The organism is Natrinema sp. SYSU A 869, from assembly GCF_019879105.1.
Classification (GTDB): Archaea; Halobacteriota; Halobacteria; order Halobacteriales; family Natrialbaceae; genus Natrinema.
On record NZ_CP082248.1, the window covers coordinates 230,686 to 461,371 of the forward strand.

Below are 230,686 nucleotides of genomic sequence, written 5' to 3' on the forward strand. Positions count from 1 at the left end.
GCACACCATGCACGGTCGTAAACGCCGGTATTGCTGTAATACTCGCCGGGGCCGTGGGAGTCGCCGCTGGGACTAGCGTTGGAATCGTCTCCTTCCTCGGTGCACTCGCTCTTATCTATTTTCGCGGCTATCTCCTACCAGGAACGCCGACACTCACGAAACGCTATCTCCCCGCATCGGTGCTCGAACTGTTCGGCAAAGAATCGGTCGCGGATCGGGTCTCACGATCGATCGACGCCGACACAGCGACCGAAGAGCAACTCGTCGCCATCGGTGCCCTCACGGACGACGAAGCCCCGGCGCTGACTGACTCGTTCGCTACCGCGTGGGGGGCAGCAATCGAAGGAATCCGCTTCGAGGATATCGATGAGTCCGTGCTTCGGACACTCTTTGGCACCGATGACGTCTCGAGACACGCTGCGACCGGGGCCGTCATCGATGGGAATCAGTCGATACGCTGGATTTCCGAATCGGCACTGATTGCGGACGTCGCTGCAGGTCGTCTCCTTGCTGAACGGGGCAGCGGATGGGAAACCCTGTCACCAAACGACCAAATCGCCCTTCTCCGGAGCCTTCGCCTCTTTATCCGCGTTTGTCCGACGTGTGATGGATCCGTCGACGTTACGGAACGAACGGTCGACCCGTGTTGTGAACGCCCACACACGCTGATAGAAGTCGCATGTTCGGACTGTGAGACGCCACTGGCCGACGATGCAGTGGTTGGAATCGACGATGACGCGCCGGGGCGACTCCGCGCGATTCGAGTGTAAATACCCTTTAGCACTCAGTCAGAGGGATTCTCTGGAGATCGTTCGTTGGCTTGCAGGACGAACGATCGTTCAGGTGGCGGCGACGCTTCGAACTGTACACTTCGAACTAACCGGTAGTATTTCCGATTTCCCTGATGATAGTGCTCGAGTAACTCCGCGTCTTCGAGCACCGAGAGGTGGTGCGAAGCCGTTTTTCCGTCCATTCCGACTGCTTCGGTAAGCTCCGAAACGTACATCGGCCTGTGCGTGAGCTCACGGAGTATTTTTAGGCGCTGGCTGCTTCCGAACACCTCGAGCAGCGTCATACGAGTACACGAGTAGGGCCGATTATAAATAGTTACTCGAGAAATGTTATGATTTCATCCACAAACTTAACCAGTGGCAGCACAAATAACATACTATGGTCAAAAAGGTTGATTTTCCAAGCAGCCAACCACAAGACACGGCGACGATTACGGACGGATTCTTCGAACGGGAAGTGTACCTGTCCGGGGGAGACACGGCAGCGTTCCTCCGGACGTTGGCGGACGCCGTCGAGGACGGCAACGAATTGCACGTAAGCGGTGACGACTGGGAAATCCCGTTCGAGTTCGCCGAGCCGATCGAAGTCGAGATCGAATTCTCGAACCAATCGAAAGCCGAACTCGAGATCGAATTCGAGTTCGAGGAACCGAAGACGAGCACAGGCGACCTAAACGTCGAGTGATCGTCGAATCGGTAGTTGGTCTATAGGTTCCATTTGGATATCAGTCGTCGCTCGGTGCCGCTGCGCCGCCGTCGTCGGCACTGACGCCGGTTCCGGGTCCGACATCGATCCCGAGTTCGTCGAGTTTCTCGTCGGGGACGACACCGTCGACCCAGCCGCGGTGGTCGTAGTACTCCGCCTTCATCTCGTCGAGTTCGCAGTACTCGCCCTCCGAAGCGCCCTGACCCGGGATGCCGTCCTCGAGGAAGCGCTCCGGTAGCGAGTCGTCCACCCCGTCGAAGCCACGAGGTTGTTGTAGTACCGTTCGAGGTTGTAGATGCGCTCGCCGGCCTCGAGGAGTTCGTCCTCGGTGACGTCGCGGCCGGTCATCCCGTTGTACTGGAGGACGTACTCTTCGATGCCCTCTGCGAAGGCGTTGAACTTGCAGATGTCGAAGGAGTCCGAGATCGCGTGGAGATCCTGGAATTGGGCGGTGAGTCCGCCCTTGCCCTCGTACTCGTAAGGATCTGGGTTCATCGGCTTTTTCTTAGGGATTGTAGCCACGTTACTTGGAAGCCACCTCGTCCTCATGGCCCGCACCCGGCTGGCGAACGCGACGGTAGATGACGCCGACATCGCCGTCGAGTGGAGAGCAGGGTGGCCGCAACGCGCTCGGCGTAAGCTCATGGTCGTCACGCTCGCAGTTGTCAGCCTTCTCGCTGGACTGGCTGTCTGGCAAATAGGATGGAGGGCGGTGACTACCGTCCTGCCCGGCGGGATGGTGCCCGTATTCATGCTCCGCTCAATGGTTACCGAGCGCACGTATCGCGCGACATCGGCGGGGCTAGAACAGCGCAGAGAGGGGCGATGGTTTGTCCCCCGTCGCCTTATTCCATGGTCAAGGTTCGATGGCTTCAGCGTGACCAACGATGCAGTCGTCCTCCATCGGACGTTACCCTACGTCGACATCCGATGCCGGCGCTACCTTATCGACGACGAAGCAGTCGTCGCGGCACTCGAAGACCATCTTGACCGCCGGGACCCGTAGCGTATCTGTATTCCTCGATTAGAGTGACCGCTCAAGATTGTGAGTGAGGCAGGTGATCGTGAGCTCTCGAAATTGTTTCCACCAACGCCGTGAGCGGATGAACGAACCGTACTTGCGTTTGAGGCGAGAGTTTACCGTCTCGTTCTGACTGCGCTGACCGTAGAGGTCAGCGTCCAGTCGAGCATTCCACGCTTTGTGGAGTGACGAGAACTCCCGATGCTTGGTGACATCCTCCCACGCCTAAAGGCGCGGGCCTCCCACCCGGTGTTTGCCGGGCAGGTCAATCCTGACGGTTGGGGGGTCTACGGTTTGTGACCGACAGCACTGGCTCTGCCACGAAGCCGTTACTCCTACCACAGCGATGGCTTGGAGGTATCTTATTTTGTGTCGGTCGGTGCGGTCGGCTTACTTGTTTGATTTCGGCTCTCGCCGTGGCAAACACCGAGTCAACTGCCAGTTTTCCGCGCACGACTGTTGTGACGAGTAGATGACCAATCAAGCTTACGGTGCGTATCCACGGCCTGAAGACCGTGGTATTACGCCTGTTCCTCAGTATAATTTTTATTCAACACGTACCAAGGTCCGAATATCGGACCAAACAGAGGCACAGCGATGAATGCAGCTGTCGATGCTCTGTTCTACAACGATTCCGAAATTTGTCATATCTGAACTCAGATGATTTCCGGGAAATTCGCGACGAATTCGCAGCGGCGCTCAGTGACCACACGAGAAAACAAATTACAATGATAATATAGGATAGTATGATGCAATACATATTCCGAGAAGAAAACCTATAGTTCGGCGATTGTATGAAGTTTTATTATGTGCCTGCATCAACGAACGCTCGAGAGTAGAATGAACAGTAGAGACGACTTTGACGTCGAACTTTCCCCGAGGGGTATCGTTCTTTTGAAGATTCGTATGGATAACCCGACAGCCCCCGTTCGGGAAATCAGAGATATCCTCGCGGATCAGTACGGCATCGAACTGTCACACAACCGGGTGAACGAACTTCTCCACGATATGTCTGACAAAGACGTCTTCCGGAAATCAATCCAACCGAACAAACGAATCTTCGATTACCACAGCTTCAGAATCGCGTTTCACTACCCTAACTTCGAGGACCAGTGGGAAGAGTGCTACTTGGAACTCGTCGAGGACCCGCATGTCGTCATGTTCTGTAACGCGGACAGCAACTACCATTGGCAGCTTCTCATGCAGTTCAACGGTGACCGTGAGGCGGAACAGTGGATGCATCACTTCTTCAAAAAGCACGGATCGCTGATCGCACAGTTCGATAATACGAAGCTACCGACGGTCCACAAGTTCGACACCCATTCGTCCGTCTTCGACGAAAAGCTCTGGCAGACGGAAGAGGGTCGGGAATATTGCAGAACGCACGAGAGGAGCACAGCGACAAAGAGACCATTGCCACTGATGGGAGCGGCGATACGCAGTCGTAGGCTGCCACCGTTAGACGTCGTCGTGAGTAAGTAACGTCCGCTCGGTATCGTCAGGGATCGGTTCGTACGTGATTATCTCGAGGAGATTACCGTCCGGATCCAGAAAATAAAACCCTTCAAAGGAGTCCCAATCGTACGGCCCCTGCTTCGGGAACTGGCCGTCGAGTTCGGATATCATCCGGTCGTAGTTCTCGCGATCGGTTTCGAACGCAATATGTGCCTTATCGAGTGGATGCGTAATGTTCTCTTCGCCCCACTCGTCGGCTCGTCCAGTTTCAGCGAGCGTGAGGACGGTCTCTCCGGCTTCGAACATCGCATGTTCGCCCTGAAAATCGGACGGTGGTCGGAGCAGGTCTAACTCGAGTACCTTTCGGTAGAACGGGTAGCAGGCGTCAAGATCATTGACGTCTACGTTGATGTGATCGATGGCGTCCATACGGAACCCTACTTGTTCGATTCGATCGAATTGGTTTGTTTTGGCTCACTCGCATCGCGGTTGTCTCCCCAGTTCGGGGCGTCTCGAGGAGGACTCAAGACACCGATCCCCACGGCAGGTTCGTCACCGCGGTTCTCCGCACCGTGGAACTCGTCGCTGGAGAAGAGGTAGGAGTCGCCGGGTTCTAGCGGCACTTCTCCGTCTTCGAGAACAGCGATAAGCCGACCAGAGATGAGAAACCCAATCTGTTCGTTCGAATGCCGGTGAGTCGGGAGGGTCGCTCCCGGTTCAATCCGCCAAAATTTCATGCTCGTCTGCGCCCCTCCTGCGAGGTCCGCCAGTCGGACCCCCGGGGACGGCTCTCCGTATTCACGGTCGGTTTTACGCACGCGATCCATGATAGGTGACAAAATTTCACCTGCTCACTTAAAACTTCCCACGATACTATTAATAGCTAGTGTAATGTCTACGACTTAGATGAGAAATGACTGACAAAGTAAGACTATTCCATCTCCCGTTCTCGTTCATGCTGCCACAGAAGGTGGCAGTCGAGAAGGGATACTTCGAAGCGGAAGGGCTGCAGGTCGAGCTGGTTGAACGCGACAGAGGCGACGTCGATTGGAAGTACATTCCCGCAGAGGAGTCGCTGACGGACGATCACGGCGTGGACATCTACCCGATCTGCAAGTGGGAAAGCATCAAACGGACGTGGGAGATGGACGACGGCCGGATCGTCGGGAAGGGAACGTTCGCGAACCAGCCGTATACCGTCTACGTTCGCGAGGAGAGTGACATCGCGGACCCGAGTGATCTCGCGAACGTTCCAGTCGGGGTCAACAAACGAACCGGCCAAGAGTACACGGTAATCCGAGCGCTCGAGAACCACATGCCGAGTGATGCGGTAACACTCGAGCATCACGGGATGCCGACCGATCGACTTCGTGCGCTTCGGGACGGGGACGTTGAGGCCGTCTCGTTGCTGGAACCACAGAGCACTCTCGCCGAGAAGCTCGGATTCCGACCTGTTCTGCAGTTCGAGAACCACATGGGTATCGTCGGTGCCGACGCGGTCGACGGTAGTGTCCTCGAGAAGTTCATACGAGGGTACGAACGCGCTGCATCGGATATCAACGAACAACCGGCGGCGTATCGAGATGCCTATCTCGAGATGCTACGGGCGGACGCCGACGTTGCACCGGACCTCTTCGACGACATCGAATACGAAGCGCTCCTCGAGGATATCGAGGTTCCGCGGTACGAGTCGCCAGAGGTCGCCGATCGCGAGGAGTTGTCCGACCACCTCTCGTGGATGAAACGCCGGCAACTCGTCGACGAAAGCGCCGACATCGACGCGATCGTTGCACCAATCGAACGATGAACGTCGAACGCCAACAGGCCGTGCTGGACGCTCACCACGACGCCGGCGACGATCGTCCGGTTATGCGTGCTCGCTTCGAACACAACGGAAGCCCCCGTTACATGCTGTATACGATCAAACGGCTCGGTCTCGACCACGAGCACGGCTTCCACCTGGACGTCCAACTCGTCTCCGACACGTTGGAAGGGGGAATGGAGACCGTCGAAGCGCGCTTACAGGACGGCGATGCCGATCTCATCGATATCGATTACATTTCCACCGCCCGCGAACGCTCTCGCGGCGCCGATATCGTTGCCATCTATCCGTACGGTCGAACGGTTGGTAAACTCGTGGCGCCGGAACATACCGATATCGACGGATTGGCTGACCTTTCGGGGCATCGTATCGGTGTCGTTCGCCGCCTCGACAAGAACTGGATTCTCGCCCGTGCGGCGTGTCGATCGTACCACGGCTTCGACCCCGACGAGACGGCCACGCCAGTCGAAGCTGGCTCGAAGGTCGAGCTCACCCGGATGCTTCGCGACGGTGAAGTAGATGCAGTACTCCAGTTCTGGCAGATCGTTCCCGAAATTACGGAACGAGGACCGTACGAAGTGGTCGTTTCGATGGCCAACGTCGTGCAGCGTCTGGCTCGGACGGACAACCGCGTACCGGTGTCGACGTTCCTGACCAGTGAGGAATTCCTCGCCGAACGGGAGACTACCGTTCGCCGGTTCACGGCTGCGTATCGTGACGCCGTCGATCGGCTCCTGACAGACGACGATCTCTGGGATGAAATCGGCGAGAAACTGATGACGGACGACGATCCAGTGACCGTCGCGTCGATCCGGGACGGCTGGCGCGACATGGTTGTCCGAGAGTGGGATGCCGAGACGGTTCGGGGGATGGAACAACTGTTCGATCAGCTGCTCGAGGTCGCCGGACCAAACGCGCTCGGCGTCGACCACATTCCGTCGGGAACATTCCGCCTTCTGGAGGACGATCGATGACTACCGTCACCTTCCAGCTCAACTGGGAGCCAAACGGCTTTCAGGCACCGTACTTTCTCGCCCGCCGGAAGGGGTTTTATGAAGCGGAAGGGCTCGACGTTCAATTCGTCGAGGGGCACGGCTCGCCGTTCGCGGCTGAACAGACCGCTCGCGGTCGCGCCGATGTGGGTCTCGCGGGTGCCAGCGCCGTCCTCGCGAAAGGAAGCGAGGGGTTCGATCCGCTGGCAGTCGCTGCACTGACGAAACGGACTCCCGCGGCGATCTACACGCTCCGTGACGTCTTCGGTGAGCCGTTGACAGACCTGTCTCAGCTCGCCGGAAAGACGGTCGCACCGTCGGCGACGAAAACGAGAATCCTCGCAGCACAAGCCCTGGAACAGGCCGGTATCAGAGATACCGTCGACCTCCTGGAGGTTGATCCGAACACGCATCACCGGGTCGAACACCAATTACTCGACGGAAGCGTCGATGCAGCCGTCGGGGTCGTCACGAACGGGCGCGAACTTGAACGCGAGTACGACCGGCGGGCCGACGAACTCGCCATCGGCGAGTCGCTCGGCGTCTACGGAATGATGCTCGTCGCAAACCGCGAGTTCGCGGAAGGCGACCCGGGGACGGTTCGATCGCTGCTGCGCGCGATCGCACGAGGATGGATAGAAGCGACCAACGACCCGGAAGCGGCGCTTGATGCGCTCGTCGATCGGAACGCGACGCTGGAGCGACGAAGCGAGATCGAACTGGCGAAGTTCCACGCGGCCGCTTCGGGGCTGCAGTATACCGACCATGTACGTGAAGCGGGGTGGGGAGCCCATCAAGCCGACCGCTGGCGACGGCTCGGCGATCTCCTCGCTGAAACCGACCTCCTCGACGGCAACGTCGATCCCGATGATGCGTGGACGAACACGTATATCGACCGGGATGCACCGCCGATACGGGAGTACGCGACACGAATCGGCCGGAACCCAGAGGGGGCCGACTGATGAGCGTGCGACTCGAGCTCGCTTTGCTGGTCGTGCCCGGTATCGAGGTCTCTACAGTCCGATCACCCTCGTACCCCGGCTAGACTCGTCTCGTCGGTACGACACGCCGAACTGTGAGAGGATTGTTCCCCGAACTCGGAGGCGACTGGTCTCGGCGGCCTGCTGCTCAGGTCGGCTGTCTGATAAAGCCGTGAGATTGAGAATTGAGGTGAAAACGTCCGAAAGTATTACAAATACATGAATGATGTGGGTAGTTGACGCATGAGTTCACCAACGGACGACTTCCTGATCCTGCGAGAGCTTCCGGAACCGATTACGACCGACGAACTGGATGGGGCAGCGGAGCAATCCGGAGAGGCGCTAAAGGAACTCCGCGATGAGGGTGTCGACATTCGCTGGGTCGATTCGGAGGTAATGACGAACGACGACGAAGAGGTCGTCGGGACGTTCTGTCACTATCGTGCGGAGAGCGAGGATGCAGTCCGCGAACACGCTGAGCGAGCCGGGCTTCCGGCAACGAAAATTACGCGTCGAGGTGAACCGTTGTCCGGAGAATGAGCGGCGGGGAAACGATTCCGTTACACTGGTATAATTTTGGACTGTATCACTGGCGGGAACGGGGGCGCCGACTGCTGTTGGGTTTGCTGGCAGTCATAACTGGACTCGCCATCGGACAGTCCGAGCGTCGAACCCGAAGAAGTACTGCGATCGCAGTCGCCCTCGTATTGTTCCTCTGGGGGGCTGCAACCATCCGATCGACAGCAACGTCGCTGCTATCCCCTCCACCCTGGGTACTCGACCGCGAAAAGTACGACGCACTGGCCGCCGAAATCCCGCTTTCGGAGTCCGAACGAATGCTCGACGTCGGCTGTGGGACCGGGCGATCCCTCGTCGGGCTCGCACCCGCTATCCCTGAGCGCTGCTCACTTCTTGCCGTCGACGTGTTCGACGATCGGATCATCCTCGGCAACGGACCGCAATTAGCGAGCCGGAACGCGCGACTCGCCGGCGTCGATGTGGCGCCGATACGGGGAGACGCCGCACGTATCCCGCTGAAGGAAGATACTGTCGACACTGTCACGCTCTGTCGCGTGCTCCACGACCTCTCGGCGACCGATGCCCGCGAGGCACTCACCGAAGCACATCGCGTCTGTACACCCGGTGGTACGGTGGGGGTGCTCGCGCTTCCGTACCCACACGAAGAGGATGCCTCCCCGGCGGCCTACTGGAGGAAACTGGTTACTGAAGCCGGACTCACCGTCAGTACCATAATCGAGCGTGACGACGGGTATGTCATCGTCATCGGCACTGTCCCCGAGCGACCGAACAGTCCGCTCGAGAAAAGAGCCTGAGTTACTACCGGTCTAGGGCTGGCGTCGCCGGCGTTAGTTCGTCGACGATCCGGAAGTGGCTCTCACGCTGATCGACATCACCGCTGTGCACTTCGTGGTTGCACTCGAGACGGTCGATCATGAATGCGACGGACAAACCAGTACACGTTGCTATCCGCTGCCCGATCTCGACGAGGCCACGACGTCGCGTCGGTTCCTCCTCCGATCGACCACAGCATGTGCTGAAGTGAGTATCGTCCATGGAAATATATGGGCTCACGTCGATGTTCATTGTGAACGTATGTCTGACGATCGAGAGCTGCCGAACATCCAAGCTGGACGCGGAGGGGATCGAAGTCTGGATCAGGCGGAAGACGAGGAGACAGCCACCGTGGAGTACCTCAGCTACGGCGCGTTGCAGCGTCAGGGGTGGAGTCGCGACGACGAGACCCTCTTCGAGAAGGCGGCTGCGGCCGACCTCACCGACCGCGAGCACGGGACGATAGAGATCAGCAAGAACGAGTATCTCCTCGACGGGGCCGAGAACGCGGACCGCGCCTGGCCGTTCGAGTGCCGCGCCGCCTCCTGTGCGAACTGCTGTGCGTTCCTCGTCGAGGGCAACCTTGAGATGGACATGAACCTGTTCTTGACCGACGAGGAGGTCGACGAGCGAGACCTTCGACTGACGTGCGTGGCAAAACCCGCGAGCGACGAACTGAAGGTTATCTACGAGGCCAGGCGCGCCGACTACCTCCAGAACGTCGTCGGCGAACGGGAAGTATAGCATCGGTCCGTCCGACTCCACTGGAGGGACCGAAGCGCTGCTCCGGTTCTCAGATTCTCAGGTCGGACGAGGATGGCAGCCCTCTCGTCTCTCCGCCGAGATGCTTGTGCCTATTTTTCGGTCGATTCCGCCTCCTGAATCGCCGACGCCAGCCGCTCGTCGGGTGAGGTGTCCGCGATCAGCCGATCGTTCTCGTAGCGACGGACCGTCGAGAGGTCGACGTCATCTTCGAGGGAGTCGAGGATCGCCACGAGCAAGAGCGCCTGCCTGTCGAGGCGGTCCTCGAGCACGTTGATATTGTTGAACGCTTTCTCGGCGAACGCCGTGAGCGACTCCGAGAATTCGGATAGCTTCGCCTCGTTCTGTTTGACCTTCCGCTCGTTGAGACTGATGCGAGCGAAGTCGTCGACCGTCTCGATCTGTCGCTCGAGCGTCTCGAGCTCGTCCCGCAATTCGTCCGTCTGCGACTCGACGATCTCTTCGATCAATCCTTCGACGGCTCCCGTCTCGGAGGGGGTATCGCTGCCTCCATCGTTGTTCGTCTCAGTGGCCGTCGTCTGCTCGGTCCCGTTTTGAGGCGTCTGCCGGTAGTGATCCGTTGGCGACATGTGGTATGGAACAACACACAGCACGATATAACTTATCACTGTTCACAGAATGTTTGGAACTAGCGATGCCAGCGGGGGACAGAGTAAACTCACTCGCGCTCAATGCGGCTTGCTAGACTTCGGAGCTGATCCGCTTCGGCCGACGCTCCGTCCGCTTCCTTCTCGTCCGCGAACGCGCGGAGTGCGTGAACGACGTCACGTTTCTCCCGTCCGGTGAGTTCGATAGTGAGTGTGTTCGGTGCCATAGTGGGTCGAGGCAAGGTGAGATACGTTCCGTTAGGTATCATATACTGTGGTGAGTTTCAATCTCAGCGAATATACTATCGAACAGCGGTCGGTTACTACTTGCTCACGGGGAGTGGCCGTCGCCGAAAACGACCGCTCGAGGAGCCACTGCAACTCCGGCGCCCCGCAGGCACACTCTTGCAAGCAAGAGGCCGAACCGTACTCGACGGCAGTATCCGATAATGAACCAACCGATAGACGCCCGCTGCGTCGACTGCGGTGAGAGATTCCCCCGGAGACTCGGTGAAAACGCGGGCGGCGACGGACTCGCCTGTCCGACATGTGGCCACGGCGTCGTCCAGGGCATCCCCCACAAGCAAACCTCGCTCGGTACGCGCCAGAACGCTCGGTGTGCACACTGCGGGGCGACGTTCCCACACGTGAAATCGAGGACGGCGATAAAGGGCGTGCTAGCGTGTCCCACCTGTGAATCGACGGGCGACGTGATGCGACTCGATACGACCGATGATTCGACGACGCAAAAATAACGACTAGCGGTTGACTCACTCGGCCAGCGAGAAGACGACGACGCGATCGTCCCGCTTGCCGCGGCGGAGCCAGCCGCTACCGCCGACCTGGATGGCGATGTACTGTTTGCCCTCGTCGGGATCATACCAGCTGACTGGGCTGGACGAGAGCGGGGCGTCGCCAGTGTCAAACTCCCAGAGACGCTCGCCGGTCTCGGCGTCGTAGGCGATGAACTGACCGTTCTGGGTGCCCGTGAACATCAGGCCCGTCGTGGTCGACATCGTTCCACCCCAGATGTAGGTGTCGCTGTCGATCCAGTCGCGCCAGACGAGCTTCCCCGTCGTCGGATCGAACGCGGAGATGGAACTGATGTGGCCGTTGTACTCGTCGGGCATCGCCTCGGTCTCGTCTTCGAGGATACCGCCCCAGTACTTGCGGCCTTCCTCGAACTCCTCGAACCGCCACCACGCCTCCTGGGCGTTGTTGTGCATCTTGTAATACACCAGCCCGGTCTCGTGGTTGTAGGTTGCCGGGTGCCAGTCACAGCCGCCCATCCCGCCGGGCATGAACGTTCCGCGACGGCCGTCATCGATGTGCGGGATCATGCTGAACATGTTCAGCTGCTGGACGCCCGGATCCGACCGAGTGATGAGCTGTCCCGTCTCGGCGTCCATCGAGTACACCCAGCCGGTCTTGCCGGCGTTGACGACGGTGTCCCTGACCTCGTCGCGGTGGTCGAACTCGAGGTCGCGGATGAGCATCCGCGGCGACGCCGAGTCGTAGTCCCAGACGTCGTGGGCCGACTCCTGGTGGAACCAGAGGCGCTCACCGGTCTCGGCGTCGAGACACAGTGTCCCGCACGTGTTGCGGTTCGGTCCCGGACGGACGGAGCCGTCGAAGTCCGGTCCGGGGTTGCCGACCGGCATGTACAGGACGTCCCGCTCCTCGTCGTACGTCGCCGTCATCCAGTTAGTGCCGGCCGCCTGATTGATGGAGTCGCCGACGAACTCCTCCTCGGGGCAGGTCCGCGTGAACCACTTCTGTTCACCGGTCTCGGCGTCGATAGCCGTATGGAACCCTCGGACGCCGTACTCGCCGCCGGCGGACCCCGTGTAGATGGTTCCGTCGTGAACGATCGGTGCCCACGTCGCGGAGTAGCCCCGTTCGTGGTCAGCCGTGGACGTGTACCACTCCTCCTCGCCGGTATAGCGGTTGAGTGCGACGACCCCCGAGTCGAGCGTCGTCATGTACACCTTGTCCTGCCAGACGGCGGGTCCCCGGTTGTTATCGTCACAGCACAGGACTACGTCCGACGGCACTGCATAGGTGTAACTCCATAGCACGTCACCGTTACGGGCGTCGATCGCCTTGATATGATTCGGCCCGTTCGACTGATACATGACCGTCGGCTCGCCGGGCACGATGATCGGCGACCCCTCCATGCTCGACCCGGAACCGACGCTGATGTCGTACTCGACCTCGAGGTCGCTGACGTTGTCCGGCCCGATGACGTCGGCCGTCGTATAGCGGTGCATCTCGTAGTTACCGCCGTACGTCAGCCACGCCTCCTGAGTGTCACCGGAGTCGCTTATCATCTCCTGTGTGACATCGAACTGCGGTATGCGATCGATGTCGTGTTGATGGGTGACCGATTCCTCGGGCGAACCGAGCACCCGGTAGCCGTTATCGGTCTCTCGAACGACCGTATCCTGTGCAGCCTGAACCGCTCTGTCTTCTTCTATTGACATCTGTGATTACCTCGCTTCTGGTTCCGCCCGCATCTCCTCGGTGATGTAAAACACGTCCTGGCAGATCTTCTGCTGGTTGATGATCATGATGGCCGCACTGGCCGTCAGTGCCGCCATCAGCTGTCCGTCCGTGAGGGTTCGTTCCGTCTCGGAAGCGATCTCTCGTGCTACCCGACCCAGCAGGTATAGCCCGCCCAGCATTCCCTTGGCGTCCCAGTAGCCGTCGTCGAGTATCTCGTCGGTGATGAGCACCTGTTTCTGCCACAGGTGGACGTCGAGCGTCTGTATCCACAGCAGCGTGCCGCCGGCGGCACGCTGGTGGAGCGGCGGGACGAAGTCCACGTTGAACTCGACGTCGGCCGGGATCTCCTTCGTCGGAACCCATCGTGCGAGTTCCCTGTCGTTGTTCAGCAGGTCCGCGATCAGGCTGAGCTGTTCCCCCTCGTCGAAGCCGATCTCCTCGAGTTCCGACATGAGCGGGTTCGCCTCGACCAGGCCGTGACCGGTGTTCCTGATGTGTTCGGCGGAGAACCGCACGGCGTTCTCGTCGACGCTTTCGAAGAAGCCGACGTTGACGAGGTGGTCGTACAGCTGCCACCCCGGTTCGACGAGCTCCCGATAGAGTCGCTCGGGTTCGCGCTTTCCGTCCGGAATACCCGCTTCCCGAACCGCCGACAGTCGGTCGATCTGTGTTTCGAGGTCCGACAACGCAGCAGTGAGCAACTCCGCGTCGAGCGTCCCCTCGAGATCGGTTCGGATCGACTCGCCCATCGAGGCGAACTCGTCGTTGATCTCCCCCGTTATCGCTGATTTCAGCGTCGATAATGTCAGCTCTTCATCGACAACCGAGTCGTCGGCACCGAGGTGTTCGGTCAACTGTGCTGCTTCTTCGGCCGTCGGTTGTGGTCTGTTAGCATTGATCATTTCAGCACCACTGACCTATGCCATATGATACCACAAATAACTTTTCTATCCTTTCAGTCATATTATACATATATACAGACGGGGTATTTGGGTAGAGAGTATAAAATGAGACTCTGGATCTGCAATGCGTGAGAAAATCCGAAACCATACAAGTAAACCTCGATATTACTATCCTTTTATATGTCTCGCAGCACTACTGCTCGAGCGAAGCGTATGGAACTCAGTGTCAAGCCGCTTGCCGACCACGACCCCGGCCGTGGTCTCACCGTCGTTAGTCGTCAAACGCTCGCCGAGCTCGGCCTCGACAGCGGTGATTTCTTCCTCGTTCGCGGATCGGACGGGAACCGTGCAGTCACACAAGTGATGCCGTCCGACGATATCGACGACGGGATCATCCGCACGAACGATCTGGTTCGACGGACTGCAGGTGTTGCCGTCGGAGAACCGGTTACCGTCGAGCCGGTCGAAGTTTCTCCGGCCGACAGCGTCACGGTCGCGCTCCCGAAGGGGTTCGACGACGGGACCGATTTCGATCTTTCCCTGCGGGAGGAACTCATCAGTCGAGCCGTCGTCGTCGGACAGGTCGTTCCGGTCACCTTGCGATCGCGAACGGTGGACGACCCCGCTCGGCGGACGGTTCCGGTCCGCATTACTGCGGCGTCACCGGGTGATATCGTCCTCGTGCGCGACTGGACGCGGATTTCGGTGGCACCACAGCCCGCGGAAGAGCTTTCGGCTGCTGTCGACAGTATCGGCGGCTCGGCTGGGGTCACCTTTGCCGATATCGGCGGCCTGGACGAAGAAATCACCCAGATTCGAGAGACCGTCGAACTGCCACTGTGCTCGCCCGACGCGTTCGACCGGCTCGGCGTCGAACCGACGAACGGCGTATTACTGTACGGTCCGCCCGGAACCGGGAAGCGGCTCATCGTCCAGGCGATCTCGAACGAGGCGGACATCCACGTCGAAACCGTTAGCGGGCCCGCGATCGTTTCGGCAAACCGCAGCGAAACGGCAGATCGGCTCCGGAACCGGTTCGAGAACGCCGCCGCGAACGAACCCGCAGTCGTCTTCATCGACGAACTCCATGCGATCGCCGGAACGCGGGATGATACCGAAGATTCGACTGACGGCGTCGGCCCACTCGTTTCGCTCATGGACGATTTCGAGGCCGACAACCGTCTCGTCGTTATCGGGACGACAACGCAGCCGGAGACGCTGGACCCGGCACTGCGCCGATCCGGCCGGTTCGATACCGAGATCGAAATCGGCGTTCCCGACCGAGACGGGCGCGAGGAGATCCTTCGGATTTGACTCGGGGAATGCCACTCGCCGGCGACGTCGACGTCGAGTCGCTCGCCGAGCGCACACACGGGTTCGTCGGTGCGGATCTGGAAATTCTCATCCGCGAGGCTGCGTCACACACCCTCCGCCGGAACGAGATTCATCCGGACGAGTCCCATCCGGACGACGCGACGTTGGCATCTTTGACACTCACGGCGGCTGATTTCGACGCGGCCCTTCAGGGCGCGACTCCCTCGGCGCTCCGGGAGGTGTTCGTGGAAGTGCCGGACGCGACCTGGGACGACGTCGGCGGACTGGCTGAGACGACCCAACGGCTCCGCGAGACCGTCCAGTGGCCGCTGGAACACCCCGAGGCCTTCGATCGGGTCACGCTCCGGCCGGCGAAAGGTGTGTTGCTGTACGGACCGCCGGGAACGGGCAAGACGTTGCTGGCGAAGGTCGTCGCCAACGAGGCCCAATCGAACTTCATCTCGATCAAGGGACCGGAACTCTTGAACAAGTACGTCGGCGAATCGGAACGCGGCGTTCGTGACGTATTCGAAAAAGCGCGAACGAACGCGCCGACCGTCCTGTTTTTCGACGAAATCGACGCGATCGCGGCCGAGCGCGGCGGCGGCAGCTCCGATGGTGGCGTCGGCGAACGCGTCGTTTCACAGCTCCTGACCGAACTCGACGGGCTGGAGGAACTGGAAGACGTCGTCGTCATCGCGACGACGAACCGTCCCGACCTCCTCGACAACGCGCTGATGCGTCCCGGACGGTTCGATCGCCACATTCACGTTGACGCTCCAGACGAGGACGCGCGGCGCCAGATCTTTGCGGTTCACACGCGCGAACGGCCCCTCGCCGCCGACGTCGATCTCGACGTCCTCGCCGAACGAACCGACGGCTACGTCGGTGCCGATATCGAAGCCGTCTGTCGCGAGGCAGCGACCGTCGCGGTCAGGCAGCACGTCGATGGCCCGCGGACGGATCCTGCCCAGATCACTCTGACTGCCTCCCATTTCGATGCGGCAATCGAGGAAATCGACCGGCAGGACGACGATACCGATTGGTTCGTCGATCCGGGCCTTTGAACCGACGGCACGCCGCCGGCCTGACACTATTTTACTCTGGAAGGGGCGGAATTCCTCGCAGGAAGTGTGACGTAACCGCAGAGTCCCTCGAGCGAAGCGACGATCGTACACGTCGCGATCAGCGAGAACGAAAGGCGCGGTTCGACCGGGAGTACGCTTATGCTGACACGCTGACTATACCGCTACAAATGGTGCCAGCACGATGAAAACAGCGGAGCACTGGGTGCTGGACGGTGAAGACGAGCGGCTCGCCGCCGATTTCGAACTCGGAGTCGGAGCGCAGCCCGCCCGCGTCCTCGCGTACCTCGTTCGCCGCGTCGAAGACGATCGCGTCGAGGACCCGCGAGCACGACAGATAGATATTCGCCTGGGAACCGAGCTCGGCAATCAGGCCGTCGCCGACGCGCTGTCGCGCCTTTCCGATCGAGGGCTGGTGACGGAAACGACGCTAGAGAGCGAGGAAGGACGGCCGCCGAAAGCGTGGTCGACCGACTACACGGTCGAGACGGCGATGCACGACGCGTACGCGACGCGCGCCGCGGAACTCATCGGTACCGCGAACGCAGATCCGTCGGGTTCGACTCCCGCCGACCGTGGCACGATCCGCCTCGGATTCAACTGGCGACCAAACGGTCTTCACGTCCCGTTCTACGCGGCACAGATCGAAGGACGTACGACCTCGTCGGTGTCGACGTTGAGTTCGTCCACTATAACGGCTCGGAACAGGCGCTTCGAGCCGTCGCTGGCGGCGACGTCGACGTCGGAATCGTCGGTGCTGCCGTCCTCACCGATGCCCGACGAGATGGCGACTCGATCACCCCGATCGCAGTGCTCTACCAGCGGGCGATGACCGTGTTGTATACGACGCGAATGGTTTTCGGGGAGCAACTCACCGAGAGCGATCAGCTCCGTGATCGCTGTATCGGTATGTCGCCGAACACGGAAACGCGACTGCTGGCCGAACTGTTCCTTTCGCAGGCAGGCGTCGCCGACGACGTCGAGATATTCGAAACGACGGGCGAAGAGTCGGCGGCTCTCCGTACCGGCGATGCCGACGTCGTTGCGGGATCGTTCTCGGACCCGTGGGCGCTCCCCCCGACGAGACAGTGGACGTGCTCACGATCGCGGACCAGTTCCCGATTTACGGGCCGTCACTCGCCGTTGATCCATCGGCCAGCGAGACGGGAACAGAACCGCTCGGGCGGTTTCTGACGGGGACGATGTTGGGGTGGCGTGCCGGGCGATCGGATCCGACACCGGCGGCGAGACGAATCGCAGCCGACGTCGACGCTGAGGACGAGGAAATCGAGCGGACGTTCCGACGAGCGCTCGAGTCGTTTGCCGATAGTAGAGCCCGACGAAACGAGGGCTGGGGCGTCCACCGCGACGACGAGTGGGAGCGTGTGCGGACAGCGTTGGCCCATACGCAACAGTTTTCGAGATCATGATAGCTATCGACGATGTGACCGTCACCTTCGAGACTGTCACTGCGATCGCTGATATCGACCTGGATATCCAGCCGAGCGAGTTCGTCACTATCGTCGGACCGTCTGGCTGTGGGAAACGACGCTACTGCGCGTGATCGGCGGACTGGAGTCCCCGACCGACGGAATCGTCACGATAGACGACAACGCACCAGCGGTCCGTCGCGATGCCGGTGATATCGGGTTCGTCTTTCAGGACCATACGCTTCTCCCGTGGAAGACGGCACTCGAGAACGTCCAGTTCCTTCGCCGAATGGCGGGAAAATCCCCGAACGAGACGCAGGCACGCTCACTGTTGGAATCGGTCGGACTCGACGGTTTCATCGATGCGTATCCGCGAGAGCTCTCCGGCGGGATGAAACAGCGGGTCGCTATCGTCAGGGCCCTGCATCTCGATGCTGACGTCTTGCTTCTGGACGAACCGTTCGGCGCGCTCGATGAGATCACGCGAGACCAACTCGGCGTCGAACTCCGTCGGCTTCACGAACGAGAACAGAAGACGACATTGTTCGTCACCCATAGCGTTCCCGAAGCGGCGTTTCTAGGTGACCGATGCGTCGTCGTCACGGACACGCCGGGACGGATCAAAGCGACGCTCGAAATCGATTTTTCGGACCGGCGAGATACGGAGCTGCTCGGAAGCGTCGAATACCAGAAACAGGTCGCGGCTATCAGGCGGGAGCTGTACGACGGCGTCGAGATCAGACGATGAGAGAGAACGCGATAGACGTACGGCGGAGCGAAATCGCACTCCCGTTCGTGGCGTTGCTCGTCGGCGTTTCACTGTGGTGGCTCGGAACCGCGCTACTGGCTATCCCATCGTTTCTGCTGCCGTCACCGGGGGCAGTACTCGCGCAACTGTTCGGCAACCCGATGTTGTATTTCAGGAACGTCGTTGCGACGCTCGAAAAAGTCGTTTACGGCGGTGCTATCGGTATCGCCATCGGATTCGGACTCGGTATTCTCCTGGGTATGGTTCCAGTACTCCGGACAGCACTGTATCCGTATCTGGTCACCGTCCGAGTGCTCCCGAAGATAGCGGTTGCCCCCCTCTTGTTGATCTACCTCGGGACGGGGTTGATGACCGCAATCGTGTTCATCGCGCTCATCACGTTCTTTCCGCTGGTATTGAATACTGTTGCCGGACTCTCACGGACGCCGGAACGGCATGTCGAATTACTCCGCTCGGTCGACGCGAGCAGGGTGGACACGTTCGTTCATCTCAGGTTGCCGTACGCGGTTCCGGACGTGTTCGCCGGGTTGAAACAATCGGTCACGCTCGCTGTCGTCGGTACGATCGTCGCCGAGTGGGTCGTCGCGAGCAGCGGTCTCGGCTACCTCATCCTTCTGGGTTCGGAAAACCTTCGAACGGATATTATCATCGCCGCACTCGTCGTCCTCGTGTTCATCGGCGTCGCGTTGTACGGGCTGGTCGGCATCTGCCAGCGGATGGTCCAGCGCCGAGTGCCGCTTTCCTAGGTCATTCGAATCTCGTTCTGACCGCCCGTTCGAGGAGTGACGGGATGCCGTAAAAGAGGAGCCCGAGCCCGGTGAGAACGGCGAGTGCAGCGTACGACTCAGCTGTCTGGAGTGCGGTGGACGTTTCGAACACTCGATACCCGATGCCAGCGTCGAGTGTCACAAATTCGGCAACGACCGCGCCGATGACTGCGAGAGTCGCTGCGTTTTTCACCCCGGCAAATACGCTTGGGGCAGCCGCTGGCAGTCGAACGTGGAGGAAGATCGTCGACCTCGAGGCACCGACGGACCGGAGTAGTGTGAGATACGACTCGGGGGTTGATCGTAATCCGTCGAGTGACGCGATGGTTATCGGAAAGACGGTTAAGGTCGTTACGAGGAGAACTTTCCCCGGTATTCCGCGGCCAAACCAGAGGAACAGGAGCGGAGCGATAGCGACGAGTGGCGCGATACGGAGTGCGACTACGTACGGGAGAACAACCGCTGCAGCGGACCGAGAGACGGCCATGAAAAACGCCAGTATCGTACCGATGGCAAGCCCCGCAGCCAGTCCGAGTCCGGCGGTCAGCGCCGTTACTGCAGCATCGCCGGCGAGTATCCAGCGAAGGTCGACGAGCGTGACACCCACCTCCACCGGAGAGGGAAGTACGACGGTCGGGAGGTTAGAGAGGACGACGGCTACATGCCAGCATCCAACGGTGAGCACGCACAGCATTGTCCCGAGTGCGGGCCCGCGAAAATCGCCGTCGAACTGGCTGCGAAGGCGCTGTCGGACTGCCCGTGACGAATTCGGGTTCCTCCTCGTCGATCGATCGGACACCGTTCCCGTGTTGTCGTCGTCCATTACGTCTATTCGATCAGCTCACCGTATTCGCCGATGTATTCGTCGTCCGTATCGAGATAGTCGTTCGTCCAGACCTCTTCCGACTCCACCTCTCCACCGGGGTAATCGCCGTTCGCTAGCGTGGTTCGAAGCGACTCCCAGACGGCCGATTCGTTCCATCCCCAACCGTGTTCTCGAACCGCTTCCGACAGCATAAACTCTGTCCGGAGTTCGTTCCACTTGTCGCGTTGATTCGTGCGAGTGTCCTCGAGTTCCGGGACGGCATCGAGGAGCAGTCCGGTCGCGTCGTCGGGGTTGTTGTTCGCCCAGATTGCCCCGTGAGCGATCACCCGAAGGAACGATCGAACTGTATCGGGATTCGAGTCGGCGAACGATCGCGACGTCGCGATAACGTGACCGTAGGCCGGGATCGCGTCGTTGACCGAGAGCGTATCGATCTCGTACCCCTGGTGGCGAGCGTCGACGACGTCGCTGAACACGCCGCTGGCTGCGTCGATTTCTCCGGAAAGCAATTGCTGAACCGTATCGAATCCACTGTCGACGTATTCGACGTTATCGAGGATCCCCTCGTGTTCGAGATACGCTTCCGTCATCTGCCGAACCATCCCGGGACCGCTTCCGAGCGTGACACCAGCAAGCTGATCGCTTTCCGTGAGTTCCGCTCCGAAATTGTCACGGGCGGTAAACACCTGAACCGGTCCACGCTGCATGACAACGCCGACTGCGACAACGTCGAGGTCTTTAGCGTTCGCGTTCAGGATCTGATCGGCGCTCGTAATCGCGAATTCGGTGTTTCCTAACCCGGCCTGAGTCGCCGAAAAGTCGGATCCCTCCCCAGGTTCGATCTCCGTCAGTTCGACCGTTTCTTCTCCGAAAAACCCCCGTTCGACAGCGGTATAGTACGGAACATGGAGACCATTGGGTTTCCAATTGAGGAGTAGCGATGCCTCCGCTGCTTCGCTATCGCTTCCTCCCAGACACCCTGCGAGCGTTCCGGCTCCCAGTGTGGCGAGCAGCTGTCGTCTACTGTGTCTCATCGGTAGCTTCCCCCAGGAACCCCGATGGTCGAGACTGCTGCACCTGATTGTCTCCATTTTGGCAACTCATATGCTTCTTATACTGGTTCTGTAGTACATTATAGTTCCCCACAAAGGCTTATAAGGGGAAGAAAATATCGCTCGAAAAGAGGATTTGAGATTAAAACCTTCATTCCTGTCGAATGAAGTTACAACTTGTAATTCACAGAGAACGCACCTGGTCGACTGGACTAGACCGGGGACTCGAGAAAGACTACCAGACAAAGCAATGCCGACGACGTGGGCGCTGGTCGGCGCGTTGTTCCGTGTTCTACCATTTCCGCAATCTCCTCCAAAAAACGCGCTTTTGGACACCGTCTATATAAACAGGACGCCGATATCAATATAAAATTTAAGTCGGCAGGGACACGAACCCTTAGCTATGCAAAGCGACTCGAATACCGATCTAGAGGATGGATCGAAAATCGCTCTCGATATCCTGCACAGGACACGAAGCTCTTCGGAAGTCAGGCGGTTCACGAGGTTCACACCTTCTTATCTAGATATCACACCGACGAGTTCTCAATCACGGAACTAACCGACACCGTCGACTACTCGCAACCCAGTGTATCCCGGATCGTCAATCGGCATCACCAGAGGTCACTGAGAACGTTATGGAACTCGCTGATTACGGTCTCGTCGAACTCGAGAAGAACGGCCGCGCAAAACGTTCAGTCGTTTGATCTGCTGAGATCGATATCAACCTCTCATCGGTCAGCACTTGCCCGACGTTGCACCGGATAAGGGTAATAATTCTTTTAGGAAGTCATTTCCTTGCCTAGACTAGACGAAAGGTTTCGCTGTGCTGTGCGTTAGTTATGGAGAAATAGCATATCCGAGACCGATGTAAACCTATTGCCATTGGACACGGTAGCTTGTGACATGAACCGGCGGCAGTACTTGATGGGGGCTGGTACCAGTATCAGCACAGTTCCGCTCGTGTCGTATAGTCGTGGGGCGACCGGCCACATCACTGTCGACATCATCGAGATATCTGCACCGCTCGAGGGCGGTGACCTTCTCGACATGACTGCCGAACTCGAGAATAGCGGATCCACTGATGAACGCGTTGAACTGGACTTTATCGTGGGTGAGGACCCAGAGGTGGTGGGCGAGCGAACGATTCCAGTCGGCGCAGGCGAGACACGGACTGTTGATTTTTTGCAGTTCCGAACGTATCCGGTACGCGTCGATGATACGTTCCCGGTCCGGCTCGAAACCGAGACCACTGTCGCCGAGGTGATGGTCGATGTCGCCGGTATAGATCCATGCGACGCCCAGTATGCGTATCCCGATCGCAACCAGGAGCTAACGGTTCGTCCGGGGACAACGATCTTCTTTGAGGTTGATGCCAAACTGATGGAGAGCCAGGGTTCGACACACTGGTACGTCGATGGTGAGTACATCACGACGCCGGTAGGACCGTGGCCTAGTACGTATTTCCATGACGTCGGTCGCGAGTACTTCGCGCATACGTTTGACTCTACAGGGACATCTCTCGTGGATACGGCCGTGACCGCTGGGGACGGGAACGTTGCCTCACGCTGGGAGGTGACGGTAACCGAGAACGGGGCTGCACCGCCAACCGTCGATGCTGCCCGACCGGCCACCAGCGAACTTGCCGCCGACGAATCCACCACGCTTGAACTCGAGGTCTCGAGCAGCGGTACCGAACTGGACCGTGTCGTGTGGTGGATGACACAGTCGGACGTGATTCTTGACGTGTCCGATGTAGAGGGAGCCGGCGACACCGCCTCGGTTGAGATTGATGGCGGGTGCCATACGTGTCAGATCGAAGTGTGGATACTTGACGACAATAATGCGTATACGGCGGTCAATCCGTGGGTGTTTGAAGACTTCGCTGCGGCAGACGATGATGATGGTGGGAATGAAGAGAACGTTGCCGTACGGATTCAAGACACGAATAGCCCGGTGACCGGTGGGGAGGTCCTAGAGGTGACTGCTACAATCGAGAATACCGGTGCCGCGGAGGTGACGCGCGAGGTTGATCTAGTGGTCGGCAACGATCCAGAGACGGTGGACAGCCACACGGTGACGGTCCCCGCTGGTGAAACGGAACAACTTGATCTCGTGTTCGAGACGTATCCTGTGGCTCAGGATGATGAGTTCCCAGTACGTGTGGAAGCCGGTGAGAGCACAGTTGAACGCGGTGTCTATGTATACGGAACGGAGTCGTGAACCGTTTTGGGGTCAAGCCTCTTCCCATTGGTTTGAGATAATCACTTCCTGCCAACTCGCACAAACAGTGATCCGCTGAGCGATTACTGAATAGCAGGCGCAAAGCCTCGCCGTTTACGGCGGGGGAGACGCGCCATCACGATGTTAGATCGACTTGCAGGCCTTCAAGACCAGTTCCGGATCATCGACCAGTTCGTGAATTGTGTGTGCGCCCTTGCCGTGACCGCGTCCCTTTCGCGTCTGTTCGATGATCGAGAGGAATGATAGTTCGCTCAGTAACTCACGAACCCGCCGAATCCGAAGCGGATCAGAGCCTTCCTGTTCACAGAGGACCTCGTAGGTCGAATAGATATTTGACGTTGGAATCGCCGGCTCATCGTCCGGTACCTGTTGAGTCTGGAATGCGAGCGCCTGCAAGAGTAGTTTCGAGTGTGGCGGCTGTTTCGAGATGAGTTCTGCCAGCCGGTTTTGCTCTTCTCGCGTGTGCGCCTGGTTCACGTGTTCTTCCACCACAGTTTCCGCACCGTTCTCATCGGCGATCTCGCCAGCATAGCGGAGGATGTCGATCGCTTTGCGTGCGTCACCGTGTTCTTTTGCAGCTAACGCAGCGACTCTTGGGATCACTGCATCCTCGAGTACACCATCTTGGAAGGCGTCTTTTCGTGATTCGAGGATCGCCCGGAGTTGCTTCGCATCGTAGGGCGGGAAGACGAAATCCCGCTCGCTCAGACTGGATTTGACGCGCTCGTTGAGTTCTTCCTTGTACCGAATCTTATTGCTGATGCCGATGATTCCGAGGGTGCTGTCCTCGAGTTTGCCAGATTCGACGGCTCGAGAAAGTTGCATCAAAATATTATCGTCGCCGATCTTGTCTACCTCATCGAGGATAATGATACCCACATCGAATCGGCGATCGAGGATGTTCCAGAGCCGACGATAGTACTCGCCCGTACTCAGCCCCGAAGAGGGAATCGAGATTCCCGTTTCGGCTTCGTCGTTGAGCTCACGAGCGATCGAGCGGACAGCTTGCGTTTCCGTCGCGTGCTGAAGGCAGTCAATATAGGCAACTCCAATTGAAACATCGTTTTCCGCAGCACTCGAGCGGAGATCCTTCGTGATATACTTTGAGCAGAGAGATTTTCCTGTCCCCGTCTTCCCGTAGATCAGGACGTGATTCGGTGTGTGGCCCTGGACGGCGTCCTTGAGTGCCTGCGCGAGGCTGTTGAGTTCGTCCTTTCGACCGATAATCCGATCACCCTCGACCAGATGAGAAATCCGTAGCAAGTCCTTGTTTGCAAAGATGTAGTTTTGGTTGTCGAAAAAAGACTCTGAGCCTGACATACGACGAGAATGTTGGAGAGGCTACTTAATCCTAACCCCTCGTTGCCGATGTAAACACACCGGGTTGCCGATGTAAGATCTAAAATCGGTCGAGATACCGGCTGAGTCTTCGATTTCGGGACCCCCAAGTGCCAGTGTAACCATACCGGAGTGCCGATGTAGATTGTTTTGCTGGAACACACCCTCCCCTTAGTGCCGATGTAAATGCTCCGAGAGTGTCCACAAGAAATGCTGGAAAGACTGATTCAGAATAATGGGATAGGCGGAAAGAACGAATTGGCGGTCACACGCGGTTCGGCTGGACACGTTGTGACCGATGTCACAGCTTGAGTACTGTGACTCTCGTATAACTAATAACGAAGGATAGTTATTTATATTCTTTGGTGGAGAGATTATACAGCGATCTTCCTTAAATCGTTATTGAGGGGTAGACTAGCTGCTCCGTTCGATTTCGGATGACTTACATCGGCACTCCGGGGTGTGTCTGGTCCATCTCTTTTCGATCTATGATTTGAGGTAATCGCCAAGTGTCATGTCCGGTATAACGGAGGCAATGACCAGTGACCCAAGATGTACGATCTACGCGGTCGACCTTGAGTCTGGAAACGTGATCAGGAAATGGGGGAGTAAAACTGTGTTCACTGCCGCTGTTATTGATGGAACTGTTTTCCTCGGTGACGGGTCGTCAACAGTTCACGCATTCTCTACTGAAGAAGACGAGAGTTGAGTGAGAAATCAGAAAAGTTACTCATCCCACGAGAAGATTAACTCATGCGGTTCGAGGCGCAGTACTGGATTTGGAACGTAATCGACTATCAGTTTCTGTGATCGCTCCTTCACTGATCTCCGCTGGATCAATAGAAATGCTCCTCTTCGCGTTGATCACGCCGATCCAAAATATGTGGCGCGGTAGTCTCAATCGCGTCGATGATTGAGTTTTCCTCAGAGGTCAGGCGATGCGACTCGACAGCCACACGGTGCCGCGACATGCTCCATCGGACCGCGTGTGTGTACCAGAATCACCGCTTTCCCACAATGCGGACACGATGGTAGCGACCAGTCTTCTTCCTCTTCTGATTGTGTCTTCTCGCTCATAGCCACCTCGAGCGGCGACTGTTGCGACCAGCGGCTACTGGAGTGCGATACGACTCTCGTGCGGGACGTTTATATCCCGTTAGAAGTAAGCGAAACATGGCTTGCAAACCGCTCGTGTTTGGAAGCCACGTCTCGGGTGCTACTACACCCGGGACATTTCAACGCATGCCCCCGCGACGAGGTGGAGTGCGGCTTCCATCTTGATTGATGATACCTAGTCACTTATAGCATTGGGATTACCACTCGAGAGAAATAGCTCGGCACCAATCTTGCTCGGTGATTCCTCACCGGTACCCTGGCCGTCGTGCTCTGATTTATATCCGATCAGGAGGTCCCGAAAGGTGAGCCTCGATTGCTTGGGTCGGTAGACGAAGACGGTAACGTGAAAGATCAGCTAGTGCAGGTGATGCGGACTGATATAGGAACGTGGGACAGTAGTTGAGACTGGTACTCTCACTGCATCTACTTTGAATCTCGCCAGGTCGAGATTTAGAGTTGGTCGATCGGTTTGTTGATGATTTCGAAGACTTTGCTTGCTCGGTAGAACCGATTCCGCTCTTTTCCGGTGAGTTCTTCGAGGGCACTGTCTAGATAAGAGAACCGCAATACAGGGAGGTGATGAAGTGACGGCATCGACTGGAACACTGCCATATTGGATCTGATATAGGCGGACTCTGTTCTACGAGCAGCGATAAGTCGGCTGCTTCAGCAAACTTCCCATAACCAGTGACAATTTCAGATCTCACCGGTAACGATGTAACAGGCTCTGAAACGCCCCTATGCGTCGGAACCGAGTAACTAGACAGTGCCTCTTCGAGTATCCTGTCGTAACGCCGAATACGTCCCCTTCGGGGTCGTCGTGGGAACGATTTCACCGGATGCCGTATCATCGAAGTCCTCTCTCAGTGGTATCCGCACAAATACACGGATGACTATTGGTGTTTTGCTCCTAAATCAAAATAGTGGGCCGGCAGATTGCACCAACACAACTACTCCGAGAGAGCACAGAGTCGATCCGATTGCGGACGAGTCATTCTCCGAGCTATCCACTACTCCTAGTGCACTCGCTGCTATCCGAAGGCCGAGGTTTGACTGTTAGCCGTCACGGCGAAAGTTCTTAGATCCTGCATACACGATGCATACATATGAGTACGTCCATCCGCGTTTCGGACGAGACGAAAGCAAAACTCGATCGACTCAAGCGCGACGACGAGAGTTTCGACGAACTCCTCGAGCGACTGGCCAGTGATGAGGAACCGATCACTGTCGGTGCATGGGATTCAGACACTGCTGACCGGGCCCGCGATACTATCGAGCGATCCCGTGAGAGCTTCGGGCGATGACGTTTCTCGATTCGTCGGCCATCATCGATATGCTTGAGAGCGTCGATGAAACCGTCGCGTTCGTCGAATCACAGGACGAACCGTATCTGACCTCGGCGATCTGCGTCTACGAGGTTCTCGCTGGAACACTTGGCAGCGGAGAAACCGATCTCCGGGCAGAGCGACAGCACTTCGGCGGCGTCCATTCTCTCGAGTTCAACGAGGAAATCGCGCTCGAGGCCGCCCAGTTACAAGACGAACTCCTTGCTGACGGCGAACGGATGGCCGTTCGCGATCTAATGATTGCAGCTACTGCGCGCTCGACCGGCGGTCACTTCGTCGTTGCCGATTCGGATTTTCAAACGGACGCTCTCGAGTCCAAAATGCAGGTAACGAATCTTCGCGAAGAGTGACTCTGTCTGCGAATCCACTCCTCGAGGACAGCGGTAAGTAGACGCCAAACAGTTAACGGATGACAATTGAATCCTATTGGGTATGAAAGTAGAATGAGACGAGGCCGGAAGCGATACCTCCTGCAATAGCAGGAATTATGGAATTGAGTAGCCGCCCATCAAAGAAGAAGGTCTCCAAGACACCCCATACTACAACCCAGCTTATGACATTTATGGCTACCAGTACCCATGGATTGTCCGAATTGAGAATGTTCATATTGTGATTGGGACTGTATATCCTATAATTCCTTGTAGATCTCGGAAATATAATCAATATTGCCAATGGTCCCCGACACATTCGCATGTTTACTTATCGTGAGTACTGTGTCCGCGAATCTACTCCTCGAGGACAATTGGTCCGTAGTCAGTACAGAGTATACAAACAGTGTCAACTAGGCCGTGTAGCCATCTAAAAAATCGAGGTCGCTTCCCGTCGCTGTGAGCGACGGGTGTGTCTCAGAATTACTGACGGACGACGTTCGCTGCGCGAGGCCCCTTCGGTGAGGACTCGATATCGAACTCAACCTCAGTACCTTCTGTCAGATCCTCACCGCCGACATCCTCCATGTGGAAGAAGACGTCTTCGTCGTCGTCAAGATCGCCGTCATCAGTCGAAATGAAACCGTAGCCGCCTGTGTCGTTGAAGAAATCAACTTTACCGTTTGCCATTACAAAAAAACGTAGGGCCGGGTACGGGATAACGCTTCCGAAGGCCGAGTTACCACAACCCTTCACCTTGGTACGTGGTCTGAAGCAAGTAGGGACGGGCTATCCCGAACTAACGTCCTCAGAACCGCTCTGCGATTCTGATGGGCTGCGAAAATCGCACAGCGATTTTCGAACGCCTGCAGAGACTGCGTTCCCTATGGGATCCGATTCAGTTCCTGCAAAGCGCGTTTGTCGAGGGAACCTCGACAGGCTGTCAGACGGAGTCTGACAACGTCGTGGAAACAGGAAGCCCCACTCTCACGGAGCGAACGGCGTCAGCCGTGAGCGAGTAGAGTGAGGAGGAAGTCATCTGATCAATGTATATTTGGACCCAACTTCCATAATATATATATATATATATAATTAGACTGGATGAATTTCTTTATGCCCTCCCGGCGTTCGTTCCTCGCCACTGGTAGCACGCTCTTGACCGGTATTCTCGCTGGCTGCTCTAGAACAATTCTTTCACAATCGCCGAATGGGACGCAGTGGACCGCGTCGGTTCCTGAACCAACGTCACTGTCCCCGCCATGTGTGACGAACGGTTGGCTCGCAGTTGGTGGCTATCATGACGGTCAACTGGAAAACAGCCAGCTCGCAGTTTTCGATGCAACAAACGGGACGCGACAGTGGGACGTTGACCTAGGACGGATAACTGGTCTCACTGCTTCAGACGGGTGCATCTACGTCGGCGAGAAGGGCGGCCCCCGTGGTACACAAGCACAGATCTACGCGTTCGATGCACCGAGCGGTGAGCAATTGTGGACGCAAGCTATGAATAACCTCGCGTCAGCGCTCACTGTTACAAATGAGGCCCTATACGCGGCGAACGGCTCGCTTGCGGCACTCGAGACGAGTGACGGAACACTTCGCTGGGAGCAGTCGTCGATTGCTGGAACCAACTTCACCGTCGTTGCCGCACCGGATGACCAACTTGCAGCCGATGACACGGCTGTCTACTTCGGTGACCAAGGAGGTGTCGTCGCACTCTCACCCAGTGACGGAACACTTCTGTGGGCGTGGCAGCCGGAGGACTGGCCGTCAACGACCGTCGGCCCCCTCCCAGTCGATACTCGTGTATATGTTGGAGCAGACGGTATCGTCGCAGCACTTGATCGGACAACTGGTCAACTCCAGTGGCGGTCGTCATTTGGAATGGATGCCCGGGTCCAAGGATTTCACAGAACTGAGTCGTCTCTTTTGGTTGCAGAGGCGACAACCCAAGCACCTTCGGGGACTTTTGGGACAGTATATGAACTCTCACTTCGGAACGGTACGGGACGGTATGAGAGACGCTTTGAGACGCCCGTGACACAGACTACATCGACCTCAGACACGTTCGTTATCGGAACAGACGCTGGACAGATCACGTGGGTCGACGGACTCTCTTTCTTTGACCAACCTAAGACGACGATCTCAAACGAGACGATCCTTCTCGGTGCCGGTGACGAACATGTGTTTGTACAGACGACAAACGGAACTTTATACGCTCTCTCTCGGCCATCATAACGCGAGATTGGAATATCAAGAGAATAGCTGGCTGATCAGAGAATCGAATATACATCATCAGAGGGTGTCATAGAACAGTGCTCACACCGACTATGTGAACTCTCTAATTTAACCAATATAGGTCTCTAATGTATCGACGCGGCAAAACAGATTGTTTAGGCCGATACTGAGTCGTTTTATGTAGAGTGGCTATCTGCTCTATTGGGCACTGCTGGTAACGAAAACGTGAATGTCGTCCCCTCGCCAGGCGTAGAATCGATCCGAATCTCGCCGTCATGTCGTTCGACAATTCGTTTACAGAGTGCGAGTCCGATTCCCGTCCCCGAATGCTCTTCTTGGCTGTGAAGCCGTTGAAATACCTCGAAGACGCGGTCTTGGTCCTCTGGATCGATCCCGATGCCGTTATCACGAACCGAAATGATCCATTCCTCGGCATCACGTTCAGCGGAAACATTAATCCGTGGCGGTTCGTCGCCAGTATACTCGATCGCATTCGCAAGAAGGTTCTGAAAGAGTTGGCGTAATTGGCTCTCATCACCCTCAACGTGTGGTAATTCGTCGGTTTCGATAGTGGTGTGGGTCTCCTCGATCTGTAGTTTGAGATCCTTGCGAACGTTTACAAGCACCTCGTCAAGATCAACGGGTTTGAATGGTTCACCCTGCGTGTCTACACGTGAATATTCGAGCAGCCCTTCGATCATCTCTTTCATTCGTTCCGATCCGCCGATCGCGTAGTCGAGGAACTCTTCACCTTCTTCGTCGAGTTCGTCACCATATCGGCGCTCGATAAGTTCCAGATAACTTGTAACCATTCGGAGCGGCTCTTGCAAATCATGAGATACAGTATGCGCAAACTGCTCGAGCCGTTGATTCGATTCTTCGAGTTGTCTTTGCGTTTGTTCCAGCAGACAATTTTGTCGCTCAAGTTGATGGGCCCGTGTTTTCGCTTGCGCAGCGTACGTTCCCACACCGTATCCGGCGACGGAACTGAACCCTGTAAGGATAAGTACAGACCGAATTGAGTTGGAGAGGCCTGGACCGGGCTGGAAGTTGTAGAGTCCGAGGATCGCGAGCATTATCACAATACCGATAAGACACCAGCCGGCAATAGTGGAGTAGAATCTCGGGTGGATGTCGGTGCGGGGCAATCGATATCCGCCAACGAGGAGGAGGGAACCAGAGCCACCGATAAAGCTGACAACTATGAGAGTATTCGCAAGAGTCATCTCCGGAGGGGTCGGCATGAACGCCCAGCCCGCAATGAGTATGAGGTACAACCCACCGAGAGCTATAATTACATTCCTCCCGTCAATAACGCCCACAAAGCGGTCCCAAAGGCGCATTAAAGTAATTGGACTATGGCCAACTATAGCCCTTTTGAATTGACCAGTGAATACCCCGCTCGGTACCCAGTTTACACACCTATTTGATGATGTATTCACCCAGGAAAAAGATGTAATCAATATTGTAGGAAGACTCGGAATGGCCGGTTCCGCGATAGTTATAGTCGCGTCAACCATCGGTTTGATGACGAACTCCGCATGGTGCGGACAGATCATGTCCAACAGTGGCCCCATCCAGTGAACAGTGCTCACGTTCGCCTCGAACCGGAGTGCCTCGTCGGTGACTGCCTCGCCACACCCCGTCAACTGGAACCAGCTATCGACTTTCTCGGCGAACAGGGGTTCGCTGAGTCACTTCGTCAAGTGGTGACTCGTCGTTCGCGAGACGTCAAGTCGCTCTTCGATCTCGCGGCGGTCCAGTGGCTCCTCGCGGAGTGCTTCGAGGACTGGGCCGTGGCGAACGATGTCGCCGAGCCGGTTCTAGTCGATGCAGGAACCGGCTGCGTCTATACGCTTGTCGAGGTGTTTCTGGTTTCGCGCGTTCTGCAGGATGGCCTCCAGAATCGCCGATGCGGGCGGCTTGAACACGTGGTCGGGTGATCGGTCGTCTCCGGAGGAGATCGTGTCATTCACAAGCGCGATACATGATAGCACGAGTAGTAATTCTATCCATACAATCCTGAATTCCGTTCACGCCTTGAAACCTTCACTCACACTCTGAAACAGTGTTCAGTTGGTTGAACGTCATCTCCGTAGATGAGGCCAATATGTCTGCCGCCCACAGTCCTATCATGGCATCACCGACTATCGACGACAAACCGATCGATGAAGAAAAATTAGGTGAACTCGTTGGAATGGCTGTCAACGAACTCGGCGCGGCTTATTACGCGCCATTGCTCGTCATCGGCGACAGGCTCGGCCTTTACGAGGCGTTGGCCGACGGTGGACCACTCCTGCCCGCCGAGTTGGCCGAGCGAACCGATACTGTGGAACCGTACGTTGCTGAGTGGCTCGCCGCAGGAGCGGCTGGCGGATACGTCACTTACGATCGCGAGACGGGATGCTACAGCCTCACACCCGAACAGACAGCACTGCTGGCCGACGAAGACAGCCCTGCGTTCCTCGCTGGTGGGTTCCAGGGTTTGGTCGGGTATCAGAAACGTCTCTCAGAGATTGAATCCGACTTCCGAACCGGTGAGGGTGTGGGCTGGCACGAGCAAGACGAGGACGTGTGTCACGGCACGGAACGCTTCTATCGGCCCAGCTATGAGACGAATCTCATCGACGAGTGGATCCCCGCGCTCAATGGTATGGACGCGAGGCTCACAGCAGGTGCACGCGTGGCCGATGTAGGCTGTGGTCACGGTGCATCGACGATTATCATGGCCAAGGCCTACCCCAGTTCGGAGTTCGTCGGCATCGATTATCACGAACACTCGATTGAGATGGCCCGCAAGCGAGCCGAAGAAGTTGGTGTTGCGGACCGTATCAGCTTCGAGGTGGCGACCGCGAAAGAGTACAACGGGACCGACTACGACCTCGTGATGATGTTCGACGCATATCATGACATGGGTGATCCGGTCGGCGTGGCGTCACACGTCCGGGAGACGCTCGCCGACGACGGGGCGTGGATGTTGGTCGAGCCCTTTGCCAATGATCGAGTCGAGGACAACCTGAATCCGATAGGCAGGGCGTTCTACTGCGCCTCGACGATGGCCTGTGTTCCGAACTCGCTCGACCAGGGCGGCGACCCCGTCTTGGGAGCACAGGCTGGCGAAGCGCGTCTCCGTGAGGTAATCACTGAGGGCGGGTTCACGAGCGTCCGCCGGGCGACCGAGACGCCGTTCAACCTCGTACTCGAAGCCAGCCCGTGATGACAATCCGTTTTCCATTCCAACTGTCGGCGACTCAGCTTGTACTACCGAGCACGATGGGAGCGCTATAGTAGCCACTGACAGTCACTGCACATCTGATCGCATGACAGCTGTGAGATCAGCGTGTAAATCGTTTCAGTGGCTACTATAGTTGGTGGTCTGCTGGTCGCCCCGACACTCGGCAGATTCGGACGAGCTGCTGGCACATTGATCATTTGGCAGGAGCAATCCTGCTGTACGCCGGATACGGGGCGCTGATGCAGATTACCAGCTCGGCCACTTTTACCGTTCGAGTACACGTTCCATCACTGGCGTTCTACTGTACTCTGGACCATCACGAACTCAGATAATACCAGGACTCACACACCACTGGTGCAGGAGAGGGAGCTAACCGATGACTGTAGCGACCGTTTCTCCGTATGATTGTCATGCGAGTCGATATAAGACGGGCATAGCTCCGACTTGATTCGCTTTGAGATTGGTCTGTACATAGTTTCGGAGGCTTTTGTTTGTCAGTTCCTGCCAGAGGAATCGGGCTACTCCCACATCCCATCGCGCGTTGTTGATGGCAACGTAATCCGCGTTCTCGTCCTCGAGCGGAACGAGCAGCGTCGAGTTGTCTAGTCCCGTTTCAGCCGCATATCCGCCGGCTAAATGGTCGAACAGCTCCCGCATCACGGCCGCATCCTCGGCAACGAAGTGGTTGAAAATAAAGAGACCTGGTCTCGTTTTGTCAACGTCCCCGATGCGCTTGGCGTTGCGAGCGGCCATGGTGTGTACGTCCGTCGCTGCGCGCCGTATGACCTCCACGAGAGTCTGATACGTCGGCGTGCCCTGTACGTCACGCGTGGCCGTCGGTGAGGTCGTCTCAATGAGCACAGTGACGTCGAAACGTGCGAGGTGAAGTGAGTCGGCCCGCTCTCTGATATACGGGAGGCGATGCAGCGGCGGAAGGGCGACTGCCTCGAAGATCGTGACCGTCTTGACTACATCGAGGAGTTCGAGTTGACGTCCGAGCTCTTTGAGCCGGCCGATGAGTTCAGCCTTTCTCCGTCCGGTAGGCATGAACGGCGTGAGCGGGAGCGTGTACGGGCGTACGGCCGCACCGATGTGAATGTAGCCGAGTGTCGTCGGCTCGGTAAGCGTCGCCTTTGAGTAGCCCGAACCAGTGTCGACGACCTGCAGGCCAGCAGAGGATTTCGATGGATCGTCTCTCAATTCAGTATCAGTATCCTGCGAGCGGGACGTATTTTCTCGGTTCTCAGCAGTAGATGGCTCCATGGTGTATAGAACGCAGGGAAAAACATTGGCTGTTTACTCGAACATGTTCTCCGAAGCATATACGTATTCAATGCTGAGTCGCTAAAACCCCTGCTAACAGGTCCTGATGCGGGTGAGGGAAGTGTTCCTGTGAAGCACTGCTCAGGTCGGTTCGGACCTGCGGGCGTGCCACGCGAACACGATACCCCCTATCAGTACGAGTATGATAGCTACGTGGTACACGATGTCGGGGATAGTGCGAGGGCCGATACCGACGATAATCGTCCAGAGGCCGATGAGCGACCCTACCAGCGCAAACGCCTGCACGATTGCGCTGACAGAGAACATCGATTTCGGGCGGATCCAGGTCATCGCTAAGCCAACGAGCAAGACAGTGCCAATTACGCTTTCGGCGATCATCGCCTCCTGATGCTCGTACCCTGGATGAGAATGCCTGCATGGATCATGGCAGCAAGGAAGAACGAGACAGCCTCGACACCCAGTAGTGCGCGCACCGTCGGCGTCATAGGGAGCTTCCCTGAATCAGCACGCTGCGAGTGGACCGTGTTCTTCGATGTTTCGGTAGTAGATGGCTCCATAACAGATAGAACGAGTACTGGAGTAATGAGTATCTGCTCGAACATGCTCTCGGTATTGGTCAACGATCGCTGCGGGTAGTTCTCCATGTCTTCCGCGTGAATCATGGAACAAATGTCCCGAGGCAGTCGAGCAGTTACTGAACTGCTGTACTGGACGCTCGGTTGAGGAAGTACACAGCCACTGCGCCGAACAGCAGATCAAGGGCGACGAGAATAACGAGCGACTGTCCGATGACTTCCCACGTCCAGCCGGTGAGCATGATCGTTCGCGCGGCATCCACTCCGTAAGTGATTGGATTCACCGAACTTACCATCTGAAGCCACCCTGGCAGAGCGTCAACCGGGACAAACGCTGTACTCGCGAACAACAGCGGGAACTGCACCAGGTTCGTAGCAATTCCCGTAACCCGCATACTGCCTGTCACGACGCTGAGCACGTTCGAAAACGCCATGAACCACACCGAAAAGACGAGCGCCACGCCAACGACTCCGACGACACCGAGTAGACCAGTCGCTATCGGAGCACCAAGCACGAACCCGAGTCCAACAACGATCAGTGTCGGCACTACGATCAACAGCAGGTCCGACAGGGTTTTTCCTGCGAATACCGCAGCGCGACTCATCGGGGAGACAAGCGTCTTTTCGAACATGCCGGTCTCGATATCCTGGACGAATCCAGTGCCTGAACCGGCTGCCGCAATGAGCGCGACTTGGATGACAATCGCGGGGACGAGATACGCAACGTAATCGCCATTGGGCACGGCTTGCGCGGCGAGTTCACCGAACACTTGGCTGAACAGCACGAGAAAGACGACTGGCTGGACGACCGCGAAAACAAGCACGAACGGCTCGCGAACCTTCTTGACGTTCCAGCGCAGGAAATTCGTCCAGACATCACTCAGAAAGTTATTGCTGATCGCTTTCTCTGGGTTCTGTTCAGCACTGTTCTCTGATTGTACGTGCGTGGTCATTATTTAACCTCTCTTTGTTGTGTATCCGAAACAAACTCAGTATCCGCAGTATCACGCTCTGGTTCGCACGTGAGGGCAAAGAAGACGTCTTCAAGAGTCGGAGATCGAACTCTGAACCCGATGATCTCAATATCCGTTTTGGCGAGCGATACAAGCAGGCTGGAACCGATTCGGCGTGCTTGTGGCGATGTTACACTCAGTCCCTTGTCGGTCGACTGAACGGTCTCGATTGCACCTACGGGTACTTTCTCAGAACCCTCAATGATCGACCGAGCGTGTTCGACGTTTGTGTTGGTAGGGTCACCGAATTCGATCTCTAAAACGTCACCTCCGACCTGTGCTTTAAGGTCGGCTGGCGAGCCGGTTGCAACAATTTCGCCATCACGGATGACCGCTAAGTCGGAACAGAGAGCATCGGCCTCTTCCAGATACTGAGTCGTAAGGAAAATGGTCGTCCCTTGTCGGTTGATTTCACGGAAGTCGTCCCACAGACGATGACGGGCTGTTGGATCAAGGCCAGTCGTCGGTTCGTCAAGGAAAACGATAGGTGGGTGGTGAACTAGCGCCATCGCAGCATCGAGACGCTTCTTTTGGCCGCCTGAAAGCTTGTGTGCGTGTCTATCAGCCTTCTCCGTGAGATCGATGAGCTCAAGCAATTCGTTGATTCGGTCGGCACGATCGCCTCTCGAGACGCGATACGCTCGACAGGCAAAGCGTAGATTTTCTCGAATGGTTAGCGAAGGGTCAATGCTCGTTTCCTGGGACATGTATCCGATCGACTTACGGACCGCTCTTGACTCCGTGCGAGCGTCGTAGCCATTGACCGTGATCCGTCCGCTCGTTGGCTGGAGGAGCGTCGTGAGCATTTTGATAGTCGTCGTCTTTCCCGCACCATTCGGTCCGAGAAATCCGAAGGCCATACCTACTGAAATGTCGAGTGTGACGTCGGTCACTGCTTCAGTGCCATCCGAATACGTCAGTCCAATATCCGTCGCTCTGATAGCTGTTGGTTGAGCTTCAGTTGAGTGCTGTTGGCGTTGCATCGTTGCGACAGTGGCTAGTAGGAGACCACGATTCGTGGTCGTTCACTCGAACATCTTCATCAGAACATTAGCACAGGCACGGAATGATCGACAATATGGAAGCGACAGCTACTCGACCGATTTGGCGAAGAACTCCTTGACGATCGTTTCCTCAGCGCGGTGAAGCACGACGCTCACGGTCGACTTACTAATGCCCAGATCGTCAGCGAGGTCCGTGAGCGAACATTCCCGAGGGCTATCGTAGTATCCGCACTCGATGGCTTCGCTCATGAACTGTCGCTGGCGGTTAGTCAGGAGGTCGGTTGGATCGACAGACTGGGTGACCCTGACGACCTCGAATCTGAACCCCGTTTCCTCTAACTCTGCTTTGAACTGCGACAATCGTTCCTGCGAGGTGGTAAGATCACAAACTATCCAGCCGTCCTCGATCGTATAGGGGAACTGTGGTATATTGCCCGAAGCGAAAAGCGCCCGATATGGCGGTGGAATGAACGGAAGCTGAAACTGGAGTAAGACCGTATGCTCGTCGGTGTGAAGCACTTCATACGAGGAAATCCTTGTTTCTGGAGCGTTCTCAAACAGATCAAGGATGATCGTCGGATCTGCCATCGTCGCTTCCAACACAACGAGTAATCCGTCCTCAGTCGGATGAGCACTCAACATCCGAAATTCATCGTCCGGGTACTCGGTCGATAGCCTGAATGGGCCGCCGAGTTGTTCTCGAGCGGGCTTGAACTTCACCTGGGCTCTGGGCATATGCTATATCATGAGTACCAAGCTTATCGGCTTAGGCGCGAACATGTTCGAGCGCCTGCGGGTAGCGGTCGACGACGGGCGAGGACATATCACTCGCAATCCGCCTGTGAACATGTTGGAGTGAACGGCTACCACCGGTCATCACCTTCCCCGTACCATGGGGCGATTCGATACACACCCGACCGAGAACACGTCCAACCGATCGACGGGGCACCGTAGTCGTAACCCTTCGGAAAATCAAAGCTCATCGCGAGAAGGCGAGACGAAAACGACTCGAGAGCCCGAAGCGATTCACGTGAGGGCCCCTCGACGTCGATTCGTTCAATTAGTTGGAACCGGGATTGTTCTCTCTATCGCGGGCTGCTCGAATATCAGCGGCAAGGCGGCGAAAGATCAAGTGAACTACCAGGACCATCCCAAAGGAGACCAGCAGTGTTCGAACTGCCAGTATTACACTCCTCCACAAGACGGTGAGAATACAGGCACGTGTAGCCGCGTAGAAGGCGCTATCGAACCTGACGACTGGTGCAACGTCTACTACCGCGGGTAGGTCCGAATGGGGTCGAATGTGCTCAGGGACCGTTAAGAGGGAAAAGGCCGTATAGCGGATTATCGCCAGGAACTGTCCGCCGGAAACGCGTATTTTTGGCGTCAACGCGGTGTTCACGTGCGCTGAACCACTGCGATGAGGTCAACTTCGCACTGAGATTCATGCGAATCGCTTGTTCTGCCGATAATTTTCACGGGAACGGTAGTAATTCGATCCACCGTAGCGAATGTGCGACCGATAAATGATCGGTTGAGGTCAGTCGGTTCACTTACGCTCATGACGATACGGTTGATCACGTTCGTCTCAACGTAGTCGAGGAGCGCCTCATGTGACACGCCGTGAAGCACGTCGATCGCGGGTGTGTTCTCCTAATTGTGAACCGTCATCCGATACGGTGCTACACTTATACGTGATTGTCTCCGTCGCTCACGGTCGTTCTGAGCGATTTCGATGCGCTTGCGGATGATCACGCCCGAATCGAGGCAGTCGATGACCTCGATCCAATGAATCGTCGTTCTGGGGAAGTCACTGAAGACGATCTCCCATTCTGCCTTCCGATTTGCCCGATCGGTTCCATCCGTAAGCACGAGCACGTTTTGAGGGGGACGCTTGATCTGATTGGTGTTGGCCGGAACCATTGAGTACTCGTTTGCTCGGTCTTTCCACTAACGTTCGCGCGAACATCTCCACTGAACGGAACAACCGCAGCACACCCTCACCCCGTATACTACTTAAACAGGCCCGTTTAGGTGAGGAAGACCGTACATGGCTAGCGAATCTCGACCACAGTTTGATACCATCGTAATCGGCGGTGGACAGGCTGGACTAGCCATAGGGTACTACTTGGCGAAACAGAGTCGCAACTTCCTCATTCTAGATGCCAGTGAGTGTATCGGAGACACGTGGCGCAATCGGTGGGATTCGTTGCGACTGTTCACCTCGGCCCGGAATAGCAGTCTGCCGGGGATGTCGTTCCCAGCATCCGACGACTATTTTCCGACCAAGGACTAGATGGCCAACTACTTAGAAACCTATGCCGCCGAACTCGACCTTCCAGTGCGCCTTAATGCGGAAGTTGAGGCACTTACCCGGAGCAACGACCGCTACGTGCTAGAAACCGGGTCTAATCGGTTGACCGCAACCAACGTTATCATAGCGACAGGACCGTTCCAGCATCCATCTATTCCCGAATTCGCCGAAGAGCTTGATTCATCGATTACGCAACTTCACTCGAGTGACTACCAGTGCCCCGACCGACTCCCTGCTGGCGCTGCCCTCGTCGTCGGCGCCGGGAATTCGGGAGCCGAAATTGCTGTCGAACTAGCTTGCGCTGATCGTAGTACTTGGCTGTCAGGTCGGGGAACAGGTCACATCCCGTCTCGCGTCTTCAATTCCCGCCCCTTCTGGTGGCTGGCCGATAGCGTGTTCACTGTTGATACGTGGTTAGGGCGAAAAGTGAAAAAACGCAGTCAGGGACACGGCGACCCACTGATTCGTCTTACGCCAGCAGACATCCGCCAACGTGGAGTCGAACGAGTGCCTCGGACAGAGGGCGTGACAGGCGGGAAGCCGCGCCTTGAAGATGGACACATCTTTGACGTGGATGCAGTGGTTTGGGCGACAGGGTTTCGACCCGAATTCGGGTGGATTGATTTGCTGGGACTGGCTTTCGACGCGAACGGCTATCCGATTCATGAGAAGGGTGTGATAGATGAAGAACCGGGGCTGTATTTCCTCGGTCTCTCCTTCCAGCGAACGCCTGTTTCGGCAACCATCGGTGGTGTCAGTTCTGACGCCAGGTACATCGCCTCACGCCTGACCGACGCCGACTGAATCAGTGTGGAAGAACTGTAATCGTTGAGGAATGCAACAAAGCCGTTTCTAGGTATGATGAGAGGATGCCGATGCACGCTCGAATCCACTACGATCGGACCATACCCTGCTGTCGAGCTGATCGACACTGGATTTACGCATTCGAAGAAATCCAGACGATAACGCCCTCATATCCGAGAACTACTCATCATCGAATCCTTTGAGGACCCATGCCGGCAACACTACCGACCTCACTGACGATGAGGATGAAGACTGTAGAATGGAAGAGTTCGATGTTTGTGACCCCGTCAGGATCAACAAGGGCACAAAGACTCGAACGGTTCGATCATATCGAGAAGACTAGTCTGGCCCTCATGTGTAAGTACGACCCCGTAGAAAGTGCGGATCCGGTTCGGCAGCGGCCATCGCATCTCCTATCCGCTCTTCCCAGTCGCGTGAGTCTTGAACTGATTCAAACACATCGCGGCTCTCGAATTGAACGTAACTCACGACACGTTCACCATCAAGACTGTGATGGAGACTAAACGAGACGACTCCGGGAACTTCACCCATCGACTCGACGGCCTCCTCAATATCGTTGAGCGGATGTTGCTGATCAGCAGGCTCGATTTGGAAGACATTTATCAGTATCGTGCCGACCTGATCATTGTCGATGGTGAGTATCAGATTACCGTCCTCCGGGACTGGGCTGAATCTTGCGAGCAGCGACCAGTCCAAGGACGACCCCGAGCCCGAAGACGACGAAGCGAGGTGGACCTTGTTGTATAGGTTGATCGGAATTTGCGTTCGGTTCCATCCGAGCGGACTCTGTCCGACAGCAGGCAGGTCGATGCGAACATGACTTTCGAGCCATCGACGATACAGACGGAACCGTATACTCTCAAGATTCGTTCGAACATGTGTTATCGTAGCTCGAGTTCCTAGAACGAAGAATCGTGAAATCGTCGGAGATCCTTCGATCCCCGAACACTCGAATTTAAGTTCCAATTCGATAGCTGGACCGAACGGAAAGGAGGAATTCAGAGAGTGAGTATTCTTTCCACTCACCATAGAGAGCCGCGTCTAAACATATTCGCAAAAACACTGGTGCAGTACCTAAGCCTTTGTACGGTTGATGATAGCAGCATCGAAACCGAACCCGAGGATCGATCGGTCAGCCGAGAGAGCACTCACCAGCGGTATAGAGGGAAGAGGAGAGCCATGACCGAGCAACCCTCACAAACAGCAACTCAGATCGAAAATTTAGACGTACAATGGTTGACGCTTCAGCGAGCTGTCGCTGTTGGAATGGTCGTCGTCGTCCTAATTCCGATGGTCGTCGTCCTCCAACAGGTCATTCCTCCATTAGCAGTCGCTGGCGTGTTATTCGCCGGCGCGTTTATACTCACGTGGCTACACCCGCATGCTGGCGCGCTCGGAGTCGGTGGGCTCTCCGGACTGTGGTTGCTATGGCAGTTGGTCAATCTCCCGCAGGTCTTACCCGTCCTTACGCAACCATCCGAGGCAGTGTTCTTTCTCGCGACGCTGAGCACCCTCGTCTTACCGATCGCCGGTCTCGTCGGCTTCGTCGGGCTGATGACGGATCTGTCCGATACGTTCGCGATCCGGACGCTGCAAGCTACAGGGATCACACTGCTCGGCGGAATAGCACTCGCACTGCTAGCTGTTCTGTAATTACCCCCTCGCTCGGTCTTTCTGTAGTCGATCTTCAATGGGGAGACGGCCGATCTCGAGCTCCAGAGAAGATGTTCGAATGAACACTGGTGGGGAATAGGAGCTAAAGAGATATTGATGACAGCAACATCGAAGCTAACGGAACGTGTCGTTCTGGTGACGGGGAGTTCATCGGGGATCGGCCGCGCGACAGCCGTCGCATTCGGGCGAGAAGAGGCCCGCGTGGCGATCACCTATCACTCGAATCGAAAGGGGGCGGAGGAGACTGGCGATCTTGTTCGCGAGGCGGGTGGCGAGGCGCTCGTTGTACACTACGATATGACCGATTCCGACTCGATCGACGCGGCGGTGCAAGCGGTGACCGATCGGTGGGAGACCATCGACGTGCTCGTGAATAATGCGATTCCCGCAGACGTCGGTCCGATCCCGTTCGAGGCGCTTTCGCTACTGGAATGGCAACGAATAGTCCACGGAATCGAAGACGGCATCTTTCGCACCATTCAGGCTGCGCTTCCGGCCATGCGCGAAAGCGACTCGGGGCGTATCGTCAATATCTCCTCATCAGCAGTCGAGGGCTCGTCGGGCATGGCAGCCTACGCCACAGCGAAGGCTGGGGTCCATAGTCTGACCAAGGTATTAGCCATAGAACTCGGTGAGATGGGGATCCTCTCGAACGTGGTGATGCCAGGTATGGTGCTGACCGAAACGAACAGGCAGCGACCCGAGGAAGTCCTCGAAGAGGTTGCCGAGCGGACACCGTCAGGGCATATCACAACGCCCGAAGACGTTGCCAACCTCGTGGTGTTTCTGGGTTCAGAAGCCAATGGGAATGTCAACGGCGCCGTCGTTCCCGTGACAGGTGGGCTGTGATTGAGGCCAAAGGGTCGATTCGATGAGGCGAACCATGCTCGAGCGGATCTTAATGGGATGACGGCCCATCTGGACGATCGATGACCGCGAAATCGTATCCGATCCGATCCAGATTCCGTAGTGCAGAGTGCGCTCGAACAGAACCGAACGCGAATCACAGGCGTCCCGCACAGCAAGGGCCGCCTCGCTTCGTCATCTTCGAGCTTGGGGTTATCCTCAGGGAAACGGTTCTTAACGAGAGACGAGCACGATGTCACAGAACAAGGTTGCTGTGATTTACAGAGGGGGCGGTCAGATCGGCGGTGCAGTGGCACGTGCCTTCGCCCGTGAAGGGGCGAGGGTCTTCCTCGACGGTCGCTCGTGAGTGTGCTGGCGTCTCGCCTGTCAGCACGTTCACTAGGATCTCCGTGTCGTCAATGAACAGGACATCTTCGAACGTGTGCGTCCCGAGGACCGCGTCGGGACCCAACTCGCAACCGTGGAATGGATCGTCGGCTGGTTGCTCGGTCATCGAATCACGAGACCACAGGTTCAGCCCTCTTATACCCCGAAAAACGGCCCCTGACTCGAAGCAGAGCTGCCTGGATCTGTTGAAACATCTATAACTTGATGAGAATAGCGCGATGAATATAGAGGGTGGAGTCAGTACGTGGTTTCTAGTAGCTTCTGAGGATGCCAACGGAGCCGGGATTTTGAATTGTAAGCGGTGTACCTCTACTATCCAGGTCCAAAGGCCGCGATATCGGCCCCTACTGTCGCCAGTGCGTCGGCGGGGTTCGGGTCGCTGTCGGCCAGATGCGTGTACTGGTGGTCCGGGATGCTCGACAGTGCCGCCGTGATGGCCTCGCTGTATGTCTCGACGCCCGATTCCGTCGGGTCATCGCCACCCCAGACGTCTCGGATGACCGTCATCGAATCGATGCGCACTTCCAGCCTGCGTGGCTCGTAGCGAGTCAACAGTTCGGAGAGCCCAAGCTGGAGGGCGACGTACTCGGCGGTGTTGTTCCCCGTCCGGGAGCCGACGGGTCGGCCGAGACGGGCGAGTTGGTCCTCCGCAGCGTCCATGATGACAGCACCCGCACCTGCGGGGCCGGGGTTGCCCTGTGAACTGCCGTCGACGTAGAGGACGAATGTGTCGCTTGTCGGCTCGGGGATGGGTGGCCGAGTGAGTCCTGACTCCAGCAGGCTTTCGAGCGCGCGACGCAACTCGGCCGGAGTGGTCGCGGGGTCGAATAGACCGCCGTAGCCGGAGACAGCGTCGTCGATGGCGTCGGTGGCGGCCGCCACCTCGTAGCCGACGCCCGCGAGTACCTCGTCGACGAGCGTGGCGAGCGGCGAGAGGTGTTCGGCCGGGAGGGTGTCGTCGGTCACGTCACTCCCTTCTTCGGACTTCGGTTCCGGGCCCTCACACCCTCGCTCCCGAATGATCTTGTTGGCTGGTCGCACCACTGCATATAGGTCCTCGGTGGTCAGGCGGGATAATCTCTTCAGGTGGTACCGGTGGCGGGCTATTTTGAACCAGTCGCCCCTTGCGATCCTCAGCGGCCGATACAAACGGCCTGCTGAATATAGAGGGTGTATTCAGCCTTCGAAACAGTCGAAGCCATCGAAAACTATCGGGGAGTGCAGCAGAATGAAATATTCAAGCCCCGGGCCACAGTTGCATTCTGTATGGAACTTCCTCCCTTCGAACTTGAACGGTGGCTCGATGAATACGAGCCAGACGCTGATTTGATGCTCGCTGAAAGCGCTGTTCGAAGTCTTCCAGCAGACCGTTTCGATCTCGATGTGGGTGAACTCGGATATGTCATTCCCACTGACGGTACCCCGGAATTTAGAGCCGCTATCGCCGAGCGTTACGACCGTGACACTGAGGAAGTCGTTCTCACCTGCGGAACACAGGAAGCCGACTTCCTCACATTCATGACCCTCCTTAGCGAGGGAGACCATAGCGTAGTCATCTCACCGACCTATCAGTCGCTCTCGAGTGTTCCCAACGCCGTTGGTGACGTGAGCGAAGTTCGAACCGAGCCGCCGGAGTGGAACCTCTCGGTTACTGCCGTCGCCGAGGAGATGCGTCCTGAGACGCAACTGGTTGTCCTCACGAATCCGAGTAACCCGACGGGGAAGTACCTCGGGCCGGAGACGATGCAGGCACTGTACGATCTCGTCGAGGAGAACAATGCGTACCTTCTCGTTGACGAAGTGTATCGAATGTTGGCCGACGAGCCTCACGCGCCCGCCGCCGCGCTCGGCCCGCGCGCGATCTCAACCGCCGGTGTCTCGAAGTCATACGGTCTTGAAGGGGCGCGTCTCGGGTGGGTCGTTGCAGACACGGAGATCGCGGACGCAGTGCGGAAGTGGAAAGATTACACGACAATCTCACCCCCGATCGTTGGCCACCACGTCGCTCAGCAGGCGCTCGGTGAGCGAGAGGCCGAGATTCTTGAGGCGAACCGCACCCACGCGAAAGCGAACCGGGAACGCGTCGCCGAGTTCGTCGAACGTTACAATCTCGACTGGTTCGAGCCGACGGGCGTAAACGGCTTCCCGACGATCCCGGACGGGTTCGAGAGCGGGAAGGAGTTCTGCCGGTCGCTGTTCGAGGCCGAGAGTGTCGTCCTCGCACCCGGTGACGTCTTCGGGTATCCCGACCGGTTCCGAATCGGGTTCGGTCTTCACACCGAGGAACTTGAGGATGGCCTCGACCGAATCGGTCGTCACATTGAAAACCACCGCTGACCGGCACTAATAGGGATGCGGCGTCGGGGTAGGTGTGCTACAGTTACGAACGAGAGCTATCCTCGGCTGCTAAACGAACCGGCCTACGCTACAGTTTTCCCTCTTTGAGAGGATGTAGAAAAGCTATTCAACAGGGTAGACAAGAGCTATTTAGAGTTGCTCCGGAATTGTTGGCTCCTGTCACTGGACAGCCAGATACCAGCAACCAGAGACATTGGGTCAACAAAGAAAGACAAAAACAATGAGTGAAAAAAGGAGTACTGAAGCTGAATCATCGTCTCCCCTGCGATCGTGGTCACCAGCGTGGGCAGGATACGCAGCTTGTGGGTGGACAATAGTGTTCGCGTTGATGAGCTTCTACTGGGCGCTCGGGGGAACTGCAGGTCTTGATTCGGCTTCACCCGCAGCACGAGATCTCATAAGAACTGGCGGCTCAGGAGCTGTTGCAGTCATATGGATCACAGGAGTGTTGAAGCTCGTCGGCGGTGTGCTCGCGCTCGCACTTGTTCAGCCATGGGGAGAGAAGCTCCCCCGCTGGCTCCTACTGATTCCCGGCTTTGGTGGTGCCATCCTTCTCGTGGTACACGGAAGCGATTTCCTGATTCGCGGGTTGCTCTGGTGGAGCGGACTTCTCGACGTCCCTGAGACTGTCGATTCTGTAGTAATTACTGGATACACCTTCCTGTGGGGACCATGGTGGGTGCTGGGAGGGCTCCTGTTCGGTGTGGCTGCATGGGACTATAGACGGCGCACGTGAGGAGATCTATCTTTGAGCAGCGAGAAAATCCCCGCCCTTCAGGGCGGGCGTGAATTGCGTCACTCGACTACGCAAGCCACGTTCTGACGGTAGTACGGATATGTAAGTGGGTGGCAAGGGATATGATGATCAGCAGATTCGAGCAATGGCCCATGAGTACGGGATTCGGCCACTCATCAAACACCGTGAGTTCTCCTCACTTCGGAAAGCGTGGAATGCTCGGCTGGATTCCAAACTCTACGGTCAACGGAGCCAGAGCGAAACGGTGAACTCTCGACTCAAGCGAAAATACGGTGCGTTCGTCCGTTCATGACGCTGGTGGAAGCAGTTTCGTGAACTCGCCCTTGCATGTATCGTCCACAATCTTGACCGAGCCATCTAACAATCAATACAGAGAACATACCTAAAAGATATATCTATTGACAAAAACAGAATAGGGCCGTTTAATTTGATTTTCGGGCGAATAATACTTCAGCGGCGTGTTGATGGGGTTCACCGGATGACCCATCATCAAAGATTACCTCTTCTAGTTCGAGGACACTCCAGTCCTGATAGTATTCCCTTAATTCACCTTGTGCGTAGAAATACTCGCTTTCTGTCCAGTCTGGTGCGGTGGGAACATCAGGATGGTCGACAAAAGCAAACATAGCGTGAACCCCATCGGAAGTCGTCTTCTCCTTGAAATAATTGAATTGACGCTTCCGGTTCTCAGGTTGAATATATTGAATCGTGCCAGCAGAGTAAACTACGTCAACCGCTTCCGGGAAGTTGGCGTCATTTGCGTCAGCTTCGATAGTCTGAAGCGTCACATCACGCTGAATAGCAAGGCGTTCAGCCTTCGTCAAGCCGTTCGGAGAAATATCCATTGCATAGACATTCCATCCTTGTTCGGCGAAAAACACAGCGTCCCGACCTTCACCGGCACCAATGTCAATCGCCGTTATGTCAGTTTTTAATTTCGATGCAACATCTACTGTTTTCTCGGCCATATTGTTTGGTTTGGTACCCCAATAGTATTCTTCTTGACCGTAGACCCGTTCTCGGGCATCGAATTTCATATCTGAATAATTCCTTCAAGGGGCTTAACGAAACCGTTTCGTCGATCGTAATGTGATCCAGCTGTTTGCTATCTGTTGGCTGTAAACCACTTTGTACACCAATTATTATATATGTGTACTTACTGCTGACGTTCCAAAACTGCCACTCCAAGAGGCTCAACAGAGCCACATCTCAGTTGGGATAGTCCAGAACTAGACGGACTCAATAGGTACAATAGGTAGGATAGCTACCTATTCGAGTTCTCTGGACTTCACGCGAGGAAATGGCACTGTCTAGTTCTGCACCTCCTTGGTCGGCGTCCTTCCGTCGAGAGCGTGGTGCGTTCTCTGATGCTTATAGTAATACATAGGTTCTCGTGGTTGTTCGAGCCGTGCTGTTTCCACGAGAGTTTCCGCTGTTCGCGTTCGTCCGAGAGGTCGACTGATTCGATTGAGTTACCGTCAGTGTCGTGGGGATATATGAAAATTCCGACAATGTTCTTCCGATTCTCGGGCTTCGTTGGCGATTCTTGGTCGATTCCACGCTGAAGGTAGCGAACCTCTCACCCGCCGGTTCCTTCTTGAGCGTGACCCGTTTGAACTTCACATCCTCGGAATCTCTCGGTGGAGCCAGATCAAAATATCCCTGGCTTTCGAGAATGACTCGAGCTGCCATGTCAACGAGTACAATATGGGAGTCAACTGGGCCAGCTCTGTCACCTCTGATATCTATTGTTCCTTAAGTACCTACTACGCCTTGACTGGGTATCTTAGATATCTGGCCTGTCTCACCATGACTGGGTGCCTTAGATACCTGGCCTGTCTCACCATGACTGGGTGCCTTAGATATCTAACCTAGCTCACCATGGCTAGCTACAATAGCTACAATAGGTAGGGCAGCTATCGTCCCTATTCTACCTATTGTGGTTAAGCTACCTATTGCAGCTACATGAGGTAGAACTAAGTAGAACAATGAAAATGTATGAACTGTCCGTTGAAACAGGCGTTCATGGTACAATAGGTACCTATCGAAGCTTGTAGCGGACGGAGTTATACAATATGGCCGCTACGAACAATCCACAAGCAGTCAGTGTTGTCATTCTCAAAGGTGGCGTCGGTAAGTCAACGACTTCGATGAACCTCGCTCGACAGCTCGCTGAGCGCGGCCCCACGTTATTCGCGGATCTTGATCCGAACGGCCACGCAACAAACGGTCTCGGATTTAAAGATGCCTATCAGAGCGATGTGAACCTCGGTGACGTAATTCTTGAGGGGACGGCCACACCGCATGACTTGATTCAACACACCGAGTACGGATTCGACCTGCTCCCATCATCGAACACGCTCGAGGATGTAGAGAAAGACCTTGCCGGGGCGATGCAAGGTTCAGCCCGGGTCAAATCGAAAATCATTGAGCCACTACTTGGCAACGAATACGAGTACATTGTATTCGACTGTCCGGCCTATCCAGGGATGTTGAACAACAACGCCCTCGTTGCGACGGGGAATGTCATAGTCCCAATTGAACCGGGCTCGAGTGCGATTGGCGGTTACAAGCGGACGATGGAACGACTCATCGAACCAGCACGGGAGTACATCGATGTGGACGTACTCGCAGTTGTGCCGAACAAACTCTCGGATCGAATTGATCAACAGACCGAGGACCGCGAACTCCTCGAGAATTTGAACACAGCTAGCTACGAGGTCAATCCTGGACAGCCACTGCAAGAGGCGGTTCCTGACTTTGCCCGGATTACGGCCGACGAGTTCGAACAGATCGATAACGGTGAGATTGCGACACCGAAGCCAGGTATCCGCCACCGATCTGCGCTCTCTCGCTCACTCCAGCACAACCAACCACTGCAGGATTACGATCCAGAGAGTGATCAGATTCCTTACTACGAGGAGCTTGCAGGTATCGTTTCGAACGGAGGAATCGATCGATGAGCAACCCATTTGATGACCTCGAAAGTGATGATTCAGATGATGGGGACAATGCTAACGAGTCGGAGACCGATGTGACGTCGACTGACGAGAAAGGGAGATCCCGGGACTCACTGACATCTGTGGATACTACTGTAACCGAATCTAACCCTGAACCAACACGAGAAAGTCCTGAACAGACAATCGAGAACCGTGATCCAGCGGATGTTGGTCCGGCATTTGACTTCAGTGAATCGCGTCAGAAACCGATGTATCCCCATGACGAGACCTGGGATGAGGTCGAAGATCAACTTGGAATTACGGTTATTCCTGAACTCCGTCAAATGGGGATCCGCGACGAGGAAAAGCGGGAGGTCCACAATGCGCTGTTGAAGGTCGCAATCGAGCATAGCGATGAGATCGCTGACGAACTCGCTGCTGAACGGATTCGGCGGTCAGACTGAGTTTAATATCGAACCGTATATGCGATCCTATTTCTCGATAGTAGACTCTGCGGAGAGATCATCCATTTCCGCGTCGTCACTGACTCGTTCGGCGACAAGAACACCCACTTGGTCATGCACGCGCTCGACTGCCGTGACCACGAATCCAGTGTCGGTGAGTATGTCCACGAGCAACCCGACTGTTGCCGCATCAACCCCGTGGTCGAATAACGGTTCTTCAGGGTCGGGCGAGCCGAAGAACATCGCGTCACCGAGGACGAACCGACGCGGGCCGAGATCGGCGATGACCTCGATAGCCTCGCGTTTTTCCTCATCAGGGAGATGGTGCAGGGCGAAGTTCGAGACGATAATGTCCACTTCGCCGTCATATTTCGGGTCGCGGAACTCGCCATAGTCAAACTCGACGTTCTTGATACCGCTGTCGGTGGCCTTCGACCGCGTCTGCTCTATCATTCTGTCACTGATGTCTCGACCAACGACGTGGCCGGCATCCCCGGCCAACGCAAGCGCAATCAGACCCGTCCCCGTTCCGAGGTCGAGGACTACGTCGTCGGGGCAAGGGTCTGCGTGGTCAATGACAAGTGAAGCGCACGTGTTGTAGATTGGCTTCTCTTCACTGCCGTGTTTGTCGTCGTAGTGATGAGCTATCTGTGAGAAGCGATCGCCGAGGTCCTCAAGGCGCTTGTCCATTATTGCCACCTCCTTCGAAGTCTTCCTTGGACAGTTCCATATTCACGGTCGCGCCGACTGCGTATCCATCGGCGACAGCAGACGGTATGGAAGGAGGAGATCCGCTAGAGGCGTCACCTGCAATGAAAACACCCTCGACCGACGTGAACCCGATTCCATGCTGGGACCGTGTTGCGTCGATGAGTCCGGCCTGATTCACTTCGAGACCGAGTTGTTCCGGGAGTTCGCTGTGTTGTTCCATCGGTGGGGGGTAAAAAAGAGCATGGCGGGCTACGTTGCGGCCGTCCGCAAGGGAGACGCTTTCGAGCCCATCGTCGCCAGAGCCATTGAGTGCGCTGATCGGTTCGTCTTCGATTCGGACACCTCGCTCAATGAACAACGACTGTGTCGCCTCGTCGAAGACATCCTGCCCATCGGTGAATACGACGAGATCATCACTCAGATTGTATATGAGTTTCGCGTAGTCGACCATGTGTTGGTTCGTGACGATAACGCCGAGGGGTTCATCACGAACTTCGTAGCCGTGACAGTAGGGGCAGTGATATACGCCACTCCCCCACAACTCCTCGAAGCCATCGGTATCAGGAAGGTCGTCCCCGACACCAGTCGCTAGTACGACCTTTCGACTCGTGACGCTCTCGCCAGAATCCAAAGTACTGGTGAATCCATCGTTGGCTCTACTGACATCCGTTACCTGTGAATTTCGGAACTCACCTCCGTATTTCGAGACTTCCTCTCGACCAAGACGACGGAGTTCCTCCGGCGGGATGCCGTCCCTCGTCAGATACCCATGGGCTTCAGCTGCTGGACCATTACGGGGTTCGCCGTTGTCGCAGACCAAGACGCTGCGGAGCGAGCGCCCTAACTGGAGGGCTGCACTCAGTCCCGCAGGCCCACCGCCGATGATAAGAACGTCGTACTCCAAATCACTGTCACCAGTTGTTTGCACACCTAACGCAATGAGGACACCAAGCATAAGATTGTCGCTCCCGGAGATGAGAGTGGCCAAATACAATAGAACGCAACTATACGGCCGGAATCGTCGGCTTTCTCCCTCAAATATGACCGGTCTGATCTAATCAAATGCTCGGTAGCCATTCCGAGCCTGCGGAAGCAAATGCACTTGAGGTGCAAACTTTATCTGGCAGCAGTACCCATTCCCGATACCAATGCCAGACGCCGTACAGAAGCAACTCCAAGACGAACGGGAGTGTGATGGTCTTCTTGACTGTATGTTCGGACTGAATGAGCTCGACAGAGGTGTATTTAGACTGTTAGAAGAACGTTCTAAGCCGCTTACCGTGGATCAAATTGCGAAGTTCATTGACCGGGAGCGGACGACTGCGTACCGTTCAGTCAGACGGCTCCAAGATGCTGGAGTTGCTGTGCAAGAACAGGAAAGCTGTCCTAAGGGTGGCTATCACCACGTGTATCGAGTCTCCGACCCGGACGAGATAGCGGATGAACTCCAACGAATGCTCAACCAGTGGTACGCTGATACTGGACAACTCATTCAGGAGTTCCGTGATACGTATGGCGAGGATTCTTCTCCTGAAATAGATCAATAGCTTCCTGCTCTTGGTATCCGATAGCAGGACAAACTGATTATGAATCGTCGTCCGCTGACCCATACGCATTGATGATCTTCCCCTCGGCCCGATGGAGCACGCGACTCACGGCGGATTTGTTCACCTCGAGATGCTCAGCGAGCATCGTAAGCGTACAGTCACGGGGTGAATCGTAGTATCCGTGCTCCAGGGCGACGTTGACGACCTCTCGCTGACGGTCGGTAAGCAGGGGAGATTCCGCAGGCATCGCGGAGACCTGCGTGATCAGGTACTCGATTCCGGCCGAATCCAGTTCGTTGCGAAACGCCGAGAGCTGGTCTTGCGACGCGACGAGGTCACCGACGAGCCACCCGTCTTCGAGGTGCAACGGAAACGACGGGACGATACCTGAGTCCGCCATTGCACCGTGTGGTTCGGGTGTCGTCGTGGTAACCTCGAAGAGAACCCGGTCAGAACCCCCGTGACGGATCTCGAAACCGGTAACGGTGGAAATCACGCCAACCGTCTCGATGAGCGAGTCAACGCTGAGCGCGTCCGTCTTGACGAGCAGGCGAAGCTCATCCCCATCGGGCCATGCTCCGAGAACCTCGAACACCGCGTCGGGATAGGCTTCGGATAGCGCGACGAGCCCATTGTTCGACTTGGTTTTCAGCGTTGCCCGGGGCATGGTTCGTCTCTCGTGCGTCGTTGGCGTCGACAGAGGTGCATACGTACGAGACACCGGCCTCCCCTATCAAGCTGTCAGTCGGTCGGCTGGAGTGCACCGACCTGTTCCATGAGACCCAACTGGTCGCTTTGCGTCCAGGTCTCGATTAGTTGCCCGTCCTCGAATCGATTGATCTCGATTGCAGTCAGTTCGACCTGCTCTCCAGTGGGTTCGACCCCGAACAGCGGCCCATCGTGCGTTCCCACCATCGTCCACCGAAGCGCGACCTCATCATCCGCGGCGACTACGTCTTCAATGGTGAACGTCAGATCAGAGAACAGTTCACGCGTCGACGACGCGAGCGCTTTGTAGAGTTCGGGCCCTTGCAACTCCTCGGCGAGTTCCCGTTCGTGGATGAGGTACGCGGCGTGTACCAGTTCCTCGGCCGTGTTCGGATTCTTGCCGTTCCAGACGTCCTCGTACAGTCGCTCGATCACCTGCTGGTTGGTGTCGACCATCAGGAGTAGATAGCCAGGTGACGAACGTAGCCATTATTGTGAACATGTTGACGTAACGGAGATCGCCCCTTAAGGCGCGAGCGAGGGTACCGTGGTGTGGTGGAATCCGGCGAGAACAGGCCCTCGATCGGACAGTCGGAGTGCTCGGCGAGAGCGAACGCGAGTTCGAGTGACGGGTCGTACCGCTCGCGCTCAATCGGGTTGATCGTCTGGCGGGTGATTCCGACAGCGTTAGCGGGAGCACCCTGACTCGATCCCCGCCGTTTTCGATACTGGGTAGGACGTTATTCATCGGCGATGACGGGCAGGACCAAGAGTCCGACCCAGACCACGAACAGCGTCGCGAGGAGTATATCAACCGGCGTATGCCACACGGGCCATTCGATGTACTCGAGCGCTTCACGCAGCGTGAGCGCCGGGAAGACGAGTCCGAATTGTTTAACCTATTGGTTTAATATATTGCGGGCTGTACGCTTAACCGGATGGTTGAACAACAGTCAGAAGATCTGAATCTCGACGCGATCTTCAAGGCACTAGGCCACCCGACCCGTCGAGAAATCCTCGAACAGCTCGCCGACGGGCCGGAGAGCGTCAGCGAGCTGGCCGAACCTCACGACGTTTCGCTGGCGGCGGTCTCGAAGCACCTGCGCGTGCTGGAGGACGCGGACCTGCTCGATGTCGAAGAGGACGGTCGAGTCCGCCGCTGCCACCTCGACGCCGCACCGCTGAGCGACGTGTTCGGGTGGCTGACCCGCTACCGCGTGCTCTGGGAGGACCGCTTCGACGCGTTGGCCGACCATCTGGAGAATGACGACCGATGACAGACAACACGACCGACGAGACCGATATTGAAACGACGGACACGACCCTCTCCCTCCACCGGACGTTCGATGCGCCGCGCGAACGCGTATGGCGGGCGTTCACCGACCCCGACGAACTGGAACAGTGGTTCGTGCCCAAGGGCATGACAGCGGAGGTTCACGCCCTCGAACTCGAGCCAGGCGGCGCGATGGCCATCAATTGGACTGACGGGGAGAATCGTATCGACAACGAGGGAACCTACGTCGAGGTAGTTGAGAACGAACGCCTCGTTTCGGCTGAAGAGACTGAAGCCGGGGAGCTTCGGGTCAGCTATGAGTTCCGAGACGTCGAGGGTGGCACGGAAGTCGTCGTCACCCAGGAATTCCCGGGGCAGGTACCCGACGGTGCCGCCGAAGGCTGGGCGGGCATGCTCGAGTCGCTGGCGGAACTACTCCAGGATTCCGGCGTAGATTCAACCCAGCCCGATGAGCGCAGCATGACCGTGAGCCGAGTCATCGAGGCGTCGCCCGAACGCATCTACGAGGCGTTCCTCGATCCCGACGAACTCGCCCAGTGGTTGCCACCGACCGGCTTCTCGGCCGAGGTTCACAAACTCGAACCCGAGGAAGGCGGGACGTTCCGAGCCACGTTTACCGCCGAGACGGAGGAGTTCGCCGACTACGGCTCGACCTTCGGCGGCACCTACTTGGAGCTGGTTCCCGGTGAACGCATCGTCTACACCGAATCGTTCGAAACCAACGAGCCGAGCATGGTAGGTGAGATGACCGTGACGGTCGCCTTCGAGGAGGTCTCCGACGGGACCGAGGTCACCGTCCGACAGGAGGGCATCCCGGAGGCCATTCCCCCGAGCGACGCCAACGAAGGCTGGAACAACTCCCTCGAAAACCTCGCGGACGTCGTCGAGGAGGCGTAATCATGAGGAACCTCGTCGTAAGCGAGTTCCTGACGCTCGACGGCGTGATGCAGGCCCCGGGCGACTCCGACGAGGACACCGAAGGCGGGTTCGAGCATGGCGGCTGGCAGGTGCCGTACTTCGACGACGTGGGCTCGGCTGTCGCCGAAGGGTTCGCCGCCGTGGACGCGCTCGTGCTCGGCCGGAAGACGTACGAGATCTTCGCGTCGTACTGGCCGACCGCGAGCGAAGATGAACCCTTCACCGAGCAGATGAACAGCGTCGACAAGTACGTGGCCTCCCGGACGTTGGACGCGGCCGACTGGCAGAACTCGACGGTCCTCGAGGGAGACGTGGCCGACGCGGTCGCCGAATTGAAACAGGAGCCTGGCGGTGACCTCGTAGTTTTCGGCAGCGGGGACCTAGTCCAGACGCTCATGGCCAACGACCTCGTCGACGAATACCAACTCATGGTCCACCCGCTGGTCCTCGGCACCGGCAAACGGCTCTTCACGGACGAGAGCGAGTCAACCGGTCTGAAACTCGTAGAGATGGAGACGACCGACTCGGGCGTCGTCGTCCTCACCTATCGACCGGCAGAAACTGACTCGGAGGTCGACGAATAGCATGGTGACAGTCTTCGCCGACATGTCGATATCGCTCGATGGGTACATCGCCGGGCCGAACGATGATCCCGAGAACCCCCTTGGCGACGTGGCGAACGGCTCCACAACTGGATGTTCAGTGGGATGACTACGAGCAGTCACGACGAATTCCACAAACCAGCAGAAGGCAGCCGCGAGATCGTCGACGATCAGGCAGCGCCGTCCGTGGTGAGAAACGATCGGAGGATCTCGGCCCGGACGGAATGACGAAGACAAGATACGGAACAAGACCAATATCGTTTTCGTCTGCTGCGTCGGAGCATGTTCATGCCCATATCACCCTCGTTGACTGGCCACTCGTCAGCAGCAGTCTGGCCTGGCTACGCGGCAGGCACGTGGGCACTTCTCTTCACCCTTCCACACGTTTACTGGGCGCTCGGCGGCACTGTCGGGCTTGCGGGTCGCTCGATGACGGGACGTTGTTGCTGGTGAATCTCATTGCCATCCCGCTGCTTTTCCTCGCTGCGGGTGTCGCACTCGGAACCGTCACGTTGTGGGGCCGGATAATTCCCCGCTGGGTGTTGCTTCCCGCTGTCTGGGGTGTAAGCCTGATTCTGAGTGTGCGGGGTATCGGCGGTCTGGTTCAACGCGGCCTATCAGGTGGACACAGTGGAAGTCAATCTCTCCTCAGTTTGATCGCCGACCCGTGGTTCGTGCTCGGAGGCGTCCTTTTCGGCATGGCAGCCGCGACTTACACCCGAAAGTCATGTGCCCGAGAGAATCGGAGAACCTGATTCGATCTCTCGTGAAACTTGATCACCAGGACGCTCGGACGAGTTCACTAGCTACCGCTCATTTCATTAGACAATCACGGTTCTACATGGGGCGGTTCAGACTTTCACCGATCGGTCAGTATAGGCTATATACTATTCACAGAGTGTCAATCAATCATAAGGAATATGTAGAGGTGGCTTTTACCGCTTGACATGGCTGAGGATACAGAGCAACCATTCATATCGAGAACTTCGGCTATCAGCAGTACGGTTGCTTGTCTTCTTCATGCAGGTGTCGCTATCTTTCTCTGGAATTGTTTCTCGTATGATAATCTGTCGCTCACATCTCCCGCAGGAGTGTATATTCGGCTGTGTTGAATCGCTGTAAGGCGGTGGATTTCACTGTTTGACGGCCTGCTTGATGTTATAGACGACACACATTAAGGCGATTTCACGGAACTCTCGATACCAGGTACGCGCTCGCACGGCGTAGCCGAGCGAGCGCTTAACGGCTGAGTTGACAGTTTCGGTCATTGACCGCTGAGCGTACCGATCTTCGTCAATACGGGCGTTATGTGCGTGATCGTACGGAGCGAAGATCCGGTGTTTGATCAGTGGGCGAATGTCGAGTTCACGCAGTCGTTCTCGGAGTTGTTGCTTGTCATAGCCTTTGTCAGCAGCAAGTGACCGCAGATCGCCCGCGTTCCGGCGGGCGATCTGCTCGGCGAGGTCTGCGTCGCTTCCTTCTAACGTCGTCGAACAGTGGAGATCAAGAACGGCTTGCGTTGCTGTATCGACGAGTTTTGTGACTTTGAGCGTTTGAACGCGGTAATTCGTTCGTTGGCAGTAGTGACGGCTCGCTCGATCTCGTTCGTAGAATGTCGCGTCGATAGCAGCGTGTTCAGATGGATCGTGTAGCTGCGCCGACTGGCGCAGCAACACTCGACAGACGCGCATACTGATCCGGTCGAATACCTTACATAACGTGGATGGCGAGGGGAGATCGGCCGCTCTGAGGCCGATCTCCCCGGTTATTTGTGGCATTTCCTTGAGCAAGTCAATCGTCATCCGGTAGGACGTATCGAGGTAAATCCGCAGACAATGGAGGGAAACAAGTGCATAGTCGGCGAATCCGCCGCCTCCTTCCGGGGCGGCGGATTCGTCTCCATCACCAGTAACGCTTTGAGCGACCGGAACAACTTCCCCAATGAAGCGGGAGATTTGCGTCATAGACACTCGCAGCCTCCCGCTTCATCACCTTTGATTTAGCGACCTATCCCGCCGCCATCTAGCGATTCAACACAGCCGTATATTCTCATCGGGATGTTTGCCCTTGGATTCGTTCCAGTTGCGTACTCCACAACGCAGAAGTCCATTTCGCCCGTTCTACTGGTCAGTATATTACTAATCGTTTCAGTCTATGGAGAGTGGCAGGGACACTTTAGTCCCAGGTTTGGCGGGCCGAGGGCATTCAGTTGGTATATCCTTCTTTGGGTCGGCGTGGTACTCCTTGCGGTTCTGGCAGGTAACATTGAGGTCAAACTCAAACAACGAGAGACAGCGTGAACACGTTCTTAGGTTTGCACACGTAGTTGCCGCTCAGCACAGATGAACTACGTATCACATTGATCAGTAACTCCCAGGATCTGTCAGAAACAGCGTGCCGAATATAGAACATGGCTCTTGTTTAGACGATCAGTTTCGGGAAACGTGACGCCGACAGAGCGACGAGTTCACTAGCTATCACTCATTTCATTAGATTCTCATGGTTCCTAACATAGGCAGTGGTTCAGACTTCCATCGATCGCTCAGTACAGGTGAAATACGGAATGACCAACAGCCATCGAGGAAAAATCATAGGTGTATTGACTGCTTCCTTTTACGAAATGACCTCCAGACGCGAATCACTTGTTATCCCACTCGGGTTTCTTGCCGTCGTACTTCTTGTTGGAGCGGGGATGTTCACCGTGTTCCAGATTCAGCCTGATACGCCGGGCGGGGGTGTTTCGGATGTTGAGAGTTACCCCGTTGGTCCCGAGAAACCGACTCCGTTGAATTCCTCGAATGTCGTGGACTACACTACTACGTACGAAGAGCGCCTGTTTTATAACGACCTCGTTGCAAGCCATAATCACAGACTCCATGACGATGAAAACGTGATAAGCAACTGTACCTCCCTCTCGAACGGTAGTACAGACAAGTTTCACGTTCAGTTAGAGTGTCGTGGCGGTGTTACCGACTCATCGCAACTGACTGAATCGGAGGAGTTCACTTACTCAGTCACCTACCGGATAACGAATAATACGACACAACAGACTGAATTCCAGAATTACCCCTTTGGAACGGATAGAACGTTCAACAGCGAAAGAAATTAAATTAGCAGTAGTTAGTAATCCAGTTCCTTTATTCAGAGTTGAGCATGAAAATCGTGGTAAGTACGCAGCCATAGTGATCAGCGTTTTCAAGAAATATCTCTCGAAATAACGTCTCACAGGGAGTTACTCCTTAGGAAAGAACTCATCAGATCCTCGATTAACTTCATCCCGTGGACTGTTTACTACGTCTTCACCGAACACATCGACGTGTGGGTCTGAATCACTACACTTGGATATAGTTTCTTTGACATCGTCCTTCCCATCCATTCGATCAGCTCCCCTCTCCCGTTCTCGACTTGTGCATGCATGTCCAGCATCGTCCGATATGCATGCTCCATCTCTAACTGCTCCATCTTCCGAACGACGTACTGCCCCCGTTTGGTAATTCGGTACTGGTCACCGACCGAGGTTACCTGTTCATCAATTTCGGGAGTGATAGATGGTGGCGAGAAGGAGAGATGCCCGACCAGTCCGCAGTGGAGTGAACGGTGATTACCGAGACGATTTCGGCAGAGAAACGTGTATATACACGTACAACGAAATTCCGCTGTGGACCTCTCCGCCACCAAGAACTGCCACTGTCTCGCCGCACGCAAACGCGCCCGGGAGACAACGCGGCGGTACGACGAGAAACTTCGGCCCCATGGGCTGCAGTCGACGCAATTCTCCGTGCTCGCCGCACTCGCGCTGAAAGGCCCGACGCCGCTCGGAGAGCTGGCCGACACCCTGGGTCTCGAGCGCACGACGCTCACGCGGAGCGCAAATCGCCTCGAAGACGAGGGCTGGGTCACCGACGCCGAAGCCGAGGACGCGCGGAAGCGCTGTCTGCAACTAACCGCGGATGGCCACACGAAGGTTGAGGAAGCCTACCCTGCCTGGAAGCAAGTCCAGGACGAGATAGACCGACAAGAGACCCGCCTGGAGACGGAGTGACCCACGAAAGGAGACACGACGATGCCACAAACTGACGTTCGACACGAACCGCGAACGGAAACGCGACAGAGACGCTCGACTGCCGGAGGGCGGCAGGGTAGGGAGTGAGACCATGCAGAAAATCACCCCGAACCTGTGGTTCGACGGCGATGCCGAAGCGGCGGTAGACCGGTACACAAACATCTTCGAAGACGCGACGATCGGCGACAGCACCCGATATGATGCGGTGTCTGCAGCGGCCTCGGGACAGCCGGAAGGGAGCGTCATGACTGTGGAGTTCGAACTGGAAGGCCAGTCGTTCATCGCGCTCAATGGTAGCTCCCAGTTCCCGTTCACGCCCGCCATCTCGTTCGTCGTCAACTGTCCGACGACGGACGAGGTGGACGAACTCTGGACGGAACTGTCCGAGGACGGTGAGGAACTCATGCCGCTTGACTCCTATCCGTTCAGCGACCGATATGGCTGGACCAACGACGAGTTCGGTGTGTCGTGGCAACTTATTCATGCGGACTACATCCCCGAACGGAAGATCGTCCCGTCACTGATGTTCGTCGGTGAGCGGTGTGGGCAGGCGGAGGAGGCGATCGAGTACTACACATCGGTCTTCGATGAAACCGAGGTCGGGAACATCGCCCGCTACGGTCCCGATCAGCCACCGGACGAGGAAGGGACGATCATGTTCGCTGACTTCACGCTCGCCGGCCAGCATTTCGCAGCGATGGACAGCGCGCGGGAACACGGCTTCGACTTCAACGAGTCGGTCTCATTCGTTGTCGACTGTGCGGACCAGGCGGAAGTCGATTACTACTGGGACGAACTCACGGCGGACGGTGGCGAGGAAGGCCAATGCGGCTGGCTGACCGACAGATATGGCGTATCCTGGCAGATCGTGCCGTCGGTCCTCCAGGAACTCCTCCAGGACGAAGACGCCGAAAAAGTAGGGCGAGTCACGGAGGAGATGCTCCAGATGGGGAAGATCGAGATTTCGACGCTAGAGGAGGCACATGCCGGGTAGGATGGGATCGAGCACGACCGTTAGGACGCTTATCGACGCCCCACGAGCGGACGTCTACCGGGCGTTCCTAGACCCCCACGCGGTAGCCACGTGGCTGCCCCCGGGCGGCATGAGCGGTCATGTGCACCGCTTCGACCCACGCGAGGGCGGCGAGTTCCGCGTGTCGCTCACGTACGATGACCCAGCGGATTCACCGGGTGGCGCGGGTGGGAAAACCACCGAAGATACGGATACCCATCGAGGGCGATTCGTGACGTTGGTACCCAATGAGAAGATCGAGGAGATCGTTGAGTTCGAATCAAACGAGTCGGGATTCACAGGCGAGATGCGGATCATCGTGGCCCTGGCTGACGTCGACGCTGGGACCGAAGTCACGTACCGCTGCGAGGACATCCCCGAAGGGATCCGGCCCGAAGACAACGAAGCCGGGTGTCGGTCGTCCCTGCGGAAGCTAGCTGCACTCGTCGAATGATGCACCGATGCCTGTAAACTACCCTACTCCCTCGGCGCATACGCGCCTCGGTCCTTGAGAGTGGGGCTTTGATGTGGACTCCCGGCAATAGGCCGGTGACTCTCGCCGTTCACCATCCCACTATTTATACGCACGTCTACTGGTGCGTCTTCGCCTCCCGACTTGGGCGAGGACCGAAGTCTGTATTGTCGCTTCCGAGCGTACCGTAGCTCGATGTTCTTCGCCGTCGCAAAGTCGCTATGCGACTTTGCTGCCCGACGGACGTAGTCCAGCGACCGCGTTGTAATCCGCGTTCACCTCGTACCCGCACTTCTGACAATAGATGAGAAACGGCACTGTCTAGTTAATCGATTCCGACGTATAGCAGCGTTTCAGAGCCTGCCACAGCATTCCCGGTGAGATCTGATATTGTCATTGCTTATGAGAAAATTGCTGAAGCAGCCGAATTATCGCTGCTCGTAGAACAGAGTCCACCTCTATCAGATCCGATATGGTAGTTTTCCAGCCGATACCGTCACTTCATTACCTTCTCGTATTTCGGTTTCTCTTATCTAGAGAGTGCCATCAATATTAATTGTAACGTGTTTCTCACTGCTGGAGCACAATACCTTCAAAACGAATTTCATGCTATCGATCAAATTTCGATATGAGAAATACGGGCGTAGGAACGCCGCCGGGACTATCTGATAGAGGACAAATCAGTAAATGTCTCTGAGCCCGTGTATTCCATCTCGAGGAAACATCGACAGTTGAATCGCAATCTCAAATCAGCAGTTTGTCAGACTAAATACGACCGCAGCGAGCGTGTTTCGTCGCTATGGCCCCGGCGTGCAGTACCGTGAGCGAGAGACCGCTATGTCTTCCTCGCGAACACGGTACCACCACTAAATTGGCTTCGCTCGATATCTGGCGTCCGTATACACGGCCATCTTAGGATTACAAACGTATGGGTGTAAGAACATGGCGCACGAAAGAGGAATCGTTCGTCGTCGTCACACGCGATACCATCGCTGAAAGGGGCAGAGGAACGACTATCGTCGATAATTGATGAAAATGGAGGCTGATCGACATATATCATCTGACTCGGTCTCTACTGCGCGATCGAACTCCCCGAAAGGAATAGGGAGTCGCTCAACGAGTTTGGGGCTTCTCTCCGCGCCGCTGTTGTACTTCGGTCGATCCAGAATCATGCCGCCAATCGCGACCGGTTGGTGGGGACACTATTTCGAATGTGCGAATGGTAGGACATCCAATTGGTTGTGGATCCGTAAAGTGGCGACAAGACCGGTGACGCTTCCACTGACGGAATCTGCAGATGAACGAGACGGGCAGCGTTTCGATTTGGGAAACGCTTAATTCGTGCGGGGTGGTTTGGCATCACATGGTGGATCAAATGGAGGACCCGACGCTGAAAACGACTGCCCGATCGCTGGCACTGGTCGATCGAATCCGGGAATGCGGCGGTGCGAGACTTCCACAGCTGGCCGCCGACCTGTCGTTGGCGAAGAGCACGGTGTATAAACACGTGACGACCCTCCACGAATGTGGCTACTTGGTGAAAGAAGACGATCGGTACCACATCGGTCCGAAATTCCTCGATCTGGGTGAGCACGCTCGGAGCCGGAAGGTGGGCTATCAGTTCGCAGACGACGCCGTTAGGGAGCTGACGGACGCGACCGATGAGGAGGTTGATTTCGTGATTGAGGACCACGGTCGTATCATCACAATCTCGGAATCGTACCATAGATGGGTGAAGTATCCCGGTGAGGACAAATCGAACCGCTACCGTGCGCGAATGGGAACGTATTATCCGATGCACGCCACAGCCTCTGGCAAGGCGATCCTCGCCGAATTTCCCCGGACACGTGTCGAAGCGATACTCGACCGGTGGGGGTTGTCGACGAAAACAGATAACACGATTACTGAGCGCCGAGATTTGCTCGAGGAACTCAATCAGATCAATAACCAAGGGTATGCCATCGACAACGAGGAATTCACCAACGGATTGCGGAGTGTGGGCATGACGGTCAACGAACCGGACGGCACTCACATCGGAGCGATGAGCGTCTCGGGACCGAGCTATCGCATGACGGACGAGGTTCTCGCACAAGAGATCGTCCCGGCGCTCGAACGGACCGTGGAATCGTTCGAAGACCGATTGGCGAAAAAGCGCAGTGATGGCTCATAGCGGTCGTAGATCGGCTGTACAACTCGTTGGAAAGGGGAGTCGAAAGCCCACGCCAAGATGAATCACGTATTCTTCTCAGTGACGACCGCCTCTCCGTCAGTTTGAGGTGATGGTCGGCAGTACTCAGAGGCTGTTTACACAATCGAAACGCACCTGTTCGAAAGACCGTCCGTTGGCGGATCTCGACTCGATTGGCTGGTCAAATCACACCTCACGGCTGGCGCATCTCGCTCGCCCCTAAAGCGAGTAGCGAAATGGATAGTGAAGGCTCGGACGACGGATTACTCATCGGGTATCCTCAGCGGGCTGTCCGAAATCCACGTGGCGTGATCTGGAAAACGTCACAGCAGGTAACCTAGCACCAATTTTTATATACTGGAATATCGAATCCTCGTCTTGGATGCGAGAGAACAACTCTCACACTGATCAGGAGACGTCCGTATCCAGTACAGCTACGATATTACTCGGCACTCCCGACAGAGAACGCGGCGGTGAGCGTCGATGAGCCTCTGTGAGTACACGCTTACCTTCCCGATCTGGGTCGAGTTCGGTACCGGAACCAGTGAGGAAATCGGATCGATCGTCGATTCGCAGGGATGGGAAAAGGCGCTGATCGTCACAGATCAGGGCATCCTTGATGCCGGACTGGTCGATGGCGTAAAAACCTCGCTCACGAACGAAGGTATCGAGTACACTACCTACGATGGAGTCGAGCCCAATCCGACGGTCGGCATGGTCGGCGAGGCGACCGAAATGTTGGAGAACGAGAAGTGTGACTTCATCGTCTCCGTCGGCGGCGGGAGCTCGATCGATGTCGGAAAAGGGGCGTCGTTGATGGCGACCAACCCGGGCGAACTCGTCGATTACGAGGTTACATCGGCCGAGGAGGTAATGGAAGAACCGATCGAGAACGAACCTCTCCCGCTGGTCACGGTGCCGACGACCGCCGGAACGGGTAGTGAGGTGGATTACTGGGCCGTTATCACCGACGAGGAACGCGAGTTCAAGATGGCCCTCGGCCAATCACCGCAGTACCCGGGAGAACCGTATCTCGGTGCCGAGATCTCGCTGGTCGACCCTGCCTTGACGGCTACGCTACCGCCGAGACAGACTGCCGCGACCGGCTTCGACGCTTTCTCTCACGCCCTCGAGAATCACGTGTCGGCCGCCTGTCCGCCCATCGTCAAACCGATGACCGAGCACGTGATGGGCCTCGTTTCGGAGCACCTACCGGCCGCCTACGAGGACGGAGAGATGGAGGCGCGAGAGCAGATGATGTTCGGCTCTCACGTCGCGGGTATCTGTGAGAATTTCGCCGGGTTCGGCGCGATCCATTCCCTGGCCGAGACTACCGGTGGGATGTATCCCGAAATCCCACACGGCGAAGCTATCGCTGCGTACACGCCCGCAGTGATGCGATACAATACCGAAGCCGTTCCCGGTCGATACGCAGAGGTCGCCGAGGCGATGGACTTGGACGTGTCGGGGCTATCCGACGAGGAGGCCGCTATGGAAGCAGTGGTCGCTGTAGAGGAGCTCATCGACAGGGTCGACCTTCCCTCGAGCCTCCGCGAACTCGGTGTTGCAGAGGAGGACCTCCCGGAGATCGCGGAGAAATCGTTGGATACGATCGAGATCCACGACAATCCGCGAGACGCGGATGCCGACGACCTCCTAAACATTGCTCGTGATGCGAACTAACCGTCACGAATCGCGAAGTGCGATCTTCAGGAGCTCTGATCCCGTTACCAACTGATCCGGCTGAGCACGATCCCCCCTCATCGATAGACGCGGTAATCCCGTTTCGAGAGGGTGGGGTATCGCTCGACCCATCGGTTCCATTCCTCGTCGCAGATAGAGGCCGTTTCCAGCGTCATCAGCGAGACGAATCAGATAACGTCGCGGAAGTAGCGATTCTCTCACTCGAGATCTAGTGTCGACAGACTAATACGAAAATATATGAAGGGTGGTAACAAACCACTTGCTGTAAATGGTATCTGAGACGTTCAGCAGCCAGTTACAGGAGAATCACGCGGAAGCAAGAGAACGAGTCAGAGATATCAGCGAGCTCAATTCATGGATAGACGGATCCGGATACGAGACCGATGAGTCGTTCGAAACGATTGACCCCGTCACCGACGAACCGATTACGACGGTCCCACGCTGTAGCTCGACGGAGATCGATACGGCAGTCGATGCCGCGTGGAGAGCGTTCGACGAAGAGTGGTCGGACACGACACCTGCCGAGCGATCTCGACTCCTGCTCGAATGGATCGATGTGCTCCGCGACCACATTGACGAGCTATCGCTACTAGAGTGTGTGGACACCGGAAAACCGATCTCCCAGGCGCGCGGGGAGGTCGAAGGTGCGATCAAAACACTGGAATACTACGCATCGATCTGTCAGAGTCAGGACGGGAGACAGGTGTCCACGTCCGAGGACCTGCACCTCTACACGCGCAAGGAGCCGTACGGCGTGGTCGGACAGATTACGCCGTGGAACTTCCCGATCTGGGCGGCGGCATGGAAACTTGGACCCGCGCTCGGGACGGGGAACGCTACCGTGCTCAAACCTTCGGCGAAGGCTCCACTGACGACGATACGCATCGCTGAACTGTCTCAGGACATCTTCCCGGACGGCGTGGTTAACGTCGTGACGGGGACCGGATCGGAGGTCGGCGGAGCACTGACTGAGCACGACCGCGTCCGCAAACTCTCGTTTACTGGAAGCGTCGGTGTCGGACAACAAGTGATGAAGGCGGCCGCTGAAAACGTCGCTCCGGTCACGTTGGAACTCGGCGGCAAATCTCCGTTTATAGTGTTTCCCGACGCTGACCTAGAGAAGGCGGTTACCGCCGTCGCGGACGGTATTTTCTATAGCACGGGGGAGATCTGTGATGCGTTCTCTCGAGCGATAGTTCACGAGAGCGTTCACGAAGAGTTCGTCGATCGGTTCGTCGAAAAAGCCGAATCCTACACGCTTGGGGATCCGCTCGACGAAGAGACGACGATGGGACCACTGACCACCGAGTCCCAATACGAGACGGTCATGGAATACATCGAAGCAGGCGAGAACGAGGGTGCGACGTTGCTGACGGGCGGTGGGCCACCGGAAGACAGTGATCTCCAGGACGGCTGGTTCATCGAGCCAACGGTGTTCGATGACGTAGAGAACGATATGCGTATCGCCCAGGAGGAAATCTTCGGTCCCGTTCAGACGATCAATACCTTCTCCAGCTACGACGAGGCGATCGAACTCGCGAACGACACCGAATTCGGCCTCGCGGCCGGTATCGCCACTGAGAAAACTTCTCTCGTACACAATTCGGCGGCGGATATCGAAGCGGGACTCGTTTACGTCAACGAGTACGGGCCGATCCTGCCGGAGGCCCCGTACGGTGGCTTCAAGGCGTCGGGTATCGGAAAAGATCTGGGAACAGAGGTACTTGATCACTACCAGCAGACGAAATCTGTCTACGTCAATCTCGATGAGCCGGAGCTATGACTACTAGCCTTCCCGGGAGCGCCATGCCGTATCACCGGAGAACCGTACCGACTCCGACGGAACTGAGAGCATTGCCACCTTCACGACCATGCGAAAGTCGACGAAGGCGTACTCGCAGGTGAGTGCTCGGACCCCCGATACCGAATCCGGATCACATCCGCCGGAATTCTACGGGAGTCACGGGGCGTGTCTCGTTAAGGTCTGATGGTAGCTCCCTTCTCCCGTTCTTATTTCGAGATCGCATTTGAACAGACCCGGCGCAAATCGATACTGATCGGGATTACCGGTTTGATTCGGTCAGGCGGTGTACCTCCCGTCGCCTCCCCGATCACTTCCGCCGATGGTTTCCTTCGCGATATCCCTCACGGATTTTCTATTCACGTTTACGAGTCTGTTCCAAAGATATAAGTGTTAGCCTATGGATAGTGGATGAAATGGTAATACATACCATGGCGAAGCCACTGAATTGTGAATTGGGTACGGAGTTGACTAGTTCCACTAACGATAAACGATGAGATTCTGGTACGTATTCGGGTTAGAAAGCGCAGACAACGGTGAAAAACTCCTGTTCTTCATAACAGGCGGACTCTTGTTGATGTTAGCAGCCGTCGGGATCCTGAATCCCCAGATTCTTAATAACACGCTCAATGGGGCCTTCAGCTGGGTGCTAACCTACTTTGGTTGGTGGTTCATGTTACTCGGACTCATCTTACTCGTCTTCTCGACCTTCATGGTCTTCTCACGATACGGCCGCATCCGGATCGGCGGGCAGGACGCTGAGCCGGAGTTCAGTATGTTTCGTGGCTCGCGATGGTATTCACGGTCGGATACAGCGGATCGATCATCATATGGGGAGTCGGCGAACCTATCTCTATTGTAACCAATCCACCGCCGGAGCCGCTTCCGGTTTCAGGGGCTTCGATAGAATCGCTCGCTCTCGCGTTCATGTTCATCCACGAGGTCTTCCCGGGGCTCGCCATGTGGTATCCACCGTTCGCGTTAGCGTTCGGATTGATAATCTACACGCGCGGTACGGACTCGTATAAGTTCAGTTCGATGCTGAAAGTGCTCGTCGACGACGATCGGTACAAGCTCCTTTACTGGACTGTAGACCTAGCTGCACTGATCGCCATTATCGGCGGTGTAGCAGCAGCTATCGGTTTCTCTGCGCAGGTGTTCGCCGCCCTTCTGGACACGGTGTTCGGAGTTCCTGCAACGATGTTCACGTACGGTCTGTTCGGCGTTCTCGGGCTAGTCTTCCTCGGCGACGTCTGGCTGGGACTGCGAAAGGGGATCCGCAACGCAGCGCGGATCACAGTCGTTCTCATGTTGATTACGTTTGCGCTTCTTCTCGTAGTCGGCCCGACGCTGTTCACCGTTAATCTCGGACTCGATGCCGGTGGCGTCTGGCTGAATAACATGTTCCGACTTTCCCTGTATTCCGCACCGACGGCCGCATCTAACTGGCCACAGCAGTGGACGAGCTTCTGGTGGGCATGGTGGGCCGCTTGGGGCCTGTTCGTCGGCAGTTTCGTTGCTCGCGTCTCGAAGGGGCGTACTATCCGTGAGACGTTCGTTTGTCTGGTGATCATTCCCGGAGTGTTGCTCTGGCTACAGCACTCTATCGTCGGTGGATGGGTACTCGCACCGGGATACATCGAACCGGTCAGTAGTGCACTGAACAACGGTGGTATCCCGGCCGCACTGGCGACTGCGGTCACTCTCACACCGCTTGCGCCCGTACTGGGGATTTTGCTCATGTTGGTGATAGCGGGATACGTTGTTACGTCGCTGGACTCGGCCGTGTACATCCTCTCCTCGATAACTCTCGGTAACGAAGATCCCAATGCTCGAAACCGAGCATGGTGGGGAGTTCTGCTCTCATTCCTCGGCGTGATGACCCTGGAACTCCCGGTGTTTGATGCGATGCAAGCGTTCCCCACGGTACTCGCGCTTCCATTTACTCTCTTTCTCGTGGCGATCGCGTATGCGAGTTACGTCGCCGCCCGCGAGTACTATCAAGAACAGTTCACGATAAAAGAGGAAGATACGCTAATCACGAGTGCAAAAACCGACAATACCCTCTCACAGAAGCAGGATGACGATGATTAGGGTGGTATCCTCCTACGACGGACAAGAATAGTAGTTATCGCGTTCGGGACGCTAACTCTGCGTGACGTCGATCTGCGAACCGACGCCTCGAACGGCGTCGAAGTACCGTCCGTACGGGTCCACTCGCCGATCTCCTATTCACGTGTGACTACCTCGAGTGCTCAGATACTGGAGGGTAAGGTCAGGAGGGCACTGTTAAATCGAGGCTGAAGGAGATGGGAGTTCTTCTACAAAGTGTCTATGCTCGAAGAACTCCCGCTTAATCCTTCGGAGTCGAGGGCGTAGAATTTTAGACGAGGAGCGTACGCCGCCTGGCTGGTCAGGCTGGGTGCGCGGCCCATGCATCAGCAACATCCTTGTCAGAGTGTAGTGATTTGCTTGCCTGGTTCGGCGTCGATCGAACCAGGCAAGCAGTGTGATACTGGTACCAGGCATACGGCGACTACCACGACGAAGAGTTCACTGCTGAGCCAGAGTATGTAGCGATTGATGAAAAGCAGGTTCAATTGGCAGAAGGTGAGGATGTTTGGCTCTACGCTGCGATTGACACTGAGTCGAAAGTCGTTCTCCATACACGACTTTCTCTCCCACCTGGAACGAAGCCAGCGACGCAATTCCTCCGTGACCTCAAAGAGAAACTCCGCGTCTGCGACGCGGAGTTTTCGTCGATGGGATGGGGTATCTGACTGCCCTCGCAAGAACTGATCTGGGCGGCGATCTCAATTACTCTGAGCGAGACATCGTTGAGAAGTTGTTTCAAGCCTTCACAATGCATCTTGGCTAATTTCACGAGACTTGGAATGGCAGTCAAGCTATAGTAACCGTTAGAACTTTCTACTCAGAGATTGTTGCTAAGCGTAGTGGATCATCTCGACGAAATCTCTGTCGAGGAATTGCAAGATGCCCTCGACAACGTGGAGGGGAAGAAGCCGACACAACGGCTCTTAGCGGCAATAGCGTTCAAAAACGGCGTTACACAGACTGAACTAGCCGAGTGGTACGACGTTCAGCGACGCACGATCTATAGCTGGCTCAAGCGACTCGACACCGACGAGTCGCTTGAGCAGGCTGTTACTGATGCTCACCGATCTGGGAGAAAACGAAAGCTCTCAGAAAAAGAGCAACAAGAATTCGAGGAAGTTGTCCACGACTCACCCGAGGAAGTTGGGGTTGACGCGCCGGCGTGGACGCCGGCGCTCGTCCAGCAGTATCTCGACGAGACCTACGATGTCGAGTACTCAATCCCGAGTTGCCGGCGGTTGCTGAACGAGGCGGGATTGAGCTACCAAAACCACGCCGCACAGCCGCTGAAGCTGAGGCTGACGAACAAGAAACGTTCTACGACGAACTCAAAAAAAGCGGCGGGAGATGGACGCCACAGTAGTCTGTATCGACCAAACCAAGAAATCCGTGCAAGTTGAGCCGCGTGCCGCGTGGTTTCCGCGCGGCACGCGGCCCTCTGTCGAACTCTCTGGCCAACGCGACTGGACGTGTCTGCTGGGCGCGATCACCGAAAACGGTGATCGCTTTTTCTCCCGATTCACTGAGTACGTCACCGCCGAACACACGAAACATTTCATTTTAGCATTATGCAGAGAATTCGAAGGTAACTTGATTGTCGTCCTAGATGAAGCGCCATATTTTCAAGCGTCAGCCGTCACGGACCTGGCGGCCCGTGACGACCTCGCCTTCGTGACGTTACCGTCGTATTCGCCGGAACTGAATCCTGTCGAGGAGTGCTGGAGACAGCTTCAAGCGTCTCTTAGCAACCGCTTCTTTGATTCACTCGACGAGCTGACGACAGCGATTGATACAGCTCTCGACCAACTCTCAATCCCAAAGGTAAGTAACTATTTCTAACGCATACTATAGCGCCGAGCACTGGCTGACTGCCTACACCGCCTACTACAATCACTTCCGAAACCATCAAGAAATCGACGACAAAATGTTAACTAAATAATCAAAGTTAGCAAATATAATTTAGTAGTACCACTTTCAGATACTGTTTTCCGTTTTAGAGAGATTCGGTGTAGTTCGAGCATAATCCATAATTAGATACAGAAAGCCGATCTACAGCCGACGAACGAGAGCTATATTACGTTCGATCGACGAAACCGTGATCAGACTCGATAATCAGCGTATTGGCTATGCGCCGCTATCAATCCCAAAGCAAACAGATTGCTCTCATGTACTTCACTATTGGGCGCAAAATACAGTACTTACTTCGATATTTCTGAACGGATCCATAGAGAAGTGCAATGTTGAAAGTAGCGTATTTCTCGTCAATTCAGTACCGTGGCTTAAAGACGCATTCCATCGTCACGAACTCCGATTTCGATCCGAAAACATGGAGATCGAGCGCTGTTAAACACTTCTTCTAGGATACAAAATATTTCACCTATCAGCTTAGTAATCTCTTCAGAAATGCCGATCCAACAACTGTCAACACAGGGTTACGGAGCTACACAGATTGCTAAAACCAGTTGGTCTGAACAAGATTTGATAAAATGGTAACTAACTTCAACTATAGGTTATCAATCTGGACACCCCGCAAAGTAGTGTCTCGATGGACGGCGCAATTACCATGATTAGCGATTCGGCGAAGAAGATCGAAGAGGACAACATCTCAATAGAATATGTCGGTGTCAACCGAGTCAGTCGGAGAGTCGACCATCGGGTACCGCTCTGATCATCAAGCTACTGATGATGATTCATATCACTCCTCTTACTAATAGTTGGATAACTGTACATGAAATACGCTATCTTGAGAGCAGGTTAAACTCTATCTGCCGAGTATGACGTCCGCTTCCGCTCCTTAAACCCCGCTGTATATCATTTATTGAGTCGATCTCTGGTGATTATCCAGCTAACTTTATATCCTACTTGTAATTCAAGCTGCTTTAACTATAAAAGTTCTCTTGTGATCTCTCGAACATCGAATGAGTTAATTATATGTCGTTCGTACTACACAGATTGTCTGTACTGAAATATTTAAGTACTATTGGAGTAAATACTCAGATCCGATGGTAGACGAGAATACTAAGCGAAGCAGACGTAATATCCTCAAAACAACTGGGGCACTCGGTGTGGCCGGTCTCGGACTATCGTTTGGAACCGGCACCGGGGTCGCACTTGAGACGGGTGAAGCGAGTGAGTGGACTCGTGAACACGCAAACAGCATCGCACTCACAGACGAGACGACTGCCCCGGATATCGATGAGAACTCCGACGTGATATCGGACGACTACTGGATCTGGGACACGTGGCCACTTCGACACCGCGACGGCTCGATCGCGAAGATCGACGGCTGGCAGATCGTCTTCTCACTCACGGCGTCAAAGGACCTTGTGCCGGGCGCTCGGCACAACGAGGCGACGATTCGCTACTTCTACTCCCGGAATGGTCACGACTGGCAGGAGGGCGGGACGGCCTTCGAGAACCCACTCGGGCACCACCAGTGGGCCGGCTCTGCGATGTACGATCAGAGCGAGGACCAGATTCACCACTTCTACACAGCGACCAGCCCGGAACCGGAGTTCCGCCAGCGACTCGCACTCGGCAAGGGTGCGTCCCTCCGGACCAGTCCGCATGGCGTCGAGCTGACCGGCGATCAGGAGCACGTCATTATCGGCGAAGCCGACGGGGATCTCTATCAGACCCTAGAGCAATCCCGGGAGCAGGGCATCGTCTACGCGTTCCGTGACCCGTGGTACTTCGAGCATCCCGAGACCGGTGAGGATTTCGTCGTATTCGAGGGGAACACGCCCACGGAAGGCGATGGCCCAGATGACCCGCAAAGCTACAACGGAAATGTTGGCGTAATGCGAGCAACCAACGACGAACTCACCGAATGGGAGCTCCTCCCTCCTAATCTGGAGGCGATCGAGGTTAACCAGCAGTTGGAACGCCCGCATTATGTCTTCAATAACGGGAAGTGGTATCTATTCGTCCTCAGCCACGAGTTTACGTTCGCTCCCGGACTCAGCGGCCCCGATGCGCTGTACGGGTTCGTAAGCGATTCGCTCTACGGCGAGTACAAACCGCTCAACGGGAGCGGGCTGGTTCTCGCAAACCCCGAGTCGGCGCCCTTCCAGGGCTACTCGTGGCTGGCGATGCCCCACGGCGACAACGTCCTGATCGAGAGCTTCGAGAACTTCCGCGGCCTCGATGACACGTCCCGGGGCGAGATCGGCCTCGACGAGGTCGGCCATCTGCCCTCCGAAGAGCAGAAGGAATTGTTCGGTGGAACGCTGGCACCGAGTCTGAAGCTGCAACTCAAGGGGACTGAAACGCGGGTCGTCAGCGAGCTCAATGACGGCCACTTCCTTCCCTCGGGTGGATCGAACGAGGGGGCGAACGGAAATAATCAGTAAGGGAACTAGTTAGCTTCGGAGGGATCTTCTACTCACTTGGGTTCGATCCTCGAAAGGTAGCAGAGCCCAGCGGACCTACGGGGCCACGAACTGCAGGCAGAATGGGCCACTGATCGAGTGACGAGCTCGATCTCAGAGGACCTTTCCGATACGAGAACCGAACCCGTAAGGAACCCTATAGCAGACGGGATCCGAATACCGTGGGAAAGGAGCAATTCTTCAATAATCTGCTTCGGAGGATTGGTAGGCCGCAGTCCGTGACTACATCGTTGGTTCGTTCGAGCTGCGTCTGGCGGTTGTACGTCTCAACCAAGACCGATTGCTTGAGCTGAACATCTCTACTGTGTATTTTGAGGAAGTCTTCGACCTATTCGATACCGAGTGGATCGTCAGCAGTAGTGGTCTCCAACTGTCGGACCGTCGTTTCACGCAATTGCTTCGACATCGATCGGACTGATTTGGTAAGTAGAGAGGGTCACCGCTGCAGCCGCGACCGAACAGGCCGACGACGGACTCATAGAGGTGTACTTTCATCGAAGCTAAGCGGGACCGGAAATCCCGCGAGGTCGAAAAGAGCGCTTCGCACTCGTTTGAAGGTTTGCCGAAGGGCAGCTTTGCTGGCCCGCAGCGCAAACATTTGGAAAGCATATCGTTCTAACAGCTGTTTCGGCGAAACTTTGCTGAAATCGAATGGCGTTACGAGTACTGCGTCTGTATAGAATGAGAGTAGCAGTTGCGACTTCTATAAATAGCCCTAAAAGATCGAGAGTACCGCGTTTGAAACGACACAATTCTGATTAGCCGTGAAAACGTAGGAGGAGTTGTCTTGTCTTTGAGTGACTAGATAGATGGTGGTTGGAAGATCGGCGAGTGACAGACTAGAGGGCCTGAATTATTGTCCGTCCTGTCATTCATTGGATTACCAATCGCGTATTCACACTGACGAGATGTTCACACGAACTATGAACTTAGTCACAACGAAGTCATTGTGAAACAGATCCGCTATTGATGAAATACGCCCATTACAATAGTATCTGTGTAAAGGTTGAGGTGGATAATTTGCTGAAACTGAGTACGAAGGAATTCAAATAGAGATCAATTCGTTTCTCGCGATTGTCGCCGAAGCCCCGCTTAGAATCGCAGCAGAAATAATGTCACAGTTACAGTAAAGTCAAGAGGTCGGTCTCCGGTACCGCTTTCCCTACCCCCCGTCGAACGAGAGCCAGTTGGTTAGCGCCATTCGGGGAGAGTTAGAGAGGAGTTTCACAACTGCTCCTCCTCGGCTCGCCGCTTTCGACACTGATACAAGAGGTACGTCAGGAGAATCAACAGAACGACAAAGATGAACAAATCGAGGACAATCAAGACGTGGGCAGCCGACCCCGATTCGACGAGCGGATACGCTACAAGTGCGAGCACGAGGAACAGTACGTCGGCGACGAAGAAAAGCCAGAATACTGGTTCGTACCCACGCACACGATTCCAGAATCGATCAGCGAATGTACTCATAGCTGTCTGTTTCGGTCAAGAGAGCTAAAAGCGTTGTCACTCGATGAAACAGGGGGACATCGTTCTGCTAGAGCCTTCCATAGCACGATTCGTTGATAGCACGTAGTGATTTTTGTTCTCCGGTGTTGGGAAGTCACTTGCTATCTTTACATTCGTACTCCTGTAATTGATGGCCGGCAGCGGAACGATCTTTCTCGCCGTATTGAGGAGTTTTCTCGAGACAGTGAACACACCCATTCTACACGATACATAATGTACCTTGATTATGATGAAGATTGGAGTCGGGCCTCAGGCGCTGTATGTACCGATATACGCTGTACCGTGAGAAGTTCACTCTCCTGAGGAAGGAGACTGTCTGGTAACCATCACATCGATTCACAGTCGTAGTGAATATTATTGATCAGTCCCGTTCGCGCCGGCAGACCGGATCTGCGTACCGAGCGCAGACGTCTGGTCATCAGACCAAATTTATAAGTAGTATGACCAAGTATCGCATAGGTGTATGGTAGATGGTAACTCAGGTGATGGGAGGGAGCGTATGCGCTCTCGTCGTCGACGGGTGCTGAAAGGTATCGCAGGCGCCGGTGTTGCATCAATCGCTGGCTGTTTGGGATATGGGAACGAGACGGGTTCGGATCGATTCCGGGTCGAGATGGCCAACCAGCCGGACCAGATCAACTACAACCCCTTCGGACAGCAGACCCCCGGCGTCTTGAACAAGATCATCTTTGAGCAAGGCGCGCGGTGGCATGCCGATGAGGGAGAGTGGGCGCCACTGCTCGTCGAGAGCTGGGAATACCCATCGACAGTCCAGTCCGGGGCGACCGTTCGGTTCGACCTATATGATACTTATACGTGGTTCAACGGAGACGCGTACACGGCCGAGGACTTTGTGGGGCAAATGCGCTGGCGGAACGTGAACAACGATGCCGTCTGGGACTTCCTCGACGATGTCGAGCAAACGGGCGAATACAGCGTCGAGATGACGCTCGCTGAGAAGATCGACACCCAGCTGTTCGAGAACGCGCTGTTCGGGATGGGCGACGCCCCGACCAACTGGACGTTCAAGTTCGACGTCTTCAGGGACTACCTCGAGCGCATGGAAGACGCCGATTCCGACGAAGACCGGAGTACGATCCTCCAAGAACTCGCCGAGTGGAACGTTTCGCTCGACGAGGCTCGTGAGAAAGGGCTCGGGAACGGGCCGTTTATGCCGTCGGAGTCAACAGCGAACCAGCTACTCCTAGAGAAGTACGAGGACTATCAGAACCCCCACATCACGGCGAACGACATCGCGTTCGATACGATGGAAGCGCTGCCGCTTCAGGGGCCGCAAGAGAAGCTCCGATCGCTGCGCAACAACGAGGTGGATGCGCTTCACAACGTGGCATTCAACTCGGCGCAGGCCGACCAGATCCCGGACAACTATGAGTCCGTCAGGTTCTACAGCCACAGCGGCGAGTCGATCTCGTTCAATTGTCGTCGAGAGCCCCTCGACAACCAGCGGGTCCGGTGGGCGCTCTCGAACGTGCTGCAAGCGAGCCACGACACACTGATGCAGAATCTGCCGCTCTCGGACGTGAACAAGGAGCGCGTCAACCTGTCCGCGGGGATGTCCCAGCCGCTCATCGACGAGTGGCTTGGAGACGTCAAAGGTCAGTTCATGCAGTTCGACGGCGGGACCGAACGAGCCACCAAACTCCTTCGGGACGAAGGATTCACCCAGGAGAACGGTATGTGGTACAAGCCCGGCGGCGAGCAGTTCACGCTCACGTTCAGGGACGCCGGATTCCATAGCAACCGGACAGAAACTGCGTCGCGGATCCTCAGCGACTTCGGTATCGAGACCGAAGCGATCATCGTCGAGGACACCACGTACTTCGGGCAGACGGTCCCCGAGCGGGACTACGATCTCACTAACTGGTGGGTTGGCCAGTCCGCACCGCTTCCGTACGAGGGATTCCAGAACCACCTCGTCAACGAGGCGTGGGTGACCGCGTATCCGCTCGGCGTGTCCTCCGTCTCGGAGTGGAACGGCGAGGGTACCAGCGAGTTCATCGTCGAGGTTCCGCCGATCGGTGAGCCTGACGGGGAGCTTCGAGAGATGAACATCCGGGAACGCCTTCAGGCGACCGCGCGAGGCCAGAGCAGGGAAGAACAGCGGCCGCACATCCAGCAGCTAGCATGGTTCTGGAACTGGATGGACGCTTCCTGGGGACCGTGGACGCTGTACATCGCCTCTGAGTACTACAACACCGAGAACTGGAACTGGCCCGCAAACGACAGTGCGATCATGAAGACACCGAGTGTGCAAGACTGGCCCGTCCGCCAGGGCCAGCCGATGCCTAACGAATAAGCGAACGCTCCGCCTCGCAACGATCAGTTACGTGAGCGTGTCGCTCTCGATTCCGACCGCTCCCTCGGTGTGGAGTAGCTGCTGCACCCGCTAATCACTTAAAGCCTCCAGATATAGTTATTCTGCCCATGAATTCCGGCATTAGGGCGCCCCTTCACGCGTATTTCCACTGGTGGCCAAAATACTTTTGTAGTATAAACGCAGTGTGATAGATATGCAAGCTGAGGACCCGAAGTCAAAAGACTCTCCCAGCCTTGGGTTTCTGACCGCGGGTGAACTGACGGACGAACAGCGCGCAGCGCTTCGAGCTGCACGGGAGATTGTGGCCGTGGACCGTGTTTTACTCGAGGACCTGCCAACGGAACGATCGCTGTCGTCGTTCGATGTGCTCTGGTGGCACCGTGATCTTCCCTTCGCGGAGGAGACGTTCCCGTCCGGTGCGGTCGACGCACTGATGGCGTATCTCGACGGGGGCGGCGGGCTTCTGTTGAGTCTACACGGAGTTACGACCGTCGAGGAGTTGGGGATCGATCCGCAGCCGCCGGATCTCATCGATGAGACGTACAAACCAGTCCACAAGTGGGGTCAGCGCCCGGCGGGGTTCCTGATCGGTTCACGGTTCGCCGACGCCGACCTGTTCGGGTCATGTGACGGAAACCGCGTTCACACGCAACCGTCCCGTAGCGAATCGACACCCCGAGTGGCCTACGAACGCCGGATCCCAAAGCGTGGAACGGTTCTCGCGAGCGCCGCTGTCGGCGAGACAGACGTCCCTCGAGAGAACAGCGTCATCGGCTGGCAAGTCGGGGCGGGAACCGTCGTCGGCATCGGCCAACACTTCACGTTCGATGGCATACCGTCGGAGTACCTGACAACACTGCGGACGATTCTTCGCGGGGCGATCAAGCACATTGCCCGCGGGGAGGCCGCGATGTATACTCGACCGCGGAGCGGCGCGGAACTGGCGCAGGTCCGGACAGAGATCGATGACGACCCTCACCGCCCCTCGTACCATTTCACGCCGCCGGCAAACTGGATGAACGATCCGAACGGGCTAATCAAATGGAACGGTGAGTATCACCTGTTCTACCAGTACAACCCGGCCGGACCGTACCACGGATCGATCCACTGGGGGCATGCGGTGAGCGACGACCTCGTTCACTGGGAAGATAGGCCCGTCGCGCTAGAGCCCGACGCAGGGGGGCCGGACCGGCACGGGTGCTGGTCGGGCTGTACGGTACTCGATGACGACATCCCAACGTTCGTCTACACCGGCGGCGACGGACACAACCAGCTCCCCTGTCTCGCTCGCGCAGCCGACGACGACCTCGATACCTGGCAGAAGTCCCCGCAGAATCCGATCATCACCGACCCTCCCGAAAGGCCGCTGATCCTCGCGAACGGCGACTGGAACGCCGAGTTTCGCGACCATGATGTCTGGAAGGAGGACGGAACCTGGTATCACCTCATCGGCTCCGGGACCGAGGACGCTGGCGGAACGGCGCTGTTGTATCAGTCGGACGACCTTCTCGATTGGGGGTACGTCGGTCCAATCCTAGTCGGAGACCGCGACGAAGACGGGCCGATCTGGGAGTGTCCGGAGCTACTCGACTTCGGCGACCTGCAGCTGTTGCAGGTCTCGAACTACGACAAGGTCGCGTACTTCCTCGGAACGTTCGACAGTCAGACGTTCGATCGAAAGGACTCGGGGACGCTCGATCACGGGAACTACTACGCCGCCCAATCGATCCCCGATGGCGACGGTCGGTACCTCTCGTGGGGCTGGATTCGTGAGGATCGCAGTGCGTCCGCGCAGTGGGACGCGGGGTGGTCCGGTGCCATGTCTGTCCCTCGTTCGCTCTCGCTCTCGTCCGACGGTACTCTCGTGGTGCAGCCGGCCGAGGAACTCACTCGTCTTCGGGGAGAACGCGAGACGATCGACCGCCAGACGCTCTCACCGAACGATCCGTCGCCGTGTGACGGCGTCTCCGGTGACGCACTGGAGATTCAACTCGAACTGGAACTCGATGGTGCTAACGCGTTCGAGCTCGTCGTCGCGTGCTCCGATGGCGGCGAGGAACGAACGTTGATCCGGTACACGGACGGCGACCGTCTGACCGTCAATCGCGAACACTCCAGCCTCTCGGACGCCGCAAACTCCGATCCGCAGTCAATCGACGAGGTACCCCAGTCCGACGACGGCATCGTTCGCCTGCGCGTGCTCGTTGACGCCTCGGTCATCGAAGTGTTCGTCAACGACCGGACTTGCGTGAGCAGCCGAATCTACCCCACTCGGCCCGATAGCACCGGCGTCTCGCTCGAGGCAGTCGGCGGAGCCGTTGAACTCTACTCGGCAGACATCTGGTCGCTGAAGTCCGCCTTCGCGGACGACTCGAGCGCCGAGGCGGCCTCAAACTCCGAAATTAACCTTGATTGACACAATAGCCGTTAAGTATATACAGTTTCGTCATGTGATTCCGCCTATCACAACTGCTAGCACTATGAGAGTGAAAAATACGACGGAGGGGCGCCGCGGATGAACTACTATGTAAAGCGCGTAATCCGATCGTTCGTGACTCTAGTGCTGGTCATCACGATCACGTTCGGTCTGACGCGTCTGATGCCCGGCGGCCCCGTCGATTACATGCGAGCGAAGCTTCGCAAGCAAAATCCGAACATGCCGTCCGAGCAGATCGACCAGATGGTGCAGGCGTACGTCGGCGTCAAGCCAGACGAACCGATCTACGTGCAGTACCTGAACTACGTCACTAGCGTCCTTCAGGGCGACCTCGGCGAATCGACGTACTACAACGAGCCGGTCGTCCAGATCTACGCGGAGGCGATTCCATGGACGCTGTTCGTTCTCGGAACAGCGATGCTTGTGACGTTCGCGATTTCGATCTCGCTCGGCGCGCTTCTCGCTTACAAGGAGGGAAGTCGGCTTGACTCCGTCGTCAGCACCGTCGCGATCGTGATGAACTCCGTCCCCTATTACGTAGCGGCGATCATTCTCATTGCGATCTTCGTCACGAACCTGGGAATGTATCCGCTTTCCGGGAGAACGAGCCTCGGCGTCACACCGGGCTTCAACCTTCCGTTCATAGTAGACGTGCTACGACACGCGACCCTGCCGATGCTCTCGGTCATCATCACGGGCTTTGGCGTCCAGACGCTCGCGATGCGGAGCAACAGTATCAGAGTACTCGGGGAGGATTACATCCGTGTAGCACGGTTGCGGATGCTCCCCACGAGTCGCATCGCGAACCAGTACGTGGCTCGGAACGCACTCCTCCCGATCTACACCGGCTTCGTCATCCAGATCGGGTTCATCTTCGGGGGTTCAATCATCCTCGAGGACATCTTCCAGTACCCGGGTGTCGGGTACTACTTCTTCAACGCGATCACGGCGCGTGACTATCCGTTGATGATGGGCGGGTTCCTCATCATCTCGGTTGCAGTCGTCATCGCGGTCACGATTGCTGATCTCACCTACGGACTGATCGATCCGCGTGCGGGTGCCGGGGGTGATTCCAGTGAAGCCTACTGACGAGGACAGGAATCCGATGGCCGACGGCGGCGATATCAACGCGGCAGAGATCCCGCTTGAGAGCGTCTCCGTCGAGGACGTCACCCGACGCGACCGGATCGCCAAGGACCTTCGCGAGCACTGGGAAACGTTCCTGCTGGCGTGGTCCGACTGGCGGTTCAAGGCCGGATTCCTGATCCTGCTCGGATTCGTCTTTGCCGGAACGGTCGGCGTCTGGCTCGTCGAACCACCGACGTATCAGGACGGAAATAAGTGGGACAGACCGTCCTACTTCGGCGAGAACCCGCTTGGCACTGATCAGTTCGGACAGGACATCGCCGCGCTGTTGATTCACGCGACGCCGGACATGCTGTTAATGCTGATGGGCGGGGCGGTGTTCGCTACCGGGATCGGCGCGTTCGTCGGTATCGTCTCGGGCTACAAGGGCGGTCGGGCCGACGAAATACTGATGACGCTGACTGACACGGCGATGATGATTCCCGGGCTCCCGCTGATCATCATCGTCGGCGCGATCTGGGAGCCAACTAGCCCGATCCTCGTCGGTATCCTCGTGTCGATCAACGCGTGGGCCGGGACGGCGCGGTCGCTCAGATCCCAGGTCCTCACGATCCGGGAAGAGGCGTACGTCGAGGCCTCGCGGATCATGGGCGTCTCGACCGGATCGATCCTGCGCAAGGACATCACGCCGCAGCTCCTCCCGCTCATCCTCGTCAATTTCGTGATGTCGGGGCGGGGAGTGATCTTCAACTCCGTGGCGCTGTACTTCCTCGGGGTGCTTCCGGTCGAAGGTGTCAACTGGGGCGTGATGCTGGAGAAGGCGTACAACGCTGGCGCGGTCACGTCGCCACAGTTGTACTACACGGTTCTGTGGCCACTCCTGACGATCGTGCTCCTATCGTGGGGACTCATCATGCTTTCTCAGGGGCTCGACCGTGTCGTCAATGTCAGGGTTCGCGACCGCCACGAAGGCGAGGGGACCAAACAATGATCGCGCTCGTACGGATGGTTACGGCAGATAGCCACTCACCGCAAACGAAGGTGTACTCATGAGTTCCGACTACGAAACACACGAACGCGAAGTAGTACAACAAACGAACGCAGCGTCGGCCGACCGAGACGTGATTCTAGAGGTTCGAAACGCCTCGGTCGAGTTCGATATGGGCCGCGGGACGTCGCGGGTCCTCGACGACGTCTCGATGGATATCCGCCAGAGCGAAATCCTCGGCGTCGTCGGCGAGTCTGGCTCTGGGAAGTCGATGTTCGCCTCAGCGCTCCTCGACGCGGTCGTCGAGCCGGGCCAACTCTCCGGGGAAGTGATCTATCACCCCCAGGACGGCGACCCGGTCGACATCGCGAATGCCGATCGTGACCTGCTGAAGCGGTACCGCTGGAAGGAGATTTCGATGGTGTTCCAGGGCGCGATGAGTTCGTTCAATCCGACCCAGCGGATCCGCGATCACTTCACGGAGACGCTGAAGGCGCACGACCACAACCTCAAGTCGGGGATGGACCACACGCGCCGGCTGCTGCGAGAACTCCACCTTGATCCCGATCGGGTGCTCGACGCGTACCCCCACGAATTGAGCGGCGGAATGCAGCAGCGAGCACTCATCGCGCTCTCGCTAGTGTTGAAACCGCGAGTGCTAGTGATGGACGAGCCGACCGCGGCGCTCGACCTGCTGATGCAGCGATCGATCCTCGGCCTTCTGGAGAACCTCCAGGAGCGGTACGATCTCACCGTCGTGTTCATCACCCACGACCTCCCGCTGGTGGCTGGCCTGGCGGACCGGATCGGCGTTCTGTACGCCTTCCAGATGGCGGAGGTCGGTCCGACCAACGAAATCCTCCGCGATCCCGCTCACCCATACACAAGGGACCTGCTCAACGCCGTTCCGAACCTCGAAACGCCACTGAACTCGATGACGCCGATCGAGGGACGGGCACCCGATCCGGTCGACACGGCGACCGGCTGCCGGTACGCGTCTAGGTGTCCGCTGGCAACCGACGAGTGTCGGTCCGAAGACCCGCCGTTCTTCGACGTCGGTGCTGACCACGAGACTGCCTGTCATCACTGGGAGCGAGCGCGCGAGGAGATCCCGTTCAATCCGACCGAAAGCTCCGAACAGGTCGAAACAGACGCCGTGACAGGTCGCCAATCAGACGATCCGGTACTCTCGCTCGACGACGTGGACGTCCACTTTGAACGGAACTCGGGGCTTCGGTCGAAACTCACTGGCGACAGCGAGACTGTCTACGCCGTCAACGACGTTACCCTCGATATCTACGAGAACGACGTGGTCGCGCTCGTCGGCGAATCGGGCTGTGGCAAGACGACGCTCGGGAAGACCGCTATCGGTGTCCAGCGACCGACCAACGGGAGGGTTTCGCATCGGGGAGTCGACGTCTGGAACGCCCGCGACGGCGGCGACGACGCCTACGACGAGATCCGCTCGGCGCTACAGATCATCCACCAGGACCCGGGGAGTTCGCTGAATCCCAACCGAAGCGTTCAGGAGATCCTCGAGACCCCGCTCAAGCAGGCTCAGGACAACCTCAGCTTCAAGGATCGACGAGAACGGATCATCGCGATGCTAGAGTACGTCGGCCTCTCCCCGGCTCGTGATTACGCCGACCGTTACCCACATCAGCTCTCCGGCGGCGAGAAACAGCGCGTTGCGCTCGTGCGCGCACTGTTCATGAATCCGGACCTCATCCTAGCTGACGAAGCGGTGAGCGCGCTGGACGTATCGCTCCGCGTCGAGATGATGGATCTGATGCTCGAACTGCAACAGCGGTTCGATACGTCGTATCTGTTCATCTCGCACAACTTCGAGAACGCGCGGTATCTCGCTGGAAAGGTTGACGGCCGGATCGGCGTGATGTACCTCGGAAACGTCGTCGAGATCGGTCCCGCCGAGGAGATTATCCGGAACCCGCGTCATCCCTACACGAAGATCCTTCGCTGGTCGACGGCGGACATCGACCCCGACGACAGCAGCGGGGAACTACCGGTGCGGAGCATCGACATCCCGGATCCCGTCGACCCCCCGAGCGGCTGCCCGTTCCAGACGCGGTGCCCGAAAGCCCGCGAGCACTGTACCGAGGAGTGTCCGTCACTTGATCCGTCGAACGGGGGTTCGGATGATCACGCGATCGCCTGCTTCCGCGAGTGCGATAGTGACCATCCCTACTGGGACAGCGAACCGCTCGACGGTGCTGATGGCGACGAGTCCATCTTCGGACCCGACCGTCCGCCCGAAGAACGTGCGGCTCCGGACGGCGGTGAGCGGACCTCGGACGATCACTCCGGGGACGTACGGAGGAAGGACCGATGAGCGTGAACGATACCGACTGGGGTACCGAAGATAGCCGGGAGCGCAGTCGGCTCCGTATCCTGCTCGATCAGTACCGGGCGCTGTTGTACACGTTCGGGGTGGCCGTCCTCCTGGCCGTTCTCGGAGCGACGATCGATGCCGCGTCCGGCTCACTGACCGACAGCACGAAGCTCGCCCATCAGACTGCGGGGCTACTTGGTGCGGCGGCTCTGGCGCTCGGGATCTGTCTCCTGCTCATCATAGCTCTCTGGAGTCTCCTCGTCGTCACGGACCGCTGATCAATGACCGTATTCTCCCGCGAAACCGCACAGCGCCGAACCGAGTAGTAGTGCCGTCTCAGGCTGGGCCCTGCTCCTCGTAGGTATCGAGAAATGTCCGAATATCGGACAGAGACGGCGTCGCCTGGTACTGCTTGAAGTAACTCGCCACTGTGCTTCCGAGAGTGAGTGTCGATGTGTTCGAGAGACCCTCGGCGCGTCCCAGGGCGATACCTGCGCTGAAGTGATCCTCAAACGTCCCTTCCTCTGCCGGGTCGGAAATCAGGGCCGATCGGATCCGTTGGCTCCCGTCAGGGCCGGCGAGGACGGACTCTTTCGTAGAGGTCACCGCGACCCGCGACACGCCGATCTCGCGGCAAAGCGACTCTGCCGTTGCATGGAGCGCTCGCTTCCCGCGGTCGCCGGACGGAAGGGCGTCACTCAAGTGCGCGGCCTGTCCGCTGGTTGTCACAACCGTCACCGGGATCGCGTCGTCGAGGATGCTCAACGACTCCAGATCCGACCGAAGCGTCGTCTCCGTTAGGCGATGCACGTCGCTCGTACAGACGATGATGTCGTCGGGCGGCGACGAGAGCAGCGGATGCACCTGCTCGTAGATTCCCTCCCAAATCGTCGAGATCTCGGGGATGAGCGCCCAGCCGCCGATGCTCACGAGATCAGTCTCGTCGAGTCGATCGGCGATTTCTTCGAGCGGCACGTATTCTCTGAGCGTTTCCCAGTTCAACGCTTGATGTCCACCGGAGTCGGTGAACAGGACCTTCCCATCGTCGAACTGTAGATACTCCGTCACGGTCGGCTGTCCCAGGCTGAGAAGCGCGTCGTCGTCGAACGCGTCGCTGAACTCGTCCCGGATCGGCTGCCCGAAGAACCCAACGAGTTCCGTATCGTATCCGGCTGTGTCGAGTACCTGTCCGACGTGGGCAGTGTGGCCGCCGGGCAACCGCCTGCTCTCGACCCACTCGAACTGGAGCGTCTTGTCCTGAGCCGACGCCCTCGTGATCATCTCGCGCAGCGTGTCGAACTCGTCGATCTCGTCGTACATCCGAGGACTCTTCCGTTCCCCGACCAGCGATCTGATATAGTCGATGTAACCGTCGAAGCCGACGATGACGTCGCCGGCGATCCCTTCGGGGAGCTCCGTCCGGCACGTCTCGATGTGTGCGAGCGTCTCGTCGTCGAGTTCTTCAGCGGACCAGTCTTCGTGTTTCTCCAGTTCGATGCTCGTCGCCATGTAGTCTTCCTGCCGCGAGTGCCAGCCGCCGACCGTCACCGTCGGAGACTGCTCATCGTCGCCCTCAACGATGTCAACTTCGAGGTACGCCTGATCATCGAACTCCGGCGCGTAGTACCCGGTGAGTCGTCCCTCTCGAGAAATCTGCTGGCCGGACACGTTGTCGTAACCCTCGAACCGGACCGTCAGGGTTCGGAGGGGAACGGAGTCGGTGAGTAACTCAAGGTCGGTGAGGCAATCGCGGATCCGATAGTACCGTTGCGGAAGTGTGGTGGAGCGGCGCTGATCAGGATTGACCGGATAGCCAAGTGGCCAGACTGTATCCGAGAGGAACCGGTCGAACAGAAATGCGAGTTCCTCATCGGTAACGTAGAATCCCTCCTGAGAGTGGCGACGTGCGTTGGTGGTACTCGGCCAGAAGAACCCAGCATTTCGATCTACACTGAGTACAAGCGGTTCGCTACGGACGGTCCCCCGAACGTAGTCGGCGAACTCGCGGATGGGGCTGTTGAGTTCGATACGGTCGTCGACAACATGACCCTCGTCGAGACCAGTGAGGACGACGCGGATCTGGATGTCGGAGTTGTCGCGCAGCGCATCCTCGAAGATCCGCAGTCGGTCGACGGACGTCATCAGGAAGATCGTCCGTTCGGCGCTGTCGAGGAGTTCGGAGATGTACTTCTCGATCGTCGACCGGTTCCGGAACTGTGCGACGCCGCTGTCGACGTCGGACACCGACTTGTGAAACTCCTCGAGCGCGTTTTGGACCTGTTCGACGTGTGTTTGGATCGGGCCAAGCGTCTTCGTGGGATCGATTGCGTATGCCTTCTTGGGATAGCTGTCGTCAAGTTCGACGAAGCCCTGTTCCCTGAGTTCCTCGACGATGTCGTATACACGCTGTTTTGGGACGTCGCTCGCCTCGGATAGGTCTCGCATCGATTGCTTTCCGTTTTGAACGAGCGCGAGATATACCTGCGACTCGTACTCCGACATATCGACGTGGCGTTGCAGCGAATCGCGTATTTCGGATTCGTCGAGGTCCTCGTAACCACTCATACTCTTGTCGAAGAACTAGAGGAGTATAGTAGTTCGTGAGCGTCAGCACCGACGTTGGGACCGTCCACGCGCGCTGCTGTCGCCGCTGCGAGTTCACCGTCGACGGTCCGACAGACAGGTGGTATTTTTATGATTACGGGGTATCCCATCCGATATGGCCGACCGAGACGATAGCGACAAATACCGTGCCGTAGCGTACTGGCCGTTCGACGAAGGCGAGGGCTCGTCCGCTGAAGAAGTCGTGTCCGGATACCGTGACGAGGTCAAGCACGCGTTCGCGGACGCACGGTTCAAATCGGATAGTGATCCGCGGTGGATCGATGGCGTCACAGGAAGCGGACTGTTGTTCGATGGCTACTCCACGCGGATCGAACACGACCGGCGGATTCTCGACGGCGATACGACCGGTCTCACGGTCGAAGCGTGGGTTGCCCCCCGCGCGTTCGAGGGTCAGTCGTCAGAGCGTCTCTCCCCGATTATCAGCAACCACTCGGTCGACGATAACCGCGGGTTTGAGTTTGGACTCGACGGACACGGCCGGTGCTCGTTCCAGGTCGGACTGGGAGACGCGTGGGAGGCCGTCCAGACGGAGTCACCGCTTCCCAAATACTCCTGGTCGCATGTCGCAGCGGTCTTCGAGGGCGACAGCGGCGCACTCCGACTCTACGTCGACGCCGCATGCACCGCAGTGGAACGAGTTCCCGAAGGGAGTGCGATCGCCCCGGCCGACGTCCCGGTTCGAATCGGAAAGAACAACCGAACCGAACGTGTCGACGACACGTTCGCTTTACACAACTTGGCGGGGGCAATCGACGAACTCGGAATCTACGAGCGTGCGTTCGCCGCCCCCGACGTCCGCGAGCGGTACGAGTCGCCGTGCGACGACGAGCACCCCTCGATGGACTACGAAACGATTGCACTCGATTCGTCGCGGTATCGCGAGGATCGTCACCGTCCGCAGTACCACCCGATCCCGCCCGGTCACTGGATGAACGAACCGCACGCACCGCTGTATCACGACGGCCAGTATCACCTGTTCTACCAGCACAACCCCAGCGGCCCGTACTGGGGTAACATCCACTGGGGGCACTGGGTGAGTGACGATTTAGTACATTGGCGGCACCTTGAACCGGCGCTAGCGCCCGAACACGACGGACTGGCTCCCGACGGGATCTGGTCCGGCGGATCGACTCGCGACACCGACGGGGACCCCGTTCTCCTCTTTACCGCGGGAGAGATGGACCGCACTCCCGATCAGCGCGTCGTGGCAGCGTCTCCCGTCGATCCCGACGACCCCGAATTGACGTCCTGGCGTCAGGCCGGCGAGTCCGCGATCGAGCGCCCGCATTCGATCGGACTGCGAGATAACGACTTTCGCGACCCGTTCGTCTGGCGGGAGAACGGGACGTGGTACTGTCTCGTCGGGTCCGGCTTCGCTGATGGTGGCGGCGCGGCCCTCGTATACGAGTCTGAGGGCCTGGCGGAGTGGGAGTTTCGGGGATGTCTCCACCGGGCGAATCACGACGAGTACCCGGAACTCGGGCTCGTCTGGGAGTTGCCCGTCTTGCTGCCGGTCGGCGAAGACGAGACCGACGCCGAGAAGCACGCGTTCATCGTCAGTCCGATCGAGGGTGCTGCGGAAGTGGAAGTGTACTACTGGCTCGGCGAGTGGGACCCCGACGCCTGTCGGTTCATTCCGGACCACGAGGGCCCGCGACGTATCGATTACGGGGACTTTCACTTCACCGGCCCCCACGGTATGGTCGACCCCGAAACAGGTCGGAGCCTCCTATTCACGATCGCACAGGACGACCGTCGTCCGCGGGATCACTACGACGCCGGATGGGCCCATAACGGCGGCCTCCCGGTTCACCTGTTTCTTCGCGACGACGGTCGGCTCGGTATTGAACCGATTGAGGAACTGCGCTCCCTCCGAGTCGAGCAACTCGCCGAGATCCGGAACGCGCAGGTCCCGGACGCGAACGACGAACTGGATGGCGTTGGCGGAACCGCAGCCGAGATTCGAGCAACGATGACGTCCGACGGCGCTGAGAAGTACGGGCTGAAGGTCAGGGCAAACCCCGATGGGTCCGAGGGGACACTGATATACTACGACGAACGGACGGAGCGGATCGTCGTCCACCGCGAACGCAGCACGCGAAACGCCGAAACACGGGCGACTGTTTCGGAGCGAAGCTCGCTCGTCCACCGCGGCGAGGTCGACCACGACGGCGAGGACCTCGAACTGCGAGCGTATCTCGACGGGTCGATGCTTGAGGTGTATGTGAACAGTCTGAAGAGCGTCACTACTCGCCTGTATCCGGAGGATGAGCGGTCGACCGGAATCAAGGCGTGGGCGGACGGTGATGTAACCGTCCAGCGCTTGGACGTTTGGGAACTGGATAGCGCATACGAGTGAACAACCGAGTCTTCGCGACATCACGGCTAGCAGGACTCTTATCTCGATTCCGGATGTACACGTTTCCGTGCAAGTTCATCATCAGATGTATGAGCTGTACGACAGCATCGACACCGAGACGCTCAGGGCGCGTCAGGACCTCGTCAACGTGTTCCCGCCGCTCGATTCGCAGGTTTCCCTACAGCAGTGGGAGTCCGTTCAAGACGACCTCGTCCAGCAGAAGACCCCAATCCAGCGGAATTTCCCGAATGGGGACGCCTACGCAGAGATCGTTGCACATGCGACGGAAACCCAGGCGTTCACCGGACTCGATCTATAGAACGGAACGGACCGCGTCAACGGCATCTCGGTCAGGTCGCTGATCACACTGGTCAATCTAACCGTGGAGGAATGACCGATGGATGACCAGAACATCCTCGTGATCGGCGAAGCGCTCGTCGATATGCTACCCGCGGAACCGGGGGAGATCCGCAGCGTGGAGTCGTTCCGGCGTCGTGCTCGCGGCCGAGTTGGCTCGGTCAGCCGTGCTCGATCTACTACGGCGCGCACGAGAGGCGAACTGTTCCGTGTACTTCGATCCGAACTGGCGTCCGGAACTGTGGGATGACGATGATACGGTCGTCCTCGAAGACGCGATCAAGATGGCCGACGTGCTCAAGGCGACGCCCGATGAACTGAAACAACTCGGATACAGACAGAAGTTGCTCGATCGACGGTGCGAAGTAGTCTGCCGGGACGGACCACACACTGTCTTTCTCACGCGCGGCGATAAGGGTGCCATGGCGTACGCGACAGCCGACGCGCCGTGGGGCGACGGCGTCGTCGAACACGAAGAGTCAATGTCGACGTGGTCGACACGACAGGAGCAGGCGACGCGTTCGTCTCCGCAACGGTCGCCGCGCTTGCACGAAGGACTAGCGATCTGGACCGAACCGTCAGATTTGCGAACGCGTCTGCTGTGATCTCGGCGACCACGACGGGAGCGATGGAACGACTACCGGACTGGAAGATGATCTCCGAATTCGTAGACTCTCACACTGTGCACAAATAGAATAACACTGATTTGTCCCTCAGTTGCTAATTCTCGGTACAGCGGTCACGACGGATCGCCAGTCACACCGGTGACGGCTGCACGATTCCAGCGGCCGTCGGTTGTCGGACGTTGTCTCGAGTACGAAGTTACGGACACTCGATTAGTTTTATGTTAATGGTGATGGACGCTCGAAGTGTGACAGAGAACAACAAGCAGTCCGATAGTACCGACAGGTGGTCGTGCCCGGCGTTGCAGTCCGATAGTACCGACAGCATCGGCCACGTCGCTCGACGCGATTGGTTGCAGATCATCGGTAGAATCGCCGCTTCGGCTAGCGTTGGCGGCGCGCTCACCGGGTCCGTAACGGCGTCGCACGCCGGATCCAAGGTCGGTGACTGGCCTCTTGACGAGGGAAGTGGTGATTCCACCGTCGAAAGTGTCGCAGGACACCAAAAGCACGTCGCCTATAAGGGCGACCGAGATCCGCTGTGGATTGACGGGAAAGACTGGCACGGCCTGCTGTTCGACGGCTACACCACGTGGGCGGCCTGGGAACCCGACGAACTCGCGCCGGAGTTCGGTCGGGAACTCTCGGAGCTAACGATCGACACCTGGGTCGCTCCGCGTTCTCACGGCTCCGAGTCGAACTACATCGACCCGATCGTCGAGAAGCGCGACCGGAGCGTCCAGCAGGGGTTCACATTCGGCGTCGACAACTACGGCCACTGGACGTTCCAGGTGGGTCTCGGCGACAGTTGGGAGGAGATATGGGTCGAGAGCGGCGACCTGATCGACGTCTACGAGTGGAACCACCTTACAGCCGTCTTCGACGGAAACGCGGGGTCGTTGCGCCTCTACAAGAACGGGACCCTCGTCGCCGAGAGCTCGATTCCAACTGGGACGATCGACCCCGCCGACGTCGCCCTCAAGCTCGGGAGGAACTCCCGGATGGACTACGTCGGAGAGGGGAGCGACGTCTGGAAGCAGAACATGCTCAACGGTGCCATCAGCCGGCTGGAAACCTACGACATTGCGCTCTCCGGATCCGAGATCCAGAACAAGCACGACAACGAAGTCGGCGACCTCCCCGCGACCGGCTACCAGGAGTTGACGGTTAATCCACGGCAGTACGACGGCGACAACCTCCGACCGGAGTACCACGCGATCGCGCCGACACATTGGATGAACGAACCCCACGGTCCGCTGTACTTCGACGGAAAGTACCACCTGTTCTACCAGCACAACCCGAAGGGATCCTACTGGCGGCAGATCCACTGGGGCCACTGGGTCAGCGACGACATGGTCCACTGGAACCCCGTCGAGGAGGCGCTCCGACCGGAGGAAGGAATCGATCCGGCGGGTTGCTGGTCGGGCGACACCGCCGTCGACACCGACGGCTATCCGAAGCTCCTCTACACTGCGGGCCTCACGGAAGGAACGGACGACCAAGCCATCGCCGAGGCGACGTCGACGTTCCCTAAGGACGACGACGTAGCGCTCACCGACTGGAACAAACAGGGGTCGTGATACGTCAGCCCGACGATCCCGACCTGATGGAAAACGAGTTTCGCGACCCCCACGTCTGGCAGGAGAACGGTGAGTGGTACTGTCTCGTCGGCTCGGGTCTCCAGAACGGCGCCGGGGGTACTGTGCTTGCGTTTCACTCCACGGATTGTGTCAACTGGAACTACGAGGGACGGGCGCTCCAGCTGGACAGTCCCGACGACTACCCGCACCTCGGCGATAACTGGGAACTGCCGGTTTTGCTGCCGATCGGCACGGACGGCGACGGCAACGAGAAGCACACCCTCTGCATCAGTCCCCAGGGCGGCGACACGGAGGTGTGGTACTGGGTCGGAACTTGGGACACCGCTACCTTCGAGTTCGTCCGCGATCACCAAGACCCGCTGCTCATCGATGAGGGCGACTTCCACTTCACCGGGCCCAGTGGCTTCGTCGATCCGCAGACGGGCCGCTCGATCCTGTTCACGATTGCGCAGGATCACCGCGAGGAACAGCTCTGGCACGACTCCGGGTGGGCGCACAACGCCGGGACGCCGATGGAGCTGTCACTGCGCGATGATGGCCGCCTCGGCGTCGCCCCGATTCAGGAGATGGAGCGCATCCGCTCGGAGAAGCTCCTGGAGATGAACGACGCCGGTCCGGCGCTTGTCAACGACGCACTGGAGAACCTCACCGCTGACACCGTCGAACTGCAGCTGGAGATCGAGTCGAACGGCGCGACGGAGTACGGGTTCTACTCGCACTACTCGCCCGGCGGCGAGGAGAAGACGCTCGTCCACTACGACGAATCGACCGGCGAGATCAAGACCGATCGGAACCAGACCAGTCAGGACCCGACGCTAATGGAAGCGGAGCAGGACAAGAGCAGCCTCACGACGCAGGGGCCGGTCGACATCGGCAGCGACAACCTGCGCCTGCGGGTGTTCGTCGACAAGTCGCTGATCGAGTGTTACGTCAACTCGCTCAAGAGCGTTACCACGCGCGCGTACCCCTCGCGCGACGACTCGACGGAGCTACGTCTGTACCGCGACGGCGACATCACGGTCCGATCGATCGAGATCTGGGAGATGGAGGACATCCAGAACGGACGGCCCAGTTCGGAACAGTACCGACCCGGGTTCCACTTCGAACGCGAGACCGGCTGGATGAACGATCCGAACGGCCTGGTGTATCACGACGGCACGTATCACCTGTTCTACCAAGCCAGCGAGTCCCGTCGACGGTGGGATCACGCCACTAGCATGGATCTGGTCAACTGGACCGAGCAGGGAACCAAGATTTCGAACACGGACAGCATTCAGGCCTACTCCGGCGGCGCGGTGGTCGACGCGAACGACACGGCCGGGTTCGGCGAGAACGCGATCGTGGCCATGTACACGGGGCACCACGACGGCGGAGAAGAGGACCAGCGCCTCGCTTACAGCACCGACGGCGGCGACACGTTCACCAAGTACAGCGGAAATCCGGTACTCGACGAGGACGCGATGAACTGGCGCGACCCGAACCCGTTCTGGTACGAGCCGACTGGCAACTGGCGGATGGTCGTTGCGCGCGTCGAAGGGAACGGCTCCGACCGGCCGGCGGGGATCGAGATCTACGAGTCCGACGACCTGAAGAACTGGACGTACCTGAGCACCTACGAGTCCGGCGGCGTCGCCTGGGAGTGTCCCGACCTGTTCGAACTCCCGATCAGTAACACCGACGAAAGCCGGTGGGTGATGACTGTCTCCGTCGACGCCGACCACGTCGAACACCACATCGGCTACTTCGACGGCACGACGTTCGCCGCCGAGAACGAGGTGTACGCGGACTCCGGGTGGGACTTCTACGCCGCCCAGAGCTGGGCCAACGAACCGGCGACGGACTCTCGTCTGGGACTGGCGTGGACGAGCCACTGGGATTACGCGTCCGATACGCCGGAGGACGGCTGGAAAGGCGCCCAGTCGTTCCCCCGGCGGATCACTCTCCGGGACACCGGGAGCGAGATCGTGCCAATCCAGCGCCCCGACGGGGCAGTCGAGTCGAACCGCAAAGGCGTGCTCGAGGAGCTGAGCGACGAACCCCTTTCGCCTACCCACGACCCGTTGGCGGGCACCAACGTGAAAGGTGAGATGGTTGAGCTGCTCGCGACGATCGATCCGGGCACTGCTGACACTGTGGCCTTCGAGCTTCGCGAGGGCACCAGTCAGAAGACGCGCGTCACCTACGACGTCGGCGCGGAGGAACTGTTCGTCGATCGAGGCGACGCAGGCGCCTTCTTCGGCGACACCGACAAGGACGTCGCGAGTCAACCGGTGGCGTTGCGCGATGACGGGACTCTCAGGGTGCGCGTGTTCGTCGACCGGAGTATCATCTCCACGTTCGCCAACGACGGCAAGAAGACGATGACGAATCGGATCTATCCGGACGAGACAAGCGTCCACGCGACGATGACCGCAACCGGCGGTACGGCGACCGTCGAAAGCCTCACCGCTTGGGACTACTCCGAAGGACTTGTCGACGGCGCGACCTACCGCATCGAGAACCGCAACAGCGGGAAAGTCCTCGAGGTGCGGGACGGGGGGACCGGGGACGGCAACGCTGTCCAGCAGTGGGAGTGGTGGGGCGGCGACAATCAGAAATGGATCGCTCACGAAGTCAATGACGGCGTCTTCCGGTTCGAAAGCCACAACAGCGGGAAAGTCCTCGAGGTACGGGACGGAGGCACTGGAGACGGCGACGACATCCAGCAGTGGGAGTGGTGGAACGGCGATAACCAGCGGTGGACCGTCGACAGAACTCCTGACGGCCACTACCGCATTCGGAACGCCAACAGCGGCAGAGTGCTAGACATTGAGGACGCTTCATCCAGCGACGGCGCCCGCTGCGTGCAGTGGGAGTGGTGGGACGGCGACAACCAGAAGTGGAACTTCGAGCGACTCGAGTGACGGGAATAGCGGCGAGAGCGGGAAACCAGTAGACACTGGTTATTTGATCGGGTCCGGCGTACTGATCACTATCGAGCGGTCAACGAATTGCTCGCCATGATATCGCTAACGGTGCTCGTAGTGACGTTTTTACCAGTGGTGGTCACGGCTATGGGTAATTAGGAAATCGCCCTATCTCGCCGGCGTTTCTCTTGCGGAATGGCTCGGCTAAGCGACGGCCACCATCGCTGGACAGAACCTCGGAGTCGGGGACCCACAGCGGGCCGAACGCGCCGTCTGGATCGCGACCGGTCTCATCGGGCTGTCACGTTTGCGACGGCCAGCATCACCGACGTATTTCCGATAGATCGACCAGAGACAATCGTTCAGTTCACACGTGTAGTGACCGCATCAAGGGTCCAATTGGCTGTACTACTGATATACTATGTCTCGAGTATCGAGTTCTAGTACTCGAAATTCGTTCTGTTCTGTGATCCAATCGATAATTACTTGCCGTTTCCAATGCGGAGCGAATACTCATCTCGTCTCTTAAGCGGTTTGAGATGACGGTCTAGATTCTCCCCGGCCTCAGTCAACTTCGATCGAATTCAATCCTCTATATCGTTTGGAAGAGATTGCAGTTCTTTCTCCATATCAGGATGCAACAACACCGTCGCCATATATCGCTACAATTCCTCCCACTCGTTAGACTTCTTCCAGAAATAAGTTTATACCGTCATCTGAAAAGGAGGGTGTGAACAACCCACCGACAGGAAAAACAGTAACTGTCCTTCGTGTGGTGAAGTAGCTACTGCAACAGTTCCACAGGGCTGTAAGATTGTTAAACAGGATACGGTGGCTGATGGGAAGGTATAGATCAATTGCCGAAACTGCGGTAATCAGTTTCTTGCCTGGTATCAACTTGGTTGACAGAGTAAGACTGATTTGATAAGTTACATACGTAGTTACCGAACCGTCCGATCCAGTTTCAAGAATAGGTCTGAATAAAAATTGTGTTACTATCTACTGTTAAAGACAGTTCAAGATTCCAATAAGAAGCTACGAGACAGGCAGCATCGTCAAGAAATTTCTCCGAGTAGAGATAACCCTTCTCGAGTCCACCACCAATTGATCCAGAACCGCCAAGACTCGATGTTTATGGAGATATGACCAAGGATAGCAGAAGTACCGGACACCTATGCTGATCTGAACACAGGGTTCGATTGTGGATGATATCGGGACGAGGACCACCACATTGTACATTCGACCTAGGCCTCTACCCCGAAATCCCATAAGACGGTTTGTTCCTTCGAATAACCATGTGTGATCTAGTGTTTGTAGGAATGTACCTCCCGAACTTGTAAATGAGTGCCCCGATATTTGATATAGCATCATTTGGTTTATTCTATGCGAGGCCGACAGCACCACTATACCGCTTATTTTGTTTGTCTACATGAGACAAGTTGGTAAGCGATAGTATTATATGACTGTCAAAAGAAGTGAGGCATACGAAAATGCGGATCTTAGAATGCACCCATACCGGAGGAAACGGGCTTCCCGAGCGGGTGGGACGATGAATCTCAAGTATAGGAAAGTGGCTATCCATCAAATCGCACACTGGACGCAGAAGCGTTGTTCACGATCATGAATCCCGTGGAGGAACAAGGTGGACCAGCCGAGAGTAGCAAGGAACAGATCAACTGGTCGCGGAAATCGTTCGAGGACCTCCAGTCGTTCTGGAACGCCCACATCGAACCCGATCTCGCTCGAGACGGCCCCAATCTCGACACCCGACCGACCTACGAGGAGATCACTGAGGCAGGCTACTCCGGGATCGCACGCACGCTACGCGAACACCACGATCTCACACTGTCGCAGTTCCTCGCGACGGTCGGCTATCCGAATCCCGATTCCGACGCTGACGAGGACTACGACTGGGGGATCGACGCCGATACCACGATCCGCGAGCTCGAGTTATACCTGAACACCTATCTCGATCGGTCGGGGCACTCGGACAGCACGATCACCTCGAAGCGCTCCCGGCTCGCCCGGTATGTGCGAACCTACGCGGATCTGTACGGCTCGGCCCCGATCGTCGAGCGTGTTCGTGAGGACGATGTCCCCCCACGTGACGAAAAGCAGCGTGTTCGGACCGTCTATGATACCTTCAACGACGAACTCTCGAGTCCCGAATCGAAGATGAAACACGCGACAGACGTACGTGTCTTCTACAAGTGGCTCGAAATCGACCGTGACGCACCGTACAACCCGGCTCTTGGCGCACCCCAGGAAGAGAAGTGGGCGAAGGAAACGCCGGATGACGACGACCGTGATCCGCCTGCGCTCGATGACACACATGTCCATGCGATGGTCGACGTCTGTGAGTCGATCGACGAGCGCTTGCTCATTATCGCGACGTGTGCATGGGGCTCCGGCGCGGTGAGGTCGCCGCACTCTCGATCGACCAGTTCGAACCGACGAACGACGAGGGACGCTTCGATTTCGACGCAGAGGATCCGCGGATCGTCTTCGGCGATGAGCGAAAGAACGGACCAGGGCGCGTCTCGGTCCAGTACGGCCTCGAGACACTTGCCGACCGCTGGGAACAACTCGCCGATCGCGACCAATGGAACGGGTATCTGTTTCCGAGTGCGACCGCTGCAAGCGGCCACCGCACTCCGAATACGATCACAGCTCGGTTCAAGCGGTTGGCCGAGCGTGCAGGCGTCTCTATGCGCGAAGAGACGCCCTCTCCGCAGTATGGCCGTCGGTTCTGGTATCGGACGTACGACGACGCCGTGAAACGGCTTGCAGATCGTGTCGAAGTCTTTGCCGAAGATCAGGGCAGCGACGATCCTCACGTCGTCGTCACAAACTATTTCGGCGAGGAAGAGGCCCGGAAACGGCGGCGTGAATTCATGGGGAAACAGTTAGCAGCGGCGTTCGAAGAGGATTTCGAGCCAGCCAACGACTTCGAACAGGTGCATGCCGATGGATAGCGACGAGCAATCGATTTCGTCCCAAAATCGGAAGGCGGCGAGGGAAGCGGGGACTACCGATGGAACCTTGAGCATTTTCTCGAGTGGCTCGAGGTGAACTACGTACAGCGTAACGTCGCGACGGAACCGCTTCCCGAAAACGATGGCCGCCGATCGGGTGATCAATAGGCCTAGACCGACGACCATCGATTGCTGATTACGCACTACGTCGGCGAACGGGCACACGATGCTGCCGAGGAGAAGGGGTTCAACGCTATCTAGGAATTCTGCGACCGCGCGCTCGTCACATCCCTGTTACTACCGGTGTCGTGACGGCGAAATCTTTGCAGACCCGAAGGACGATCGATGGAACGGCCTCAGTGGGCGATATCTCGCTCGAGGACCGGCGGATGACTGTCCTTACGAAAAAGCAGATTGGTCCGATCGATCGCTGATGAAATAGGTTATAAACTCTATGTCGAGATACAGAAGGGACCACCCCGCTGGGAATGACTGGCTGGTGTTCCGACGTTTCACCTCCTGACGCTTTACGAGACGCTTCGAACGGGACTACGGGAGGAGCACGGCTGGTCATCCAGTGAGATCAAAGGGCTCTGTTGAATCGCTGTAAGGCGGTAGATTTCACTGTTTGACGGCACGTTTGATGTTGTAGACGACACACATCAGAGAAATTTCACGGAACTCTCGATACCAGCTACGCGCTCGCACGGCGTAGCCGAGCGAGCGCTTGACGGCTGAGTTGACGGTTTCGGCCATTGACCGCTGAGCGTACCGATCTTCATCAATGCGGGCGTTGTGTGCGTGATCGTACGGAGCGAAGATCCGGTGTTTGATCAGCGGGCGAATGTCGAGTTCACGGAGTCGTTCGCGGAGTTGTTGCTTGTCATAGCCCTTATCAGCGGCTAGAGACCGCAGATCGCCCGCGTTCCGGCGGGCGATCTGCTCACAGAGATCTGCGTCGCTGCCTTCTAACGTCGTCGAGCAGTGAAGATCAAGCACAGCTTGCGTTGCTGTATCGACGAGTTTGGTTACTTTGAGCGTCTGAACGCGATAATTCGTTCGTTGACAGTAGTGACGGCTTGCACGATCTCGTTCATAGAACGTAGCGTCGATCGCAGCGTGCTCAGAGAGGTCGTGTAGCTGCGCCGACTGGCACAGCAACACTCGACAAACGCTCATCTCGATCCGATCAAACGCCTTACACAGCGTAGATGGTGCGGGGAGATCGGCCGTATCAAGGCCGATCTCCCCTGTTATTTGCGGCATTTCCTTCAGCAGATCGATCGTCATTCGATAGGACGTATCGAGGTAAATCCGCAGACAATGCAGGGAAACGAGGGCATAGTCGGTGAATCCGCCGCCACCTTTCGGGGCGGCGGATTCGTCTCCATCGCCAGTAACGTTTTGAGCAATCGGCACAACTGCCCCAATGAAGCGGGAGATTTGGGTCATGAACAACTGAAGTCTCCCGCTTCAAGACCTTCGATTTAGCGAACCATTCCGCCGCTGTCTAGTGATTCAACACAGCCGATCAAAGAGTTCGTTGAATGCGTCGCCGTATCGATTCTCGATGAGTTGCAGGTAGCTCGACACCATCCGCAGCGGCTCCTGCAAGTCATGAGAGGCTACGTAGGTGAACTGTTCAAGGCGTTCGTTAGACACTTCTAATCGCTCGACTAACTCTTTCAGTTGCTGCTCGCGTTCTCTGCGATCGGTGATGTTTTGGACTACCCCGACTGCGCGAACTAGTTTCCCCTCGTTGTCGGAATAGATCTTCTTGTGCTGAGATCACGCATTCCTCGCCGTCAACTCTGATGATTCGGCACTCGAAGTCCCACTTATCTGTTTCTGTGACATCCTCCTCGGCGTAAACGCCGGGAGCCTCTCCTCGAAGAAAGATAGGCTTTTTCAGTCGCATTGAGGCATGCGAGTTGAGATGATCGTCTCGTTGAGCAATGTTGGTATCAAACGAGTTCCATGATGACCTTCGTTTCGATTTTTCGCAGGTGCTCACCAACCGTTCCCGCAGAGATATTCACTTGATCCGCAAGGTCGCGGAGGGTCGCACGCCGCGGCATCTCGTAATAGCCCTCATCGACCGCTAGTTCCAACAGCTCTTGCTGGCGATCCGTCAGCAGTGACGCGAGTTGGTGCATATCTGGGTGATACTCGCCGATCCCTTCGAGCGTAATCTGAATTCCGTCGGGGATTTCTGCGATTGCCTCTCGGATCTTCTTGTCCTCTCCAAGCATGGTTACCCGAAGCCCACCCTCATCGGTGTATTCCATCGGCCAGTCCACAACGATCTCATACCGTCGGAATATACTGAGGAGGTCGGTCATGAGGGCATTTGCTCGAAAATGGAGGTAAACAAGCCCTTCCGATGCCTCAGACTTTTCGCAAGCCAGCACATCTGGGTCCGCCTCCAGTACTTCCGTGCCCTGTTCGAAGTCACCACGGAGTTGGTACAGTCCGACACCAGTTCCGTCATCCAAGAGGTTGATGTAGTGAATTGCCTCACCATTCACTGCTTGATCGGTAGCACACTCACCGTTAGAGCAGCGTCCATCGTCGATCTGAGGAATGATGAACGTAATATATCTCATACTATCGATCTGTTCTTTGTGTCCATAGTGCCCAGGACAACTGTATTCAGCTGCTCTGTCTAGTAACGAGTTGATTGGGCTGCGTCTGTCGCGGGCGGTGCCGCATTGAATGAAAAGTATGCAGTATACATATTTAAACCTGCCTCAGATGTATGGCGCTATTGATATGCAGAGGTGGATCGTCTATATCACCAACTCATGCCGAGCAGAAAAGCTGAAAAAGCCAACACGAACCGGACGGAATCGAAACCGCCAACTCCCGGTCATCCGGTCGTCGACGCGTTCTCTGAGCGCTTTGACCTTACTGAGCATCGGCGGTATCTCGCACGCGATCTCAAGGGGGTGATACTGGAGCTCGGCGCGGGGAGAGGTGCAATGGTTCCATACCTGCAAACAGCAGTCAAGCGTGAACCAGCACTCCATCTGCATGCAATTGAACCGGATCCCAACAGACGGAGGCAGGCAAAGCGAACAGCCACCACCCATGATCTGGACATACATCTGCGATCAGGACGGGCTGAATGTCTTCCCTATGCGGACGATATGTTTGACGTGGTCATCGCCTCCGCGGTGTTCTGTACGGTACAGGACCCTTCTCAGGCCCTCAAGGAAGTCCACCGCGTCGTGAAGCCGGATGGCGAATTCCGGTTTCTCGAACACGTTCGGTCGGACGGTCTGCGTGGCTACGTTCAGGACGCGGTGACACCACTCTGGAAACGGGTCGACAACGGCTGCCATCTCAACCGTCGAACGGACGACTGGATTGCAGCAGGTCCCTTCGCTCTTGACGAGATCGAAACACTGAGTATCGGTGTTAGCCCGTCCAGACCCTTCGTGCGCGGAACTGCCACGCCAGTGAGTCATACCGAGACTGACAGCCGAATCGATAGGAGGGAGTGTGTCTCTTCGGCCATGTTGACATCCTCGAGTGATGATAGAGCTCAGGAGTCGTGCTGAAACATGAACACGAAAGTGACTATCTTGACAATCCTCGGCGCCATCGTGGCGCTTCTCGGGACGTTATGGTTAGTTCAAGGCCTCGGAATCATCCAGTTAGGTCCTATTTTGTGCGTTGCAGACTGCGAACCGATCGCTGGAAGATCAGCGCAGTGGACGGTCATCGGCATGATAACCCTGTTTGTGGGAACCGCCATTGTCTGGGCGGGACTGAGACGCGTAAATCAATGATGAATCCTATCCGTGTTTTCACCACGATCACTACCAGTTTTGAAAATATATCCTCTGCCAAACCAGTCTGCTGAATGTATCCTCTATATTCAGCACAGGACTTTTGACAGAATTCATATGGGTATGTTTGGGCCGTGCTGAATACAGGGCGCGAATGTGGTACAGACCGAGACGGGATCTGCGAGGGTTAGTGATCGGTAAGTACAGGTGAAGGCGTGAACGGAACAACTATAGACTTGTCCAATATCCGCTCGAATTGAGGCCACACAAAATCGACTTTGAGTGTCATTTCCGTATATGAAAGCGACAGAATATGAAGAATTCTTTGCTGTCTATAAGGATCCTTAGAATCTACCGTAAAGCGTTCTAAGTGGGAAATTCACAATATATGTCCGCTCCTAGTCTTTTTCTGCTTTTATCTATTACCATTTTCTATGCTTATCGTGGAGTATCGGACAGATGTCCCTCTTCTGAAAACTGCTTTCGAACACGCCCCAGAGATGAATGTATATCCTGAAGAAGGGTATATTGACGAGAGGACTCACTATATCTTCTGGGCTGAGGGCGGAGATTTCAACGCTTTCGAGAAGGGCCTCGATGCTGACCCGACGGTCACAAATTCGAAAATCTTGACCGAGCTGGAAACGCGTCAGCTGTACCGGGTCACATCTGCTGAACAGGGAGGAAGATCAGAGACACTCCAAGTTTGGCGTGACCTTAACCTTGTGCTGCTTGATGGAGAAGGAACTCATGACGGTTGGATGCATCGGATGCGGTTTCCTGACCGGGAGGCACTTACCCAATATCGCAGGTTTTTTCAAGAGCAGGGATGGCCTTTCCGCCTTCAAACGATTTATCGTGAGTCTGAAGCCCAGAATGATGTTGATGCATTGTTAACGGACAAACAGAAAGAGGCCCTTGTCGCTGCTTATGAGTTCGGGCATTTCGATATCCCGCAGACTGCATCGCAAACTGATGTTGCAGCAGAGGTAGGTATCTCTTCTCAGGCACTCTCTGAACGGCTCCAGCGAGGGATACGAACCTTGATTGAGGTGACAGATATCGCCCCATAGAACTTATACCCCAGAATATTCCCCCACCGAGGCGATGAGTCTGAGAGCATTCTTTCTCTGTATGACAACTCAAACAACGATCTACGAAGCAGTTGGGGCACCACGGCGTCGTGAAGTTTGTCAGTACTTGGTAACTACTGAGGATACCATGGTGTCGCTTGAGGAGGTAGCGACACATGTCGCCACGGACGGACAGACTGAACGCGATAGCCCCGTAAAAGATAGGGAATCCTATCGGCGGATTCTTATTGAACTCCACCACCAACATCTTCCGAAACTGGCCGATGCAGCCGTTTACAGTATAAGCCCGACCGGAAGTTAATGGATGCTGGGTCTAAACTACCGGCAGCTATCGAACTCATTGAGAGTATGCAGGAAGCTGCTGACAAGGCTTCCCCGAACCCATAGACGCCCTATCCGCTACATCTTTAATGGCCAGTACGCGTTGAGAGAACAGTTAGCTACGCACATATAGTGAGCGGGTGGTTCACCCGTCTCGACGTGAAACGAACGGCAACCCGTGCTGCATTCACCCTCTGTATGCAGCGCGGTGTTTTTGACAGATATCGGTAAAATCGAGTGTTGCTCCGTTAACTACTCGACCTGTACTTACCGCGATTTTCACGAGTGTTTTGAGGCCGAACGTGCTGTGATAACCAACAATCTCGAACAACGAATCTGGACGGTGGTCTCCAGACAGCGCGTATTTCAATGCACTTCGTGCTACTCTTGCTGGTGACGGGATTTCTCGAGAACTGAAAAGGACAGGGCCGACGATAGGAGGGGGCCTATCGCCGGCGACCACAGTGGGTTTGGTAGGTGGCTGATTGGATCTCGGTCTGTCGCATAGCGGGTTGTGCGACAGCTATCATGTTCGGGAGGACTATTATCAATTTCTACCCGATTCCCAGTTACTCAAAATCGTACTGTCTGTTCGAGCAGTGTCTCCCACTTGCCGCCACCAATAATGATCTGTTAGCCAAACGCCGCGAAGTGGCGTGACTGGATCACGTTCTTTATCGAAGGGATCGAGGTACAGGCACGGGGACTCCTACGAACGGACATTGAGGCTGATGGAGTTTCGGCGTGACTACGAACAACGGTATCCACACCAGAAAACGAGTCATCACCTCACACGAGAAGTATTCGACATGCCATACTTCACGGCTAATGACGTCCAAAACCGGTTCGATGTCAGTCGGCAAACCGCGTACAACGCATTGAGGTGTTAGTGTCTGTGGGAGTCATCGTTGAGACAACTGGAAACCATCGAAACCAAGAGTTCAAAGCAATCGATGTCTCCGACAGCCTCGAGGGAACACCCGATCGCTAGCCGCCATAGGTCCAGTGTGTCAGAGTCGTGGCGCTCACACAACCTACTACTCTGACCGTGGCTCGTACGTCGATTTAACAAAAGGAATACTCACATCGTGGCCTGCGACGTGGGCGTTCAGTTTCGCCGCTGCTGGGGACTCTCTGATCGCTCCGTCATCGTAGTCTGCCTCGGCGAACACATCGGTGATCCACCGCTTTCCTCGAAGGTTGAACTTCTGATGGTAGTCTTCAGCTACGTGAAATTGGTCGAGTTCTTCGAGACGCGTGTTGATCGTCTCTCGACTGAACTCATTCTCGTCTAGATACGATAGCAACTGTTCATATTGTTCAGCCGTCTCAGTGAAGAGTATATTCTGGTACTGGCGTTTCCCGGACTGCTGGTAGGGGTTGTGTTCGGTGAACGCTCGCTCGAGCAACTCATCGAACGAGAGTTGCTCAGGGTCGTACTCGAACTGTATGACTTCTGTGTGATCCCCGAGGACCTCATATGACGGGTCAGGTTTCGTCCCACCAGCGTACCCGACCCGCGTTCGCACGACGCCGTCCAACGCGCCGAAAATTGCATCAGGGCCCCAGAAACAGCCGAGCCCGAACGTCGCCGTCTCTGTATCTTCTGGTACCTGCTTATCGAACTCTGTGATGACTGTCGGTGTGAGCATTATTGGGGCCGCCGAGATGTGGTCAGCGTACGTTGGGATTCGTGCTGCACTCAATTAACCTTGTCTCAGCTCCTCGGTTCTCGCTTCACACATTCCACGTCGATCTGGCCAATCTTATTCCGACGGCCCGACTATGTGGGACATCCACACCCGATTGGAGGGACTGGCCGATTGTAGCTATCCAAGGGAACTATCCCCCGAACGGTCGCGCGTCCGCGAGATCAAACAGCGGTACCACGTCAGTCGTCGCGTAGTGAGCAAGCATTCGCTCGAGCTCACGAAATGTCTTCGTTTCAGTTGCGCCAGCCTCGAGCAGATCAAGATATCGTTCACCAACGATCGGAACGTCACCACCGACGAAATGCGGCTTCAATGCGTCTGTCGTATCCCGATGTGCGTGGTAGTGTTCTGTGTCGATATCGAACTCGGACAGCATCGTTCGTGGAACAGCTACATTGCAGTGCTCGCAGGTTTCTTCGAACTTGGTGTACTCGCCGAAACAGTCCCATGAATCCTCTTTCAGGTCGTCACTTTCAAGATCGTCTAGCAGCGTGTCCACGCGGTCGACAACACCCTCGCGCGCCCCCAGTGTCTCGCTAGCAACTCGAGCCCGACCCGAAAACTGCACGAAATCAAAATATTCGCCGTTGTAGGTGATAATCGACTCACCAGTACGTGATTCGAACCAGTCGATCGTTTGTTCGATTAGGTTAATCTCCGACGCCGGTCCACGGCCCTCACGGAAGAATACTTCATAGTCAATCTTCGCCTCAGGTTCGGGTTGATGTGCACAGCACAATGAAAACAACTCAAAGTGGTTTGGGTTCTGGAAGTCTGGACTTGCTTGTCCTCAAGTTGTGGGTTGATTGTCTCGATATCAAACGCAAATCGTCCACTAGACATAATGGTCTATTGCATCTATTATAACGTGATAAAACATTCCGTTGATAGGCAATCATCCCTTGTCACGTTCGAGAACGTTCACTCGGATCATTCGACGATCCGAATTCTACAGGCGGAGCAGGCCGAGTGCCTCGGGGCTTGACCCCGAGGGTGAAGGCCGTGCGCTCCGTTAAACGTGTTCCGTGCGCTCGATATACTGTTCAATCGTGTCGGTTGAAACATCACCCGCCGTCCCCACGTAGTACGATTCCTCCCAAAACCCACCACCCCACAGGTACTCCTCTAAGAATGGTTCGTGTTGCTCCCACATCTCCCGTGCCGTGATACTCTTGACCGTTCGTACAATCTCGCTCGGCGCGTGCTTCGGATGGGCTGAAAGGAACAGGTGTACGTGGTCGGGCGAGATGTGGAGTCGTTCGAGAGACTTCGTCTCTCGTGATCACGAAAATCTCCGATCTTCGGACGACGACAGTATCTCGTAGCTGTACTCGTCGCACACGTCGCGGAAACTCACTTCCACCGTGTCCTCGATTGGTTCGAGAATAGCGTGGCGGTATTTCGGACACCACACGAAGTGGTAGTTGACGTTGTACACCGTGTGATTCGACCGTTCCTCGCCCATATTGAGAACATACTTCCGATACAGTTAAGTATATCCAAAGGATATACATAGGTATGGCGAACCGCTTTGAAATCGACGGCGAGGAAGTTCTCGACGGCGAGGTCAAGCCGTTCGGGAATAGCGCCCACGTCACTGTCCCAAAACGCTGGCGTGGCGCGGATGTGAAAGTCGTCCGCACCTCAGAACCCACCGAACAGGACGAAGAATGACCGACGCACAGGCTCTCGTCAAGACGCTGGACTTCCAACTTAACATCCAGAGTGACAACGAGAGTCTGCTGTACGACGCCACCCTTGAAGCACGCTCGGTGTACAACGAAACCATCCGCCTCGCCAAGCAAGGCGTGGACTGGGACACCATTCCCGACCGCGTGGCTGACGACGCCGACCTCGTGAAGAATACGACTCAGCGCGTCGTCGCCAAGGCTCTCGGCGCAATGGAAAACTACTACGAGTACGACGACTTCGGACTCCCGGGTCACACCAAGGACGGCGCGTACCCGCTTCGAGCGAACTACGAGGAGGGGTACAACCTGTCGCTCACCGATGACGGTAACGTGGCGTTCCGCATCAGCGCGAAGCCGTACAAGCACGTCAAAGGTGTTCTCGAAGGGAGTGACGCTCACCTCGACATTCTCAAGACTGCGCTCACGAGTGATGAGTGGAAGATTGGGACTGCTGAAGCCCTGTTCCACGACGACACCGCTGAGTTGCACGTCAACGTCACCAACTCCGAGCAGACTGTTCGGAACAAGCAGGACTCACAAACGGTCGTTGGTGTGGACGTGAACGAGGACAACGTGGCCCTCACCGCGCTCTCAGAGGATGGCGTCGAAGACACGCTCGTTATAGACTTCCCCGAAATCAAGTTCGAGCGCCACCGCTACTTCACGATGCGAAAGCGCGTCCAGAACGCGGGGAAGGACAGCATACACGACACGCTGGAAGGGCGTGAGGAACGGTTTGTCCGTGACCGTCTCCACAAGGTGTCTCGACACATCGTGGAGTGGAGTCAGCAGTTCGAGAAGCCGTGCATAGTCTTTGAAGACCTCAAAGAGATGCGCGACAGTATCGACTACGGTACGCGGATGAACCGACGCTTGCACCACCTCCCGTTCCGTGCCCTCCAGTTCTATACGTCGTACAAGGCATCGTTCGAGGGAATCCCGACCGCTTGGATTAACCCCGAGTACACCAGCCAGCGGTGTCCGATGTGCGGACATACGGAACGAGCGAACCGGAACAAGAAGCGGTTCAAGTGTCGGTCGTGTTCTCATCAAGACCACAGCGACCGTGGTGCAAGCGTCAACATCGCCGTGAAAGGTGTGAAGAAACTCAATTGGAATGTACCTGCTCTCAACAGTCTTCCCGTTGTTCGGAAGGTGCGACGGCAGGCATCGGGGGCCGTGGACGCCCCGACCGTGACCCACCCGACCGCCCGAGGCTATCAGGCCGATGGTCGGATGGGAGTGTCCGACTAACCCACGGGAAGCCTCGGGGCTTGACCCCGAGGCGGTTCACCAGTAGGTAGTAGTATGACTTCGCAATTCAAAATCTCAAGTAAAAGACGTAGAAGGCGATTCGGAGGAAGCTTGGTTCGATACCATCGTCTTCGGTCTCTTTGAGTGCGATGGAGAGGCGTTCAGAATCGAATTCGTGGTAGTAATCGACGTCACCCAAAATCACCAGAGAATCCGGGACTACATGTCAGAGAGTTTCCGACGGTAGGACGTCTCTGGATACGACGTTGTCGGATTCCACACGACTTCTTGATCCGTGTTTACAGCGTTGTTTTTCGCGCCTGACTGGTGAGACGCGACGATATGTGCCTCGAGAGGGATTCGCGTCAACGCGATAGCGCCTTGCCCGATAAACACGGATATCCAAGCTAATTCACCGGGGATGGGAATGACCCAACATTGATGCCGTTCGATACGTCGGCAATGACTGACGTTCCGATAGGGCGCGTTGCAGAGCCGGAGGAGATGGCTGGTACAGTTGCGTTTCTCTGTTCCGCCGATCTCATATATTACCGGTCATACCCTCCCCGTCGACGGTGGTCAGGCGGCCGACTGACTGACCTCCCTACTAGTTTAGATTAGACGGTCCAGTGCGACGTTAGCCCGAAAATTCAGCAGTATCGGCGCTATTCTTTGGGTTACGTGCTCCTACTCGCTTCACAGGGGAGCGACTCGAGACCATAGAGGCCGCTCAACGGCTGGAGATTCGATAAATCTGCATCCAGCTGTTCGAAGCGCTCAAGTAGTTGCTTCAGGGCGACATCTGCTTCCATCCGTGCGAGATGTGCACCTAAGCAGAAGTGAACTCCTGTTCCGAACGCAGTGTGGCGGTTTGGATGCCGCTCGGGCCGGAATTCCTCGGGTGCATCGAAGGTTTCCGGATCGCGGTTTGCAGCACCTAACCAGAGCGTTACGACGTCTCCGGCTTGGATTTGCTGGCCGTTTAGCTCAACGTCCTCTATGGCGATACGTTTCAACGATTGGATCGGGGATCGATATCGAAGTACCTCTTCGATGGCCTGTTTATGGTCGATGTCTCCCGTGCGAATCGCATCCGTCAACCCTCGTTCCTCGAAGGACCAGATCGCGTTTGTGAGGAGATTTGTCGTCGTGATGTTGCCTGCGAGGAGGAGAAGAATACAGAACCCGATCTGTTCTCCTCGGGACAATTCCTCCGTGTTTGCTGCGAGCGTAATGAGGTCGTCGCCGTCGCCTCTTTCGCGCTCTTCCAGTAACTTCGCGAAGTACCTGCCCATCTCTCGTTGGGCCTGTTGCTGTTCCTGTTGCACCCGTTGCATCTCCTCTTGGGTGTCGTCTTCAGGTCGCGCAACGAGTGCATCCGACCACTCTTTGAACTGATTACGACGTTCAGCAGGGATTCCCAATAACTCAGCGATGACGATGATGGGAAACGGAATCGCGACTTCGTCGACGAAGTCGAACTGCTCCTCGCATTCGAGGTCGTCCAACAAGCCCTCCATCGTCTCCTCCACTTGCGGTTGATAGTCCCGTATCGCTCCTGGTTGGAATCTTTCGTCGACGAACCCCCGAAGTCGATTGTGTTCCGGTGAGTCTGTAGTGATCATCGTCTTCAGCATCGGCATATCGTCTTCAGTGGTGCTCGAGGACTCGTCGTTTTCCAAGGAGCGGTTAGCCGTAAACGCGTCGTGATCTTTGAGTACGAGATTGACATCTTCGTGCCGAAATACGTCCCATGTCTCTCGCTGCTCGTCGAAGTGAACCGGGACCTCTCGACGCATCTCAGCGTACCACTCGAATGGCGAGAGTTGCCCTTCGCGGCTTCGGATAGCTTCTGGTGGCTGGCTCACTCCGACAGCTGAATCGGGGGACTGCATGAGCTAATTGACTATTTAGTCAATCATAGTTCTTTTGGTGTCATATATAATGAATGTGCCTACGCTACTATATGGTGGAGGTGTCGTGATGTTTATGTTTATAGAGGGAGGTAGAAGTTAGTTCGACGAAGGGGCCGAAGACAAAGCGAATCCGACGCCCATCCGGCCAACTCTCTCACTAGCTTTCGTGGGAGATATCGTCTATAATTCCATTGATGATCACTTGAACTCGATCAACGGCAGTATCCCGGTTCGTCGTCGTAGTACGAAAGACGAAAAGTGAAGCAGCTGCCACGGCGGCGTGAAACGCTCGCCGTTCACGTCGAATCGACGGCGGTTCTCGATGAGGGACCATCGTTGACCGACCCATCGGTCTCAGTACACCGTCGAGCAACCGATCGACGACTCGAATCCATGGCTACCCTCAGAGCCGAACGAGTGAATCGACGATCGAACGGTGACCCTGTCGGACGGGTTCTTGAGGGCTTCCGTAGACACTGCTGTCTAGTCACTCATCGTTGCTTCGGTTCGACTGGTCCGCTGGCTGCCCGTCGTCGCTGGCCGTAGGCGCGGGCGAACTACTCCGTGATCGTCTCGGCGATCCGGTCGAGCTAACTCATGTGCCAGACCGACCTCCGCATACCTGTTACCGTTCGTGGCCCCGATGCTATACTGGGCGAGGAGTACCTCCAGATTCGACCGTTGGAGGTTGTTGTCTCAGTCGCCCGTATCAGTTCTCTCGTCCATGTATTGACTGGATATTCAGTCAGTTCCCATAGGATTTTCTCCTCTAAATGCGTATGAGGACCGTATCATCATCACCCTATACTGACCATTCAATCAATTTTTATAGCTAGCAGCAGTATGCGGTATTCAGCATGGCGGGTATCACGGAATCGAATCAGAATCGGAATCGATATCGAGCCACCGTCGAAATACCGGGAAAAGATCGGAAGCGATCACGATGACGCAACTCCCACCGTTCCTCGAGGATCCGGGCGGGACTCGTGGCGCCATCATGAGCGCGACGTACACCGCGCTCTGTAAACACGGGTACAGCGATCTCACGACCCAGCGGATCGGAGACGAGTTCTCGAAAAGCAAGTCGCTGCTGTATCACCACTACGACAGCAAAGACGACCTCCTCCTCGATTTCCTCGAGTTCATGTTGGACCAGACCGAGGAACAGATTCCTGCATATGGAGAAGGGGGCGCAGACGATCACATCGAGGAAATCGTTGACCAAACGTTCGGATTCGGAAACACCGCAACGACTACCGAGTTTACGCAAGCGGTCGTCGAACTTCGCTCACAGGCAGCACACGACGATGACTACCGAGAGTATTTTACCCGGAGTGATCAGTTCGTCCGAAAACACGTCGCACATACAATCCGGTCGGGGATCGAACAGGGCGTATTCCAGGAGGTCGACCCCCAGCAAACGGCGGCGCTCTTCCAGACCGTACTCGTCGGAACGATGCAGCTTCGGGTCACCAATGACGACAAGGACGTACTCGAAGACAGCCGTGCTGCATTCGAGCGTTACATTGAGGAATATCTCATCAAAGAGTAAACGGTGGCCGCTGACCGGCTGCACCACAGATCAGGTTGCTTCCACGCGTTCGAAGAGTGACGCGCCGATTACGACCATCACAATCGACGATACGAGGACGGCACAGAAATCGACCAGGACGGGAAACGACGACGTCCCGACCACGCCGGTCGTAAGCCGTCGACTCCGGAGGTAAGCGGATTGGCGTCCGCCAGATACTTACTCGATCTCCTCGGGAGCCCCGGAATCGCTGCGCTCTGGAATCCAAACCCCACGAAGACGAGGAACAGCAGTGGCATCGCCAGCGAGTCGGTGATTCGCGCCGGCGTCCGGAGAAACCGCTTGACGTCGCGCAGCCAGAGGCCGTAGATCGCCTGCCCGTCGACGAGTTTCATTCGTCACCCTCCGTGGTCACGACTCCCGATTGGTCGCGGGCCGACGCCCTACCAGACTCGAGCATGTCGCCGGTTCCGGTATCTCCCGCCAGTAAGACCGACCCCCTGGTCGTTGCTCTCCTGTGCGGTCAGCGAGAGGAAGGCACTCTCAACTCTACGACTTCGTGGCCGTTGATTGTGAACTGGTCCATGTACAATGTAGAGCGTATAACGGTATTGGTGGGCCTGTGAACCGGTCGTTACGGAGTGACTGGTACTAACTGGCTCAAAGAGACTGACAGCTACTCCGAACTCACCTATACTTACTGCTGAGGTTCCAAAACGGTCACCAAGAGGGCCCCAACAGAGCCACATCTCGGTCGGGAACATTCAAAATCAGACGGGCTTAATAGGTATAATAGGCAAAATAGCTACCTATTCTACGTTCTTTGAGCTACACTCGAGGAAATGGAACTGTCTAATCTGAAAGCACGCCATATTGATGGCGAGTTGAGGGATAACAAAGGTACGTTAGAACCGGTGTGTCTTCGAGACTAATTACGATATTCGACAACTGATCTTCGAGTTCTTCTGTCGTCCACGAAAAGCACTGGTTCAGTGATTCAAGATGAACGAGGGAATCGGTTATCACGCCGCTGTATGACGGTATGCGACCGCCGAGTTCGGCCTCTAGGTACGATTCGAGGTCCCGTGTCGAGACATCTAATCCATGGTCACGAGCGCGTTCAGCGAGCGCAGCAAGTTCCTTCTCGAGGTCATCAGCAATATGCCAGCTCGATGGCCCGAGCAAGTACCGTGTCTTCTGTTGTGAGCAGAGGCTCGTCACCGTAGTGTTCCTCCTGCACCCGCGGGAAGAGATACGTGCGGTCGAGTGTGCTTATGTGGCCCGGCACCGTACGTCCAGCCAACATGGCCGACATCTCCGCACACTCCAAAGCCGACCGCGAGGAAAACCCCTTAGAGAGGCAGCGAGAGTAATGGAGTTGCTATCACAGGAAACCCGACACAGCATCATTCAGGCACTCCTGGGACACCCGGAAACCCTCGCGTCAGCGGCTGAAATCAACCATTTCATCCCGAGTAAATCGAAAAATCCGTCGAAGAGCAGCTGGATGTGCTTGTGGAAGCGGATATCCTTGGGGTCTACGAGTATCCCCCAAACAAGGAAAAGCGTGGCTTGCCGTGGGAATTCTACGGCTTTACCGAGTATGGTGTCGATATCCTCGGGGATTTCAACTATCTCAAGGGCGTTCCAATGGCGCGAGCCGTTCACCAAAAAACACGAAAGCCCGAGAAAATTGAGCGGCACGAAACGGCCCCACGACCGCCCCTCCCAGAATCAGTCCGTGCAACGTTCCGACTCGACAGAGAAGCGGAATAACGGAGATTGTCTGCCACTCGTAGAAATCGCAGTGGTCAGTTCGGGTACGCAGTTCCCGAAATCGCTGACTCAGTTTCAATCTGTCCACGTGTACTTCGTCCAGTTTCGCTGATAGACTTGAGTCCGTCTTGTTCTTGCTGACGTACTCAGTACAGTCCCGGATCACTTGAGATCGGTCTCAGGTTACCGTCCTCCCGGTCGAGTGAGAGCTACGGGTTTCACTCGAGTTTTTCGGCGACTACGACTATCTCACACTCCACGGCGTACGTCAGTAGTGGAGCCGTCTTCTACACGCTTACCGCACTCGTGATGATGAAACTATATTTCTGGTATCGGTTGTAGTGGCTGCTGATAGGTACAGGCGAAAGAGATAGCATGCCATCAAATGAGCTATTCAAATTTTACTGAAATCTTATTCTTCAGATGGTCGTTCCTCTACAGCTGTAATCGCAGCTTCCAGCCCCGTAATTGACATCCTCCCCGCCCTGAAGGGCGAGGATTCCCGACCGCGTTGGGATATTACGGTTCACGGTTAGAAACCTGTTCTCGTGGGGCGAAACAGCCCTCACTACGGTCGAACAGGTGAACCGCTGGCTGTGCCAACCAGCCGTTATCCCTATCACCGCCATCCGTGGCGAGACTCGGGAGTACCTTTTGCCGAATGTTCTCCGCGCCGTTCACGTCCGCGTTCGCAACTGTATCGCATTTCTCACATACGTACAACCCGCGTTCAACGCGCTGATTGTCGTCTGTGTGGCCGCACGCCGAACACGACTTTGACGTACCGCGTTCCGACACCAACTCCATGTTGATGCCTTCCGCTTCCGTCTTGTAGTCGAGAAGCGTCGTGAAGCGGTCGAACGCCCAGCCGTGTAAGTCGAGGTTGCCGTGGTCGCCCCAATTCCGAGGTTCGCCGTTCTCGTCATCTTCTCGGATACCGCCGAGGTCGCCAACGACAAGCGTCCCGACACCTCGTTCGACACACTCCTCGACAATCGCTTTCGAGAGTGCGTGCAAGAAGTGCGTCCGACGACCCGTCCGCTTCCGGTCAAGGCGGGTAGCCTCACGGGACGAAGAATCGTCGCACTTGGCTTTCATCTTAGTGAAGTAGTATTCGTCCTCTTTGAGTGCGCCACCGGGGTACAACAGGGAGTCACCGCCGAACGAGACGGCGGCGAAGTTGCAAATCCCGAGGTCAACACCAGCCACTTTGTTGCCCGGCGGTTCCGGGTCGATAGTGGTGCGACAGACGAATTGAAGCCGCCATTCGTCGCGCTTATAGACGGTGCGAACCTGTTGAATGTCCCACTCGGTCAGGTCAACATCGGGACGAGTCTGGTACTCACAGAGGATGAAGTCTGAACGGTGTTCTTTGAGGTTGCGTCCTTTCGATAGACGAACACGGGTAAACTGTGCGTCGTGCTTGAAGCCAGCCGCTTTGAACGACACGGTAGAACGTGGGTGGGAGTCTCCGTTTTTGCGGTAGCCGGGCGGTCGGGCACGGTCGTCGCCGTTCCGACGCTTGCCGAACCATCCGTTGAACGCTTCAGCGAGTTCTTCGAGAACGCGCTGACTGGATTGAGAATGTAAGTCCGTGTAGCGTTCGTGGCCTTTGAGTTCGCCTTTGAGTTCCCCGTCATCGGGAATCTCGCCCGTTTCGTCCCACTGTTCTTGTGCGTAGTAGCGACCGACGTTCCAGAGTTTTGAGGCGGCCCACCCGAGTTGGTCGAGGTCGTCACGAACCTGTCGCTGGTTCGTGATGGTGGCCTCGAAGGTTCGGATGGTTCGACTCATTTCTGGCTCCATAACTGGTTATGAACAGTGTTTTCTTAATAGTGTCGGTTGGCGTGGAATATCCGGCCGTGTAGTCAGCGGTGGTTGGCGTCATACAGTGACGGCGCGTATCCCCGCCCTAAAGGGCGCGGTTTTGCGCCTGTTCATCCCATAACCCGTGAACAGCAAGAAATAGACCACCAAGGAACAACACGCTTAGGTATCCATCACCGCATTCACCCGAAAGAAGGTGTTTAAGAAGGGAGCAGCCTACTGCCACAGCGCGGTATCCGTGTAGTTCACGAACCGGGTAATCTGGCTGTCGCGGAGCTCGTAGACATGCGCGAACGGGCTTTCAATCTGTTCGTCTGCCTCGGTCGTAACTCGGAACATGCCCAAAGCGACGACCGTATCATCACCGTCAATGAACTGATTCGGTTCGACCCTGAAGGTTTTGAACTCACCCATCGCTGGCTGGAAAACGTTCTCTAGCACCGCAGTAGGGCTTTGGTAGGTCCCGGGAAACGGAGAGCCGTCTGGTTCGGTCCATTCAATGTCATTAGCCATTATCGCCAAGACCGAGTCGATATCACCCTCGTTGAAACCGTCGTACACACCTTGTACTATTTCGACGTTACTTTGTGGAGTTACTGCCATTATCCATCACTATCTATAATGAAGGTCTCGTGGGGGCATAAAGCTACCCTGTGCCAGACACTGTTTCGCTCAAATAAACCAACAGCACTTCGGGGAATTTCACTTTACCAGACTATAACCAGAGAGAACTCAAATCACTGACAAAAAAGACAAACTGGCGGAATAGGTTGTCCGAACTGATTTGGATTAAAAATGGTTCTCTGGTTAGTGGTTGATGGACCGATCCTCTGAGCTCTTAACTTATTTCCATTCGACAGACGATGAATTATGGATTTTTATCTCTTCCTCATCTTGAACTAGAACGGTATATCCCTCATACGTGAATTCAACAGATACATCAGAACTGTGCCTTCTTGAGTGGTCTATCAATTCCTCTATAATGATTGCTGATGATCGGCTTCGTCCTGATGGCGGGATTGACGCGTTAGATCCACCAACAGACATCATGGATGAGGAAACGCTTGAGTCAGAGCTGCTTACCAAAACATACCGAAATTCGAGACAATCAAATATTTCAACTCAGTCCATTACAAAATAGCCTCTCGAGAGAACTAATCATCTGAAGATCCAACTGATTCCCCCAGCACAGGAGATCGAACTTCCGGCCCCAGACTCCTGAAGTGTGAACGAGTGTGATTGGCCACGGCTCCCACAGGTGACGGTGCGGGAGGTGGTGTGTTCTCGTTTAGGCCCACGCTCGTCAATGTACACCGTCACATCCCCCTGTGACCACCCATTAACGACTCCGTGTTTCGTCTCGTCGGATTCAACGACGAACGTCTGTGCGTTGACTCCCTCATCAACAAGCGTCACGTTCTCGTAGTACCCGGGCCAAACGAGGTCCTCGTACGTGACAAGTCTGCGATCTCCTTCGTCAGTTGTCACCTCAAAGTTGAGATAGCCGGCTGTGTCCTTGTCGGAGACGGTATACACCGTTACATAGTGGGTCTCGTTGTCTTGGTTCTCGAACGTGACCGTCGGTTCGGGCGTGCCAACCGCGAACGTGGTTGCGGCGAGGAGGATGCAGAACACGAGAACTCCTCCGAGGAGGAGAGAGCGACGGGGTGCCATAATTCACGATATCTTCTCTCAAATAAAATCCAACCTTTCCAACCGAAACTGGACGCCGGATCGTTGAGTTCTCTCACAAGATCGATAGAACCAATTAGGCGGAGTGACTGGTAGAAATCGGACTCGAATGCCCTCCAGAAGACGTGTCCTTACCGGAGCCGCCGCTATCACGGTCGGCGGGTGTGTCGCTGCCGTCGCTGGAACGCCGGCAGAGACGACCACATCGGAACGCGACTGGCTAATGTCCCAATACGACCCGGCGGGGACCGGACACAACCCGAACGTGACGGGACCGACATCCGATGTTGAACCTGCGTGGGTCTACAACGCCCCCTCGTGGTTCCATGGCGCGAGCGCTCCAATCCGGATCGGAGGCACCCTCTACGCAGTCGGAACAGGCGTGGCCGCGGTGAACGTTGAGGACGGGTCCGAACGATTCGTTCGACGAGGTCCGTACACGTCCAGTTTCGCCGTCGCCGACGCGGAGCCGTATCGAACACCGACACTCGCCGTCACGTCGACGGGCGGGGTATACGGCGTAAACGCCGGCGGTGGGATAGACGTCCCAGGAACCGATCGTGGGATCGGAAGCGAACGCTGGGAGGGACCACCGTATGGGGAGTACCGGCCGACGATTGAGCACTCCCCGACCGTCGATCCGATCGCCCACGAAGGGACTGTGTACGCGCCTATCGTCGGGACCAACGACATCGCTTCGATGAATGCTAGCGATGGATCAGTCCGCTGGCGCGTAACCGTTGAGGAGGACGATGTCATCTCGGCCTCGTTCGGCCGGCCGACGATCAAAAACGAGATGCTATTCGTTGCTAATTGGCCAAACCAAGTCTCAGCGTACGATATCGATGACGGCTCGCTGCTCTGGGAACAGGAGCGTGCCGACCAGATGCAGCTGTGTACGCCGGCATCGGACGCTGGAATAATCGTCACGTCACGGACTGGTGTTGCGTTGCTTGACACCGACGACGGTGATTCCATCTGGGAACGTGACCTCGACGGGAATGCGACCGAGGGTACGGCGGCCATAACGGACGACACAGTGCTGTTGAGCGACGGCAACACTGAATTCCATGCACTCGACCTCGAAACGGGCGAATTGCACTGGTCGAAGGAGTTCCACGGCGAGACGCAACCGGTCGTCGCCGACGGCATCGTCTATGCAGTCGAGCAGAAGTCCTCACTTCACGCGTTCGACGTGGATACTGGAACAGAACAGTTCAGCTACGAACCGTCGGAGGTCCCGCTATCACCACCGATCATCGGGGATGAACGATTGTATCTGACGAACCGACGCCGCGTTCTCGCTCTGGAGGAGACGGCATGAACGAGATGCGAGGCACCGGACCGGGCGACGACAACCACTCGAATTCGACTCCAGAACGCTCTCCCGACGAGCAGTCACCACAAGGCGATAACGACCCGTCCGCGTTCGCGACGATCCTCTTCGATCTTCGGTCGAGCCCCTCTCTCTGGACACCATTCCTCGTCGCTGGGTGTCTGCTAACGTTGGTTGACGTGTTTCGAGAGCAAGACCCACTCCCAGTGCAGCCGCCTGTTTCGGAATCGACACTACAGATTACGTACTCGCTGTATCCAACGGGAGAAACAAGGATGAGCCGGTCGCTGGACGCGCTCATCGACCTGCCACTCGGCGAGTTCGCGTACGCCACTGGCCTTGAGTTCCTTGCAATCGGGGTCGTCGCCGCTGCCGGGTGGCTAACAATGACGCGTGCGAGCGAGACGGTGTTTCGTACACGGCGGTTCATTGCCTACGTTGGCTGGGTTTCGCTTCTGTCTCTCCTCGAGTACTCGGGTTCAGCAATAGATCTAGATTTCTCACCGAACTCATTGCTTGTCGCAGTCGCCGCATTCGCTGTATTAGCATTCGTCGCAGTTCGGCTGTTCTTCCTCCCCATCGCCGTTCTACACGCGGAACCGCTACGAGCCGCTCCGAAAGAGAGCTGGCAGCGGTCGCGCGGTCACAGTGTTGTGTTGTTCGCGCTGATCGTGGTATTCGGACTCGTATCAGGATGGCTCGCTGATCTCCCACATCTCGGCGTCATACTCAGCATGACGGTCGTCGGGACAGTTCACGCAGTTTCCCTCGTCATCCTGTACGACCAAGCGTAGACAGGGGACAAATCCAGTCATCGTTAACCCGCACTATTTGATGGGAGAGGGGAACGGATGATCGACGTCCGCCATCATCCGCGGGGATCTTCTTGTTCGTCCTCCCAGTCCCGCTGTTTCCGGTCTAAATCGCCGACAAATTCCTTGACGATCGTTTCTTCGGCGCGGTGGAGTACCCCGCTCACAGCCGATGGGTTGACGTCGAACCCCGTTGCCAGTTCCGTGAGGGTACAGCCGCGTGGGCTATCGTAGTACCCACGCTCGACCGCTTCGGTGATGAGTTCCTGTTGGCGATCCGTGAGCAGTTCGCCTGGATCGAGAGATTGCGTTACTGACTGTATTCGATACGGGATGCTAGCAGCCTCCATCTCTTCTGGAAATTGAGATGCCCGCTCGTGTGAGGCGGTGTGCTCGGCGGACAACCACCCGTCCTGCAGGTAGGCAGGAAATACTGGCAGGATTCCCGACGCCTGAAGCGCGCGATTCGACTCCGTTTCCGGAATCACGTACTGGAGCATGGCAGTCTGTGCATCGGGATGCAATACTTCATAGGTCATCTCCGGAGCGTCGTCGAAGTGTTGGATAACAGTTGCTGGCTCCGGCGTCTCGATTTTGACAAGCCCGAGGATCCCATCGTCCGTGGGGTGACTCGACAGTATTGTGAACTCCTCGTCGGGCAACTCGGTGGAAATCGCCGCTAGCGGATCTTCGCACGCCGTAGCGTCGAATGTGAGTTGTACGCGGGGCATAGTACCCACTAGTTGTGTAGCGATCCACTTAAATAAACAAAGATGATTACTATAAATATGACGAAACTCTTCTACTAGTCGGCTATGTCAGAAACGACTGACGCCGCCATCGTCGGTGCCGGTCCGGTGGGACTGAGCGCCGCAGTGTTCACCGCGAAAAACGGCTTTGACACCCCGGTGGACGCCGAGTGAACCATGCTCACGCTTGTCGACACCCGACTCTCAGTCGCCTCGGAGTGATCCAAGCACGTTCATTCGATATTTGGTCTCGATAAACTAGATGTTAGTGAACAGAAGGGACGAGCCGTCCAGTGCTACCTCCATCTGAGCGAGAACCGCTTGGCTTCCTCATGCCAACCGATAAAGGACCGTCTCGTGGAGGAGAAGGTGAAATCGGAACGGGATCTATTATCGTGCCTCTCTGAATTCGAGGTAAATTGAACGCTGACGAACCACCCTCACAAAGACGTACGGCTATGGACGTCCCGACATAGTTGTGAATGTATTCACCCGAATCTCCACAGTTCGTTCGCCCATCTTCTCCCACATGGCACCACTAATGCCCAACGAAACGGAACCGTGGACGAACAGGCCACGAGCACTCGTGCTCATCCGTGTGGCGATACCGGAGGAGACTGAAAGCCGATGACCGCTCTCTCACTGAAATTCTCGTCGTACAGGGAACTGTCCGGGATGGTCGAAAGTCGATCCATCCTGCCCGGTATGTCACTGACCGATTCCACGAGAAGGGCCACGACGTCGAATTGTTCGACATGAAGGACTACGAAATTCCCTTGTTCAGGAACCGGCGTGACGCAGTCAGCGACCCGCACCCTGACGTGGACGAGTTCGGCCAGAAAGTCGAGGCGGCGGATGCACTCGTCATCGTCGCGCCGGAGTACAACCACTCGATTCCCGGCACGCTGAAGAACCTGCTCGACCACCTGTTTCCCGAGTACGAAGACAAGCCATTCTCCTATGTCACCGTATCAGCGGGTGGATTCGGCGGCGTCCGTGCGCTGAGCCATCTCCATGATATCACACTGGAGTTCAACGCTCACCCTGGGCCTGATCTACCCGTCTCGAATGTGCGTGATGCCTTCGACGAGGACGGGACCCTCATCGACGAGACATACGAAGATCGGTTCGAGGAGTTCATTGAAGCGGTCGTTGACCATGCCGAACAGTTCGTCCCATCTGCTATCGACACCAACCCGGAGACGAGTGCATGAATCCAATTGAATCCACCGTCAGTGAATGGCCCGGTGTGGAAGTTGATTCCCACGACCGTGGCGGTGGGCGCGAGTTTACCCTCGCTGGACGGGAGATTGGCCACGTTCACCGTGGCAAGCTCGTCGACATTCCATTCGCCAAGCAAATCCGTGATATCCTCCTCGCGGAGGAACGAGCCGAAAAACACCACGTCATACCTGATTCCGGATGGGTGTCCTATCGCGTCCAATCAGACGAAGACGTCGAGGGGCAGTCTGGCTCCTTCGCGTAGCCTATCTCTATCACGTGATTACGATACGGAAGCGTGAGGAGGGAACCTCCGTGGGAGACGCGGTCGATATCGACGCGGTACTCACTGAGTTAGATATGAGCGACGCGTTAGAAGACGTGTTCAACGAGGCCAGATCCGCATGAGCGGCGAGACGGAACTTCCACACCCGCATCTCGCCCAGGGAACGCTGTTGCTCGCCAGCATGCTCACGATCATGGCGGGAGCGACGATTTCCCCGGCATTACCCGCCATTCAGCGAGAGTTTGCGAATGCGCCGAACGCGGCGGTGCTCGTTGCGCTCGTTCTCACCATGCATGGCCTGTTCATCGCGGTCGGGGCGCCCGTCATCGGTGCGCTTGCTGACCGGTACGGCCGCCGGTGGTTGTTGCTGGTCTCGATAGTCGTCTACGCGCTCGCGGGTGGCTCGGGGTTCGTGCTCGATTCACTGGTGACGATTCTTGCCGGCCGGGCTGTACTGGGACTGGCCGTCGCAGGCGTGATGGTGACGGTGACCGCACTGATCACCGACTACTACGAGGAGAACCGCCGGGATACGATCCTCGGGCGACAGGGTGCCTTCATGTCCATCGGTGGCGTCGTTCTGTTGCCGCTCGCAGGCGTGCTCGCCGATATCGGCTGGCGGGTTCCCTTCCTCGTCTACACGGTGGCGTTGGTACTCCTCCCGGCAATGGCGTTCGCGTTGCCAGAGCCGAACCGCCGCGAACCCACGGGAGAGCGCTTGACGAGTATCGATGACCTTCGCCGGACGCTCGCTCAGTTCCCTCTCGGAACGCTTGCGCTTATCACCGCGCTCGGGTTGGTCGGCCAGATAATCTTCTACGTAATCCCTGTTCAGATTCCGTTCTACCTCGAAACACGGACGGGAGCAAATAGCACGATGATCGGCGCTGCGTTGGCGGTGTCGACGGGAGCCGGTGGGGTCGCCTCGCTGCTATATGGTTGCATCCGTCGGTCCCTGAGTGTGCTCGGTATCGTTGCGCTCACATTTGGATTCATGAGTATAGGGTATGCCGTAATCGGGGTGAGTGGGACGGTTCCCGGTGTTGTCGTTGGTCTGGCGGTCGCAGGTGCTGGGAGTGGGTTCCTCCTGACGAATCTCAATGCATGGATCGCGGCGGTCTCCCCGGAATCGGTTCGCGGGCGGGCGCTTAGTGCCTTGACGAGCGCGTTCTTCCTCGGACAGTTTCTCTCACCACTCGTGGTCCAGCCAGTAAGCGATACTCTGGGCCTTGGAACGACGTTTGTCGGGTCGGGGTATTGCTGGCGGGCGGAGCGATCGTGTTCGCGCTCGCAAGCGTGTCTGTCACGCCACCTTCCAAGTCGGATCCCGAACCCGCCACGCAGCAACAGTCGATGACTGAACAGCCAATTGACCAACTCGACTGATGGATATGAACATCGGCTCTATCTAGTTACGCGATTCTGGCATAGAACGGCGTTTAGCGGCTGTTATGTCTTCAGAGCTGATTCCAGAGATAGCTTCCCCTCGTGAGAGGTGTGCTGAGACAGCGGAATTTCTGCCGCTTGTAGAAAGAGCCTCGTTATGTAAGATTCATCATAGTTGTTTCACAGTCAATATCGCAACGTCACTGTCTTCGAACCTTGCGGCTTTTCGTATATAGACCGTGCCGTTGGATATACAATAGCGCACCTTTTCGCATATATATGAGGAATACGAAGATATATTGAGCGCGATCACGTGCAATCAGATATGACCGAGTTCGATCCGGTTCCAGAATCCGACACTGCTCGGCGACGGTGGCAAGAGGGCACGGATACGTTTGGTCGTGTCTACGACGCTGTCCTTGGGGTTACGTCGCCCACTTCGTACACTGAAATCGCAGAGCTTGCGGACTGCTCTCCGAACGCCGCAAAAAAGCATCTCGAGCGTCTGGCCGAGATGGGTATCGTTCGAGCAGACCGAGAAAATTCCCCCGCCCAGTACCAACGGAATGATGGCTATCTCGAGTGGCAGGATGCCAGCCGAATTGCAAATGAACTCTCTATCGACGAGATTATCGACCGTGTAGCGGCGCTTGAAGAGCGTCGCACGGAGTACGAGGACCAGTTCGGAACTACCGACCCAACAGAGGTCTCCGTGTTCGATCACGATGATCACGAGGCAGTCCACAAACGAATGACTGCGATCAATGAGTGGCAAGGCACTATTCGAGATATTCGGCTGTACGAACTTGCTCGACAACTCTCCCAGAACGATGGGCATCTAATTCCAGCCTGAATGAGCCTGCCACCAGAAGATTCAGCGCCTGACTCGACAGGGCCCCCAGATCGACAGACATTGCGATTGCTTGAGCGACATCTCGCATCGGATTCGCTCGTCGCCGAGACAGCATTCGACCCAGATTCCTACGAGCCGCGACTCCTCAACGTACTCCTTGATGCGGAGCGATATCCGGAATCGATAACAGCGGCCCGACTCGACATCCGGTGGTTCCCGACTGGTGATTTCTCAATCCATTATGTCGAAGAACACGACGAAACGGAACAGTGGGAATGCCGCTGGGACCGGCATCCAAACACGCACAACACCCGGTTGCATTTCCATCAGCCACCGACTGCAAACGAAATCACCAATCTCGAATTTCCATCGCTCCATCCGCTCAAAGTGTACTCGATGGTACTCACTGCGATAGAGCAGCGTCTTGAGACGCTCTGGACCCAATGAACTTTGAACTTGATCAAAATATAACCCATTTCGTTTATGAAATTACCATTCTCTCTTATCGGCGGCATTGAACTCTGACCGTCGTTTGGAGGCACCGGGGAAGCCAACGCCACCTTTGAGCGTGATACAGAACGATAGCGCATACCCGCGTCTTCAGGCGCGGGTCGAGCGGTAGGCCTATCCGACCAACTGTCGTAGATGGCCGGAACGGATTTCCCTCAAAACTGTTTAGTGTGGTGCGTCGTAGCATAGAGTGTGACGAATACCGTGAGATGCCGTTCCTGAACCACAAAGGATGGCGAACCAGCGGTGGTTCGCACGGCGATGACATGGTATTCGACGGGGCCTGTTTGACCGGGCCACAGCCCTATACAGGGGAGGAAACGAGAGTTCCCCCGGTATGCTGCCGGTTCCCCTTGAGTGCGGGCTGGAACCTCGAACGCCACACCCGGCGGAAATCAGATGGGCGGATTCCACGCCCTGAAGGGCGTGGAGGAGGTCAATGACGGATTGTTTCGAGAGTTAGTAGAAGCCAGATACGAGCAGACATATCTCACTGTATTAGAATCCAGGGACGTCAAACTGGGCAGTACTCGTCATAAGCGGCGTGCTCACATGGGGTTTTCCGGTACCGATCGTCCACATCACATCCTCCTGTTAGGAGCAGCAGCACTGGCTGCCTTCTTAGTGATGGAGGCACAGCGGTATCGCGGCTACGATCTCTGGCGTGGCCGTGTCCGCACGCTCCAGAAAAACGCCTTTGAGTACGGATTAGACCCCTCTGAAGACATTGATGAGCTGGCATGGCGGCAGAAGCTGAGCCAAGACTACCGCACACCAGTGATCAAAATTACCTGAGAAGAAGCCATTGCGCACCGGCTCCATCGCATCTACCTCCTCCTTTTCGCAGTGATGTTGGGGGCATGGCTGATTCACGTCACTGCCTCCGCATCAATGTCGTGGCCGGCAAGCGCCGCTATTGGAGCAGTCCCCGGTCTCTTCATAGTGCGTGCATCCGTAGCTCGCGGAGGTAGGTATTTATGATATGGTAACATGGTTCGATGTGCATCGCCATGAAACCGTGCCACAGCTGTCAGGCGGTCATCGACGAGTACCTCTTGGATAAACAACTCGAACCCCTGCGCGACCTCACAGTTGACGACTTCAACGTCTGTGCGGACTGTGCGACCATCGTTGCGGATGCATGCGTGGAATGCGGCAGCGCGGTGTATGTCCCTCGAAGCGAATCCGTCACCCCCGATTATTGCCCAGCGTGTCGTTCTGACCTCATAGACCGCACTGGTCACGATCCCGGCTGGAATTGTGATCTGACGTCTACCTGAACGGCAACCCCACCTCTCGAGCAATATTTCGTGGCACAGCCATTCAACAAGCAACTGTAGTGTACGGATGGTTCACTGAAACGTTGTCTGACGGAGTGAATCTCATTCAGAGGCTTACTGTCGTCGCATTTGGGATTCAAGAGAAGGCCCTGGTATGCTTGAGTCTGCGCCTCGCTGTCATTCGAGAGAACAAAAGTCTCTCGTGACTGAGCGAATTGGAGCGAAGCGGAAACGGAGCTTCCGCGAGGTCAGCGGGACGTCCGTCCCGTCAGAATTCGCGAGGTCGTCGGCGTGGCCCGAAAATCTTCGATTTCGGCATCACGAACGATCTTCGCACCGGCTGCTCGAGGGATCTATGATCCCTCGCCGTCCGCGAAACCGAAGAGTTCGCTTGATCGAGTGCCACCCAGTGTCCCGAGTGTGACGGGTGGGTCACTACCAACCCAATCGAAACCGTCTGTGAGGACTGTGGGCTCATCGAGGCGGAGCAAATTGACCATGAACAGGTGTGGCAGACGTACGACGATGGCGATCAAAAGTGGACGGTCAAGCCGTTATACCGGCTATGTGGGAAACAACGGCTGCCCATCTTTTTAATGAAATAAATATGGAGGAGTGGAGTCGTGAATCAACACCGGGTCACCAGCTCGGAACGCGGCGATCGCATTGTCAACGTCGGTTGGCGACTGGCGACTACTCACGGAGAGAAATAGTTCTCTTCCCGCTCTTTCCAAGGGCGACAGTTCCGTTTCCCGCTCGAAACGACTCATGTTGCCGGCTCGATGTTCTGGTTCACGTGGAAGAAGTTCTCGGGATCGTACCTCGCCTTGATTTCCTCCAACCGCTCGTAGTTGTCGCCGTAGGTGGCTCGAATTCGATCCGATCCCTCTTCCATCATGAAGTTGACGTACGATGCACCGGCCGAATGCGGGTGGACCGCTTCCCAGTAGTCTCGGGTCCACTCGGTGATCAGGTCGCTCTTATCCGGATCCGGATCGACGCCGAAGATGACCATCGACCAGGTAACATCACGATGGGCCCATGCGGTTTCGTTCCCGTCTATGTGATGGACAGCCTCGTCGATTGGATAGAGGTGCGTCCCCGACTGTGGCGTCGGCACTTCGGCGAAGCGCCGATGTTCGGCGATGACATCGTCGGTCAGTTCGTGCATGAAGTCGCCCTTCCAGTACCACTGGTCACCCGGCGGGAGAAGATCGTCGAACATGCTCTGTAGCGCCGGGTACGGCATCTTCTCGACATGTTCGAACAGCGGTTCGGCGATATCTCGAGCCGGTTGAATCACGTCTTCGGCCTGATCCTCCGGCCCCAGATAGCACCATACAAGACCACAGACCTTCTCGCCGTGGATCTCTTCCGGGAAGGGGTCACCCGGCACCTCGGCAGTAAGGTAGACGGCGTAGACGTCCTCCGGTGCGTCCGGCAACCATTCCCGGTACCAGCGCATAGTGTTCTCAAGCTCCTCGATCGGCCAGAACGTCGGCCCAGCGACGACCGTCTCGACCGGATGCAGCTGGAACTCGAACGAGGTGACGACGCCGAAGTTACCGCCACCTCCGCGCAGCGCCCAGAAGAGGTCCGGGTGTTCGTCCTCGCTCGCATGAACCAGTCGTCCGTCGGCCAGCACAACGTCTGCACTCAGCAAATTATCGATGGCCAAGCCATACTTGCGGCTCAGATAGCCATGACCGCCGCCGAGGGTCAGTCCACCGACACCGGTTGTAGAGACGACCCCGCTGACCGTCGCTAGTCCGAAGGCGTGGGTGGCGTGATCCACATCACCCCAGGTGCATCCGGGTTCGACGAGGACGGTCTTCGCCTCGGGATCGACGCGAATACCGGTCATGTTCGAAAGGTCGATGACGAGTCCGTCATCAACCGTGCCGAGACCGGCACCGTTGTGACCACCGCTGCGGATCGCAGTATCGAGATCGTGTTGACGCCCAAATTTCACGGCTGCGAGGACGTCTGCAACGTTGGCGCACCGAGTGATCAGTCGCGGATGCTTGTCTATCATCGCGTTGTAGATGGCGCGCGCGTCGTCGAACTCTGGATCGTCGGGTTGGATCAACTCCCCTCGGAGCGTCTCCTCTAATCGCTTAATTTCCGCGTCGTCTTTCGTTGCTGTTGCCATGGTTTCTTCCCTCTCATTCTCCCTTTTGGAGATCAGTTATCGAGCCCCAGCCACGTGTGTAACGTTAATTGAGGATCACACTAGCTACCACTGCGAGGACGAGATAGCTATCTAGTGGCATGACGGCAACCACTGACTTCTGTGCACACAATGCAGTACGGTCACTCACTGCACATGGGGAGTTCCCCGCTCTTCCGATTGCCTCTTCACTTGCACTCGTCTAACATGGAGTTTCGATACACCCTGCAGTCATTCGGCTGTGACATCCTCCCCGCTGTAAATTAGTACAGAGAGTATGATCCACTACATGTAGCACAATCTCTGAGTAAAAGGTTCTAACAGTTACTATAGTGACGCGATTCTGGCATAGACCGGCGTTTTAGCGGCTGTTATGTCTTCAGTGCTGATCCCAGTGATTGTTTCCCTCGTGAGAGTGCTAAGACAGTCAAATTTCTGCCGCTTATAGAAAGAGTCTCGTTATGACATACCCTCTATGGTTGTTTCACAGTCGACATTGCAACCTCACTATCTTCGAGCCTTGCGGCTTTTCGTATCTAGACAGTGCCCAGCGACTCGAGATATCCGTCGACTGGCGTTTGCAGAGTAGAACTACTTAGTAGACCGCGTGCTTTTATGACCAACGTCGTTACAGAGATAATAGAATGGAATCGTCCTCGCCGACTAACTCTGAGATCCAGACTCGAATCCATCAACAGGAAGTTATTGCAGAACTTGGCCAACAAGCGTTAGAGACGGACGATCTTGATCAGTTGATGCATGATGTGACAGTAACTGTCGCTGATACGCTTGACAACGAATTCTGTAAGATACTTGAACTCCTTCCCGATGGCGATGAGGTTTTTCTGCGAGAGGGTGTTGGATGGCGAGAAGGACTTGTTGGGAACGCGACAGTTCCGACTGATCTCGACTCTCAGGCGGGCTATACGCTTATTAAGGAGGATCCGGTCATCGTCGACGAACTACATAGTGAGGAGCGCTTCTCTGGACCAGAACTGCTCACGAGCCACGATGTCGTCAGTGGTATCAGTGTTATCATCGGTTCTGTTGAGGATCCATGGGGAATTCTCGGAACACACACAACTGACCACCAGGAGTTTACCGAACACGATGCTAACTTCGTTCAAAGTGTCGCAAATATCCTTGCATCAGCGATTGAACGTGCGGAAAAAGAACAACAATTGCATGAGCGTGAAGCGCATCTGAACGTTGCAACTGACGCTGCATCGATCGGTCTCTGGGTATGGAACATTCAAGAGAACGTCTTCACCGCGGACGAATTCCTTGCGGAAGCATATGGGATGGATTCAGAGGTAGTTACAGCAGGTGCATCAATAGAGACGTTCTTTGAAACCGTCCCCAAAGAAGACGAGGACAGAATCTGGAAACAGCTTGATCGAGCATTGGAAACGGGCGATTTCAGCGTTGAATATCGCGTTCGAAACACAGGCGGTGATCTCATGTGGGTTGTGTCTCGAGGAGCAGTCGAATTCGGTGATGAGGGTACGCCAATCCGGATGCATGGTGCCATCACCGATATCACTAAGCGCAAACGACGCGAGCAGATGATCAAGAAGAGAGAAGAGCGATATCGAGATCTCTTCACTTCGATGTCTGAAGGATATTGCGTTATCGAAAAATCAATTCACCGCCAGAGAAACCGCTTGACTTCCACTACGTCGAAGCGAACCCGACCTTCGAAGAACATACTGGTATCCAAGACGTCGTCGGAAAGACGCTCCGGGAGGTGATACCAGGAGAAGCCACAGAATGGGCCGAACTCTACGAGGATGTTGTACAGACCGGCGAACCAGTCCGGTTCGAACGCGAACTCGTGACACAAAAGCGTGTTCTCGAGTGCTATGCATTTCCAGTCGGAGATGAGACAGAAGACTTGGTTGGTGTGCTTTTCACGGATGTTACTGAACGGGTCAACCGCGAACGACAACTGGAGGAGTTAGTCGAACGGTTAGAAGCCTCTAACGAGCGCTTAGAACAATTTGCCTATGCCGCATCACATGACCTACAGGAGCCGCTTCGAATGGTATCAAGCTATCTGCAGCTCATTGAGCGCCGGTACGGCGACCAGTTCGACGAGGATGGGGAGGAGTTCCTTCAATTTGCAGTAGATGGGGCTAATCGAATGCGCGAGATGATCGATGGCCTACTTGCGTATTCTCGTATCGAAACGGAGGGTAATCCCCTCGAGCCAGTTAATCTGAATCTGACACTTGAGGACGTTCTTGATGACCTCCAGCTCCGCCTCGTGGAGAGCAACGCTGAGATAACTGTCGACGAAATGCCTACTGTTGAAGGTGACAGTGGACAGTTACGCCAAGTATTTCAGAACCTGCTAGACAATGCGATCGAATATAGTGGGGATGACCCGCCGCGCGTTCACGTCTCCGCTGAGAAGCAATCTGTAGACCGAGATGAACACATGATATCGGTCAGTGACGAGGGAATTGGGATTGATCCGAGATATAGTGATCAGGTCTTTGAAGTATTTGAGAGCATTCACGGACAGAATGAATATGGTGGGACTGGGATCGGACTTGCAATCTGTGAGCGGATCGTTGAGCGACACGGTGGCGAAATTTGGGTAGAGTCTGAATCAGGCAAAGGTTCAACATTCTCATTCACGTTGCCGGCAGCAAGCACCAGTCGCGAGTGAGCCAGAGATCCAAAACTAGAACCGAGCAAGATGCCTTCTCTGTTTTTATCGTCAAAATCCCTGGTAAGCAGCACCAATCCGAACTGGGAGTCTAATTCGTCGTGATAACCACATTCAAAGTGACATTCTCCCCGGCGTAAACAGTAGTTCCGAATATCAAAATCTGTGCATTATTTATTTTCACCCCGTTCCGATTGAATTGGCTGCTCAGTACAGGTGAGTGAATTACCCAAATTGAGTGGAAGTCTGGTTGCCAAATCGCCACGGACATGGCGTGGGGCAAGTGCGACGCCAAAAGCGACGTACAACCCCTCGCCTACGACGACGTACGCGAACACACCGCCCTCGGGAGTCAGCACTCGATTCTCGCCACCCACCAAGCCGCCCAAGCCATTACCGGCTGTATCGAACGCCGGGCCAAAGGCAAGAAAGTCAGCAAGCCGATGTTCACCAGCCCGACGGTGAAGTACGACACCCGGACCATGACGTTGTTCGATGACGACACCGTGTCTCTCTCCACGACAGAGAGTCGCGTCCGGTGTCCGCTTGCCCTCCCCGACGCCGATGATGGCTACCAGCGACAGTATCTTCACTCGGACGAGTGGGGTGTTACGAAAAGTACACTCACCGCCCGCGACGGCGAGTACTTCTTGCACATCGGGTTCCGCCGACACAAGAACGACACCGAACGGAACACTGCCGAGGACGGAACGGTCCTCGGGGTTGACCTCGGTATCGAAAACCTCGCTGTCACCAGTACCGCCTACTTCTTCAGCGGGCGAGAGTTGACCCATAACCTCCGAGAGTTTGAGAAGGTACGCGCCGGGTTGCAACAGACCGGAACGCGAAGCGCACACCGGACGCTCGTACAGTCGAGCGGTCGGGAACTTCGCTACGTCCGTGACGTGCTACACCGCGCGTCGAACGCGCTGATAGACGAAGCACTCCGCTACGACTGCGACGTAATCGCGTTTGAGAACCTCACCGACATCCGCGACCGAACCGGCGCGTCGTGGGGCCACAAGTGGGCGTTCCGAACGCTCTACGAGCAGGTGGAGTACAAGGCCGAAACGGTCGACGTCTCTGTGAAGCAAGTCGGTTCGGCATACACATCGAACGATGCGCCGAGTGTGGCTTTACGGCAGACGAGAATCGTCCGACTCGTAACGACTTCCGGTGTCAGAAGTGCGAGTCGGAGTCGAACGCGGACTACAATGCGGTCGCTGGACTACGTCCGTCGGGCAGCAAAGTCGCATAGCGACTTTGCGACGGCGAAGAACATCGGTATGCGGTATGTCCGCCGGGGCCAACAGTCGTCTCGGCGGACGGACAACAGTCAGCTTGTCCTGAAGTCTGGAACGGTGACGCCGAGTGGCGGATTTACCGCCCACCCAGACGGGTTCGAGGCCGAGTTTATGGACAAGCCCCACCCTCCACGAGCGAAGTCGTCAGACTGAGCGAAGTAGGGTGGGGTAGTTGACAGCCTCCACCCGAATGACGACTATGCGGGGACGGGGATCGGGCTTGCACTGTGCGAGCGCATCGTCGAGCGCCACGGCGGTGATATCTGGGTGGAGTCCGAATCTGGTGACGGAGCAACGTTCTCGTTCACGCTGCCAAGAACGACCAATGACGATTCATGACTGAGCTACGGGCACTGTCTAGTTGAGTCAGTTTGAGAAGTGAACAGGTCGTTGAATGAATTGGAATAGAATGCTCTCAGACCCACTCAGAGAGAGTTATGCGGCGTATTTAGAAAAACCATGGGAGAATGAGCGGACGGCGACGTCCATCAGGGCGTTCGCCGTCCGTCTTCATCAGACCGGTTATTCGCTTCGGGAGACAATAATGATTCTCGCTGAATTAGTAGTGAAACGCCTCTCATGGGGTGGTTTGGAATTGGGTACATCGGCTGGCTGACAGCGGACGTGACTCGCCGATGTCCACGAGAGCGAAGTTCTCGTGCGACTCATCAGAACGCAAAGCGTTCTGAGGACGGCGACGCCGTCGCGGGTCGCTGTTGACAAGACTACTGTCAAGATTACGGCGATCGGTTTTGGTTGTATGATGCAATAGACATCGAGACAAAATTGATTCTCAACGTCGCATTGTTGGTCGGTACGGTCCCGATCCGGCGGCTGCATTTCTGTATAAACTCCGCGAGAAATATAATCTCTCGAATACTACGTTTCTCGTCAATGGCCACGGCTATCTGACTTCTCTTTCTCGATTAGAAGTAAGAAGTCAACTTGACTACGTTAAGTGAAACCTGATCAAAAGTGGTTTCACTCCCTCAGAATGTGGAGTGACCGCTTCTATAACTCATGAGTTGGCAGTCGGTCAAGCGTCAGAGAGACATGTCCAGTTTGTACACTACTATAACGCACAACGACCGCACTAGTCATTCAACGAACAAACTTCAGTGGAGGTGCTAAACTAGATACTGCCTCTATGAGGAATGTACGTCCATCATATCGGACCGGGAATCGTTCTGTTATGATATCTATCGCAAAGACGACATTAGCGCGTAAACGCTGCTGGAAGACGTGCTTTTTACCCGCGGGAAACCGTCCCTTCAGTCAGTGCTATGGATACGAACGACCGATCTATTATACGGTTTGTCATGTTGTCTCATGCAATGGTGCATACCTACGAACTCTCTATCCCGATTCTCATGCTCTTGTGGGTTAGCGAATTTTCAATTTCGATCGGATCCCTTGCCGTCGTCGTTTCCGCGGGCTACGCCATGTTCGGGTTGGGAGCGCTCCCGAGCGGTGTTCTCTCTGACATCTATGGATCGCGAACGCTGATCGTCTGCTGTCTCGTCGGAATGGGCGCGTCATTTCTACTCCTGAGTGTCGCACCGAGTCTCCCCGTCCTCGTCCTCGCACTGGTTTGCTGGGGTGTCGCAGCGAGTGTCTATCACCCGGCGGGGCTTGCACTCATCAGCACAGGTACCGTCGATCGCGGCTCCGCGTTCGCCTATCACGGGATGGCAGGGAATGCTGGAATCGCACTCGGTCCACTGGCGACTGCCCTACTCTTGCTCGTCGTCGACTGGCGGTTCGTCACTATGCTGCTGTCGATTCCCGCCCTGTTCGTCGCGTTATACGCACTGACGGTTCGATTCAACGAAACTGCAGGAACGAACGAGCGACAGGCCGATACCGACTCGAGCGACACGACCTCGGCCACGTCGCTGTCTGAGCTGTGGATCGGCTCGAAAGCACTGTTTGCCACCGGTTTCAGCATCGTCTTCGTCATCGTGATGCTCAACGGACTGTTTTATCGCGGGGCACTAACCTTGTTACCCGAGATACTCACCACGCTGCTCGAGCCAGCCGTCGGGGACATCCAGGTATTCAACCCGGACTCCCCGATGGCGGCGGAGTTCGAACCGTCCCGGTACTTCTATACGGGACTCCTGATGGTTGGCATCGGCGGGCAGTACGTCGGCGGGAAACTCACCGAACGAATCCCGACCGAACGGGGTCTGATGGCCGTATTCGGCTCACTCGCGGTCACCGCGCTCGCTTTCGTTCCCGCTGCACGGGCGAATATCGTCTTGCTTGCCCTGGTCAGTGCGGTGCTCGGATTCCTGCTCTTTATGATCCAGCCGCTCTATCAGGCGACGATTGCACAGTACTCCCCGGCGAACGCTCGCGGCCTCTCCTACGGATTCACGTACGTGGGCACGTTCGGAATCGGCGCACTCGGAGCCGCCATCACCGGGATCATCTATGATGGCTTCGGTACGTTCGCGATGTTTATGACGCTCGCCGGGTTCGCGCTCCTCGCGTCCCTTCTCAGCTATTCGCTGCTCGCCAGTGGCTATACTGGGGCGAGCCCAGACGCAGTGAAAACGGGTGATGATTAGTGTATTTATTCCGATGGAACGACGATATCAAGTCTCACCAAACCGTTTCTCGACACCTCACTTACTACCCTTGAGGCTATCGAAACCGAGTGCGATGAGCGATCGATCACTGAGGATACTGACAGTCTCGCGGAGAGAACAGACGCTGGAAACCAGTGCAACCAGCACGATTGCATTGCGGACAGTTGTGGGACCGCCAGCGGACCGTTCCCCGTGCTCCTGAACAGCCCGGTGCTGGCGGACGAGTGGGTCATCTCGGAGCGTACATCCGCTTCGAAGCACGCTCAGCAGACGGGAACAGGAACTGGCGGTTCTCACGGCGGCACACGAGTTCGACTGTGCCTACGAGAGCTGCGCATGCGCCGATAGCCCGACAGGAGAGGGTTCCGGAGGATACTATCAACGCCGTCGCCAGCCAAGACTCCCCGATGGGCTAGCAGCGACCGATACTCTCATCGTCCGGTACCCCCGTGAGATCCTCTGCGAGCACGCCGTTTCCGAGACGACGTTCCAGCACGCCGAAGATTACGTCGGCTCGGTGAATGACGGAACTGATCACGATGATCGGGCATTACAGCATGCTGGCGTGCGTATTAAGCGCATTCGAGGTTCGTCCGGAAGAAGCGCCACCCTCCCTATCGTACATTACACACGAGACGAACGGAACGGGACCACGAGAACCGTCGGATCGACCGTCGCGGATCAGTCGAGAACGCATCGACACCGATTGGAGTGACCGAGTCATGTATCGACGACCGACGCCAGTTCTCGTTCGATATCATCGAATTCGATCGTTCGGCTTCGGACGTCGGCGTCGTAGCATTCCTTATATCCCGACCGGTCAGAATCGTGACGACATCGTCACTCGCTTCGAGGGCCTCCGTTTGTGACAGGTAGCGAACCCCGGCGACTGCGACGACGCTCGAGGTGAACTAGTACGCTAACCTCCGACGTATGATATCTACTCATTCTACATCAAATCCCGATGTACGCACGAATTACAGCTGTACACCTGCGTTCTCATCAGATCGACTTAAGCATTCCCTTGAGGTAGCCGACAGTGTAGGATCGACCGAGCGTACTTCCGAACTCCCAGTCAGTCTCTCCCTCCATCAGTGGAACGTGATCGGGCGTCATCACACCCGAGAATCCAACTTCACCGAGCGCCTGTATAACCTCGTACTCGTCAAAGTTTCCGTCCGCGTCGTCAACGAACGTTTCGTAGAACTTGGGAACAGTTCCGACGACATCTCGGAAGTGGACATAGATTATATCGTGTTCATCTCCGAAGTGTCGAATCACCTCCGGAATATCTTCGCCCATCTCCGACCAGCAGCCGAGACATAGCTTTAAGCCGTGATTTTCGCTCGAATGTATACTGAGCGCGCGCTCAAAGTTCTCAAAGTTTCGGAAGAGCAATGGAATTCCGAACAGTTCCTCGACTGGTGGGTCACTCGGATGGACGCCGAGCTTCACGCCGGCGTCCTCTGCGACGGGAATCACTTCCGCGAGAAACTCTTCGTAACGGTCCCACATCTCCGCCTCTGTGACGTCGCGTTGGAGCTCACTTCGGGATACTGTCTCGAGATCGTCAATATCAAATGCAGACGCCTTCGAACCGCCTCGAACGGCGTATTCGCGAGTGGTTCGAACTGCACCATCGGGTGGATGTCCGCTGTACCCGAGCACGTGGATTCCCGCGGCACCCATGTTCCTGATAGTCTCCGTGATGACATCAAGTTGTGCTTGGCGATCTCCATCGTTCAGAAGAATCTCGTACAGGGGAATCGGCATCTTCTCCACGGCATACAGCCGGAGGCCTGCGTCGTTCGCTCGGTTCCGAAGTCCGCTAAGCTCGTCTACCGACCACGCCGTCCCAAGCGGGAGTGCCGATTCGAATCCCTCATGTCGATGAGGAGTTACTAGCACGTCCTTCACGCCGAGTTGTGAGGCAAATCGGAGGAAGTCGTCTGTCGCTGGTTTGTACGTGCCGATAGCGACACGCATCTCTTCAGGATCCGTTTGGATATTCTCGGTTTGGTCGTTGAGACTGGTCGTTGTCGGCATTGTCCCTTCCAAACCGATAATCCTACTTAAAGGTTTTGTCAGGGAGTTCAAGAACGCCATCTGATCGCCTCTCTCGGCAAGTGATTGTACAGCGCATTTGCGTTGCGCAAGATGACTTGCCGACTGAACGAAAGCAGCGAATCCATCAGATTACTCATCCAGTTTCGCTTCCTCTATGGTACTACTATACTAGCATTGATTCGATCCAACGTCGTTGGCGATTCCGGAGCCAATCCGAGCAACGATCCACTTTCGTTCGTGGGTATCGATCACCTCCAAGCCGAGTAAGAGTCCGGCGTCGATCGCCGGTCAGCGGACGACCGGTGCATCGACGGAGCCGATAGTCTCGACGGACGCACGAACGTGATCGCCTGGATCGATCCCTTCCGCACCGGGTGTCCCCGTGCTGAAGAGATCGCCCGGTTCGAGCGTCATCACGTCCGAGTGGAAGGAGACGATCTCTCGCGGCGGGAACAGCATATTATTGACCTCGTTCTCGGCCGCGACCGTCTCATTGACGATTGTCTGGACCGTCACGTCCTCGAGGGTTGGCGATTCATCCGGAACGGCGATCATCGGGCCGACGACGAGGAACGAGTCGAAACTCTTGGCCCGCGTGAGAAATCGCGGATTCCGCTGGAGGATGTCCTCAGCGGTCATGTCGATAACGGGAAGATAGCCCGCGATCACGTCGTCGACCGCCTCATCGTTGACGTTGCGACACTCCCGACCGATCAGCACGGCGAGTTCGGCTTCCGCCGTCACGTCGTCGCTCTGGTCGGTCGGTGGGAGCCGGATCGGCCCACCGGGACCGGTAACCGCGTTCGCCGGTTTCAGGAAACTCGCGGGTTCGTCGGGCCGTTGCTCATCCAGATCGCCGGCGTGTTCGGCATAGTTCAGGCCAATTCCCCAGAGTTTGCCGAACCGCGAGAGCGGCGGCCCGAACCGGACGTGCTGGCGGTCGATCCGATCAGCGGGAGCGTTGTCGATGTCGGGTAGCGTTCCGCTTGCAGCGTACGGAAGCGCATCCTGGATGCTCGCTATGTCCGGAGCGGCCGATGAAAGGGGGACGAACCCCTCATCGTCACCGAGTAGCGGTTGCCCGTCGGCCGTTCGTGCAAGGTACTTCATTCGTCTCTCTCGGTCCAGAAGTCGAACGATCGACCGGGTGCGAACACGTCCAGTCCGACCGCCAGTTCGTCACCCGTGTTCTCGACGCGGTGGGGTTCCCCGGACTCGAAGAGGACGGAATCGAACTTTTCCAGCGTCGCTTTATCGTCCTCGGTCGCGACCGTGAGTTCGCCCTCGAGACAGAGACAGACCTGCTCGTTCTCGTGGTCGTGCATCGGCGAACTGTGTCCAGGTGGTTTCTCGAACCACTCGAAGGAGAACTGGTCGCTCCCGGCCATCGAGACGCGTCGCCAGCCGTCCTCGGGTTCGTACGTCTCTGCATCGTCGAAGTCGACTGGTCTCATAGATTCGCCCCCGTGGAACCGCCGTCGATCAGCACGCTTTCACCGTTGATATAGCCCGACAGTGGCGACGAGAGGAAAGCAACGGTGTTCCCGAGTTCCATCGGATTGCCGATCCGATCGAGCGGATTGCTCGCCCAGTCGTCGAGTCCCTCCTCGTAGGAGTCGTAGTCGCCGCGCTCAACCGCTTGGTCGACGAGGTTCTCGATCCGTTCGGTTTCGTGCGGACCGGGAAGCACGGCGTTTGTCCGCACTTTGGGAGCGAACTCCTTCGAGAGCGTCTTCTCGAGACCGATGACGCTCATCCGAACCGAGTTCGACAGCACGAGGCTGTCGATGGCTTCCTTGACGCTTCTGGAGGTGATGTTCACGATCGTTCCCGTTCCCTCGCCGTCCTTGAGGTGGGGTTCGGCCTCGCGTGCCAGGCGGACGACGCTCATCACGAGCAGATCGTACGCCTCGTACCAGTCGTTGTCATCCGTGTCGAGGAACGGGCCGGACGGCGGGCCGCCCGCGCTCGTCACGAGATGGTCGATCCCGCCGAACTCCTCAACGGTCGTTTCGACCAGCGTCTCGATGTCGTCCTCGTTCGTAAGGTCGCCCGGTTGGGCGACGACCCGTCCCGTCGCGACCTTCTCGATCTCGGCTTTCGCTGCCTCAAGGCGTTCCTCGTTGCGTCCGTTGATAACGACGTTCGCACCTTCGCGGGCGAGCGCCTTCGCGGACGCTTTTCCGAGGCCACTCGAGGAGGCCGTTACGAGCGCTGCATTGTCTGTGAGCTGGAGATCCATTCGTCCGTATTCCCCGACGAGAAGGGTAAAAAGATTGGTGTAGCGGTAAGTCACACTTCTCCTACTCGTGATATTCCACGCACCGTCTCACGCTACTTTTCCACTCCAGAGTGGTGATTCCTTTCCGTATTGTGGAATTGATACGCTCCTCGTTGCAAACAAGCCTTTAATCGGGATAGAAGCCGTGAGACAGGATTGAGACCGCTGTTCTGCCACTCTCGGAGATCGTCCCATCGTGTTTCCGACGGCTCGATTTACAATCCTACAATTGTAATCCACTGTTGATCGTACCAGTTCCAGTGGAAATTGGATCCCGGAATGCGGAATATCGTTTAGACAGCGAGTTCGGTGCGCGTCATCGGCGGATGGAGTAGCGATCCGATTTCCCTGTTCGCGGTGGTCTGATCGGACGAGTTCCATATAGCGGAATTTTTAAACCATAGACAATGATGATATAGTATGACAAAACGAGACGCCGGCGGTGGGATCGGATCGGGAGTACGAAGACGAGCTTCGAGATCGTTCACGTACTTCAGGAGAACGGTCCCTCCCGTCTCTCTGAAATCGCCGACGAACTCGATCTCACGGAGAGTACCACACATCGTCATCTCAACACGCTCTGTGACCTCCGGTACGTCTCGCGGCAGGGCGAACGATACCAGATCGGGCTCCGGTTCGCACGGCTGGGACAAGGGGCACGGACGCGAGACCCGGCGTACGAGACGGCACGGCCGTACGTCCAGAACCTCGCCGAGGAGACCCGCGAGCGATCGCAGTTCGTCGTCGAAGGCTACGGACTCGGCATTTACATTCACGTGGAAACCGGCAGCGAAGCCGTGCGAGTCGGGTTCGACGTCGGTCGACAGATCCATCTCCATTGTTCGTCGGCGGGCAAGTCGATCCTCGCGCAGTACCCGCGGGACCGGGTCGACGAAATCTTCGATCGATGGAACCTGCCGGCGCTCACCGAGAACACCATCACCGATCGCGAGGAACTGTACGACGAACTTGAGCGGGTCCGAGAGCGCGGCGTCGCCTTCAATCGGGAGGAACACGTCGACGGAATCAACGGAACCGCAGTCCCCGTTACGCAGGACGGATCGGTGCTCGGTGCGCTCGCCGTCGCGGGGCCGTCCCATCGGCTGAACGGCGAGCGACTCGAGGAGGAGGTTCCGAACATGCTGCTCGCAGCTGCGAATGAACTCGAACTAAATATCACCTACTCGTCGTCCGATAGCCCGGCCGACCACATCGTCGAGTGACCATCACTCGAACGACGCCGTCCCATCGTCGAACGTGAGCTGTACTCGCTCGCGATTGATGACATCATCTGCGATATCCTCGAGCAGGGCGTCCGAGACGTAGAACTCGTCGAGGTCAGTTGTGTTCTCGATCCAGACGATTCTAACCGTTTTCGGGTCGTAGCCGCCGAGGGCGTTCAGCGCGACCCTGAGTGCCAGTTCATCGTTCGGCGCGACTGGGGGTAGCTTCGCTTTGGCGAGTGATCCACTCGTCAACGCGTTCGCGTACGTTTTCTGCAAATCAAGTTGCTCAACGGCGGCTCGACGGGTGATATCTGCTAGCCCGATTCCGTTTCCGTTGCCGCTCGTCTCGTTCGTGAGACCGCGGGTGTAGATGAGATCGATCGCAGGCGTTTCGGGATCGGGCGCGTTGAGGACGCGGTATCTGCCGATTACGTTCGTGTCCATTCCCGCACCGGAAATCTCCTTCCCGAGTTCGTCGACGACGAGCAGATCGATGTCGTTGACCGGAAGCGTCGCCATTTCCGCTCGTGCACGTTCCAGCAGGTCCGGTTCACGCTCTTCGAACGAGGCCGCCGGAATCGCCTCGATGACGCCCGTTTCTTCATAGAAATTTTCGACGAGCGCGAGTCCACCGAGCAACGGAACTTCGTCCCTGATAGCCGCGGTGAGTGACTCGATCGTCGGCACGTACCCCAACGCGAGCGCCGTCGAGTGGAACGCTTGCGCACCCTGTTGCTTGCCGAGTCCGACCGTGAGCATCTTACAGAGACCGCTCTCGATCCGTCCAGTGAAGTTCGTGTGCGGCTTGACTCGGTTGATCACCATCACTGCGTCGGCCTCGAGGGCGGCGTCGGCGAAGTAGACTGGCGTCGTGGTCCCGTTGACGTCCACGTTGTCGAGTTTTGTTGCATCCATGCGCGCATCGATCGGGGCACCGATGCGTTCCTCGGTAATACCTAGTGCCGCGAGAATTTCGCGTTGGCCCTCGGGAGTCGCACCGCCATGACTCCCCATCGCCGGAACGACGACCGGTTTGAATCCCCGATTCTCGAGAGCTGCGACTGTCTCGGCAACGACATCGGCGATCAGGTGGATTCCTCTGCTGCCGACGCCGACGGCCACCGTCGAGCCCGGCTCGAGTTCCTCGAACGCGAGCTGATCCAGTTCCGAACGGACCGTCTCCAGCGGATCGGCGAGGGTCTCGGTTGGCGGTTCGTAGCTGACCCGGGCGAACGACGGGGCGGGTTGTGGATCGATGAGGTTCGCTACGTCGGCCTGATCGGGAAACTCCATACCCAGTGTCTAGGCGCCCAACGTATAGTTCCTATTGGAGATACTTGCCGGTATGTGAATTGCTTTCACTACGTTCGCTCGTTCTCCCAGTATGGAGATCGACCGCATTGAGTCCTTTCCAGTAGAGATACCGCTGGAAGAACCGGTATCATTCTCGAACAGGACGCTCACGTATCGGGATCACGCGATCACGTACGTCCGTACCAAGAGCGGACACGAGGGTGTCGGCTACTCACTCGGATACGAAGGTGCGGGACTCATCGCCGATGCGGTCGAGTCGCTTCTCGAACCGATCGTCGTCGGCGAAGATCCGCGAGATACCGAGCGATTGTGGCGCGAGATGTTCGACGGAACGGTCCAGATCGGCCGGTCGGGAATTCTCCTTCGCGCGATCTCGACGGTCGACATCGCTCTCTGGGACATCAAGGCGAAAGCCGCCGACCAACCACTGTACAAGCTCCTCGGCGGTCACGCTGATTCGGTCCCCGCCTACGCGAGCGGCGGATACTACCGCGACGAGAAGGGCCATGACGCGCTCCGCGATGAGATGCGGCGCTACCTCGACGAAGGCCACGACGTCGTCAAGATGAAGTTGGCCGCCGTTCGATCTCCGAGGAAGCCGACCGTGTTGCGGCCGTTCGCAACGAGATCGGCCCCGATCGAACGTTGCTACTCGATGCCAACGGTGCCTGGTCGGGCGCGACGGACGCGATCCGGGCGTGTCGCGCGTTCGAACCGTACGACCCGTACTTCATCGAGGAACCCGTCATGGTCGATAGCGTCGGTGCGATGACGGCAGTCAACGACGCCATTCCATATCCGGTCGCGACGGGCGAACTCGAGGGGCCGCGCTACGCCTTCGAACGACTCGTCGCCGACGAAGCTGCGAGCATCTTACAACCCGATGCGACCGTCTGTGGCGGGATCACCGAGTGGCTCAAGATTGCTCACTACGCGGCGGCCAACGACATCCAGATCGCGCCACACTACAACTGGAACCTTCACGCGTCCCTCCTCGGTGCGATCGAGAACGGGTGCTGGGTCGAGTACTTCTACCGCGATATGGACGTGAAGGTGTTCGACGATATCGTCGAAACGCCGCTCCGTCCTGACGATACCGGAACGATTCCGCTGTCGGACGATCCGGGCCACGGCGTCGCGCTGGACGACGATGCGCTCGAGCGATTCAAGCAGACTGAGTAGCACCGGACGACCGACTACCAGCAGCCGACCAGACAATCAACATCAGCAGACACCAATGAAAGACTTCTCGAACCAGATTTTGAACCGGAACGCGGATCGCGACGTCGAAATTACCGACATCCAGACCTGTGTCGTCGACGGCAACTTCGAATGGAACCTGATCAAGATCGAAACCGACGCCGGCGTGACCGGGATTGGCGAATCCTATCGGGGCGGCGGCGTTACCGAACTCGTCGAATACACGAAGCGGTTCCTCATCGGCGAAAACCCGCTTGACGTGGAACGACTCTACAGGCGGATCATTCAGGAGATGTCCGGCCACGGCGGGACGACCGGCAAAGTCATCACCGCCGCATCCGGCATTGAGATCGCACTCTGGGACGTTGCCGGAAAGATCCTCGACGTGCCCGTCTACCAGCTGCTCGGCGGAAAGTTCCGCGACGAGGTCCGGATCTACTGCGACTGTCACGCAGGCGAGGCCTATGCCGTCGAGGATGGCTACACCGAGTACGCGGACGCCGACGCCTACTCCCCCAAGGCGTACGCGAACGAAGCGCGGCGCGTCCTCGACATGGGCTTTACCGCGCTCAAGTTCGATCTCGACCTCGAGATGGACAACGATCCGGACCCGTTCAACGGTCGACTCAGCAACGGCGCTATCGAACACAAACGCGAGATTGTCGAGGCCGTTCGCGAGGAGATCGGTTACAACATTGACCTCGCGTTCGACTGTCACTGGGACTACTCGGTCGAGAGCGCCAAGCGCCTCGCCCACAAACTCGAGGAGTACGACCTTATGTGGCTCGAGGATCTGATCCCGCCGGAGAACATGGATGCACAGACCGAGGTCACGAAGGCGACGAAGACACCGGTCGCGACTGGCGAGAACCGGTTCCGGGTCCACGAACTCTCCAATCTGATCTACGACCACGGCGTCGACATCGTGACGCCGGACCCAACGACCGTCGGCGGCCTTGGTGAGACGATGCGGATCGCGGACCGCGCCGAGGAGAACTACATGCCGATCTCTCCGCACAACGTCTGCAGCCCAATCGGGACGATGGCCTGTGTGCATCTCGGTGCTGCCATCCCGAACTTCGACCTCCTCGAGTATCACGCGCTCGAGGTCGACTGGTGGGACGACTTGTACACCCGCGACGAGCCGCTCATCGAGGACGGCTACATCGAGGTGCCGGAGGAACCCGGTCTCGGGATTGAACTGGACGAAGCGGTCGCCAAGGACCATCGGCTCGAGGGGACGGACGGCTTCGACTAACGATCGGAGAGAACGTCCCCGACTAATCGCTGGTGGACGCTATGGCCACGTCGAATACGTGATATGAGATTTATACGAGTAGTATGCTAACATGTAGCAAAAACTTATTACTGGTGGAACGGTAGCAGTGAGTATGTATCGGATACTTGCTCCGATTGGCGAAGACGAGCGACGAGCTCAAGCAGTTGCGGATGTCATCATCGACCTTCCGGGGTCGACTGACGAACTTGCCGTCACTCTGCTGAACGTTTTCGAAGGGTTCGAAGTTTCCGGCGAAGGAGAATCGATCAATTCCGAAGATATTTACGATAAAAGTGAGTTTCCGTCGAGCGTTACGTTAATCGAGGATGAACTCGAGGCGAATGGAATCCGGGTCGCAAAACGCCGAGAACACGGGGACCCGGCAGAAGAGATTTTGGCGGTTGCGACGGAGATCGATACAGATACGATCGTCATGAGCAGCCGAAAACGGAGTCCGACCGGAAAAGTGTTGTTTGGGAGCACCACACAGTCGGTACTGCTCGATGCCGATCGACCAGTAACGGTAACGATGCGCAAGTAGTGCTGACTACTGCGGAGAACCGTGAGAATACTCAAGTTCGGGATTCCTTCAGGTAAGCATACCGGGAACGGTGCCATTAGTGACTAGTCATTCACTTCGATACATCGCGTTCCGTTCGCGGCAACAGTCTCGGAACGGTACTCGCCTCTCATCTCGTGAGGCGCTCGAATGGGTAAACCATCTTCGATATATAATGATTTTATAAATATACCTATTAGATTATTCTCATACCATCTCTTGGAACCAAGAGATAGATTGTTAACCATGCCACATAATACCACAAAATGGATATGCCAGAAGATCGTGTTAATCGACGACGATTCCTGCGAGGGGCAGCAGCTGCAAGTGCAATCGGACTCGCTGGCTGCATGGGTGGCGACGATGACGGAATGCAACTTCGCGTTGGAACATCTGCAGGTGGGACACAAGACGTCGGGTTGGCCGTCGAACGTGCCGTAAGTCAGGAAAGTGACGAACTCGACTACTCGACAGTCGAAAGCCCGGGATACATCGGGACGCTTTACCGACTCGATTCGGATCAGTTCAACGCGGGAATAACTGATAACAACTCGATGTCGAAGGCAGTAGAGGACCGTGGTGATTTCGCGGAACGGGGGGTCGATACGATCCCCTATCAGGGATTCAGCGCGTTCCCGTACAGTATCTACATCGTCGCCCTTGAGGGAACGGGCATCGAGACGTTCGACGACCTCGCGGGTGCAAACGTCTATCCCGCCGAACCGGGGTACTCGACGCGTGCGACGACGCTCGACGTCTGGAGTCAGGACCCGACGGCCGACATCTACGAGGAAATGAACATCATGGACATGGGCGTCAGCGACGCACCGGGTGCCATGGAGGAGGGGCGTATCGACGCTGCGATCGCCTACGGGACGCCGGGCGTCAGCTACACCGGCTTCGTGACCGAGTATGACGCTCGCGTCGACGTCAGTTACGTCGAACCGACCGACGCGCTGATCGAATCCGCCGAGTCGTACGGCGGAGCCGGTACGTCACGGACCCCATACGGAGACTGGGGCCTCGAGCAGGACATCGGTACTGATGAAGTGTTCACCTGGGACCTGGAGGTCAACTACGTCTTCCACTCGGACGCCGGCGACGATGCAGTCTACGAACTGTGCCGCGTCGTCGACGAGCACAACGATACTGTCAACGAGGCCGAAGATCAGTTCAACGACTTCGAATCGACGGAAGACATGCTCGGCCAAGCCCTCGAAGGCGACGACTTCCCGTTCCATCCGGGTGCAGTGGAGTACTATCAGGATAACGATGCCTGGGATGACAGTCTCTCCACCCCCGAGTAATCGATTGGTAGAGTTGCAGAGGGGACGTTCCTAGGTAACACACGAAACAATACCAGACAATGAATTCAGAAACAAAATCCAAGCGTACATTGGCATCAAGAATCCTCCGCGTGCTCGATGTCAGCGTAACCCTCAGTTCGCTCGTGTTCTGGGCAATCGTCCTCTACTGGGCGCGTACCCAGGGGTGGGCCCGGGTAAAGTACGGCGTGATCTTCATTGGAGCCATTCTCACCGTTTACGCCCTTGATCAGGCGCGGCAGGCGTACGATGAAGGTGATCGGATCGACGCCGCCGTCTTGCTGCCCGCGTCGATCGTGCTCATAACGGCATCGATCTATTTCGCGCTGAACTTCGAGCGCGTCTACGTCCATCAACAGGGATACGCGTTCGAACACGAGTACATGCTCGCACGCCTCATCATCGTCTCGATATTGTATCTCACGTGGCGCGAGTTCGGGAATCTGTTCCTCGGCCTTGTCGGCGGCGTGATCCTCTACGGTGTGTACGGCAACATGGCTCCGGGGATCTTGAACCACGGTGGAATGACGGAGCTGACGCTCCTGCAGTCGCTGGTGACCGACCTGTACGGCTTCTACGGGAGTCTCACACAGCTGACTGCCGCGTGGATCGCGCCGTTCCTCCTGTACGCCGGCCTGCTGTTCGCCTACGGCGCGTTCGATTTGATCCTCCGCATCGCGATTGAATCGGCGAACTACATCAGATCCGGTGTGGCCCAGACGGCGGTGCTTTCGTCGACCGTCATCGGGTCGATCAACGGGTCCTATACCGCGAACGCTGCCATGACGGGCTCGTTTACGATCCCGACTATGAAAGACAGCGGAATGGCACCGCACCGAGCGGCCGCCATCGAAGCGGTCGCATCGACCTCCGGACAGGTACTACCGCCCGTCATGGGCGCGTCGGCGTTCGTCATGGCGTCATACCTAGGCATCTCCTATCTCAACATCGTCGTCGCTGGCATCGTTCCGGCGGCGATCCTCGTCGCTTCGATCGCCATCGCCGTCCATTACGTGGCGATCAGTGACACGAGTAGCCAAGAGATGGACTTCGGCGAGTTCTTCGATGAGGAACTGTCCAGCAAACAGAAGACTATCGAAGCGATCCGGTTCGGAATTCCGTTCTTCGTGCTGATCTATTTCCTGGGAGTGGCCCAGTACACGGTGATGACGTCCGCGCTGTGGACGATCGTCGCAATGGTCCTCACCGGTGTCTTCTTCCCCGTGATCCAGCGCGTCATGGATGAATCGGAGACCGGACCCGTCTCGGAATTCGTCGCGCAGTTCTGGAACACGGTCCACGGCTTCCGTCGTGGGGCGCTGATACTCGCGCCCATCGCGATCATCCTGGCAGCGGTCAATGGGGTCGTCGACATCTTTAGCGTGACCGGCGTCCCGAACAAGATCGCCCTGCTATTGATTGACCTCTCGGGTGGAGTCCTGCTGTTCGCCGTGCTCCTTGCGATGCTGGTGAGCATCCTGATGGGCGTCGGTATGCCGACGGTCGCGGCGTACGTCATCGTCGCAATCCTCATCGCACCGACGCTCATCTCGGACTTCAACATTCCCGAGATAACAGCCCATTATACCGTGTTCTACGCCGCGATTCTGGCCGGTATCACTCCGCCGGTCGCGACAGCCGCGGTCGTCACGGCCGGGATCGCCGAGGCGAACTTCTGGCGGGTCTGTGGCGCTGCGATGAAGATCGCTGCACCACTGTTCATCCTGCCGATCGCGTTCGTCTACAACCCGGGGATCATCTCCACGTCGTTCGGACTGACGACCGTGATAGCCGGTTCGTTAGTGCTCCTGGGTGCCCTTACGATTATTTATGGCCTGAACTACCCGTTCAGAATGCGAGTGAGCCGTCGCATCAGTCTTCGAGTCGCGTTGACCGCGATCGGGACGATCGTGATGATCTCCCCCAGCCGGTACGTCAAATTCGCCGGTATCGGCGTCTTTGTCGGCGTCTTCGTCATAGAGAAAGTGATGATCCGCGACATGAACGTGCCGTTCTTCAAAGAGGTGGGACAATGAGCGCGAGTTCGTCCGACGATCCACCGGAAGACATGGTCGACACCGAGAACGTCGGCGGCCTCGGGGAAATCATTCCGCCGTGGATGATGCCCCTCTGGAGTCGCGTGCAACTGATTCAGGACTTCCGCGACACCCACGGGCCGACGTATATCAAGTTCATAGAAGCGATCATCTCGATCGCGCTCACCGGCGGCTACATCTACTGGCTCACCCTCTACTTCGGCGGGTGAGCGTTGACGAGGCATCGCCGCCTCACAGCATTCTTTTTTGCGCGTGCTCGAGAAGCAGAAGCGATAGCACAGTCGCTGGCGCGGAGAGCAGTACTAACACGGATCGCTGACACATCCGCTGCGACCGAACGCCGAGATCAGTCCTGCCACTCGGCTGCTCGCTCGGCGTCGTGAGGGATGTGGGTGTGCTGACCCCGAACGCTGTCCAGGCAATCGTGGAGTTGAGACTCGAACGAGGGGCGGGTGCAGCTTTCGATGATCAATTCGGCGCGTTCGATCGACGAACGACCGCGGACATCTGCGACCCCTGCTCTGTGAGGAAGATGTCGGTGCCGTGTCGGTGTGATCGACGTGAGCTGTTTCTGAACGCCTTAGACGAATAGCTGTCCAATGCTATCAGTCGGTTGGTGACGACCGACGGCAAACTCCGTGCCAATCGAACGACGGCTGTGCGACCGGTGTGCGCTTACTTTCAGTGGCTACTATAGTGGATGACCCAGACGACAGAACTGAAACTATGCCCTATTTTGCAAAGAGATTATATAACGATCCCTGTTTGACGAACGTATGGTGAAGAACGAGTGGACCGTGCTGCTTCCTGCTGAAATCCATCTAGCGGGACCGGAATCGATCGCCGATATCGCGACCACGGTGAAACGAGACGAATACGATACTCGAATGCAACTCCTCGCCGACGCGGAGCGGTTCGATGCGATTATTACGCGTATCGAACGCATTGATAGGGAATTCATTGACAGTGCATCCAATCTCGAGATCATCTCCAAACATGGCGTCGGATACGACAATATTGATGTCGATGCCGCGACCGAAAACGGCGTTCTCATCTCGAACACGCCGGGAACCAATTCGCGCGCGGTCGCTGAACACGCGATCACCTTACTGCTGGCAGTGAGACGGCGACTTCGGCAGGCAGATCGGGCAGTTCGGGCAGGAAATGGGGGCAAATACGACGTCGTTACCAACGAATTCCAGTCCGATACTATCGGACTGTACGGCTATGGGGACATTGGATCCGAAGTTGCAAATCTGGTTTCCGGCCTCAGCATGGGGTGTCTCGTCTACGACCCGTATGTCGACGAGACCGAACTCTCGACTCACGTCACGAAAGTCGAATCGACTGCTGCCCTGTTCGAACAGGCGGATGCTGTCTCCGTCCACGCACCATTGACGGCGAAAACGCGGAACGATATCTCCGAGGCAGAATTACGGCAGCTATCGCCGTCCGGGATACTTGTCAACACGGCGAGAGCCGAAATCGTCGACAGGGACGCGCTCGTCTCGTCCCTCGAGGCCGGAGCGATCGCCGGTGCCGGTATCGACGTGTTTGCCGATGGGCCACCGTCAGAGGAGTATCCGCTACTCGAGTACGAAAACGTCATACTGACGCCACATATCGGAGCCCAGACGACCGAAGCACTCACCCAGATGAGTGTCGAATCGGCGGACAACGTCCGATCCGCGTATAACGGGACCGTGCCGGAATCAGCACTCAATAGCAGTGAACTCTCGTAGAGTCTGCCGGAGTACGAACGCTCGAGATGGGTTAGATTTTGTGGAGCGCGAGGCGATACCGCGCGGACTGACTCGATTGAGTATCCAGATCCATCTGGCAGAACCATCACTTTGAAATACAGTCCCTATATTAGAGAAATAGTGCCAAGAAGGCACGATCGACGATCCATAATTGGATACAGAAAACCGATCTACAGCCGACAGATGGGAATCAACCCGATTACGTTGCAATCGACGAAACCACGATTCAACTCGACGATCAGCGCTATTGGCTGTACGCTGCTGTCGATCCCGGGACGGACAAAACACTCCCTGTATGACTCTCTTCAACGCGAAATACGTCACCGATCTCGATGTTTCTTAGCGAACTCAAAGAAAAATACAATGTTGAAGTTACTCTATTTCTCGTCGGTTCAGTACCATGGCTCAACGCTGCACTCCACTGCCCCGGATTCTAATTTCGAGACAGAAAATACAGAGACCAGAATACTGTTGAGTACCTATTATAAATTACAAGAAGGTATATTTTACAACTTGCAGACTATTTCAGCAAGTCGATCCAGCAACCGCCAAACCATAGTTGTGAAGTTGTATATTAATATAATCCACAATGTCTACTCTCTTTGTTTTCAAATATTTTCATCGATGTTCATTCAGAAACTGCTTATCAGTGGTTCAGATTGTTCGCCTTCACATGGGACCACATATCTGAACACAACCCTGCTCGCGTTCCCATCGATCTGGGTGGACGAACGCTCAATAACAACGACGGCCGATCATTTGGTTGAATTTTTCGGCAGTGAACTCTAGCTAAGGGATCCCATGTAGATTACTTGCCTATGCCTGTAAAGTGATTATTTGAGTATATGACCTTGTGATTCATAATAGTGAACACTGGAAGCGAGCTACAGCGTAGAACAATTCAAGAATGAGCAAGATTCAACTCGAGTTCATTGGTAACACTTCGCAAAATTTCGATCACTTGTGATGCTTTCTCCTCATCTTTCATACGATGGGTCGGTCCAGAAACAGTACATGCACCGATAACCTCGTCCGAGACAGTCATGACCGGCACAGAGACGGCAAACAATTTTTTTGTGCTCTCCGAGCGGTTGGCGGCATATCCCTGTTCTCGGATTTCGGCTAGTTCATCGGATAGTGCGTCTGAATCGGTAATCGTGTTCTCTGTCGCAGCCGAGAGCCCGTGGCGCTGAACGATGTCATTGACACGCTCGTCGGGCATGAATGCGAGCATAGCCTTCCCTGATGCGACCTGATGTATTGGGAGATGCGCGCCGACCCTCGTTCGGAGTGACACACCTTGGTGACCGACTTCCTTGAAGACGATGACCGATTTGCCGTTCGATTCAACCATGTATTGGGCTACTTCCTCGGTCTTCTCGGCGATCTCGGCTATTTTTGGTTTGATACTGTGCTGGCCTTCGAGTTGCTCTCGAACCAGACCGCCGAGATCGAGATAGCCCAACCCGAGGCGGAACTGGTCGCCGTCCCGCTCCACAAAGCCCTGCGCTTTGAGCGTATTGAGATGCTTGTACACGTTCGCTTTCGAGTATCCCGTCAGTTCGGCCAGTTCGCTTACTTTCGCCGTCTGTTTCTGCTTGAGCGCCTTGACGATCGAGAGCGACGTATCGACCGATTTGATCGTATTCGCGCTGGCTGGGTCGTCGGCGTGGCCCGAGTCATTCGTTCCCATGTTGCTCCGAGATTCCGTATCCAGCTATTTATCAGTTACTCACAGTTGATCATCTCGCTATATGATTCATAATATGAAACAGCCGTTCCTCGAACGGTCACGTAGATCCAGAGCGCGCAACCGACAAGGCGATCGCGCCACCGTTCGAGACACAGCCGAGTGAGACAAACGCTTATTAGGATTCCAGTGCCACGTTCACGCAGCCTGACTACTGAGGGTACGAAAGCCATGCTCGATACTATCACCGTTTTGGACGTAACGCAGGTTGTCTCGGGATCATTCGCGTCGATGACGCTCGCCGATATGGGCGCCGACGTCGTGAAGATTGAACGACCGACGGGCGGCGACGTGGGCCGCCACAACCCGCCCTACGTGGGCGATTTCAGCTCCTACTTTGCATCCGTCAACCGAAACAAGCGATCCGTCTCCCTGAACCTCAAAAGCGACGAAGGGGCGGAACTCTTTCTCGAGTTGGCTGAGGAGGCGGACGTGGTCGTTGAGAACTTCCGGCCGGGGGCGATGGAACGATTCGGGATCGATTATGAATCGGTCGCCGAGCGGAACCCGGAAATTGTCTACTGCTCGATCAGCGGCTTCGGACAGGAGGGGCCGTACGCCGAGTATCCCGCACTGGATATCATTGCACAGGCGATGTCAGGGAATATGAGCATCACGGGACCGCCGGACTCGAAGCCGTACCGCTCGGGGATTCCGATCGCCGACATCGCCGGCTCAATGTACGCGGTCCAGGGAATTCTCGGTGCACTCTTCCGACGCGAACGCACCGGCGAGGGACAGTACGTCGACGTCTCAATGTTGGACTGTATGCTATCTTGGTTGACCGTCCGAACCGGTTACACCTTCGCGACGGACGAGCCGTATCCGCGAATGGGGAACAAACTGAACGAGTTCGTCCCCTACGGTGTCTTCGAAACGGCAGACTCGCACCTCGCGATCGTCGTCGTTCAGGATCACCACTGGGAGAAATTGTGCACCGCTATCGGCCGCCCCGAACTCGTGACGGACGACCGGTTTCGGACAGCCGACCGGCGGCGCGCGAACCGGGACGAACTCGAGTCGATTCTGGAAGACGAACTGGTCGCACGGTCGACCGACGAGTGGTTCGACGTAATGTCCGACCACGGCGTCCCGAGTGGACCGATCTACGATACGAAAGAGGTCTGGGAGGACGACCACGTGAACCATCGAAAGCTATTGTCCAGCATACAGCTGGGTGACGAGGAACTGTCGGTAGTTGATCACCCTGTAAAGTATGCCGACGATACGACGGGGATCACGCGAGGCGTTCCCCGCGTCGGCGAAGACACGTACGAGACGCTCGAGCGAATGGGGTATACCGAGGCGGAGGTCGCTGAACTGATTGAGCGTGGCGTCGTCGGATCGCCGGAGACGGCCCACCCGGAGCGGTAGGGAAGGAGTTAGCCGTTCGACTGCGACGAGTTTCTTCGTTTGCTCTGCCCGTGAGCAGGTGACCAGCTTAGTCTGCCGAGTACTCAAGATCGGTCAGTCGCGCCGCGACATCGTCGTCAAGTTCGTCTCGAAACACGGCCGCACGCCGGAGGTGCTCCCTGGCGGTCTCGAGGTTCGCTGTATCGACCATCTCGCCGCGATAGCGGATCGCGCTCTCGCCACGATCGATCGCGTCCCGCAGTGCTCCGTAGAGGCCGATCCAATACTCGACGGTCTCGTCGTCAGGCGTAAAGCAGTCGTTGGCGGGATCGACGTGGGACGGGTGGATGACGACGTATCCCTCATAGCCCATTTCGCGAGCGAATTCCATGTCCTCGGTCAAGCCGTCGAGATCCTCGATGTCGACGTACGGGCCGGCGAGCGGATAGTCGATGCCCGCGGCCCTCGCGTCGAGCAGTGCCTTCTGGCGCATGTGAAGGGTCTCGAGCCCCTGTCGACCCGGTCCCGTCCACTCGAATCGGAGCGCCCGGTTCGTGTCCGTCCCTTTCGTGGCCCCGCACATGACGGACGTGACGCGTTCAGACGCAAGACAGATATCGTAGACGTGTTTCATCGCCTGCGCCGTCTCGATCGTCACGAGGAGTTCCGTAGCACCGACGGTCAGTCCGTCGCGCCGCTCGATATGCGTGAGGACGGTCTCGAGCTGTTCGATGTCAGCGGCACTTTCGACCTTTGGGACGACCAGTCCGTTCGGCTCTCGAGGAACGATTGCCTCAAGGTCCCTGACGGTACGGTCGGCCGATGAGTTTGGGTGCCCGTTGATGCGGACGAAGATACGTTGCCCGTCGTCACGAACCGTCGGGATTGCGTCCGCGACATCGTCTCTGGCCGCGGCCGTTTCGTCCGGCGGGACGGCGTCCTCAAGGTCGATGATGACGAGGTCGGCTCCGTGCGTTGCTGCATTGGTGATCCACTTTGGTCGATTGCCAGGTACAAACAGCGCTGAGCGTGTCGGTTTCATACTTCTGTCGGACTATCCATTCATCAGGGTATATGTACTTCGGTCGGCCCAGAGCCGACGATCGATTCTCACACCGGAGCGTCGATATCACAGAGGGATAACACATACCACAATTACTATCAAGGGTGATATCTCATCTATGAGATGATGTTAGCCAACATCACACAGGCAGTGCCAGTAGTGCCGTTGCAACTCGACGGAACGGGGCTTGGGATTATCGGATATCTGGTAATCACACTGATCTTGGTACTGATAATCGGCAAGATAACGTACGTGGTACCGACGCTAATAATCGTCCCGGTAATCGGAGCGCTGGTCGCCGGCTTCGCGCCGGAAGAACTGGGTGAGTTCGTGTCGTCCGGACTAGGGGGTATTGTCGAGATCACCGCCATGTTCGCGTTCGCCGTCTGGTACTTCGCAATCATGCGAGACAAGGGCCTGTTCGATCCGCTTGTGAGACGTGTGGTCCACGTCGTGTTGGATCGACCCGCGCTGCTCACCTTTGGAACGGTGGTCTTGGCGGTCGCGACACATCTCGACGGCGCGGGTGCGACAACCTTCCTTATCACGATCCCGGCGCTCCTTCCACTCTATATGGCGCTCGACGCCGATACGAAGATTCTGGCCGCACTGACAGCGTTGAGTGCAGGGACGATGAATCTGGTCCCGTGGGGTGGTGTGACGGTCCGAGCGATCGGCTCCGTCGACGCCGCCACCGTCGGAAACGTCTACAATCCGCTGATTCCGGCTCAGATCGTGGGCTTCGCGGCGATCTTCCTAATCGCGTACTACTTCAGCCGGCGGATCGACACGGATCTCGATCTCTCCGAGAGCGAACGGGAACGACTCGTCACAGAGGCCCTTGCTGGGGATGATCCCGACATTAGGACCGATGGGGGAACAGAGATCAAGACCGGATTGAGTTGGCGATGGTATTTCAACGTGCTCGTGACAGTTGTGATTATTGCGCTCCTGATGCTTGACATCACTAGCCCAGCGATCGTCTTCATGACTGGGCTTGTGATCGCGCTCGTCGTGAACGTTAGGGATTATGAGGAACAGAAGGACATTCTCGAGGCACACTCCACGGATGTGATGACATACGTGGGAATCCTCCTAGCTGCGGGCGTCCTCCTCGGTGTCCTCAATGAATCCGGGATGATCACTGAGATGGCGGGCATTTTGGTCTCAATCATGCCGGAGTGGATGGGATCGTATATGGCGGGTCTCGTCGGCCTCATCGCGATGCCAGCAAGCCTCGTCTTTAGCCCCGACGCGTACTACTTCGGCGTGCTGCCGGTGCTGGCGGAGACAGCCCAGGCGTACGGGATCCCTGAAGTGGCGGTCGTTCGCGCGTCGCTCATCGGTCAGATGACGGTTGGCTTCCCGCTCTCGCCGTTGACGGGCGCGACGTACCTGTTAATTGGACTCGCCGATGTCGACCTCGGTGAACATATCAAGTTCACCTTCCTCTGGGCGTGGGCCGTGTCGCTGGTCATGCTGGCCGTCGCAGTTCTCACAGGCGCGATTCCGCTGTTCTGATTGATTCACTCCCATCATTCTTGACACTTATGCTTCTTTAGCTGCTTCAGATGATATAGTAACCGTTAGAACTCTTTGCTCATAGATTGTTGCTGAATGTAGTGGATCATCTCGACGAAATCTCTGTCGAGGAATTACAAAATTCCCCGACAATATGGAAGGAAAGAAGTCGACACAACGACTCTTAGCGGCAATAGCATACAAAAACGGTATCACGTAGACTGAACTAGCCGAGTGGTACGACGTTCAGCGACGGACAATCTATAGCTGGCTCAAGCGACTCGATACTGATGAGTCGCTTGAACAGGTCGTCACTGATGCTCACCGATCTGGGAGAAAACGAAAGCTCTCAGAAAAGAGCAAGAAGAATTCGAAGAAACTGTCCACCGATCACCTGCGGAAGTTGGGTTTGACGCGCCGGCGTGGACGCCGGCACTCGTCCAGCAGTATCTTGACGAGACGTACGATGTCGAGTACTCAATCCCAAGTTGCCGGCGGTTGTTCAAAGAAGCGGGATTGACCTATCAAAAACTCCGCCGTACAGCCGCCGAATCTGATGCTGACGAGCAAGAAACGTTCTGTGGAGGGGGCTTAAAAAAGCGGCAGGAAATGGATTCCACGGTAGTCTGTATCGATTAAACCAAGAATCTATCCAACTCAAGCCGCGTGCTGCGCGGAAACCATACGGCACGCGGCCATCTGTCGGATTATCCGGATAACGCGACTGGACGTATTTCTTGGGCGCGATCACCGTAGCCGGTGATCGATTTTTCTCGATTCGAAGAGTACGTTACCGCCGACTACGCGAAACATTTCATTCTTGTATTATGTAATGAGTTTGGAGATGACTTGATCGTGGTTCTGGACGGAGCGCCGTACTTTAAGCGTCGGCCGTCACAGACCTAGCGACCCGTGACGACCTCGCATTCATCACGTTGCCAGTGTATTCGCTGAAACTAAATTCGGTTGAAGAGTACTGGCGACAGCTCCAAATGGCTCTCAGCAATCGGTTCTTTGACTCACTTGGCGAGTTAACAACAGCGATCGATACTGCTCTCGATTAACCCTCTGTACCAAGGATGAGTAACCATTTTTAATTTCTACTATATTATGAGTCACTAACAAATTATACTGTTTACTTTGCTGACCTGACAGCGATTGACGCGGAACACCTACTGTTGAGTTAGCCAGAATATTATTTACATTAATACGGTTGTAATTCCAGTGCTTGCAGTGCGAAGCATATGCTGTTGAGCAGGGAGTAACGAACTGCGCGAAGTGTCCAAGTATACTAGACGACCTGTCCCGACAGTTATTCTCGGTAAAGAATACTACTCCAATCACAGTAGTTTGCAGTCAGACGGAGAAGTCCAAGATAGTCGAGGATCGCTCGCGCTGATGCACTCAGTAATGTTGGTACTTTATTTCAATCACGTTCACGGCGTTCTGGATCTCGCCCACCAACTCCGACTTGATCAGGTCATCGTCGAATTTACTCATGGGACCGGTCAAGGAGATCGATCCGAGAACGGAACCGCTATCTGCCCGTATCGGGACACCGATCGATCGCATCCCAGTACGCCGCTCCTCATCTTCGATTGAATAGTTCCGATTTCGTATTATCTTGAGTTCGTCTAGCAGTTCACTCCGTTTTGTGATCGTTTTCTCCGTGAGTTTAGGCAACCCGTGCGTCTCGATGATGCTGTCGACACGTTCGGGCGGGAGAAACGCTAGAATAGCCTTTCCAAGCGCTGTCCAGTGCAGATTAGTCCGCTCTCCAGTCGGGATCTTGTCGTAGATCGCATCCGCTCCCTCTGACTTGTAGAGTAGTGCTCGCTGTCCATCCTCTTCCACGCCTAGGCTTGCAACTTCTCCAGTTCGCTCAGAGAGTGCTTCTACTTCCTCTTTTGCAACTTGGAAGAGTTCCCGTTTCTGTCGTACGCGTCCACCGAACTCCAGAAATCGGAGGCTCAGCCTGTAGGTTCCCTCGTTGTTCGTGACAAAACCGGTCTTAGAAAGTGTTTTGAGGTAGATATACGCTGTACTCTTCGGTATGTTTTCTTTCGAGGCTAGCTCTGACGCACCGATTCCATCGCTCTCATCTATGCTTTCAAGTATATTAAACGCCCTTCGAACGGAACTCAGCTGCCCCGTTTTGTCCGCGTCGGTCTGTGCCATATCACATTCTTCAGTACCATGCGTTATATGGCTACTGACTGCTCTTGAGTACGATCTCGCGTTCCGAACAGTATCTCGTATACACTGAGAAAGGATGCAATTATTGCCCGAACCGGTCGAATTCAGCATACCACTCGATTTGAATTCATGTGTTCCTTATATCTGATACGTGGATGATTATAGTATGCCACTCTCCGCTCTCTCCGATTGTTATCAGGGTTCCCTTGGGTACACCAAAATATAAGCTGTCAGAGGGGACGGGATCTCAGAGCAGCGATGAAACGACGAGGCCGGGCCGATAGTGCGTGCAATATAATTAGACGGACGAACAGAACAATCACCCTCATCGACAAGCAGGAATCCGTGAGAGATGAGCAAAGGACACATATAGAGGGGATATGAAAGGAGAATTGTGAACCAAGATAGTTATCTACAGGTGTCGGTTGACGGAAAGACAGCGGTCGTTATCGGTGGTACGAGTGGCATCGGGCGCGCGATCGCACTCGGTCTAGCTGAAGACGGTGCCGACGTCATCGCGAGTAGCAGAGACCAGACATCAGTCGAGAAAACAGCGACGGAGCTCCGTGAACGAGGTGCTTCCACTATCGAAGCCGTGTGTGACGTAACGGATCGTGACTCAATCGAGAATCTCGCAGAGACTACAGCAAAGAAATTCGGCGGCGTCGATATCCTCGTCAATTCAGCCGGGTCAGTCGCGAAGTCCCCGGTTACAACTATGTCTGAAGACGACTGGGAGAGAGATATCGAGGTCAACCTCACTGGCGTCTTCCGTGCCTGTCAGGTGTTTGCAAACGTGATGGACGAAGGAAGTATCATCAACATCTCCTCGATGTCGTCCGGACAAGCACGAGAGAATCGGCCCGCATACTGCGCCTCGAAAAGCGGAGTCGACGGGCTAACCCGCGCAGCCGCTGCCGATCTTGGTCCATCGATCCGCGTTAATGCGATCGCACCTGGATTCGTTAAAACGCCGCTTGCGGGTGATGCATTCGACGAGGGGACCGAGCTTCGCGCCGAGATCGACCGTCGGACGCCGATGGAGCGGGTCGCGATGCCCAACGAGATCGCCGGCATCGCCCTCTACCTTGCCAGCGACGCTGCCTCATTCACGACCGGCGAAATTATTCGCGTCGACGGCGGTTACGACAACAGCGCACAATAACCGAGACAGGCTACAGTAGCTGATCGGAGATTCGAATTCCCTTCAAACCCTTTTCGGGGAACAGTCCCACATAAAGTATTAACTGATAGCCGAGAAAGGTCCAACCCGAAATGAAATCAGCACTTCACGCTGGCAACGGATTTGTTCCTCAAACAACCAACCGCGGCGGATGGAGGCGATACTAATCATGGACGTTGCAGAACTCATCGGTCCAGGTAAATTCGAAGTCCGGAACCGCGATCGTCCGGACCTCGATGCCAACCAGGTCCTGGTCGCTGTCTCACGTGTCGGAATCTGCGGTTCGGATCTCCACTGGTACAAACATGGACAGATGGGTGATCGAGTCGTTGAGGACTCGTTGATACTCGGTCACGAGAGCGCCGGAGAGATCGTCGATATCGGGACAAACGTCTTGGGACTCTCCGTCGGTGACCGCGTCGCGATCGAACCCGGGATTCCGTGCGGCACATGCCAAGCCTGTCGCGACGGCGACTACAATCTCTGTCCTGACGTCGATTTCATGTCAACTCCCGGGACGGATGGCGCTCTCGCCGAGTATGTCGCTTGGCCTGCGGAGTTTATCCACCCTCTCCCAGAGGGAATGACGATGACAGAAGGTGCGCTCTGTGAACCATTAAGTGTCGGTCTCCAAGCGATCCGTCGCGGCGAGGTCGGTGTCGGCGACACCGTCTTGATCATGGGTGCAGGCCCTATCGGGCGTACAGCGCTGGAATGTGCAACTGCCGCCGGGGCCACCAAGATTGTCGTCGTTGATATTGTCGACGAAAAACTCGATCAAGCGGTAGATCAAGGCGCAGATCTGGCAATCAACTCGCGTACTCAAGACGTGATCGAAGTCCTTGAGGCAGCGATACCGACAGGTGTTGACGTCGCAATCGAGGCAACTGGCGCCCCTCCGGCAATAGAAATCGTTCCAGACACTGTCGGCCGAGGAGGAACCGTCGTACTTGTTGGCCTCGCAGCCGACCAAGCTGTGCCGTTCGACACCTATCGTCTCGTTCGCAACCAGATCAACATCCGTGGGAGCTACCGGTTTGCGAACACCTACTCGACGGCTATCGAATTGATAGCAGACGGCGCCGTCGATGTTGAGAGCATTGTTGACTTTCACACACCGCTCTCGGAGGTTTCGAACGCATTCGAACGCGCTACCGAATCCGACATCGTCAAGGGGGTAATCGACGTCGCGTAGCCAACTGCAGTAAGCCGATAGACTCTCTTAGGATACGATCAGCAATAATTCACACTGGAACATCATGATGTCATCATAGTCTGTTCAAGAAGTCCCTTCATATATCCGATAGCGAATAACCGCCCCATATCCGAATATCCTGCTTGTGTTTCCGCTCGGTCGTCTTCACCGACCATCTTGGGGACGTGATCAGGGCGAATCGGTCCGTCGAAGCCGACCTCGCGGTACGCTTCCATGGTAGCCAGCATATCTGTCGGTCCATCGTCATGCCACGTCTCCACGAAAGAACGGGCAGACCCCTCGACGTCCCGGAAATGAACGTAGTGAATATGATCGCCGAGGCGTCGAATCGCTGATTGAACGTCAGTGTCCATCGCAGCGAAGTTCCCCTGACAGAACGTTACACCGTGATTTGGACTATCGTACAGATCCAGGACACGCTCGTAGTTTTCTATTGACGTGATGAGTCGCGGAACGCCACGAACAGATGACAGAGGCGGGTCATCGGGATGGAGTGCCATCTTGACGCCAGCCTCTTCAGCGACGGGAACGACTTCGTCAAGGAAGTACTCGAGATTTTTCCAGAGTTCGCGTTCGCTGATGTCCGCTTCGGGATGGTCGGCAGCGCGTTCCATCCACTTATGGTCGTATCCCGACTGTAATGACCCGCCGCGGTCGGGTATCGCGTCTGCAGTTCGGAGAACGCCAACCGGATTTTCCGTCCATACCCAACAGTAGACGTCGATATCAAGACGTCCCATATTTCTGATTAGTTGCTTGACTGTCGCTATTTCCTCATCGCGGCCGTCTTTACCGAGAACAGTACGTTCCATCGGCGGCCGATCCTCGACTACGTCTAACGACAGTCCGTGGTCCGCGAATCGGTTTCGTGTCCGAACTAAAGTATCATATTCCCACCAGTCGTCCATGCCCCAAAAACGGACGACACCGCTGCCGATGCCGAGTTGTCTCGCGAGTGTCCATCGTCTATCTTGGACAGGTGGTAACATCACTGCAGAGTCCATACTCTGAATTGATCCACCACCACATATATAAATTTGCAAAGCAGGCTACTCATCGGCAGTCACTACAAATAGAGATAATTATTTATACTGGGATACAACACACCCAAGTGGAATGCTAGATACAAGCAAACGGGATGGTCTGACGAATAGACGTAGTTTCATTAAGAATCTGGGTCTTCTTGGCGGAACCGGGGCGGTCAGCAGTCTTGCAGGTTGCACCAGCCTCGACAGCGACGGACAATCCCTGCTCCTCGGTAGTGTTTATCAGAGCGGACACGTCATCAACGAGATGGCGGCCGAGTGGGCCGACTTGGTTCGTGAGGAGACTGACAGTCGCGTCAACATCACGATCGACGAAGGATTCGGCGGCGAGCGAGAGGTAATGGAACAGACATCGATTGGTGCGATCGAGGGAACGCTCATCGGTGCCACGTGGGTCCTCCAACAGGCTCCGTCCCGTTACTGGGTGGAGTCCCCATTTGTCTTCGACAGCTGGGAACAGCAGCGGCGAGCGTACACTAGCGACTATCTTGATGAGGCACGAGAAAATCTCAAGTCGGAAGCAAACCAGCGAATTGTTGGTCCGCCGATCTACCGCGGGTTCCGTCACACAACCGGTAATCAAGGGTTCCAGACGCCGAGTGACATTGAGGGTTCCAATATCCGGATTCCCGAAGTGGATCCGTGGCTTGAGGTATGGAAAGGAATCGGAGCGGCTCCGACGACCGTAGCCTTCGACGAGCTATACAGTTCTCTTCAGCAAGGCGTCGTCGGCGCCCAAGAGAACCCGGCCGAGACGATCAACTCATACTCGATTTACGAGGTTCAGAGCCACATCACAAAGACCTCTCACCAGGCATCGACCGGCTGGTTCACATTCAGCGAAGACGCTTGGTCGTCGATGAGCGATGACGATCAGCAACTTGTCGAAGAGACTCTGACCGGTTCTATTGAAGAGCTGAGTGCAGACATTGAGCAGAGTGAGTCAAAAGCGCTCGACGAATTAGAAGACGAAGGCATGGAGATCGTCGAACCCGACCGGGACGCCTGGCTTTCGGCCGCCGAACCGATTCTCGAAGAACTATTCGAAAATCAGTGGGACCCCTCCTTAGAAGAGGTCAGGGATATTTAATAGCGTAGGACTATGCTTGACACATCCCGATTTGAGGCGAGCCAAGCTAATAGACTTCTGACAGCGATTACGCTCGGTATCTTCGCCGTCATGATTGCTGTTATCGGATTACAGATGCTTGCACGGTGGGTTCTCGGGCCGCTATTCGGTATGTATCTGCCGTGGACCTCAAGCCTGTCACGGCTATTATTGATTTTCCTTACGTTCGTTGGAGCTGCAATTGCGAGCCGCGACCGAGAGCACGTGACGGTCAATCTACTGATAAAACACCTGCCTCCGTGGGCCGCAAGAGCACTCGTCATTGTGCAGTCACTCCTTATTGGTGTGTTTCTCGTCGTCTTACTGGTCGGTGCCGTTGCGATGTACCACCTTACGGCGGGTCGAACGTTCGGTGCTCTGCCAACATACCCTCTGCTAACCAATGAGTGGCTGTACATCGCTGTGCTCGTCGGCAGCGCATTGATGCTCGCGTACATACTTCGTGATCTCGTTTCCACTCTCGTCGGCGATGAAGTCCCAGTACCTTCGGAAGGTGAAAGATGAAATACAAGAGTTTGCAGCCATCAACAAGTCAGTCAACGTCCACGACCGGTGCACATTTGTGTTGTCCAGATAGTGCGAAAAACGTTCCACAGATGCATGAGGTGGTCTAACATGGACTTGGTCCTGATAGCGCTGTTCATCATAGTGCTGCTCGTACTCTACCTTATCGGGATCCCCGTTGCGTTCGCCCTCGGGCTAACGAGTCTTATCCTCATGCTGACGCCGATGGTTTCGTACAGCCCGGAACTTGTCGCCCAAACTCTCGTTAGCGGGGCAGATTCGTTCGTGCTGCTTGCAATCCCGCTCTTTCTGCTAACCGGCCTCTACATGAACAGCTTTGGCCTTACCAATATCATCTTCGACTTCGCTGAGGAGATGATCGGCCCGATCCGCGGCGGTATTGCCCATGTCAATATTCTCGCCAGTCTTCTGTTTTCGGGGATGACCGGGACCGCCGCCGCAGACGCAGCGGGACTCGGCGCTATCGAGTACGAAGCTATGCAGGATGCGGGATACGAGAAAGGGTACAGCGCTGCCGTGACTGGTTCGTCCGCAATCATTGGGCCGATCATCCCTCCGAGCGTCCCACTCATCATGTACGGGGTTCTCGCTCAAGTTTCGATTGGGGTCTTGTTCATCGCTGGCATCGTACCTGGTCTCATCATGGGAGCGACGCTCCTGTTGCTCTGTACGTACTACGCTTACTCACACGGCTACGAGCGCGGAACGTGGTGGTCGCTCCCCGATATATGGCGGAGTTTCAAGGCGGCTGCCCCGGCGCTGGGCACTCCTGTCCTGATAATCGGCGGGCTGCTCGGAGGCTTCTTTACCGCGACCGAAGCCGGCGCCGTGGCACTGTTCTACACCCTCTTTGTCGGGTATGTCTTCTATGGCGGCGTTGAAAACGGAGACTTCATCGAGACGACGTACGAAGGCGTCGTCACGACGGCTGCGTTGACGTTCATCGTCGCATCTGCGACGCTGTACGGCTTCCTCATCCGTCGTGCCCAGTTACCGGACGCACTGGCCGAAGCAGTGGTCGGAGTAACGGGTGACCCTACTGTGCTGCTCCTGATGATTGTCGGTGTGTTGCTTATCGTTGGGCTCATGATGGAGACAATCGCGGCAATCACAATCTTGACGCCTGTCTTCCTGCCCGTAATCAACGTCGCCGGCATCGACCCCATCCACTTCGGCATCGTGATGATTCTTACGCTCATGATTGGGCTCCTTACACCGCCGTTCGGGATTATCCTATTTATCTTGGAGAAAGTCACCGATGTCGGGTTAGAGCGCATTATGCGGAGTATGGTGCCATTTTACATTCCGCTCCTAATTATCCTCCTGCTGGTAGCAGTACTGCCGAGTCTCACTCTCTGGCTCCCGAAACTCGTTGGCCTCATCTGAATACTTTTCTCTCAGAGCACACTATGAGATCCGATCCTCAACACTGTTTAGTTGAGTCAGCTTGAGAAGTGAGCAGGTTGTTGAGTGAATTGGACTAAATGTTCGCAGACCTGCTCCGCGAGAGCTATGCGGCGGATTTAGAAGAACCGTGGAAGAACGAGCGGACGGCGACCGTCAGGGCGTTCACCGTCCACCTCCATCAGACCGGTTGTTCACTCAGGGAGATAGCAGCGATTCTCGCTGAATCAGGTGTTAAACGCTCGCATGGGGCGGTTGGAAGTCGATACATAGAGTATATGATAATTTGTACGACCTGCTGACGTCCACGAGAGCGACGCTCTCGTGCGGCCCATTAGAACGCTTTATTCTGAGGACGGCGAAGCCGTCGCGGGTCGCTATCGACGAGACCGCTATTCAAGGTTAACGAAGTGGTCTTGATTGTACGCTGCAATAGACACCGTGACAACGTTAATCCTTGATGTCGTGTTGTTTGGCCGGCATGGTACTGATCCGGCGGCTGCATTTTTGCATAAGCTCTGCGAGAGACATAATCTCTCGGATACTATGTTTCTCGTCGATCAATTTGGCTAACGGACTGCCCTTTCTCGATTAGGACTGAGCGGTCGGGTCAACTATACCGACCAAAACTGATCGAGAAGTGGTTTCATACACTCAAAATGCGACTCGACCACTTCCATAATTCATGGGTGGGAAGTCGGGCAATCGTCTGCGAATGAATTGAACAGTTCATGCATTATTACAACCAGCAGAGACCGCATCACGCTCTCGATGGAAAGACACCAATCGAGGAGGTGCAGAATTAGACAATGCCCTGAACAAGTTCGATATATCTGCGCTCGGTTGTCGGGAGGTGAAATACTTCGTTAGTCCGACTGGTAGACATCTCGACGGCTGTTTCGCTGTGCAACTCCTCAGAAACCGGATCTTTGACTTGTTAGATGAGTTACCACGGCTATCGATGATGCTCTCGATCAACTCTCGATACTGGTGGTGTGAAGTTATTGGGGGAGCAGAGTACGGCTTGTTGGCACAGCTAGTGTTTATATTCACAACCCCTTCTGTGGAATATAACCGTCGGAACAGGGAGTAGACTGCAAACGCTGAGGAAATCGAAGAGTTGGAGGGACGCGGATTTTCGATTCGCTTGACTCGGAATTTCTCCCCCTTCAGGTGGAGGTGGATGTCAACCTCAGTACCTCACAAAGCATCCTCAGCAAACTGACGCTGGAGCGTGAGTTACTAGCGAACCAGAGCTCGGATTCGCACTCTGAAGATCTACTCCACAACGAGAGATGGGAAGTCGTCGCAGTCGGCGGCTGAACGCCGCCGACGCGACAGCGTTGCCACTGATCGCCAGGGTAAGATCGGTCACTAGTTACCGGTGGAACCGGTCGTCCGGTGGCCGATTCGCGGGGACGGCCCGACGCACCGCAAGGGCCGTCCACGCTGCCCGTGTCACCATGTCGACGAACTCTTCGAAAGGCCACCACCAGAGGCGACGCCCGCCTCGGCGGGGCGTCGCCACATACTCCCAGTGCAAGTACCGCCAGACGTTCTGAATCAGGAGACTGAGTACGACGAATAACAGCCGTCTTGTGGGATCTTGCGTCGTCGTCGAGATGATTGTTGACTCGGAGAGACGGTAGCTCGCTTCGATCCCGAACCGTTTGCTGTAATGGGATCGAGCCTGTCGAGGTTCATCGACAAACGGCGCGTCGACGGCGTAGCCGTGACGCGCCACCCCGTGCTCACCGTATCGACCGTTCTTGTAGGTACAGTCGATCATCACTGGAAACTCGACGGTCCACGTACTCGCCGTAGGACGTCGTGAGATCGTGAGTGATCTCACGACTCCAACCGGTGTTGAGTTCGTTCTTGATCTTGCTGCCCCACTTGATCACTGGAACGATGTACGCGAAATTGTGTGCTTGGAGCAATGTGAGACACTTGCCGTCGTAGAAGCCGCTATCGAGATATACCGCTTTAACGTCGAAATCGAAGTTGTTGAGCAGTCCTAGAAACTCTGTGAGGACATCGCTGGCGGTGTCGCCGTCGGTGAGACGGCGCACCGCCAAGGTGTAGCGCTTGTTGTTCACGCGGGCGTAGAGTGTGGCGTAAGCATGGAACGCAGTTGTTCCTGCTTTGGCCTCACTGTAGTAGAGGCCGTCAGTCTCGTCTTTGTCACCATAGTAGGGTCGCAGGTGGAGGTCAGCGACGACCTCCACCTGCTGGGGGAGTGTTTCAAGGATATCCTGCTGGAGAAGCGTGTTCCCCGTAGATTCGACAGTTTCGAGGTCAAACTTGGAGCGGAGGTGGTAGAGGACGTCATTGGCAGAGGGAGCGTCTTTGCTCTCCTTACAGAGTGAGGAGATCGAGGTCCCGTCGGCGGTCGCGCCGACGAGGACCTCGAAAATGTCCTCTGGGTCGATTTCAGCGTTCTCACTGAGGTCAAGAGTAAACGCGCCGGTGAGAACGTTGACGAGAAAGTTAAGGAGCTGGTCCTCGTGGATTTCACTGTCTGCTTGCTGCTGTTTGCTAGGCACATTCACAGCAAGCAGACGTTCTAACTAAGCGGCTTTGTGAAGTACTGATTATCTCCCTCCAGCCCCAAAACTTCTCTCACGTACTAAGCCAGGCTGGCGTGCGCATTCGGTCACTGTCCAAAAACGGTGCGTCCCAAGAACCCGCTAGCTCAACCTGGAGTTCTTCGAAGAGCATCCTACTAATCTCGAAGGACTCTGTTCAGTTCAGCCCCAATCTAGCAGTGCCCTTTGACATTTGATTCCGACTAGGATATAAATCAACAAGAGTAAGGTATTAGGAAGTATACAAAAGTATTTTCACCTCAGACGTTCTCCGATCTATGAAATGATGAATCTGAGAGAGTTAAAAAACACTTTCTGTCGCAGTTTAACATATCCCATCACGATTTTGATAGTGAAGAAGAGCTGTTGGTATCGGTCGTCAATGCGATAGCGAGCGCCGAAAACCGCTCCCCGATTGATATCGATCCGATATACGGCAGTATCGAACCGAAACTGCTTAATTCATTCTCAAAGTGTGCAGACGAGAGCAATGGATCACCGACGGTGAGCCTTGCCTTCTCCCACGAGGGGTACCGGATAAACGTCGATAATATGGGAAAAATAGTCCTGAGCCGAGACGAGACCAGTTCCTCGTCCCCCTCTTTCATCCGCCCGTCCAGCGAGAGTAGCGCACTCGAAGAATCGTCGGGAGAATTTACCTGTCATTACGACTTCGAGGCCGATCACTCTCTCACAGTCATGCTCGCCAAGGCTCTCGCCGCAATCAAAAATACTCGACCTACGGAGATCACTCCGCTCTACGAGAGTATTGATCCAAAAGTCCTCAATATATTCGGTGACTATGCTAGCGAGCGAGACGAACCCTCCTCTGTTTCCCTGGAATTCGTCCACTCGGACCATCGAATAACTGTCGACGAGCGGGGGAAGATCTCTATCCGTGAGAGCAATACGAGTTCCAAGATCTCTATCCGTGAGAGCAACACGGGTTCCAAGATCACTGACGTTGTTCGCGACGCTTGGAATTCAGACCCTCCTCTAACCGCACCTCGCTAGAGCCCTCTACTCAAACCATCTAATACTTGTACCATCTAGCTCTAGATATACGATAATTGTCACAAATAGGTTGAATATGAGGCCAAAAGATAGCATCAAGCACGGGAAATCGAGCGTATCGAGATTCGTCGACGAGCTCGACACGACAGTTTTTATCGCGGGGGTTGTCCTATCTCTCACAGCCATAGTGACTTTTCTCACGTATCCTCAATTGTCGGTAAGAGCGATTCTCGCTATTACAGATCATATTAGATCTAACTACACGTGGGTCTACGTCGTTACTATGTTTCTCATGCTACTGTTTGTCCTCTTCCTGCTGTTCGGGAGATGGGGAGACATTACGCTGGGAAAGCCAGCAGAGGACCCGGAGTTTACACTCTTTGGATTCTTCGCGATGATGTTCTCAGCAGGCATCGCGGCGGGCATCGTGTTCTGGGGTCCAGCGGAGGCGCTGTTTCACTACGACACCGTCCCGCCGATGATCGATGCGGAGTCGCAGATGCCTGCAGCGGCGATAGGAGCGGTCCAATACACGCTCTTTCATTGGGGAATTTACTATCTAATACCCTATACTATAATCGGGGTTCCGATCGCGTTCTTCTCGTACAGGCACGAGGCGCCGTTGCGGATCTCGACGCTTCTCGTGCCCTTCGTCGGCATTGACGGGCTCGACAACGTCTGGGGAAAACTACTGGATATCCTTGCGGTGCTCGTCACTATCGGTGGTATCACGACGACACTGGGGTTCGTCGGGAACCAACTCCTAACCGGCATTCAATACACCACCGGAATAACATTTGGAAATACAGAAACGATCCTACTCATTTCCGGGTTAACAGTCTCTTTTACGCTCTCGGCAGTCTTGGGTGTTGAACGGGGGATTCGACGATTATCACTGTTTAATGTCATTCTATTTTCAATTCTGGGAGTGCTCACGTTTCTCGTAGGACCGACTAACTTTATAATAAATTTGGGAGTACAAGCGACAGGAGGATATCTCGATGACTTCTTCGAGATGAGTCTGTACACCGGAATGGGAGAGAACGATGGATGGGTCGGCTCCTGGACTGTGTTCTACTGGGCGTGGGTGTTCTCATGGGCGCCGTTCGGCGGCCTGTTCGTCGCGCGTATCTCTCGCGGACGAACCGTACGAGAAGTGGCTGCCGCAACCATCTTCGGGGCAACAGCGGGGACGCTCCCTGGTTTTATACAATGGGTGCTACAGCTATCTGGCTCCAAAGCTCTGGCCGTGTCAACCTGCTTGAAGAGATTTCAGCACACGGTGTCGCCGTCTCCGGATTTCCGTTATTTAATGCACTGCCCCTAGGACTGCTGTTGGGAAGCCTGTTCCCGATTCTTATTATCACGTTCTTTCTCACGTCCGCAGATTCCTCGACACTTGCACTTGGGATGTTAACGACCGGTGGGAAAGAATCCCCGTCTAGTCTCAACCGCATCATCTGGGGAACACTGATGGGCATTCTTGCGTCGCTACTCGTCGTTGGAGGAGGAATTCCAGCACTGCGATCATTAGCGATTCTTTCGGGACTTCCGTTCGTCGTGATCGCGATGCTCTCTATCGTCACTATAAGCGTTGAATTTCGGAAACTCGTACCGATATTCGAAAGTTCTACGAAGGTGAAAAGATCGCCTAGGTCGGAATCCCCGCCTAGGTCGGAATCCAACGAGGAGTCACAGCGCAAAGACTGACACTCTGCTGGTCGAAGACGATCCGTGCTTGAGGAACCGATGGAGAAGACGAGTGATCCTCACGGTTTTGCAAGGTCGAAGTCCTGGCACTATCTAGTTCTGTACTTCCTCAGCTGGTGTCTTTCCGTCGAGCGCTTGATGCGGTCTCTGATGTGGTAGTATACTGTAGGCCGGAAGTTTTGATACGCCAGCGAAATAGTCGCCGATATGGCCAAGGAAGGGAACAAGATTCCCGACCTCACGAAACGTCGAGTCCGCGAGCAACTCGCGGACGAGACAGATCCGAAGCCGATCAAACGTCTCACCGCTGCTCGCGAGTATCTCGAAGGACTCTCTCCGGCCGATATTGAAGACAAATACGGATGGGACCGTCAGACTGTCTACAACTGGTTGAATCGCTTTGAAGAGCGCGGCTTCGACGCCGCGCTCTACGATAAATCTCGTCCTGGACGTCCTTCCGAGCTCAGCGACAAACAGTCCGAGGAGTTCACTGCTGTACTCCATGATCCCCCTGAAGAAGTTGGATACGACGATCCAGCGTGGAGTACAGCTCTCGCCCAGCACTACCTCATTGAGGTGTTCGACATCGCCTTCTCCCGCCGTCACACTCGCCGACTCATGCACAAGGCCGGGGTCTCGCCGAAGAGACCCCGGCCGGAGCTGGCCTCTGCCGATGAAGGCGAACGTGAGGAGTTCGAAGAGACGGTCGAAAAAAGTAGGCCGCCGTGACGAGGACACCACGGTCGTCACGATCGACCAGACGCGGAAAGCGGTTGGAGCAGATCTCTACGCGGCATGGTATCCGGTTGGCGAGAGGCCGACCGTGGGCGTGTCGGCCTCTCGCGAGGGAGTGAACCTGCTGGGAGCAGTCACTGAGTACGGGGAGACGTCGGTGCTGGAGTGTGGCGGATCGTTCACCGGTGAGGTGACGATCCGCTTTCTGGAGCATCTCCAAGCGGAGTTCGGCGAAAAGCTGGTCGTACTGTTGGACCAGGCGACGTACTTCACCGCTGGGGCGGTGAAGGACTTTGCCGCCGATGAACCGATCGAACTGGTCTATTTCCCGACTGGGTCGCCGGATCTGAACCCAACCGAAGAATACTGGCGACGACTCAAACTCGCCTTAGCAAACCGCTACTTCGGCAGTTGTGCCGAAATCCGATCAGCAGTCTGGACAGCACTCGAATCAATTAGTCCACCAGGTGTCTATCAATACCTCTGTCCTTGAGTATAATTAGAAGGATGTTCTAACAGTATCCGGTTAGAACGCGACTTCTATTGGCTTTTCGAGGGGAGTGGTTTAGCATACTTCACAAACAACCGTGCAACACGGGACATCTCGAGTAAGCAACGAGACTATGTAGTGCTCAAGTGGATACAAGTGTCGTCTACTGGCATCACGTCTATCCTGCTCGGTTGAAGTCCTTAGAAGATGATAGGATTCCACCCTCCGCGGTAAGGACAGGTGAACGATGTAACGCGGTTGGCCCCGATCTACCATATCTCAATCAGAAACTGGTTGCTAAATAGAGATGATATATCTTGCACGGCGGCACTGTCTAGCCAAAGAGCGGACAGTTCTTAGAGACGGATGCCATGGCCGCTCAAGAACTGTTCACCGTCTCTCTGGAGCCGAATCCGCTTGCGTGTTGGGACGACGAGAGCACCGCGAGCGCTCTGAGGGCGCTCGCGGTGCGGCTTCACTCGACGGGAATTTCGCTTCGTGAAACAGCCGTCGCGCTGGAGCAGTTCGGCGTGATCCGGTCACATCAGGCGGTGTGGCAGTGGGTTCACCGCACTGCGGAAACCGTCCCAGACCCGCCGACGGCAGAGCCGTCGCGGGTCGCGGTCGATGAAACCGCAGTGAAAATCGGCACCGAGCAGCACTGGCTGTACGCCGCAATCGACGTCGAGACGAAGCTACTGCTCGGTGCGGTCGTCTTAGAACGGCGAGGAACGGACCCAGCCGCCGAGTTTCTCGGCCAGCTGGCCGAGAAACACGACTTCTCGGAGACGACGTTTCTCGTGGACGGGATGGGCTATTTGACCGCGCTCGCGCGGTGCGATCTACGCGGTCACCTCGACTACGTCGACCGGAACTTGATCGAAAAGTGGTTCCAGACGCTTGCGATGCGGATCGACCGATTTCACCAGACGTGGATGGGCGGCAGAGCCAGCGCGCAGCGCTGGCTCGCCGCCTTCGTCTACTACTATAATTTCCAGCGACCAAACCAGGCGCTCAACAACCGCACGCCTGTTGAGGAGGTGCAGAATCGTTGACTAGACAGTGCCCCCGCAGATAAAATCCAAGCCATCAGTAACGTTCAGATGCACTATATCAGTGTCGACTTCCAGTTCCGGAACGCCGACGCAGGCGTCCACTCGGTTCGAAGTGGCGCGGTCCCCTAATTGCTCCACGAACGAAAACGAAGTCCTCTTGCATTCGGCTGGGTTGGACAGTGTTGTAAACATCGGGATCGCGTTCGCCGGTCTAGCTGCGTTGCTTTGCGGAACGTCTTTATTCGTAATGAAGCGATGGTTCGCCGACTATTCGTCGCCGGTTTTCTTATCGATCACGTACGCACTCTCGGTAGTCCTCTATCTCCCAGTGGTTGTCGCCAGCGACACGCTCTTTCTTCCCGTGTCGAATCGAGCCGAGGTCCTTAGGTCGATTTTCGTAGTAACGGCGTTGACGACACTCGCGATGGTGCTCCTGTTCCGTGCGATTCGGATCGGCGAAGTCTCGTACGTCTTGTCGATTAGCAAAATAATACCTGTGTTCGTCCTGCCCCTAGAAGTAGGGCTGCTGAGACAACAACTCTCCGTACTCCAGATTGGGGGCGTAGTCGTCGCAACGGTTGCGATCTACGTCGCCAATTGGTAGGGAACGACGCTCTTTGCCCCACTCAAACGGGCCGCTCGGTCACGGCCGGCCCAACTAGCGCTGCTGTCAGCTGCGATGTTCGCGGTCGTCGACGTGGGCAAACGCGTGCTGATTAGGAGCTGGCCATCGCACCGACGACGTACGTTCCGCTGATGTTTCTCGGCGTCGCCGCGTTGATGGGACCGCTGGCGACCCGATCTCACTGGCCGGAGGACTGGGCGCGTGATCTGCCCGTCTTCCTCGTCACGGCACTCGTCATCGCGTCCGGGAACCACGTCGTCTTGCTCGCCTTCCAGCGGCTACCGGCGAGTATCGTCTCTCCCATTGTCAACAGGCAAGCGATCGTCGCCGTAATTCTGGGAGCGATTTTCCTTGAGGAATCTCACCTCCGAGCCCGTCTCGCTGCGACCGCCCTGGCAATCATCGGTATCACGATAATTTCCCTCGGGTGAGCGTGGAGCGATACCTGAGAGCAGTCGCTTCCGAGAGCGAGTCCCGCCGGCAGGACAAGGCGACCGAACCCGCTCACGAAAGGGAGTCGCGATGCTGATCGTCCATTGGTTTGCGTCTTCCAAACGGAAAGGCAGTGTCAGAGACGACGATCATTCGTCTCCGGGGCAAACACTGCACTACATTACACGCATATATCTGTAAAATACTGTGAGAGGTATTGGTCTGTTTCGTTCAGCAGCAACTATTCCACGGTCGATCGACAGTCAGTGTTACTTACTTCACCCGGTTGTTTGGAGTGATCAAACATGGGCTTTGAACGGCCCAATCGGGCGACTGGGCTCACAGCGCTATTGCGTCTCAGACGGGTGCAAGTGGGAGATCGGATTCGTTCAAGGAACTCGAGACGAGTCACAGGCATCGTTTCCGCCTTGCAAACACCACTTTCCCCGCTTCAGGGCGGTGTGACGACCGGTCGGTAGTTTAGCAGGAGCGAGTATCGACGCCGGGTCCCAGTACTGGGAGTCCAAAAACGGTCGACGATTGATTCAGGACGTTATTTGATACGGGAAGGTATAAGGCTCCCTCGGCAGTCATTTCGGGTATGCTCGATCAAGACGCATACAGGCTCGGATTCGGAACGTACAGTCTCACCGACGAGGACGGGATCGACGCCCTCGTGACGGCGATTGAGTCGGGGTACCGCCACCTCGATACCGCCCGTCTGTACGGCAACGAAGAAGAGGTCGGCGAGGCCATCGCTCGTGCCGATGTCGATCGCGATGACCTGTTCGTCGCCACGAAGATCGCCCATTTCGAGGAGCCGGAGAAGACGCCAGAGTATGTTCGAAACGGCGTCGAGGAGAGCCTCTCTCGGCTCGGGATCGAGACGATCGATCTGCTATACCACCACTGGCCCCGCGGCCAGGACGACATCGAGACCGTGCTCCCCGTCTTCAACGACCTCGTCGATGCGGGACAGGTCGAGCGCGTCGGCGTAAGCAACTATACGCCCACCGATCTGGAGCTCGCCGACGATCTCCTCGAGCAATCGCCGTATGCGGTCCAGGCCGAGATGCACCCGTTCCTGCCACAGGACGACCTCCGCGCGGCCGTTCGAGATCGCGACGCGTACTTCATCGCCTACTCCCCGATTGCGCAGGGCGAAGTGTTCGATACCCCTGAAATCTCGGCCGTCGCAGACAAACACGACGTGAACGAGGCCGTGGTCAGTCTGGCCTGGCTCCTGTCGAAAGACGGCGTCGTTCCGATTCCTCGATCGAAGTCGTCCGAACACATCCGGAGCAATCACGGAGCGCTCAGACTCGAGCTGGACGACGAGGATATCGAACGGATCGACGCCATCGATCGACGGCTCCGCTGTGAGGATCCCGATTGGATGGAGTGGGAGTGATCGAGCCCCGACAGTATCGCCATAAGACGATAGATTCTTTCGGTTGGTTTCGTTTGCCGGGCGACTCGGTCAGGTTCGTCCGTCCGGCTCGTCGCGATTGCAGTCGATGATAGCGTGGCCTCTCCGACGGCTTCGAAAAACCGATTCGGGAAGAGGCGGCTACCGAGTCTCTTTCGCGAGCGTGACCGGCTCGCTGTCTCGAGGCGTCGTGACAGCGGTCTCGACGGGTGTACCGCGGTTCGGCCGGACAGGGCAGTTCACGACTATCGGCTGACGCTACTCGCCTCGCCCTCCTTGTCGTACGTTCGGATGAGATCGGCGATGAGTTCGACGTCTCGCTTCGACTCTTCCGGCGGTGTCCGGGGCTCGGCTTCCCCCTCCATACACTCGAGGAAGTGTCGGAGCTCGCGTTTGAACGGCTCGTCCGACGACGGGGTGTACTGCGTCTCCGTCGTCTCGTCCATGCCGAGTTTGGTGCGGACGTCCGACGGGGTGTTCTTGATGAATGCGTTCGAGAACTCGATCGACGCCGATCCCTCGGGGGCGTCGGCGTGAATGCGCTCGTCGTACCACTTCCGATCGGTCGCGCCGGACTCGAGGATACACCGGCGGTCTCCCTCGTACCGGAGTTGGGCGGTGACGTACTTCCAGCCCTTGAACACGTCGACGTGGTCGATCCGTTCGACCGATCCGAACGCGGACCGGAGCGCGTTGATGTCGTGGCAGATGCTCTCGAGGTGATACTCGTAGGCTTTCGTGAGCATCTCGTCGTCGGTTCCGACGGCTGCCTCGACCTGCTGGCGGCGTTTCGAGTTGCTCTCTTCGATGAACGCATCGTCGAGGTCTGCGTAGACGATGTCGTAGTTCTCCTCGATGACCGCTCCGACGTCCGGCGGAATGACGGTGCTCGTGACGAGATCGATCTCCGATAGCTCGTTCACTTCGGCCCGGAACTTCTGGAAGCCGGGATCGAAGCGCTTCATATAGCCGACCATGCAGACCGCATCCGTCTCCGCGGCCGCATCGATCACCTGCTGGGCGTCGTCGGGCGTCACGGCGACCGGTTTCTCGACGAACGTGTGCAGATCCGCCTCGAGGGCGGCGACGGCAACCTCCGCGTGGGTGTGCATCGGCGTCGTAATGACTACGCCGTCGAGCGTGTCGGCCTGATCTTCGATCAGCGCCGTACTTTCCGTGTACCGATGAGAGACGTTGTATCGATCGCCGAACGTCTCGACCACGTTCTCGCCGGGGTCCGCGATTGCGTGGATATCCGCCTTCGGCAGTTCCGCGAGGTACGGAACGTGCATAATCTGTGCGATAGCGCCGACACCGATGACTCCGATCTTCATCTCAGCAATGAGTTAGTCAGCATCCCACAAATAGCTTACCAACGCATATGATATGGTATCTATCGAGGTAGAGAACCAGACGAGAGACCCGCACGTCCACGCAAAAACCATCGACCACCTTCGGACGATCACTGACCGCTGAGACAACAGCTATCACCCGTTGAGTTGAGTCCACGGGGACGTTTCCCATACTTTTATAACCGCCTCTGACGATGTCTGGGATAGATAGACAATGAAAGCGTTAATGCTTGATGCGGAGTGGAATCCGCGCTCCGAGTACGACCTTACGGATAGCGAGCGGGAAACACGTAAAGCACACAATAGTGCACAGGTCTGGCAACATCCCGAGATGAACGTCGAAGACAGACCCCGGCCGGAACCTGGAGACGACGAGGTGCTTATCGAGGTCGCCTATGCAGGTATCTGTGGCAGTGACTGCTCTATGGTTCAGACCGACGAAGAAGGGTACATGCACTATTCGGCGTACACACAATTCCCAAACGTAACCGGCCACGAGTTCTCGGGCCGGATCGTCGAGACCGGTGATGACGCAACCCTCTTCGAACCGGGCGAGCGAGTGACCTCAGAGGTTGTCGACTACTGTGGCCGATGTCAGCAGTGTCGGCGTGGCTTCCACGGCCACTGTGAGAACTTCGAACAGGTCGGCTTCACTATGAGCGGCGCGTTCGCAGAGTACGTCACCGTCCCAGAGAAAATCGTCTGGAGCGTTGAGTCACTCGCGAACGCCTACGAGGACGAAGATGAACTGCTGCGAGCAGCAGCCACTATTGAACCCAGCACCATCACCTACCACGGTATTTCGTCCGCTCTGAGGGCGTCTTACCCGGCGATCACCACGTCTACCATGGGACAGGGCCGATCGGTCTCACCGGCATGAATCTCTCACGAGCGGCGGGTGCAGGCAAGGTTATCGGGTTCGATCCGTCGCCTGAACGACGGTCGATCGCGGCCGACCTCGGATTCGACCACGTATACGACCCAACGGAGCGAGATCCCGTCGAGGTCATCGACAAAGTCACCGATGGTCGTGGTGCAGATGTCCACCTCGAAACTGCAGGTGCTGTTAATGAAACCTATCCAGTTATTCAGGAGACGCTGGCCGAGGAGGCTAACGTCGTCCACGTCAGCAATGCCAGCCGTGCGCCCAATCTCGCGACCAGGAAGTATCAGGGCAGCAGTGCACAACTCTACGGCACGGAGGGACACACCGGACAACAGATTTACCCTCGAGTCATCCGTCTAATGAGCGCCGGACGACTCGACAATACGTCAATTATCACGTCGACGTATTCGCTATCGAATGCTGACAAGGCCCTCGAACAGGCAGCAAAACGGGTCGACGGGAAGGTACTCATAGAGATATAATAAGAACAGGTCCTCGATAAGAGTCTCTAACGTAACGATTCGATTCTAGCCGTACTTGTTCTACCTGAAGGTCCTCCGGTCACTGTTAGTGACGGTAGGTCGCTCCGCGCGGCTATCCACTCGACCTTACGCGTCGATCGCGTCGTTCCAGTGGTCGACGTTCCGCTTCGCGTGGACGAGCCTGTCGTTGCGTTCGTTCTCGATCTCGATCGTGATCTGGCCGTCGTAGCCGATCTCGTCGAGCGCCTCGTTGACGGCTTCGAAGTCGATGACGCCCGCGCCGAGGTCGACAAACGACGTGAGGAACACGAAGAGGCTATCGTACTGGACGTTCCCCGCGGAGAGGGTATCGACGTGACTCTGGAAGTCCACGGTCGGATCGATATCCTTGAGGTGGACGTACGCGATATCGTCTGCGAACCGATGGATGCCGTCGATGACATCGCCGTAGGGCTGGTAGTGTGCCGTGTCGTACAACAGCTCGAGGTTGTCGGGCGCTCGCTTGAGCCACTCCTCGATCTCCTCGGGGCTCTCGATGTGAGATGCCCCGTGATGGTGAATTACGGGCGTGACGCCAGCCTCGTCGGCGGCCGTACAGATGCGGTCGAGCCACGCGTCGAACGTCTCGTCGGTCTCCTGGCCTCGCGGTGGCGGCAGGATCCCGAGGAAACGAGCGTCGAGTTCGGCCGCGATCGCGGCCCCGTCAACCGCCGCCTCGACGTCTTCCTCGTTGTTGAGCCACCCGGCCATGACACAGTAGATGTCGAGACCGTTTTCTTCGAGGGATTCCTGCAGGGAATCGACGCCGATGTAGTCGACTTTGCCGAGACCGATCTCGACGCCGTCGTATCGACAGGCGGCGAAGTCACCGAGGCCCTCGGACAGTACCTCCGCTGGGTCGTACATGATGGTCGTATATCCTACGCCCATACACGATTCACTACCGGGCTGGATAATAAATGGTGGGGTTTGGTGACGAATGCCGATTCGCGTTATCGCCGGTGTGGCACCGACAGACGGTTACATCGATCGAATCGGCCCGACGATCTGTCATCGGAAACGGGGTCGTCGATCAACCGGCCGACAGCGGCCGTACGGTGTCTACATCTCGATGAGGACCTTCCCGTCGACGCGCTCGGACGCCTGCCGGATCGCGTCGTCGGCGTTCGAGAGGTCGAACGTGGACGTGATTATCGGTCGGTTGTCGAGCTGTCTGGCGGCCATCAGTCTAATCACTCGCGGGTAGACTTGCTGGCCGGTGTGTCCTTCCGATCCGTAGAGCTGGGCACTGTTGCCCTGATACTTCCGCAGCGCGATCCCGGGATCGGAGCCAGCGTTGCTGATGTGGACCACGTTTGCGGTTTCCGCGAGCGTGTCCTCGATAGCGGGGTAGGTCTGTGCGACTGCACCGGCGGTCTCGACGTGGACGTCGACACCCTCACCGTCCGTGATCGACGCGATCGTCTCGACCGGATCGTCTTCGATCGGGTTGTAGACGTGTTCGAACCCGAGTTCGCGAGCGATCTCGCGGCGCTCGTCCGAGGGCTCGAACGCGATCACCTCGCCCGCACCGGCGGCCTGCGAGACGCTCATCCCGGTCAGCCCGATCGGTCCCGCGCCGTGGTAGACGTGGTAGTCCCCGGGCAAGATCCCCTCGGCTCGAGCGAATAGCCCGTGGTACGTGATAGTACTCGGTTCGATCGTCGCGGCGGCTCGAAGCGCCTCGTCGTCCGTCTCGTACGTCTCCCGAAGAGCCGAGACATCCCAGCACAGTTTTTCGGGTACAGCGACATACTCCGCGAACGCACCGGGGATGGTGAAGCCGATCTGTTCGAAGTTCTCGCAGTGGCCGTTGAACCCCTGTCGACACATGTTACAGCGCCCGCAGTAGTCGGTGACCTCTGCAGTGACGAGATCGCCCGCCTCGAACAGTTGCGCGTCGTCGCCCGTCTCGACGATCTCGCCCGCGAACTCGTGTCCGGTCACGTTCGGAAGACGGAGGTACGCCGAATAGTGGACATAGCCGTCGTCGTCCGTCTCGAGCATCGAGACGTCGCTCCCGCAGATGCCCGCATACTGTACACGGACGAGTACTTCGTCGTCGTCCGGCGTCGGCCGTTCCCGTTCGGCCACCCGGAGTTCGGGGTTTCGCCACACTTGGGAGGCGTTCATCGCCTTCTTCGATTCGCGCTCGGCGTCCGAAACGTCGTACTCTGCCCGGGGGTCCCACTCAGCGTCCACTACAAGGGATTGCATACCACGTCATTTACCGGCATCCGACGTAATAATATCGGAGCCGGGACGGCTCCGAGCAGCGAATACGGGACTCGATTCGATCGACCCGTGCGTCTCTATCCGACGGCGCGTTCGCGGTCAGTCGTCCGCTTCGAGATCGGCGAGGTCCCACTCGCCGGTGATGATCGCGCCGGAGTCGGGGTTGTCCGGTTCGACGACGGCCTCGACGAACGCGGGGCCGTCGTAATCGATGGCCTTCTCAAGCGTCGCGGTGAGGTTTTCGGGTTTGACGACCCGTTCGGCGAAGTCGATGCTGAACGCCTCGGCCATCTTCACGAAGTCGATGGTATTCTCCTCGTCAAACTCCGTATCAAGGACGCGGTCCCAGCCGTACTTGTCGACCTGCAGGTTGCGAATCGACTTCCAGCCGTTGTTATTGACCACGAGCCAGGTGACATCGATGTCGTGTTCGACCGCGCAGGCGACCTCCTGATTGCACATCAGGAAGCTCCCGTCGCCCTCGATGTCGACGACTGGCCGGTCGGGCTCGGCGAGCTTCGCACCGATCGCGGCGGAGACGCCGAATCCCATCGTCGAGAACCCGCCACAGGAGATGTTCGTCTGGGGATCGTAGACGGGGAACTCGGGATTCGTGATCTCCTGGGACTGGCCCGCGCTCGAGATGATCATTCCCTCGCGGGGGAGCGCCTCGCGGAGGCTCGCGAGTGCCCGGGAGATACTCATGGGGACGTCGTCGGTGTGGCGCTGTTCGACCTGCTCCTGCCAGTCAGCCCACAGGCGCTGGATCTCGTCGTAGTACTCGTTGTCCTCGGTCGAGACTTCGTCAACGCGGTCGGAGACGGCGTCATGGAGTTGGTCGGTGACGACCTTGGCGTCGCCGAGGATGCCGACCTCGACGGGGTAGTTCTTGCCGATCTCCGTGTTATCGATGTCGACGTGAATCAGCTTGCTCGGCGGAATCTCGAAGCTGACGCCCTGTTCGAACGACGAGGTGTGCAGGTCGGAGAAGCGACAGCCGATCCCGAGGACGACGTCCGCGTTGCTCGCGAGTTCGTTCCCGGCGGATGAGCCGATCCAGCCCGCGTACCCCACAAAGAGGTCGTGATCTTCGGGTATAATTCCTTTCGCCTGAAATGTCGGAATGACGGGCACTTTCAGATGTTCGGCGAGCGCCTGGACCTCGTCCCAGGCCTCGCCGAGCATACAGCCACCGCCGGGGACGATCACGGGTCGATCGGCGTCGGCAAGCAGGTCTGCGGCCTCCTCGATCGACTCGGGGTCACCGCCCGGTCGGCTATGCGTGCGCGTCTCCTCGGGGTCCGGAATCTCAACGTCCGCGGCGTTCCCCTGGACGTCCATCGGGACGTCGACGTGGACGGGGCCCGGACGGCCCGTGACGGCGATCTGGAACGCGCGTCGCAGGATCCGCGGGAGTCGTTCGACGTCGCGGACGACGAAACTCCGTTTGGTCACCGGTTCCATAACGCTCGGGAAATCGCCGGGTTTCTGCCGGTCGAGTTCCTGCAGGATCCCCTGTCCGTACTCGTGGGTCTGTGGCGCACCGGTCAAGATGACCATCGGGATCGAGTCGACGTACGCCGTCGCGGCGCCCGTAACGGTGTTCGTCGCTCCGGGACCGATCGAGGTGAAGACCGCGAGCGGGTCGCCGGACGCGCGGGCGTACCCGTCCGCGAGATGGGTCGCACCCTGTTCGTGGCGCGGCTGAATGACCTCGACCTCGGAGTCGTTGAACGCGTCGAGCAGGTTCGTGCTTCCGTGACCGGGGATACCGACCAGGTACTCTACGCCCTCTTTTTCCAGATACTGAGCGATAATCTCGCCACCAGTAAGCGTGGGCATGTTCAATGGATTACCACGGTGTGGCATAAATATTCGCCCTCGTATGTCGGTCTTCTCACTGACTGACATTCGAGAACGGTCGATATCGAGATGGGCGGCGGATACCACGACGACGGCTACCGTCGTGTAGCTCGGCCGGCTTCGATAGTACGCATGTGGAGGTGGCTGCCACGAGCGATCGAGTATCCTCGCCGCCTCGAGATCGCCGAGATCGGGGACCAAATCGAACTCCAAGCCGGGTGACTGTCCCGAACGGCGGGGAGAGCAACAGCGTCTCTGGATGCCGATCGACGGTTACAGCGACGGGATTACGTCGTCGTTCATCACGTCGAACAGCCGTTCGGGCTCCGGACTGGTGTTCGCGACCGCGATCCGATCGAAGCCCATCTCGGCGTACTCCTCGAGCTGGGCCGCGATCATCGACGGATCGTCGGCGATCAGGAACTTCTCTTCGACCTCCTCGCGGGTCGCCTTCTCACCCTCGGCCTCGATCTCCTTCGGGTTCGCCATCGCCCGGTCGAAGACGTTCTGGGTCGTCGCCCACCACGGCCGCGTTGCCTCGAAGGCCTGTTCGTAGTCGGGGTGGTAGGACGCGGTCACGAGCAGCGTTGTTTCGATCGCGTCCGGATCGTTCCCCTCCTCCTCGGCGTACCGACGGATCGCCGGGTAGAGCCGATCGGTGTACTCTTCGCCTTTCTTGACGGTGATGAACCCGTCGGCGTACCGCGCCGCGAGTCGAGCGGTGCTCGGCCCGTTGGCCGCGATGTGAATCTCTGGGGACTCCTCGGACATCGTGTACAGTTTGGCCTCATCGAGTTCGAACCGCTCCCCGTCGTAGGTGACGAACCCCTCGTCGATCTGATCGCGGACATCGTCACTGACCCACTCGTCGTCGCCCCAGAGGGCGCGAATGATCTCGAGGGACTCCTCGAGCCGGTCGCGGCGTTCGGGATACTCGGGCCAGTCGAAGCCCAGCGGCGTCTCGTTCATCGCCTCGCCGGTGGAGAGCCCGAGCAGCACCCGATCGTCGTGGAGGTGCTGAAGCGTGGCGAACGCCTGTGCGATCATTCCGGGATGGTAATGTCCCGTCGCGGGCGTCACGCACGTTCCGATCGGGCCGTCCAGCCGTTCGGTGGCGGCACCGAGCCAGGACCACGCGAACCCGGAGTCTGCTTCCGTGTGGAACCACGGGTGAAAGTGATCCGACGTCCAGACGGTTTCGTAGCCGCTGTCCGTGGCGTGTTCCCCGTATTCTAACAGCGTCGACGGGTCGTACTGCTCTTGATGCGCCATGTAGTCGATCCTAACCATCGTCACCTGACAGTACGGAGGACCGTGCATTAGGTTTTGTGCTCGGACGGCGGGCCCAGGAGCGCGCTTCGTCTCGAGGAGGGCGACGACAGGAAAATCGAGGGATCGTTGGAGAAGGGTGAGAATCGAGCGGCCGATCAGATCGGTAGTCTCGCGTCAGGACCGCGTCTTCCGGTGTTCGTCGACGACGTCCCAGTCGAGTTCGATGCCGAGTCCGGGCCCGTCGGGGACCGTGATTCGTCCGTTCTGAATGAGCGGTTCGTCCTGGGCGACGAGGTCATCCCACCATGGCACCTCGCGGGCGTGGTACTCCATGGCGACGAAGTTCGGGACCGTCGCGCCGACGTGGGCGGTCGCGATCGTCGCGACCGGGCTCCCGATGTTGTGCGGGATGAGCGCCTGATAGTAGGCCTCGGCCATGTCCGCGATCTTCTTCGTCTCGGCGATGCCGCCGGTCTTCGGGACGTCGGGGGCGAGGAAGTCCACCGCTTGCTCCTCGATCAGGTCGCGGAACCCGTGTCGGCCGTAGCGGTTCTCGCCGGTCAGCAACGTCACGTCGGTCGACTCTTCGAGCTCCCGCATCGCGTCGGTGTTCTCGGGCGGGAGCGGGTCCTCGACCCACGCGAGGTCGTAGGGCTCGATGGCCCGACAGAGTCGTTCGGCGGTTTCGGGACTGAAGTTCCAGTGGAGGTCGACCGCGACCTCGGCGTCGTCGCCGACCTCCTCGGTGACGGCCTCGACGACGGAGCGCTTGTGCTCGATCTCCGGCGGGTCGAAGTGCCTCGAGAGCGTATCAATGTCCCGGCCGGACGGAACGTCGAGGTCGAACTTGACCGCGTCGAAGCCGTCGTCGACCGCCAGCCGGGCGGCCTGTGCGTACGCCTCGGGTTCGTAGGTCGTCTCCTCTTGGCCCTCCTCGGCCGAGGAGACCATCGCTTCCCCGGCGTGACAGTCGGCGTAGACGCGAACCTCATCGCGGGTCTTCCCGCCGAGCAATTGGTAGATCGGCTGGTCGAGAATCTTCCCGGCTGCGTCCCAGAGCGCGATCTCGATGCCGCTGATGGCGATCGTTCCGACACCCCACTGTGACCCTCGACCCGAGAGGCTCTCGCGCATGAGGTTGTAGAGCCGCTCGACGTCGAGCGGGTTCTCTCCGACGAGTACGGGTCGGAGGTAGTCCGTGACGATCTCGTGGACGCCCGGCGAGGGGTAGGCCTCGCCGATCCCCGTCACGCCCTGGTCGGTCTCGAGCGTGATGATCGTCCACGGGAAGTTGCCGTCAATAACGAAGGAGTCGATGTCCGTTATCTCGGCCGTCGGCCCGTCCCGGTCGGGTGTCTCGTCGAAGTCGGTCCACATCGTCGCTGCGAGCGTGGATGCAAAGTCCTCGTACATGATCTGTATTGGATGTCAGTGTGCGTGTAGTCGGCAGTCTGCGGTCGGTTTCAAGCGGTTCGATCCGATATCGCGGAGCGTGTCCGCGCCACGGCCGCGTTTTCCGACCGACACAGCGGCTATCGTGTCGGTCTCACTCCGTGCGGCCAAAACGGAGCGGTGCAACCCGCTTCGAGCGCGACCGGTGCCGTCTAACAGCGCCGAGACGCTCGTGTCACAGGCGTTGACAGCGAGTCGCATTATCAACTCGATTGGGGAGATGCCTGTTATAACTTCCGGTGACCGAGACCGAGTGAGGGAGACGGGTACTCTCTTGACTCGAGACAGCCGTGTGGCTTCGTATCGATCGGACGACCCGTACGGCCGAGCGAGAGACCCCAGTTTATCCGTTTCCGGTCTACCTCCACCCGACCTCTCCGGTCGGTCGAACAGCGGGCCCGTCGAGAAACGTCCGATCGTGATCCACCAAGCGATCGAACGGCACGACGAGTCGCGCCGGGAAAACGGCGACTGTGACTCTGATACTGAATCACTCCGACAGTCGGCGGAGCAATCGCCGCCGCCGAACCGAGGTGCACACCGATCGCACAGCAGTCATGCGATCAGGGAGGCATCGGCTCGGCGACTGCAATACTTGAGTCTTAGCTGTACCAGCGCTCGATCTGGATCGTCTTCTCGGTGTAGAAGTTGACCGCGTCCTCTCCTTGGGCGTGGAGGTCGCCGAAGAACGATGCTTTCCGGCCGCCGAAGTGGAAGAAGCCCATCGGGGCACAGACGCCGACGTTGACGCCGATGTTCCCCGCGTTGACCTCGTACTTGTACTGGCGCGCCTCGCTTCCGGACTCGGTGTAAATCGAGGACGCGTTCCCGTACTTCGTCGAGTTGACCATCTCGATCGCTTCGTCCAGGTCCGCAGCGTCAGCGAGACACAGTACCGGACCGAAGATTTCCTCCTGTGCGATCTCCATGTCGGTCGTGACGCCCTCGAGGAGCGTCGGGCCGAGGAAGTGACCGTCCAGTTCCGCGTCCGGGTGTTCGAAGTCCCGTCCGTCGAGGACGAGTTCGGCCCCCTCGTCGAGTGCGTTGTCGATCAGATCGAGTACACGTTCGCGCGAGTCGCCCGTGATCAGCGGCCCGACATCGGTGTCCTCGTCGACGCCGGCACCGACGGTGAGGTTCTCCGCAGCGTCGATCAACTGCCCGCGGAGATTGTCGTAGACATCGCCAACACCGACGACGACATCGTTGGCGAGACAGCGCTGGCCGGCGTTGCCGTAGACGGAGCCGATGACGTTCGGGACGGCGTCGTCGACTGAGGCGTGCTCGGTGACGACAGCGTAGTTCTTCGCGCCGCCTTGGGCCTGTACGCGCTTCCCGTGCTCGGCGGCGGTCTCGTAGACGTGCTTGGCGACGGGGGAACTCCCGACGAACGAGACGCCTTCGATGTCGTCGTGCTCGAGCAACGCGTTGACGGTGTCTGCCCCGCCGTTGACGAGGTTTACGACCCCGTCCGGGAAACCGGCCGCGTCGACGGCCTCGAAGATGAGCTGGGAACTCAACGGGACCTTCTCGCTGGGTTTGAGTACGAACGTGTTCCCGGACGCGACCGCGTATGGAAGGAACCACAGCGGGATCATCGCCGGGAAATTAAAGGGTGTGATGGCGGTGAAAACGCCGAGGGGTTGGCGGACGGCGTATTCGTCCATGTCGCGCGCGACGTCTTCGACGTTGCCGCTGCCCTCGCGCATCATGTTCGGCATTCCACAGGCCACCTCGACGTTCTCGATGCCGCGCTTGATCTCACCGCGGGCTTCCGCGATGGTCTTCCCGTGTTCGCGGGACAGCGCGGTCGCGATCTCATCGAGCCGGTTCTCGAGTTCGGTCTTCAGATCGAAGAGATACTGTACTCGTTCGACGACGGGAGTCCGTCGCCACTCCTCGAACGCCTCGTCTGCCGTCTGGACTGCGTCGTCGACAGTCTCGACGGTCGAATACTCGACTGTTGCGAGTTCGTCCCCCGTGGCAGGGTCGAGTACGGGCTGAGAGGTCTCGCTGGCGGGCGTGTTCCACTGCCCGCCGACGTAGTTGTCAACGCGGTTACGAACGTCTGGCGAAACGGCTCGCTCTCGTTGCTCGGACATACGAATTAGTGCTTGCGGTACGCACACAAATATGTTACGTTCATGGTGATACGAGTCGGCCACTTGTCCCATTCTCCATTTCGATGGCTCTCGGGAATCGTTCGATCCGGTATCGCGGCCCGTGGGGGCGTTTGCAAGAGTCAAACAGAGTTTTTGTTTGAGAGACACAAACAATTTAGTGGATACGTATGCTGGTAGTCCACATGGCAAAGACGACGAAGCCGAGAACGATTCAGGCGGTGGGGATTACGCTCGAGATCATCGATTACTTGCACGAACACGATCGTGCACGGATCACGGAAATCGCACACGAACTCGGTCGGTCGAAGGGGACAATCCACTGCCATCTGGCGACGCTGCTCGAGAAGGAACACGTCGTGAAGAACGGAGAGACCTACCAGCTCGGTCTCCGATACCTCGAACTCAGCGAGGGAGTGAAGGACCGGCTCGGAATCTACGATGCCGTAACTGACGAATTGGCCGATCTGGCTGAACAGTCCGACGAGCTGGTTCAGTTCGCAACGGAGGAACACGGTCGTGCGGTATACCTCTACAAGAACGGCAGCGAGCGGGCCGTTCAGACGGCCTCGTCGATCGGCAAACGGGAATACCTCCACTGCATCTCGCTCGGAAAGGCGATCCTCGCTCACTATCCGCGGGAACGCGTCGAAGAGATCATCGATCGGCACGGACTCCCGGAGTATACCTCGCAGACGATCACCGATCGGGACGAACTCTTCGAGGAACTCGAGACGATCCGTGAGCGCGGGTACGCGTTCGACGACGAGGAGAAGATCGAAGGACTCCGGTGTATTGCAGCGCCGGTAAAGGCCGGCAAAAACGAGGTGTTCGGTGCTGTAAGCGTTTCCGGGCCGTCGAGTCGAATGACGGGTGACCGGTACCGGGAGGAGCTTCCCAATATGGTCACTCGCTCCGCAAACGTGATCGGAATCAACGCCAAGTTCTCCTGAGACTCCCTCGTTTGCAAGATTCAAACGGCGGTCCACAGGTTCCATTCACTGGTCCGTATTCGCAGTCGTTCGTCAGTGTATCGACAGTTATCGACCGGTAGGATCCCGTTATCGCCGTACGGACCGCTGTCCGATCGTCCGCCGCCGCGGACGCGGCCCCTTGCCAAAAGATGGCATAGGGGCTCGTGCTCGGTCGGCGACTAAGATTTACAATTATACAGTTGTAATCGGATATGTCGATCACCGTATTCGAATCAGAGAGTGACCGCAGTACTAACCGGTCGATTTGACTGTTACGAACGCTATTTGATCGCTGTTGAACAACTGTCGGTCGGCTGCTCCCGTTCGGGTCGAGCAGTTGATCGGCAGTTACTCATGCATGAGGGGAGCCCAGTTATCTGTCGGCTTCGACGATGGAAACGGTCCGTTCAATCGCTGCTACCGGACGTATCGCTGATCGCTCGGAGTCTGAAACGTGGCACACAGCGGCTTCCTCGTCGAAGGTAATCTCGTGGACGTTCTACGTACCGACGAGAGTAACAGGACCGAAATCAACGCGGAACCGTCGATCTCAGCTGGTTCGTTCCACTGGGTTTGGTCCTGCTCCGGAACCACGGTACCCCGGCGCCCGCATCAGCTATTGCATGGTTTTCGTAAGACGCAAACGGCGACTGATAACGGACGGCGTCTCGAGATGAACGCTGTATCCCTGAGGACGATGAGTCAGCAAGCGTCGTCACCGTCTGGATCAGTCGGGAGACGCTGCTCAAGGAAGATGCGGAGCTTGCGGAGATGACTGCGGCCGTCCGCGAACGGAACATCTCTCGAGTTCGTCTCGGGAACTGTTGGTTCCGGAAGCTATTTTTCAATGCCCAATGTTTTCACTTCGCATGGGAACTGGCTACACCACTATCATGTACGATGCCGAAAACGTAGAGGATGCACTCGGCGATATCGCTGCCTGTCGGTACGACGGGGTTGAGATTAGCCTCGAGAAAATTCGTGCAAACGGACCTGAAACCGTCGACCAGTGGCTCGAGACGTACGATATCGATCTCTATCTCGCGATGAGTGAGTGGATCGAAACCGAGGACGCGGTTCAGCGAGTGATCGACGACATGCCGGCCGTCGCCGACCTCGGGGCCGAGTTCGTCGGGATACTGCCGCCACAACGGGCCCGGTACGACGAGGCGACCGTCGAGGAGTGGCTGGCCCGGATCAGTGACGCGGCCGTCGATGCCGGGGTACGGCCGGTCGTGCACCACCACGGTGCGACGGCCATCGAACGGCCCACGGAGATCCAGCGCTACCTCGATGCCGTCGACGGACTGGAACTCCTGTTCGATACCGCTCACTACTACCCCTACGGCGATGATTTCCCCGGGGGCGACGTAACTGACGGGATCAAGCGCTTCGCCGACGATATCGCCTACGTCCACCTCAAGGACATCGACCCGGTCAAGGACTTCGCGGCGAACCGGGACGCGCTCTCTGCGGCCGACTTCCACCTAGACAACGTCATCAACTACTTCCGTTCGTTCACTGACTTGGGAGAGGGAATTCTCGATTTCGAGGCACTCCACGAGTCACTCGCGGACGCCGGCTATGAGGGACACTACACCATCGAAATCGAAAATCGGACCGACCGTCCGCTCGTCCACGCCAAGGAGAACTACGACTACTGGTCGTCAGTCGGAAACACGTAACCGCGAGCCCCCGGGACTCGACCGAGCGTGGTCCGTGAGCCGCGTGTTCACGACCGTCCGAATCGGCTCGGGTATCGTGTGTCGGCTTGAGTAGCGACTGGCGTCGACGGGCGAGCTGTGACATAGTGGAAGCGACGGATCGAGGTTACGCCAGTTGCATCAGCGACGCACCGGCGATGATGATGGCGATACCGCCTAGGAGGCGCGGTGATCGCGGAACTCGTCTGACCGCGAGATACGAGATCGCGACGATGACGAGCGGATAGACGTTCGATAGCGGGACGACAGTGATGACCGACCCGTTCCGAAGTGCGGTAAACCAGGCGAGCCAGTTCCCCGCGACGAAAACGCCCGCGAGGGTAAACGCGGCGAGGGGCAGCCGGTCACGAACGCGGATCTTAGCGCGCAGTTCACGAGAGACGCCGAAGAGGACGACGAACGCGACGAGGGCCGCCGTTTGGCCGACCGCGGTCCCCAACAGCGGATCGTCGATCCCGTTCAGTCCGATCGCGACGAGAACGAATGACGCGCCGAGCAGTCCCATCGCAGCGGCCGGGAGGAGGAGGTCTCGCCCCTCTACCTGCGTGAACTCCCTGACGAGGAGATCGCCCGAATCGGCGCTTCCCGTCCGCGAGACCTGCAACACGATGCCGCCGGCCATGATACACAATAGCCCGATCGCGGAGGCTGCGGTGAACGTTTCCCCAAGAATCGGTACGGCTAGCAGTGCGGCGACCGCGGGGTTCGCTCCGACGACGGCGGCAGCGACTCGAGCACCGACCCGGTCGATACCGCGGAAATAGAGCAGTCTGAACGCCGCCGGATTCCCGAGGCCCGCGACGACGAACGGTGCCAGTCGCCTCGCCGTCACGCCGTCGAACGACACCCCGCGAACGGCGAGCAACCCCCAGAAGATGACGACGCTGACGATGATCGTGATGACCGTCGCGGCCAGCGCCGGTGAGGTGCGCTCGGCGTACGTTCCGTTTTCCAGCCCATACTCGACTGAAACGGCCTGGAGTCCCGAAAACACCGACGCGAGCAACGCAAGGGCGGCACTCAGTTCTAGCAACATCGGAGACTCAACGGTGCGGTCGTTCGCCAGTGGGCACTATCGCGTTCCGATCGACGCTGCGGGCGGCTTTTCGATCGATGCAGGTCTGTTGGCATACGGTATCGTTATGACCGGTCCGTCTTCATAGCTATATCGGTGTAGGGGCCGTTCCTGTGAGCTCTGGGGGCGATTGAGCGATCTATCACCGATGTCAATCGTGATCGGTTTGCACTCTCTCCTCGGCTCTCGACCGACTGCGTCCGGTCAGCGCGGACGCTGGAAACCGCACAACGGTCGGCCACCCTCGAGCAGCCCGGAACGTGTGTCGACGATAGTCTGCAAATGCCCGCGACCGCCGGCTACATGGCCGCGACTCACTCCGAAACGAACGTGACGGGGCAGGTAGCGTTCAGAATGACTGTCTGGGCAGTACTGCCGAACAGCGCCTTGCCGGTCGGACTGCGCGACTGACCCTGAATGAACAGCAGGTCGGCGTCAGCCGTGTCAGCTAGCGACACGAATTCGGGACCGATCTCGCCGACTACGCCCCGTGCCTCGACGGGAACGTCCACCGCCTCGAGTGCAGTCGTAATCTCGCGTACCGATTCGCTCCGCCGAGCGACGTCGTCCGGCGACGGTTGGCCATCGAAGTCGAGTCCAGCGACCGTCTCCTCGAAGTCCGCGTCGGTGTAGGCCCGTCCCACAACGACGTTTGCGTCCGCCGGAACGGCGATATCACGGACTGCCTCGATCAGCAGCGTTCTGTCGTCGGCTTTCGTCACGGCGACGAAATCGCATCTACAGACATGTTTCGTTATGAGGTGTGTTATCTACTCACATATATTTTATCTTCTGGGAGCGTACGCCGTTCGCTCGATCAGGAAAACGGACAGCGACGGCAGTGATCACTCGTCGCTATTCATGGGAAGCGGCGGAAGACGGTGACATGTTCTACAACCGACGCCCGTGTGAACGGCTGTGAATCAACGGGGACGACCGAAATCGCGTCAGTCCGACGTGGATTCCGCGTGTCGCTTGCTCGCTTTCGTCCGCGCGACGTCACCGTCGTCAAGACGGGATCCGGATCGGATATCGAATCCGTGAACGAGCGGATCGTCTACTGTAAGCCAGATATCCTCGTTACGCATCGCTTCGACAGTGCTCGGCGCTTTCACGGTGATCTCGATGTGATTGCTGTCCTCATCGCCAACGAGCACATCGATAATCTGGTCGTCTCCTTGAGGCTCCGTCACCTTGATCTGCCCATGAATCGCGTTGTCCACCGGCTCCGTATGGGCAGTGAAATACTGCGGACGAACGCCTAAGGTAAACTCCTCATGATCTCGGTAGCGGTCGGCGACGCCCGTCTCTAATCGGTATTCGAACCCATCGATGGCCTCTGTCGAGCGAACCGTGCCTGACTCGTCGATCGTGACGTCGATGAAGTTCATCGACGGCGACCCGATGAATCCGGCGACGAACCTGTTTTCGGGTTCGTGGTAGACCTCGTCCGGGGACCCAATCTGCTGGATGTGTCCCTTATCCATCACGATGAGCTTGTCGCCCAGCGACATCGCTTCTTCCTGGTCGTGGGTCACGTACAGCGTCGTGATGCCGAGTTCACGTTGGAGCACCTTGATCCGACTGCGCATGCTCAACTTCAGTTTCGCGTCGAGATTTGCCAGCGGCTCGTCCATCAGGAACACGGACGGCCGGCGGATGATTGCCCGCCCAAGCGCGACGCGTTGTTGCTGTCCGCCACTGAGATTGTCGATGTCTCGATCGAGCAACTCCGGAATCTCGAGCATCTCCGCAACCTCCTGAACGCGCGCGGCGCGGTCGTCGCCGTCGACGCCCGCGACTTTGAGTGGGTAGCCGATGTTCTCCCGGACGGTCATGTGCGGGTAGAGCGCGAAGTTCTGGAACACCATTGCGGCGTTCCGGTTTTTCGGATGCACGTCGGTGACGTCGTAGTTGCCGAGCGTGATCGTCCCGTTGGTCGGTTCGGTGAGGCCGGCGAGACAGCGGAGCGTCGTCGTCTTCCCGCAGCCACTCGGGCCAAGGAGGATGGCGAACTCGCCGTCCTCGACGGTGAGGTCGATATCCTCGACCGCGATCGTATCTCCGTACCGCTTTTCGACTGAGTCGTATTCGACGTTAACCATTGCTGTAGTCCTCCGTGAGTCGCGTCCGCATCCGGTTCGTTCGTCTGCTGTGCGTCATTTGCCGACCGCCCCCATGCTGAACCCGCGAACGAGTTCCTGTCGCGCGACGAACGCGAACAGGAGGACCGGAACGAGCGCGATCGTTCCGGCGACACTGACGTTGATCCACTGGACCGAGTACTTTGTCACGAACGACGAGAGGCCGACCGGCAGCGTCATCGCCGCGACGTCCTGTGTCAGGATGATCGCGAACAGGAGCTCGTTCCACGTGATGATCGTCGTGAAGATCGCCGAGGCGAGCAATCCGGGTTTCACGAGTGGGAGGACGACCTTGAAGAACGCCCCGAGGTGGGTGTGGCCGTCCAACATCGCGGACTCGACGAGGCTATCCGGCACCTCCTCGAAGAACCCCTTCATCATCCACACGGCAAAGGGGATGTTGAACATCACGTACACGCAGATCAGCCCGTACAGCGTGTTCACCAGCTGGAGGTTTCGGAAGATGACGAACAACGGGATGATCGTCACGATCGGCGGCATAAACCGCGTCGAGAGGATGTAAAACGGCAGATGGAAATCCAGGTTGTACGGGAAGTCAAAAGTGACGAACCCGTACGCCGCCGCCGCACCGATAGTCGTCGCAATGATCGTCGTGACGAGCGTGACGGCGACGCTATTGACGATATACTGGGCGAACTCAGGTCGCTGGGTGAACAGCTGGACGAAGTTACCAATCTGAAACTCGGTCGGAATCCAGGCCGGCGGGAACGACAGCAGCGTCTGTCGCGATTTAAGCGCACCGGAGACGAGCCAGTAGACCGGGAACAGCGTCCAAACGAGGAAGACCCCGAGCAGCCCGTAAATGACTGCCTTGCTGATCCCTTTCTCTGCCAAACTCTCCAGTAACTCCTCGACTCGAGACGGTTCCTTGAACGGAACGTCCGGTTGTTGGTCTGTTGCCATGGTTAGAACTCGATATCTGCGATTTTGACGAAGCTCATCGCCAGGATGAGCACGACGACCAGCAGCGACACCGCCATCGCTGACGCCTGGCCGAAGTTGCTAAACCGGAACGCCGTCCGGTACATTTCCATGCTGATCACGTTCGTCGCGTTCGACGGCCCACCGCGGGTCAGGATGTACACCTTCGCGAACACGCGCAGCGCGTCGACGACGCGAATGATCAACACTAGGACGATCAGCGACTTCAGGTATGGGAAGACGATGTCGACGAATTGGCGCCATCGCGGTGCACCGTCCATAACCGCTGCCTCCTGAATATCGCTCGGAACAGATTGGAGACCCGCGAAGATGACCAACACGACGAGTGGCGTCCATTGCCAGACGTCGGTCATGACGACGGCGTACAACGCGACGTCGGGGTCGCTGATCCAGCCGACGTTGCGCCCGATAAACGGTGCGGCCATGAAATCCAGAAGGCCGTCGGGCGTGTACATGAGACGCCAGATCAGCCCGATGACCGTCGGTGAGAGGATCATCGGAATTAGGATGAGCGTCTGCCAGAGCCCACGCATCTTGATCCGCTTGTTCAACACGAGCGCGATCCCAAATCCGAGGACGAACTCGATGCCGACCGCCAACCCGATGAACTTGCCGGTCACCACGAGGGATTCGAGAAACGCACCGTTGTTCAACAGATTGACGTAGTTCTCGATGCCGACGGAGACCGTCCGTCCGCCGGGCATATACTGCTGTGTCGACATCTGGAGCGCACGCAGGAGCGGGTAGAACGTCAGTGCGAACAGGAGGAACACGGCCGGAAGGGTCATGAGCCACTTCAGCCGTTCGTCGACCCACAGAAGCACGCGCTCTCGGGTCGATTTCTCCGCGCCCAGTTGCTCTTCGAGGTCGGCCGTCGAACGTACGTCCGTCCCTGTTTCAGTTGCCATTGTTTGATTCCGTTGGCATCATCTAGTAGCCCGCGTTCTCGAGGATCGACTCGGCCTCGCTCTTGGTTTCGCTCACGACTTCCGATGGGCTCATGTCGCCGGTCAGCGCGCTGTTGAGGTACTCCCCTTGGGTCACGTCAATCTCGTTCCAGAGGGGTGTCCGCGGCCGTGGTTTGGCGTTTTGGAGGCTCTCGTACAGCGCTTCGAACCACGGTTGTGCGTCCATGTTGTCCTCGAACGTATCGTGTCGGAAGGGGACGCCGCCGAGTTCCACGTAGCGGTTCTGTGCCTCCTTGGAGATGATGGACTGGATGACAGTACCGGCGTCTTCCTTCCGACCCTCGGAGACGTTCGTGTTGATCCCGAGCAGCCAGTTGCCCTGCATCGGGGCCTGCTGCTCGTCGCCTTCCGGAATCGGAATGAACTCCAGGTTGTCCGCTTCCGCGGTGTCGTCGTTGAGCAGCGTCGACGCCGCGGCCGGCCACGCCATACCCTGCGCGGCGGATCCGTCCCCGATTCGGTTCAGCACCTGATCGCTGTTGAACGATCCGACGCCATCCGGAGAGATCGATTTCAGATCCTCGACGAAGAAACTAACCGCGTCCTCCCCCTCGCTGGTGTCCCACTGGTACTCCCAATCGTCGTTGAACATGTCTCCGAGGTTCGACCACCCGATGCTCATGAAGTTCGTGTTCGCCGGGTTGCCGCGCTGACCGCGGATCACGTACCCGTTCGCGTCGCCGACTTCGTCATCGATATTTTGTCCGGCACGTAACACGTCGTCCCACGTCCCCGGCTCCGATTCGCCGACCTCCTCGTAGTACGATGTGTTGTAGACGAACATCTGCGCGTTCCCCACGACGACTTGCCCGCGAATCGTCTCCTCCATCCCTTCGGCGGACGGAACCGTCGGGGCTCCGGGCGTCGGCCACGTGGTGATATCGACTGTCGTGTCGATGAGTTGCTCCTCCGGGAGTCCGTCCGGAAGCCACTGCTCGAGCGGATCGAGGTAGGTCGCGAACTGGGGAAACCAGGTGTCGTCCATTAGGATCGCGTCGTACCCCGTTCCGCCAGTCGTCAAGACGCTACTGACTCGTTCATAGAGGTTCGCGTACGGGAAGATCGTGACGTCGATCGAGAGATCCGTATCGTCCTCGACGTAGTCGTTGACCAGGTCCTGTACGAGTTCCCCCTCTCCCGAGACGGCGATGATGTTGACATCTGCATCGCTACCACTCCCACCGAGACAGCCGGCCAATCCGGTTGCAGTTGCCGCACCAGCAACACCGGTCAGAAACCGACGGCGCGAACTTCGATTCGTGACCCGCGTCGTAATACGACTCTCGGAACTATCGCTCCTATTCTCTGGTCTGCCACTCGTTGGCATATAGACAATGTGTATCGTCACCCATCATAAATCATGTGGTAAGTGATACATCCTGTATATATCCATCCCGATATCTCAGTATTCGCTATCTCGGCTCGAGCGACAGGGGAGCGGGCACGCCGTTCGATCGGCGGGGCTGCGGGACGAAACAGACACGATGTGGGCTCTCGTGGTAGTCGCTGAAGCGGGACGTTGTACGGTACATCGCCGATGTACCTCGGCTGCTCGCTATGGTCGGAGCCGACGGGTGTCCGTTTCCGATCAAATCGTGTCCACAAACGTGTCGTCGGCGAGAGGCATCCGTCGAACCGCACTGTTTGACCGACGCCAACCGACGGTGACGTGACTGCGGTATCCCTCTCGGATCCGCTGTAGAAACTGCCTGGCAGCTCGCGACTCCCACTGGCCGCACGCAGGCCCGCATGCTCGCGTTTTCAAACCATGTCTCTTGGATGTCGGTCGTACGCAGCGACCGCTGTTCATCACAGAGTTAAGTATTTATGTCTGATTCACTAAAGCTGGATCACGCTGTAGAAGCGCACGCTCATGGACCGCGTCGACAGGGAAGAGAGCCTGTCGACCGCTCCGGAGATCGATACGTCATTAGTAACTTATGACACAACTCAAACAAAAATTCCAAACCGAAACGGATCTCGCCGGTGCGTGGCTCTCGGTCGGCCACCCCACCGTCGCAGAAGTGACAGCGATGTGTGGATTCGACTTCGTTCTCATCGATACCGAACACACGCCGTTGACGCTGGAAACGGTCGAGAACATGTCCCGCGCTGTCGATGCCGCCGACGGGGGAACGGAAACGCTCGTTCGAGTCCCATCGGATGACCCCGTTCGAATCAAGCGGGTCTTGGACATCGGCGTTGCCGGAATAATGGTTCCAAGCATCGAAACGGCCGAAGAGGCTCGCAACATCGTCAAAGCGGTCACCTATCCACCCAATGGTATTCGCGGCGTCGCGTCGGGTCGCGCATCCACGTACGGCGACGACTTCCAGCAATACGTCGAAACCGCCAACGACTCGGTCACGACCGTCGTCCAGATCGAGACGCAGACGGGCCTCGATAACGCTCGAGAGATAGCCGCGGTCGACGGTATCGACGCCGTTTTCGTCGGCCCAGCAGATCTCTCCGCGAACCTCGGGATCTTCGGAGAGTGGGAGAACGACCGTCTCGATGCCGCGATCGACCGAGTCGTTAGTGCCGGAGATGCTGCCGACGTTCCGGTCGGGACGCTCGTCGTCGATCCGACCGACATCGAAACACGCGTCGAGCAGGACTTCGACTTCCTTATCGTCGGGAAGGACACGAGTCACCTGTCGGCAGCCAACGACCGGATCCGGCAGCGCTACGAAAAAGCGGTGTCACAGCATACGGCGACCACCATGAGCGAAGACTGAAACCGACTGTTTTTGCCGTGATTTCGCGACGAGACGTTAGTCGCGGGACTGTGTGAACAGCGACGCGATCACCTCGATATCGTCGCGCGCCTCGGCAATCGGTGTGGGAACCTCCGCTTCGCCACGGACACACGCCATGAACCGCTCTAGCTCTCGTTTGAAGCTTTCCTCGCGGGTTGGACTGTACTGAGAATCAACCGTTTCCGCCGTTCCTTGCCGAATGGAGAGGGTCGCCGAGTTGTACTTGATGAACGGATGGTCGAACTCGAGCTGAAGCATCCGATCCGGCGCGTCGACCCGCAGGAACTGCTCGTGCCAGTGTCGTTCGGAATCGCCCGTCTGAAGCACGCATCGTTCGCCGCCCTCGAACGTGAGGTGTGCAGTGCCGAAGTACCCGTCGCGGACGAAGTCGACGTGGTCGATCGAGACGATGTCGCCGAACAACCCGCGAAGCGCATTGATGTCGTGACAGACGTGCTCGAGCTGAAAGTCGTATGCCGCGGCAAGTTCGTCATCGTCAGTGTCAATGGCCTGCTTACACTGCTCGAGTCGGCGGTCGGAACTCCGTTCGATGAACTCGGCGTCAAGTTCCGGCTCGACCAGATCGTAGATATCCGGGAGCGACTTCGAGAAGTCGGCATCGACGGCATAGGCTGTGATACTGTCGATCTGTTCTATTTCGGTGAGTTCGTCGGCCAATCGCTCGTACGCGAGTTCGAACCGGCGATTGTACGCGACCATCGCCGTCGCATCGCTCTGCTCGGCGGTCTCGGCTAACCAGTCAGCGTCGGCCGGCGTGACGGCGAGTGGTTTCTCGACGAGGGTGTCCAATCCGGCGTCCAGTGCCGTCTCGACGATATCAGCGTGGGTCTGCATCGGCGTGGTGACGATGATCGCGTCGAGGTCAGTTGCGCGCTCCTCGATCAGCCGACTTGGCTCGGTGTACCGCTGGTCCGGCGGGACGTTGTACCGATCTCCGAGCGTTGTCGTCACGTTCTCCGCGGGATCGCACATCGCCGTGAGTTCTGCCTCCGGAACTTCGATGAGGTTTGGGATGTGCATGATCTGTGCAATGGTTCCGCAGCCGATGATACCGAACTTCATACCCTCCGGTTCGAAGAGTGGGGACTAAAAGCTTCCCTCGGTGTGCTGTTTCGTGGCCTCCGTCTCGAGATGCGGACATCTGTTCACTTCGTGTTTGCAACAGTCAAACGACTGCGTGGCGAGAGGCTGCAACGACTCTAGTAGCCGCTTCACACCTAACCGCATGACGGCTGTACGACCAGCGTGTGGATTGTTTCAGTGACTCTATAGCTCGGTATGCGAGGAAGAAGAGACACGTCTCACTGGTACGCTCCCACAACTGAACGCAAGCGTCGAATCTACGGCGAAACGCTATCGGTACGACGAGTCCGGTCACTGTCGGGCGGCCCGTCGACGGTCAGTTCATGACGAGCGAACGTAGCCGGACATTCCTGTTACGCACTATCTCGGAGGCTACACCAACGGAGAACCGTTGACAACTTCTCCATCCCCGTTCTCGACGTTCCTCTGATACGAATGCAGCGGATAAACGGATAACGGGAATCCATGCTGGTCGCCCTCTCTTCTCGAGACCGACTGTCAGACCCAGCTGCCTCGGAACGTTTCGCTCACGGTATCCGGCCCGGGACAATCAGCCACGTTGACTATCGCCGCTGTCGCGTTTGTAACACGTAAACAGTGACTGTCGGAAGCGTGTCCACGATCGGCTCTCGTCTCGGAACCCCTGAACGGAGACGCAAAATCCATCACTCGACCGGGAGTACCGTGGTTCGAGCACGGTGACGGACGTGGGACAGTAAATCGATCCGTTCGTGTGCCCCCATTGATCCGTGCGGTTCATCTATAGCTATCAAACCGAACTCCGACCCGTGGCACGTTCCTTTACAGACATACTGTTGTATAATCCATCGGTATATCCGCAGTCGGACGGAAATCGTGTTTGAGCGTCGCAAACGGGTTCCAGCCCTTCGCGTCACTCGATCGACCCGTGTTCGGAGCGTCAGTACGAAAGCCGAAAACCGTGATAGAGTAGTCGTTTGGTCCGTCTAGATGGCTGTACTCTGGTTAGACGAGATCAGCGGTGATGACCTCGAGACGGTCGGCGGGAAAGGTGCCTCCTTGGGTGAGTTGACGGGCGCGGGCTGCCCGTCCCACCGGGATTCGTCGTAACCGCCGGGACCTATTGATCGTTTCTCGAAGAAGCAGAGATTGACGAGGAACTGTTCACGGCCGTCGACATCGACGTCGACGACTCGGCCGCGCTGGCCGATGCGGCCGACCGCGCACAGGAACTCATTCTCGAGACCCCGTTCCCCGACGAGTTGCGCGAGGAGATCCTCGAGGGCTACGTGAGGTCGGCGACGGCGAGGCGTTCGTCACGGTTCGGTCGTCGGCGACGGCCGAGGACCTGCCCGACGCCTCGTTTGCGGGCCAACAGGAGACCTTCCCCAACATCACTGAAGAAGATCTGCTGAACCGCGTTCGAGAGTGTTGGGCCTCGCTGTTTACCCAGCGAGCAATCTACTACCGTCAGGAGCAGGGGTTCGATCATAGCCGCGCCGGACGAGCGGCAGTTTCGGTACCCATCGTCTCGATCACCGCTCCCGCGCTCGAAGGAATCGACGGACGAATGTCACTCTCGATTTCGATCGCGTCCCGAAACGTTCGGAACGGATCAGTCGTCTACGTACTCGACGTGGTCAGACTGATCAGCCTGCTCACTGAGCGCCAGATCTTCGTCGGCGACGCCGGTCTCGCGAAGGTCGGCCTCGATCGCCTCGAGTGTCCGACCTTTCGTCTCCGGAACCAACGCGTAAACGAAGACGAGTCCGGCCGCCGTGATACCCGCGAACGCCCCGAACGCGACAGTAGGGCCGATCTCGAACAACGATGGGAAAAACTGTGCGACGAGGAAGTTAGCGAACCAGAGGACCAGCGTCGTGACGCCCATCGCGGCCCCGCGGACGTTGAGCGGGAAGATTTCGGAGATAACCAGCCAGACCACCGATCCGAGGCTAACCGCGTGGAAGGCGACAAACAGCATGAGGCTCGCGATCGTGACGGGGCCGATGACTCCTCCCATCCCGGGGAGAACGTACGCCGCGGCGAGGACGGTCAATGAGGCGAACATCCCGACGAGGCCGACGAGCAACAGCGGTCGACGGCCGACCCGGTCGACCAGGAAAACCGCGGCGATCGTCAGCAAGACGTTGATCGACCCGATCCCGATCGTCCCGAAGAGGGAGGCGATATCGCTGTAGCCGGACGACTCCAGTATCGTCGGCGCGTAGTAGACCACCGCGTTGATTCCTGTTATCTGCTGCAAGACCGCGAGACCGAGGCCGACGATCAGGACCGGTCGGAGCCACGGTTGCAGGAGGTCGCGAAAGCCGCCTTCGTCGCGTTTCGACATGCGCAGTATGTCCTCCATCTCCGCGTCAATGTTCGCCCCGTTCCTGACGCGACTCAGAATGGAGCGCGCCTGCTGCTCTTGTCCCTGTTCGACGAGCCATCGGGGACTCTCGGGCATGAAGAAGATACCGGCGAACAGGACCACAGCGGGGGCCATGCCGAGTCCGAGCATGATTCGCCACGAGAGCCCGGCACCGATGGCCAGACTCGCGACGATCTGATTCGTGATGTACGAGACGAGGATACCGCCCGTGATAGCCACGTTGTTGAGCGTCACGAGCGACCCCCGGATCTTCGCCGGTGCGATCTCCGAAATGTACAGCGGACCAACCACGGAAGCGAAGCCGATCCCGACTCCATCGAGGAGTCGGCCGACGATCAGAATCTCGACCGTGGGCGCGACCGCCATGATGAACGAGCCGACGAAGAAGAGGACGGCTCCGAGCAGGATGAGTCGTCGCCGTCCGAGGCGGTCCGCAAGGCGACCGCCGAAGGCTGCTCCAACGATCGCACCGACCATCGCGCCGCTGACGACCGTTCCCTGGAGGAACGCGTTCGCCTCGAGTTGCGGGAACGTTTCGGACATGTAGAGTAATGCCCCAGAGACCACGCCGGTATCGAACCCGAAGAGCAGCCCGTTCAGCGCGGCGAGGGCGGACAATATAATAACGAAGAGACCGATATCCTCGTCCTCGGTCGGCAAGAGTCGCTGAATCGGATTCATTTGATAAGACGATTGCGGCCGAGGACAGTTACCCTGAGACAAAGTCTCGTAGACACGGTACTACCGAATACCATGGTCATCGATCCCATAATAGCGGATCATGTGGATCTACCAAATAAACTCTTTGATACCTCCTACCCGTTTCTCTCGAGGGGAAACGAGATTAATCGGCTAAACAGACCGAAGAACGGCGAGTAGAGTCGCTTCCAGTTCGGGGCCGGATTATCGACGCTCCTGCTCGCGAATGAACGTGACCGGACAGGGGGCGTTCAACAGCACCTTCTGTACCCTGCTTCCGAAGAGCGCCTTTCCGGTCGGAGATCGACTCTGACCACCGATAACGACACGATCGGTATTGCTTTCCGCTGCAATGTTTACGATACTGTCTCCCTTCGTGCCGGTAGCGGCGCGGACCTCGTAGTCGATCGATGCCTCCTCGAGTCGATCAGCAATCGCTTCGACGACGGTCATCTGCGACGCTAACTCGTCAGGACCAATATATTCATCCGGATTCTTGGAGATGTTCTGGATGGTTTCTTTGTGTGAATCCGAGTCGAACATATAGACGACGGTAACCGCGGCGTCCACTGGCAAGGCGATCTCTTTGATGACGTCAACGAGGTCGTCGACACGGTTTTCATCGCTTCCGCTGACGGCGAGGAGGATGGTTTTGAGTCCGGATATGTCTGAGTTACCACCGTCTGCTGAGTCCGCGTTCATCTTGGTGTATCTCTAATCATTGGAACATAAATAAGTAACTGTGTCTCTGATCATCTTGGCGTAATTTATATGAGAAATAGACGGAGGACAAGTATCTGTGTTGTCTACCGATCAAACGAGACGACCGATTTCAGCGTCTCAGGCGAGTCGGCGAATGCCGCCTCAATCTCGTCAAGTCCATAGATACCGGTTACGAGTTCATCCAGGACTGATTCCGATACCGTGCCGAGCCACTCTGCAGCGGCCTCGAAATGTGGCCTGCGTGCATTGACAACACCGAGCAGTGCCTTGTTGCTGACGACGAGTTCCGAATGGAACTCACCGCAGTCAACATCAAACGAGGCCGATTCGTCCGGGATTCCCTGAACGGTCGCGACACCGTTCGGTGCCAGCGCGTGAACCGCATCGACAGCGTGTTCGGGGTAGCCAGTGGTCTCGAAAACGTAATCGGCCGGAATGTGTTCATCGGCGAAGTCAGCGACGGGTACCTCTCGTGAATCGACGTACGTGCCACCGATGGCTTCGATGAAGTCGATCGTCGAGTCCGGACGATCACGTCGCCCGAGACAGTACGTCTGTGCGAATTCGGTACCCGTCTCAAGACGAGCGAGCGCAAGCAGGCCGAGGTTACCGTTCCCGAGCACGAAGGCGGTCTCGGGTCGCCAGTCGAACGCCGACCGCGCCGCAATCGCTTGGTCGAGCGATTTCTCGAGAATACTCGCCGGTTCGACGAAGAACCCGTACTCGGCACGGGATTCGGGGACGGAGACGAGATACGCCGGATCACTCGTGAAATATTCTGCCATGTAGCCGTGCATTCCCGTGATTCCGCGCTCGTGAAACATCCCCGGCGGCGCCATGTCGAGTTCGCCGTTTTCGGCGAACCGAGACCCACGATCGACTGGACGGCGCACCAGAGGAACGACGACATCCCCTTCATCCAGTTCGGTTCCGTTGGCGTCTTCGACGACGCCGACCGCTTCGTGACCGATCACGAGATAGTCGTCGCCAGCTGGAACGTCGCCGCCGATCTCACCGGCTGCGATTCGCCTGTCTGACCCGTCGATTCCGACGGCGATCGTTCGGATCAGTACCTCTCCGTCATCGGGAGATGGGGTCTCTCTCTGGATGACGCGCAGTTCCGACTCATCCGGAAAGAATGCGATAGCGTCCATTTCTCACCAATTGTTCTCGCATGATATATATAGGTTTCCCAGGCACTGTCTAGTTGAGCCAGTTTGAGAAATGAACAGGTTGTTGAGTGAATTGGCTAAAACGCTCGCAGACCTGCTCAGCGAGAGCTATGCGGCGAATTTAGAAGAATTTTGGGAGAACGAGCGGACGGCAACGCCCGTGAAGGCGTTCGCCGTCCGTCTCCATCAGGCCAGTTGTTCGCTTCGAGAGACAACAACGATTCTCGCTAAATTAGGGATTGAACGGTCTCATGGAGCGGTCTGGGGTTGGGTACATCGGCTGGCTGATAGCGGATGCGACCCGCGGACGTCCACGAGAACAAAGCTCTCGTGCGGCCTCTTGGAGCACGTTGCGCTCTAATGGTCGGCGAATCTTCGATTCGCCTCGACAGCAGAACGCAAAGCGTTCTGAGGACGGCGACACCGTCGCGGGTCGCTGTTGACGAAACCACTGTCAAAATCAACGGCGAGTAGCCTTGTGTGTATATCGCAATATATACTGAATCAAAGTTGATTCTCGACGTCGCGTTATTTGGTCGGCACGGCACTGATCCGGCGGCTGCATTTCTCCAGAAACTCCGTGAGAAACACGATCTCTCCGAGGCTGAGTTTCTTGTTGATCAATTCGGCTATCGGACTGCCCTCTCCCGAGTCGGACTGAGCGGTCGGGTCAACTATACTGACCGAAACCTTATCGAAACATGGTTTATACTCTCAAGATATGCGTTGACCGCTTCCATAACTCGTGGGTAGATAGTCGGGCGAGTGTTCGCAAGTATCTTGAATAGTTCGTGCATCACTACAACTATCAAAGACCGCATCACGCTCTCGACGGAAAAGCGTCAGTCGAGGAGGTTCAGAACTAGACAGTGCCGTATAGATAGAACAATAACATATTTTAAATATTCTCTATATAGGAACTGTCTAGTTGAGCGCTACTAGCGTATATCGGCGCTTCAGTGGCTGTCGGGGCACCTTTGATGCGCAATGAGAGACATACTTATCGTGAAAAGTATACTGAAGAAGCCGAATCTTCGCCGCTCATCGATCTAGTTCCACTTATATCAGGGAATATATAGTATCTTCACAGGTTTCAGCAGACGTTTACCATCACTACGTCTTGCGGTTTTCCTTATCTAGACAGGGCTATCTATACGTATATATGATGAATAACATGGGACCGGTGCGTAGCCGATGGACGGAGAGAGCGGTGTGTGACTGCTCTCGAGTAATCCACGTTTCGTCGCGGCGATACCGCTTCAACGAACGGAAACCAGCCACACTCTGTTATCGGTGTGGCGGTACTCGAGATATCCGGCATGTACCCGCCGAAACGACGAGCGGCAGGAAGCAAGCGCAACTCGCCACAAATTCTGAGCGAACGAGGGTTCGATTACGTCACCGCTCTCCTCACGCGTTCGACGACCTCGTCGTGGGCGTTCCCGTTCGACGCGACGACCCCTTCACAACCCGGTTTCCAGGGATTCCCCTCGATGTCGGTTACCGACCCGCCGGCTTGTTCGACCAGCGCGATGCCGGCGATGGTGTCCCACGGGTTCGGGTCCGGTTGCAGGGACACGGCCGCATCGAGCGCGCTGGAAGCGACCATGCCGAGTGTCACTTGCGCGCAGCCGAACCGACGCAGGTCGCCGAACTGGCGTATCAGCTCCCGGAGGAGGTCGCCGAACTGTTGGTCGCGTTCGGGACCGTACCGAAGGATCGGTGCGACGGTAAACCGCTCGAGATCCGTTCGGGGACTAACGGCGATCGGTTCGTCGTTCAGGGTTACGCCGTCGGCATCCGCTACGAACGTATCGCCGAGCGCCGGGGCAACGGTCACTGCTGCGACGGTCTCGTGGTCGCGGACGGCGGCGACAGTCGTCGTCCACAGCCGTGTCCCGCGGACGAAATTCGTCGTTCCATCGATCGGATCGATCACCCATGCGTTGCCGTCCTCGGGAACGGACTTCAACTCGTCATCTTCCTCGCCGACGATAGTCGCGTTCGGATACGCGTCGCGAATAATTTCGATGACGCGGTGTTGCGTCTCGGTATCCGCTCTGGTGACGAAGTCCATCTTCGAGTCTTTGATTTCTACGTCCAAGTCGGTGCGGAAGTGGCCGTGCGCGATCTCGGCCCCTTCGACCGCCGCTTCGTACGCTGTGTCAGGTCGTGTCATTGTGATCTGTAGTGTTCGTGACTGGTGCGAGTAAACTGTGGCGAAATCCCCGAGAAAGGGAGCGATCAGACGATTCGTGTTCCGTCCTCCTCGAACAGCCACGACTCCTCGGTCTGAAAGTCGACGTAAACCCGCTCAGTCTCCCTCGAGATCTCGCCTTGCGGCGTGACCGCCGACAGATCGGTGCCGTCCGCAGACAGGTGGACGGCGTCCCGGTCACCGAGGGGTTCGACGACGTCGAGGTCGGCGACGAACGCCCCTCGGTCGAGTTCGAGATCCAGATACTCCGGTCGAATCCCGTAGACCACCGTCTCACCGACGTACTGCTCGAGGTGATCGGCCTGCGTCTCCGTGGCCGGGATCGCGGCGAAGTCGGACACGAGTTCGAACCCGTCGTCCGTCCGCTCGACGGTGCACTCGATGAGATTGGGAGACGGCGATCCGATGAAGCCCGCGACGAACTTATTATTCGGCTCGTTGTAGATCTCGTATGGTGTGCCGATCTGCTGGACGTACCCCTCGTTCATCACGACGATCTTGTCTCCGAGCGTCATCGCCTCCTCTTGATCGTGCGTCACGAAGATCATCGCCGTGTTCAGCTCTCGTTGGATCTTCTTGACCTCGACGCGCATGTGGTCGCGGAGATTCGCGTCGAGCGCCGAGAACGGCTCGTCGAGCAGGAACCCCGCGGCTCCATTACCATCGCGCGACCGAGCGAGACACGTTGCTGTTGGCCGCCCGAGAGCGCCGACGGTTTCCGATCGAGGGTCTCGGAGAGGCCGAGCGTTTCCGCGACCTCCTCGACGCGGCGCGTCTTCTCCTCGCTCGAGAGGGCGGTGTTCATGTCTAATCCGAATCGAATGTTCTTCCGGACGCTCATGTGCGGGAACAACGCGATGCTCTGGAAGACGAACGCGAGGTTCCTGTCTTTGGATTTCAATCCGGTGATGTCTTCGCCATCGACGGTGATGTCGCCTCGATCCGGCTCCTCCAACCCTGCGATACACCGAAGCGTCGTCGTCTTCCCGCAGCCGGACGGGCCGACGAGCACGACGAACTCGCCCTCGTCGATCTCGATGTTCACGTCGTCACAGGCGACGACCGAACCATCGTTAAACGTCTTTCGGACGCCGTCGAGTCGAATTCGGTTGCCCGAGACGCTCGCGCCGACGGAGGTCTGGTTACTGTGCGATTCTGCCGATCGTTCCGTTCGGGTATCCGAACTGGTGTCTTCCGTCTGTTTCATGGGTTCTCGACTCATACGTTGAACGCACTCTCCAGGTAGTTGCGCGCGACGAGGTAGATAATCGTCGGTGGGGTGCCGATGATGAGCGTTTCGGCCATCAGTTTCCCCCAGTAGACTCGTTCACCTGACCCGCCACCGATGGTGCCGTACAGGACCGGCACGGCCGGAACCGGCCCCGTGCCGGTGGTCAGGAGGTTGGCGAAGAGGAAGTCGTTCCATCCCGTGAGAAACGCGAGGAATCCGACGGCGACGATGCCGGGGGCCGCCAGCGGGAGGATGACTCGAACGAACGCCGTGAACTGCGTACAGCCGTACACCTGTGCGGCCTCCTCGATGTCAGTCGGGAGATTTTCGAAGAAGTCCCGAAGGATCCAGATGGAAAACGGGGTGACGAACACTTGGTACGCCAGAATCATCCCGAAGATGGTGTTATAAATCCCGAGCGCGGTCCACAGGTCCATGATCGGGATGACCAGAAGGATGTACGGGAACATCATCGCCGAGATGATCGCGTAGAAGCCGGTCGTTTTCCCGTAGAACTCCTTCCGGGCGAACGCGTAGGCACCCGGGATCGTGATGGCGAGCGCCAGCAACGCGGTGCCCGCACCGATCAGGAAGCTGTTGACGAGATTGCCCCGCAGGTCCTCGAACCCGCTCGTCCACGCCTCCAGCGTCGGCTCGTACGGAACGAGGTGCGGATCGGTAAAGAACTCGCTCGGCGGCATGAACGACACCGAGAGGATGAACAGGAGCGGAACGAGGTTCGCGAGCACGAGAAACGCGACGACGCCGTACGCGGTCGCTTTCAGCGTCACACTGGTCGCGTCGTAGCCGGTCGCACTCATGCTCCCGCCCCCTCGCTTGCGCGCTCGAACTCACGGATGAACACGAAGACGAAGCCGAGGGTCATCACGAGTAGGATGATTCCGATGGCGTACGCGACGCCCATCTGGCCCCGCCCGTAGGCGAACTGATACAATAACACAGCGAGGATGGACGTGTCGTATCCCGGTCCGCCGTTCGTGATCTGAAGCACCTGCGAAATCTTGGTCATGTTCCAGATGATTCGGATACTCAGAGCCACCAGAATGGCGCTTTTCAGCTGCGGAAGCGTCACCCGCAGGAACGTCTGGAGCGGTCCCGCGCCGTACATACGCGCGCTCTCGTACAGTTCCTCCGGGATGCTCTCGAGGCTGGCCGAAATGATGAGGAACATGAACGGCCAGAACGTCCACGTCGTCACGAACATCACGACCGCGAGCGACATGGGTCCGCTGCTACCCCAGTAGATCGTCGACTCGAGGACGTTCCACTCGGTAAGGAAGCCGAAGACGGGGCCGAAGTCGGGCTCGAGCAGGTACGCCCAGATGGTCCCGATCACCAGCGGCGGCATCGTGTACGAGAGCAGAAACGCCGCGCTGACGAGACTCTTCCCGCGGCGGAGTTCCCGGACGGCGAGTGCCGCCGCGAGCGCGACGGCCAGCTGAAACACCGTCGTCAGTGAGAAGATGACGGTCGCCTTCAGAGACGTGTAAAACGGCTCCCACTGGAACAGGAACTCGTAATTCGCCAGCCCGACCCACGTCGGCTCGCCGCCGAAGGGCCACTCGTTGAAGCTCATGTAGATTCCCTGCATAAAGGGGAGCCACATGAGCGCGACCAGGAACAGCAACACCGGCGTGATCAGCAGATACGCGAACCAGTTCTCTGAGAGCACCGTTCGGTAGCGCTCGGTTCTGCCACCGACGTCGAGTAAGTTCCGTGTCGACATGTTAGATATCCACCTGATTGCGTATTTCTTCGGCGGTCAGGTCGCAGGCCTCCTCGGGACTGATCTTGCCGCGGACCGCTTCTTGGAACCTCGGTCCGGCGATGTTGTACTGAATCGCGTTCATCTCGGGGTGGCTCGACCACCCGTGTTCCATCCCCTCGACGGTCGTCTCGAGCGTCGAGATGTAATTACTCCGGGAGAGGACCTCGTCGTCCTCGAGCTCCGGCCACACGTCTCGCCGAACGGGGAGCGTCGCAAGCGACTTCGGCACCTCCCGCTGGAAGTCCGCCGAGAGCAGTTTGTTGATCCACTGGATGGCCATCTCCTCGCGTTCCTGCCAGACATCTTCCGGGACGCCGTCGGGCTTTCGCATGAGCGCGGCACACTGCGTGAAGAAGTCGCCGCGGTTGCCCGCGTCGCCCTCCCAGGGCGGCCCGAACACGATGGTTCCGTCCCTGATCATGTCTTCCGCGCGGCTCATGAACTGGCCGAAGCCCTTCGTGCTCCCCTGATACATACTCACCTCCCCCTGAATGAGCATCTGGGCGGCGCCTTCGTTCGACGCCGTCGCCGCCTTGGCGGAGGAGAGTCCGTGCTCACGGTAAAGGTCGACGTACTGTCTGGTCGCTTCCTTCCAGATCTCGTTGTCGTAGTTGACGTCCGACCAGTCCTCGTTGAGATACATCCCGTCGTATCCGCCCTTCGAGGCGGTCCACGTCACGAGCGCCTCGTCGGTGACGTCGCCGTGCTCGCCGTAGATCTGAAACCCGTACTCGCCCGGGCCGTCCTCCTGAAGCTGGGTCGCCAACTGGACGAGATGCTCGTAATCCTCGGGCGGAAAGTCGTCTTCAATCGAAAGGCCGGCCGCTTCGAAGTGATCCGCCCGCGCGATAAAGGGCGCACCGACCTCGAGGCCGACGGGTATCTCGTACAGTTCCTCGTCGAAGCCGCGATAGCAGCTCCGGGCCATCTCCAGTGCCCACTCGACGTTCTCGAGCGCCTCGTCGTCGAGTCTATCCCTGTACTCGCTGACGGGTTTGACCCAGCCGGGTTCGATGAACTGACCGGTGAGCGAGTTCGTCGAGTCGTAGAGAAGCGGCCGATTCCCGTTTTGGATGTTGTTCTTCCACTTGCCACCGTTGATGTCGTTCCAGTTCGACCAGTTCATCTCGAGTTGTGTGTCCTGCTCGCGCTGGAACGTCTCGACGGTGGTCTCCATCAATTCCGCCGCGACCTCCGATTGCGAGTGGAAGTACTCCCAGTACTCGTTGGAGCTACTCGCGCCGTTCGACCGGTCGACAATATCGCTGAGGCAGCCTGCTGACCCTGCAACCCCGGCGACACCGGCAGCTGCGATAAACTGGCGTCTTTGCATCTGGCCTGCCATACAGCCACATGCAGTATCGACTCTAATAAACATTCGGGTGAGATGATGAATAATAATCATGGAGACACCGTCGACAGCGCTGCCGGTTGGATAGGATTAATAATCCCACCGCAAGTTCGTTAGCACACTGTCGCGGGAGAGTCACCGTTCTCCCGTCGGCGGAGTCTACTCATGAGCAACGATACACCGGACGTTCTCGTCCTACGCTCCGATACGCACGGACTGCCAGCGCGCGAGTACGCCAACTTACTCGACGCACAACTACCGGACCACGACGTGAGGCTCGCCCGGACTCCGGCAGAAGAGCGCGACCTCATCGAGCACGCCACGGTCGTCACTGGCGTCGACATCGATGAGAGTCTGCTGGAGCACGCAGCAAACCTCCGGCTGTTCGCGGGCGTCGCCGCGGGCTACAATCACCTGCCGCTCGACACCCTGCGGGAGATGGACGTTGCTGTCACCAACGCCTCCGGAATCCACGCACCGAACATCGCAGAGCAAGTCCTCGGCTACGTGCTAACCTTCTCGCGACAGCTCCGAACCGGACTGAGACAGCAACGCCGACGCGAGTGGCGTCACTACCAGGGTGACGAACTGATGGGGAGTACGGTCACCGTCGTCGGACTCGGCGCGATCGGAACGGCCGTCGTCGAACGGCTCTCCGGGTTCGACGTCGAGACGATCGGGATCAGATACACGCCCGAGAAAGGAGGACCGACGGACGAAGTCGTGGGCTTCGACCGCGAAGACGTCCACGACGCGCTGGCCCGGACCGAGTACCTGATCATCGCCGCGCCGCTGACGGAGACGACGCGCGAACTGCTTTCGAGCGACGAGTTCGAGACGCTGCCCCCGAACGCGACGGTAATCAACGTCGGTCGTGGAAAGATCATCGACACCGACGCGCTTGTGACCGCGATCCAGACGAATCAGATTGACGGGGCCGCACTCGACGTGACCGATCCCGAGCCGCTCCCCGCAGATCACCCGCTGTGGCGCTTCGAGAACGTCATTATCACTCCGCACAACGCGGGCCACAGTCCGAAACACTGGGATCGATTGGCCGATATCGTCGCCGACAACGTGACGAAACTATCCGAGACGGGCGATACCGGGAGCCTCACGAACCTCGTCTGATCGACGGCTAATAACAGACAATTGGTAGACGTATCGCGATACTCCCGTTTCGACTGCTCCTGAGAGAACGAAAAAACAAACGGGCTCTCGGCTTACGAACCCCAGCTCGGATCAATGTCTAGAAACAGCAGTTCGGCCGCTCGCCAACGAGAGGTATCGTTAAAAGAGTGCGAACCGATGACGGAAATATGATCGACAGCTCACCGGAATCGACGCCGAACAACACGCTCGGATCGGTCGAGAAGGCCTTTACCGTTCTCGAGCAGCTGAGACAAACGGGGAAAGCGGGAGTCTCAGAACTGACGACGCAACTCGAGTTCCCCAAAAGTACCGTTCACGTCTATCTGCAGACGTTACAGGATCAGGGCTTCGTCGTGCAAGACGACGGCGAGTACACGTTGAGTTACCGGTTTCTGGAATACGGCGGGGATCACAGAAATCGATCGCGACTGTACGAAGTCGCGAGACCGGAAGTGGACAAGCTCGGATCTGAAACCGGTGAGGTTGCGAATCTCGGGATCGAAGAGAACGGACTGCGAGTCCTCCTCTACAAATCGGAGGGGCCAGACGCTATCCACGACAACGCACCGATCGGAGAGTACGCGCACATGCACTGGACGGCCCTCGGCAAGGCGATGTTGGCCCACTACCCGACGAGTCGCGTCGAATCGATCGTCGACACCCACGGGTTGCCGCGGGCGAACGAGCATACCATCACGGACGTCGACGAACTTTTCGCCGAACTCGAGGACATCCGTGAACGCGGCTACTCCGTCGAGGACCAGGATCGGAGGCAGGGCGTTCTCACGATCGGCGCGCCGATCATGGATCGACGATCGGACGAAGTCATTAGCGCCGTATCGGTTTCTGGGCCGAAGAACCACTTGGACGAGCACGACCGGTTCGAGGAACTCGTCGCAGCGGTCGAGAAGGCAGCGAACGTGATCGAACTTCGCTACTCGCACTATTGACCTCGAGTTCCTGCTCCCCAAAATGAGTAAAGTGGTCCGGATCCGTACAGCAATGTTGGACGGAAACGGAACTGGACATACATATGACAGTTCTAGAGCGATTATTTTACAAACATATGTCTGTAACCCATCCGTCTCGAGATCGATCTCTTTCCGCCGAGACGTGTAATATTCCCTCATCGCCGGTATATTACGTTTTTATTATGAATTATCGGATAGAATTATTATTACCAAGCATCCTCCGTTCAGGATGGTTGGACAACAGGATTCCGTCTCGACGGCCGCATTCCTCGTCGTCCACGGTGGATGTCTGCCATCGGTGATAGTCGTCGTGCTCTCGAGGCGAGTCTCACCGAATGTAGACGACGCGCCGGGCCGGCGATCGTCATCCCTCCTGTTCGAGTATCCCGTCAGCCCTATCGAACACGTCCGTCGTCTCGACTCCGAGACGTCTAACTCGAGTGCGGTATAGAGTTTGGCGGCCTGACCGACGAGCGTGACTGGTACTTCTCGATCGAACTTCTCCGTGATATGTCCGACCAGTGTCGCATAGTGAACGCCGGTCAGGGAACTCGTCGCGACGACGATCCGCAAGCCGGCGTACTCGCTTGAGAACGGTCTATAACGATTCGTTGAGCGCAGTCGGATACGAGTCGTCAGTCGAGGCGTTCAGGAGCACGGCATCAATATCGAACGGAAAAGTCGGAGCCAGTCCCGAAAAGCCCCACAGGGTTGAGTCGTGAAATCGCCGGTCGCTAGGAGATGCTGCTCGCCGTCTAAGAGTTCGTCAGTTGCGTTCTAGTCGCGGAAGCGGATACGAAGCCGGCTGCACCGGGCGTATGACCGGCAGCGACGGGTCGGACCTCGAGGTTGGGGAGAATCGATATTCAGTCGTCGATCGGATCGAGCGCATCCAGAGCAGTGGAGACGTCCCCGATATTGTTGTCCTTCTGGGCTTCCAGTAGTGCGTGCTCGAAGACGGTCGCTGTCGCCGGCGACGTGTCGATCGGCGCGTTGTGTCGAACATTTCTCGCGAGCGTTCGATAGTGGTCGATATGCGCATACGTGAGAAGGATTCCGTTCAGATACTCGTCGTCTGCGAGCAGCGAATCTATATCAACATCGTCGCCGGCATCGACGAGCACGCAGATGCGTGCCCCATTATCGGTCGTAAATCGGAGGAGCATGGACTCGTTTCTGCTCTGAATATCCGTATGTTGATAGGAAACGCGCATGCTCTCGTCTCAACTCCTATTAGACGCTACTTGAGTTTAGTATAATAAATATCCAAAAATTAAACGGAAGAGACAGATAGGACGATGTCAATCCTAATGTACTATTCTCTTGAATCTCGACGAGTCAATCTCGCTGACTCGATGAAAGGGGGTATGATTTGTAGCATTGTGCCGGACGGAGAAGGTTCGGTAGCATTATTCTGCTGTCGACGGCTTCGCGTGGCAGAACCAGTTTGAAATCAGAGAGGTATGCCGTTTTACCATTTGGTAGTCACGTTCCGTAGCGTTCCGATTTCCCTGTTATCCGTATCGAAATAGGAGCCCTTGGTCGTGAAGTGCAGCGTTGAGTCACAGCGCTGAATCGGCGAGAAACAGGGCGTCTTCAACATGAGATTTCCTTGTAATTTACCGAAGACAGCGATATAAGTGCCGTTGTTTGGGGTCAGATGGAGGTTTTCATAGAAATCATTTATTTCTGGATTGATACTGTTGTCCATCCGGCACTGTCTAGTCTGAATCTCCTCAACTGATACTTTTCCGTCGAGAGCGTGATGCGGTCTTTGGTGGTTGTAGTAATGCACGAACTGTTCAAGCCACTCTCGGACGCTCGCCCGACTGCCCACCGATGAATTATGGAAGCGGTCAACGCGTATTTTGAGGGTGTGAAACCACGTTCGATGAGGTTTCGGTTGGTATAGTTGACCCGACCGCTCAGTCCTACTCGGGAGAGGGGCAGTCCAGTAGCCAAATTGATCGACAAGAAACTCAGCATCCGAGATATCATGTTTCTCGCGAAGTTTCTGGAGAAATGCGGCTGCCGGATCAGTGCCGTGCCGACCAAACAACACGACGCCGAGGATTAACTTTAACTCAAGGTCTATTGCATCATACCACCAAGACCACTCGCCGTCGATCTGCAAATATCCCACCTGCGGTACGGGAAGCCCCGGCGTTTACGCCGGGGAGGATGTCACTCCTCTTCCTTAATACCCAGTAGACGTTCGCGCAGAGTCCGCTTGCGAGCCGTCTCGGCGAGTAACACCGAACACTCGATATCATCAAGGACATCTAAGACCAGCGATCCTCGAACCAGCCGCGACAATAGCCCCTGCTCGGTTGCGCCGATCACCAATAGTGTCGCATCCGTGGCTGTATCAGCGATAGCGGTCTCGACGTTCCGATCGTCGATGATTAGTTCGGCGTCGGTGAGACCGTTCTCGGCTGCCCATTCTTCGAGGAATTGCTCGCCCTCCTCGTATGATTCATCTTCGGATAGGGCATGCAGGAGTGTCACTCGGGAATCGAACTCGTTGCGAAGCAACTGGACGACCTCTGCCCCGAGCACCGAGTCGGGACCGCCGGCAGTTGGCAACAAGATGTGCGAGGGATCGAATCCGCGCTCTTTCAGTACCAAGAAGTCACAGGGGAGATCATGGGTCAATTCATCGAGACGCGACTCGACACGACCGTGAGAGGCAGATCCCCAACCCATGACGACCTGGTCTGCGTCGAAGGTGCGAGCGGCGTCGAAAACCTCTTCGAATGATCGGTGTGAGAGCACTGTATGTGTCTTAATGGGAACACCGAACGTTTCGGCGTCAGAGCGAGCCTGTCCGAGCAATTTCTCTGATTCGGCGTGGATCCGATCGTTCTGTTCAGCGCGTTCGAGCGGCGTTTGGTCAGGAATCTGTACGATATGAACTGCGTGAATCGTGCCGCCACGTTGCTTTGCAATAGCACCGCCGAGTGTGATGAGCTCTTTTTCGGTTCGGGGGTTTGCCAATGGAACCATCACGCGGAAATCGCCGCCGTCCGCAACACCGGCAGCTGCAGGTCGGATCGAGTCGGCCGCGGCCACCGCCGCGTCGGGCATTTCTTCGGAGCGATCAAGGATCCAGTTGACGAACACGCCGGCGTTCTCGACGCGCTGACGTGCGTACAGCAGATACCACATTCCCGCGAAAATAACGAGTCCGGCCGAGAGCAGAATGACAAACGGTTCGATGTACGCGATCAGTGCGAATGACGAAATCGTCCCAATGATCGGGACAAATGGGTACAGCGGGACCTCGAAGTCGGGATCGTAGTCGGCCGGTTCGGCCTCCCGCATGACGATCAACGCGATGTTCAACAGGCCGTAGACGATCAGGTGAAGCACCGAGCCGGCCGTCGACAGTATCTCGAGGTTGCCGAACAGGAGGAAGGCAATGATGAGTGCACCAGTGATTAGGATCGACTTGTACGGCGTCCCGAATCGATGGTGTATTTCGTTGACTGATGGAGAGATAATCTTTTCCCGTCCCATCGCGAAATTGATCCGTGACGATGAGAGGATCGACGCATTCGCGCTCGAGGCTGTCGCGAGCAGGCCGCCGAGCAACAACAGTCCCCAGCCGAGCGTACCCAGGCCTACGCCAAAGACGCTGTACTGGCCGAACAGCAACTCGGCAGCCTCGACGACGGCGGTGTCGTTGTTCGCCACAAGTTCGTTCGGAACCGCCGCCAGTAGCACGACGAGAAACAGCGCGTAAACGACCGTGACGATGACGACCGATCCGATGACTGCAAGCGGGAGGTTCCGGCCGGGGTTTTTGATCTCCTCGGCGACGGAAGTGATCTGAACGAAGCCAAGATAGGAGACGAAGACAATGGCGGTCACCGGGAGCACCTCGCCGGTCGTCCCCGGCGGCGCGAACGGTCGCAACGACTCGAGGTCGGCGTTCAGGAGCCCAACGACGGTGAAGACGCCGAGAATGGCCAGTAGTGTGAGCACGATGCCGATCTGAAGGCCGCCAGTCTCCTTGGCACCCATATAGTTGATTGCGATAAAGAGCGCTGCACCGACGAGCCCGATCGTCTGGGCCGCTGATATCGTCACCGGGCCGAGTGCGAGCGCTGGCGCGCCTACAAGTTGGTTGACGTACTCGCCGAACCCGTACATATAGAACGCGGATGCAAAGGCCAATCCGAGCCAGTTGGCCCACCCGCTTATGGATCCGAATAGCGGACCGAGTGCACGGTTAATGTAGAAATAGGCGCCGCCGGATTTGGGCATCGCTGTCCCCAACTCTGAAGCTGACAGCGCTGTGAACAGTGCTGTGACTCCGCCGATGACGAACGTGAGTGCCGTGAGCGGGCCCGCTCGTGCGACAGCGGTGCCCGGTAGGACGAAGATACCGGCCCCAATCATCGTCCCGATGCCGATAGCGATCGCCGAGAGAAGTCCGAGATCTTTTGCGAGTTCTTCGTCGGCGCTCACGTGAGTTCACCACCGCATAGCGCTGTCTCACTCGCCGATCCTGGCGATCTATTCGATACCAGCCGCCTCTGCGGATCGTAGATACGATTTCGGACGTTCATTGAATCGGACTTGGGGAGGAGGCACTGATAAATCTCCGGATTGTATTACTGTATCCGCAATTTTGGCTCTGTTGAAGCCGGCACTGTCTAGTTACTCTATTCCGACGCATAGGGGCATTTCAGAGCCTGTTACATCGTTACCGGTGAGATCTGAAATTGTCACTGGTTATGGAAAGTTTGCTGAAGCAGCCGAATTATCGCTGCTCGTAGAACAGAGTCCGCCTATATCAGATCCAATATGGTAGTGTTACAGTCGATACCGTCACTTCATCACCCCCTGTATTGCGGTTCTCTTATCTAGACAGTGCCTTCTCGCGGAGTTCGTCAAGGGAAGACGAGGTCGATACACCACTCGACGTCGAATGAGCGAGTCTTTTTCGCGGCCGGTCTTTCTTGTCACAACAGTGTTGAGTAACTTCGCAAGCACTGACTCTGTGACGTGGCTTACATCGGTACTCGATGGTCTGTCGACCGCTCCTGGCGTTGAAACGGAACGAGGACGGGTCAATGCAGGTGGCGAACGGCTGGCCGCTGTACTACTTCGCTCGCGACGAGGTGTTGGGTGATGTCGAATGTCAGGGCCTCAACGACGTCTGGTGGGCGCTCGATCCTGATGGGAGTCCGGTCACGGACCTCGGATCGCGTAGCCATGACGGCGAAGGACTCCAAAGTCCGTCTGAGAACACCAACATCGAGATGGTCTCCGACGACGGACACCACTTGTCTGGATCGAACCTGGCGGCACATTCACGTAACCACTGCAGAGCGGGAGTCACACGACGACCGCGTACCATATAGGTGCGGAGAAACCACAGCGAATTCCCGACGATGTGGATGGCTGGGACAGCGGTATCTTACAAAAGGAGGGTCAATGTCCGAATACACATTCGACGGCGAGAGGGTGTACGGCTACTTCTGCCAGTCCCATGAGGGACTGGGGTTGCTGGCGGACGATCTACCCGAATTTTCCGTCGGGCGAGAGAAACGGACAAATGATAGATAGAAGTGAACTGAAGACAATGCTCCAGTTAGATGAGTTCGCGGCCGAGAATCAAGTGTTCAACGCTGTAACGCCCACTCCCATACACGGTGAGGATGAGAAACACTGCGAGATAGAGCAAGCCGAGCTCTCCTCCGTTCTGAATTGGAACTACTCCTTCCGGTATGTGGGCGATGAATTGGGCGGCGACCATCTCTCCGGTCGTGATGAGTGCAACAAGCCGGGTTAGCACTCCAATTGCGATAAGGAGGCCGCCGACCAACTCAATGATGCCAGCAATTCCAGACATGCTAATCAGCGATGCGGTGCTCCCGCTTCCATCAACACCACCGAACAAACCGAACAGTTCTGGGCACCGTGTTGCATGAATAATAGCCCGACAAGAATACGAAATACGGAATAGACGGGTTCTTCGTACGATTCTGTCAGGCGACCGATTAGAGCAGCCATAATAGCTTTTGGTACTCACCGTTAATTAACATTAGGTCACAGGCCAATATCGCCAACTGAACGAACTCTCTTACGCTGTATTCTCGTCGATCATAAATTCCATTTCCGTTGGTATCTTATGCCTGGTTTGTCAGTTCCTAACGCAGTGCGTTCGCTGTCGTGAAACACAGAGAATCCCCTCTCTTATATATTATTGGAGGGGTTTAGAACAAAAGTTTAGATGCAAAAAATCACTCTCCCTCCCCCTTTATTATATAATGACTCACATGAATATCTGTATCCTATTTTTACAACATGTCAATGTAAACATCTCGCCCTATACCAGATAAGATACTGCCAACTATGCAATTGAGTTGCGTTTCTCGACAGCGAACAGATGCCGTTTGTTCCTCTACGATATTCACCCGAAGGATTGGAAATCACATAGGTAGCGCAATAGTGTAGACGACGTATGAAAAAACCGGATACAGATGGACGGCCCATCAAATCTGGCGAAACATTGTTCGCTATCATCGAATCACCGAAACGGACGAACGGGGCAGGTATGACCTAACTCGCGGATCAGCTTGACTTGGCGAAGAGTACGGTCCACAAGCACCTCGTGAGTCTCGAGGGACTGATCGACAGATTCGATGAGGCAACGGAGCGACTTCTCTCGGTTATCGAGTTAGAAGTTGCATTTCGCCGACCCTTAACTGCCGCAACGATGTGACGTCCGACCCGTACTACGGCAAAATCGAACGAATGCCGATGGTCAGTGGCACGAAAGGCGGTGACGGGAGAATATTCAAATTTGCGATATTGTCTATTATCATCCAGAACACCCCACTGGTGGTCTCTGTAAAGCCGGCCAGAGAGAATTCTCGTGCAACATGAATCCGCCGAACCGTTCGGATTGCGATTCAACGCGGCGTCTAAGTGTCCGCTCCGGGATCGACTCGTGGTCGAACTGGGTCATCTTCTCCCGGAAGTGGAAGTCCTCCATCAGGGTGGGGCCGCGCTCGGTTGCCTTCAGCGAGTTGTCCGTGTCGCTGACTTTGACCCCGTGGTCGGTCGTCAGCTCCTCGCCCTCGGGATTCTCGCGCACCTCGTCGAGCTGTTCTTGCTTGCTGTTCTCGTCGACGGCTCCCTCGTGGGCGTCGCTGGTCTCGGCCTGGCCTGACTCCGAGCCGGACCTCGACTCATCCGCCCCGCCGCCGTCGGTTCGTTTCCCTCGAGTCGAATCGCCGTCCTCCTCACCAGTTGATCGATCGTCGATCGTTCTGGGTCGGTCCGATCCATCGTCGCCGCCACCTGATTCTGAGGTATCTTCTGACATGGTTGAGATCAGTGTCGAGTTGAGTCGCCGAACGATACGCCCGCGACCCACGCGGAATCTGCGTGCGGTAAGCCGCCGGTTCGACCGACAAACCCGTTCCGCTCGCAGTTTTGCGGTGATCCGCACTGCCTGCATTATCACCCCACATCCGTCGGCGGACGCTCGCAACCGGCTTGTCCTACCTATCAGAATGAGCGGAATAACAATCTCCCCGTCTCTCGCAAGCCGAAAACGCAGACGACCCCGACCGCAAGGTGGCATGGAGCGTCCGCCGACGGCGCGGTATTGACCAAATCCTCGGAAACACGCTGTCCGATATGGCATCTCAATGCCAAAACAAGGCTTAAAAGCATGTTGGAGAGTAAAAGGGAGAGTGCCAACCTTAACATGAAGGAAGCGGTTGAGAAAAGGTAAGATGATGGCTTGAACAACGCCAACTGTATGTTGAAAAAGCTCTCCATCAGGGCGTATTTCCCTGTGAGAACACGCCGACGGAGCGGCGTGTCCTCGCGGCATTTCTGTATTACGCTGGCCTCTCGTACAGACGGATTGAACCGTTCGTCGATCGATCCTATGAGGCGATCAGACAGTGACGACAAACCCGACGGCAACCCGTGGGAATACGTCCTCGAGACGGGTATCGAACCGCCGTTAATGAGCACCTCCGGCGCTCGAACGCTGTTGAAGCGACTATCGGATGAAGCCGACGTACCTGGGCTCGATGAAGACGGCTATCTCACGCTGCACGGAGCACGCCGCGGCGTCGGCGAAAAACTCTATCGTAAGCGTGGGGCCGCCGCCGCGCAACGGACGTTGCGCCACGCCGACCCACAGACGATGAGTGAAATGTACTCACACATCGAAGCGAGCGAGCTGGCTGAGGATAATACGGAAGTGTTCGACGGGGAATGAAAGACACGGCCTACGAACGTACCGTTCAGCTGGTGAGAAATCGGAACGGCGGAGTTCTGTCCGGTTAATCTGTTTGCCTTCGTGAAATGAATTCCCATTAAAATAGTTCGGCGCTGACCGCTCAGTTGTTAGTCAACCGTGAGTTCCGCTGCGGGCCCGTTCGAACAGCGACACAGCGACGGGTTCGATGCGGCTTGAGTACTGCATGAGCGATGTCCCGAGAATACTCATAACGAGGACGTAGCCGACGGTAAAGGCATAGATGGTCTGCGCTGTCTCCGCTGCCATGCCGCTTCCGGCCCCGGAGAGAGCAAGACTTGCGATGATCAGCGAGAATTCGCCGCGAGTGGTCATTCCGAATCCGACCCGTAACGATCGACGGTCGTCGAGGCCGTATATCCGTCCACCGAGGTAACCACTCACGATCTTCGTCGGCGTCGTCACAATCGCAGCGGCGACGATCATCCCGAGAATCGACAGCGTGAACAGCCCCGGATCGGTGACGAGCCCGATCCAAAAGAAGAAGATCGCCGCGAAAGCGTCTCGAAGCGGCTCGAGAAGCTGCTCTAGGTCGTGGACGTGATCAGTCGAAGAGAAGGCCATACCCACGAAGAAGGCGGCGACGGCCTCACTGACACCCAGTGCAAGCGCGATGCCGGCGACGAGGATCGTAACGCCGAGTGCCCGGACGACGATGAACTCATTCGTGTCGGCGTCGAGAAAGCGCTGAAAGAAGCCGGTCCCGAAGGTGACAAGCCCGAGCAACGCAAGGATGAACCCGACCGCGATTCCGATCTGTCCCGCGGCTTCACCGATATCACCGCCGCCCAGTACCAGTGCGGACGTGATCGCCAAGTAGATAGCGATGAACAGGTCCTCGTAGACGAGCGTGCCGAGCATCGGTTCGGACTCATCGTTGGCGATCCAGCCCAGATCGATCAACGACTTCGTGATGATCGCACTCGAGGAGATGTAGACGATTCCTGCCGTAAGGAAGGCCGCAAGGAAGCTTCCGAAGACGAGATAGCCGAAAACCAACCCGATACCGAAGTTGATGACTAGATCGACGGATCCCGCTTTGCCGATCCGGTCTTTGCTCGCGATCAATCGGCTCAGGTTGAACTCGAGGCCGAGAAAGAACAGGAGGAGGACGATCCCGATCTCTGCGCCGACGACGATGAAGTCGGTTTCACCGAGTGCGAGTCCACCGACTGCGGCCAAGAGATCGACGCTCCCGATGGTCACCTCAGGGACGGTGACGGCGACCCCACCGATTCCGACCTCGCTGCCGACGAGCGCGGGGAGTTCGCCCAGTACGTTCGATCCCAGCAAGACGCCGACGATGATATAAAAGGGGATGACCGACTGATCGATTCGACTCGAGAGGACGCCGGCGAGGGCGACCGCGGCAAAGAGGATACCGACATCGACGAGCGCCGTTTCAGTTGCCACTAGCGCTCACCTCGAGCAAGAACATTCGTCGTGATCACTCGTCGAGTCCGGCTCCGAGCAGTTCCTCGAACTGAGCACAGTCCTCGTGGTCGCCGATGACGACCAGCGTGTCACCGACCTCAAGGACCGTCTCCGGCGTCGGCGGCGAAATCAACTCCTCGCCGCGCTGAATGGCGACGATGGAGACGCCCGTCCGATCGCGGATGTCCGCCTCAGCGAGGGTCTGGCCGGCTACTTCGGCGGTCTCGGAGACGCCGTACCACTCGAGGTAGGTATCGTCGGTGAGCATCGTCTCCACCTGTTCGGCCTGCACCGGCTGGAAGTATGCCCCTTCCAGAATCGTGCCGATTTTCCGGGCCAGGCGATCCGACGCCTCGAATACCTTCTCGCTGTCCGCATCCGCGTCCGCTTTCAGGTACACCTCTCGTTTTCCCGTGTTGTGGGTCACGATGACGAGACGCTCCCCGTCATCGAGTTCAATCTCGAACTTTTTTCCGACGCCGGGGAGGTCGCTCTCGTAGACAGTCATACGTGATAAAAGCGAAGGCATAGTAATAAATAGCGTGTCCTGTTCGATCGATTGTGATCATCTCTGCCGTTGATTCTCTCTCGAGGATGTCATAGAACGATTTACAGGCACCGATAACGCTCGCTCTCGAGGGCCGATACGTGGTGACAAAAGGCCGTCCCAGCAAAACCGGACACTTAATCAATCAGAGATACTATCGACGGTGACTGGAGGATACCAAATGCGCGAGCTCCGGGATATAAAAGGACTGCACCCGCGTGATCTTACGCAACGTCAACGACTGTTGGTCCTATTCGTGGTCGGTCTCATTTTGGTCGTCCTCTTCTACACACTCGTCTACAATTGGGGAATGCGAACGCTCGAGAATGACCCCCAGTCTATCTTCCGGTCGCTCAACACGGTAGTCGAGACGATGACGACAACCGGGTACGGTGCGGATTCGCCCTGGGCGACGCCGGTGATGAACGTTCTCATGATGACGATGCAGTTGACCGGCATCATCATCGGTTTTGTCACGCTGCGCGTCCTGGTCATCCCGCTCTTCGAGCGGACGCCGCTGAACCTCGCGGACCGCCTCACGACCAAGAATGATCACGTCGTCATCGCGGAGTACCAGCACGATACCGAGTTGCTCCTCGACGAACTCGAGGAACTCGATATCGACTACGTCCTCATCGAATCCGACGAGGAGGAAGCGAAGCGTCTCTCGGACGACGGGTATCAGGCGATCAAAGGCGATCCCGAGGAACGGGCTGACCTCGACCGTGCAACGATCTCGTTCGGTGGCACCATCAGCTCGCTGACGGACTGTTCGCCGATCTGGAACGCGTTCATCACCTCGTCGCGGCGTTCCTCGGAGAGGTCACCTTCTTCGAGGATCGAGCCGAGTCGGTTCCAGAGGTCCGCACGAGACTTGATGACGTCCTCTTCGGTTTCAAGCCAGGCACCGGTCATCTCGATGCCGAAGAGTTTGAGCGTCAGTTTCGCAATACCATCGCCGAGCGTGATGACCGGCGAGATCAGCCAATGGAACCAATATAACGGTGTTGCCCCGTACCGACAGACCATCCGTGATCGTTCGACGCCGAGATATGTCGGCGTCTGTTCATCGTGGGTCAGATGGACGAGGTTGATAATGAGGAAGGTGAGGATTGCGCCGCTTCCGATCGTGGCCAACATCGTGTTTGCGAAGAGCGGCTCAAAAATGGCCGCTAGTGCGGGTTCAACGACTATTCCAACGGCGTGACTACAGATACATATCTTGTAAACGAGCTACTTCAACTGGTCCGAGATGACTGACTCAGTCATTTCATAAGAAGAATAGGTAGACACGGCCAGCGAAGCTTTTTCGATTGCTGATGAGCAATAAGAGGACAAGTGGTTGACTATGTTCGAGACAATTCTCGTCCCGGTTGATGGGAGCGATAGTGCCAAACGCGCTGCAGCGGTCGGGCGTGAGTTTGCAGAACAATACAATGCGCGTCTTGACATGCTCCACGTCCTTGAAGACCAATCGCGTCTTCCTGGCTCAGAGAGTGACCAGACCTCGGAAGAGAAAGGCCGCGAAATTCTCGACAAACATGCGGACCTCGTCACCGGAAGCAATATCGAGATCGATACGCGTCTCGTAGACGGCCAGCCTCACGAGGCCATCACAGAGCACGCGACGGAAACTGCCAGTGATCTCATTGTGATGGGGCGTCACGGCCAGAGTGGACTGCGAGAACGCCTCCTCGGGACCGTCACCGATCGCGTGTTGCGTCACACCAGCATTCCGGTGTTGGTAGTTCCTGGTGAGGTTAGTGATCATACTACTGGTAACGCATATGAAAACGTCCTCATTACGACGGACGGCAGTGAGAACGCCGAACAGGCGGCACCATACGGTGAGGATATCGTTCAGCAATTCAAGGCCACACTCCACCTGCTCACCGTGGTCGATGTCCAAGCAGCGGCGGGCGCGTTCGACGCTGGTGGCGTGTCAGAAGACTTCACCGAACGACTTGAGGATGACGGCCACGAGGCAATTGAGCGACTCGCCCGTCAGATTGAGGATACCGATCTTCCGCTGGAGTCAGCCGTATTGCGAGGGGATGCACAGGAAGTCATTGTCGACTACACTGTCGAGAACGATATCGGTCTGATCGTCATGGCGTCTGAGGGTGAATCGAACCTGGCCAGCCAGTCTCTGGGAAGCGTCACAGATCGCGTTCTCCGTACTGTAGACATACCAGTACTCGTCGTGTTCCGGTAGCCCGGACGAACGCGAGGAAAACGCCTCGCCCTTCGGGGGAGTGGTTGGCGCAAGCATTGATACCGGCGAACATGTCTCCTCCACAGGTTGACGAGCGGATACACGGGGTGACTCCGATGCTAGCGATTCGGCCAGGGAACAATCACCCGCGAAGCCGTCTATACTTACCGCGAATTTCGCGAACAGTTCTGATAAAGAAACGTGCTACTATCTACTGCTATTATAGGATCAATCGGCTATCCCCGTTGAACCCGGCCGCGCCCCAGAAGTGGGCCTGGTGGTAGTGACACCAAGCGCCGGGCTGCCGACAATGACAGCAGGCGACTCTAACCGCACGGATACTGATAAGTATAGCAATAGATGATAGCACGGTTTCTTTATTCAGAGTACTCCGTGAAACTTGTGTTCAGTATAGGGGATACACTAAACAATCGCACACGTCTATCAATCATATGTGATAGTTCAACTGAATTTATAGTTGTTATGTCCTCTCAGGTATTCTCATGAGGTTGGAGAAAATGAAACCAAGAGTTGCTCCGAAGAGAAGATGCCCGATGAAACTCTCAACGGCTCTGTTGAATCGCTGTAAGGCGGTGGATTTCACTGTTTGACGGCACGTTTGATGTTGTAGACGACACACATCAGAGAAATTTCACGGAACTCTCGATACCAGTTACGCGCTCGCACGGCGTAGCCGAGCGAGCGCTTGACGGCTGAGTTGACGGTTTCGGCCATTGACCGCTGAGCGTACCGATCTTCATCAATGCGGGCGTTGTGTGCGTGATCGTACGGAGCGAAGATCCGGTGTTTGATCAGCGGGCGAATGTCGAGTTCACGGAGTCGTTCGCGGAGTTGTTGCTTGTCATAGCCCTTATCAGCGGCTAGAGACCGCAGATCGCCCGCGTTCCGGCGGGCGATCTGCTCACAGAGATCTGCGTCGCTGCCTTCTAACGTCGTCGAGCAGTGAAGATCAAGCACAGCTTGCGTTGCTGTATCGACGAGTTTTGTAACTTTGAGCGTCTGAACACGATAATTCGTTCGGTGGCAGTAGTGACGGCTTGCACGATCTCGTTCATAGAACGTAGCGTCGATCGCAGCGTGCTCAGAGAGGTCGTGTAGCTGTGCCGACTGGCACAGCAACACTCGACAAACGCTCATCTCGATCCGATCAAACGCCTTACACAGCGTAGATGGTGCGGGGAGATCGGCCGTATCAAGGCCGATCTCCCCTGTTATTTGCGGCATTTCCTTCAGCAGATCGATCGTCATTCGATAGGACGTATCGAGGTAAATCCGCAGACAATGCAGGGAAACGAGGGCATAGTCGGCGAATCCGCCGCCACCTTTCGGGGCGGCGGATTCGTCTCCATCGCCAGTAACGTTTGAGCAATCGGCACAACTGCCCCAATGAAGCGGGAGATTTGGGTCATGAACAACTGAAGTCTCCCGCTTCAAGACCTTCGATTTAGCGAACCATTCCGCCGCTGTCTAGTGATTCAACACAGCCCTCTCAACAGTAACTGCCGGAAAATCGGGATCGGCATTTCCAGTTATGGAAGTCCAGATCGGTAATGCCAAAAGTGGAAGAGCAATCCAGACAGTTAGTCCATAGACTATTCCGGCGAGAGTAAGCCGCATACTTGGCCCGTAACTGGTACCCGATTCGACCTCCAGAACGAGAGTACTGAGAGCAGGCTCACGTGTAACGAGAAAGCCGAAAATAATGCCGAGGAAAAGACCATGTGCTAGATGAAGTCCCCACCCGAAACCACCCATCGGTTCAAGCCCGTATAACGAGGGGATAGTCACGGATACGATGTTCGGATAAAACAATCCGATAAAAGCACCAATACAATCGAACCAGCGATACCGCCGACGCCACTGCTAATCACCCAATCCAAATACCCCTCGAAACCATAATCTGTCGGACTTGTTTTCTGATCGTTCATTATCCTCACGTTCCTACCAATGGATGGAAGGACTTCGTAGATACGTCAGTCTCAAGAGAAGTAATCTTCTCCCTGCAGATACAAGGGCCTCTGCCAGACGGTTAGTTCGCATCTCTACGTAACAGCTATTTCAGACAAAATCACATCTGAAGAATGGGATTTCAACAAGACCGCTGCTCCAATCGACAAGGACACGCTGAAAGCGATGCAGAACAACTGCGACAATCTCCTTACGTTCTCCGTCAACGATACTGATGACGTCAGGCTGTTGATGAAGCGATTCCGCGACTATACAGCGGAAGACTTGATCACGACCAACCAGTTCAAAGTATGGACACGGATCCCGCTGTTGGGCGGTTGCTACTCCGAACCCGTGTTAGTTCGGACGTTTCCACCGTATCCACCGCTCCGGGGAACAGACGATGTCGATGAAATCATCGAACGGAGTCTCGAGCGGTATGGGACGGATCCGCTGACTGACAGCGAGATCCTCCGCAATCTCATTTATCGAGAGTACAACGAAGCGGCAAGTCCCGACGCACTCGCTGTTGATCGGGTGATGGCCGAAGCGATTCGTGCCGTCCAGTTACGTGAAGACGTTCGCAGCCAGAACGGCTGGGTACCCGTAACCGATGTCGACGAGGAGGTACTCGATCGCATCGAGAACGGTGACCACACAGAGGACCTTGCAACCGGCACTGATCTCGAGGAGTTCCCCGATGTCCGTCAGGAGTCGCCACTGATCGATGTCGATCTCAGCGTTCGCAATGAAGCGGTCGTGGTCCGATTGACTGACAAGGGCAAAGCCGTTGCTGAACCTGAGACCGGAGATGTCCGATCAGCAGGAGGATCCGAACACGATGCGCTACTCTTTGATACCGAGGAATCACTGACGAAACTCGACTTCAGTGTCGACATTTTCGAACAAGATGGGAGCGACCAGCCCGATGGGACAGACATATCCCGAGTTCGACGTTGAGTTTGCTCTTGAGGCCGAAACGACGATACCGGAGCGGCCAGCGAAGGTCCTTCAGAATCTCAAACGAGCACAGGAGACTAATCGGATTCCGATGTTCGTTGTTCGACCCAGTGGAGACGGCCAGACTTGAGTAGCGGCACGGGTCGAGAACATTCTCGAGCCCCCGATACGGGAGTTGGCAGACGGAACTGAACAGTTCTACAATACGGATGAACTCGTCACGTTTGGTGGCGGAGCGGCTTCTCGTGGCGGTGTGACGGCTGTTCGACCTGCTACTGAGTCACAACGTACTGTCTGGATACGTACCGCCGATGAGTGGGTCCTCACGGATGGCGAGACAGAGTTCACGCGGACATCGTCCGCAGTCGAATTCTCGAAAGATTCGGTGCCTGCCTACTACAGCTATGATCGAGAAACAGGCCAGTATACGGTATACGAGCAAGGCGAGACGCATGTCTACGAAACGTCTGATGCCCTCGAAGCAGATTGGACGACGATCAAACGCCCATTCGTCCCCGCTTCTGATTTGCCAAACCCAGCATACGATCGAGACAGTTACGCGATACTGATTCTGTCGGAAGATGGGTCTGCTCAACTCTATCGCGACGGGAAGACAGCGGCGATGGCGGACGCGCTCGAAACGCTGACGGAGATGAATGGCGCCTCACCACCGTCCGCAGATACCGAGACACAGGTACTCGCTGATAGCAAGCAGAGGAAGACCGAAGATGACCTTCGGTTGGATCCAGACGACGATGGTGTTAGTATCTTCGCTGATCGCTACATTATTGAAGACACTGAGACGTCGATCCCGAAGGAGGAGTTGTACCAGACCTATTCCGCGTGGGTGAGTCGACACGGCCTTGATGGCACTAACAATGTCTGGTTTGCACGGAAGCTTAGTGACCATCTTGATGTCGGCACTAATCGCAGACGAGTTGATGGAGACCGTGTAAATTTCTATACTGGTATTGGACTCACTGAGGAAGGATCTCGGCTTCGGGAAGCAGCGGACAAGTCAGAGGAATGAGTGGAATCGATGGCTTCCCTGTTCGGTCGATTTTCAGGGTATTTCCGAATTCGTATCGCAGGATATGGGCCGAATTGAACATCTCTATGCCAGTTTCTACTATTTCTGTCCAGGGGAATCATCTGGCTGAGTCTTGTTGGGGCTCGCGTGTCCAGTGTAAAATCGAAAGAGGGCAGTACTATCCAGTGTAATCGAGAGTCGAAAACCAACTAGTATAGAGTAGGTTCCACCGGCAGAAACGGGGATGCTCGAGGAGTGGCAGCGAGTGCGTTTTTATCAGACCACAAAGAGGAGTAGCGGTTCAGCAATATGACCGCAGAGAGGTCCGAATGAAAATGACAGATCAGATGATAGGTTCGATCGACGTGGACGGCATTCCGAGGACGTTACAGGAACATGAGCAATGGATTTGTTGGCGGACGCAGCAACGAGATGAAAAGGTAACGAAGGTGCCGATCGTCCCAGGGGTCGGGGACTACGCATCGGCGACGATCCTGAGACGTGGCGATCGTTCGACGATGCGCTCGAGTATTGGGAGTGTGGTGACGTTGCTGGAATCGGATTCGTATTTACGGAGTCGGATGCGCTCGTTGGAATCGATCTCGACGACTGTCGCGATCCAGAGACGGGAGCACCGAGTGAAGACGCTCGATAGATCATCGACGAATTGGATTCGTTCACCGAGATATCACCATCAGGGACAGGCTATCACGTTATTATCCGTGGATCGATCCCTAGTGATCGGAGCCGGCGCGGGTCGGTCGAGATGTATGAGACAGCGCGGTTCTTCACTGTGACTGGCGACCATGTCAACACAACACCGTCTCAGGTGACAGAGCAGCCTAATGCACTCGAGACAGTGTACAACGGGTACATCGCCGAGACAGAGTCGTCTCGAGGAGAGAACAGTGCGAGAACACAGCAAGCTTCTGAGCGCGAGTTCACTGTTGATGAGGAGGACAGCCAGGGCGTGACGCTCGAAGATGAGGAACTACTCGAGCGAGCGCAGAACGCATCGAACGGTGAGAAGTTCAAGCGGTTGTGGCGTGGCTCGACTGCTGGCTACGAGAGTCAGTCAGAGGCAGATATGGCGCTATGTTGTCTGCTGGCGTTCTGGACTGGTGGTGACCAGCAGCAGATAGATCGGCTCTTCCGACAATCGGGGCTACTTCGAGACAAGTGGGACGAGGTCCACTATGTCGATGGATCAACGTACGGTGAGAAGACCATCGAGCGAGCGATTGCGAACACCTCTGAGCTCTACCATCAAGACATTCGAGACGAGTCCTCCGAACCCACTACCAGAAAGGGCGAGCCATCAACCGTCGACAGTCGTGACGAATCGGAGCCGAATCATGCGTATCTGGCTGAGAAGAATCGACTATTAACCGACCGTGTTGATGAGCTTGAAGCTACGCTTAAACAGAAGAACGACCATATCGATCACCTCGAGGCAGAGATCAAACGGCTCAACACCGAACCTGCAGAACGTGACCGAGAGGCTGAACAGACTCGAGAAGAGCAAGCCGGTACGACGTCTGAATGTGATACCAACTCAGGGGCATCCTCTCTGTGGGGACGGTTATTCGGAGATAACTCCAAGTAACATTTCGACTGTAATGTAGTGTTTTTCACCCCCAACAGGAGTGAGGCGTTCGAACTGCCCGAAGAGAGCGTATGAATTCTGAACGACAGCACTCACAAGACCGCAGTATCGATCAAGCATTTCCCTACCGAAATACATCAACATTGTCTTGGCATGATCTGCAAAGGGCAGCCCACCGTCACGAGGTCCAGCGCTATAAGGAGATGTCATCAAGCGCCCAATCCGGACATCGACGTCGAGAAGAGACGAAAGAGAAACTTGATCACCTCCAGCGCGATGATGAGTGTTTCGATGAACTGCTCGAGCGACTGGCGAGCAACGAGGAACTGATTACTGTTGGTGCGTAAGACTCAGAAACTGCCGACCGTGCCCGGGATGCTGTCGCCTGCTCTCGAGAGAACTTTGAGCGATGACGCTTCTCGATTCGTCGATTATAGATGAAGACTCAGTACGTCTGGGGCGGCCGCTCAAGTATCTCGAAGATTTCCTTCGCACGGTATTCCTTGTTGCGCTCTTTGCCCGTAACCTCTTCTAGGATACCTTCGTCTTCTAGCGCGTCAATCGCACGGTACGCGGTTGATCGCTCAATATCGAGCCTCTCCGCGACTGTTTTGGTCGTTACGTAGGGTTGTTCAAAGAGATTGCACGCTAAGCGATTTTTCGCGTACTGGACGCCACCGTACTCGTTCTCGTAGCGGCGTCGCAGTTCATCGAGTGCCAGCGTACGGCCAACGGACTCTTCGGCTTGTTGAGCGACTCCTCTGACGAAAAACGAGAGCCATCCTTCCCAGTCGCCGTAGGATCGAACCGCTTCCATTCGGTCTACATATGTGGATTTGTTTCGATTGAAGTATTCACTGAGATAGAGGTTTGGGCGTTCAAGGTGCCCGACATCATACAACTGAAGCGTGATTAGAAGACGACCTAGCCGTCCATTTCCGTCACCGTACGGATGGATCGTTTCAAACTGGTAGTGGAACAGTGCGATGTTTACGAGTGGGTGATAGCTACCACCAGTCCGATAGTACGTTACTAGTGCATCCATCAGGCCGTCGATTTCTCCCGGTACTGGTGGCAGAAAGTCACCGAGGTGGTTTGGAACCGTCTTGTAGGCACCAATTGTATCGGTATCGACGCGATCGTCCGGAACGTCCGTGAGGAGCGTCTCGTGAAGTTCGTGAAGGAGAGAAACTGAAATCTCTCCGCCGTTGTTGAGTGTTCTAATACCGTCTTCGACAGCCTGCTCGTAATTGAGGACCTCCTGTGTGTCCTTTGTACCTGCTTCACTCGTCGGTTCGATGGAATATCCGTCCTCGGCCTCATCGAAGCTGTGCGTTTCGAGACTGTAGAGAGCGTTGTAGTCGACATCAGCGCCTTCGATTTCGGCCGATTCCATCGCTTCTTTCCGAAGGAGCGAAGTGTAAAGGACGGGCGGAAAGTCGAGTTCGAGACTGATACCGCTAAGTTTGCCGAGCCAAAACGTGGCATCGGCGAGCAGATCATAAAAGTCTGCATCTAACTCGAGATCGCGTGAGGGAGGCAGTGGATCTGGCCTGTAATAAAATTCTCTCCCGTAGGATATGAGTTCCCCAGGCGCCATTTCTTCGATTTCCATGTCTCTCATGCACGTAACCGCTCTACTTCACCTGAGTAAATGAATTTGGCGACACTGAATGCAAACAATACCCCTTAGATAGTAGTATCATTGTGTATCAGTAGGATGTATGCAGCTATAGTCTGATAGTGCCCTGTTCACTCTCACTGGCTCTGGCTGGCTCAATATTACAGTTGCGTGCAGTACCAGCGTTTGAGCGCAAACAGTACATCAATAGATTCGCAGCTATACTCTTATCGCGACGGTATCTGCGAAGCTGGTCTTCGAGGACAGCCTAACTCGTATCGGATTAAATCCGTGTACTAACAATTTGATCCGTCATGGTTTGTTGGGCTGAAAGTGAGAATCAAGGACTGTAATTTACTACCAAGACACTGCCATAGGGTTGATTCGGCCGTTCGACCTTTAGCAAGTGAATCTTCTTCCGTCATTCGGCACTGTCTAGTTACGCAATTCTGGCATAGAACGGCGTTTTAGCGACTGTTATGGCTTCAGTGCTGATCCCAGTGATTGTTTCACCTCGTGAAATATGTACTGAGGTAGCCGAATTTCTGCCGTTTGTATAACAGAGTCTCGTTGTGTCCGATTCTCTATGGTATTTTAACAGTTGACATCGAAACATCACCATCTTCGAGTCCTGCGGTTTTCCGCATATAGACAGTGCCTACAATAGTTATTTATGTATCTATTCAGCATTGTCAAATGCTAACATAAACGTATTTTGTTTGAGTCGACTTTAACCGATTGGATGGCCTTAGCGCGAAAGAACAAGACTCCGACAACGTGGGCGCAGAGTATCTTGCCTTCTCGGAATTCTACAAAGATCCCGTTCCGGACCCGTTGGTCCTCCCAATAGACGGGCTCAAGCCGGAGACCAGTTATACGGTCGAGGTCCGGGCTATTGACGCCTTCAAAAACCAAAGCGAAGGGGTGCTTACGACGGTCGGGAAAACAAAACCCTAGATAGGCGATTCGCCGAGGGGAACTGCTAGATTGAGCTCTCCTGCTTGAGTACTTCAACCGACGGTTGATTGTCGAGTGCTCTCGTCAACCGCGACCCGCTTCGGCTGCGCCTCAAGCGGGGCATAGCCGCTGTTAGCCAGCCGATGCACCCAGTTCCAAACCGCTCCGTGAGAACGTTCAACGCCTAATTCCGCTAAGATCGTTGTTGTCTCTCTGAGCGAACAACTGGTTGACCTCGGACTCGTTGATCGAGACGACTCGACCACGACCACAGCAGCTGACTGCTGAGCCCCTCATCATCGTTGAGCAGTACGCTCCAATCGTGATTACACCGACAGTCCTGCATACGCTTGCACTTCAGGAGGTTGATGATGACGTCGACTACTTTCTCGATCGGTACGGAACTGGGAAGCTCATTGCTGTGTTACGGGGTGCAGGACTCCACTTTGCGGGGAAGACAACACAGCGGATGGTCGCCACCG

General features: G+C 56.8%; 184 protein-coding genes and 38 pseudogenes (1 of these 222 cut by a window edge). 129 read left to right on the forward strand and 93 right to left on the reverse strand.

The genetic code is table 11. The features are described 5' to 3' along the window. Positions 1–53 precede the first annotated feature (53 nt). Entirely contained in the window at positions 54–770 is a 717-nt protein-coding gene (locus tag K6I40_RS04970; protein ID WP_222914553.1) for a hypothetical protein, read from the forward strand. Between the two features lie 14 nt (positions 771–784). Here K6I40_RS04970 and K6I40_RS04975 read toward each other — a convergent pair whose 3' ends face one another. Then, positions 785–1,075, reverse strand: coding sequence for a winged helix-turn-helix domain-containing protein (locus tag K6I40_RS04975; RefSeq protein WP_222914555.1), 291 nt, complete (start codon positions 1,073–1,075; stop codon positions 785–787). Between the two features lie 95 nt (positions 1,076–1,170). On the opposite strand from K6I40_RS04975, the gene K6I40_RS04980 reads away from it, so the two are divergent. Beyond that, complete coding sequence (locus K6I40_RS04980) at positions 1,171–1,476, forward strand: amphi-Trp domain-containing protein (RefSeq protein ID WP_222914557.1); 306 nt, start codon at positions 1,171–1,173, stop codon at positions 1,474–1,476. 40 nt (positions 1,477–1,516) lie between these two features. On the opposite strand, the pseudogene K6I40_RS04985 reads toward K6I40_RS04980, so the two are convergent. Further along, positions 1,517–1,983, reverse strand: a pseudogene (locus K6I40_RS04985) (aldehyde ferredoxin oxidoreductase C-terminal domain-containing protein); the annotation flags it as partial. Between the two features lie 391 nt (positions 1,984–2,374). On the opposite strand from K6I40_RS04985, the gene K6I40_RS27900 reads away from it, so the two are divergent. Then, the gene (locus K6I40_RS27900; protein WP_255681635.1) at positions 2,375–2,503 is read left to right on the forward strand and encodes a hypothetical protein; all 129 of its coding nucleotides are present in this window, start codon (positions 2,375–2,377) and stop codon (positions 2,501–2,503) included. Positions 2,504–2,521: 18 nt separating this feature from the next. Here the strand turns inward: K6I40_RS27900 and K6I40_RS04995 are convergent. Then, positions 2,522–2,725 (reverse strand): annotated as a pseudogene (locus K6I40_RS04995) (IS5/IS1182 family transposase); the annotation flags it as partial. Between the two features lie 633 nt (positions 2,726–3,358). Here K6I40_RS04995 and K6I40_RS05000 point away from each other — a divergent pair. Beyond that, a complete protein-coding gene (locus tag K6I40_RS05000) occupies positions 3,359–4,000 on the forward strand; it encodes a helix-turn-helix domain-containing protein (RefSeq protein ID WP_255681636.1) in 642 nt (213 codons plus the stop codon). On the opposite strand, the gene K6I40_RS05005 is transcribed toward K6I40_RS05000, so the two are convergent. Both K6I40_RS05005 and K6I40_RS05010 read right to left on the reverse strand, forming a co-directional pair. Next, entirely contained in the window at positions 3,977–4,402 is a 426-nt protein-coding gene (locus K6I40_RS05005; protein WP_222914558.1) for a VOC family protein, read from the reverse strand. The genes K6I40_RS05000 and K6I40_RS05005 overlap by 24 nt on opposite strands. An 8-nt stretch (positions 4,403–4,410) precedes the next feature. Then, complete coding sequence (locus K6I40_RS05010; RefSeq protein ID WP_222914560.1) at positions 4,411–4,800, reverse strand: cupin domain-containing protein; 390 nt, start codon at positions 4,798–4,800, stop codon at positions 4,411–4,413. 86 nt (positions 4,801–4,886) lie between these two features. Between K6I40_RS05010 and K6I40_RS05015 the strand changes: the two genes are divergently transcribed. The 6 genes from K6I40_RS05015 (at position 4,887) to fer (ending at position 9,864) form a co-directional block, all read left to right on the forward strand. Then, positions 4,887–5,780: an ABC transporter substrate-binding protein gene (locus K6I40_RS05015; protein ID WP_222914562.1), complete on the forward strand. Its 894-nt coding sequence runs from the start codon at positions 4,887–4,889 to the stop codon at positions 5,778–5,780. Beyond that, positions 5,777–6,769, forward strand: coding sequence for an ABC transporter substrate-binding protein (locus K6I40_RS05020; RefSeq protein ID WP_222914565.1), 993 nt, complete (start codon positions 5,777–5,779; stop codon positions 6,767–6,769). Before K6I40_RS05015 ends, K6I40_RS05020 begins: the two co-directional genes overlap by 4 nt. Then, the gene (locus tag K6I40_RS05025; RefSeq protein ID WP_222914567.1) at positions 6,766–7,749 is read left to right on the forward strand and encodes an ABC transporter substrate-binding protein; all 984 of its coding nucleotides are present in this window, start codon (positions 6,766–6,768) and stop codon (positions 7,747–7,749) included. The genes K6I40_RS05020 and K6I40_RS05025 overlap by 4 nt, the downstream gene beginning before the upstream one ends. Before the next feature lie 261 nt (positions 7,750–8,010). After that, positions 8,011–8,307, forward strand: coding sequence for a DUF4242 domain-containing protein (locus K6I40_RS05030; RefSeq protein ID WP_222914569.1), 297 nt, complete (start codon positions 8,011–8,013; stop codon positions 8,305–8,307). An 83-nt stretch (positions 8,308–8,390) separates the two neighbouring features. Next, entirely contained in the window at positions 8,391–9,101 is a 711-nt protein-coding gene (locus tag K6I40_RS05035) for a class I SAM-dependent methyltransferase (RefSeq protein ID WP_255681637.1), read from the forward strand. Positions 9,102–9,381: 280 nt separating this feature from the next. Beyond that, positions 9,382–9,864 carry a ferredoxin Fer gene (gene fer, locus K6I40_RS05040; protein WP_222914573.1) on the forward strand — a complete coding sequence of 161 codons (483 nt, stop codon included), beginning with the start codon at positions 9,382–9,384 and terminating at the stop codon, positions 9,862–9,864. A 110-nt stretch (positions 9,865–9,974) separates the two neighbouring features. Here fer and K6I40_RS05045 read toward each other — a convergent pair whose 3' ends face one another. Further along, positions 9,975–10,472, reverse strand: coding sequence for a hypothetical protein (locus K6I40_RS05045; protein ID WP_222914578.1), 498 nt, complete (start codon positions 10,470–10,472; stop codon positions 9,975–9,977). 89 nt (positions 10,473–10,561) lie between these two features. Then, positions 10,562–10,717, reverse strand: a complete 156-nt coding sequence (locus K6I40_RS05050; RefSeq protein WP_222914580.1) for a hypothetical protein — start codon at positions 10,715–10,717, stop codon at positions 10,562–10,564. Positions 10,718–10,939: 222 nt separating this feature from the next. Here K6I40_RS05050 and K6I40_RS05055 point away from each other — a divergent pair, with 222 nt between their 5' ends. After that, positions 10,940–11,245: a hypothetical protein gene (locus tag K6I40_RS05055; RefSeq protein WP_222914583.1), complete on the forward strand. Its 306-nt coding sequence runs from the start codon at positions 10,940–10,942 to the stop codon at positions 11,243–11,245. A 15-nt stretch (positions 11,246–11,260) separates the two neighbouring features. Here K6I40_RS05055 and K6I40_RS05060 read toward each other — a convergent pair whose 3' ends face one another. After that, the gene (locus tag K6I40_RS05060; RefSeq protein WP_222914586.1) at positions 11,261–12,973 is read right to left on the reverse strand and encodes a PQQ-binding-like beta-propeller repeat protein; all 1,713 of its coding nucleotides are present in this window, start codon (positions 12,971–12,973) and stop codon (positions 11,261–11,263) included. A 6-nt stretch (positions 12,974–12,979) separates the two neighbouring features. Further along, the gene (locus K6I40_RS05065) at positions 12,980–13,897 is read right to left on the reverse strand and encodes a hypothetical protein (protein WP_222914589.1); all 918 of its coding nucleotides are present in this window, start codon (positions 13,895–13,897) and stop codon (positions 12,980–12,982) included. Between the two features lie 213 nt (positions 13,898–14,110). Between K6I40_RS05065 and K6I40_RS27905 the strand changes: the two genes are divergently transcribed. The 7 genes from K6I40_RS27905 to K6I40_RS05090 all read left to right on the forward strand — a co-directional run bounded on the left by K6I40_RS27905 (position 14,111) and on the right by K6I40_RS05090 (position 19,241). Continuing rightward, a complete protein-coding gene (locus K6I40_RS27905; protein WP_255681638.1) occupies positions 14,111–15,211 on the forward strand; it encodes an AAA family ATPase in 1,101 nt (366 codons plus the stop codon). Then, on the forward strand, positions 15,208–16,278 hold the full coding sequence (locus tag K6I40_RS27910) for an AAA family ATPase (RefSeq protein ID WP_255681639.1): 1,071 nt from the start codon (positions 15,208–15,210) through the stop codon (positions 16,276–16,278). The genes K6I40_RS27905 and K6I40_RS27910 overlap by 4 nt, the downstream gene beginning before the upstream one ends. Positions 16,279–16,480: 202 nt before the next feature. Beyond that, entirely contained in the window at positions 16,481–17,128 is a 648-nt protein-coding gene (locus tag K6I40_RS27915) for a hypothetical protein (RefSeq protein ID WP_255681640.1), read from the forward strand. 232 nt (positions 17,129–17,360) lie between these two features. Beyond that, the gene (locus tag K6I40_RS27920; RefSeq protein WP_255681641.1) at positions 17,361–17,726 is read left to right on the forward strand and encodes a hypothetical protein; all 366 of its coding nucleotides are present in this window, start codon (positions 17,361–17,363) and stop codon (positions 17,724–17,726) included. Next, the gene (locus K6I40_RS27925; RefSeq protein WP_255681642.1) at positions 17,723–17,860 is read left to right on the forward strand and encodes a hypothetical protein; all 138 of its coding nucleotides are present in this window, start codon (positions 17,723–17,725) and stop codon (positions 17,858–17,860) included. Before K6I40_RS27920 ends, K6I40_RS27925 begins: the two co-directional genes overlap by 4 nt. Then, positions 17,857–18,474 (forward strand): ABC transporter ATP-binding protein, encoded by a 618-nt coding sequence (locus K6I40_RS28815; RefSeq protein ID WP_305082483.1) that lies wholly within the window; start codon positions 17,857–17,859, stop codon positions 18,472–18,474. The genes K6I40_RS27925 and K6I40_RS28815 overlap by 4 nt, the downstream gene beginning before the upstream one ends. Continuing rightward, complete coding sequence (locus tag K6I40_RS05090) at positions 18,471–19,241, forward strand: ABC transporter permease (RefSeq protein WP_222914597.1); 771 nt, start codon at positions 18,471–18,473, stop codon at positions 19,239–19,241. The genes K6I40_RS28815 and K6I40_RS05090 overlap by 4 nt, the downstream gene beginning before the upstream one ends. Position 19,242: 1 nt before the next feature. Here the strand turns inward: K6I40_RS05090 and K6I40_RS05095 are convergent, their stop codons facing one another. Continuing rightward, positions 19,243–20,085, reverse strand: a complete 843-nt coding sequence (locus tag K6I40_RS05095) for an ABC transporter permease (protein ID WP_222914600.1) — start codon at positions 20,083–20,085, stop codon at positions 19,243–19,245. A gap of 5 nt (positions 20,086–20,090) precedes the next feature. Further along, entirely contained in the window at positions 20,091–21,122 is a 1,032-nt protein-coding gene (locus K6I40_RS05100) for an ABC transporter substrate-binding protein (RefSeq protein WP_222914601.1), read from the reverse strand. Positions 21,123–22,403: 1,281 nt separating this feature from the next. On the opposite strand from K6I40_RS05100, the gene K6I40_RS05105 reads away from it, so the two are divergent. Then, complete coding sequence (locus tag K6I40_RS05105; protein ID WP_255681643.1) at positions 22,404–23,360, forward strand: hypothetical protein; 957 nt, start codon at positions 22,404–22,406, stop codon at positions 23,358–23,360. Between the two features lie 144 nt (positions 23,361–23,504). On the opposite strand, the gene K6I40_RS05110 is transcribed toward K6I40_RS05105, so the two are convergent. Then, a complete protein-coding gene (locus K6I40_RS05110) occupies positions 23,505–24,701 on the reverse strand; it encodes an orc1/cdc6 family replication initiation protein (protein WP_222914604.1) in 1,197 nt (398 codons plus the stop codon). Positions 24,702–25,254: 553 nt separating this feature from the next. Here K6I40_RS05110 and K6I40_RS05115 point away from each other — a divergent pair. The 3 genes from K6I40_RS05115 to K6I40_RS05125 all read left to right on the forward strand — a co-directional run bounded on the left by K6I40_RS05115 (position 25,255) and on the right by K6I40_RS05125 (position 27,531). Then, positions 25,255–25,428 (forward strand): PQQ-binding-like beta-propeller repeat protein, encoded by a 174-nt coding sequence (locus K6I40_RS05115; RefSeq protein WP_222914607.1) that lies wholly within the window; start codon positions 25,255–25,257, stop codon positions 25,426–25,428. Positions 25,429–26,941: 1,513 nt separating this feature from the next. After that, positions 26,942–27,139, forward strand: coding sequence for an antitoxin VapB family protein (locus K6I40_RS05120; RefSeq protein WP_222914609.1), 198 nt, complete (start codon positions 26,942–26,944; stop codon positions 27,137–27,139). After that, a complete protein-coding gene (locus tag K6I40_RS05125; protein ID WP_222914611.1) occupies positions 27,136–27,531 on the forward strand; it encodes a type II toxin-antitoxin system VapC family toxin in 396 nt (131 codons plus the stop codon). The genes K6I40_RS05120 and K6I40_RS05125 overlap by 4 nt, the downstream gene beginning before the upstream one ends. Positions 27,532–28,032: 501 nt before the next feature. Here K6I40_RS05125 and K6I40_RS05130 read toward each other — a convergent pair. After that, complete coding sequence (locus K6I40_RS05130) at positions 28,033–28,239, reverse strand: cold shock domain-containing protein (protein ID WP_008418277.1); 207 nt, start codon at positions 28,237–28,239, stop codon at positions 28,033–28,035. A gap of 67 nt (positions 28,240–28,306) precedes the next feature. Between K6I40_RS05130 and K6I40_RS27935 the strand changes: the two are divergent. Continuing rightward, a pseudogene (locus tag K6I40_RS27935) lies at positions 28,307–28,571 on the forward strand (hypothetical protein); the annotation flags it as partial. A 91-nt stretch (positions 28,572–28,662) separates the two neighbouring features. Beyond that, a complete protein-coding gene (locus tag K6I40_RS05135; RefSeq protein ID WP_345779392.1) occupies positions 28,663–29,787 on the forward strand; it encodes a PQQ-binding-like beta-propeller repeat protein in 1,125 nt (374 codons plus the stop codon). Positions 29,788–29,963: 176 nt separating this feature from the next. Here K6I40_RS05135 and K6I40_RS05140 read toward each other — a convergent pair whose 3' ends face one another. Both K6I40_RS05140 and K6I40_RS27940 read right to left on the reverse strand, forming a co-directional pair. Beyond that, entirely contained in the window at positions 29,964–31,130 is a 1,167-nt protein-coding gene (locus tag K6I40_RS05140) for an ATP-binding protein (protein WP_222914617.1), read from the reverse strand. 144 nt (positions 31,131–31,274) lie between these two features. Continuing rightward, positions 31,275–31,751, reverse strand: a pseudogene (locus K6I40_RS27940) (transcriptional regulator); the annotation flags it as partial. Between the two features lie 170 nt (positions 31,752–31,921). Here K6I40_RS27940 and K6I40_RS05150 point away from each other — a divergent pair. Beyond that, on the forward strand, positions 31,922–33,004 hold the full coding sequence (locus K6I40_RS05150) for a class I SAM-dependent methyltransferase (RefSeq protein ID WP_222914622.1): 1,083 nt from the start codon (positions 31,922–31,924) through the stop codon (positions 33,002–33,004). A 426-nt stretch (positions 33,005–33,430) separates the two neighbouring features. Here K6I40_RS05150 and K6I40_RS05155 read toward each other — a convergent pair whose 3' ends face one another. The 6 genes from K6I40_RS05155 to K6I40_RS05175 form a co-directional block, all read right to left on the reverse strand. Next, positions 33,431–34,069 carry a hypothetical protein gene (locus K6I40_RS05155; protein WP_222914624.1) on the reverse strand — a complete coding sequence of 213 codons (639 nt, stop codon included), beginning with the start codon at positions 34,067–34,069 and terminating at the stop codon, positions 33,431–33,433. A gap of 357 nt (positions 34,070–34,426) precedes the next feature. After that, positions 34,427–34,684 (reverse strand): hypothetical protein, encoded by a 258-nt coding sequence (locus K6I40_RS05160; RefSeq protein WP_255681644.1) that lies wholly within the window; start codon positions 34,682–34,684, stop codon positions 34,427–34,429. After that, the gene (locus K6I40_RS27945; protein WP_255681645.1) at positions 34,681–34,968 is read right to left on the reverse strand and encodes a hypothetical protein; all 288 of its coding nucleotides are present in this window, start codon (positions 34,966–34,968) and stop codon (positions 34,681–34,683) included. The genes K6I40_RS05160 and K6I40_RS27945 overlap by 4 nt, the downstream gene beginning before the upstream one ends. A 29-nt stretch (positions 34,969–34,997) precedes the next feature. After that, positions 34,998–35,834, reverse strand: coding sequence for an ABC transporter permease (locus tag K6I40_RS05165; RefSeq protein ID WP_222914628.1), 837 nt, complete (start codon positions 35,832–35,834; stop codon positions 34,998–35,000). Continuing rightward, the gene (locus K6I40_RS05170) at positions 35,834–36,877 is read right to left on the reverse strand and encodes an ATP-binding cassette domain-containing protein (RefSeq protein ID WP_222914630.1); all 1,044 of its coding nucleotides are present in this window, start codon (positions 36,875–36,877) and stop codon (positions 35,834–35,836) included. The genes K6I40_RS05165 and K6I40_RS05170 overlap by 1 nt, the downstream gene beginning before the upstream one ends. A 108-nt stretch (positions 36,878–36,985) precedes the next feature. Then, positions 36,986–37,633: a helix-turn-helix domain-containing protein gene (locus tag K6I40_RS05175; protein ID WP_222914632.1), complete on the reverse strand. Its 648-nt coding sequence runs from the start codon at positions 37,631–37,633 to the stop codon at positions 36,986–36,988. A gap of 1,561 nt (positions 37,634–39,194) precedes the next feature. Here K6I40_RS05175 and K6I40_RS05190 point away from each other — a divergent pair. Then, on the forward strand, positions 39,195–40,016 hold the full coding sequence (locus K6I40_RS05190; protein ID WP_222914643.1) for an NAD(P)-binding domain-containing protein: 822 nt from the start codon (positions 39,195–39,197) through the stop codon (positions 40,014–40,016). Positions 40,017–40,367: 351 nt separating this feature from the next. Here the strand turns inward: K6I40_RS05190 and K6I40_RS05195 are convergent, their stop codons facing one another. Then, positions 40,368–40,733 (reverse strand): antibiotic biosynthesis monooxygenase, encoded by a 366-nt coding sequence (locus K6I40_RS05195; RefSeq protein ID WP_222914647.1) that lies wholly within the window; start codon positions 40,731–40,733, stop codon positions 40,368–40,370. A 570-nt stretch (positions 40,734–41,303) separates the two neighbouring features. On the opposite strand from K6I40_RS05195, the gene K6I40_RS05200 reads away from it, so the two are divergent. The 3 genes and pseudogenes from K6I40_RS05200 to K6I40_RS27950 all read left to right on the forward strand — a co-directional run. Next, entirely contained in the window at positions 41,304–41,690 is a 387-nt protein-coding gene (locus tag K6I40_RS05200; RefSeq protein WP_222914652.1) for a hypothetical protein, read from the forward strand. Between the two features lie 117 nt (positions 41,691–41,807). Beyond that, a complete protein-coding gene (locus K6I40_RS05205; RefSeq protein WP_222914653.1) occupies positions 41,808–42,560 on the forward strand; it encodes an SDR family NAD(P)-dependent oxidoreductase in 753 nt (250 codons plus the stop codon). Positions 42,561–42,810: 250 nt separating this feature from the next. Then, positions 42,811–42,921, forward strand: a pseudogene (locus tag K6I40_RS27950) (3-oxoacyl-ACP reductase); the annotation flags it as partial. A 356-nt stretch (positions 42,922–43,277) separates the two neighbouring features. On the opposite strand, the gene K6I40_RS05215 reads toward K6I40_RS27950, so the two are convergent. Next, a complete protein-coding gene (locus K6I40_RS05215) occupies positions 43,278–43,931 on the reverse strand; it encodes a ribonuclease HI family protein (RefSeq protein WP_222914903.1) in 654 nt (217 codons plus the stop codon). 300 nt (positions 43,932–44,231) lie between these two features. On the opposite strand from K6I40_RS05215, the gene K6I40_RS05220 reads away from it, so the two are divergent. The 3 genes and pseudogenes from K6I40_RS05220 to K6I40_RS05230 all read left to right on the forward strand — a co-directional run. Continuing rightward, positions 44,232–45,302, forward strand: a complete 1,071-nt coding sequence (locus tag K6I40_RS05220; RefSeq protein ID WP_222914654.1) for an aminotransferase class I/II-fold pyridoxal phosphate-dependent enzyme — start codon at positions 44,232–44,234, stop codon at positions 45,300–45,302. A 349-nt stretch (positions 45,303–45,651) separates the two neighbouring features. Further along, positions 45,652–46,059, forward strand: a complete 408-nt coding sequence (locus K6I40_RS05225; protein ID WP_222914655.1) for a DUF3995 domain-containing protein — start codon at positions 45,652–45,654, stop codon at positions 46,057–46,059. A gap of 97 nt (positions 46,060–46,156) precedes the next feature. Further along, positions 46,157–46,441, forward strand: a pseudogene (locus K6I40_RS05230) (IS5/IS1182 family transposase); the annotation flags it as partial. Positions 46,442–46,502: 61 nt separating this feature from the next. Here the strand turns inward: K6I40_RS05230 and K6I40_RS05235 are convergent. Together K6I40_RS05235 and K6I40_RS27955 are read right to left on the reverse strand one after the other, a co-directional pair. Beyond that, on the reverse strand, positions 46,503–47,117 hold the full coding sequence (locus K6I40_RS05235) for a methyltransferase domain-containing protein (RefSeq protein ID WP_222914658.1): 615 nt from the start codon (positions 47,115–47,117) through the stop codon (positions 46,503–46,505). A 353-nt stretch (positions 47,118–47,470) separates the two neighbouring features. Beyond that, positions 47,471–47,759, reverse strand: a pseudogene (locus K6I40_RS27955) (RNA-guided endonuclease TnpB family protein); the annotation flags it as partial. Positions 47,760–48,155: 396 nt separating this feature from the next. Between K6I40_RS27955 and K6I40_RS05240 the strand changes: the two are divergent. Together K6I40_RS05240 and K6I40_RS27960 are read left to right on the forward strand one after the other, a co-directional pair. Next, positions 48,156–49,043 (forward strand): ParA family protein, encoded by an 888-nt coding sequence (locus K6I40_RS05240; RefSeq protein ID WP_222914661.1) that lies wholly within the window; start codon positions 48,156–48,158, stop codon positions 49,041–49,043. 245 nt (positions 49,044–49,288) lie between these two features. Continuing rightward, the gene (locus K6I40_RS27960) at positions 49,289–49,483 is read left to right on the forward strand and encodes a hypothetical protein (protein WP_255681648.1); all 195 of its coding nucleotides are present in this window, start codon (positions 49,289–49,291) and stop codon (positions 49,481–49,483) included. Positions 49,484–49,510: 27 nt separating this feature from the next. Here the strand turns inward: K6I40_RS27960 and K6I40_RS05250 are convergent, their stop codons facing one another. Then, on the reverse strand, positions 49,511–50,173 hold the full coding sequence (locus K6I40_RS05250; protein WP_222914668.1) for a class I SAM-dependent methyltransferase: 663 nt from the start codon (positions 50,171–50,173) through the stop codon (positions 49,511–49,513). Next, complete coding sequence (locus K6I40_RS05255; protein WP_255681649.1) at positions 50,157–51,098, reverse strand: NAD(P)/FAD-dependent oxidoreductase; 942 nt, start codon at positions 51,096–51,098, stop codon at positions 50,157–50,159. Before K6I40_RS05255 ends, K6I40_RS05250 begins: the two co-directional genes overlap by 17 nt. Positions 51,099–51,342: 244 nt before the next feature. Here K6I40_RS05255 and K6I40_RS05260 point away from each other — a divergent pair, with 244 nt between their 5' ends. Continuing rightward, entirely contained in the window at positions 51,343–51,741 is a 399-nt protein-coding gene (locus tag K6I40_RS05260; RefSeq protein WP_222914670.1) for a helix-turn-helix domain-containing protein, read from the forward strand. 37 nt (positions 51,742–51,778) lie between these two features. On the opposite strand, the gene K6I40_RS05265 is transcribed toward K6I40_RS05260, so the two are convergent. The 3 genes and pseudogenes from K6I40_RS05265 to K6I40_RS27965 all read right to left on the reverse strand — a co-directional run. Beyond that, positions 51,779–52,408 (reverse strand): helix-turn-helix domain-containing protein, encoded by a 630-nt coding sequence (locus tag K6I40_RS05265; RefSeq protein WP_222914673.1) that lies wholly within the window; start codon positions 52,406–52,408, stop codon positions 51,779–51,781. Between the two features lie 74 nt (positions 52,409–52,482). Further along, a complete protein-coding gene (locus K6I40_RS05270; RefSeq protein WP_222914675.1) occupies positions 52,483–52,905 on the reverse strand; it encodes an ester cyclase in 423 nt (140 codons plus the stop codon). A 104-nt stretch (positions 52,906–53,009) separates the two neighbouring features. Next, positions 53,010–53,177, reverse strand: a pseudogene (locus K6I40_RS27965) (helix-turn-helix transcriptional regulator); the annotation flags it as partial. A gap of 210 nt (positions 53,178–53,387) precedes the next feature. Between K6I40_RS27965 and K6I40_RS05280 the strand changes: the two are divergent. The 3 genes from K6I40_RS05280 to K6I40_RS05290 are packed head-to-tail and all read left to right on the forward strand — an operon-like array spanning position 53,388 to position 55,245. Further along, positions 53,388–53,726, forward strand: coding sequence for a metalloregulator ArsR/SmtB family transcription factor (locus K6I40_RS05280; RefSeq protein ID WP_222914678.1), 339 nt, complete (start codon positions 53,388–53,390; stop codon positions 53,724–53,726). After that, complete coding sequence (locus tag K6I40_RS28875; protein ID WP_222914681.1) at positions 53,723–54,640, forward strand: SRPBCC family protein; 918 nt, start codon at positions 53,723–53,725, stop codon at positions 54,638–54,640. Before K6I40_RS05280 ends, K6I40_RS28875 begins: the two co-directional genes overlap by 4 nt. Positions 54,641–54,642: 2 nt before the next feature. Continuing rightward, complete coding sequence (locus tag K6I40_RS05290; RefSeq protein ID WP_222914685.1) at positions 54,643–55,245, forward strand: dihydrofolate reductase family protein; 603 nt, start codon at positions 54,643–54,645, stop codon at positions 55,243–55,245. A gap of 1,151 nt (positions 55,246–56,396) precedes the next feature. Here K6I40_RS05290 and K6I40_RS05295 read toward each other — a convergent pair. After that, positions 56,397–57,227, reverse strand: a complete 831-nt coding sequence (locus K6I40_RS05295) for an IS5 family transposase (protein WP_222913026.1) — start codon at positions 57,225–57,227, stop codon at positions 56,397–56,399. Between the two features lie 599 nt (positions 57,228–57,826). On the opposite strand from K6I40_RS05295, the gene K6I40_RS05300 reads away from it, so the two are divergent. The 4 genes from K6I40_RS05300 (at position 57,827) to K6I40_RS05315 (ending at position 60,792) form a co-directional block, all read left to right on the forward strand. After that, complete coding sequence (locus K6I40_RS05300; RefSeq protein WP_255681650.1) at positions 57,827–58,372, forward strand: hypothetical protein; 546 nt, start codon at positions 57,827–57,829, stop codon at positions 58,370–58,372. 519 nt (positions 58,373–58,891) lie between these two features. Further along, positions 58,892–59,305: a MarR family transcriptional regulator gene (locus K6I40_RS05305; RefSeq protein WP_222914688.1), complete on the forward strand. Its 414-nt coding sequence runs from the start codon at positions 58,892–58,894 to the stop codon at positions 59,303–59,305. A gap of 112 nt (positions 59,306–59,417) precedes the next feature. Next, positions 59,418–60,320, forward strand: coding sequence for a VOC family protein (locus K6I40_RS05310; protein WP_222914692.1), 903 nt, complete (start codon positions 59,418–59,420; stop codon positions 60,318–60,320). 1 nt (position 60,321) lies between these two features. Continuing rightward, the gene (locus K6I40_RS05315) at positions 60,322–60,792 is read left to right on the forward strand and encodes an SRPBCC family protein (RefSeq protein ID WP_222914695.1); all 471 of its coding nucleotides are present in this window, start codon (positions 60,322–60,324) and stop codon (positions 60,790–60,792) included. Between the two features lie 23 nt (positions 60,793–60,815). Here K6I40_RS05315 and K6I40_RS27980 read toward each other — a convergent pair. After that, a pseudogene (locus K6I40_RS27980) lies at positions 60,816–61,110 on the reverse strand (hypothetical protein); the annotation flags it as partial. Between the two features lie 1,063 nt (positions 61,111–62,173). On the opposite strand from K6I40_RS27980, the gene K6I40_RS05320 reads away from it, so the two are divergent. The 7 genes and pseudogenes from K6I40_RS05320 (at position 62,174) to K6I40_RS05350 (ending at position 72,970) form a co-directional block, all read left to right on the forward strand. Beyond that, the gene (locus K6I40_RS05320; RefSeq protein WP_222914697.1) at positions 62,174–62,980 is read left to right on the forward strand and encodes an IclR family transcriptional regulator; all 807 of its coding nucleotides are present in this window, start codon (positions 62,174–62,176) and stop codon (positions 62,978–62,980) included. A gap of 501 nt (positions 62,981–63,481) precedes the next feature. After that, complete coding sequence (locus tag K6I40_RS05325) at positions 63,482–64,681, forward strand: iron-containing alcohol dehydrogenase (RefSeq protein WP_222914701.1); 1,200 nt, start codon at positions 63,482–63,484, stop codon at positions 64,679–64,681. Positions 64,682–64,970: 289 nt separating this feature from the next. Further along, a complete protein-coding gene (locus K6I40_RS05330) occupies positions 64,971–66,485 on the forward strand; it encodes an aldehyde dehydrogenase family protein (protein WP_222914704.1) in 1,515 nt (504 codons plus the stop codon). A 511-nt stretch (positions 66,486–66,996) separates the two neighbouring features. Beyond that, positions 66,997–68,597: pseudogene (locus K6I40_RS05335) on the forward strand (BCCT family transporter). Positions 68,598–69,103: 506 nt separating this feature from the next. Continuing rightward, positions 69,104–69,283 carry a hypothetical protein gene (locus K6I40_RS05340; protein WP_222914707.1) on the forward strand — a complete coding sequence of 60 codons (180 nt, stop codon included), beginning with the start codon at positions 69,104–69,106 and terminating at the stop codon, positions 69,281–69,283. A gap of 174 nt (positions 69,284–69,457) precedes the next feature. Beyond that, a pseudogene (locus K6I40_RS05345) lies at positions 69,458–70,457 on the forward strand (IS630 family transposase). A 1,163-nt stretch (positions 70,458–71,620) separates the two neighbouring features. After that, a complete protein-coding gene (locus K6I40_RS05350; RefSeq protein ID WP_222914709.1) occupies positions 71,621–72,970 on the forward strand; it encodes a glycoside hydrolase family 68 protein in 1,350 nt (449 codons plus the stop codon). 226 nt (positions 72,971–73,196) lie between these two features. On the opposite strand, the pseudogene K6I40_RS27985 reads toward K6I40_RS05350, so the two are convergent. Then, positions 73,197–73,361 (reverse strand): annotated as a pseudogene (locus K6I40_RS27985) (IS5/IS1182 family transposase); the annotation flags it as partial. A gap of 872 nt (positions 73,362–74,233) precedes the next feature. After that, positions 74,234–74,479 (reverse strand): hypothetical protein, encoded by a 246-nt coding sequence (locus tag K6I40_RS05355; RefSeq protein ID WP_222914711.1) that lies wholly within the window; start codon positions 74,477–74,479, stop codon positions 74,234–74,236. A 652-nt stretch (positions 74,480–75,131) separates the two neighbouring features. On the opposite strand from K6I40_RS05355, the gene K6I40_RS05360 reads away from it, so the two are divergent. The 6 genes from K6I40_RS05360 to K6I40_RS05385 all read left to right on the forward strand — a co-directional run bounded on the left by K6I40_RS05360 (position 75,132) and on the right by K6I40_RS05385 (position 83,995). Next, positions 75,132–76,835, forward strand: coding sequence for an ABC transporter substrate-binding protein (locus K6I40_RS05360; protein ID WP_222914714.1), 1,704 nt, complete (start codon positions 75,132–75,134; stop codon positions 76,833–76,835). Positions 76,836–77,049: 214 nt separating this feature from the next. Next, positions 77,050–79,272 (forward strand): glycoside hydrolase family 32 protein, encoded by a 2,223-nt coding sequence (locus K6I40_RS05365; RefSeq protein ID WP_222914716.1) that lies wholly within the window; start codon positions 77,050–77,052, stop codon positions 79,270–79,272. 99 nt (positions 79,273–79,371) lie between these two features. Next, a complete protein-coding gene (locus tag K6I40_RS05370) occupies positions 79,372–80,382 on the forward strand; it encodes an ABC transporter permease (RefSeq protein WP_222914718.1) in 1,011 nt (336 codons plus the stop codon). Beyond that, complete coding sequence (locus K6I40_RS05375) at positions 80,369–81,370, forward strand: ABC transporter permease (RefSeq protein WP_255681651.1); 1,002 nt, start codon at positions 80,369–80,371, stop codon at positions 81,368–81,370. The genes K6I40_RS05370 and K6I40_RS05375 overlap by 14 nt, the downstream gene beginning before the upstream one ends. 58 nt (positions 81,371–81,428) lie before the next feature. Next, on the forward strand, positions 81,429–83,717 hold the full coding sequence (locus K6I40_RS05380; protein ID WP_255681652.1) for an ABC transporter ATP-binding protein: 2,289 nt from the start codon (positions 81,429–81,431) through the stop codon (positions 83,715–83,717). Beyond that, complete coding sequence (locus K6I40_RS05385) at positions 83,714–83,995, forward strand: hypothetical protein (RefSeq protein WP_222914720.1); 282 nt, start codon at positions 83,714–83,716, stop codon at positions 83,993–83,995. The genes K6I40_RS05380 and K6I40_RS05385 overlap by 4 nt, the downstream gene beginning before the upstream one ends. A gap of 58 nt (positions 83,996–84,053) precedes the next feature. Here K6I40_RS05385 and K6I40_RS05390 read toward each other — a convergent pair whose 3' ends face one another. Further along, positions 84,054–86,282 carry a TrmB family transcriptional regulator sugar-binding domain-containing protein gene (locus K6I40_RS05390; protein ID WP_222914723.1) on the reverse strand — a complete coding sequence of 743 codons (2,229 nt, stop codon included), beginning with the start codon at positions 86,280–86,282 and terminating at the stop codon, positions 84,054–84,056. A gap of 154 nt (positions 86,283–86,436) precedes the next feature. Here K6I40_RS05390 and K6I40_RS05395 point away from each other — a divergent pair, with 154 nt between their 5' ends. From K6I40_RS05395 to K6I40_RS28015, 8 genes and pseudogenes are all read left to right on the forward strand, one after another. Next, positions 86,437–88,701 (forward strand): GH32 C-terminal domain-containing protein, encoded by a 2,265-nt coding sequence (locus K6I40_RS05395; protein WP_222914725.1) that lies wholly within the window; start codon positions 86,437–86,439, stop codon positions 88,699–88,701. Between the two features lie 67 nt (positions 88,702–88,768). Continuing rightward, the gene (locus tag K6I40_RS05400) at positions 88,769–89,020 is read left to right on the forward strand and encodes a hypothetical protein (protein WP_222914727.1); all 252 of its coding nucleotides are present in this window, start codon (positions 88,769–88,771) and stop codon (positions 89,018–89,020) included. A gap of 205 nt (positions 89,021–89,225) precedes the next feature. Further along, the gene (locus K6I40_RS28820) at positions 89,226–89,663 is read left to right on the forward strand and encodes a PfkB family carbohydrate kinase (protein WP_305082484.1); all 438 of its coding nucleotides are present in this window, start codon (positions 89,226–89,228) and stop codon (positions 89,661–89,663) included. A gap of 266 nt (positions 89,664–89,929) precedes the next feature. Beyond that, positions 89,930–91,261, forward strand: coding sequence for a LamG-like jellyroll fold domain-containing protein (locus K6I40_RS28825; RefSeq protein WP_305082485.1), 1,332 nt, complete (start codon positions 89,930–89,932; stop codon positions 91,259–91,261). A gap of 26 nt (positions 91,262–91,287) precedes the next feature. Further along, positions 91,288–94,185: a GH32 C-terminal domain-containing protein gene (locus tag K6I40_RS05410; RefSeq protein ID WP_255681653.1), complete on the forward strand. Its 2,898-nt coding sequence runs from the start codon at positions 91,288–91,290 to the stop codon at positions 94,183–94,185. A gap of 1,623 nt (positions 94,186–95,808) precedes the next feature. Beyond that, the gene (locus K6I40_RS05415) at positions 95,809–96,966 is read left to right on the forward strand and encodes a hypothetical protein (RefSeq protein ID WP_255681654.1); all 1,158 of its coding nucleotides are present in this window, start codon (positions 95,809–95,811) and stop codon (positions 96,964–96,966) included. Beyond that, positions 96,963–97,163, forward strand: coding sequence for a hypothetical protein (locus K6I40_RS28010; RefSeq protein ID WP_255681655.1), 201 nt, complete (start codon positions 96,963–96,965; stop codon positions 97,161–97,163). Before K6I40_RS05415 ends, K6I40_RS28010 begins: the two co-directional genes overlap by 4 nt. Before the next feature lie 9 nt (positions 97,164–97,172). Then, positions 97,173–97,751: pseudogene (locus tag K6I40_RS28015) on the forward strand (hypothetical protein); the annotation flags it as partial. Positions 97,752–97,784: 33 nt separating this feature from the next. On the opposite strand, the gene K6I40_RS05420 reads toward K6I40_RS28015, so the two are convergent. The 3 genes from K6I40_RS05420 to K6I40_RS05430 all read right to left on the reverse strand — a co-directional run bounded on the left by K6I40_RS05420 (position 97,785) and on the right by K6I40_RS05430 (position 99,691). Further along, positions 97,785–98,615: an IS5 family transposase gene (locus tag K6I40_RS05420; RefSeq protein ID WP_222912741.1), complete on the reverse strand. Its 831-nt coding sequence runs from the start codon at positions 98,613–98,615 to the stop codon at positions 97,785–97,787. 66 nt (positions 98,616–98,681) lie between these two features. Beyond that, positions 98,682–98,825: a hypothetical protein gene (locus K6I40_RS28880; RefSeq protein WP_222914730.1), complete on the reverse strand. Its 144-nt coding sequence runs from the start codon at positions 98,823–98,825 to the stop codon at positions 98,682–98,684. 302 nt (positions 98,826–99,127) lie between these two features. Further along, on the reverse strand, positions 99,128–99,691 hold the full coding sequence (locus K6I40_RS05430; RefSeq protein ID WP_255681656.1) for a helix-turn-helix domain-containing protein: 564 nt from the start codon (positions 99,689–99,691) through the stop codon (positions 99,128–99,130). Between the two features lie 276 nt (positions 99,692–99,967). Between K6I40_RS05430 and K6I40_RS05435 the strand changes: the two genes are divergently transcribed. The 3 genes and pseudogenes from K6I40_RS05435 to K6I40_RS28025 form a co-directional block, all read left to right on the forward strand. Beyond that, the gene (locus tag K6I40_RS05435) at positions 99,968–100,726 is read left to right on the forward strand and encodes a class I SAM-dependent methyltransferase (protein ID WP_222914734.1); all 759 of its coding nucleotides are present in this window, start codon (positions 99,968–99,970) and stop codon (positions 100,724–100,726) included. Positions 100,727–101,391: 665 nt separating this feature from the next. Next, a complete protein-coding gene (locus K6I40_RS05440; protein WP_222914735.1) occupies positions 101,392–102,030 on the forward strand; it encodes a helix-turn-helix domain-containing protein in 639 nt (212 codons plus the stop codon). Between the two features lie 994 nt (positions 102,031–103,024). After that, positions 103,025–103,363 (forward strand): annotated as a pseudogene (locus K6I40_RS28025) (HTH domain-containing protein); the annotation flags it as partial. Between the two features lie 46 nt (positions 103,364–103,409). Here K6I40_RS28025 and K6I40_RS05445 read toward each other — a convergent pair. The 3 genes and pseudogenes from K6I40_RS05445 to tnpA all read right to left on the reverse strand — a co-directional run bounded on the left by K6I40_RS05445 (position 103,410) and on the right by tnpA (position 105,549). Further along, complete coding sequence (locus tag K6I40_RS05445) at positions 103,410–104,027, reverse strand: peptide-methionine (S)-S-oxide reductase (RefSeq protein ID WP_222914913.1); 618 nt, start codon at positions 104,025–104,027, stop codon at positions 103,410–103,412. A gap of 187 nt (positions 104,028–104,214) precedes the next feature. Beyond that, positions 104,215–104,583: a hypothetical protein gene (locus K6I40_RS05450; protein WP_222914737.1), complete on the reverse strand. Its 369-nt coding sequence runs from the start codon at positions 104,581–104,583 to the stop codon at positions 104,215–104,217. Positions 104,584–105,096: 513 nt separating this feature from the next. Continuing rightward, positions 105,097–105,549: pseudogene (tnpA, locus tag K6I40_RS05455) on the reverse strand (IS200/IS605 family transposase). A 53-nt stretch (positions 105,550–105,602) separates the two neighbouring features. Here tnpA and K6I40_RS05460 point away from each other — a divergent pair. From K6I40_RS05460 to K6I40_RS28030, 3 genes and pseudogenes are all read left to right on the forward strand, one after another. Further along, the gene (locus K6I40_RS05460) at positions 105,603–105,758 is read left to right on the forward strand and encodes a DUF2080 family transposase-associated protein (protein WP_007540613.1); all 156 of its coding nucleotides are present in this window, start codon (positions 105,603–105,605) and stop codon (positions 105,756–105,758) included. Beyond that, on the forward strand, positions 105,755–107,029 hold the full coding sequence (locus K6I40_RS05465) for an RNA-guided endonuclease TnpB family protein (protein ID WP_222914739.1): 1,275 nt from the start codon (positions 105,755–105,757) through the stop codon (positions 107,027–107,029). Before K6I40_RS05460 ends, K6I40_RS05465 begins: the two co-directional genes overlap by 4 nt. Before the next feature lie 346 nt (positions 107,030–107,375). Then, positions 107,376–107,624, forward strand: a pseudogene (locus K6I40_RS28030) (SDR family oxidoreductase); the annotation flags it as partial. An 82-nt stretch (positions 107,625–107,706) separates the two neighbouring features. Here the strand turns inward: K6I40_RS28030 and K6I40_RS05470 are convergent. Further along, complete coding sequence (locus K6I40_RS05470; protein WP_222914741.1) at positions 107,707–108,924, reverse strand: cytochrome P450; 1,218 nt, start codon at positions 108,922–108,924, stop codon at positions 107,707–107,709. Between the two features lie 964 nt (positions 108,925–109,888). On the opposite strand from K6I40_RS05470, the gene K6I40_RS05475 reads away from it, so the two are divergent. After that, entirely contained in the window at positions 109,889–110,497 is a 609-nt protein-coding gene (locus tag K6I40_RS05475; RefSeq protein ID WP_222914743.1) for a TetR/AcrR family transcriptional regulator, read from the forward strand. A 30-nt stretch (positions 110,498–110,527) separates the two neighbouring features. Here K6I40_RS05475 and K6I40_RS05480 read toward each other — a convergent pair. The 5 genes and pseudogenes from K6I40_RS05480 to K6I40_RS05505 all read right to left on the reverse strand — a co-directional run bounded on the left by K6I40_RS05480 (position 110,528) and on the right by K6I40_RS05505 (position 115,714). After that, positions 110,528–110,871: pseudogene (locus K6I40_RS05480) on the reverse strand (hypothetical protein). Positions 110,872–111,886: 1,015 nt separating this feature from the next. Beyond that, complete coding sequence (locus tag K6I40_RS05485) at positions 111,887–112,144, reverse strand: hypothetical protein (protein ID WP_222914745.1); 258 nt, start codon at positions 112,142–112,144, stop codon at positions 111,887–111,889. A gap of 627 nt (positions 112,145–112,771) precedes the next feature. Beyond that, positions 112,772–114,046 (reverse strand): RNA-guided endonuclease TnpB family protein, encoded by a 1,275-nt coding sequence (locus tag K6I40_RS05490; RefSeq protein ID WP_222914747.1) that lies wholly within the window; start codon positions 114,044–114,046, stop codon positions 112,772–112,774. 249 nt (positions 114,047–114,295) lie between these two features. Next, complete coding sequence (locus K6I40_RS05495; RefSeq protein ID WP_222914749.1) at positions 114,296–114,682, reverse strand: nuclear transport factor 2 family protein; 387 nt, start codon at positions 114,680–114,682, stop codon at positions 114,296–114,298. A gap of 555 nt (positions 114,683–115,237) precedes the next feature. Then, the gene (locus K6I40_RS05505) at positions 115,238–115,714 is read right to left on the reverse strand and encodes a hypothetical protein (RefSeq protein ID WP_255681659.1); all 477 of its coding nucleotides are present in this window, start codon (positions 115,712–115,714) and stop codon (positions 115,238–115,240) included. 280 nt (positions 115,715–115,994) lie between these two features. Between K6I40_RS05505 and K6I40_RS05510 the strand changes: the two genes are divergently transcribed. Further along, the gene (locus tag K6I40_RS05510) at positions 115,995–117,095 is read left to right on the forward strand and encodes a PQQ-binding-like beta-propeller repeat protein (protein ID WP_255681660.1); all 1,101 of its coding nucleotides are present in this window, start codon (positions 115,995–115,997) and stop codon (positions 117,093–117,095) included. Between the two features lie 182 nt (positions 117,096–117,277). Continuing rightward, positions 117,278–117,901, forward strand: coding sequence for a hypothetical protein (locus K6I40_RS28035; protein ID WP_255681661.1), 624 nt, complete (start codon positions 117,278–117,280; stop codon positions 117,899–117,901). Between the two features lie 74 nt (positions 117,902–117,975). On the opposite strand, the gene K6I40_RS05520 is transcribed toward K6I40_RS28035, so the two are convergent. Beyond that, a complete protein-coding gene (locus K6I40_RS05520; protein WP_222914757.1) occupies positions 117,976–118,650 on the reverse strand; it encodes a helix-turn-helix domain-containing protein in 675 nt (224 codons plus the stop codon). 614 nt (positions 118,651–119,264) lie between these two features. Here K6I40_RS05520 and K6I40_RS05530 point away from each other — a divergent pair. The 8 genes and pseudogenes from K6I40_RS05530 to K6I40_RS28045 all read left to right on the forward strand — a co-directional run. Continuing rightward, the gene (locus K6I40_RS05530; RefSeq protein WP_222914760.1) at positions 119,265–119,882 is read left to right on the forward strand and encodes an NAD(P)H-dependent oxidoreductase; all 618 of its coding nucleotides are present in this window, start codon (positions 119,265–119,267) and stop codon (positions 119,880–119,882) included. After that, a complete protein-coding gene (locus K6I40_RS05535) occupies positions 119,879–120,154 on the forward strand; it encodes a luciferase family protein (protein ID WP_255681662.1) in 276 nt (91 codons plus the stop codon). The genes K6I40_RS05530 and K6I40_RS05535 overlap by 4 nt, the downstream gene beginning before the upstream one ends. A 139-nt stretch (positions 120,155–120,293) precedes the next feature. Then, on the forward strand, positions 120,294–121,532 hold the full coding sequence (locus tag K6I40_RS05540; RefSeq protein ID WP_255681663.1) for an MFS transporter: 1,239 nt from the start codon (positions 120,294–120,296) through the stop codon (positions 121,530–121,532). Between the two features lie 354 nt (positions 121,533–121,886). Continuing rightward, positions 121,887–122,414, forward strand: coding sequence for a helix-turn-helix domain-containing protein (locus K6I40_RS05545; protein ID WP_222914762.1), 528 nt, complete (start codon positions 121,887–121,889; stop codon positions 122,412–122,414). After that, a complete protein-coding gene (locus K6I40_RS05550; protein ID WP_222914764.1) occupies positions 122,415–122,861 on the forward strand; it encodes a hypothetical protein in 447 nt (148 codons plus the stop codon). A 615-nt stretch (positions 122,862–123,476) separates the two neighbouring features. Further along, positions 123,477–123,905, forward strand: a pseudogene (locus tag K6I40_RS05555) (DUF2270 domain-containing protein). Positions 123,906–123,934: 29 nt separating this feature from the next. Continuing rightward, positions 123,935–124,204: a hypothetical protein gene (locus tag K6I40_RS28040; protein ID WP_255681664.1), complete on the forward strand. Its 270-nt coding sequence runs from the start codon at positions 123,935–123,937 to the stop codon at positions 124,202–124,204. 395 nt (positions 124,205–124,599) lie between these two features. Further along, positions 124,600–124,761, forward strand: a pseudogene (locus tag K6I40_RS28045) (transcription initiation factor IIB family protein); the annotation flags it as partial. A gap of 209 nt (positions 124,762–124,970) precedes the next feature. Here the strand turns inward: K6I40_RS28045 and K6I40_RS05560 are convergent. Beyond that, entirely contained in the window at positions 124,971–126,356 is a 1,386-nt protein-coding gene (locus tag K6I40_RS05560) for an FAD-binding oxidoreductase (protein WP_222914766.1), read from the reverse strand. Between the two features lie 662 nt (positions 126,357–127,018). Between K6I40_RS05560 and K6I40_RS28050 the strand changes: the two are divergent. From K6I40_RS28050 to K6I40_RS05590, 5 genes and pseudogenes are all read left to right on the forward strand, one after another. Next, positions 127,019–129,048: pseudogene (locus tag K6I40_RS28050) on the forward strand (ATP-binding protein). 224 nt (positions 129,049–129,272) lie between these two features. Next, positions 129,273–130,505, forward strand: a pseudogene (locus tag K6I40_RS05575) (transposase). Between the two features lie 24 nt (positions 130,506–130,529). Continuing rightward, positions 130,530–130,691 (forward strand): annotated as a pseudogene (locus K6I40_RS05580) (ATP-binding protein); the annotation flags it as partial. Positions 130,692–130,761: 70 nt separating this feature from the next. Further along, positions 130,762–131,449: pseudogene (locus K6I40_RS05585) on the forward strand (DDE-type integrase/transposase/recombinase). Between the two features lie 237 nt (positions 131,450–131,686). After that, positions 131,687–132,925 carry an MFS transporter gene (locus K6I40_RS05590; RefSeq protein WP_255681665.1) on the forward strand — a complete coding sequence of 413 codons (1,239 nt, stop codon included), beginning with the start codon at positions 131,687–131,689 and terminating at the stop codon, positions 132,923–132,925. Positions 132,926–133,948: 1,023 nt separating this feature from the next. Here K6I40_RS05590 and K6I40_RS05595 read toward each other — a convergent pair. The 4 genes from K6I40_RS05595 to K6I40_RS05610 form a co-directional block, all read right to left on the reverse strand. Then, the gene (locus K6I40_RS05595) at positions 133,949–135,052 is read right to left on the reverse strand and encodes a mannonate dehydratase (RefSeq protein WP_255681666.1); all 1,104 of its coding nucleotides are present in this window, start codon (positions 135,050–135,052) and stop codon (positions 133,949–133,951) included. A gap of 249 nt (positions 135,053–135,301) precedes the next feature. Then, the gene (locus tag K6I40_RS05600) at positions 135,302–136,123 is read right to left on the reverse strand and encodes a fumarylacetoacetate hydrolase family protein (RefSeq protein ID WP_222914774.1); all 822 of its coding nucleotides are present in this window, start codon (positions 136,121–136,123) and stop codon (positions 135,302–135,304) included. Beyond that, a complete protein-coding gene (locus K6I40_RS05605; RefSeq protein WP_222914776.1) occupies positions 136,120–136,467 on the reverse strand; it encodes a cupin domain-containing protein in 348 nt (115 codons plus the stop codon). Before K6I40_RS05605 ends, K6I40_RS05600 begins: the two co-directional genes overlap by 4 nt. Beyond that, the gene (locus tag K6I40_RS05610) at positions 136,464–137,255 is read right to left on the reverse strand and encodes an SDR family oxidoreductase (protein ID WP_222914778.1); all 792 of its coding nucleotides are present in this window, start codon (positions 137,253–137,255) and stop codon (positions 136,464–136,466) included. Before K6I40_RS05610 ends, K6I40_RS05605 begins: the two co-directional genes overlap by 4 nt. A 491-nt stretch (positions 137,256–137,746) precedes the next feature. Between K6I40_RS05610 and K6I40_RS28885 the strand changes: the two genes are divergently transcribed. Beyond that, a complete protein-coding gene (locus K6I40_RS28885; protein ID WP_222914916.1) occupies positions 137,747–138,517 on the forward strand; it encodes an IclR family transcriptional regulator in 771 nt (256 codons plus the stop codon). A 3-nt stretch (positions 138,518–138,520) separates the two neighbouring features. Here the strand turns inward: K6I40_RS28885 and K6I40_RS05620 are convergent, their stop codons facing one another. Continuing rightward, on the reverse strand, positions 138,521–139,813 hold the full coding sequence (locus K6I40_RS05620) for a DUF362 domain-containing protein (RefSeq protein WP_222914780.1): 1,293 nt from the start codon (positions 139,811–139,813) through the stop codon (positions 138,521–138,523). A 91-nt stretch (positions 139,814–139,904) separates the two neighbouring features. Here K6I40_RS05620 and K6I40_RS05625 point away from each other — a divergent pair. The 7 genes and pseudogenes from K6I40_RS05625 to K6I40_RS05655 all read left to right on the forward strand — a co-directional run bounded on the left by K6I40_RS05625 (position 139,905) and on the right by K6I40_RS05655 (position 147,996). Then, a pseudogene (locus K6I40_RS05625) lies at positions 139,905–141,016 on the forward strand (mandelate racemase/muconate lactonizing enzyme family protein). Between the two features lie 55 nt (positions 141,017–141,071). Continuing rightward, positions 141,072–142,292: a mandelate racemase/muconate lactonizing enzyme family protein gene (locus tag K6I40_RS05630; protein WP_222914782.1), complete on the forward strand. Its 1,221-nt coding sequence runs from the start codon at positions 141,072–141,074 to the stop codon at positions 142,290–142,292. 133 nt (positions 142,293–142,425) lie between these two features. Next, positions 142,426–142,854: a universal stress protein gene (locus K6I40_RS05635; RefSeq protein WP_222914784.1), complete on the forward strand. Its 429-nt coding sequence runs from the start codon at positions 142,426–142,428 to the stop codon at positions 142,852–142,854. A 290-nt stretch (positions 142,855–143,144) separates the two neighbouring features. After that, positions 143,145–144,179, forward strand: a complete 1,035-nt coding sequence (locus K6I40_RS05640) for a TAXI family TRAP transporter solute-binding subunit (RefSeq protein ID WP_222914786.1) — start codon at positions 143,145–143,147, stop codon at positions 144,177–144,179. Between the two features lie 59 nt (positions 144,180–144,238). Continuing rightward, a complete protein-coding gene (locus tag K6I40_RS05645) occupies positions 144,239–146,233 on the forward strand; it encodes a TRAP transporter fused permease subunit (RefSeq protein ID WP_222914787.1) in 1,995 nt (664 codons plus the stop codon). After that, entirely contained in the window at positions 146,230–146,463 is a 234-nt protein-coding gene (locus K6I40_RS05650; RefSeq protein ID WP_222914789.1) for a hypothetical protein, read from the forward strand. The genes K6I40_RS05645 and K6I40_RS05650 overlap by 4 nt, the downstream gene beginning before the upstream one ends. A 567-nt stretch (positions 146,464–147,030) precedes the next feature. Further along, positions 147,031–147,996 carry an NAD(P)-dependent oxidoreductase gene (locus tag K6I40_RS05655; protein ID WP_222914791.1) on the forward strand — a complete coding sequence of 322 codons (966 nt, stop codon included), beginning with the start codon at positions 147,031–147,033 and terminating at the stop codon, positions 147,994–147,996. A 922-nt stretch (positions 147,997–148,918) separates the two neighbouring features. On the opposite strand, the gene K6I40_RS05660 is transcribed toward K6I40_RS05655, so the two are convergent. Then, on the reverse strand, positions 148,919–149,710 hold the full coding sequence (locus tag K6I40_RS05660) for an IclR family transcriptional regulator (protein WP_222914793.1): 792 nt from the start codon (positions 149,708–149,710) through the stop codon (positions 148,919–148,921). A 228-nt stretch (positions 149,711–149,938) separates the two neighbouring features. On the opposite strand from K6I40_RS05660, the gene K6I40_RS05665 reads away from it, so the two are divergent. Next, entirely contained in the window at positions 149,939–151,141 is a 1,203-nt protein-coding gene (locus K6I40_RS05665; protein ID WP_222914794.1) for a CaiB/BaiF CoA-transferase family protein, read from the forward strand. Between the two features lie 67 nt (positions 151,142–151,208). Here K6I40_RS05665 and K6I40_RS05670 read toward each other — a convergent pair whose 3' ends face one another. Further along, positions 151,209–152,162: a CoA ester lyase gene (locus K6I40_RS05670; protein ID WP_222914796.1), complete on the reverse strand. Its 954-nt coding sequence runs from the start codon at positions 152,160–152,162 to the stop codon at positions 151,209–151,211. 144 nt (positions 152,163–152,306) lie between these two features. Here K6I40_RS05670 and K6I40_RS05675 point away from each other — a divergent pair, with 144 nt between their 5' ends. Both K6I40_RS05675 and K6I40_RS05680 read left to right on the forward strand, forming a co-directional pair. Continuing rightward, on the forward strand, positions 152,307–153,704 hold the full coding sequence (locus tag K6I40_RS05675) for a citrate:proton symporter (RefSeq protein WP_255681668.1): 1,398 nt from the start codon (positions 152,307–152,309) through the stop codon (positions 153,702–153,704). Positions 153,705–153,805: 101 nt separating this feature from the next. After that, positions 153,806–154,768, forward strand: a pseudogene (locus K6I40_RS05680) (IS630 family transposase). Between the two features lie 340 nt (positions 154,769–155,108). Here the strand turns inward: K6I40_RS05680 and K6I40_RS05685 are convergent. Beyond that, positions 155,109–155,882 carry an IclR family transcriptional regulator gene (locus K6I40_RS05685; protein WP_222914797.1) on the reverse strand — a complete coding sequence of 258 codons (774 nt, stop codon included), beginning with the start codon at positions 155,880–155,882 and terminating at the stop codon, positions 155,109–155,111. A gap of 409 nt (positions 155,883–156,291) precedes the next feature. On the opposite strand from K6I40_RS05685, the gene K6I40_RS05690 reads away from it, so the two are divergent. Together K6I40_RS05690 and K6I40_RS05695 are read left to right on the forward strand one after the other, a co-directional pair. After that, on the forward strand, positions 156,292–157,065 hold the full coding sequence (locus K6I40_RS05690; protein ID WP_222914921.1) for an SDR family oxidoreductase: 774 nt from the start codon (positions 156,292–156,294) through the stop codon (positions 157,063–157,065). 187 nt (positions 157,066–157,252) lie between these two features. Further along, entirely contained in the window at positions 157,253–158,278 is a 1,026-nt protein-coding gene (locus tag K6I40_RS05695; protein WP_222914923.1) for an NAD(P)-dependent alcohol dehydrogenase, read from the forward strand. A gap of 62 nt (positions 158,279–158,340) precedes the next feature. Here K6I40_RS05695 and K6I40_RS05700 read toward each other — a convergent pair whose 3' ends face one another. Next, positions 158,341–159,288, reverse strand: coding sequence for a mannonate dehydratase (locus tag K6I40_RS05700; protein ID WP_222914925.1), 948 nt, complete (start codon positions 159,286–159,288; stop codon positions 158,341–158,343). A 127-nt stretch (positions 159,289–159,415) separates the two neighbouring features. On the opposite strand from K6I40_RS05700, the gene K6I40_RS05705 reads away from it, so the two are divergent. The 4 genes and pseudogenes from K6I40_RS05705 (at position 159,416) to K6I40_RS05720 (ending at position 163,209) form a co-directional block, all read left to right on the forward strand. Further along, a complete protein-coding gene (locus tag K6I40_RS05705; protein ID WP_255681669.1) occupies positions 159,416–160,435 on the forward strand; it encodes a TRAP transporter substrate-binding protein in 1,020 nt (339 codons plus the stop codon). Between the two features lie 12 nt (positions 160,436–160,447). After that, on the forward strand, positions 160,448–160,978 hold the full coding sequence (locus tag K6I40_RS05710) for a TRAP transporter small permease subunit (protein ID WP_222914800.1): 531 nt from the start codon (positions 160,448–160,450) through the stop codon (positions 160,976–160,978). A 111-nt stretch (positions 160,979–161,089) separates the two neighbouring features. Continuing rightward, entirely contained in the window at positions 161,090–162,385 is a 1,296-nt protein-coding gene (locus K6I40_RS05715) for a TRAP transporter large permease (RefSeq protein ID WP_222914802.1), read from the forward strand. 98 nt (positions 162,386–162,483) lie between these two features. Beyond that, positions 162,484–163,209: pseudogene (locus K6I40_RS05720) on the forward strand (DDE-type integrase/transposase/recombinase). A gap of 572 nt (positions 163,210–163,781) precedes the next feature. Here K6I40_RS05720 and K6I40_RS05725 read toward each other — a convergent pair. After that, positions 163,782–164,949, reverse strand: a pseudogene (locus K6I40_RS05725) (ISH3 family transposase). Between the two features lie 408 nt (positions 164,950–165,357). Between K6I40_RS05725 and K6I40_RS05730 the strand changes: the two are divergent. From K6I40_RS05730 to K6I40_RS05755, 8 genes are all read left to right on the forward strand, one after another. Then, positions 165,358–166,005 (forward strand): HalOD1 output domain-containing protein, encoded by a 648-nt coding sequence (locus K6I40_RS05730; protein WP_222914804.1) that lies wholly within the window; start codon positions 165,358–165,360, stop codon positions 166,003–166,005. A gap of 76 nt (positions 166,006–166,081) precedes the next feature. Next, a complete protein-coding gene (locus K6I40_RS05735) occupies positions 166,082–167,332 on the forward strand; it encodes a BCCT family transporter (RefSeq protein ID WP_255681670.1) in 1,251 nt (416 codons plus the stop codon). Beyond that, a complete protein-coding gene (locus tag K6I40_RS28060; protein ID WP_255681671.1) occupies positions 167,218–167,715 on the forward strand; it encodes a BCCT family transporter in 498 nt (165 codons plus the stop codon). Before K6I40_RS05735 ends, K6I40_RS28060 begins: the two co-directional genes overlap by 115 nt. A gap of 207 nt (positions 167,716–167,922) precedes the next feature. Beyond that, a protein-coding gene (locus tag K6I40_RS05740) for an IS630 family transposase (RefSeq protein WP_222914806.1) occupies positions 167,923–168,943 on the forward strand; the annotation gives its coding sequence in 2 pieces (ribosomal slippage) (positions 167,923–168,423 and positions 168,425–168,943; 1,020 coding nt in all). 368 nt (positions 168,944–169,311) lie between these two features. Then, positions 169,312–169,995 (forward strand): IS6 family transposase, encoded by a 684-nt coding sequence (locus tag K6I40_RS05745; RefSeq protein WP_222914809.1) that lies wholly within the window; start codon positions 169,312–169,314, stop codon positions 169,993–169,995. Between the two features lie 247 nt (positions 169,996–170,242). Continuing rightward, the gene (locus K6I40_RS28065) at positions 170,243–170,599 is read left to right on the forward strand and encodes an EamA family transporter (RefSeq protein WP_255681672.1); all 357 of its coding nucleotides are present in this window, start codon (positions 170,243–170,245) and stop codon (positions 170,597–170,599) included. Positions 170,600–170,751: 152 nt separating this feature from the next. Further along, positions 170,752–171,051 (forward strand): EamA family transporter, encoded by a 300-nt coding sequence (locus tag K6I40_RS28070; protein WP_255681673.1) that lies wholly within the window; start codon positions 170,752–170,754, stop codon positions 171,049–171,051. A 602-nt stretch (positions 171,052–171,653) separates the two neighbouring features. Continuing rightward, positions 171,654–172,463, forward strand: a complete 810-nt coding sequence (locus tag K6I40_RS05755; protein WP_222914811.1) for an aldo/keto reductase — start codon at positions 171,654–171,656, stop codon at positions 172,461–172,463. A 263-nt stretch (positions 172,464–172,726) separates the two neighbouring features. On the opposite strand, the gene K6I40_RS05760 is transcribed toward K6I40_RS05755, so the two are convergent. Then, positions 172,727–173,815 (reverse strand): Gfo/Idh/MocA family oxidoreductase, encoded by a 1,089-nt coding sequence (locus K6I40_RS05760; protein WP_222914812.1) that lies wholly within the window; start codon positions 173,813–173,815, stop codon positions 172,727–172,729. Between the two features lie 232 nt (positions 173,816–174,047). On the opposite strand from K6I40_RS05760, the gene K6I40_RS28075 reads away from it, so the two are divergent. Together K6I40_RS28075 and K6I40_RS28080 are read left to right on the forward strand one after the other, a co-directional pair. Then, positions 174,048–174,713, forward strand: a complete 666-nt coding sequence (locus tag K6I40_RS28075; protein ID WP_255681674.1) for an alcohol dehydrogenase catalytic domain-containing protein — start codon at positions 174,048–174,050, stop codon at positions 174,711–174,713. Continuing rightward, positions 174,710–175,201 carry a zinc-binding dehydrogenase gene (locus K6I40_RS28080; protein ID WP_255681675.1) on the forward strand — a complete coding sequence of 164 codons (492 nt, stop codon included), beginning with the start codon at positions 174,710–174,712 and terminating at the stop codon, positions 175,199–175,201. The genes K6I40_RS28075 and K6I40_RS28080 overlap by 4 nt, the downstream gene beginning before the upstream one ends. A 126-nt stretch (positions 175,202–175,327) precedes the next feature. Here the strand turns inward: K6I40_RS28080 and K6I40_RS05770 are convergent, their stop codons facing one another. From K6I40_RS05770 to K6I40_RS05800, 7 genes are all read right to left on the reverse strand, one after another. Then, the gene (locus K6I40_RS05770) at positions 175,328–176,131 is read right to left on the reverse strand and encodes a sugar phosphate isomerase/epimerase (protein WP_222914813.1); all 804 of its coding nucleotides are present in this window, start codon (positions 176,129–176,131) and stop codon (positions 175,328–175,330) included. Between the two features lie 171 nt (positions 176,132–176,302). Next, a complete protein-coding gene (gene iolM / locus K6I40_RS05775; protein WP_222914815.1) occupies positions 176,303–177,457 on the reverse strand; it encodes a scyllo-inosose 3-dehydrogenase in 1,155 nt (384 codons plus the stop codon). Positions 177,458–177,574: 117 nt separating this feature from the next. Continuing rightward, positions 177,575–179,317 carry a thiamine pyrophosphate-binding protein gene (locus tag K6I40_RS05780; protein WP_222914818.1) on the reverse strand — a complete coding sequence of 581 codons (1,743 nt, stop codon included), beginning with the start codon at positions 179,315–179,317 and terminating at the stop codon, positions 177,575–177,577. 294 nt (positions 179,318–179,611) lie between these two features. Further along, on the reverse strand, positions 179,612–180,658 hold the full coding sequence (locus K6I40_RS05785; protein WP_255681676.1) for an LLM class flavin-dependent oxidoreductase: 1,047 nt from the start codon (positions 180,656–180,658) through the stop codon (positions 179,612–179,614). Between the two features lie 126 nt (positions 180,659–180,784). After that, positions 180,785–182,023 (reverse strand): mandelate racemase/muconate lactonizing enzyme family protein, encoded by a 1,239-nt coding sequence (locus tag K6I40_RS05790; protein WP_222914820.1) that lies wholly within the window; start codon positions 182,021–182,023, stop codon positions 180,785–180,787. Between the two features lie 15 nt (positions 182,024–182,038). Then, on the reverse strand, positions 182,039–182,263 hold the full coding sequence (locus K6I40_RS05795) for a hypothetical protein (RefSeq protein ID WP_222914821.1): 225 nt from the start codon (positions 182,261–182,263) through the stop codon (positions 182,039–182,041). 401 nt (positions 182,264–182,664) lie between these two features. Further along, a complete protein-coding gene (locus tag K6I40_RS05800; RefSeq protein WP_222914824.1) occupies positions 182,665–184,164 on the reverse strand; it encodes a CoA-acylating methylmalonate-semialdehyde dehydrogenase in 1,500 nt (499 codons plus the stop codon). Between the two features lie 203 nt (positions 184,165–184,367). Between K6I40_RS05800 and K6I40_RS05805 the strand changes: the two genes are divergently transcribed. Beyond that, positions 184,368–185,135: an IclR family transcriptional regulator gene (locus tag K6I40_RS05805; RefSeq protein WP_222914826.1), complete on the forward strand. Its 768-nt coding sequence runs from the start codon at positions 184,368–184,370 to the stop codon at positions 185,133–185,135. An 890-nt stretch (positions 185,136–186,025) separates the two neighbouring features. Continuing rightward, the gene (locus K6I40_RS05810; protein WP_222914828.1) at positions 186,026–186,841 is read left to right on the forward strand and encodes a sugar phosphate isomerase/epimerase family protein; all 816 of its coding nucleotides are present in this window, start codon (positions 186,026–186,028) and stop codon (positions 186,839–186,841) included. 145 nt (positions 186,842–186,986) lie between these two features. Here K6I40_RS05810 and K6I40_RS05815 read toward each other — a convergent pair whose 3' ends face one another. The 6 genes from K6I40_RS05815 to K6I40_RS05840 all read right to left on the reverse strand — a co-directional run bounded on the left by K6I40_RS05815 (position 186,987) and on the right by K6I40_RS05840 (position 193,228). Further along, the gene (locus K6I40_RS05815) at positions 186,987–187,916 is read right to left on the reverse strand and encodes an EamA family transporter (RefSeq protein WP_222914830.1); all 930 of its coding nucleotides are present in this window, start codon (positions 187,914–187,916) and stop codon (positions 186,987–186,989) included. A gap of 353 nt (positions 187,917–188,269) precedes the next feature. Continuing rightward, a complete protein-coding gene (locus K6I40_RS05820; RefSeq protein ID WP_255681677.1) occupies positions 188,270–188,677 on the reverse strand; it encodes a universal stress protein in 408 nt (135 codons plus the stop codon). A gap of 225 nt (positions 188,678–188,902) precedes the next feature. Further along, on the reverse strand, positions 188,903–190,060 hold the full coding sequence (locus K6I40_RS05825; RefSeq protein WP_222914832.1) for an ABC transporter ATP-binding protein: 1,158 nt from the start codon (positions 190,058–190,060) through the stop codon (positions 188,903–188,905). A gap of 54 nt (positions 190,061–190,114) precedes the next feature. After that, entirely contained in the window at positions 190,115–191,023 is a 909-nt protein-coding gene (locus K6I40_RS05830) for a carbohydrate ABC transporter permease (RefSeq protein ID WP_222914834.1), read from the reverse strand. Between the two features lie 2 nt (positions 191,024–191,025). After that, complete coding sequence (locus tag K6I40_RS05835) at positions 191,026–191,970, reverse strand: sugar ABC transporter permease (protein ID WP_222914836.1); 945 nt, start codon at positions 191,968–191,970, stop codon at positions 191,026–191,028. 22 nt (positions 191,971–191,992) lie between these two features. After that, positions 191,993–193,228, reverse strand: a complete 1,236-nt coding sequence (locus K6I40_RS05840) for an extracellular solute-binding protein (protein WP_255681678.1) — start codon at positions 193,226–193,228, stop codon at positions 191,993–191,995. Between the two features lie 742 nt (positions 193,229–193,970). Here K6I40_RS05840 and K6I40_RS05845 point away from each other — a divergent pair. Beyond that, positions 193,971–194,768: an aldolase/citrate lyase family protein gene (locus tag K6I40_RS05845; RefSeq protein WP_222914840.1), complete on the forward strand. Its 798-nt coding sequence runs from the start codon at positions 193,971–193,973 to the stop codon at positions 194,766–194,768. A gap of 36 nt (positions 194,769–194,804) precedes the next feature. Here K6I40_RS05845 and K6I40_RS05850 read toward each other — a convergent pair whose 3' ends face one another. Beyond that, positions 194,805–195,872, reverse strand: a complete 1,068-nt coding sequence (locus K6I40_RS05850; protein WP_222914842.1) for a Gfo/Idh/MocA family oxidoreductase — start codon at positions 195,870–195,872, stop codon at positions 194,805–194,807. Between the two features lie 990 nt (positions 195,873–196,862). Between K6I40_RS05850 and K6I40_RS05855 the strand changes: the two are divergent. Beyond that, positions 196,863–197,367, forward strand: a pseudogene (locus tag K6I40_RS05855) (PEP/pyruvate-binding domain-containing protein); the annotation flags it as partial. Between the two features lie 120 nt (positions 197,368–197,487). Here K6I40_RS05855 and K6I40_RS05860 read toward each other — a convergent pair. From K6I40_RS05860 to K6I40_RS05870, 3 genes are all read right to left on the reverse strand, one after another. Further along, on the reverse strand, positions 197,488–198,948 hold the full coding sequence (locus K6I40_RS05860) for a sugar porter family MFS transporter (protein ID WP_222914844.1): 1,461 nt from the start codon (positions 198,946–198,948) through the stop codon (positions 197,488–197,490). A 222-nt stretch (positions 198,949–199,170) separates the two neighbouring features. After that, positions 199,171–199,668 carry a universal stress protein gene (locus tag K6I40_RS05865; RefSeq protein ID WP_222914846.1) on the reverse strand — a complete coding sequence of 166 codons (498 nt, stop codon included), beginning with the start codon at positions 199,666–199,668 and terminating at the stop codon, positions 199,171–199,173. Positions 199,669–199,772: 104 nt separating this feature from the next. Further along, a complete protein-coding gene (locus K6I40_RS05870; protein ID WP_222914847.1) occupies positions 199,773–200,843 on the reverse strand; it encodes an alcohol dehydrogenase catalytic domain-containing protein in 1,071 nt (356 codons plus the stop codon). 249 nt (positions 200,844–201,092) lie between these two features. Between K6I40_RS05870 and K6I40_RS28085 the strand changes: the two are divergent. Beyond that, positions 201,093–201,727, forward strand: a pseudogene (locus K6I40_RS28085) (DDE-type integrase/transposase/recombinase); the annotation flags it as partial. A gap of 527 nt (positions 201,728–202,254) precedes the next feature. Here the strand turns inward: K6I40_RS28085 and K6I40_RS05885 are convergent. The 5 genes and pseudogenes from K6I40_RS05885 to K6I40_RS05905 form a co-directional block, all read right to left on the reverse strand. After that, on the reverse strand, positions 202,255–203,040 hold the full coding sequence (locus K6I40_RS05885) for an inositol monophosphatase (RefSeq protein WP_222914849.1): 786 nt from the start codon (positions 203,038–203,040) through the stop codon (positions 202,255–202,257). Between the two features lie 65 nt (positions 203,041–203,105). Then, a pseudogene (locus K6I40_RS28890) lies at positions 203,106–204,286 on the reverse strand (ABC transporter ATP-binding protein). An 11-nt stretch (positions 204,287–204,297) separates the two neighbouring features. Beyond that, positions 204,298–205,131 carry a carbohydrate ABC transporter permease gene (locus tag K6I40_RS05895; RefSeq protein ID WP_222914851.1) on the reverse strand — a complete coding sequence of 278 codons (834 nt, stop codon included), beginning with the start codon at positions 205,129–205,131 and terminating at the stop codon, positions 204,298–204,300. Beyond that, entirely contained in the window at positions 205,128–206,057 is a 930-nt protein-coding gene (locus tag K6I40_RS05900; RefSeq protein WP_222914853.1) for a sugar ABC transporter permease, read from the reverse strand. The genes K6I40_RS05895 and K6I40_RS05900 overlap by 4 nt, the downstream gene beginning before the upstream one ends. 1 nt (position 206,058) lies before the next feature. Further along, positions 206,059–207,444 (reverse strand): extracellular solute-binding protein, encoded by a 1,386-nt coding sequence (locus K6I40_RS05905; RefSeq protein ID WP_222914855.1) that lies wholly within the window; start codon positions 207,442–207,444, stop codon positions 206,059–206,061. Between the two features lie 171 nt (positions 207,445–207,615). Here K6I40_RS05905 and K6I40_RS05910 point away from each other — a divergent pair, with 171 nt between their 5' ends. From K6I40_RS05910 to K6I40_RS28895, 3 genes are all read left to right on the forward strand, one after another. Beyond that, on the forward strand, positions 207,616–208,581 hold the full coding sequence (locus K6I40_RS05910; RefSeq protein ID WP_222914857.1) for a D-2-hydroxyacid dehydrogenase: 966 nt from the start codon (positions 207,616–207,618) through the stop codon (positions 208,579–208,581). A gap of 188 nt (positions 208,582–208,769) precedes the next feature. Continuing rightward, positions 208,770–209,552 (forward strand): IclR family transcriptional regulator, encoded by a 783-nt coding sequence (locus K6I40_RS05915; protein WP_222914859.1) that lies wholly within the window; start codon positions 208,770–208,772, stop codon positions 209,550–209,552. A 250-nt stretch (positions 209,553–209,802) separates the two neighbouring features. Beyond that, a complete protein-coding gene (locus K6I40_RS28895) occupies positions 209,803–210,024 on the forward strand; it encodes a hypothetical protein (RefSeq protein ID WP_222914861.1) in 222 nt (73 codons plus the stop codon). 415 nt (positions 210,025–210,439) lie between these two features. On the opposite strand, the gene K6I40_RS28900 is transcribed toward K6I40_RS28895, so the two are convergent. From K6I40_RS28900 to K6I40_RS05935, 3 genes are all read right to left on the reverse strand, one after another. Continuing rightward, the gene (locus K6I40_RS28900; protein WP_222913678.1) at positions 210,440–210,739 is read right to left on the reverse strand and encodes a hypothetical protein; all 300 of its coding nucleotides are present in this window, start codon (positions 210,737–210,739) and stop codon (positions 210,440–210,442) included. 305 nt (positions 210,740–211,044) lie between these two features. After that, complete coding sequence (locus tag K6I40_RS28105) at positions 211,045–211,707, reverse strand: DDE-type integrase/transposase/recombinase (RefSeq protein WP_255681454.1); 663 nt, start codon at positions 211,705–211,707, stop codon at positions 211,045–211,047. Between the two features lie 50 nt (positions 211,708–211,757). Next, on the reverse strand, positions 211,758–214,046 hold the full coding sequence (locus K6I40_RS05935; protein WP_222913679.1) for an amino acid permease: 2,289 nt from the start codon (positions 214,044–214,046) through the stop codon (positions 211,758–211,760). A gap of 608 nt (positions 214,047–214,654) precedes the next feature. On the opposite strand from K6I40_RS05935, the gene K6I40_RS05940 reads away from it, so the two are divergent. After that, complete coding sequence (locus tag K6I40_RS05940) at positions 214,655–214,945, forward strand: hypothetical protein (RefSeq protein WP_255681455.1); 291 nt, start codon at positions 214,655–214,657, stop codon at positions 214,943–214,945. 230 nt (positions 214,946–215,175) lie between these two features. On the opposite strand, the gene K6I40_RS05945 is transcribed toward K6I40_RS05940, so the two are convergent. Together K6I40_RS05945 and K6I40_RS28115 are read right to left on the reverse strand one after the other, a co-directional pair. Continuing rightward, a complete protein-coding gene (locus tag K6I40_RS05945; RefSeq protein ID WP_255681456.1) occupies positions 215,176–215,484 on the reverse strand; it encodes a DoxX family protein in 309 nt (102 codons plus the stop codon). A gap of 1,035 nt (positions 215,485–216,519) precedes the next feature. Then, a pseudogene (locus tag K6I40_RS28115) lies at positions 216,520–216,684 on the reverse strand (catalase); the annotation flags it as partial. A gap of 825 nt (positions 216,685–217,509) precedes the next feature. Between K6I40_RS28115 and K6I40_RS05955 the strand changes: the two are divergent. Next, positions 217,510–217,827, forward strand: a pseudogene (locus tag K6I40_RS05955) (integrase); the annotation flags it as partial. Positions 217,828–217,959: 132 nt separating this feature from the next. Here the strand turns inward: K6I40_RS05955 and K6I40_RS05960 are convergent. Together K6I40_RS05960 and K6I40_RS05965 are read right to left on the reverse strand one after the other, a co-directional pair. Beyond that, positions 217,960–219,279: a cation:proton antiporter gene (locus K6I40_RS05960; RefSeq protein ID WP_222913685.1), complete on the reverse strand. Its 1,320-nt coding sequence runs from the start codon at positions 219,277–219,279 to the stop codon at positions 217,960–217,962. A gap of 34 nt (positions 219,280–219,313) precedes the next feature. Next, complete coding sequence (locus K6I40_RS05965) at positions 219,314–219,808, reverse strand: TrkA C-terminal domain-containing protein (protein ID WP_222913687.1); 495 nt, start codon at positions 219,806–219,808, stop codon at positions 219,314–219,316. A gap of 220 nt (positions 219,809–220,028) precedes the next feature. On the opposite strand from K6I40_RS05965, the pseudogene K6I40_RS05970 reads away from it, so the two are divergent. Next, a pseudogene (locus tag K6I40_RS05970) lies at positions 220,029–220,577 on the forward strand (NAD-binding protein); the annotation flags it as partial. Here the strand turns inward: K6I40_RS05970 and K6I40_RS05975 are convergent. Next, positions 220,574–221,050, reverse strand: a pseudogene (locus K6I40_RS05975) (CNNM domain-containing protein); the annotation flags it as partial. The pseudogenes K6I40_RS05970 and K6I40_RS05975 overlap by 4 nt on opposite strands. A gap of 145 nt (positions 221,051–221,195) precedes the next feature. On the opposite strand from K6I40_RS05975, the gene K6I40_RS05980 reads away from it, so the two are divergent. Next, complete coding sequence (locus K6I40_RS05980; RefSeq protein ID WP_222913689.1) at positions 221,196–222,062, forward strand: universal stress protein; 867 nt, start codon at positions 221,196–221,198, stop codon at positions 222,060–222,062. Positions 222,063–222,662: 600 nt separating this feature from the next. Here the strand turns inward: K6I40_RS05980 and K6I40_RS05985 are convergent. Beyond that, positions 222,663–223,492 (reverse strand): annotated as a pseudogene (locus K6I40_RS05985) (IS5 family transposase). Between the two features lie 724 nt (positions 223,493–224,216). Between K6I40_RS05985 and K6I40_RS28905 the strand changes: the two are divergent. From K6I40_RS28905 to K6I40_RS06000, 4 genes and pseudogenes are all read left to right on the forward strand, one after another. Further along, entirely contained in the window at positions 224,217–224,990 is a 774-nt protein-coding gene (locus tag K6I40_RS28905; RefSeq protein ID WP_345779372.1) for a hypothetical protein, read from the forward strand. Between the two features lie 175 nt (positions 224,991–225,165). Further along, on the forward strand, positions 225,166–226,020 hold the full coding sequence (locus K6I40_RS28910) for a primase-like DNA-binding domain-containing protein (protein ID WP_345779373.1): 855 nt from the start codon (positions 225,166–225,168) through the stop codon (positions 226,018–226,020). Between the two features lie 335 nt (positions 226,021–226,355). Then, a pseudogene (locus K6I40_RS05995) lies at positions 226,356–227,626 on the forward strand (hypothetical protein). A 203-nt stretch (positions 227,627–227,829) separates the two neighbouring features. Next, positions 227,830–227,973: a hypothetical protein gene (locus K6I40_RS06000; RefSeq protein WP_255681460.1), complete on the forward strand. Its 144-nt coding sequence runs from the start codon at positions 227,830–227,832 to the stop codon at positions 227,971–227,973. A gap of 98 nt (positions 227,974–228,071) precedes the next feature. Here the strand turns inward: K6I40_RS06000 and K6I40_RS06005 are convergent, their stop codons facing one another. Together K6I40_RS06005 and K6I40_RS06010 are read right to left on the reverse strand one after the other, a co-directional pair. Next, positions 228,072–229,250 (reverse strand): Fic family protein, encoded by a 1,179-nt coding sequence (locus K6I40_RS06005; RefSeq protein WP_222913690.1) that lies wholly within the window; start codon positions 229,248–229,250, stop codon positions 228,072–228,074. A 1,031-nt stretch (positions 229,251–230,281) separates the two neighbouring features. After that, positions 230,282–230,437, reverse strand: a pseudogene (locus K6I40_RS06010) (IS6 family transposase); the annotation flags it as partial. Between K6I40_RS06010 and K6I40_RS06015 the strand changes: the two are divergent. Next, positions 230,424–230,686, forward strand: a pseudogene (locus tag K6I40_RS06015) (hypothetical protein) (its annotated part continues 182 nt past the right edge of the window); the annotation flags it as partial. The pseudogenes K6I40_RS06010 and K6I40_RS06015 overlap by 14 nt on opposite strands.

Excerpts from the sequence above, each read along its gene's own strand:
- K6I40_RS04975 (WP_222914555.1), bottom strand. The coding sequence starts at position 1,075 with ATGACGCTGCTCGAGGTGTTCGGAAGCAGCCAGCGCCTAAAAATACTC.
- K6I40_RS04980 (WP_222914557.1), top strand. The coding sequence starts at position 1,171 with ATGGTCAAAAAGGTTGATTTTCCAAGCAGCCAACCACAAGACACGGCG.
- K6I40_RS05000 (WP_255681636.1), top strand. The coding sequence starts at position 3,359 with ATGAACAGTAGAGACGACTTTGACGTCGAACTTTCCCCGAGGGGTATC.
- K6I40_RS05005 (WP_222914558.1), bottom strand. The coding sequence starts at position 4,402 with ATGGACGCCATCGATCACATCAACGTAGACGTCAATGATCTTGACGCC.
- K6I40_RS05010 (WP_222914560.1), bottom strand. The coding sequence starts at position 4,800 with ATGGATCGCGTGCGTAAAACCGACCGTGAATACGGAGAGCCGTCCCCG.
- K6I40_RS05015 (WP_222914562.1), top strand. The coding sequence starts at position 4,887 with ATGACTGACAAAGTAAGACTATTCCATCTCCCGTTCTCGTTCATGCTG.
- K6I40_RS05020 (WP_222914565.1), top strand. The coding sequence starts at position 5,777 with ATGAACGTCGAACGCCAACAGGCCGTGCTGGACGCTCACCACGACGCC.
- K6I40_RS05025 (WP_222914567.1), top strand. The coding sequence starts at position 6,766 with ATGACTACCGTCACCTTCCAGCTCAACTGGGAGCCAAACGGCTTTCAG.
- K6I40_RS05030 (WP_222914569.1), top strand. The coding sequence starts at position 8,011 with ATGAGTTCACCAACGGACGACTTCCTGATCCTGCGAGAGCTTCCGGAA.
- fer (WP_222914573.1), top strand. The coding sequence starts at position 9,382 with ATGTCTGACGATCGAGAGCTGCCGAACATCCAAGCTGGACGCGGAGGG.
- K6I40_RS05045 (WP_222914578.1), bottom strand. The coding sequence starts at position 10,472 with ATGTCGCCAACGGATCACTACCGGCAGACGCCTCAAAACGGGACCGAG.
- K6I40_RS05050 (WP_222914580.1), bottom strand. The coding sequence starts at position 10,717 with ATGGCACCGAACACACTCACTATCGAACTCACCGGACGGGAGAAACGT.
- K6I40_RS05055 (WP_222914583.1), top strand. The coding sequence starts at position 10,940 with ATGAACCAACCGATAGACGCCCGCTGCGTCGACTGCGGTGAGAGATTC.
- K6I40_RS05060 (WP_222914586.1), bottom strand. The coding sequence starts at position 12,973 with ATGTCAATAGAAGAAGACAGAGCGGTTCAGGCTGCACAGGATACGGTC.
- K6I40_RS05065 (WP_222914589.1), bottom strand. The coding sequence starts at position 13,897 with ATGATCAATGCTAACAGACCACAACCGACGGCCGAAGAAGCAGCACAG.
- K6I40_RS27905 (WP_255681638.1), top strand. The coding sequence starts at position 14,111 with ATGGAACTCAGTGTCAAGCCGCTTGCCGACCACGACCCCGGCCGTGGT.
- K6I40_RS27915 (WP_255681640.1), top strand. The coding sequence starts at position 16,481 with ATGAAAACAGCGGAGCACTGGGTGCTGGACGGTGAAGACGAGCGGCTC.
- K6I40_RS27925 (WP_255681642.1), top strand. The coding sequence starts at position 17,723 with ATGATAGCTATCGACGATGTGACCGTCACCTTCGAGACTGTCACTGCG.
- K6I40_RS05090 (WP_222914597.1), top strand. The coding sequence starts at position 18,471 with ATGAGAGAGAACGCGATAGACGTACGGCGGAGCGAAATCGCACTCCCG.
- K6I40_RS05095 (WP_222914600.1), bottom strand. The coding sequence starts at position 20,085 with ATGGACGACGACAACACGGGAACGGTGTCCGATCGATCGACGAGGAGG.
- K6I40_RS05100 (WP_222914601.1), bottom strand. The coding sequence starts at position 21,122 with ATGAGACACAGTAGACGACAGCTGCTCGCCACACTGGGAGCCGGAACG.
- K6I40_RS05105 (WP_255681643.1), top strand. The coding sequence starts at position 22,404 with ATGGTCGATGTCGCCGGTATAGATCCATGCGACGCCCAGTATGCGTAT.
- K6I40_RS05110 (WP_222914604.1), bottom strand. The coding sequence starts at position 24,701 with ATGTCAGGCTCAGAGTCTTTTTTCGACAACCAAAACTACATCTTTGCA.
- K6I40_RS05115 (WP_222914607.1), top strand. The coding sequence starts at position 25,255 with ATGACCAGTGACCCAAGATGTACGATCTACGCGGTCGACCTTGAGTCT.
- K6I40_RS05120 (WP_222914609.1), top strand. The coding sequence starts at position 26,942 with ATGAGTACGTCCATCCGCGTTTCGGACGAGACGAAAGCAAAACTCGAT.
- K6I40_RS05125 (WP_222914611.1), top strand. The coding sequence starts at position 27,136 with ATGACGTTTCTCGATTCGTCGGCCATCATCGATATGCTTGAGAGCGTC.
- K6I40_RS05130 (WP_008418277.1), bottom strand. The coding sequence starts at position 28,239 with ATGGCAAACGGTAAAGTTGATTTCTTCAACGACACAGGCGGCTACGGT.
- K6I40_RS05135 (WP_345779392.1), top strand. The coding sequence starts at position 28,663 with ATGCCCTCCCGGCGTTCGTTCCTCGCCACTGGTAGCACGCTCTTGACC.
- K6I40_RS05140 (WP_222914617.1), bottom strand. The coding sequence starts at position 31,130 with ATGCGCCTTTGGGACCGCTTTGTGGGCGTTATTGACGGGAGGAATGTA.
- K6I40_RS05150 (WP_222914622.1), top strand. The coding sequence starts at position 31,922 with ATGGCATCACCGACTATCGACGACAAACCGATCGATGAAGAAAAATTA.
- K6I40_RS05155 (WP_222914624.1), bottom strand. The coding sequence starts at position 34,069 with ATGCCTACCGGACGGAGAAAGGCTGAACTCATCGGCCGGCTCAAAGAG.
- K6I40_RS05160 (WP_255681644.1), bottom strand. The coding sequence starts at position 34,684 with ATGATCGCCGAAAGCGTAATTGGCACTGTCTTGCTCGTTGGCTTAGCG.
- K6I40_RS27945 (WP_255681645.1), bottom strand. The coding sequence starts at position 34,968 with ATGATTCACGCGGAAGACATGGAGAACTACCCGCAGCGATCGTTGACC.
- K6I40_RS05165 (WP_222914628.1), bottom strand. The coding sequence starts at position 35,834 with ATGACCACGCACGTACAATCAGAGAACAGTGCTGAACAGAACCCAGAG.
- K6I40_RS05170 (WP_222914630.1), bottom strand. The coding sequence starts at position 36,877 with ATGCAACGCCAACAGCACTCAACTGAAGCTCAACCAACAGCTATCAGA.
- K6I40_RS05175 (WP_222914632.1), bottom strand. The coding sequence starts at position 37,633 with ATGCCCAGAGCCCAGGTGAAGTTCAAGCCCGCTCGAGAACAACTCGGC.
- K6I40_RS05190 (WP_222914643.1), top strand. The coding sequence starts at position 39,195 with ATGGCCAACTACTTAGAAACCTATGCCGCCGAACTCGACCTTCCAGTG.
- K6I40_RS05200 (WP_222914652.1), top strand. The coding sequence starts at position 41,304 with ATGGTCGTCGTCGTCCTAATTCCGATGGTCGTCGTCCTCCAACAGGTC.
- K6I40_RS05205 (WP_222914653.1), top strand. The coding sequence starts at position 41,808 with ATGACAGCAACATCGAAGCTAACGGAACGTGTCGTTCTGGTGACGGGG.
- K6I40_RS05220 (WP_222914654.1), top strand. The coding sequence starts at position 44,232 with ATGGAACTTCCTCCCTTCGAACTTGAACGGTGGCTCGATGAATACGAG.
- K6I40_RS05225 (WP_222914655.1), top strand. The coding sequence starts at position 45,652 with ATGAGCTTCTACTGGGCGCTCGGGGGAACTGCAGGTCTTGATTCGGCT.
- K6I40_RS05235 (WP_222914658.1), bottom strand. The coding sequence starts at position 47,117 with ATGAAATTCGATGCCCGAGAACGGGTCTACGGTCAAGAAGAATACTAT.
- K6I40_RS05240 (WP_222914661.1), top strand. The coding sequence starts at position 48,156 with ATGGCCGCTACGAACAATCCACAAGCAGTCAGTGTTGTCATTCTCAAA.
- K6I40_RS27960 (WP_255681648.1), top strand. The coding sequence starts at position 49,289 with ATGTATCCCCATGACGAGACCTGGGATGAGGTCGAAGATCAACTTGGA.
- K6I40_RS05250 (WP_222914668.1), bottom strand. The coding sequence starts at position 50,173 with ATGGACAAGCGCCTTGAGGACCTCGGCGATCGCTTCTCACAGATAGCT.
- K6I40_RS05260 (WP_222914670.1), top strand. The coding sequence starts at position 51,343 with ATGCCAGACGCCGTACAGAAGCAACTCCAAGACGAACGGGAGTGTGAT.
- K6I40_RS05265 (WP_222914673.1), bottom strand. The coding sequence starts at position 52,408 with ATGCCCCGGGCAACGCTGAAAACCAAGTCGAACAATGGGCTCGTCGCG.
- K6I40_RS05270 (WP_222914675.1), bottom strand. The coding sequence starts at position 52,905 with ATGGTCGACACCAACCAGCAGGTGATCGAGCGACTGTACGAGGACGTC.
- K6I40_RS05280 (WP_222914678.1), top strand. The coding sequence starts at position 53,388 with ATGGTTGAACAACAGTCAGAAGATCTGAATCTCGACGCGATCTTCAAG.
- K6I40_RS28875 (WP_222914681.1), top strand. The coding sequence starts at position 53,723 with ATGACAGACAACACGACCGACGAGACCGATATTGAAACGACGGACACG.
- K6I40_RS05290 (WP_222914685.1), top strand. The coding sequence starts at position 54,643 with ATGAGGAACCTCGTCGTAAGCGAGTTCCTGACGCTCGACGGCGTGATG.
- K6I40_RS05295 (WP_222913026.1), bottom strand. The coding sequence starts at position 57,227 with ATGACGCAAATCTCCCGCTTCATTGGGGAAGTTGTTCCGGTCGCTCAA.
- K6I40_RS05300 (WP_255681650.1), top strand. The coding sequence starts at position 57,827 with ATGACCAACAGCCATCGAGGAAAAATCATAGGTGTATTGACTGCTTCC.
- K6I40_RS05310 (WP_222914692.1), top strand. The coding sequence starts at position 59,418 with ATGCAGAAAATCACCCCGAACCTGTGGTTCGACGGCGATGCCGAAGCG.
- K6I40_RS05315 (WP_222914695.1), top strand. The coding sequence starts at position 60,322 with ATGGGATCGAGCACGACCGTTAGGACGCTTATCGACGCCCCACGAGCG.
- K6I40_RS05320 (WP_222914697.1), top strand. The coding sequence starts at position 62,174 with ATGGTGGATCAAATGGAGGACCCGACGCTGAAAACGACTGCCCGATCG.
- K6I40_RS05325 (WP_222914701.1), top strand. The coding sequence starts at position 63,482 with ATGAGCCTCTGTGAGTACACGCTTACCTTCCCGATCTGGGTCGAGTTC.
- K6I40_RS05330 (WP_222914704.1), top strand. The coding sequence starts at position 64,971 with ATGGTATCTGAGACGTTCAGCAGCCAGTTACAGGAGAATCACGCGGAA.
- K6I40_RS05350 (WP_222914709.1), top strand. The coding sequence starts at position 71,621 with ATGGTAGACGAGAATACTAAGCGAAGCAGACGTAATATCCTCAAAACA.
- K6I40_RS05355 (WP_222914711.1), bottom strand. The coding sequence starts at position 74,479 with ATGAGTACATTCGCTGATCGATTCTGGAATCGTGTGCGTGGGTACGAA.
- K6I40_RS05360 (WP_222914714.1), top strand. The coding sequence starts at position 75,132 with ATGGCCAACCAGCCGGACCAGATCAACTACAACCCCTTCGGACAGCAG.
- K6I40_RS05365 (WP_222914716.1), top strand. The coding sequence starts at position 77,050 with ATGCAAGCTGAGGACCCGAAGTCAAAAGACTCTCCCAGCCTTGGGTTT.
- K6I40_RS05370 (WP_222914718.1), top strand. The coding sequence starts at position 79,372 with ATGAACTACTATGTAAAGCGCGTAATCCGATCGTTCGTGACTCTAGTG.
- K6I40_RS05380 (WP_255681652.1), top strand. The coding sequence starts at position 81,429 with ATGAGTTCCGACTACGAAACACACGAACGCGAAGTAGTACAACAAACG.
- K6I40_RS05385 (WP_222914720.1), top strand. The coding sequence starts at position 83,714 with ATGAGCGTGAACGATACCGACTGGGGTACCGAAGATAGCCGGGAGCGC.
- K6I40_RS05390 (WP_222914723.1), bottom strand. The coding sequence starts at position 86,282 with ATGAGTGGTTACGAGGACCTCGACGAATCCGAAATACGCGATTCGCTG.
- K6I40_RS05395 (WP_222914725.1), top strand. The coding sequence starts at position 86,437 with ATGGCCGACCGAGACGATAGCGACAAATACCGTGCCGTAGCGTACTGG.
- K6I40_RS05410 (WP_255681653.1), top strand. The coding sequence starts at position 91,288 with ATGGAAAACGAGTTTCGCGACCCCCACGTCTGGCAGGAGAACGGTGAG.
- K6I40_RS05415 (WP_255681654.1), top strand. The coding sequence starts at position 95,809 with ATGAATCCCGTGGAGGAACAAGGTGGACCAGCCGAGAGTAGCAAGGAA.
- K6I40_RS05420 (WP_222912741.1), bottom strand. The coding sequence starts at position 98,615 with ATGACCCAAATCTCCCGCTTCATTGGGGCAGTTGTGCCGATTGCTCAA.
- K6I40_RS05435 (WP_222914734.1), top strand. The coding sequence starts at position 99,968 with ATGCCGAGCAGAAAAGCTGAAAAAGCCAACACGAACCGGACGGAATCG.
- K6I40_RS05440 (WP_222914735.1), top strand. The coding sequence starts at position 101,392 with ATGCTTATCGTGGAGTATCGGACAGATGTCCCTCTTCTGAAAACTGCT.
- K6I40_RS05460 (WP_007540613.1), top strand. The coding sequence starts at position 105,603 with ATGGCGAACCGCTTTGAAATCGACGGCGAGGAAGTTCTCGACGGCGAG.
- K6I40_RS05465 (WP_222914739.1), top strand. The coding sequence starts at position 105,755 with ATGACCGACGCACAGGCTCTCGTCAAGACGCTGGACTTCCAACTTAAC.
- K6I40_RS05470 (WP_222914741.1), bottom strand. The coding sequence starts at position 108,924 with ATGCAGTCCCCCGATTCAGCTGTCGGAGTGAGCCAGCCACCAGAAGCT.
- K6I40_RS05475 (WP_222914743.1), top strand. The coding sequence starts at position 109,889 with ATGACGCAACTCCCACCGTTCCTCGAGGATCCGGGCGGGACTCGTGGC.
- K6I40_RS05490 (WP_222914747.1), bottom strand. The coding sequence starts at position 114,046 with ATGAGTCGAACCATCCGAACCTTCGAGGCCACCATCACGAACCAGCGA.
- K6I40_RS05495 (WP_222914749.1), bottom strand. The coding sequence starts at position 114,682 with ATGGCAGTAACTCCACAAAGTAACGTCGAAATAGTACAAGGTGTGTAC.
- K6I40_RS05510 (WP_255681660.1), top strand. The coding sequence starts at position 115,995 with ATGTCCCAATACGACCCGGCGGGGACCGGACACAACCCGAACGTGACG.
- K6I40_RS05520 (WP_222914757.1), bottom strand. The coding sequence starts at position 118,650 with ATGCCCCGCGTACAACTCACATTCGACGCTACGGCGTGCGAAGATCCG.
- K6I40_RS05535 (WP_255681662.1), top strand. The coding sequence starts at position 119,879 with ATGAATCCAATTGAATCCACCGTCAGTGAATGGCCCGGTGTGGAAGTT.
- K6I40_RS05540 (WP_255681663.1), top strand. The coding sequence starts at position 120,294 with ATGAGCGGCGAGACGGAACTTCCACACCCGCATCTCGCCCAGGGAACG.
- K6I40_RS05545 (WP_222914762.1), top strand. The coding sequence starts at position 121,887 with ATGACCGAGTTCGATCCGGTTCCAGAATCCGACACTGCTCGGCGACGG.
- K6I40_RS05550 (WP_222914764.1), top strand. The coding sequence starts at position 122,415 with ATGAGCCTGCCACCAGAAGATTCAGCGCCTGACTCGACAGGGCCCCCA.
- K6I40_RS28040 (WP_255681664.1), top strand. The coding sequence starts at position 123,935 with ATGAAACCGTGCCACAGCTGTCAGGCGGTCATCGACGAGTACCTCTTG.
- K6I40_RS05560 (WP_222914766.1), bottom strand. The coding sequence starts at position 126,356 with ATGGCAACAGCAACGAAAGACGACGCGGAAATTAAGCGATTAGAGGAG.
- K6I40_RS05590 (WP_255681665.1), top strand. The coding sequence starts at position 131,687 with ATGGTGCATACCTACGAACTCTCTATCCCGATTCTCATGCTCTTGTGG.
- K6I40_RS05595 (WP_255681666.1), bottom strand. The coding sequence starts at position 135,052 with ATGGCGTTCTTGAACTCCCTGACAAAACCTTTAAGTAGGATTATCGGT.
- K6I40_RS05600 (WP_222914774.1), bottom strand. The coding sequence starts at position 136,123 with ATGAAGTACCTTGCACGAACGGCCGACGGGCAACCGCTACTCGGTGAC.
- K6I40_RS05605 (WP_222914776.1), bottom strand. The coding sequence starts at position 136,467 with ATGAGACCAGTCGACTTCGACGATGCAGAGACGTACGAACCCGAGGAC.
- K6I40_RS05610 (WP_222914778.1), bottom strand. The coding sequence starts at position 137,255 with ATGGATCTCCAGCTCACAGACAATGCAGCGCTCGTAACGGCCTCCTCG.
- K6I40_RS05620 (WP_222914780.1), bottom strand. The coding sequence starts at position 139,813 with ATGGAGTTTCCCGATCAGGCCGACGTAGCGAACCTCATCGATCCACAA.
- K6I40_RS05630 (WP_222914782.1), top strand. The coding sequence starts at position 141,072 with ATGAAAGACTTCTCGAACCAGATTTTGAACCGGAACGCGGATCGCGAC.
- K6I40_RS05635 (WP_222914784.1), top strand. The coding sequence starts at position 142,426 with ATGTATCGGATACTTGCTCCGATTGGCGAAGACGAGCGACGAGCTCAA.
- K6I40_RS05640 (WP_222914786.1), top strand. The coding sequence starts at position 143,145 with ATGCCAGAAGATCGTGTTAATCGACGACGATTCCTGCGAGGGGCAGCA.
- K6I40_RS05645 (WP_222914787.1), top strand. The coding sequence starts at position 144,239 with ATGAATTCAGAAACAAAATCCAAGCGTACATTGGCATCAAGAATCCTC.
- K6I40_RS05650 (WP_222914789.1), top strand. The coding sequence starts at position 146,230 with ATGAGCGCGAGTTCGTCCGACGATCCACCGGAAGACATGGTCGACACC.
- K6I40_RS05655 (WP_222914791.1), top strand. The coding sequence starts at position 147,031 with ATGGTGAAGAACGAGTGGACCGTGCTGCTTCCTGCTGAAATCCATCTA.
- K6I40_RS05660 (WP_222914793.1), bottom strand. The coding sequence starts at position 149,710 with ATGGGAACGAATGACTCGGGCCACGCCGACGACCCAGCCAGCGCGAAT.
- K6I40_RS05665 (WP_222914794.1), top strand. The coding sequence starts at position 149,939 with ATGCTCGATACTATCACCGTTTTGGACGTAACGCAGGTTGTCTCGGGA.
- K6I40_RS05670 (WP_222914796.1), bottom strand. The coding sequence starts at position 152,162 with ATGAAACCGACACGCTCAGCGCTGTTTGTACCTGGCAATCGACCAAAG.
- K6I40_RS05675 (WP_255681668.1), top strand. The coding sequence starts at position 152,307 with ATGATGTTAGCCAACATCACACAGGCAGTGCCAGTAGTGCCGTTGCAA.
- K6I40_RS05685 (WP_222914797.1), bottom strand. The coding sequence starts at position 155,882 with ATGGCACAGACCGACGCGGACAAAACGGGGCAGCTGAGTTCCGTTCGA.
- K6I40_RS05695 (WP_222914923.1), top strand. The coding sequence starts at position 157,253 with ATGGACGTTGCAGAACTCATCGGTCCAGGTAAATTCGAAGTCCGGAAC.
- K6I40_RS05700 (WP_222914925.1), bottom strand. The coding sequence starts at position 159,288 with ATGTTACCACCTGTCCAAGATAGACGATGGACACTCGCGAGACAACTC.
- K6I40_RS05705 (WP_255681669.1), top strand. The coding sequence starts at position 159,416 with ATGCTAGATACAAGCAAACGGGATGGTCTGACGAATAGACGTAGTTTC.
- K6I40_RS05710 (WP_222914800.1), top strand. The coding sequence starts at position 160,448 with ATGCTTGACACATCCCGATTTGAGGCGAGCCAAGCTAATAGACTTCTG.
- K6I40_RS05715 (WP_222914802.1), top strand. The coding sequence starts at position 161,090 with ATGGACTTGGTCCTGATAGCGCTGTTCATCATAGTGCTGCTCGTACTC.
- K6I40_RS05735 (WP_255681670.1), top strand. The coding sequence starts at position 166,082 with ATGAGGCCAAAAGATAGCATCAAGCACGGGAAATCGAGCGTATCGAGA.
- K6I40_RS28060 (WP_255681671.1), top strand. The coding sequence starts at position 167,218 with ATGGGTGCTACAGCTATCTGGCTCCAAAGCTCTGGCCGTGTCAACCTG.
- K6I40_RS05745 (WP_222914809.1), top strand. The coding sequence starts at position 169,312 with ATGGCCGCTCAAGAACTGTTCACCGTCTCTCTGGAGCCGAATCCGCTT.
- K6I40_RS28065 (WP_255681672.1), top strand. The coding sequence starts at position 170,243 with ATGAAGCGATGGTTCGCCGACTATTCGTCGCCGGTTTTCTTATCGATC.
- K6I40_RS28070 (WP_255681673.1), top strand. The coding sequence starts at position 170,752 with ATGTTTCTCGGCGTCGCCGCGTTGATGGGACCGCTGGCGACCCGATCT.
- K6I40_RS05755 (WP_222914811.1), top strand. The coding sequence starts at position 171,654 with ATGCTCGATCAAGACGCATACAGGCTCGGATTCGGAACGTACAGTCTC.
- K6I40_RS05760 (WP_222914812.1), bottom strand. The coding sequence starts at position 173,815 with ATGAAGATCGGAGTCATCGGTGTCGGCGCTATCGCACAGATTATGCAC.
- K6I40_RS28075 (WP_255681674.1), top strand. The coding sequence starts at position 174,048 with ATGAAAGCGTTAATGCTTGATGCGGAGTGGAATCCGCGCTCCGAGTAC.
- K6I40_RS28080 (WP_255681675.1), top strand. The coding sequence starts at position 174,710 with ATGAATCTCTCACGAGCGGCGGGTGCAGGCAAGGTTATCGGGTTCGAT.
- K6I40_RS05770 (WP_222914813.1), bottom strand. The coding sequence starts at position 176,131 with ATGGGCGTAGGATATACGACCATCATGTACGACCCAGCGGAGGTACTG.
- iolM (WP_222914815.1), bottom strand. The coding sequence starts at position 177,457 with ATGCAATCCCTTGTAGTGGACGCTGAGTGGGACCCCCGGGCAGAGTAC.
- K6I40_RS05780 (WP_222914818.1), bottom strand. The coding sequence starts at position 179,317 with ATGCCCACGCTTACTGGTGGCGAGATTATCGCTCAGTATCTGGAAAAA.
- K6I40_RS05785 (WP_255681676.1), bottom strand. The coding sequence starts at position 180,658 with ATGCACGGTCCTCCGTACTGTCAGGTGACGATGGTTAGGATCGACTAC.
- K6I40_RS05790 (WP_222914820.1), bottom strand. The coding sequence starts at position 182,023 with ATGTACGAGGACTTTGCATCCACGCTCGCAGCGACGATGTGGACCGAC.
- K6I40_RS05795 (WP_222914821.1), bottom strand. The coding sequence starts at position 182,263 with ATGCGACTCGCTGTCAACGCCTGTGACACGAGCGTCTCGGCGCTGTTA.
- K6I40_RS05800 (WP_222914824.1), bottom strand. The coding sequence starts at position 184,164 with ATGTCCGAGCAACGAGAGCGAGCCGTTTCGCCAGACGTTCGTAACCGC.
- K6I40_RS05805 (WP_222914826.1), top strand. The coding sequence starts at position 184,368 with ATGGCAAAGACGACGAAGCCGAGAACGATTCAGGCGGTGGGGATTACG.
- K6I40_RS05810 (WP_222914828.1), top strand. The coding sequence starts at position 186,026 with ATGGGAACTGGCTACACCACTATCATGTACGATGCCGAAAACGTAGAG.
- K6I40_RS05815 (WP_222914830.1), bottom strand. The coding sequence starts at position 187,916 with ATGTTGCTAGAACTGAGTGCCGCCCTTGCGTTGCTCGCGTCGGTGTTT.
- K6I40_RS05825 (WP_222914832.1), bottom strand. The coding sequence starts at position 190,060 with ATGGTTAACGTCGAATACGACTCAGTCGAAAAGCGGTACGGAGATACG.
- K6I40_RS05830 (WP_222914834.1), bottom strand. The coding sequence starts at position 191,023 with ATGGCAACAGACCAACAACCGGACGTTCCGTTCAAGGAACCGTCTCGA.
- K6I40_RS05835 (WP_222914836.1), bottom strand. The coding sequence starts at position 191,970 with ATGGCAACTGAAACAGGGACGGACGTACGTTCGACGGCCGACCTCGAA.
- K6I40_RS05845 (WP_222914840.1), top strand. The coding sequence starts at position 193,971 with ATGACACAACTCAAACAAAAATTCCAAACCGAAACGGATCTCGCCGGT.
- K6I40_RS05850 (WP_222914842.1), bottom strand. The coding sequence starts at position 195,872 with ATGAAGTTCGGTATCATCGGCTGCGGAACCATTGCACAGATCATGCAC.
- K6I40_RS05860 (WP_222914844.1), bottom strand. The coding sequence starts at position 198,948 with ATGAATCCGATTCAGCGACTCTTGCCGACCGAGGACGAGGATATCGGT.
- K6I40_RS05865 (WP_222914846.1), bottom strand. The coding sequence starts at position 199,668 with ATGAACGCGGACTCAGCAGACGGTGGTAACTCAGACATATCCGGACTC.
- K6I40_RS05870 (WP_222914847.1), bottom strand. The coding sequence starts at position 200,843 with ATGGACGCTATCGCATTCTTTCCGGATGAGTCGGAACTGCGCGTCATC.
- K6I40_RS05885 (WP_222914849.1), bottom strand. The coding sequence starts at position 203,040 with ATGACACGACCTGACACAGCGTACGAAGCGGCGGTCGAAGGGGCCGAG.
- K6I40_RS05895 (WP_222914851.1), bottom strand. The coding sequence starts at position 205,131 with ATGAGTGCGACCGGCTACGACGCGACCAGTGTGACGCTGAAAGCGACC.
- K6I40_RS05900 (WP_222914853.1), bottom strand. The coding sequence starts at position 206,057 with ATGTCGACACGGAACTTACTCGACGTCGGTGGCAGAACCGAGCGCTAC.
- K6I40_RS05905 (WP_222914855.1), bottom strand. The coding sequence starts at position 207,444 with ATGGCAGGCCAGATGCAAAGACGCCAGTTTATCGCAGCTGCCGGTGTC.
- K6I40_RS05910 (WP_222914857.1), top strand. The coding sequence starts at position 207,616 with ATGAGCAACGATACACCGGACGTTCTCGTCCTACGCTCCGATACGCAC.
- K6I40_RS05915 (WP_222914859.1), top strand. The coding sequence starts at position 208,770 with ATGATCGACAGCTCACCGGAATCGACGCCGAACAACACGCTCGGATCG.
- K6I40_RS28895 (WP_222914861.1), top strand. The coding sequence starts at position 209,803 with ATGGTTGGACAACAGGATTCCGTCTCGACGGCCGCATTCCTCGTCGTC.
- K6I40_RS28900 (WP_222913678.1), bottom strand. The coding sequence starts at position 210,739 with ATGCTCCTCCGATTTACGACCGATAATGGGGCACGCATCTGCGTGCTC.
- K6I40_RS05940 (WP_255681455.1), top strand. The coding sequence starts at position 214,655 with ATGCAGGTGGCGAACGGCTGGCCGCTGTACTACTTCGCTCGCGACGAG.
- K6I40_RS05965 (WP_222913687.1), bottom strand. The coding sequence starts at position 219,808 with ATGACTGTCTACGAGAGCGACCTCCCCGGCGTCGGAAAAAAGTTCGAG.
- K6I40_RS05980 (WP_222913689.1), top strand. The coding sequence starts at position 221,196 with ATGTTCGAGACAATTCTCGTCCCGGTTGATGGGAGCGATAGTGCCAAA.
- K6I40_RS28905 (WP_345779372.1), top strand. The coding sequence starts at position 224,217 with ATGCAGAACAACTGCGACAATCTCCTTACGTTCTCCGTCAACGATACT.
- K6I40_RS06000 (WP_255681460.1), top strand. The coding sequence starts at position 227,830 with ATGTCATCAAGCGCCCAATCCGGACATCGACGTCGAGAAGAGACGAAA.
- K6I40_RS06005 (WP_222913690.1), bottom strand. The coding sequence starts at position 229,250 with ATGAGAGACATGGAAATCGAAGAAATGGCGCCTGGGGAACTCATATCC.